This window comes from Pseudomonadota bacterium (assembly GCA_039024915.1).
Classification (GTDB): domain Bacteria; phylum Pseudomonadota; class Alphaproteobacteria; order Rhizobiales; family MH13; genus MH13.
Map to the genome: position 1 here is coordinate 518,709 of JBCCPK010000001.1, position 166,301 is coordinate 685,009.

The following is a 166,301-nucleotide window of genomic DNA, read 5'->3' on the forward strand; positions in this document are numbered from 1 at the left end:
CGTGCTGATGGCCGGTGCCCCACTTTTCGCTTCGTTCGCAGCTGGCGTTGTTGGATTTTTAGGCTTCCCGCAATGGTATGTCGCCTTCAAGACCAAGAGCAGGCTCAAGAAGTTCCTTCTTGAGTATCCCAACGCGCTCGACGTTGTGGTGCGCGGCATGAAAGCTGGTCTTCCGCTCAATGATTGTATGATGATCATCTCGCGCGAGGCGTCCTATCCCGTGAAAGATGAGTTCAAGAAAGTCGTTGAACATCAACAGCTTGGAATGCAGATCCACGAGGCTGTCGGGAAGATGTATGAGCGCGTACCCCTTCCTGAAGTGAATTTCCTTGCCATTATGCTAACCATTCAGGGGCAGTCGGGTGGTAACCTTTCTGAACCACTCGCTAACCTTTCAAAGGTGGTTCGTGACCGTAAGAAGATGAAAGCCAAAATCGACGCCATGTCGATGGAAGCTAAGTCATCGGCGGCAATCATCGCCTGCCTACCGCTTGCCGTTATCATCCTGGTTTACTTGTCGACGCCGGATTATATCGCGCTGCTGTTCACGGAGCAGTTGGGCAATGTCCTTCTTGGCGCTTGCGCGATCCTCATGCTCACGGGCGTGATGGTGATGCGCAAGATGATCAATTTCGACTTCTGATCAGAAGGATCGCGACGCCATGAGCAACCTCGTGTTTGTCCTTACAAACCCGCAGTTCCTATTCGCTTTTTTCAGCGCGGTCGCCGTCGCAGCGACGGTTTTGACGGTCGCCGTTCCCTTGCTCGCCAGAAACGATTTGGCGGCGCGGAAAAAACGCATGGCGGTCGAACGGTCAGAGATACGGGCGCGGGAACGTGCCCAGCTCGCCAAGTCAGCAAAACACGGTAGTCCTCCTAGCCTGCGCTCGCAGCCAAAGGAGTACATGAAGAATGTTGTCGATCAGTTTGGCTTGAAGCAGCGCCTGCTCGCGGAGGGAACACGCGATAAGCTCGCGCAGGCCGGTGAACGTGGCGAAGCGGCCGTTATTCGCTACATTTTCTCACGCTTGGTGTTGCCAGCAGTCCTGTTCCTGATTGCCATCTTTTACCTGTTTGGCGTCGATAAGTTCGATCAGCCCGCAATGGTCCGCTTTGGCATCGCGGTGGGTATCGGCGCTGTCGGCTTCTGGCTGCCGGACGTTTTACTTAAGAACAGAATTCAGAAGCGGCAGCTCTCAATCAAGCGCGCGTGGCCGGATGCGCTGGACCTCCTATTGATCTGTGTCGAGTCGGGTATGTCGCTCGAGCAAGCTTTCAAGAAAGTTGGCGATGAGGTCGCCGTTCAGTCCATTCCTCTTGCCGAGGAGCTGGGCCTCGTCAATGCTGAACTAGCCTACCTGAACAACCGTCGTCTGGCGTACGAAAACCTTGGCAAGCGAACCGGGCTCGATCAGGTTAAGGCGGTGATGACCTCGCTTATTCAGGCGGATACCTACGGTACGCCTGTGGGTCAGGCCTTGCGCGTTCTCGCTCAAGAGAGCCGCGATATGCGCATGGCGGAAGCGGAGAAGAAAGCAGCAGGTTTGCCGCCAAAGCTCACGGTTCCCATGATCACATTCTTCCTTCCCTGTCTGTTTATTGTCATCATTGGGCCGGCCATTATTCAGGTCATGGCCATCGATTGATCGACCGGTTAGGCGTTCAGAAATCAGGCCCCGCAACATGATGGGCGAGTGCCCTTGATCGAGCCGTCGCTTATGCCCCTCGCACGCCAAGATAATTGGGGCGCATCTCTGGTTTTAACTTACTGAGCGCTGGGTCGTTGGGCCTGGTCCGCGCAGCGGAACAAGGGCCGTGTGTTTATCAAACGTGCAGTTGCGAAAGCGTCCTAAGTGCCACAAAGCCGATCAAGTTGGTTTGTTCGCTTGTCTGCAACTTTCAGCAACACAGTTTCCCGCTGAGAGTCGTGTTTTGCCAGTTGAAGCTTTCAACGCCAAGCGTTGAGCGTAGCCACTAGCCGTCCTGTTCGGCTATCTGCCCCCAGCGATCGCTCTCAGACAGCATTTGCCGCAGGTAGGCGATGTTGGCTTGCGCAGCTTGAGGGCTGATATCTTGCTGAGCAATTTGCATCGCTTCATCGAAGCGTCCTTGCAGACCAACGACAAGGGCTAGATTTCCTCTCACCCGCGGGTCGACCCGCGGGCCTCCTTGGACCGCCTGACGAAGCGTACGCTCCGCTTCGGGCAGGTTGCCGTCAAGAACGTAGGACATCCCCAGATTGCTTAGGATGGTCGGTTCGTCGGGAACGATTTGCAGCGCACGCGCGTACGCGGCACGCGCCTCGGTATGACGGCCTAACTGATCGAGAATGGTGCCTTGCGCGGAAAGGAGTTTCCAGTCCGGCCTCGCCTCAGTGTGAGCACGCGAAATCACTTGAAGCGCTTCATCAAATCGGCCGGCGGCCGTTAAAGCCTTCGCATATGCAGCGAGCACCTCACGGTCATCTTGATTGGCGATGACGGTGCGGCGAAGCACGGCAACAGCTTGTTCGTACCGGCCAGAAGCACGGAGCACCGAAGCAAAATTCATAGCGGCAGACTTGCTGTCAGGGTTCCGCTCGTATCGACGCTCCCATTCAGCTGCAGCGCGCCGAAGCTGTTGATCGGACATCAACTCTGCGTTGCCCTGGACAGCAGCTGGCCCGCTATGTGTGGAGGTCAGAGATGTTGTGCCACAAGCGCTGAGGACCAAGGCCGACGCCACTGTGGCAATCGGCAGGACGCGCTCAAAGCGTTGTGAGAAGCAAGAAAGGCGTGGCAGATAAAAGCGGGCAGCCATGACGGGCAGATCCTTTCGTCCAAGGGCTGTGCTCAACCAATCTCCGCCGCCACAAAAGCCGTCGTCATCAGCCACCACCCCTTGCCAGTCTGATGTCAGCAGCAATATTCCGTTAACCCTAATGAAGTCTTAAGCCGCCCCCTCGACGTTATGTCTGGCATGCATGTGCATTTGCCGAACTCGTCGTGCAAATGACTGTGTAAGGAAGCCCCGTGTCAGAAGCATTTTTCGTCGAGGTCCCCCCGCTTGAAACGCTGGAGAAGCGGCTGCGGCTAGCCGAGGCGGACGGGGCCGGTGGCGGCGAAGTTCCCATTGATCTCTTTCTGGTCGAAAGCGTCGACCAGTTGAGCGTGGCCTTCCCTGGACAGGAAGACGCCATTCAGGCTTGGGCGGCAGCTCAAGGGTTCTCGGCAAAAACCGGGCAGGCGCTGTTTTGGCCCGGTCCCGACGGCAGGATCGCTGCGGCTTTCATAGGCTGCCCCGTCGACCCCGCCACTGGCCAGGCCACTCCAGGATTTGGTTTGGGTGCCCTGCCTGCGCTGTTACCGGAGGGGCAGTACCATCTTCGAACTCGGCTCGCAGACGCCGAAACCGCCCTGACCGCATTTCTTCTTGGCGGGTATCGCTTCAGCTTGCCGGCAAAGACGCCGAATGCTGGCGTTGTGCTGTTGACAGATGAAGCAGCTCGAGCCGCAGCCATAAGCTCGGCGCGAGCCGTGACGTTCGCACGCGATCTGATCAACACACCTGCAAACTTGCTCGGCCCGGAAGCGATGGCACGGAGCGCCGACGCGCTCGCCTCGCAGTTCGGCGCCTCGTTTAGCGTGATCGAAGGAGAGGGCCTTCTCGATCCAGCGAACCCATTTCCTCTTGTTTACACGGTCGGCGCGGCAGCCCGCGACGCGCCCCGGCTGATCGAGATGAAATGGCGAGGAACCGCTGCAAAGGACGATGCAGCCCGGATTGTCTTGGTTGGCAAAGGGGTCAGTTTCGATACCGGCGGACTTAACCTAAAGCCCGGAAACGCCATGAATCTTATGAAGAAGGACATGGGCGGTGCTGCGGCGGTGCTCGGCCTAGCCATGATGATCATGCAGGCTGACCTACCGATCGCGCTCCGGGTATTGGTTCCGGCGGTCGAGAATTCGATTTCTTCACCAGCTTTCAGGCCCAGTGACGTGCTCACCAGTCGCAAGGGGCTCACGGTTGAAATCGGGAACACCGACGCTGAGGGCCGGCTTATACTTGCCGATGCACTTTCCCTCGCTGATGAGGAAAGCCCAGAGCTTCTCATCGATATGGCGACGCTCACCGGTGCGGCACGCGTCGCGCTCGGCCCGCAATTGCCACCATTTTTCACCGATGATGAGGATCTTGCTTCGGAGTTGTCCAGAGCGGCTTACGACGTCGATGATCCAGTCTGGCGGCTTCCCCTTTGGCCCGGTTACGAAAGCGCAATTAACGGCAAGGTTGGTGACATCTCGAACACGGGAAACATGCCGTTCGCCGGTGCAATCACTGCAGCCTTGTTCCTCAAGCGTTTCGTTGAAAAGGCAAAGTCGTGGGTCCATTTTGACATCTATGGTTGGACGCCGTCGACGAGACCTGGGCGGCCTGAGGGAGGCGAAGCTCAGGCGATCCGAGCCCTCTTTAACCTTCTCTCGCAGCGCTACCCGCCTGCTGGTTGATTAAGCGCGCGATAGCCACTATTCATTTTGCACCCGAAACGATTGCGTTTCATTCGGTCGTGGCTACGCCATCGACCTTGAATGGTTCGGAGTGCGTATCATGCAGGCCACAGGATTTATGCCACTCAGTTCCGGCCTGTCGCCGGCACGCGCCTTGAAGCTCTGGCACGATGTCGCCTTGTCCCGCGTTCGTGGCGGAGTTGGCGACCTGACCGAACGGCAGATGTTAATTCTGCTTACCATTTACCTCGAAACACCACCCCATACGGTCCGAGGGTTGGCGTCCAAACTTGGTGTGACGAAGCCGGTCATCACGCGGGCGCTCGATACAATGGGCGCCATGGGTTTGGTAAGCCGCAAACGCGATCCAGCGGACCGTCGCAACGTGATCATCCAGCGAACAGTTGATGGTGCGCTGTACGTTGAGAGGCTCGCGGACACGATTATCGACAACGCCGACGCGTTACGCTAGCCGTCCGCGATGCAGAAACCCGACCCGCGTCGCCATCCATACTGCGATAAAGTCGCGGCATCCTATCTGCGCGGTCAGGTCGAAGCAGAGCGTTTTTCCGACGGGATATCGATGCGGGTAGCGGCAACGGTCACGGACATTGTGGCGAAACCCGGTGCCAGCTCGCGCACATCACAGGCGCTCTTCGGCGAAGTCTTCATCGTTTATGACGAGACAGACGGATGGGCTTGGGGTCAGCTGAAAACCGACGGCTATGTCGGGTGGGTCCGAAGGCAATCCATTGAGCCGATAGCTGAAACGCCGCCGACGCACATGGTGAGTGTCCCGCTCACTTGGGCAACGGCGGATAGCATAAAGGTTATCGGGCGAGGTCCGCTTCTGATGGGTGCGCAACTGTCTGTTGCGAGCCCAGATCGACCGGTAAAAGGATCATCCGCACGTTTTGTCGACACAGATGCCGGCACTGTGCCATCCGGCCATATCTCAGCGCTCCAGCAGTCATCGTCTGGCTGGGTAGAGACTGCACTACGCTTCCTTGGGTTCCCCTACGTTTGGGGGGGGCGTTCCGCCCTTGGCATTGACTGCTCCGCCCTCGTTCAGCTTTCTTTGCAACAGGCCGGCATTGCCGCACCACGGGACAGTGATATGCAGGAAGCCGAACTGGGCCAGTCCATTGATCGTCGTGAAGGCATAGAGCCCGGCGACTTGGTTTTCTGGCCAGGACATGTCGGAATTGCCTTGCCAGGGGAGGTTCTCCTGCACGCCAACGCGTTCACCATGCAAACCAGCACTGAGCCCCTGTCAGACGTCGAAAGCCGCATCGGCGTCGCGACCAAGATCAAGCGGCTTCAATAACCGACTGCCCGGTCAACCAACGCATCAACGGGCTCGCCACGGGCGAAGGCGATCAAGTTCCGCACCATGCCCTGAACCAAAGCTTCTGGCGCGCTCATACCTGCGGTGTGTGGCGTGATGATCAGGTTGGGTGCGTGCCAGAGAGGGTTGTCTGATGGCAGCGGCTCTTCGTGAAAAACGTCGATGCTCGCGCCCTTCAACAGTCCTTCTTCGAGTGCCGCGACCAGGTCGGCCTCAACTTGATGGCCACCACGTCCACCGTTGATCACAAATGGACCCCCTGTGACGCCGTCTTTTGCAAGTTTGGCAAACGTGGAACGATTGAGAATGCCGCGTGTCTGTTCGGTCAGTGGAAGCAGGCAGACCAAAATATCTGTACGAGCGAGAAAGTGATCGAGCTGATCTTCACCGCAATACACCGGGATGGCCGCGTTCGGTTTCGCGGTGCGTGACCATGCTGCGAGGTCATAGCCCAACAGCTTGAGCACCTCACCCGCCGACCGGCCCAATTCTCCATAGCCCATCAGACCGACCCGGACCTCGTGAGCCGACGACTGTGGCAAGGGCTTCCAACGCGCTTTCTGCTGGAGATCGAGGTAGGCCAAGGCCTGCCGATGGTGGGCAATGACGTTCATCACCGTCCACGCCGTCACGCGACCGGTCAGGTCAGGGTCAATAACACGGATGATCGCAGTGCCCTTCGGTAGGTCGGTGCGGGTCGCCAGATGGTCAACGCCTGCGCCAGTCGAAAGCACGGCTCGTAGATTGGGGAAGTTGGCAAAGAACCCATCGGGCGTCTGCCAGGCAAACGCGTATCGAACCTCTCGGCAGTCCTCAGGGTTGGGAACCTCTAACCCATCTGAGAACAGAAGATCGTTTTCGGACACATGGTTCTTGAGATGAGTGACCCATCCCTGCGGAGACCAGTCCCCCACGCTCAGAACGATCTTACCGAGCTCCGTTGCAGCCATAGCTAGACCTCCGGCGAGGGGCGTAGAGCCCGGTTCTCTTCGGGCTCCAGAATAGACTGGCGATATGGGTGCGCTGGGAACGTTCCGATGATGCGCAACTCCGCCGAGAAGAAACGCAGTTCCTCCATCGCCAATGCAACATGGCGTTCGTCGGGGTGACCATCGATTTCTGCATAGAACTGAGAAGCGAAGAACTGCCCGCCCGTCTGATAACTTTCGAGCTTGGTCATGTTTACCGAGTTCGTGGCAAACCCAGATAAAGCCTTAAACAAAGCCGCCGATACGTTTCGCACCCGGAAGAGAAAGGCCGTCACGAAGGGACCCTGCTCAGTGGGCAGTTCAGCCGCGTCCTTCTCCAGAAAAATAAACCGCGTGGTATTGTGCTTCTCGTCCTCAATATCGGCGGCCAGAATATCCAATCCGTAAATGTCGGCGGCCAAATCAGAGGCGATGGCCGCTTTGCTCGGGTCGCCCAATTCTGCGATTTGGCGAGCCGCACCCGCTGTGTCGGCCCCAACGATAGCTTTCAGAGCGTTTTCCCGAAGGAATGTCCGGCATTGCCCAAGAGCCATGACATGACTTTGCGCGCTCTCAATCTGGTCGAGCGACGCACCGCCGACACCTAGTAGCTGGTGATGGATGGGCAAGAAATATTCGCCAGTGATGTGGAGCTGCGAGTGTGGCAGCAGATGATGGATGTCGGCGACGCGGCCTGCAACCGAGTTCTCGATCGGGATCATGCCCATCTCGGCATCGCCCTGGGCCACCATCTGAAAACAGTCTTCAAAGGTAGCGCATGCGACGGCCTCAGCGTCGGGATGGGTTTTCTTACAGGCTATATGCGAGTTGGCGCCCGGCTCGCCCTGAAAAACGATACGCATGACGGATAAGCTTTCTGGTAAGTTTTAGGCTAGCGCCCGCTCAGCCTTGAGGAGGTCTTCGGGAGTATCAACACCCAGTGGTACGCCGTCAACGATTGCTACGTCGATGCGCATACCTGCCTCAAGCGCACGCAACTGCTCAAGTCTTTCCCTAAGTTCAAGGGGCGATGGTGGAAGTTGAACAAAGCGTTCGAGGGCTGAACGCCGATAAACGTACAGACCAATATGATGGTAGAGCGGGCCATCGCCAGACGGCGCCGTGGCTCGCGTGAAGTACAAGGCCCGAAGTCTTCGCTCCGCAATCGGCGTCGCAACCGCCTTGACCACATTCGGATTGGTCTTTTCGTCTTCGCTGGTGATCTCGGTGGCAAGCGTCGCGATATCGACCATCGGGTCGTCGAGAATCCGCACCGCAGCCCTGATGAACGCAGGGTCCAGAGTTGGCAGGTCGCCCTGAACGTTGACCACAACGTCCACCTGATTGTTCGGATCGAGGGCGGTCAAAGCTTCAAAGATGCGATCTGAACCAGATGGATGCTCGGGGTCAGTCAAAGCTGCAATACCGCCATCGCTCCGAACCACGGCCGCAATATCTTCGCTCTCGGTCGCAACGACCGGTTCGCCCAAACCCGCTTCTCGTGCCCGATCAACAACGTGCAGGATCATTGGCCTGCCAGCGATTGAGGCAAGCGGCTTTCCAGGAAGGCGCACGGACGCCATGCGCGACGGTATCAGGGTGAGAACCTTGGTCATTGCTGGTTTTGGTTGCGCAGGGAAACAGCAAAGTAAAGGGATTTCCGTATCTGTTTCCGACGGCCAGAACCGGTTGGTCATAAGGTCGCAGATTACGGACGTTATCCCATTGATGTTGTTGCAACACGGTATGGAATGAGGTTATCACCCTCCACGTTTCGGGGCCGCGTCGGGGCGGCAAATCACGGGTAATTCTCAATGGATGGGTTTGAACTCAATAAAATAATGTTTGCGGTCCTTGGATCGCTTTTGGTGATCATGCTCGTCAGTTTCATTTCCGAACTGGCCTTCCACAGCAGTGAACCCGAGGTCGCCGGGTACTCGATTGACGTTCCCGAAGAGACTGAGGTTGCAGGCGCAGAACCTGAAGAGATGGTATCGGTGCTTGATCTGTTGGCGACCGCCGATGTAGGCGCCGGCGAGGCTGCGGTCCGTGCCTGTTCGTCATGCCATAGCTTTGAAGAAGGCGGCCCAGACGGCATCGGCCCCCATCTTTGGGGTGTCGTTAACAGGCCAAAGGGCGCGGTCGACGGGTTTGGCTATTCAAGCGCGATGGATGAGGTTGCAGCGGCTGGCGAAGCCTGGGGTTTTGAAGAGCTTGACGGATTCTTGGCCAACCCGCGCGGTTATCTTTCGGGAACGTCGATGGGTTTTGCTGGCGTGCGTGATGTCGAAGACCGTGCCGACATTCTAGCTTATTTGAACTCGCTGCAGGCGGAACCCATTGATCTAAGCACCGTTTCTGCCACGCAATAGATCCGCAAACGAGGTATGCAATAAGCATTTGCCGGGCTTAGCCCGGCATTTTTGCATGTAACAGGGGGCCTGATCTTTTTTGCGGCTCGCCCCCACGCCGTATCCGCGCCATATTTCTCCTCACGGGTTCATGAAACAGCTTGAACCCACGATGGTGTGATCCTGATGGAGCGTGGATGAGCATGCGAAAACCTCAGTGGTTTGCCCTTCAGGCAAGCCAGACCGAAGACGCCTCTCGGCGTCGGCTGGGCGCGCCGCAAATGTTCGCCGCATCCTTATGGATCCTTTGCGCTCTTACTTTTTCAGTGGCCGCGCAAGCTTTACCCGAACCGACACCACCGGTGGGCATGATGGCTGAGGATCCCGCAGTCGACGGCGTTGAATGGCGACATGCTGTTACGCTTGGGGAGGCACCCCCACGCTACGATGAGGGCTTTGCCCACTTCGAGTACGTTAATCCGGACGCGGCCAAGGGAGGGCGCGTGCGCTTGGCTGATATTGGCTCCTTCGACAGCCTGAATTTTGTTCCGCCTCGGGGCGAAACACCTCGGGGCCTCAACCTGATTTACGACACCTTGATGACGGATTCGCTCGACGAGTTGTCGACCCAGTACGGGCTTATCGCGGAGGCAATGCACTATCCAGAAGACTACTCTTCTGTGACTTTTCGGCTGAGGGGGGACGCGCGGTGGCACGATGGCGTCCCCGTCACCGCTGCTGACGTCGTATTCTCGTTCAACGCTCTCGTTGAACACAATCCAAGCCAGCGCGCTTACTACAGCCACGTCGAAGCGGTCGAAATTCCCCGGCGCGGGGAAGTGAAATTTTTGTTCGATGAGGTTGGTAACCGCGAGTTGCCCTACATTGTCGGGCAGTTGATTGTAATGCCGCAGCACTGGTGGGCAGGTACGGATGCAAGCGGAAACGCTCGAGATATTTCCCGTGGCACCCTCGAACCGCCATTGGGGTCTGGTCCGTACCGCATCGCCGATGTGATCGCTGGCCGAACAATTGAGTATGAGCGTGTTGCCGATTACTGGGCTGCCGATTTGAATGTGAATGTCGGACAGCACAATTTCGAGCGTATGGAATATGACTTCTACCGGGACGGAGACGTCGCATTTGAAGCGTTTAAGGCCGATGAGTTCGATTGGAGAACCGAAAACCGGGCGCGCAACTGGGCAACCGGGTACGACATTCCGGCGGTAGCTGAAGGTCGGATCATTTTAGAGGAGTTCGAGGAACCATTCCGGCGCCGAGGTCTGATGGTTGGGTTTGTGTTCAATACGCAGCGACCGGTGTTCGCAAACCGCAACGTGCGGCGCGGTTTCTCTTACATGCTGGATTTTCAGGAATTAAACCGGTCACTCTTTTTTGGCTCCTACACCCAGTATCAAAGTTACTTCACAGGCGTTGAAAGCCTGATGGCGACGGGGCTGCCTGAAGGGCAGGAGTTGGCCATACTGGAGACCGTTCGACAGGCGGGACACGACATCCCAGATGACGTGTTTACCACTCCCTACTCTCTCCCCGTCAACGATAGTCCGGAAACGCGCCGAGAGACGATTAGGCAGGCCCTTGAACTGTTCGAGGCGGGCGGCTGGGCCGTTCGAGAAGAGGTGGATGCCGAACAGGCAGGCGAGGGCCTTGTTCATTCTGCTTTGGTCGCGATCGGGCTGCGCTCGGACCCGACAAGACGCGTCATGCGTGATGAGGCAGGTGATCCGGTTCAGGTCGAGCTGCTCCTCAACGGTCCTACACAGGAGCCCGCCGCCAACCAACTTGCGCAATCGCTCGAACTGGTCGGTATCGAGCTTGTTGTTAGAACGGTCGATTCCTCGCAGTACACAAACCGCGTTCGGGCAAAGGATTACGATCTGATCTACACGGGATGGGCGCAGGCGACCTCACCTGGCAATGAGCAGGAGGACTATTGGGGTTCCGTTTCAGCGACAGTCGACGGTAGCCGCAACCATGCCGGGATTGAGAACCCCGCAATCGACGCGTTGATCGAAAACATCAAATTTGCCGAGAACCGAGAAACGCTCGAAGCAGCGACCCGCGCGATGGATCGGGTTCTCCTTTGGAACCACTATGTTGTTCCCGGATGGGGACAAGGGTTCGCGCGGGTTGCCCGTTGGGATCGCTTCAGCCATCCCCAGACTTTACCGACTTATGCAATAGGCTTCCCCACGATCTGGTGGTGGGACGCCGAAAAGGCAGCCCGAACAGGAGAGCCCGCAACATGAGTTTGAAGACTCCCAATCTCATTTCCCGAAGCGTAACACGCCGGACTGTTTTGAAGGGTGCAACCGGTCTTGCAGCCGCAGGGACCATGCCGATTCGAGCATTTGCGCAGGGCGCCAAAACGCGTTCACACGGCCTGTCGTCTTTTGGTGAACTCGGTCTGTCCGAGGACTTCACTCGGTTTCCGCATGTCAACCCGAGCGCACCGAAGGGCGGAACGCTCAGCACGCAGGCGCGGGCCTGGGGCTTCAACCAAAACCCCATAACCTTCAATACGCTGAACGGATTTGTCCTGCAGGGCGACGGTGCTCCAGGCGTTGGATTGACGTTTGATACGCTGATGAAGGGGTCTGGGGACGAGCCTGACGCGGTTTACGGGCTCCTCGCTGAGTGGGTTGAGTTCTCTGACGACGGTTTGGTGTACGACTACAAGGTCCGCAGCGAAGCGCGCTTCCACGATGGCTCTGCAATTACCGCGCGCGATATCGCTTGGTCCCTGATGACCCTTAAAGAACAGGGACATCCCGATATTGCCAACCTTCTCAGTGAACTTGAGATGGCCGAAGCGGTCGAAGCTGACCTTGTGCGGCTGACTTTTGCGCCCGGTCGGCCCCGTGATCTGCACCTTGCGGTCTCCGGTATACCTATCTTTTCACAAGCATGGTGGGAGGGGCGTGACTTTGGTGCGTCTACCCTGGAGCCCGTGCTCGGATCGGGTCCTTACCAGGTCGGAACGTTTGAGGTGGGACGTTTCATTCACTACGAGCGCGTTGACAACTACTGGGGTGCCGATCTGCCGGTGAATGTCGGGCAGAGTAATTTCGAGCGAATCCGCATCAACTTCTTTCGGGATAGAGACGTCGCCTTTGAGGCTTTCAAGGCTGGCGATATGAACATGCGGGAGGAATTTACTTCGCGTGTCTGGGCCACCGAATACACCTTCCCTCGCGTCGATTCTGGCGACGTTGTCCAAAACAATTTGCCAGATGGTCGCGCCGCGGGCGCTCAAGGTTTCTTTTTCAATACAAGGCGAGCGAAGTTCTCCGACCCTAAAGTCCGCGAGGCACTTGGGCTGCTTTTCGATTTTGAGTGGTCGAACGAGCGGCTGTTCTTCGGCCTGTACGAACGAACGCACTCAATGTTTGAAAATGCACCTTTTAAGGCTGAGGGCTTACCCAGCGCGGAGGAACTTGCTCTGCTGGAACCGTTCCGCAGTGAACTCCCCGATGCGGTTTTCGGCGAACCCTACATTCCGCCAGTCTCGGACGGCTCAGGCTCGGATCGGGCGCTCCAGCGACAGGCAAACACTATGCTCAATGAGGCTGGTTGGACCTTGCAGGACGGGCGCCGGGTGAATGCATCGGGCCAGCAGATGACCATCGAGTTTCTCCTGGTCGGTCCGACCTTTGAGCGGATCGTCAACCCGTACATTCAAAATCTCGAGAGACTTGGCATTGCGGGGACATCGAGGACGGTTGATGGCGCGCAGTACCAGGACCGCCTCAACGAGTTCGATTTCGACATCACCACGCGACGTTTCGCCTTCGGGCTGACACCGGGAGCCGGGCTGCGGTCAATATTCGGCTCACGGTTCGCCAACGAGCCAGGCTCTCGAAACCTCGCCGGTATCGCAGTTCCGGCACTCGACGCTCTGATTGAACAGGCCGCCCGCGCCAGCAGCCGGGACGAATTGAACGTTACCATGCGTGCCATCGACCGCGTGTTACGCGCTGGCCAGTATTGGGTACCCCAGTGGTTCAAGGCCAGCCACTGGATCGCCCACGATGCGAACATGCGCTATCCGCAGTCAAAACCGCGCTATGCTCTGCCTGTCGAATCACACTGGTGGATCGAGAGCTAAGTTTCCCTGTCCCAAGATTTCGACTGCACCTAAGGAGCACTGCCCGCTTTGCTTGCCTACGTTGTCCGACGCATCCTTTTGATGATCCCGACAATCATTGGGATCATGGCGCTTTCATTTGCGGTTGTGCAGTTTGCACCAGGAGGGCCGATCGAACGCGTCATCGCGCAACTCCAGGGCACCGATATCGACGCGACAGCGCGCTTCACGGGCGGCACAGGAGATTTCTCGGGCCAGGATCAGCAGGATTTCGCCGGCGGAGGTGAGGAAGCCGACAGCGGCGTCTATCGTGGTGCCCAGGGCCTCGATCCTGAGTTCATAGCCGAGCTTGAGCGCCAATTCGGCTTCGACAAGCCGCCGCTTGAACGCTTCTTGACGATGCTATGGAACTATGCGCGCTTCGACTTCGGAGAAAGCTACTTTCGCGACGTGGAAGTCATTGATCTGATCGTCGAAAAACTTCCAGTTTCCATATCACTGGGCCTTTGGATGACCTTGTTGTCCTACGGGATCTCAATCCCATTGGGGATCGCCAAAGCGGTGCGCGATGGTTCGCGCTTTGATATCTGGACAAGTGCCGTCGTCATTGTTGGCTACGCGATCCCCGGGTTTCTGTTTGCGATCTTGTTGATCGTCCTGTTCGCAGGCGGCTCGTTCTTCGACCTGTTCCCTTTGTCGGGGCTGACGTCGGAGAACTGGGACCAATTGAGTTGGTGGCAGAAAATCCTCGATTACTTCTGGCACTTGACGCTGCCGCTCATTGCGATGGCCGTTGGCGCATTTGCGACAACGACACTGCTGACAAAGAATTCGTTCCTCGATGAAATCCGCAAACAATATGTGACGACGGCGCGGGCCAAGGGGCTTGATGAACGCACCGTGCTTTACGGTCACGTCTTCCGCAATGCGATGCTGATCATCATCGCCGGCTTTCCGGGCGCCTTCATCTCCGCGTTTTTCACCGGATCGCTATTGATCGAGACGATTTTTTCGCTCGACGGGCTTGGACTTCTGGGCTTCGAAAGCGTCTTCGGGCGCGACTATCCGGTCGTATTCGGGACGCTTTACATCTTCTCCTTAATGGGGCTTGTCGTCGCGCTTCTGTCCGACCTTGTCTATATGTGGGTCGATCCGCGCATCGACTTTGAAGCGCGGAGCACCTGAGCGCATGGATGCCCGCAATCCCGATGCACCTGTCGTCATTGACGACCCCGCCCCCGCTAGCGAACCGATCGTAAGGCAAAGGCCACGTATTTCGCCGCTCAACCAACGGCGGTTGAACAATTTCAAAGCGAACGGTCGAGGCTACTGGTCGCTCTGGATCTTCCTTTTTCTCTTCATTTTGACGCTGTTCGCGGAGTTGATTGCAAACGAGCGACCGCTCTTGGTTTCCTATAAGGGGGAACTGCTGTTTCCCGTGCTCGTGGATTATCCGGAGGAAAAGTTCGGCGGGTTCCTGGCGGTCACGCGATATTATGATCCGTTCATCCGAGAGGAGATCGAAGCCAATGGATGGATGATCCATACGCCGATTCGCTACGATCACACCACGCGGTCGTATGCGTCCAACATGCCCTACCCCATTGCGCCCACATGGCTGCTTGACCGATCCGAAGCTTGCTCAAAGCTTGAAGACGGCGTTGATGACGCCTATTGCGGCTATGGCACCTACCATTGGCTGGGCACGGACGATCAAGGACGCGATGTTCTAGCCCGTCTGATTTACGGTTTCCGACTATCGGTTCTTTTCGGGCTCACGCTGACCCTTGTATCGTCCGTCATCGGCGTCTCAGCAGGTGCGATCCAGGGATATTTCGGCGGCTGGACCGACCTCCTGTTCCAACGCTTCATCGAAATCTGGACGTCTATTCCGTCGCTGTATCTTCTGCTGATCTTCTCGGCTTTCTTTGTGCCAGGGTTCTGGACGCTGCTTTTCATTCTTCTCCTGTTCAGTTGGGTTGCTTTGGTCGGGCTTGTACGTGCGGAATTCCTGCGCGGGCGCAACCTCGAATACGTCCGAGCAGCTCGAGCGCTTGGCCTGTCCGACTTGCGGATCATGTTTCGCCATATTTTGCCCAACGCCATGGTTGCGACGATCACGTTCCTACCGTTCATCCTGTCAGGCTCGATCACGACCCTGACCGCGCTTGATTTTCTTGGACTGGGGCTTCAGGGCGACGCGCCGTCGCTCGGCGAGCTCTTGGCGCAGGGTAAAACGAACCGTAATGCGCCTTGGCTTGGTTTGACCGGCTTCATGACCATTTCGATCATGCTGTCGCTGTTGATCTTCGTTGGCGAAGCGGTGCGCGACGCCTTTGATCCAAGAAAAGTCGAGGGGTGAACGGTCGAGCGATGAGCCAGCCTATTTTATCCGTTCGCGATCTTGGTGTCGCCTTCAAATCGGCTGGGGAAACCAATCAGGTTGTACACGGCGTGGACTTCGACGTGCATGCCGGTGAAACGGTCGCGCTCGTCGGGGAATCGGGCTCGGGCAAGTCGGTTTCTGCGTTGTCAGTTTTGCAATTGCTCCCCTATCCGGCAGCCTCGCACCCGACGGGCTCGATACAATTTGACGGCGCTGAACTGTTAGGTGCCGACGATAAGACGCTGCGTGGTGTCCGCGGAAACGCGATCTCGATGATATTTCAGGAGCCGATGTCGTCACTGAACCCGCTACACAGCGTTGAACGGCAAGTCAGTGAAGTCCTGAAGGTTCACCAAGGAATGCGGGATGAGGCAGCCCGAGTTCGCACCTTGGAACTGCTTGATCGTGTAGGTATTCGCGATGCAGAGCGTCGTTTGAAAGCCTATCCGCACGAGTTATCAGGCGGGCAACGCCAGCGTGTGATGATCGCGATGGCCCTCGCCAACAAGCCAAAGCTGCTGATTGCCGATGAACCGACGACGGCTTTGGACGTAACGGTGCAGGCGCAAATTCTTCGCCTGCTGGTTGAGCTGCAAGCCGAAATCGGCATGGCCATGCTTTTCATCACCCATGACTTGGGCATCGTTCGGCGCCTCGCCAAGCGCGTCAATGTCATGCAGGGCGGCAAGGTAGTTGAGCGGGGTGCGGTCTCCGATGTGTTCCACGACCCACAGCATCCCTACACCAAAATGCTGATATCGACCGAACCTTCCGGTGCCCCAAAGACAAATCCTGATCCGTCAGAGATCGCGCTTAAAGCGGACAACCTCAAGGTCTGGTTTCCGATCAAGACTGGACTGTTCAAGCGAACAACTGGGCACATCAAGGCGGTTGATGGGATCGATGTCGTGATCCGCCAAGGCGAAACCTTGGGTATCGTTGGCGAGTCTGGTTCGGGCAAGACCACGCTTGGGCTCGCACTGTTACGCCTGACCGATTCCCAAGGCGCTATCCGCTTCCGCGGAACCGACATCACAGACTTCAAACGTAAGCAGATGATGCCGCTTCGCTCAGAGTTGCAAGTCGTCTTTCAGGACCCTTACGGCTCTCTTTCGCCCCGAATGTCGGTCTCGGACATCATTGAAGAGGGTCTGCTTATCCACCATCCGACCATGACGGACAGCGAACGCGACGCAGCTGTGGTCCATGCACTCGAAGAGGTCGGGCTCGACCCCGATACACGCTTTCGCTACCCGCATGAATTTTCCGGCGGACAACGTCAGCGTATTTCAATTGCGCGCGCGTTGGTTTTAAAGCCGCGGGTTATCTTGCTTGATGAGCCGACTTCAGCACTTGATATGAGCGTTCAGGCACAAGTTGTTGATCTGCTGCGGGATATCCAACAGAAGCATAATCTGGCGTATCTGTTTATCTCGCATGACTTGAAAGTTGTGCAGGCGCTCTCACACACGATCCTCGTTATGAAAGATGGCAAAGTCGTCGAGGCTGGAGACAGACGGGCGATCTTCGAGAAACCGAAACAAGAGTATACCCGCCAGCTGATCGCTGCCGCTTTCGATGAGGCGATGCTCGCCGCACAATGACCGGAACACTCCGCCGAGCGGCAGGCAACAGCGTGTCATGATCTCTGTTAAAGGAGCATGTCTTAGATGCCTCGCCAGACCGGTCTTCTTATGGTGCTGTTGCACACGAAGCTTCGCCTTCACAAAGCCATCGTTGGGCAGGATCAATCCCTGAAAGGCGATCGTTTTGACTAGTAACTCGGCTTAACCTTACCGACTAACTAACGCCTTCCATTCTCTTTGCCCTGTACCGCTCGGGAGAATAGGCTTGGCGGCATGAAAAAAAGCGATGCGATTCACCCTGGAATTCTGCTGCTTGAGGAGTTTCTCAAGCCTCTGAATATCTCCCAGAACCGGCTTGCACGGGATATCGACGTGCCCGTCAGCCGTATAGCGGCTCTCGTCGCGGGTGAACGCGCCGTCACTGCAGACACTGCGATGCGGCTGGCGGAATATTTCGACACGAAACCAGAGCTTTGGATGAACCTGCAGGCAGCTTACGAGTTGCAGACGCTTCGAGATGGCGACTGGGAGAGTATCCAAGCACGCATTCGGGCCTATGATCCAACGCCGACGCGGCGCGGAAGGCCGCCATCCGCCAAAGTGAAGTCCGCTCGTAACGGCGGGTCCGCGAGATCTGCATCTGTTGACGATCAAAGCACAGAAGGTGACGCTCGTGCGGAGGCCGAGGCGGACCTTGCCAGCTCGCTGCCCCGCGCGGTCTTGCCCGCCACCTTGCGATCAGGCTCGAAGTAAGGCCGCCAAACAGTCTAGCCCTGAAGGTCACGGGGGCAGATTTAGCTCGCTAGCTTTTCCCTCAATCGGGCCTGTTTTTTGAATTTGCTGACCACCCGCGAGCGCTTAAATGCGGAGAGGTAATCGATGAACAGCTTTCCATCGAGGTGATCCACCTCATGTTGGATGCACGTCGACAATAAACCGGCAACATCCCGTTCGTGCGAATTCCCTTCGAGATCCATGTACCGAACCTTTGCGTTCGGTGGGCGGCTGATCTCCTCGTAATAATCCGGGATGGAAAGGCAGCCTTCCTCATAAGGGATTGGTTCGCCCGATAGCTCGAGAATTTCGGGGTTGATCAGCGTTAGCGGCTCAGCGTCTTCCTCACGCGGAGAACAATCGGTCACAACGATACGCAGTGGCACACCGACCTGTATAGCCGCCAACCCGATGCCGGGCGCCTCATACATCGTTTCATACATATCATCGACCAGTCTCCTGATCTCATCGGTGATTTCGGTCACCGGTTTGGAAATCTCATAGAGACGCTTGTCGGGCAGAATAAGAATGTCTCGAAGTGCCATGGAGAGGAATTAATCAGCGCTGGTTGACCGGTCAAGCATAGCAGCGAAAGCCAATCCCCGGTGGCAGCGTCCCGGAGGGTTTGCGGCTGACAAAAGCCGATGCAATCTAGCAAGAGTGATTCGCAAGCAGCCATCGCTGCGCACTCTCAAAGGCGGGCCTTCGATTGCAGATTGAGTTTGACGCTGTTCTGTTCGTTCTTGGTGGCCTGCCAATCACGCTGGCGAGCGTGGGTTGGTTTGCCTTGTCTCTCGTCATTTTGCTTGCGCTGGTCCTGTTCGCCACGATTGTGACACTACGAGCAAAGGCTCGCAGGATCGAGCATCAGGCCGAGGCCGAAAAGGCGGTTTTGAACGAACAGATCAAGGTGATGTCCGCTGCGCAAACGGAACTCACCGGTCGCGTTCAATCCATGTCCGAAATGCTTGGTCACCGGCAGGCGGAGCTGACCCGGGTCATGTCTGAGCGCATGGAGCGGCTGGGTCATCGTCTTGGTCAGTCCCTGGCGCAACAGAGCCACAACACCCACGAAACGCTCACGACACTGCACGAGCGGTTGGCCGCAATCGATACGGCGCAAAAGAACATCACCGAGCTGAGCCAGGGTGTCATCGAGCTGCAGACGGTTCTTAAGGACAAACAGACCCGCGGTGCCTATGGGCAAGGTCGGATGGAAGCCATCGTCCAAGATGCCCTGCCGCGGGGGGCGTACGCCTTCCAGCACACCCTGTCGAATGGGACACGGCCGGACTGTGTGGTTTTTCTACCGAACGGCGCGCCAAGTCTGGTCGTCGATGCGAAGTTCCCTCTGGAGGGTTGGACGGCGATGCGGCAGGCGACCGACGAAGCCGCTATTGCGCAGGCAGCAAAAGCGTTTCGCGGCGACATTGCCAATCATGTGGGAGACATTGTCTCCAAATACTTCATTCCGGGGGAAACGCACGAGACCGCGTTCATGTTTGTACCGTCGGAATCGATCTTTGCCGATTTGCATGAGCGCTTCGAAGATGTCGTCCAGAAAGCTGCGCGTCAGCGCGTTGTTATCGTGTCTCCCTCATTACTGACGCTCTCCATTCAGGTCGTGCAGGCGGTCCTGCGGGATGCGCGCCTGCGTGAACAAGCGCATCTTATTCAGGATGAGGTCGGCAAGCTCGTCGATGACATCGTACGGCTTGATGAGCGCGTCTCAAAACTGTCGACCCACTTTGGTCAGGCTCAGCGCGATATCGAGCAAATCCAGACCTCAACCGGTAAGATCGTGAAACGCGGCGATCGGATCGGCAACCTTGATGTTCAGCCAGAGAAAGCGGCGCAGCCAGTTTCAGAGGCTCCCAAAAAGGCTGTGCCAACGGGCAAACCGGTTCGCGTTATTGCGTCCGATACCAAGCCAGCGGTACGCGCCGTCCAGGATACACTGGCAAACCGTTTTGAAGACGATCGGGATAGCGATCCGTCTATCGCGCCGAAACTGCCCCTATCGAAGCGCCGCAGTTCAGCATCCTGATTTTAGGTTTTACTCCTGGGCCTGAAGCGGTGAACGGGCACGCATCGCGGCCGCCAGTGTACCCTCGTCAAGGTAGTCGAGCTCTCCCCCAACAGGAACCCCATGTGCAAGCCGGGTCACGGTGACACCGCACGGTGCCAAACGATCGGTGAGATAGAACGCTGTCGTCTGGCCCTCTACAGTCGCATTGATGGCAAGCACCACTTCTCTGACTGACGACTGACTGGCACGGTCTATCAACTTATCGATCGACAATTGCTCCGGCCCGACGCCATCAAGAGGCGAGAGCACGCCTCCAAGCACGTGATAAACCCCCTTCAGCGCGTTGGCACGCTCGAGTGCCCACAAGTCTGAGACATCCTCAACCACAACCAGTTGCGCGGCTTCGCGCTTGGGATCCGTGCAAATGCTGCAGGGACTGGTTGTGTCAATATTGCCGCAGTTTTCGCACTCTACAACGCGGTCATACGCCGTCACCATGGCTTCAGCCAGCGGCCCCAACAGCTGATCTTTGCGCTTGATGAGGTGGAGCGCCGCCCGTCTCGCGGAGCGTGGACCTAACCCCGGCAGCTTTGCCAGAAGTTGGATCAAGCGCTCGATCTCTGGGCCGACCGTGTGGTCTGTCATCGCGTTGTCCGAAGGCGTTGATCACATGCCCGGCAGCTTCATACCCGGCGGCAGGCCCATACCTTGCATCATCTCGCCGGTCTTCTCAGCCATCATCGCTTCGACCTTAGCTTTTGCATCGTTATGCGCTGCGATGATCAGGTCTTCCAGGATCTCAGCTTCGTCGGCAACAAGCAGCGACGGATCGATCTTCAGTCCCGTCAGATCGTTCTTGCCGCTCATCGTCAGCGTGACCATGCCGCCGCCCGAGCTGCCCTCAACGGTCTGCTCAGCGAGCTCTGCCTGCATCTCCTGCATCTTATCCTGCATGGACTTGGCCTGTTTCATCATTTTCATGATGTCCATGGCGGGGTCTCCTCATCATGTTCGTCGGAATCTATGGGCAGATCGGATGCCTCTACGGAGCCAGACTTGGGCTCAACCTCCGCCTCTGTCTGCTTTCCCAGCTGGCGGACCTGCGTGATCTGTGCACCGGGAAAGGCGTCCACAACAGCCTTGACTGCCGGATGTTGATGGGCATCGAGCCGCGCGGCGTCGGCACGTTCTTGGGCAATCTCGTTAAGCGTCTGCGATTGCGCATCCGACCGGACCGACACCATCCAGCGTGACCCTGTCCACGCTTGCAAAGCGGCGGAAAGATCTCCCGCAAAGCCCCTTGGCGCCCCGTCAGCCAACCCAATTTCGATTGCATTGTCACCAAAGGTGACGGGGCGTACATAGGCTCGAATGAGCGGAGGTAGCGCAACGTTTCCGTTCGTCTGAGCCAATCCAATCAGGGCATCAAGGTCACGTATCTTGACCGGTTGCGGGGCTGCCTCGGCGACAGTTTCAACCGGAACTGGGTTCTCGCCCATAGGGCTCGGCGACGGCACCAAACCAAGCGATCCGGATTGCCCCAGCATGCCGCCATCACCGTTAGATTTTGGCGGAACGTGGAAAGGTTCGCGTTTCTCACTGCTGCGGGTAGTCGCTGGACCGGTATTGCCCGCTGCTGCGTCTACGCCCGCCGTTGTTATCTCACTTGAGAGTTTGCGCAAAACGTCGTCGGGCGTCGGCAGATCGGCTGCATAAGCAAGGCGAACAAGGATCATCTCAGCGGCGATAAGCGGCTTGGGTGCACGGGTAATCTCATCGAGGCCCTTTAGGAGGATTTGCCACGCTCGCGAAAGGACGCGCATCGACAAGGCTTCAGCTATCGGCCTCAGCCGTTCAAGGCTATCGGGCGTCAAAGAAGGCGACGGCACTTCCGGCAAGACTTTGAGCCGGGTCGCCGCGTGGATCATCTCCGCAAGGTCTCCGATCAAGCCTGCCGGGTCTGTTCCCCTGGCATATGCCGCCGCTAGAGCGCCCAGCGCGGTATCGATTTGACCTTTCATGACGGCTTCAAACAGATCGAGTGTCGCACTCTGATCGGCAAGGTTGAAAAGCCGCAAGAGCGCCGCGGCGCTGACAGGCCTGTCCGCGTCTGCGCCGGTGTGTGCGATCGCTTGGTCCAGGAGTGAAAGCGCATCCCTGACAGAGCCTTCGGAGGAGCGAGCAATAAGGTGAAGCGCGGCCGGTTCGGCAGATGCTCCCTCGGCTGTTACGACCGCCTCCAAATGACCGACCATCGCGTCCATTTCGATCCGACGCAGATCGAACCGCTGACAGCGCGACAAGATGGTGACCGGTACCTTGCCGATTTCAGTCGTAGCAAAGATGAATTTCACGTGCTGAGGTGGCTCTTCCAAGGTCTTCAAAAGAGCGTTGAACGCCGCCTTCGACAGCATGTGCACCTCATCAAGAAGGTACACTTTGAAGCGCGCGGAAACAGGTGCATAGCGCGCGGCATCAATGATCTCGCGAATGTCGTCGACGCCATTGTGAGAGGCGGCATCCATCTCAATGACGTCGATATGGCGGCCTTCCATGATGGCCTGGCAATGGACTCCCATCGTTTCGAGGTCGACCGTGGGCGCACCGCCGCCATCGGTCGATTCGAAGTTGAGGCCCCGCGCCAGAATGCGGGCCGTCGTCGTTTTGCCGACCCCGCGAACCCCGGTCAGGATGTAAGCTTGTGCAATCCGGCCCGTGTCAAACGCATTCCGGAGCGTTTGAACGATCGGCTCTTGCCCGATCAAATCCTTGAAACGCGTGGGCCGGTACTTGCGCGCAAGAACTGTGTATCCACCCTCTTCAGGACGCACGCGTGCGTTGTCTGTGCTGCCATCGGTTAGGCTGTCGGCCATGCGCATGGCTGCCTTTGTCGAGTCACGGGCGGTGCGAATGGGTGGGAGACTGAACGATGACCCGCACCGGAATCTCGTTGGGGCTGCTTCCTCTCGGACCTGACCCGGTTGGCGAGTGGCACGTCCGCCGCCAGCCTCCCAATACCTATATCGTATGCACGAGAAGTGATGTCCAGAGCGATGGCGCGAATGGATCAAGCCTCTGGACGGCGGCAACGATCACGCCTAAGTCAGCGGCCCATGACATCGCCTTTTCGTCTCGATCCGCGCCTGGAAACCGAGACCATCCTACTTTGTGAAACGTCCTGTGGCCTGCTGCTTGTCAATCGCGACGGCCGCTTCCCATGGGTGATTTACGTTCCAACGCAAGGCGATCTCGCGGACCTGGTCGACCTTAGCGATGCAGACCAGACCGCGGCCATGGCCGACGTGCGATCGGTTAGTCTTGAACTTCGGTCCGCCACCGGCTGCGACAAGTTGAACATTGCCAGCCTGGGAAATGTGGTGCGCCAACTGCATATCCACATCATCGCGCGGTTCAAGACCGACGAGGCATGGCCGGGACCTGTTTGGGGGGTTGGAGAGCCAGAACCTTTAGAAGACCTGCCCAGATGGGCAAATGACGTCCGCACAGCCCTCGTCGACACCGGTTGGACGCCGTTATGACGGAACGGAATCTGGCAGCACTCTTTGCTGGTCTGCCTCGTCAAGACCTGTCTGCACAGACTGGTTTTTCCGGCAATCGACTCAATCGACATGGCGACAGACGCGACGATACCGACTTCCTGGCGATGTTGGAGAGCAAGGCGCGCTTCATCGTGTTTGATGGGTCCGCTTTGGTCGAGGGCGCGCGTGAGCCAAAGGGGCTTTACCAGGAGTTTCTGAGCAAGGACGCCGATCCGCAGACCCGGGTGTTTTGTGGCGAGGATGAGATCGGTCCCGTTTTCGCGTATGCACTGAAGCCCTCGGAGTCGACGTCCGATGTTGGTGGGCTGGCGACAACGCCTCCAAGCCAGCAGCCCTTGCGCCCGTTTGCCGAGCTTTTTCCGATCCTCGATCATCATCTCGGCATCCTTGCCGAAGCAGCGTCCCTGACGGGCTGGCATGTGAGACACCGGTTCTGCGCGAAATGCGGCGGCCTGACCCAGAACGAGCAGGCGGGCTGGCGACGCTCCTGTACGGTCTGCGGTGCGCTCCATTTTCCGCGCACCGACCCGGTGGTGATCGTCAACATCATTGACCCGCAAACGGGCGATGTCCTGCTCGGCCGTCAAGAACGATTCCCCCCGGGCATGTTTTCCTGTCTGGCGGGCTTTGTGGAGGGCGGCGAAACCCTTGAAGACGCGGTCAGGCGAGAGGTCCTTGAAGAGGTGGGTATCCCCTTGGGTCACGTCGCTTACCGGTGTTCGCAACCCTGGCCTTTTCCCTCGACCCTAATGACGGGGTTTGAGGCACACGCCTTGGCCCGCGACGTTGTACTCGATGAAGCTGAGCTCGCCGAAGCGCATTGGTTTTCGCCGAGCGAGTTAGCCACCATCGCTCGTAACCCCCGGGAGGATGGGCTGACATCAATACCGCCCAACCTCGCGATCGCGCGGACCCTCATCGACGACTACCTGTTACGGCCCGCGTAAAGCTAATCGAACAACGTTTCCTGTTTGGGTGTCGGCCGAGCGTCCACAACCCGCTTCGTGCGAGCCGGTTTTGCCCGCTCGGCCTTGTCGCTGGATACGAGCGATGCTTCGCGATGCCCATCAGCCAACTCGACCGCGAAGACGCCTGCCTGATCGAGGGCTTGAACCGAACGTATGGGGGCTCCCGTGTTATCCCGAACAACAGCAAATCCGCGGGTCAACACGTTGCGATAGTTGAAGGCATCGAGCAGTTGCGCGCGCTGAGTTAAATGATCGCGTTTGCGTGCCTGCAAAACGCCAATACTTCTGGCGAGACGCCGCGCGGCTAGCGCCAAGTGCTTTCTCCCATCAACTGCGCGGCGCTCGATAGAGCGTGGTGAAAGCTGCCGGGCGACGCTGCGCAGGGATTCTGTCTTGACCGCAAGCAGATTTGTCCGTGCGCGCTGCAAACGCTGATCGACGTTTCGAAGGCTCTTGCGGCGCTCTTGGAGGCCCATAAGCACAAGCCTTGGTGTCACCCTAGATGCGACGCCGTCATACCGGCCGCGATTCCGGATGGTGCCGCTCTTCAGAGCATGCGCAAGACGCAAGGTCGCGGCATCAAGCCTTTGGCGCGGTCCGTTGACGAGGTTCTCCAGTTTCGGAAGCGCACGGGCAAGACTGCGCGCATCTCGGCGACGACCTTCGATCCCCCGTAAAGTCGAGGCGACCAGTCGCCGGCCAAGATCATCGGTCGCAACGATGAGGTCGGCTTTGACAGGAACGACCATTTCCGCAGCACCGGTCGGGGTCGGCGCACGCACGTCCGCAGCGTAGTCGATCAAGGTCCAGTCGGTCTCGTGACCAACCGCTGAAACAAGAGGAATGGCGCTCGCCGCTGCGGCGCGCGCGACGTTTTCCTCGTTAAAGCTCCACAGATCCTCGAGCGAGCCGCCGCCCCGCGCGACAATCAATACATCGGGACGGGCAACGGGGCCGTCTGTATCGAGCGCGTTGAAGCCCTCGATCGCGCGCGTCACTTCCTTTGCGCTTGTCTCACCTTGAACCCGAACAGGCCAGACCAATACGTGGACCGGCGTACGATCGGACAGACGATGCAGAATATCCCGGATGACCGCCCCGGTTGGCGATGTGACAACGCCAACGGTTTTCGGCAGGAATGGTAAGGGGCGCTTACGCTGCTCATCGAACAACCCCTCGGCTGCCAGCGTACGGCGGCGTTCTTCAAGCAGCTTCATCAGAGCGCCAATACCGGCGGGCTCTATGCGATCAACGACAAGTTGGTAGCGTGACTGCCCGGGAAATGTGGTCAGACGGCCAGTTGCGATGACCTCAAGGCCCTCTTCGGGTTTGAAGGTCAGTTTATTCGCCGTGCCCTTCCACATAACAGCCGAGAGCACGGCGCGGTCATCCTTGAGGTCGGTATAAATATGGCCGGAGGCCGGTCGGCTCACTCGACCAAGCTCACCGCGCACGCGAACGTAGCCGAAGGCGTCCTCAACCGTTCGCTTGACGGCGGTCGAAATCTCGCTGACGGAGTATTCTGGCGTGTTGGTTGTCGCTGCTTCCATCGGCGAAACATGCTCTGCGCGCCGATTCGGGGCAAGTCACCCAGATCAACTTCAGAGGACCGACCATGCCCACTGGTGTGGATTTCAGAACCCAACGCCTGTTTGTCGATGCGCCGCTTGGCGAGGGCACGGTTATCGATCTGAGTGATAAGCACGCGCACTATCTGCTGACCGTTTTGCGAATGCAATCTGGAAGCGATCTGCTGGTCTTTAACGGCAGGGATGGTGAGTGGCACGCAAAGGTCGAAAGACGCTCCAAGCGAGCCGGTTCGCTATCCATCCAGCAGCAGACAAGGATCCAGCCGCAAGCAAATGATCTGTGGCTGCTGTTTGCGCCTATCAAACGAGAGCGGATGCAACTGCTCGTCGAGAAGGCGGTGGAAATGGGCACTGGTTACCTTGTGCCGGTTCGGACTGAACATACCCAGCATTCAGCAGTGAGGAGCGACAAGCTGCGAGCCATCATCATTGAAGCCGCGGAACAATGCGGCGTTCTCGCGCCGCCAAGCTTGGCTGAGATAACATCGCTCGACGACGCAATCAGCGATCTTTCAGAGAGCAATCGGACGTTGGTTTTCTGCGATGAACGAGCGGACCTCTCTGAAACGGTGGATCACCTTCGCACCATCAGAGGAAGTCCGATCGCTGTACTTATTGGGCCAGAAGGTGGCTTCTCTGCCGAAGAACGCCATCGTGTCACCAGCCTGCCTGGCCATGTGACGCTCTCCCTTGGTCCAAGAATTTTACGCGCGGAAACGGCAGCTGTGGCTGCGCTCACTTTGGTACAATCAGTCTCCGGAGATTGGAAAGATTACTTAACCACCCAGCATGATAGCCAAGCTTAAGTAAGGAAGCGACAACGCCCGCAACTGTATTGCTCTGCAAAACCTGAGATCAGTATTGGCCGGTGCAGCAATGCAAGACGCCCCGTTTCCTTACAAGCCAGCGATCGCCGTATCGGCACCAGCGCAGGCCCCAGCACCAGTCCCAAAAAGCTTACCACAGCCGGTTTCCGAGCATTGCATCGGCACCTTGCGCTCCATCAATGGGACCCGTGCGCAAATCATCATGGATGGAACCGCCGCACATGCGGCCACTCTGGGCGCGTTTGTTACCATCCGAACAGGCTACGCCATCGCCATCGCTCAGATTGTCGGGATGCACGTCCCGGAAAGCATGTCGTCCCGTCCCGGCGTAGCAATTGCCGGCGTCGCGGACATTGAGCTTGTCGGTGAGTTACTTCCTGATGCAGATGGAAACCCGACGGTCTTTCGCCGCGGCGTTTCGGTCGCGCCACGCCTGGGCGATCAGATTCACATGATCAGCCATGATGGCCTGTCGTTGATTAATCGACAGGACAATTCAACGGCCATCACAGTTGGAAAAATCCACCAAGATCCAACCGTTCCGGCGGCTGTGGAAATCGACGAGATGCTGGGCAAGCACTTTGCGATCGTCGGCTCGACCGGGACCGGTAAGTCGTGCACCGTTGCTCTGCTGCTTCGGCGCGTGCTCGAACGGCACCCGCATGCGCATATTGTGCTTCTAGACCCGCACAATGAGTACGCAAGCTGCTTTGGTCAGCAAGCGGAACACGTTCCCCTCCATAAGCTGAACCTGCCTTACTGGTGTTTGACCTTCGAGGAGGTTGTAGAGGTTCTTCTGGGCAGCAAGGCCGAAAGTGCTGAGGAAGTCGAGGTTCTTCGTGAACTTATCCCCGCGGCGAAGCGGCAGTTTGCGCTGGCTGGCGCCGACGAACACGCTTCCATACGGCTCAGCAGCGCGAAGTCCCGCCTTGGCCGAGAACGGTTCAGCGTCGACGTCCCTTTGCCGTATCGCATGGCAGACCTTATCGCCATGATCGACGAAGAGATGGGCAAACTTGAGAAACAGCGCGATCTCAATGTCTACCGTCGTCTCAAGGCGCGGATTGCGACCGTGACGCAAGATCCACGCTTCGGTTTCATGTTTGGCAGCTTTGCTGTTCAAGACTCGCTGAAAAGCATGCTGCAACAGCTCTTTCGGGTGCCTGTGGCCGGCAAGCCTATAACCGTTATCGGGCTCATGGGCCTACCGAGCGAGGTGATTAACGTTCTCGTTTCGGTCTTGGCGCGGCTCGCGTTCGATCTGGCGATCTATAGCGAGGGACGATTGCCCATTACCTTTGTCTGTGAAGAGGCGCACCGCTACGTCCCAGCACAGTCAAATCAGGGTTTTGAGCCCACAAAGCGATCGATTGCGCGCATCGCAAAAGAGGGCCGTAAATATGGCGCGTCGTTGTGCGTGGTGAGCCAGCGACCGGCAGACCTCGACCCTACAATCCTCTCGCAATGCTCGACAGTTTTCGCCATGCGTTTGGCAAACGAGCGAGACCAAACAATCATTGGATCGGCGCTTGCAGACGCCAGCCATGTGCTTCTGAACGCTCTGCCAATGCTTGGAACCCGCGAAGCTATTGTGTTCGGTGAGGCGGTCAACCTGCCTTCAAGGATCGTCCTCGATCAGCTGCCTTCGGATGCACTGCCACGTGGCAACACGGCAGCATTTACAGAGCATTGGGCGCACGATCAGGCCGATGATGAAATCCTGACCGGTGTCATTCAGCAGTGGCGCTACACCTCCGATGGCCTGAAGGAACGCATGTCGAGCGCGATGGACAGGTTGAAGCAAAACCGTGACGAGGAAGTCACCAGCGCGCAACGGTCCGATCGCTTTGTCTCGGGCATCAATCCTACCCAAGGCGTGCCGGCCAGTCCGGCCTATGGCGCAGCACACAGCTCACCTGCAGCTGCACCGAGCGGAAATGCGTGGACAGTGAGGCAAGCGCGCACGGGCACTGGCCGCTAGGCAGGACCGGGTAGCGTCGCATTCAAACGTCTGGGTAGGATTGCGCCCAACGTCACGCCGCGCATCCCTAAAAAAGCCAGTAGGCTGATCCAAAGCCCAGTATTGCCAGCCAACGGGGTCAGAACGTAGGCCAAGCCCAGAAATACGGCGAGCGACACGAGCATCATGTTTCGCATGTCGCGTGACCAAGTGGCCCCGATAAAGACGCCATCAAGGACAACCGCAGCCGCGCCAATCACCGGCGTCAACGCCGCAAATACCAGATAGTGTGAGCCAAGTTCGCGCACATCCTGTGCGGTCGTCATTGTGGTCAGGACCAGATCGCCGGCGAGCAGAAACAGGACCGTCGCGCAAGCAGCAAGAATACCGGACCAAAGCGCGCAGAGCTTGACCGCTCGCACAAACTGCTGACGCACCCCAGCACCAATTGCGCGACCGACAATCTGTTCGGCGGCCGTCGCCAGACCATCGAGAAAGTAGCTAGCGAGCAAGAAGTACTTCTCGAGGATCGCGTTCGCCGCCAGCGTGGTTTCGCCCTGCTGTGCGGACAGCCGTGTGAACGTTGCAAAGGCAAACAGCAAAGCAAATGACCGAATCATGATGTCCCGGTTGACCGCAAACATTCGCCAAAGCTCAGCGCGATCGAAAACGACGGCTGGGGATGGCCACGCCCACCGCCGAAGCCTTCGGGCAAGCAGGACAATGCCAAGCAACAACGCGACCGCTTCAGCAAGTATGCTCGCAGCGGCGACACCAGCGACGCCGAGGTCCAGAACCAGGACGAAGTAAACGTTAAGGATCACGTTGGTGAGGTTGAGCACGGTTTGGATCGCCAGCCCCGTCAGAGCCTCCCCACGGCCCAAAAAGAAGCCTAGTACGACGAAGTTGGATAGGCTGATCGGGGCTGCCAGAATCCGGACGGAAAAGTAGATTCCGACTGCTTCCTGCACCCGTGCTGATCCTCCAAGGAAGGCGAGTGCCAAGTCAAAAAAGGGCGCTTGGACGAGCAACGCCACCATCCCGATCACGAGCGCAAGCAGCAGCGCGCGCAGGAGGACTGCGAGCTGACGGTCGGGTTGGCCCGCACCATAGGCTTGCGCCACAAGGCCGGTGGTTCCGGACCGAAGAAAGTTCATTGTCGTGAACAGGACATCGAAGATGATCCCACCCACCGCGATGGCGCCAACAAGGGCAGCGTCACCGAGCTGACCGACAGCCCAGGTATCGGCCAAGCCAACAAGCGGCGTCGACACAAACGCCAGCGTCATCGGCGCTGCGATTGCGAAGACGCCACGATTTGTGACGGCGAAGTCGGATTTCTTGGTTGGTGGTTTCGCGGCGGGATCCATTGATCGTGCTTAGGCCCGTTTGCGCGCGTTCAACAAGGACCTATATCGGGCTAAATGCAGACACCCGTTCAATCCCCCTACCTGCCGATCGTGCACCATATTGGGTATGTCGCGGAGATGCCGGAAAGGCATCGCTTCCCGATGGCGAAGTTTGGCGCACTGGCGGACCATCTTCAGGCTGAGGGGCTCGTTCCCAATGGCTATTTCGAGCCGCGCGAAGCACCACATGGCTGGCTGACGTTAGCCCATGATGCGGCCTATGTAGACGCGGTGAACCATGCCAGCGTGCCCCCACACATCGCCAAACAGATCGGCCTGCCCATGACCCATTCGGTCGGCAAACGTGGACGTCTTGCCACCGCGGGGACAGTGCTAACGGGCCAGCTAGCGCTTGAGCACGGGCTCGCAGCGAACACCGCTGGCGGCAGCCATCATGCGCGCTTCGAGCATGGCGCGGGCTTTTGCGTCTTCAACGATGTTGCTGTCGCCGTCCGAGCCTTGCAGGCAGACGGTGCCATCGAGCGGGCACTCATCATCGACCTCGATGTGCATCAAGGCGACGGGACGGCGAGAATCTTTGAAGGCGACCCCAGTGTCTGGACCGTTTCCGTTCACGCCCGCTCAAACTACCCAGCCGAAAAGGCTCGAAGCAGTGTCGACGTTGAGCTGGCCGACGGTACGACAGATTCCGACTATCTTGATGTGGTCCGTGCGGCGATCCCGCTCGCGATGGATGGCTTTGGCCCGGACATCGTCTTCTACAATGCGGGCGTCGATCCACATAAGGACGATAAACTGGGCCGCCTCGCTCTAACCACCCAGGGCTTGATCGACCGCGATCGTTTCGTTGTCGACGCCGCCCGTTGCCGTGGGGTACCGATCGCAGCGGTAATCGGCGGCGGTTATGCCGATGATCATCCCAGTGTGGGCATCCGCCACGCGACGATCCACAAGGTCATGTGGGAGTATGTTTGATGCACCGACGCGAAGACCGGCAGATACCCTTTCAGGCACGCGACCAAGCTACTAGCCGCTCCGGCCACGGTCGAGGATGCGCATGACGAGCCAAATCGGTATCACGAGCGTGGCACCGAGGATGAGCCAATCGCCAAAAGCGCCAAACGCCTCGAAGCCAAGGTTCCAAATCCGCTCGAAAAAGCCGAAAAAGCCTTCGATGACCGTGGCAGGGGTCATGCCTAGCGCCGACAGTACGATGCCAACCAAAAGTGAAATGATCACCAGCTTGATTGCAACGGCAAGTGGTGAACCACCAAGGAAGCGGTTGACGGCGTTGGACATGTTTGGTCTCCCCGTGCGGGCTGCCATTCGGGTGTTTGACACCGCGATGTGGCAACCTGCGGCGTAAATTGCAAGCTTGGGAGAGGCGCATGCGAGTGCTCGTGATCGGCAGCGGAGGACGGGAGCATGCGCTGATATGGGCGTTACAGCGTTCACCATCGGTTACCCATTTATGGTGTGCACCGGGCAACGCTGGAATCCCAAATAGCGTTGAGCTGGACGTGACCGACTTTGAGGCGGTCACCGATTTTTGCGCGATTGAGGCAATTGACCTAGCAGTCATTGGTCCCGAAGCACCCCTGGTTGCAGGGTTGGTCGATGATCTGGAAGCGTCAGGCTCGCTCGCCTTTGGCCCAAGCAAGCAGGCCGCTCAGCTCGAAGGGTCTAAAACATTCACCAAGACACTGTGTGAGGAGGCCGGGATACCGACGGCAGCCTATGCCAGTTTCGAGTCTCTCGATCCCGCGCTTGCTTACGTCGAGCACCAAAACGCACCGATCGTCATCAAAGCCGATGGGCTCGCAGCCGGTAAAGGTGTCACCGTCGCGCAAACCATGCAGGAGGCGCGGGAGGCCGTCGGCGCATGTTTCGATGGCGCCTTCGGGCAAGCGGGAGCACGCGTCGTCATTGAAGAGTGTCTGGTTGGCGAAGAAGCAAGCGTCTTTGCTTTGTGCGACGGTGAGAGGGCAGTCTTCTTTGGGGCAGCGCAGGACCATAAACGCGTCGGAGAAGGCGACACCGGGCCGAACACGGGAGGTATGGGTGCCTACACACCTCCGCCGATCATGACCGAAGCTCTTATCTCCCAAACGATGAACGAGATCGTGCACCCCGCCGTTGCGGCGATGTCAGCGAGGGGCACGCCCTTCAAAGGGGTTCTTTTCGCCGGCCTCATGATCACACATGAGGGACCGAAGCTGATCGAATTCAACACGCGGTTCGGAGACCCCGAATGTCAGGCGCTCATGATGCAATTCGATGGCGATCTCGGTGCATTGCTGCTCGCCTGCGCTGAAGGGGACGCGCGACGGGTACCAATCCGCTTCAAGTCGGGTTCTGCTATGACGGTTGTGCTGGCCAACAAAGGCTATCCGGGAGCGTACGACAAAGGCAGCGCCATCGGGCTGCCGGACCAACTCGACGATGATGCCGCTATCTTCCACGCAGGCACCGCCCACGGATCCGATGGCATTTTACGGGCGAACGGCGGCCGGGTGCTCGGCATTACCGCGCGCGGCGATACGCTGGTGCAGGCGCGCGAACGGGCATACACAATCGTCGACCAAATCGATTGGCCGCAGGGCTTTTGCCGCCGCGATATAGGCTGGCGGGCGCTGGGTGAGGATACCTAGTGCCATGTATGTGCAAGGGTACGCGGAGATCAGTAAGCCAAGTCCTTGAACACGGGATCGAGTTCCCCCGCCCAAGAGGCGTGATAGTGGTCAAGAAGGATATCTGAGGGACTTTTTCCCGTCTCGACAACCTCTTCCAGCGCTGTGAGGAAGATGGTTTCGTCGTTTCCGGATGCATTGAGCTCGCCACGGGCAAGCAAGCCTTGTTTCGCAAGCGCCACGACTTCCTTCGCCAAATCTCGCACTGTCCCGCCGCGAAAGGGTGTCCGAAGTCCAAGCTCAGGAACGCCGTCACGTATTGCCTTCCGCTCTTCCGCGGTCAGGTCCATCGCAAGGCTTTCAGCCCGTTTCAACGTGTCTGGGTCGTACAATAAGCCTACCCACAAAGCGGGGAGCGCACATATGCGCGCCCAAGGGCCACCGTCGGCACCACGCATTTCCAGGAAGCGCTTAAGCCGCACATCGGGGAAAAGCGTCGAAAGATGGTTTGTCCAGTCCGATAGTGTGGCCCGCTGGCCCGGAAGTGCTCGGTGCGTACCAGCGAGGAGATCACGGAATGAGGATCCCGCGACATCGTGGTAAGCCCCGTCGCGCTTGATAAAATACATTGGCACGCCAAGCGCCCACTCAACGTAGGCATCGTATCCAAAGTCGGCATCAAAAGCCTGAGGCAGAGCGCCTGTGCGATCATTATCGGTATCAAGCCAAATGTGAGCCCGTGCCGATTGCATACCGTTCACCTTGCCATCGGTGAAGGGTGAATTGGCAAACAGGGCCGTCGCAACCGGTTGAAGCGCAAGACCGACGCGAAGTTTCGCGACCATATCGGCTTCGCTTTCGAAGTCGACGTTCACTTGAATGGTCGCAGTTCGAAACATCATATCGAGGCCACGCGTGCCCACTTTCGGCATGTAGCGCGCCATGATCTCATAGCGTGATTTCGGCATGACCGGCGTTTCCTCAAGCGACCAGGTCGGCGACATGCCAAGGCCAAGGAATCCGATGCCCAGCGGGCCCGCAATCTCACGCAGATGCGCGAGATGCGAATGCACTTCAGAGCACGTCTCATGAAGTGTTTTCAGAGGCGCGCCGGAAAGCTCGAACTGCCCACCAGGTTCGAGACTGATCGCGCCCCCACCGTCTGCATCGGCAAGCCCAATGATACGGCCATCATCGAGGATCGGTTCCCAGCCAATGCGATGTTGCAAGGCGGTCAAGAGCTTCTCGATACCGCGGGGACCCTCGTACGGAACGGGGCTGTGGCCTTCATGGTTGAAGGGGAATTTCTCGTGCTCGGTGCCAATGCGGAATTCGGAGGCCGGCTTTTCGCCGCCCGCCAGATACGCCACAAGCGCCTCGCGACCCTCCAGCGGGGTTGCGTCTTCGCTATCGCGTGCCACTGCAAATCTCGTGTGGGCTGTTCTGTCGTTGTCGAAGCCTTAGGCTGCTTCAACTGATGTGTCGAGACCGTCGAGAATATCGCCGATCAGGCCAGGACCGCGAAAAACATATCCGGTGTAAAGCTGAACAAGGTCTGCGCCCGCATCAAGCTTCGCTTGCGCACTTTCAGCATCGTCCACACCGCCAACGCCAATCAGGGCCTTCGTGCGGCCAAGCCTTTCCCTAACAGTGCGGAGCATGGCGGTTGACGGCTCAAAAAGCGGCTTGCCGGAAAGGCCGCCGCTCTGATCACGGGCTGGCGACCGAAGGCCTTTCGGACGAGCGTTGCTAGTGTTGGCCACGACAAGGCCATCGATGTCACTTCGCTCGACGACATCGAGAATATCTGAGAGCCCAGACTCGTCCAGATCAGGTGCAATCTTCACAAACAAGGGACACGTCTCACCAGCGACAACGGTTTTCTCTCGCGCTTCGAGGGCTTGATCGAGAAGATGCGCAAGCGCGCCTTTTCCCTGCAGGTCGCGCAAACCGGGGGTGTTGGGTGAGGAAACGTTGATGGTGATGTAGTCGCCAAGCTGCGCGAGCCGACGAACGCCTGTTACATAATCGGCGGCACGATCATCGGAATCCTTGTTAGCGCCGATGTTGATTCCAACCATCCCGGCACGCCCGCCCTTTGGCGGCAGTTTGGCAAGGCGATGGGCCAGCGCGTCAAGGCCCTCATTGTTGAACCCAAGCCTGTTGATCAGTGCTTCATCTTCAACCAGCCGGAACACCCTCGGTTTGGGGTTTCCGACTTGGGCTCGTGGGGTAACCGTCCCGACTTCGATAAAGCCAAAGCCCTGATTTAGTACCTGCAGTGGCACGCGCCCGTTTTTATCAAAACCCGCGGCGACACCGATCGGATTGGGGAACACAAGACCAGCGACCTTTCGCTGAAGCGCCGGTCGGGAAAGTCGCGCCTTGCGGCTGGGCCGCATCAAGCCCAGTTCGAGCGCCCTCAAAGCCAGATCATGGGCGTCTTCCGGCGGTTTGGTAAACACCAGTTTTTTAGCGAGGGGCCATGGGTCGATGCCCTTCATTGCAAGCCCCATTCAGGACGCGCAGGTAGCAGGCCATCATCGCCAATAGGCGTACTGCCAAGGACAGCATCCATCATAAGATCCCCATAAAGATGGGGGAATAGTGCACCACCGCGTGAAGGTTCCCAGACAAGCGCTTCACCAAGCTTGTCTGTATCCACTGCGATCAGGGCGAGGCCTGATTGGCCGGAAAAATGCTTCCTCAGCGTCTCTCCAACCTGTTGGGCAGTCGAAAAGTGAATGAAGCCATCTTCGAGGTCTATCGGCGCTCCAGAATAGACACCCACCTTCTGCGCTGCTGCCCACTTACTGAGTTGTTCGATCTTGAAGATGATCATCGCTTACCGCTTCCCCGGCCGACGGATTGCGAAGGCCGTCGATAGGGTTAGGAACGTGATCCCTCTCGGTCAAGGCAGACTTTGAATTGGCACCTTGTGTCAACAGAACTGCCTGCAAAAGCAATGATACGGGACTACTCGTATTGATTGTATCAGCAATTGATGCTCGTTTTTGGCAGTAGACGGGCTTGAGGGGTATACGTAGAAAATAGGTAAATTTTCCTATTTTGACGCAGCGTTTCCGGCCCGAAATGTCCCACTATCAAATCTGGTCTGCGATCGATGCTTTGGCTCAACGCAACGGCATGTCTGTATCAGGCCTTGCGCGCAGAGCAGGCCTCGACGCGACGGCGTTCAACAGATCCAAGCGCTACGCCACTGACGGGCGGCCGCGTTGGCCATCGACAGAATCAGTCTTCAAGGTCCTAGCGGTAACCGGTGAAACCTTCGGCAGCTTTGCGCAGAGCCTTGAAAGAGCTCCGGAAACGAAGGCAAGGCAATCGGAGCCCTCACCTCGTGTCGATGGCTTGCGGGTCCCACTTCTGGGTCTCGTACAAGCCGGTAGTGGCGGATACTTCGATGACGCTGGTTTTCCAGTCGGCCATGGGTGGGACTACGTCGAGGTTCCCAGATCAACGGATCCGCAAGCATTCGCCCTCGAAATCAATGGCGATTCCATGTTGCCACTGTACAGAGCAGGCGACGTTCTGGTTGTTTCCCCCGGCGCGGCGTTGCGGCGGAGCGATCGCGTCGTGGTGCGCACACATGACGGCGAGGTCTTGGCGAAGTTGTTGTTGCGACAAACCAAGGACTATGTAGACCTTCATTCGTTCAATCCCGAGCATAATGATCGAAGGATCCAAAGGGATGCCATCGACTGGATCGCACGGATCATCTGGGCCAGTCAGTAAGCGCTCAAGCTTACGAGGTATTGGCGCACTGGTTGCTGCAGTGCTGCTTGCGGGCGCATCGTGGTTCGCCATAACGTACTCAGACCGTGACACGCCGTCCGAGACGCCGAACGTGGAGGGTCCAAGCCCCGCAACTGATGAGCAAATCGAAGCAGATACGGCACCAGGCGAACAATCGACGATCGCTGAACCTGATCAACTCGCGTCGGGCAGACCGGATCCTGAGACCGGCACTCAGGGCGATGCGCCCGTCGACGTGCAGACCGAAATCATTCCAGAGGTCCGCCAGGTCATCCCGGATGCCGAACCCGTCGTCCAGCCGGGAGACCGAGTTGAACGGTTACCGGCGCCACCTCTTCCGGTGGAGCCCCCCCGACCGGTGAACCTTGGTATCGTGGTCGTGGAGAGCGCGAACCGCCTTGATACCCGTCGGGGCATGGTGACCCTCTCGGGAACGCAGGCAGTGGACCCGGATCTGACCTGCCAATTGAGCGATGGCCGGCAGCCCCTTTGCAGCGTGCTTGCCCGAACTGCGGTACGGCGCTTCGTTGGCCAGCGCCGCGTTGATTGCATCCTTGGTATCCGAAGCGATACCGCCGACGACCACGTTACGACCTGCCAGATTGGCGACAGTGACCTCGCCGGTTGGGTCATAGCGCAAGGATGGGCGTACGCCGCTGAGGGCGCCCCTGAAGAGCTGCAGGAAGCTGAGCGATCTGCACGCGAGTTAGGGCTTGGCCTTTGGGCACTCATCGACCGGTAGAAGCGAGAAGCATCAGCTCAACGGCGAACGCTCACGCTTTGGCGATTAACTGGCCCGCGAGAGCTTTTTCGATCAGTTCACGCGTCTCAGTAACGCCGTAGACCTCAACAAATGAACCGAACCGAGGCCCTTTCTCCTCTCCAAGAAGGATTTGATACAGCGCCGCGAACCAGCCTAACGACACACCCGGCCCCCCATCCGGTCCTTTCTTTGCAGGATCTGGAAAGCGCGAGCGACCCACATCATATACCGCATCCTGGATTGCGGCGGCGTCCGCTCCTTCAAGCGCAACAAGCTTCTCGCCGAGCTCGACGAGAGCGAGTCTTTCTTCGTCGCTTGGCGCGCGGTACCGCTTGTTTGGAGCAACGCGCTCCTCGAAGTATCGAACCGCGGACGAAACAAGAGCATCGAAGGCGGGGATATCGCCCTTTTGGACGCCGGATGCGTAGCGCTGGATGTATCCCCACAAAACGTCTTCATCGCGCGCATTCGCAGCGCTTGCGAGATTGAGCAGCATCGAGAATGTAACCGGCAATTGAACGGGTTGCGGCGATCCGGAGTGGATGTGGTAGGTCGGATTGGATAACTTTTGATCCGCAGTCTGGCGCGAGAAAGCGCCCAGATGCTGGAAATACTCATCGACTGCACGCGGGATCACATCAAAGTGCAGTCTCTTTGCCGTGCGCGGCTTTTGGAACATGAACAGTCCAAGGCTCTCCGGTGACGCATAGGACAGCCACTCTTCGATCGTGATCCCGTTCCCCTTCGTTTTCGAGATTTTCTCGCCTCTTTCGTCCAGGAATAATTCATAAACGTAATGCTCAGGAGGCGTGCCGCCGAGCGCACGACAAATCCTGTCGTAGGTCGCTGTGTTCGGCTGATGGTCCTTGCCGTACATTTCGAAGTCGACGCCCAGTGCCGCCCAGCGCATGCCGAAGTCCGGCTTCCATTGAAGCTTGGCGTTGCCGCCCCGCACATCGAGCGTGACATCGCGCCCGTCTTCGTCTTCAAACGTAACGGTGGCATTCGCAGCATCGACTTGCTTCATCGGTACGTACAGAACACGGCCTGACGTCGGAGAGATCGGTAGAATTGGCGAATAGGTGGACCGCCGCTCCTCACCGAGGGTCGGCAGCATGATGTCCATGACCTTTTGGTATCGCTCAAGTGCGCGCACGAGCATTTCATCGAACTTACCCGAACGATAATACTCGGTGGCCGAAGCAAACTCGTAGTCGAAGCCAAACCCATCGAGAAAAGCGCGAAGCTTGGCATTATTGTGGTGCGCAAAGCTGGGCTCAGTGCCACCAAACGGATTGGGCACATCGGTCAGGGTCTTGCCAAGGTGGTCAGCTAGCATCTCTTGGTTCGGCACATTAGCGGGAATCTTGCGCATCCCGTCCATGTCATCGGAGAAGGCAATGAGCCGCGTGGGAACCGCGCCCTGCGTCAACACTTCGAACGCATGACGCACCATCGTCGTTCGCGCGACTTCGCCGAATGTTCCGATATGCGGCAGGCCGGAGGGGCCGTAGCCGGTTTCGAAGATCACCGGCCCGGTTTTACCTGACTTTTCGATACGTTTGACGAGCTTTCGCGCTTCTTCGAACGGCCACGCTTTTGCGCGCGCCGCTGCATCAAAAAGCTCAGGGTCGGCATCATTTATGGCAAGGGCGGTCATCGTCGTCCTTCAACAATCGGGTAGCATGTCTTGCGATGGGAGCGCAGCGTTCCTAGCTTGCGTGTTGGTTGAGATCAATCAACACCCGCACCACGCTGCTGATTAAGGGAAACCAATGTCCGACATATCTGCCCAGGATGCGCTTATCATGCTTATGGTCATGGTATCGGCTTCCGACCGATCGATGAACGATCAGGAGCTCTCGAAAATCGGCCAGGTTGTTTCCTCATTCCCGGTCTTTGAAGGCTACTCCGAGGAGCGGTTGATGCTGACGGTCGAAACAGCCAGCCACGCGCTTTCCGAAGATGAGGGCCTGAAGTCGGTTCTTTCCGCGGTCGCGAGCGCCGTTCCCGATCGCCTGCGCGATACCGCCTATGCGTGCGGTGTCGAGGTTGCGGCAGCCGACTTGTCGCTTGAGCAGGAAGAGCTGCGCATGCTGCAAATCATACGCGATACACTCGGTCTCGATAAACTCACCGTCGCGGCCATCGAACGCTCTGCCATGGCTCGATATCGAGGCGCCTGAGCCTTTTCTCGAGTTGTACGCCTCTAGCGCAAGCGCATGACATACCGTTCAGAAGGTCCGGCCTCACCAACCGCGGCAAATTGCAGCGCTAACGGCAATTGAGGGTTTGCTCACGAGGCTTTGAACTGACGGTTACACCTGCTTGGTCTACGGAGTGTTGCAGGACCAAAGGAGAGAGCAAACGTGCCGGAATTCTCTGAAGCATCAGTACGCCTAGCGGCTTTTGTAAGCATCTTCGCAGCAATGGCTGTGTTCGAGCAGCTGCTGCCGCGTCGTGACCGGTATCCAGCCCGCGCCCGACGCTGGGTGACGAACTGGGGCATGCTAATCGTTGACGCGATCGTCCTGCGGATCGTTTTCCCCACCGCTGCAGTCGGTGTCGCACTGTGGGCCGAGACGGCAAATTTTGGCCTGTTCAACACCTTTGATGTGCCGCTCGTATTTGCTGCCATCATCTGCATTGTGGTCCTGGATTTTGTGGTTTGGCTCGAGCATGTCGCCTCACATCACTGGCAATGGTTGTGGCGCATTCACAAGGTCCATCATGCTGATGTCGACCTTGATGTGACCAGCGCGCTGAGATTTCACCCGTTGGAGATCATCATCTCCATGGTTTGGAAGGGCGCTGTAGTTGCGATCCTCGGGGCGCCAGCGATCGCCGTTTTGATCTTCGAGATCATCTTGAATGGCATGGCGATGTTCAATCACTCGAATGTCAGAGTTCCAAACTGGTTGGACAAGATCATTCGGCAGTTCGTCGTGACGCCCGACATGCACCGTATTCATCACTCGATCATCGAGCGCGAAACAAACACGAATTACGGCTTCAACCTGTCGATCTGGGATCGTCTCTTCGGCGTTTACACGGTCGAGCCCGAGAAGGGGCAAGCAGGCTTGGTGATCGGTCTTGCCGAGCACCAGGATCCGCGCCCAACGGGCCTGCTTTGGAGCCTGCTGCTACCGTTTCAGTCGCATGCAAAGCTGGACGAGACTGCCATTGCCAACATTACCCAGCAGACCGCGCGGCGGGGCCTTAATTCAAACCCAGCGGGTCAAGAGGAAACGCAGTCAGGATGATGGTTTCCAACTCGCCGGAGTTCTCAAGACGGGCCAGCCCCGCATTAATCGCCTGAATGAGTTCAGGCTGGCCACGTGGCACGGCCATTGTGAGCCCCTCGCCGAAGTACCGATTGGAGAACAGCGGCTCCCCAACAAATTGGCAGCAATCCCCCGAACGTGATCCCGCAAGCCAAAAAGCCAGATCTGCACCATCCCCGAAAACATGACTGACATCGCCGCGTCGCAAGGCCTGGAACATAGCGGTCGCGGTGGGAAAGCTGGTGATGTTTGCGCGCCGGTAGGCAGACTGCAAGAACGCGTTGTGTGCCGTACCTTCGATAACCCCGATCTGAGCCCGTTCAACCCAGCCGTCCGCGATGCTGTTTGTGTTTGCGGCGCGTAACGACGCAAAACGGCCAGCGAAACGGAAGTAGGGAAGCGAAAAGCTGATGGATTGCGCCAGTTCCTCCGAAACGGACAACCCAGCGACAAGTACCAGGTTGACCGGGTCGGTCTCCACGGCTGACAGCACCTGATCAAACCGTCGCGCTTGAACGGTGCAGGCAAGTTCCAGGACATCACAAAGACGCCTGACCAGATCAACGTGAAGCCCGACCAAGCGACCTTCCCCGTCGATAAATGCGAAGGGTGGAAAATCGTCGGCTATCACGAACCGCAAGACTGGGCCGGGCATCGGTTCCGGTAACGCAATCCGGCTGCGCGGATTGATGAAGCGCAGTCCCGACAAACCCGCGCCCTGGCTCTGTTGTTGTGCACTCTGCGAGGGATTGAGGACCTGCGCGTGCGAAGACACCGTGTGGCCAACAAGCAGACATGCTACGACCGGTATCAAGATAGCCAAGAAAAACAGGGGCTTGTTCATGAGAGACCCAAATTAAGGACCGGCGCTTCCGGCCGTTTCATGCCGCTTATAACGGTCAATTTTCGTGGTCCCAAGCCCTATGAGCAAGCAATATTACTTACGTAAATACTTGATATATTACTTTTATCTTATGATAATAATCGTATATTTTCTTCAATAAATTCTGATTTTATTGACCTGTCGCTATAATTCATTCACTCTTATTTTGTGACCTCTTGTATTCAATTTAAGCCGCGTAGATCAACGTTGCCAGGGAAACAGTCCGGCGATCCTAAGCATCACGGATATTGGGTAAAGCGGTGCGATGTTGATAAGTGGGTCCCATATTTGCCGTCTAAATACCCGTGCTCAACTGAAGGTCTCGTCGGCAGCGCACCATTCGTTTCAGTGAGAAACGCCAATGGCGACCGCGCGATGATGTATGCAGATACACCGCGCTCTCGCAGCATGGTCGCACGTCTCGAGGAGCGTTACCCGAATGCTTCGGCGAACGTTGTTCTGGCGCCGCGCAACGTTATCCAACCCCTCTGGGCGAAATGCCTTGAGCCCGCGCTGATGCGGTTTGCCTGCGACGCGCTTGCCGACAAGCAACCTCAAATGAGCGCGCGCAGAACGCTCACCGTTTCACAATTCGCCTTCATAGCACTCTTGCTGACCTGCGCGTTCGTTTGGGTTACGGCAAACGCCAGCAGTTTCTTTTCGACAGTAGCGATCCTATTCGGTGGCCTCTACTTCATGCTGTCGATCCTCCGGCTGTTTGCGTGCGTGCGATCCAGTCCCGCACCTGATGGACCAAATACGCGCATCGCCGATAGCGACTTGCCGCCATACTCAGTGCTTGTTGCGGTTTACGACGAAGCTGTAGTGGTCCCACAGCTGGTTCGGGAACTGCTGGCTCTCGATTACCCGGCAGACTTGTTGGATATCCAGATTCTCACCGAAGAGTGCGATGTTGAAACGCGCGCCGCATTGAAGCAATGCACGCTGCCAGATCACATCGCTGTCATAACAGTTCCCAATGGTCATCCAAGAACGAAGCCCAAGGCGCTCAACTTCGACTTGCCGCTGACCCGTGGCCGGTTTGTTGCGGTCTTCGACGCCGAAGACCGGCCCGATCCCGATCAACTTCGGCGCGCCGTAGCCGCCTACCGTGCCTATGACGCGAGAAAGGTCAGCAGGCCGAGCATGCGACCACTTGGCTGCCTGCAGGCGGCGCTACACGTCACAAATAAACGAGACGGCTTCCTCGCCCGTCACTTCCAACTCGAATATGTCGCGCTTTTTGATGCGCTTCTGCCCGTGCTTTCAAATCTGGGGCTGCCGCTGCCCCTTGGCGGCACCTCGAACCACTTCTTCGGTATTAGGTAGCAAACGCACCAAGGGGTAATTCACTTTTTGGATTGCGCGCTTTTCACTTCCGCCTCAACTTGACTGAGTGCATTGTCAGCAGCGTTTAACTCGTTAAGACCTAGGTCCCGCAAATTATACATCAACTCTTTCATGGTACTATACCGTACCCACGCGCCCGATGTTACCACAAGTATTGGCCACAACAATCCTAACACCGCTGCCGAAAACGGTATCCCGTAGAGCGATATAAGGGTTTGCATCGCAGGATTACTCCCCCCAATATCACCATATACTCCTAGCGTGAGACCCAAGCAGCAGTATGCCACTGCAACGCACGAGAGAATGCGCCCGACCCGGTATTGGAATAATACATTAAATATAAGAGAGTTTATCGGTGACTTAAATTTAACCCAATTTACCGATGGGCTCTTTAGGTCAATCGACCTGAGCGTATATATTTTGGAAATTTCTACCGCGTCTTTATACCAGGGAGTATCGGCGACACTGTCTCGCGCACCTTCCGGCACCTCATTGAGGCATTCCTTCACTTCCCTGCTTATCACAGATATGAAGCTAAATATTGGGAGGTTCAGGTAAGCGAGATTAAAAGCTAACGCCAAGCCAAATAACGGCTCCAAAGAAGACAGCAAAATTCTTGAACCTTTGGCATGGTCTAGACAGCAAGCAACCTAAGATCATTTGAGGTTACCCAAACGTCATCGAAAAGACGCTTAAGCCTATGTGTCAAGGTCTTTTCGCCAAAAGACACAACTGCCGTTGCACCGCTTTGATCGCGCTCAAAGCGATAGCCTCGCTCATCCATCAAGGCAAAATTAACATCAACCGGCGATTTCAGTTGGTCAGCCACCTCTTTTATCTGAAAATTTTCAAGCTTTCTGAATTCGCCAAGATAAGGGTTGTGCTCGCTATTGATTGAGTCGATTTCCTCTACCAGTACCATTATGGAAAGCTTGCGGTCCGTAAGCATGCTACGTGCAGCCGCAACGGTTTCAGGCACACAATAGGTACGCGGATCAAACTTTCGCGTGAGTATGCGTACGCTTTCCGAGGCGTGTGCAAACATTCGCTCTAGAATGATAGCCGCATGCTCATGCGTGCCATTCAGTATGATCTCACCAGTTGACTCCCGGATCATGCGGTCAATTTTTTGTTTATAAGTTTCGCTCTGCATGAAGCTACCCGTGCATTTTCGATGTCTTCGGCACCTAATATATTATCTCTGCGCTAATAAGGAACCGTTAAGCTACGCGTAAACTATCGATATCTATGGCTTTTGCGCACTGCAGAAGAAACGCCGCGCTAAACTTACCCCTCGATAACTTATTACGGATGTTGGCCTCTTTCTCGTCAATACCAAGCTCAGAGAGTTTCTGAGCTAGTTGCGCATAGGTCACGCCTTCGCGTTTTAACTCAGCCTTAAGGAGGTTCGCTGCCTTGGCCTCCCAGTCTGTTCGTTCGGGCATATATCACCTGTGACGCAAAAAGTATCGCAAATGATTACATATGCCCTTGTATCTAGTGCGTCAACGTACTATCTACGATACATACGTATCGGAGATAATGACAAATGGCGCAGCACTTCCTTCTTTCGGCCCAAGCCCGCACCTTGTCCCTCAAAGACATCTACAAGGGTGGCGAAGATAAGGCCTATGAGACGTTCAAGCGCCTACGGTGGCCGGAGACAGCTGGTGAGCCCGTCTGCCCTAAGTGTGGTCACTGTGAAGCCTATGACATCACCACGCGCCGCAAGTTCAAGTGCAAGGCCTGCCACGCCCAATTCAGCGTGACTTCGGGCACCATCTTTGCCAGCCGCAAGATGGACTTCACCGATCTGCTTGGCGCGATCTGCATCTTTGTCAATGCGGTCAAGGGCCTGTCTGCGTTGCAGTTGAGCCGTGACCTGGATTGCCAGTACAAGACGGCATTCGTGCTGGCTCACAAGCTGCGTGAAGTGCTGGGCCGTGACGTGCACACCGGTGAAGCCATGGAAGGCCATGTTGAGGTGGACGGTGCATACTTCGGCGGTCATATTCGCCCGCACAACGTTGCAGAGAAGCGCGTTGATCGCCGCTTGAAACGCCACCAGACCGGCAAGCGTCGTGTTGTCGTCGCGTTCCGTGAACGCCTAGGACGCACGCTGCCCTTCATCACCAAGTCAGAAGCCGAAGGCGTTGACCTTGCAAAGATGCACGTTGACCGCATGGCCACCATGTCAGCGGATGAAGCATCGCACTGGGACATGTTGCACGCGGGCTGGGATGTTGACCGCGTCAATCACTCCGCAGCGTACAGCGACCACGGCAAGCATACGAATTGGGTTGAAAGCTATTTCGCGCGTTTGCGTCGTATGGTGACGGGTCAACACCACCATGTGTCACCGCGTTATCTGTACCAGTACGCGAACCATGCCGCATGGCTTGAAGATCATCGCCGCTGTGACAACGGCAGCAACGCGATGACGATAGTTGCGGGTGCAATGGCAGCGCCAGTAAGCCGTGACTGGAAAGGATATTGGCAGCGGTAGGAACACTTTCTTTACGAATTCGTTGACACATATACGCCATTGGCGTACCAACCGTAACGAGGACCGACGGCTGGGATGGCGTAATGAAGATCGTGCAACTTAACCGAGGTGACTGCGGCTACCCTATCACAGTTGCAGAACTAAAGGGTGTCAGTAGACAACTCGAAAAGCTGTTAGGCGAAGATGAGGTCAACGCGCTTGTGGACTTCATTGCCCACAATCCTGAGTCCGGCGTCGTCATGCCAAACACAAACGGCATAAGGAAGCTGCGTTGGAATTTACGGGGCAAGGGCAAGTCGCGGGGAATGCGGGTCATCTACTTCTTTCATGACCTAAACATGCCACTGTTTCTTTTGGCGGTTTACAGCAAGGGCGAGAAACTACGTCCAACAAAGCGGGAGGAGAAACAAATGCGAGACCTGGTGAACAGTCTAAAGGCGGAGCACCGCCGCAAGTGGGAGGAACTTATCGAGGCCACGAACAGCGCAAGCTGCGCTTAAGGGAAAGCTATGTCTGCTTCAAAAATCATAGACGGCCTGCAAGAGGCTCTTGACGTCTCAAGGGGCGACGCAACGGCGCGTATGCGCGTCGTGCGTGTACCTGAAAACGTGGATGTCAAAGCCATTCGTCAGGGCCTTGGCATGTCTCAACAGGGTTTTGCTTTTGCTTTCGGGTTTTCTCTTGCCACTGTTCGTAATTGGGAGCAGGGGCGACGCGTGCCCGAAAAGCCCGCGCGGATGCTCTTGAAGATCATTGAGGAATATCCCCAAGCACTTGAAGTGCTTGAGCGCGATACCGAAAGCGTGGCTGAGGCCTAGGCCACCGACCACACAACATTGCCCTTGCCGTCCGCACCCTTGCGGGCGGCATTGCTTTGTCTGAGACACTTTCCGACGCGCTTCACCAGATCGTTGATGTACCTTCGGTCCCGCGCGTCCTGACCCGATAAAGACACTATATCCTGCGCGATCTGACGGCTTGTCATAGGGCCGTCTGCGTCTCTGAGTACCGACATGCAGGCTCGAAACAGTTCACCCCTGCCAAACACCACATGACGCTTCTGACGGGGCATCATGGCGTCTAGGTCGCCCTCATAGCCCAAGGTGTTCAAGGTGCGGTCTAGAGCGTCGAGATCGTTTTTGATGGCTGCTATGCGGTCTCTGAGCGATTCCGCTTCGCCTAAGAGATCGGCACGCTTGGTAAGCAGGCCCGATATGGTGTGTTCGAAGGTCTCTGTTCGGCTGTAGCGCATGTGCTGACACTAGCACTAAGTGCGATTATGTTCGTCCGCATACTTGGTGCGTTTCATACATAATACCGCACTTCTTGCGGAGCGCCTTGGTGAAGGCGGGTGGCTGGGACCCCTATAACGTCACCGAAGATGCCGACCTTGGCATCCGGTTGGCCCGGCATGGTTATGCGACCGCGACGATTTGGTCGACAACGCGGGAAGATGCACCGCGACATTTCGTTCCGTGGCTGCGGCAACGCTCGCGGTGGTTCAAGGGATGGTGGCAAACGTGGCTTGTCCATATGCGCAGCCCCCTTGCCCTGCTCCGTGACCTCGGTCCGAAGGGCTTTACGGCCTTTCAGTTGACCTTGCTCGCAGTGCTTGTCTCGATGCTCATTCACCCCTTTTTCTTTGCAGCAATCGTCTGGTCGACCATCGAATTGGTGCGCGCGCCTCCAGCTGCGGACAGCCTCGAGACCCTCTTGTACGGCTTGGCTTGCGCCAACTTTTTGCTCGGCTACGTTGCGGCTGGTGCACTTATTTGGGCGGGCGGTCTCAGGCGCGGGCTACCAAACGCATCACCGTGGGTGACCGTCCAAATTCCCGTCTACTGGTTGCTGATGTCCGCTGCGGGCTACCTGGCGCTCTGGGAGCTGATTTGGCGACCACACCATTGGCATAAGACACCGCACACGCCAGCCAAGCAATCCGCCGAAATCGAGGATGATCCAACGGCGAAATGGGCGACGCAGCCGCACTTTCAGACCGCCGAATAGCGAAACGGCCCCACCGGTCCCTGACATCTGATCGGCGTATACGGACGGTCGGGATTGGAGCGGGTGAAGGGAATCGAACCCTCGTCTTAAGCTTGGGAAGCTCCTGCTCTGCCATTGAGCTACACCCGCTCTTGCGAGCTATGTGTCAGAGCGCCATCATCAGATCAAGCGCCCAACGCTGTCGCGACACCTTGCACCGGCGCTTCACGCTCACCATAACCAGCCCGAAAATGTTTCCCCACGAACAGGGCCCGATCCATGCGCGAACGCATTGAAGCTTTGCTGACGTCGCGAAGGTTTGAGATCGCGATCACCACGCTCATTGTTCTCAACGCGATCACCTTGGGGCTAGAAACATCGGACTGGGCCATGCGAAACTTCGGTGGCTTGCTGATTGCCATAGATCGCGCGGTCCTGGTGATCTTTGTCGTTGAACTGCTGCTGCGCTTTTACGTCTATCGGACAAGGTTTTTCCACGATCCATGGCGGGTTTTTGACTTCGTCATCGTCGGCGTTGCGCTTATGCCGGCAACCGGCAACTTGTCGGTCTTGCGAGCGTTACGCATCTTGCGCGTCTTGCGTTTGGTTTCCATGGTGCCATCGCTTCGCCGGGTTGTCGGCGGACTGATCTCAGCGCTGCCGGGCATGGGCTCGATCATGGCGCTTCTGGGTATCATCTTTTACGTGTTTTCCGTCGTAGCAACAAAGCTTTACGGTGCCGGCGAAGGCGCGTGCGAGGCCGTTGCAGGTCGCTGCGAACAGATGGTCGAATGGTTCGGCAACCTCGGCGCCTCGGCCTATTCTCTGTTCCAGATCATGACCCTTGAAAGCTGGTCGATGGGAATTGTCCGACCCGTGATGGAGGTTCACCCGTTTGCGTGGTTGTTTTTCCTGCCCTTCATTTTGTGCACCACTTTCACAGTGCTGAACCTTTTCATCGGTATCATCGTGTCGGCGATGCAGGCTGAGCATGAGGCAACAGCTGAAGAGGAGCGCGCCAATCTCGGCGACCAGCAAAAACTCATCCTCGACGAAGTGAAGGCACTGCGGGCCGAGATCACCACACTCAAGGAATTCGGCAACCGTTAGCTTCGGAAATGTTTGGACAGCTTCAGGCCTTGCGCCTGGTAGTTCGAACGCCCGCCTGCACCGTACAGCTGCGTGGGCCTGTTTCGCATGGGCTCGAAAACCAATCGCCCGATCGTTTGGCCGTGCTCAACCAGAAACGGGACCTCATGCGATCGAACTTCAAGCACCGCTCTGGCGCCCGTTCCTCCAGCCTCCGGGGCACCAAACCCTGGATCAAAAAACCCTGCATAATGCACGCGAAACTCGCCGACCAATGGATCAAAGGGAACCATCTCCGCTGCATAGTCGGCCGGCACATGAACAGCCTCACGGCTGACGAGAATATAGAAGGCCGCAGGATCGAAGATCAGCGTGCCAGAGGGACTGGCAAACAGTGGCTCCCAATAATCTTCACGGTCAAGGACTGCCTCATCATCCACGCGAACCAAACCGCCCGGCCGTCGTGCCCGGTAGCCGATAAGACCGTTTTCGTCCCCCTTAAGATCGATGGATACCGTGAGACCGTTATGGAAAAGCGGCTCAGCTCCGCTTACAAGGCCAAGCCGGCCGTGAAGACTCCTGAGCTCCTTGTCGGACAGAACCTCGTTTCCGCACCGGAACCGTAGCTGCGATAGGCGCGAACCAGGTGTCACCAGAATTGGGAAGCTTTGCGGGGCAACTTCGAGATAGAGCGGGCCGGTGTAACCGCCGGGCACCTGATCGAAAACAGTCCCCTTGTCGGTGATCACTCGGGTGAAGATGTCGAGACGCCCGGTCGAGCTTTTAGGGTTAGTCGTCCCCTTCACCTCAGGCGGCAGATCGAGGCTCTCCTGCAACTCAACAAGGTAAATGCACCCGGCTTCGAGGACAGCCCCCCCTTCAAGAGACATCGTGTGCAGGGCGAGCGTCTCGAGCCTTTCGGCAACGGTCCGGCTAGCGCCCGGCAGAAAGCTAGCCTTGATGCGGTGGGCCGTCTTACCCAGTCGCAGATCGAGACTGGCCGGTTGAACCTGGTCGTCGTCGAGCGGTGTGGCGTGCGTGATCCGACCAGCGGACACAAGAGCTTGGATATCACTATCAGGCAAAATGCCATCATGCGGTCCAAACGGCGGTAACGGTTCTGGCACGACTTTGCCTCCTGCAGTCTTCGAGCGAGTAGGCGAAAAGGAACCCGATACGCAAGCAATCACGGCTAGCCGTTCACAGGCCTTATCGAACCGTTGCGAGGGGAGCAGGCCGGTCAGATCGTTCTATATAGCGGACAGTTGTTCGTCTTGACGAACGTAACGCCTGTGATACCACCATCAGGCTCTTCAAAAAACGCTTAAGTGCCAGCGAACGATCAAAGCTAGTGACCCGACCTCTCCACCCCGACACCGCATTGGTTCATGGCGGCAGCTTGCGGACAGCTTTTGGCGAGACGTCCGAGGCTCTGTTTCTCACCCAAAGCTTCGTCTACGCCTCCGCCGAAGAAGCTGAAGCTCGGTTTGACGGCTCCGACCCGGGCTTCATCTACTCAAGGTTTTCCAACCCAACCGTGAAAATGCTGGAGGATCGCTTGGCCGTTCTGGAGGGCGCCGAGGCGTGCCGAACCATGGCTTCGGGCATGGCAGCGGTGACGGCGGCCATGCTGTGTTCTTTGTCGGCAGGTGACCACGTCGTTGCCGCACAGGCGCTGTTCGGCTCATGCCGTTACGTCGTCGAGGATCTTCTGCCGCGTTACGGCATAGAAACGACCCTTATTGATGGGCGGGACCTGTCCGCCTGGCAAAATGCGGTACGGCCAAACACCAAAGTCTTCTTTTTGGAGACGCCTTCGAACCCAACCCTCGAAGTGATCGACCTCCGTGCCGTCGCAGCAATTGCGCACGATGCAGGTGCAAAACTGTACGTCGACAATGTCTTTGCGACACCCTTGTATCAACGACCGTTGGCGTTCGGAGCCGATGTTGTCATCTATTCCGCAACCAAGCACATGGATGGGCAAGGCCGATGTTTGGGCGGCGCAGTGCTGGCCAGCCAGAAATGGGTCGACGACCACCTTCACACCTTCTTGCGTCAGACCGGCCCGAGCCTTTCCCCGTTCAATGCCTGGGTGATCCTGAAGAGCCTCGAAACCTTCTCCTTGAGGGTCAACAGGCAAACCGACACTGCCAGCGCTCTTGCGGACCGGCTGGCCGCCCATACCCGCGTTTCGCGCGTATATTATCCCCACCGAGCGGACCATCCCGACTTTAAAGTGGCCTCCAATCAAATGGAGCGGGGCGGAACTTTGATTGCGTTCGAAGTTGACGGTGAGAAGCCGGAAACCTTCGCATTTCTCAATCGCCTGCAGATCGTCAAAATCTCAAACAATCTTGGCGATGCGAAAAGCCTGGTTACGCATCCGTCGACCACGACACATCAGCGCCTTGACGAAGCGGAACGGCTAAGGCTGGGCATTCAACCCAACCTCGTTCGCTTATCAGTGGGCCTTGAAAACGTCGAAGACCTTTGGACCGACCTCAACGAGGCACTCAACGGTTAAGCGCTGTCGGGATCAAACGTTTGCCACGCCATGATGATGCGACTGACCGCCGTGATCAGTGTGATCGCTGCAAAGCCATAGGCCAACCAAGGGAACCAGGCGGGCACAAGGCATGCCAGCGCGAAGACTGCTATCGTTTCCGTGCCCTCTGCCAATCCGCCAGTGAAGTACAGCGACTTTGAGCCGCGCAGCTCGGTGGTCATCTGGTGCTTCTCTGCGAGGATGGCGTAGCCGAGAAACGACCCACCATTAATGTAGAACGCGAACAGTAAAACACAGGCTGCAATCGCGTTGGCGGCGGGATCTGCAATAGCAAATCCCAATGGGACAGCGGCGTAAAAGGCATAGTCGCACACGATATCGAGGTAGCCGCCACGATCTGTCTTTTGGGTTGCCCTTGCGACCGCGCCATCAAGGCCGTCGGCCAAGCGGCTGAGTATGAGAAACACAAGCGCCCAGCCGTAAGCACCCAGCCCAATCAACGCACCGCAAAGCAAACCAAACCCAAGGCCCAGAAGCGTTACGCCATCGGCAGTCAAACCCATAGCCGCTAGCCGCTTGCCGAACGCATTGAGCGGGGGATCGATCACGACCCGCATTTTTCCGTCGAGCATGATTTGCGATGCTCCTTTTCCTTCGCGGCGTCCGCGATAGTCCGGCGAGTTTCGTAACACAAGCATCTAACCGTTGACCTCATTCGCTTGTGATCAGACGTGTTGGATAGGGTGACAGCACCACCTGAACATGGGATGCTGGCACGCACGACAAGGACGTACATGCTATGTATCAAGCCGTGACCGCCAACATCCAGGTAACGGTTGAACCTCGCTTTCTACCCGAGGAATCCGAGCCATCATCGGATCGTTATTTCTTCGCCTACTCCGTTGAGATCGCCAATCGCGGCGAGAGCGTGGTTCAAGTGCGGGCCCGGTATTGGCGCATTACCGATGGCATCGGCCGCGTCCAGGAAATACGGGGGGCTGGTGTCGTGGGGGAAGAGCCCGTTATCCATCCGGGCGAGAGCTTTCGGTATACATCGGGGTGTCCACTGGAAACCCCTACCGGTATCATGGTGGGCCATTACGCTGTAGAGACCCTCGATGGCGAACGTTTTACCATTGATATTCCAGCTTTTTCGCTCGATGCGCCGTTTGCCGATCGCACGCTCAACTAAAAGAACAGACAACACAGTAGTGGTCCGCAGGGGTCTGCTCTAGCCATTATGCAGCGCTCCAGCCCGTTCAATACCGGACCTATCTTCCTGATCATCGGGGCGCTTCTAGCGACGCTCGGCGCAGCCATGATGCTGCCCGCGCTTGTTGACCTTGCCGCAGCAAACGATGACTGGGTCGTATTTGCTGCAGGGTCTCTGGTCACTGTAATGGTTGGTCTGGGGCTCACACAAACCGGAAGCGGGCGACCGACGACGCTCTCCTCTCGCCAGGCGGTGTTGATGACCGTTGGCGCATGGACTGTCTTGCCCGCGTTTGCGGCCTTGCCACTTCTTTGGTCTGGCGCCACGACCAGCTACACAGACGCGTTCTTCGAAGCGATGAGTGGCATCACCACGACAGGCGCAACCGTCATCGAGGAGCTTGAAGGGCTGCCACCTGGGGTCCTGGTCTGGCGCTCCATGCTGCAATGGCTGGGAGGGCTCGGCGTCGTGGTGATGGCGGTAGCGATTCTGCCGATGCTCCGCGTTGGAGGTATGCAGCTGTTCAAGACCGAGGCCTTCGATACCCCCGATAAGATCTTGCCGCGCGCGACACAGATTTCCGGGTCACTGATCGCCGTATTTACAGTGTTCACGGCGCTATGCGCTCTGGCCTACGCGGCGGCAGGAATGGAGTTCTTCGACGCCGCCAACCACGCCATGACCACCGTTGCAACGGGCGGATTTTCCACCCGCAGCGCCTCCATCGGAGCCTTCGATTCAGGCGCCGTCGAATGGGTCGCTATCATCTTCATGATATTGGGCTCACTGCCCTTCCTCTTGTACGTACAAGCGGCTCAAGGCCGGCCCATGGGCTTGCTTAAGGACAGCCAAATTCACGTCTTCCTGATCTTGTTGCTTATCTTCAGCGTCTTGCTGGCGATTGTTCTCAATCCGCAGACGGCCGAAGCGGGAGCACTCACCGACCTCCGCCGTGCCACCTTCAACGTTGTCTCGGTCATGACCGGTACTGGCTACGCCTCAACCGACTACGGCGCATGGGGCCCGCTGGCGGTTTCCGTCTTCTTGGTACTGACCCTGATAGGCGGCTGCGCCGGTTCAACCGCCTGTGGCATGAAAGTCTTTCGGGTCCAAATCGCAATCAAGACAGTCAGCCAGCATGTTCGTCGGCTCGCCTACCCGCATGGTGTATTTGTCATGCGGTATAACAGCCACCCCGTCGACGGAACGGTGGTGTCTGCCGTGATGAGCTTTATTTTTCTGTATTTTGTTCTGATTGGTCTGATCGCCATCGCGCTCATGGGAATGGGCCTTGATGCATTGACGGCGATCTCGGGGGCGGCCACCGCTCTCGCGAATGTTGGCCCGGGACTCGGCGATATCATCGGGCCATCAGGCAATTTTAGCACCCTACCAGACCTTGCAAAGTGGCTGCTGTCAGCCGCAATGCTCGTTGGACGCCTCGAGCTTTTCACAGTGCTTGTGCTGATCTTGCCACGCTTCTGGCGCGCATAACAGCGTTGCTGCCGGCTGGCAGGCTACTCCGCTGGCGCCGGCAAGTTGTCCAGCACTTTACGGCCGAACACCGCGCGGATGGACTGCCCAACATCGTCCCCGATCTTCAAAAGCGAAGGGACAAGCACCATCACGAACAGGGTCGCAGTGGCCAGCCCAAATGTGATGGTTATCGCCATCGGTAACAAGAACTGGGCCTGCAGAGACGTCTCGAACAAGAGCGGTGACAGGCCGCCGACGGTGGTCAATGAGGTCAAAAGAATTGCGCGAAACCGGTCCTGGGTGGCCTGCACTGCCGCGTCGGTGACTGACAATCCTTCCTTCAGGCGGTCGTCGAAACGCGATACGAGAATGATGGAGTTGTTCACGAGAATACCCGCCAGGCCCAGCAGGCCGATCAGCGACAGGATCGTCAGCTGAAATCCCATCACCCAATGCCCAAAGATCGCGCCAACGGCTCCAAATGGTATGATCATCATGACAGCGATGGGTCGCCAGTAGCTCGCAAAAATCCAAGCTAAAATGATGTACATCAGCCCTAGGGCGACGACGCCACCCAAACGCAGATCAGCAAACGCTTCGGCCCGCTCCTCCGCTCGTCCGGAAAACTGAAAACTTACGCCATACTGGGCAGCGATACGCTGAAGTTCCCCCTCGCGCAGGGCCGTTTCGATCTCACCATTGTTTGTGACCTCTGGATCAACATCAGCGGTCACCGATATGGTCGTGCGCCCATCCCGCCTTTGGATGACCGCAAAACCTTGGCGATCGGTCAGCGTTACAACCTCCATAAGGGGCACGTAAACGCCCGACGGTGTGCGGACCTCTAGCCTGCGCAATGCACCGCTCCCGCCTTCGCCAAGATCTTGGCGAACAAGAATGGTGATCTCCTCGTCCACTGCCGGTAAGTCGCGCGCAACGCGTCCCCCGACCGCATCGCGGACCTGCGCTCCAATCGATTCAAGGGTAAAGCCCAATGCTTCGCCACGCTCGGTTAGAGCGATGACCAGTTCCGGCTTTCCATACGGCAGATCATCATCGACTCCGGAAACGCCAGGGAAACTCGACAGCACGGTTTGCAGATCTTGCGCGGCGTCTTTCAAGGTCGCGGCGCTTGTCGCCTGCAAGCGAATATCAAGGTCACGCCCCGGCGGGCCACCGCGCCGCTCGAATATTGCGACACGTTCAATGCCTGCAAGTTGCGGCAACTGCTGGCGCCATGCACGCACAAGTTCAGGCGTTCGGACGGAGCGCACTTCGGAGGACGTCAGCTCGACATCAATGGATGCGAAGTTATCGCCGCGATTACGGCCAGCTGTTCCGTAAGACGCGTAGGAGGCGCGAATGAGTGTGTCCTCATCGTCGATGCCCTCCGTCAGACGGGCGTCCGCGAGCCGCAGAGCAGCATCAACTTCCTGCAAGGTCCGCAAGGCAACCGGCTCTGAAACCCCCGGTGCAAAGGTTATAGAGGCGGTTATGTTTTCCGCTTCTGGCGATGGGAAGAAGACAAACCCGACATGGTTGCCGCGGATAACGCCGACGGTCACAATCAAACACGCCACACAGACCGCCAGCGTGACATAGCGCCAGCGTACCGCACCGCGAACAATGGCGCGGAAGGGGTGGTCACGGAGCCAATTAAACGATCGGTCGAAATGGTGGCGGAACCAGCTTTGCTGATGGACGGCTGGAACAGAGCGTGACCCGCGACGCTTCGTGAGCATGCGCAGGCGCAGCAGCTCGATAAGCATCGCAACGATAAACGATGCCGCAGCGATCGAAGCGGGAAGTGCAAACCTCTGAAGACGGCTAGCGATATCGGCCGCAGGATCAGAAACAGCGAAAAGGGGATGAGCGCGCACCGCGCTGGCCAATTCGCCGAGCCCAAGCTGGTCCACCAAAATCGGTTGGAACACCACAACGACGATGGGTGCCGCGATGAGCAAAGCGGTCAGGATGACACGCATCCAGCTAATGCCGATCTTTCTGGTTGCTCCCAGCGAGTGCGCGAGGTGTCCCGGCAGAACGAAGAACACCTCGATCAAGCTGGCGATAAGCACGGCCACAACAATCACCGGCAGGACGCCAATGATCTGACCGATCGTCGATCCGATGAGCAGGATTGGCCCAAAGGCTGCCGTCGTGGTCAACATGGCCGCCATGACCGGCAACATCATCCGCGTTGCGCCGTTCTCGGCTGCCTCGTAGGGCCCGTCACCCATATCAAGGCGCGTCGCGGTGTGCTCGCCGACCACGATGGCATCGTCGACAATGATGCCCAGGGTCATGATCAGCGCAAACAACGACATCATATTGATGGATTCGCCGAACAAATACATCAGTCCGAGCGTTGCCATCATCGCCGTTGGAATGCCGACGGCGACCCAGAAGGCAATACGCATGTTCAAGAAGACAAACAGAATGCCGACAACGACAGCGAGGCCGGTCAAGCCGTTCGTCACCAGCAACTGAATGCGCTGCTGGACCGCGGTGGATCGAAGATCAAAGATCGTGATCGTCAGGGATTGCGGAAACTCGGCTTGCGCCTGTTCGACGGTTGCAACCAAAGCGTCGGCGACATCAAGCACATCGCTGCCAGCGGAGCGATAAACGTCCAGCCGGATCGCGCGGTCTTCGCCCAGAAAACCCTGGGCCTGGCTCCTATCGTAAGACCGCTCGATACGCGCGACATCGCGCAGCTCGATACGCTCGCCGGATGCTTGGCCACGAATAACAACATGCCCGAGCGCTTCAATTGTATCCACATCGCCTAACGTCCGGACCTGTCGCTCGAGCTCACCGTCAAGATTGCCAGAGGGAAGATCGCGGCTGTTCTGCGAAATCCGCCGCGCAATATCCTCCACTGTCAAATCGAGCCGGCGGAGTGTTGCAGCGTTGATCGTGACCTCATATTGCGTGTCACGCATTCCCGAAAAATCAACGCGATCAACACCCCCTTCGACGAGCCGATCACGCAGATCACGCGCATAAGTCTTGAGAACTGCCTCCGAAAAGGGACCGGACACGGCAATCCGTCCCACCCGATCAAAGAAGTCCGATGTCGTGATTTCCGGGGTATCGGCGCCCTCCGGCAATAGCGTCAAACCGCTCATCGCCTGTTCGACGTCCGCGCGCGCGTCCAGCATGTCGGTCGAATCTGAGAACTCCAGCCGGATAGACCCGGACCCTTCGCGTGCATAGCTGAGCATGTCGGTCACGCCGCTGATGAAGCGCACCTCAGGCTCAACAACAGACAGAATGTTTGCTTCAACATCCTCCGCACTCGCACCCGACCACGACACCGAGATGTTGACCGAGTTGGTTTCGACGTCGGGAAAGAACTGCGTGTTCAGATTGGCGAGCCCGTACAACCCAAACAGGATCATCAAGGCCATGACGAGGTTTGCGGCGTTGGGATGACGTGCAAACGCGCCAATGACACCGCGAAGGCCACCACGGCCTGAGCCGGTGGCGGTCAACGGATTGCTGGCCCGCCGAACACGCCCACCGAGCGAAACGAGGCCACCACCACGATCAGTTTTGTCATCATCAGAACTCATGATGCGTTTGCCGAAGCAGTCGGATCGGGAGCGACTCGCTCGACAGCCACGCCCTCACCTGCATTGGCCATGCGCGACGTCACAATCTCGGCGCCATCAAGCGACAGACCATCGGCTGCGCGAACGAGCAGGTGCGTCCCGTCCCATGCAACGATGTGAACATCTCGACGCTGAAGCCGATCATCGACGACCGCAAACACGTGGTTGGTTTCGTAAATTGCAGCTTCTGGTAGCCGCACCGTGTCTTCAAACGCCTGGTCGGGTAGGGTTACGGTAACAAACGCCCCTGGCCGCAGATTTTCTGCAACGCCGGTCTGATCGATGCGCCCAAAAAGCGCAACGCCGCCGGTGTCAGCTGCAATCTGCGCATCAAGCCGGTCGATGACACCCTCAAGCACGATCTCATCACCACCGGTCGACCAATAAACACGTATGGGGCGGCCGCTGAGAAGCTCGTCCTCTGCCGCAATCCGGCCAATCTGGCTGTCCGATAAGGTGAAGCGCACATTGAGCGCGCTATCGTCAAACATCGTGACGAGCACATCGTTGCTGGATACCGCCCGTCCAGGCTCAACGCTTTCGCTGCGCACGACGCCGGTAAAGGGGGCTTTGAGCGCAGTGCGTTCCAGATCCCTGCGAGCCTGACTGAGGCGCCATTCCAATCGCTCGATGGATGCCCGCTGTTGGTCCAGGCGCGCTTGCTCAATGGCAATATTCGCCGAGCGCTGGTCGAGCGACTGCTGGCGCTGGGACACCGTAAGGATCCGCGTATCGAGGTCACGCTCGGTCAGGCTACCAGTGCTGGCAAGTTCCTGTGCACGTTCAAGATCGCGCTGAGCGAGATCCAACTGATCTTCCGTTGCCGCCAATTGAGCAGCTTCCAGCGCGATACGCGCTTCCGCCTCGGCAAAACGGGCTAGCGCTTCGTCGAGATTTGCCTGAGCCTCAACCACCGCTCCGCGATAGCTAAACGTATCGATCTCGATGAGTGTGTCGCCGACATTGACCCGCCTTCCTGCTTCCAGATCAGGATGCACAGCGGTGATCTCGCCGCCAACAAGCGCGCGCAGATCGACCAAACGGCCAGTTACAATTTCGCCAAACACGGAGATCGTCGGCCTGTGGGTCGACAGCTGCACGGTCTCTGTCAGCACTGGTATGCGCCGCTCCACCTGCGGTCGTTGCGGCACCTCGGGCCGTGCAGCCACAAGGCGCTGCATGGTGATGACGCCGGCCATGATGATCACCAGGGCAAGAACCGATGACACAACTGTCTTGAAGGCTATCCACCAGCCTGATGGTTCGCGGTCGCCTTGATGATCAGCAGTGTGCGCACTGCCCTGCGAAGCTTCGTCAAGCTCGGTCTGCCGATCTGGATTTAGCATTCGGTTCTCTCAGTTCGCCGTCCGGTTGCTTCCATCGCCCTCTACGATGTGGGGCGGGAGCTACCGGTGGCCAGTCATCGCTTGAGCCACTGTGCCACGGATAACGCTCAAACCGGCATTAAATTCATGTCATTTTTGCCTGCGGCTTCATGAACGATGCCTGAACACCGGCGGCCCCGTTTTTTGGGCGCCACCGGAACCACCTTTCAAGCGTTCAGCTGACCTGCTCATAGCTGTCTGGATCGAAGCGATAGCGACGAGAGCAGAACTCACACGTGACTTCGATCGCGCCATCGACGAGCATCGACGCATCGGGCTCGTCCCCAAACGTCTTGACGGTCGCCTGAACGCGATCGGGGCTGCACGAACACCGACCTACGACCTCCGAGCCTTCAAAAACGCGGACCCCGCGCTCATGGAAGAGCCTGAACAGAAGGCGGTCGCTGCCCAACTGCGGGTCGACAAGCTCATCGCTCTCGATGGTCGCGACCATTGCCTCAGCCTCCCGCCAACGATCTGGTTGCGCAACCGGTTCATGCACGGCTTCAGCTCCTTCGGGATGATCGCCGGGATGCAAGTCACGGGCGGGGAGTTCCGAAGCATCACGTGGTAAGTATTGCGCCAGCAGACCACCCGCGCGCCAGCGTGCCCGGCCGTGATCGCCAGCTTCGATGCTTTGGGCCACAGACAAACGAACCCGCGTAGGGATCTGCTCCGATTGCAGGAAATAGGCCTGAGCCATCTCCTCCAGGCTCTCGCCCTGCATTGCGACGACCCCTTGGTACCGCTGCATATGCGGCCCCTGGTCGACCGTCAGGGCAAGGTGGCCCTTACCCATCAGTTGCGCTGAGGTCCGAATGCCTTGCTCGATCATCGCATCAAGCCGCTCGCTGTCGTATCGCGCCATCGCGCGTACGCCGTCAGGCGTCGTAAAGTCGACGACCAAAAGCGACACCGGCCCGTCGCCTTGCGCCTGAACGATAAAGCGCCCGTCGAACTTGAGCGCCGTGCCCAGAAGCAATGTAAAGACGACCATCTCTGCCAAAAGCCGTGATACCGGCTCGGGATAGTCATGGCGGTCCAACATCGTATCAAGCAGTGGCCCAAGACGGATCACGCGGCCGCGAACATCAAGCGGCTCGACAGCGAATGGGATCACGTAATCATCGTCCTGCGCGTGAAAGTGGTCAGGAAGTTGGCTTGTGCCGGGCATAATGGCAGGCTGATCACGCCCATGCATGGCGGGAACAGCCCGTCCGCCTCGGCTGGATGGGTTTTGGGTCATAACACTACTCGTGAGACTGTATATCGGCGCCGACGGCGCCTCGTTGTCACACTAGGTAAGTTCGAACGCCACAAATCCAAGGGCCGCAGAGCATTGGCCCGCCTGTGTGGACGACACCCAGTGGGTCGTTGATGTCAAATGGCGTTCAGGCACCACGCTAAAATGCTCTTCTGCGCATGCAAGCGGTTCTCCGCCTCGTCGAACACCACCGATTGCGGCCCATCAATAACCTCGGGCGTGACCTCCTCCCCGCGGTGGGCGGGTAAGCAGTGCATAAAAAGCGCGTCATGGTTCGCTCGCACCATCAAATCAGCGTTCACCTGATAGGGCTTGAGGAGATTGTGGCGCCGCTCGGCCTGATCATCGCCCATCGAAACCCAGGTGTCGGTGATAACAAGGCTCGCGCCATCGGCTGCCGCGATCGGATCGGTTGTTACCTCGAGCTTAATATTGCGGGCGTGAGCTGCCTCGATGATGTCATCAGCGAGCGTGAGTTCCGGCGGTGCTGCCACTGCGATCGTCATGTCGATATGGCCAGCCGCGTCGATCCAACTCTTCAGGACGTTGTTGGTGTCGCCGGACCACATGACCTTTTTCCCTACAAGGCTGCCGCGATGCTCCTCGAAGGTCTGAATATCGGCCATCACCTGGCATGGGTGCGAAACCCGGGTCAGTCCGTTGATGACGGGCACATCGGCATGCTTGGCGAGTTCGGCCAACAGCGCATGGTCAAGCGTACGGATCATGATAGCGTCGACCATCCGGGACAGAACCTTCGCCGTATCGTGAACGCTTTCGCGCTGGCCAAGTTCGATTTCCTTGCCGGTGACCATCAAGGTCTGGCCCCCAAGCTGGCGCATACCGACATCGAACGAGATGCGGGTCCTCAAGGATGGTTGTTCGAACACCATCGCAAGGACCTTACCCTCCAGGGGAGGGCTCTCCGCGCCTGACTTGTGCGCCTGTTTGCGCGTATGGGTATCTCCGAGAACGTGCATGAACGTCTCGGTTGAAAGAGCATCAATATCGAGAAAATGACGGGGCATGACGTTTGGCCACGAATTGTCGGATAACGGGTTGTAGGAAAGCGCAGACCACTATGCTGTGGCGCGGTTTTCCTCAAGGGCCTTGGTCAATTGTTGCGCAGAGACCTCAAGCGCATCCATCGCAAACGCAATGTCTTCGCGCGACACAATGAGGGGCGGCAGCAGACGGACCACGTTGTCGCCGGCAGCAACCAGAAGCAGACTGTTAGAGCGTGCAGCATCAACGACGTTGCCAACGGGCACCTTGCATTTAAGGCCAACCAACAGCCCCTCGCCCCGAACGGCTTCAAAGATATCCGGGTAGAGGTCGATCAACGCGCCAAGGCTTTGCCGAAGATCGCGTGAACGATCACGCACGTTCTCGAGAAACCCATCGGCCAACACCACATCGAGAACAGCGTTCCCAATGGCCATCGCCATCGGGTTACCGCCGTAGGTCGTGCCATGGGTCCCCGGAACCATGACAGCCGCATACTGTTCGCGCGCAAGGCAGGCGCCCATCGGGAACCCACCGCCGATGCCTTTGGCAATAGCCATGATGTCAGGCTCAACGCCGATACGCTGATGGGCGAACAGATATCCAGTTCGACCGACCCCGGTCTGAATCTCATCGAAAATCAACGCAACGCCATACGCGTCACAGAGCTCCCGGATCGCTCTGAGGCATTGGTCCGGAACAACATTGACACCACCCTCGCCTTGTACGGGCTCTATCATGACGGCAGCAATATCAGCCCTGACGACCGCCTTCTTGAAGGCCTCTTCATCGCCAAAGGCAAGCGTTTCGAAGCCCTCGGGTTTCGGACCAAAACCCTTAAGGTAGGCCTCGTTGCCGCCAGCGGCGATCGCTGCCAGTGTTCGCCCGTGGAACGCACCATCAAAAGTCAATATCGTGACGCGTTCAGGACTACCCCCGTCAAAATGGTAGCGCCTTGCGGTCTTGATGGCGCATTCAACCGCCTCAGTTCCGGAGTTGGTGAAAAAGACTTTTTCGGCAAACGTTGCCTCGCAGAGCCGCTCAGCCAGACGCTCGCCACCGTCGATCTGAAACAGATTGGACGTGTGCCAAAGCCTTTCAGCCTGGCTCTTCATTGTGTCAACGAGATGCGGGTGGGCGTGACCCAACACGTTGACGGCGATGCCCGCAACAAAATCCATGTAACGACGTTCATCCTGATCGACCAGCCAAACGCCCTCGCCGCGCACAAACCTTTGAGGTGTGCGATTGTACGTGCCAAAAAGCGATGTTTCGGGCGACATACCGGATGGGGCGGGCGAGGCCTGCGCCATGAGACGTCTCCTGATGGGCCGCAGCGGCACGCTTGAGTGCCGTGGAAGCATAGATCGATCCGGTGCACATTCACGGCGAAAAAGGTCGGTGACCGCCAGCCGCTCGTGTGCAACACCTATTCCAAATGACAAGCGGCCCAAAGATGGGCCGCATGCTGCTGACTAATATTTTTTTTGATCAGCTTGTCAATTTCTAAGTCACTCTAACGACTCATGAAACCAGATTTTGTCCCTGTGTTTACCGCCACTTGTTCACCTTTTTTTAACCAGTGACTCTTGTCAGCGATTCTACCGCTAGTGTAGCTCTGAGCCTCAAGGACACGAGATATTGTGCTCCGAAGGACGCGTTACGATCCTCCAGTGATCAGTTGGATTCCGCTCATGACGCAAGCAGCATTGCGGCGTCAAATGAGGAGGGATTCGGCGAGGTTACGAGTGATTGGTAGCGTGATGATTTGGGCTGACGGCCCTGTGTGTGCGGAGGTTTATACCCGATGGCGTGGACGGACGAACGCGTTGAAACCCTGAGGACAATGTGGCTGGCAGGGTCGAGCGCTAGCCAGATAGCTGCAGTACTGGGCGACGTCACACGCAATGCCGTCATCGGGAAAGTTCACCGTCTGGGACTTTCAGGGCGCGGTAAGCCTACGAGCACGGCAACACCTCGCGCACGCAAACCCCGCGCCTCATCAGGTGCTTCCACCCGCACCCGCAGAAGCCCAACAAGGCCCGCCGCTCCCGTTACAATGGGGGCAACGGCTCTCAAGGGTGACCCCCATGAGCAGCAACAGGTTGTTGCAGAGCCTGTGGTGCGAGGCCGTGCGGATCTGGTTCTGGTTGGCGAAAGCCCAAGGCTGCAAATTCAGGAGCTCAAAGAGAACACCTGTCGCTGGCCCATCGGTGACCCGCTGACGGAGGACTTCCATTTCTGTGGGCGCGGAGCCTTGGAAGGGCAACCCTATTGCGAGTACCATTGTGGGGTTGCGTTCCAAACACCGAACGAGCGCAGACGCGAACGCCGCTAGCTAGCCGGTACAAACGGTCGAAATGCATTGTGAGGCGCAAGCTACCTCGGGAGCAGACCTAAGGTAGCGATAGGCGAGCGCCAAGCGTCGCTCAGCCGGCATTTCGTCCCGACACTTCGTAGAAGCGCTCGTCGAAAGCATAGCCGGCACCGCGAACGGTTCGAATAGGATCGGGCAATCGCCCTCGGTTGATCGCTTTTCTCAGCCTCCCGACGTGAACATCGACGGTCCGGTCGTCGACGTAGACATCATGGCCCCAAACGCCGTTGAGCAACTGTTCTCTGGAGAAGACCCGCCCAGGCGTGCTCATCAGGAACTCCAGCAGGCGAAACTCGGTTGGCCCCAGGTGAATCTCCCGGCTCTGTCGGCGGACGCGATGGGTTTCCCGGTCAAGCTCAATGTCGCCCACAACCAAAGCCGTCGACAAAAGCTCAGGACTTGCCCGGCGCAGGATGGCCTGTATTCGGGCGGTCAATTCAGGGATGGAGAAAGGCTTGACGACGTAGTCATCTGCACCGGTCGTAAGCCCCCTGATCCGTTCGCCTTCTTCACCGCGCGCGGTAAGCATGATCACTGGCGTCGTTCGGTTCGGCCCTTTGTGGCGCAACTGCCTACAAAGCTCTATTCCGGAGATGATAGGGAGCATCCAATCGAGAAGGATCAGATCGAAACTGCGCTCCGCCAGACAATTCTCCGCTTCGTCGCCACTCATGGCGATCACCACAGCGAAGCCAGCTGCTTCGAGATTGTACCGCAACAGCTCGACCAGTGGAGCCTCGTCCTCCACAATCAGGATCGTTGGTCGCACCGCCTGTGTCCTTCGCTAGACGTTAGCCTGATCAGGCCCGTTTCGCGGACAGTTCATCCCGCTTCGGGCGCGTGCCGCTTATGAGTTCGCCGGTCTGGGTGTAGACGGCGCGCTCGGCGATGTTTGTTGCATGGTCGCCGATGCGCTCGAGGTTTTTGGCGCAGAACAGCAGATGGGTACACGCGGAAATGTTCCGGGGGTCTTCCATCATGTAGGTCAGCAACTCACGAAAAAGCGAGGTATACAGGGCATCGACCTCAGCGTCGTCGCGCCAAACCTCTTTGGCTTTCTCCGTATCGAGCTCAATGAACGCTTCTAGCGCGCTTTTCAGCTGCCCAAGAACGAGCCGGGCCAGATTGTCGACGCCATGAGCAAGCTTGCGCTGCTGGAATGTGCCGTCAATGATGAGCGCGCGCTTGGCAATGTTCTTCGCCAGATCGCCCACGCGCTCGAGATCCTGGCTCACGCGCATTGCTGATACGATCGTGCGCAGATCGTCGCCCATCGGTTGGCGTTTGGCGATCAGCAGAACCGCCAGACTTTCGATATCGCGATCCGACTGATCGACCTTCTCATCATCATCGATGATGCGTTCCGCCGCGTCCACGGCACCGGTCAGCAGCGCATGCACCGCAACCTCTACCGAGCGCTCGACCCAGCCTGCCATCTGCGTGAGGGTCGCCAGAAGATCATCCAGATCGGTGTCGAAGGCGGTGACGATGTGTTTGTTCATCAGGCCACTCCGTCCAAAGGAAGGTTACCAGTCACGCTTCGGCTCAACCGAAACGGCCAGTTATGTAATCACGTGTTCGGCTTTCACGAGGGTTGGTGAAGATCTGGTCCGTCGCGCCGACCTCAACCAGAACCCCAAGGTGGAAGAAGGCGGTGCGCTGTGACACCCGGGCGGCCTGCTGCATCGAGTGGGTGACGATCACGATCGTATAGTTCTCGCGCAGTTCATCGATCAGCTCTTCAACTTTCGCGGTCGCAATCGGGTCGAGAGCCGAGCATGGCTCGTCCATCAGCATGACCTCGGGTGACGTCGCGATGGCTCGCGCGATGCACAAACGCTGCTGCTGACCCCCGGACAGACCGGTGCCCGGCGCATCAAGCCTATCTTTGACCTCCTCGAACAGACCGGCCTTTTGCAAGCTCGTCACCACAATCTCTTCGAGATCGGCTTTGGTGTCGGCCAGTCCGTGGATACGCGGGCCGTAAGCGATGTTTTCAAAGATCGATTTGGGGAAGGGATTTGGTTTTTGAAACACCATACCGACCCGTGCGCGCAGCTCGACAACGTCAATGGATGGATCATAGATGTCCTGCTCGCCCAGCGTGATCGTGCCCTGCATGCGGGCGATGTCGATCGTGTCGTTCATGCGGTTGAGGCAGCGCAGGAAAGTGGACTTGCCGCAACCGGACGGTCCGATGAGGGCCGTGACTTGGCGGTCGCCAATGTCCAGATCAACGCCGAACAGGGCCTGTTTGTCGCCGTAAAACACGTCGACGTTTTCGCCACGCATCTTCACACTCTCGGGGACGGCATCGGTGATTGTAGCGCCAGCCTCGACGGGCCCATCCACCGAAGCGGCAGGGGCCGGGGGGGCGCTGGGCTCCACTTCAGTCGTAGCTATTTGAGCGGTGGACATGAGACAAACCTCCAATGGGGCCAGACCGCTACCAGCGGCGCTCGAAACGCTTGCGCAGGAACACTGCAAGCGCATTCATGGTGATCAGGAAAGCCAGTAGCACAAGAATGGCCGCCGACGTCTTCTGCCGGAAAAGCACTTCGGGAAAGTCCGCCCACATGAAGATCTGGACCGGCAGAACGGTTGAGGGGTCGAGTGGTGTGGCGGGTACATCGACAATGAATGCGACCATACCGATCATGAGAAGCGGCGCGGTTTCCCCAAGGGCCTGCGCCATCCCGATAATGGTGCCCGTCAAGATACCCGGCATGGCCAGTGGCAAAACATGATGCAAAACGGTTTGCAGCTTGGATGCGCCGACGCCTAATGCACCTTCGCGGATTGATGGCGGAACCGCCCGCAACGCCGCGCGCGAGGCAATGATGATTGTGGGAAGCGTCATCAGCGCAAGCACCATGCCTCCAACAACCGGTGCCGAGCGCGGCATGCCAAACGCGTTTAGAAACACCGCAAGGCCCAAAAGACCGAAAACGATCGAAGGGACCGCCGCCAGGTTGTTGATGTTCACCTCAATGAGCTGCGTTAGGCGGTTTTTGGGCGCAAACTCTTCAAGATAGATCGCGGCCGCAACGCCAAGCGGGAAGGCGAGGCTGAGCGTCACAATCATGGTGAAGAATGACCCTACCACGGCACCCCAGATTCCCGCTAACTCCGCTTCTCGGCTCGCGCCGGAGCTAAAGAACGGCATGTTGAATTTTCGCTCAACCAGTCCCTGCTCGCGCAACTGATCAAGATAAACGAGCGATCGGTCATCGAGCTTCCGGTTCCGCTCCGGCAGAACGATTTCGCGCACGGACCAAGCCCCGCCCTCGGCGTCGGCTGCGCTTGTCAGCGGAATGAAAACGTCGCCTTCGATACCGCTTGCCGATATGCGGGTCGCCTTGACCACGCCTCCATTAATCTCGACCAAAACGGAGGGTAACTCGGTGGATAGCGCCTCTTCGGCGCCCGCTGCACGGGACCGAGTGCGCAAGTCGGCCAGTTCAGCGGTCAAATCACGAATGCTTGCGTTCAGCCCGTTAATGCCGCGATCGAGAATGCGGATTTGCTCTTCGAAGAATTCTGTCCGGCCCGCTGGCGCATTGGGAAGGCGCGTGCGGTAGTCTTCGATATCGATCACCGCGCGCTCCAGCGAGCGCTCGCGGCTCGCCAGCTCGCGCTCAACCTCTTCCGCTTTCTCTCCAAGAAACTCTTTCACGTCAGCTAGCAGATCGCGGAAATCGTTGGCCGTTGAGAGCACCTGAATAGTGCCTTCGGTCCCGGTCGGCGACGCGATCCCAGTTGTCTCGACAACGCGTTCGTCTGACACCTGTCCTTTGAAATACAAATCGGCCACATCATCGACGGGCACGGCGAAGCTGTCGCGACCGAACATGCCGCTTGCGTCTTCTAGGACGGCACGCCGCAGCCTGACCGCCGATCCAGACGAGATCAGACCGCTGACTGTCCGGCGATCAGCACGACCCGTCGCATAGGGGAACAAGCTGCGAATTCCGTCGCGAACGATCCGATCATAATCGACCCGCCGCAGGACCTCGTCGCCCAACCCATCGGGGTCGAGCTCGCTTTGATTGAGAGAGACCGGGATTGTGGCCTGATGGGTCCAGAAAGCGGGGAGCGCCTGGCCGACAATTGTCGACAGCAACAGAACCAGAAAAAAAGCCGCTGTCGCAACCGCTGCGATGCCGGCAAATTTGAACCGTGCCTCCGCCGCATAGCGCGCTTTGAGGCGCTTGCGTGCCCCCTCGGACGTGTGCAGCCCGGAAGGGGCCGTGGCCGATACCGGCGGTTGGGCGGTCACATCAGTCATATTGCTCTCGGTATTTCTGGACCACGCGCAGCGCGATGAAATTCAGCGTCAGTGTCACGCAGAACAACAGCAGTCCCAGAGCAAACGCTGCCAGGGTTTTGGCGCTGTCGAACTCCTGGTCGCCGACAAGCAGTGTCACGATTTGCACCGTCACCGTCGTCACCGCTTCAAGCGGATTGATGGTGAGGTTGGCGGCGAGCCCAGCGGCCATAACCACGATCATGGTTTCTCCGATTGCCCGCGAGATCGCGAGGATCATCGCCGATACGATGCCCGGTAGGGCCGCGGGTAGGACCACACGGCGGATCGTCTCCGACTTGGTAGACCCAAGCGCCAAAGAGCCATCACGCAGGCTCTGCGGAACTGCGGAAATGACATCGTCGGAGAGCGAAGAGACGAACGGTATGATCATGATTCCCATGACCACACCCGCTGCGAGCGCCGATTCTGATGACACGTCGAGGCCCATTCCGTTTCCGGTGTTACGGATGTAGGGCGCAACGGTCAGCGCAGCAAAGAAACCGTAAACCACGGTTGGAACACCAGCGAGTATTTCAAGGACTGGCTTGGCGATGGCTCGTACCGAGTTCGATGCGTAGTCCGACAGGTAGATAGCGGCGAACAAGCCGACCGGCCCAGCGACGATCATGGCGATGAACGTGATGAACAACGTGCCGGCGATCAGAGGAATTGCGCCGAAGACTTCGGGGTTTGCCTCGGTGACCTCTCCGGCTCCTGCGAACGCCGATTGCGGCGACCAATGAAGACCGAACAGAAAATCGTGAAGGGGGATCATCGTGAAAAAACGAATGCTCTCAAAGATCAGCGAAAGCACGATCCCAACAGTGGTGAAGATGGCGACGACCGAACAGGCGATCAGCAGCAACATGACCGCGCGCTCGACGAAATGCCGCGTCCGTCGGGCAGGCTCGATATTGCGGTATCCAGATCGGAACCCAACAACACTCAGAACCGCAACAATAATCGCCAGCCCGATGGAAAAGGTGGTTTGAAGCGAACCGTACAGTTCGGCAGCGGCTTCTTTGAGGTCATCGGTGAAGGCTACTATGCCACCAAATGCGATCGCCCTGGCATCGCGCAGAAAAGCTTCTCTTTCAGGAATTGAAAGAGCTTCAAACGCCTGGGAAAACTGACCGATGACGATACGGTCCATCAAGGGACCCTGGGCGATTGACCAGATGATAAGCAATCCGAGCGCTGGGACGACGCTCATGATCGCAAGATAGCCGCCATGGTAGCTTGGCCGCGAATGCAGGAGATGCGTCGCATTGCCAGCCAACTGACGAGAACGCGCTGCGCCAATAAAAAGCGACGCAATGAAAAGCATGCAAAGCGCTGTCAGCAGAAGCCAAAACACAGGCCCACCGCCCCCTTACCTGTCGATCGAGCTAGTCGGTCGCAATGCGCTTGGCGCACAACACACCAAGCGCACCGCAGAACTTGCCGGTGTTTACCCGCCGGTGAACGGCGTGAGGGAACGCGCTTCCTCGCCTGCCGGGCCACGCTCATCGTCGGGCAATGGAATCAAGCCGCGCTCGGCGAGATAACCGTCTTCGCCCCACGCCGAGTCGGACGTGTACTCGGCAATGAACTCCTCCATACCCGGGATCACGCCGACATGCTCAGCCTTGACGTAGACATAAAGCGAGCGCGACACCGGATAGTCACCCGATGCAATGTTTTCGAATGAAGGTTCGACCCCATCGACGGTTGCGCCTTTGATGACGTCGCCGTTCTGATCAAGGAACGAGAACCCGAAAATACCCACCGCGTCTGGATTGGCCTGCAAGCGCTGGACGATGAGGTTATCGTTTTCGCCTGCGTCGACATAAGCACCATCCTCACGCAGCTCTTCAAAGATAGCTTCGCAGGTGTCGCCGTCGAAACCGGCTTCCTCGCAGCCCGGTTCCATGACGAGTTCAAGGAACGCATCACGTGTACCAGAGGTCGGGGGCGGGCCAAGCACTTCGATTGCAGCGCTTGGAAGGCCCGGATCAATGTCGGACCAAGAAACATTCGGGTTGTCCATCAGCGCGCCATCGTCGCCAGGTATCTGCTTTGCGAGTGCCAAGAACAACTGCGCCCGCGTCAGGTTGAGGGTCGGACCCTCAATCGCGTCGGCGATGACGATGCCGTCAAAACCAACCCGCATCTCAACGGGGGTTACACCGTTCGCTGTGCAGTTTTCCAGCTCGGAGCTGCGCATACCACGCGACGCGTTGGTAAAATCTGGGGTATCAACGCCAACGCCAGCGCAGAACAAGCGCATGCCGCCGCCGGTTCCGGTGGATTCAACAACTGGGGTAGCGAAGTCGGTTTGCTGGCCGAAACGTTCAGCAACCGCAGTGGTGAACGGGAAAACCGTGGATGATCCGACAACTTGGATCTGGTCACGGGCGTGTGCCGGTACCGCTGCCAGCGTTCCGGCAAGTGCGAGCGCTGCAACGCTTGCGCAGGTTGCGATTTTCACGGGTGAAGCTCCTTAAATCTCAAGATCGGTTCACACGGTCAGGCGTCGGTTACATCGACGAATGAGGGGCGAAGTTAGCTCCCTGGCGAACCCTGTTTGCGCGCTTGAAACTATTCAATCGGCGTGAGGGTTGTATGACGCCACTGTTTCATTTGTGTGACAGGTTATCTATCTGATTTATCATGCGATTTTTGGTTGTTGCCGCTTTCTCTCGCTGAGGTGCCAAATATGGAATACGCACCGAGAACAGCGCGCCCTCACCCCTGACGCTTTCCACCAACAGGCGACCCTTGTGTCGCGCGACGATGTGCTTGACGATCGCAAGGCCCAGGCCTGTTCCCGCGGCAAGCGGGTTGGTTTGCTCATGCGCCCGGTAGAACCGTTCCGTCAGCCGCGGCAGGTCGGCTTCATCGATTCCCGGCCCGTCATCTTTGACGCGCAACTCGACCATCCGCACGCCGCCTTCCACGGCGTCGCCCACGGAAACATCGACACGCTGCCCACTCCCTCCGTATTTGACGGCGTTTTGCATCAAGTTGATCGCAACTTGCCGCAACTCTGGCCCATCGCCCTGAACAGTTGCCGTATCGGGCAGGTCAAGATTGAGTTCCAAAGCAGCGCGCTCGGCATCGGGCCGGACCAGATCGATCGCCTCTCGGGTTATCGCCACAAAGTCAACGCAGTCGGTCGGTCTGCGGTGAGCCTGCATCTCGATGCGGTTGAGCGACAGCAGATCGTCAATCAACGCCTTCATGCGATCCGCCTGTTGCTCCATCAGCCGCAGGAAATTGTCTTGCCCCACCGGATCATTCCTGGCAGCGCCTTTTAGGGTCTCGATGCAACCTGTGATGGACGCCAGCGGCGTGCGCAGTTCATGGCTCGCGTTCGCCACGAAGTCCGACCGCATGCGTTCGGCCCTGTAGGTGTCAGTTTCGTCATCGACGACAATCAGAACATGGTGCACCGACAGACCGTCGATGAAGGGTCGGATGTGAAGCGTTATCCGCCGTTCAGCCGGAACGCGCTCCACCAAGGTGCAGCTACCAACCCGGCCGTCGGTCAGGGCCTGCTGAACCAATCTCAGGACGTCGGGATCCCGCATCTTGAACGAAAACGGGTCACCCACCTTCTGGATATCGAGAACGTCCCCCGCAAGCGCATTCACCGACCGGATAACCGCCCGCTCGTCGAGCAGTATGACCGCTTGCGGCCATGCCTGGACCAGCTGCTCAAGGCTCGGTGGGGCAGGCTTCACTTTCGCCTTGGAGGCGAGGCGCGCCATGTTTTTCCGCGACGTTGTCCGCGTCGGCGCAGACGACAGGAAAGCCGTTATGGTCAACGCGGTGAAGATGAAAGCGGCTTCGGGAAAGCTGAGACGCCCCAGTAAAAAGAGCATGGACAGCGTCAGCGTCAGCGCAACCAGCAGCCAACGCACGCGCCGGGCATTGGCGACAAGGCGCTGTGCCATGTCGATCGGCATATCGACCGATCCATCGCGGTCGACATCGTCGGGAAACTCAACGCCTGGGGCTGCGCCCTTAAGCGAAGACGGGCCGCCACGAGGCGAAGGCGTTGCTTGAGTATCAGCGGGTGACACGGCGTTGACCTGTGTTTTGTGTTGCCTGCCGGCAATCGCTTGCCCGTCATGACGTCGAATCACGTGGACGCCCACATTAAGCCTGGTCTGCCCATCGCAGGTGACAGGCCCATGACAAAAAAGTTAACCGGCACAAACCTGCTCCATGCCGCTAGCCTGCCCCGTCGGCTTGTGACATCGCGCGCCGTACTTGCCAATGGGCGCATCCCTATTCAAGCTGATCGGGCTACTTCACCAAACTCGCCAACGAGACTTATCATGCGTGACACACCTGCCGACGTTGAACAGGCGATTGCCGCATTCAATATCGACGACCCTCATTTTCCCGCCGTCCTTGACGACTATCAGATGCTTGATGGCGGCTACCCCTATGGGAAAAAGCTGAAGCGGTCGAAGTATGAGGCGCGTCTTGAAGCTTTGCAGATCGAGCTGGTTAAGTTGCAAGCCGACATGAAGCGCAATGACAAGCGGCTGGTTGCCGTTTTCGAAGGGCGAGACGCGGCCGGGAAAGGTGGCTCGATCTTCAACTTCTCTCGCTACCTCAACAAGCGGAACACGCACATAGCGGCGTTGAGCAAGCCGACCGAAACCGAGCAAGGTCAGTGGTACTTTCAGCGTTACGTTACGCATCTTCCCACGCACGGCGATATGACTCTGTTCGACCGGTCTTGGTACAACCGCGCCGGTGTCGAACCGGTGATGGGCTTTTGCACCCCAGATCAACACCAACAGTTTCTATCCGAAGCGCCCGCTTTCGAGAAAGCCCTCGTTCGCGAAGGGATCGTTTTGGTAAAGTTCTGGCTCAACATCGGCCGAACAACCCAACTCAAGCGCTTCCACGACCGACGGCATAGCCCGCTCAAGGTCTGGAAACTCTCGCCGATTGATCTGAAGGCCCTGAACAAATGGGAAGACTACACCGCGGCGCGCGACGAAATGCTCGACCGAAGCGATACTGAAGCGGCGCCTTGGACAATCGTTCGCATGAACGACAAGCGGCGTGGGCGCCTGGAGATCATCCGGCATGTGCTGACGCAGTTTCAATATGAAGGACGGGACAATGCGGTTCTGGGCGACACGGACCCATCCATAATAGGTCTCAAACCGGGCGATCTCGCCAACGCTTGAACACAAGCAGAGCAATTCGCGCACCGAAGACGCCTTATTACTTCCAAGGGGACGCCGCCTTGTCCTACCAGTTCCGCCGGATCGGCAGAAAATTCCTCAAGCTACGATGGGTGCCGGCACGCATCGCGTTCGCTATTGCCAGCCTGTTTGCACCCAAGGTGACGGTAAAGGACGGCTCGCGCACCTACACATTCGTCACAACGTCTTTTGAAAGCTACCAGCGCGCTCGATCAATGTTGAGCAAAGAAACCGATACGTTGAAGTAGATTGACGACATGTTGCGCCCCGGCGACGTATTCCTCGATGTTGGCGCAAACATTGGTATCTTCACGGTTTATGCAGGATACCGCGTAGGTACCACGGGGAAGGTATTTGCCGTTGAACCCCACCTTCCCACATCGGTTGAAACCCTGAAGAACGTCGCCGCGAACAATCTAGGAGGGGTCGTATCCGTTCTGGCTGTCGCGCTCGCGAAACAAGAAGGAATCGCACCTTTTCGCTACCGACGATGGAGCGAGGGGGCATCGGGAAGTCAGATCGGTGTGCAAGGTGGCGAAAACATCCAGGCGCCCGTTGGTGAGGAACTGAAATCCGTTTTCTCAATTGACACCCTTGTCGAGCGCGGCATCGTCAGTCCGCCCGCGCTCATCAAAATTGATACCGATGGCGTTGATATGCTCATCGCAGAGGGTATGACGGAACTTCTTAAGTGCGCGCACCGACCCCGCTCGATCCTGATCGAGGTGCAAAGCGGGACCCGAGAAGCGCAAGAAAGCTTTATGCAGGCGCACGGTTATGAGATCGTGACCAAATACTACGGCAACAAGGCGCGTTTTTTGCAACAAAGTGGGTTTGATCCGGACACCATACCGTTCAACGCTCGCTTTGAGCCGACAGCTTGAAAGGGGGACCTCCATGGCCAATCCAGCAACCGTCCAACAAGACAGTGCGGTGAGTAGTGCTGAGGCATTCAAAGCGAGTGAAATCGTTGACCATATGATTGCCGCGCTTGAAGCTGTCCCGACCGTGAATGAACCATTCCAGCACTTTTATGTGCAGTCGATATGGCCTGCGGGGTTTTATCCAAGCCTTCTCGAACAACTGCCAGGCAATGACAGCTACACGCCGCTCAACATCAAGGCCTGGAACAAGGACGGGAAATCAACGCGCGACCGGGTCCTGCTGACGCAGGCTGTCGCCGAGACGATGGGCCCGATCTGGCAAACCATCTATGATGTCTTCAATACCAACCGGCTCCAGCAAGCGATCTTCGAGAAACTCAAGGATGATGTCGCGATCCGCTTGGGCGTCACACCAGGCGAGGTGAGCGATGTGCCGATCTACCCGAAGATCGTTATCATTCGCGACAATGAAGGCTACCAGATCAAACCGCACCCGGATGGCTATCCGCGTACGGTTACAACGCAGTTCTACTTGCCCTCGGACGAGACCCAGCTTGATCTGGGTACGTCCCTGTATGAGCGCGATACCGGTCTTCTTTCACTTGCCCGCAAGCGCTTCGAAGAGGTCAAACGTTTCCCGTTTGCGCCCAACAGCATGTATTCTTTTGCGGTCAACGACTGCCCGCAGAAGAAAAGCTATCACGGTCGCGAGCTTGTCACCGGAAACAGCAAGCCCCGCGACTCACTGATCATCACATGGATGTCGGAGCCGGTTGAAAGCAACGCTGCGGCTTGATTGGCAGCCGCTAGGCCGCAGACCTCTCAATAAGGCGTGGGCCTCGCCCTCCCTGCAGCGTTTATGGGCGGCGCATGCTCTTGCGTGTTTGCGCGCCAGGGCCTACCTCGCTGCCATGACACAGACCTCGCCCTACGCCGACCAGATCGACCGGCGCCGAACCTTTGCTATCATTTCGCACCCGGACGCGGGCAAGACCACGCTGACCGAAAAGATGCTGTTCTTTGGCGGGGCGATCCAGCTTGCTGGGGAAGTGAAGGCGAAAGGTGACCGTCGCCGTACCCGTTCGGACTGGATGGATATCGAAAAACAGCGCGGCATTTCCGTCATGACATCCGTCATGACGTTCGACTACGAAGGCACGATTTACAATCTGCTCGACACCCCGGGGCACGAAGACTTTTCCGAAGACACCTATCGAACGCTGTCCGCTGTCGATAGCGCGATCATGGTGATCGACGCCGCCAAGGGCATCGAAGCGCGCACGCGCAAACTGTTTGAAGTCTGCAGGCTGCGCGACATCCCGATCGTGACCTTCATCAACAAGCTCGATCGGGAGAGCCTGCACCCGTTTGATCTATTGGAAGATATCGAAAGTACGCTGGCGCTCGATTTGACGCCCTTTAATTGGCCGATTGCACAGGGCAAGGCTTTTGCCGGCTTGTACGATATGCGTCACAGCGCGATCCGCCGCATCGACAATCCGTCCGGGGATTTGGAAAGCGTCAACGGACCAGAAGACCCAAAAGTCGCCGAACTCTTCCCCGAAAGTGATCGCCAAGCGGGTGTCGAAGATCTGATGCTCGCCCAGGAAGCGTCCAAACCCTTCGATAAGGCTGCCTTCGACGAAGGTCACCTCTCCCCTGTCCTTTTCGGCTCCGCGCTCAGAGAGTTTGGTGTCAAGGATTTGATCGACACGCTCGGCGCGATTGCCCCGCGTCCCCAGGGACTTGAAGCAGATGCCCGCCTGATCGAGCCGCATGAGCCAAAAATGACAGGCTTCGTGTTCAAGATTCAAGCGAACATGGACCCGAACCATCGTGATCGGATCGCGTTCATGCGCGTGTGTTCGGGCAAGCTATCGCGCGGGATGAAGGCGCGGTTGTCGCGGACCGGCAAAATGATAGGCCTGCACACACCGCAGTTCTTTTTCGCCCAAGACCGGGCCTTGGCCGACGAAGCCTATGCTGGCGATGTTGTGGGGATCCCCAACCACGGAACTTTAAGGATCGGCGACACATTAACGGAAGGCGAAGTGCTTGCGTTTCGGGGTGTCCCGAGCTTCGCGCCGGAGATCATCCGCCGCGTTCGGCTTGAAGATCCAATGAAGGCCAAGAAGCTTAAGGAGGCCATGCAGCAGCTGGCCGAGGAAGGCGTGACGCAAGTGTTTACGCCGATCGATGGCTCGCCTGCGCTGGTCGGTGTTGTCGGCGCTCTGCAGCTCGATGTTCTCAAAGACAGGCTGCGCGCCGAATACAAGCTACCCGTTGACTTCGAACCTGCGCGCTTTGCGCTGGCGCGTTGGGCGGTCTGTGATGATGCCGAACAGATGAAGAAGTTTGAAACGCGCCATCGTGCTTCGCTCGCGACCGACCTTGACGGAGCCATGGTGTTTCTCGCTGCTTCGGAGTTCGATTTGAGCTACGAGCGGGATCGCTTTCCTGACGTGACATTCGTCGATGTGAAAGACTATCAGCGTGAAGGTCTAGCCGCTTGAATGCCTCAGTCCGGTCGTCTGCGATCATCGCGCAGGTGCGTTCCAGTACGGCGTAGGTGAACGCACATTAAGTCCTTTTGCATGCAAGCCGTACAGTTCTGCTTAACGGTTTGAGAACGCGCAAAAGCCTAAGCTCGGCGTATCCCAAAGGGCGTTGCCGGTAGTTTATGTCATCTCGCGGTTCATCATCTTTCTCCACACAGGAGCCAACGTGCTGGTCGCACGCCTACCGTCAGGCCCTCGACGCACACGCCCTTGTTTCGATGACCGATCGCGACGGCGTCCTGGTCTACGTCAACGATCTGTTCGTTGAAACGACCGGGTACGACCGAGATGAGTTGATCGGATCGACCCACGCGAGGGTGCGTTCGGAGCACCACGATGGCGGGTTCTTCAAATCCATGTGGGCGGAGCTATTGAGCGCAAACCGCTGGAGAGGCGAAGTCTGCAATCGCGATCGCGATGGCAACGACTTCTGGATCGATATGGACATTTCCGCCGTCCGCGATGCTGACGGGGAGATTGAAGGCTACGTCTCAATTGGCCAAGACATAACCGAGCGCAAACGTGAGCAGGCTGCCCTTGCGAGCAGCGAGCAGTTCCTGCAGCACGTCGCGGCGGTATCGGGGGTCGGCGGGTGGTCGCTCGACTTGGAGCGCGGTGAGCTGTTTTGGTCTAAGTACACCAAACTCATTCACGAGGTTGGCCTTGATTACCAACCAAGCCTCACCACGGCGATCGAGTTTTATGCGCCCGAGGCACGCGGCGCCATCACCCACGCCGTCGAGACCTGCATCGATACTGGCAAAGGATGGGATCTTGAGCTTCCGTTGATAACCGCGAAAGGCACCGCGATCTGGGTGCGGGCGGTTGGCGAGGCAATCCGCTCGAACGGGAAAACCGTTCGGCTCGTGGGCGCGTTCCAAAACATAACCCAACGCAAATTGACCGAAGATGTTCTGCGCGAAGAGGTCGCCTCGCGACACAGCGCCGAACAACTGCTTCGCGATGTGTTGGAAACCATACCAGACGCCGTAGCCGCCTACGACAGCGATGATCGGTTGATCATATGCAATTCAGGCTACATGCGCACATATGCTGCGTCGGCAGATGCCATTGTGCCGGGTGCGTCATTTGAAAGTATTTTGAGGTTTGGGCTAGCGCGCGGGCAGTATGCGGGCGTTGGCAGCACGCCGGACGAGCAGGAAGCGTGGCTGCGGTCGCGCCTTGCTGCCCACACGCAACCCCCTGATCAGTTGGTGCAACGGCTGCGGGACGGGACCTGGCTGCAGGTCCGCGAGCACCGTTCGGAAAGCGGTGCCACGGTCGGTGTGCGCACCGATGTAACCGATATCAAAAGGGCTGAGCACGAACTTCGCCGCTTCGCCGAGGAAGATCGCCTTACGGGTCTGCTGAACCGTTCGCGGTTTACATACGACCTTGATGATCTCTTGCTTGAAAACCTCGATATCGATGACGATCACATGAGTTGCGTGGTCCTGTTTGACGTCGATTTCTTCAAGCCGATAAATGACGCTTACGGTCACGATCTGGGCGACGAGGTTCTTGTTGAAATAGCGCGTCGGGTACGCGCCCAGCTCAAACCGGCAGATTTCGCCGCACGGTTAGGCGGGGATGAGTTTGTCTTTGTCCTGCGGGATTATGCTGACAAGCGGGCCTGCGAAGAGGTGATCGAAGGGCTTTTTGCAGCCTTGAAACAGCCCATTGAGACGTCCGGCCAGCGGCTGTCATTATCCATTTCGCTTGGCATCGCTCCCATTGAAGGGCGTGGCCAATCGAGCCGTGAGCTTCTCAAGCAGGCCGATCACGCGCAATATCAGGCCAAAGCCGCGGGCCGAGGTCGATGGCGATGGTTTGGCGATGCCGACCGCAAAGATATTGAGCACAAACAGCGCCTGACGGCAGCGCTGAAGCGCTCGTTGACCATCGACAAGGACATCGCGTTTGCGCTGCAGCCCTTTGAGAGCGCGAACGGTCGCCAGACACTTGGTTTCTCCGCAGAGATGCACTGGCCCTATGAAGGGCAGACCTACGATGCGCCGCAATTGCGGCAGCTGGCAGCGCAGGGCAATGTCGCCGGCGCCTTGAATGACAGCCTGCTTGAAGCCATTGCTGGGCAGATCGGAGCGTTGCAGGGCCGCGGTATCGACTGTGGTTTGATCTGGCTGACCATCAGTCCCGAGGAATTGCGGCTTGGCGAACTTGCGTGCCGCCTCAAGGCGTTGTGCCTCGAGCACCAGATCGCCCCCGAAAGACTGGTTGTCGCCGTCGATGAGGCTGCGCTTGTTGAGCGCTCGGCGTCGGCTATCGAAAACACGCTGCTTGATATCAGGGAGGTTGGCTTTCGTCTGGGGATCGACTGTTTCGGTCGCGCAGGCGTCCCGCTGTCCTTGCTGCAATCGCTGCAGATAGACTGTGTCAGGCTCGCCTGGCGCACGCTCGAAACCACCAGTCCAGATGCGCGACCGCAATTGGCCAAAGCAATCGTGACATCCGCACAGGCACTTGGAATAGCGGTTTTCGCCGGACAGCTGGACGAGCCGCAGAGCTTGAGGTCCGCCATTGAGATGGAGGTTATCGGCGTGCAAGGCGATGCGGTTTGCAGGCCGCTGTCGGGGGACGCGATCACCACCTATCTGAGCGCCAACGCCAATAAACAACTGGCCTTGATGGCACAGACAATGGCCGAACATGCGTCCCCATCCGTGGATGTCATGCATGCCGATCGTGATCAGGATAGGGATGGTAAAGCGTCCAAAGAGGCAGCCGCCTAGCCCACGGTCCTGTGGTGACGTCGCCTCACCTTATCTCAAGCCTTTGCGCGCAGCTCCGCCGCTTTCAACGTATTGGCCATCAACATAGCGATGGTCATCGGACCGACACCGCCGGGAACCGGCGTCACGGCACCGGCGACGTCAAGTGCGCCCTCATAATCGACGTCTCCAACCAAGTGGCTGGTCCCCAGGTTCACGTCCTCAATGCGGTTGATACCGACATCAATCACCGTCGCACCCGGCTTGATCCAGCTTGCCGTAACCATTTGCGGGCGTCCAACAGCAGCAATCAGGATATCGGCCTCACGCGACACCGCTGGCAGGTCCGGCGTTCGGCTATGGGCCACCGTGACGGTGGCGTTCGCGGCCAGCAAGAGCTGCGAGACCGGACGCCCGACAATGGTTGAGCGACCAATGACCACCGCGCGCAGTCCCGACAGATCAGGTCCCCGTAAGGTCCGGATCATATGCATCACGCCCGCTGGGGTACAGGGAACGAGCGGACGGTCGATGTCACCCGAGGCCAACATGCCTGCATTTATCGGATGAAACCCATCAACATCTTTTGCTGGATCGATCGCGCGCAGAACCTCATCGGCGTTTATTTGCTGTGGCAACGGCAATTGCACCAAAATGCCATCAACCGATCTGTCGCTGTTCAGCGCATGGACTTGTGCCAGGACCTGTTCGTGCGTTGCCGATGCAGGCAAGCGATAGGTGTTTGAATCAAAACCGCAGCGCAGCGCCATCTTGCCCTTGGATCGGACATACACTTGGCTGGCAGGATCCTCTCCAACAAGCACAACACTTAACCCAGGTGGCCGTCCATGCTGCCGCTGAAACTCCGCCGAAACCTGGGCGACAGCATCGGTGACTTCCTTTGCGATAGCCTTGCCATCAATACGGATGGCTTGAGCCTTGGTCTCTTGGCCAGACATCATCCATCTCCTCGATCACCGGAGCCGTCCGATGCGCCTATATCGGCATCTTGCGATAGGGCAGCAATCAACCCCTTGGTCGAGGCGTCGAATGCGCCGGCTTTATGGGGGTCATCGAGAGCCGGGGTGATTGATTTGGCCATCACCTTGCCAAGTTCGACCCCCCACTGATCGAAGGCATTAATGCCCCAAAGGACGCTTTCGACAAAAACCTTGTGCTCATAAAGCGCGATCAACCGACCCAAGGTGGCCGGGTCAAGCTGGTCGTAAAGGATCGTGGTAGACGGCCGGTCGCCGGGGAAGCTCTTGTGCGCGCTGAGCGCAGCAACTTCCGATCCAGAAGCTCCTTCCGTCTCCATCTGTTCGCGTGTCTCGGACTGCGTTCGGCCGAAGGCCAGCGCGCGGGTTTGCGCCAGCGCATTTGCCACGAGGTTCCGATGGTGCTCCGCGCCTCGACCCTCGACCAACTCTCCCACGGAGTGACGGCCAAGAAGAACGTCCATCGCGACGATGTCCGTCCCCTGATGGCAGAGCTGAAAAAACGAGTGCTGGGCGTTCGTGCCTGGTTCGCCAAAAACCAGCATTCCGGTCCGGTCGCTCACCGGCGTTCCATCACGGCGCACGGCTTTGCCGTTCGACTCCATATCAAGCTGCTGCAGATAAGCCGGAAAGCGCGCGAGACGCTCCTCGTAAGGGATGACGGCGTGAGCCGACAGCCCCATGCCGTTGCGCCGCCAAATGCCTATCAAACCGAGAATAACCGGCAGGTTCGCATCCAAGGGCGCCTGAGCAAAATGGACGTCGAGCGCATGGGCGCCAGCAAGCATTTCCATAAAGCGTGTCCTGCCGATGGCAATGGCAAGCGCCAAGCCAATGGCAGACCACAGCGAGTAGCGGCCCCCAACATAGTCCCAAAAACAGAACACGCGCTCCGGTGCAATTCCAAAGGCGGTTGTGGCGTCCAGGTTGGTTGATAGGGCAGCAAGATGGCTGCCGACCTTCTCGCCAACCGATGCCTCAAGCCACGCCCGGACGCTGCGGGAGTTGGTGAGCGTTTCGAGCGTCGTGAAGGTTTTCGATGCGACCAACACCAGCGTTCGAGCCGGATCGAGCGATCGCAGCGTGTCGACCGCGTCGGCTCCATCAACGTTGGCGATGAAATGGACATTTGGACCATCACAGAATGGCGCAAGTGCTCGCGACGCCATGGCCGGACCGAGGTCTGAACCGCCAATGCCTATGTTCACGACATCGGTGAACGGCGCACCATCACAGGCGGCAACTGCACCCTCCCGAACCTGTTCGGCGAAAGCGAGAAACCGGTCACGTTCATCTGATATTTCTTGGCGCACGGCCGCGGGCGCCCATCCGCCACCTTTCGGAGAGCTGATACCGTCTCCCGTTCGCAGAGCGGTGTGCAGAACAGCGCGACCCTCGGTTGAATTAATCGGCTCACCTGTGAGCATGGCGTCCCGCGCCTGCTCAAGATCGGCAGCCTTCGCAAGATCGAGTAAGGCTTGCCAAGCCTCCTCGTCGAGCTTCTCTTTTGACCAATCAATAAGCAGTCCAGCGGTCTGGCAACTGAAGCGTTCGAACCTGTGCACGTCTTGGGAAAAAAGGGTGCGTAAATGCGTCGCGGCAAGGCGAGCCGCGTGTGCGGAGAGTGCATCTGCGAGTGACGGGACGCGCATGATTATCCGTTCATGTACCTTTTGTCTGGCAGCCGTATGCGAGACGCATCTTCAGCCCTGTCCTGTGGCGTCTATCTGACTGCACGACTAAGCGGGCCGAGCGCATCCTACCTTCCATAGGCGGCGGTGCGCTGCAAGAGCTCGGACATCTATCGGTTTTCGTTCTGGCCGTACGCAAATTAGGCTTGATATAGACCTGCTTACCTAGCGTAAATCTCTGTAAATACGCACTTTTTCGCCGCTGATGTTCATGAAAACCTAACCAATAATCGTCTTACTAAGCCGACTGAAGGAGACGGTTTGAGTAAGATCCCATCCTCGCTGGTTCGCCCGCTTGGGCCCCGCGACCATCTGCGCTTTCCGCAGTTGGCGGAGATAAAGGCGTGTCTTGATCGTCTGAACAACGAGGCACCGACCACAGTCGCGAAGCTGATCAGCGCCCTTGGGGCCCAGGCCGGGCAAGTCACCCTGTGCCATCCGGAAGGCGGGAAAAGCTACCGCTACGTTCATTTTGGAAGCCAGATCGCCCGAGATGCTGGCTTCGACATGACGGGTAAGTCGACCGCTGACTTTGACACGCGTACGCGCCAGCACCTCGAGCAAAGCTTCGACCAGGTTCTGCGTGCGGGCACCCCGCTTTGCACGATCATGGCAGGCTCGGTGTCGGGCTCCGCCCACAGCTGGCAACGCATCGTTTTTCCGGTGCGCCTTGTTTCAGGCGATCACTTGCTTGCCGTCGTCATCCCGCTGAAGTGCGCTCTCGATGCCATCCATGGTCGGCACCCGGGGGTATCGGTCTGTGTCCTTCCATTGCGGCAGGACGAGAGCACCTCCGCGCTCAAACTGGCGACAGAGCGGACGCTGATCGACTACCTTGGCCAATGTGATCTCGAGCCGCTTCGAACCTTTGTCCGCGCCTTCAAGATGCGGACCGACACGCCCGACGTTGGAAGTTTGCTGGCGACGATGTCGGCTGAACTTCAAGGCGATGAAGGCGGGACCGTCCAGATCATCGCAGACATTGTTCACGGCTTCACCACACCCTTCCTCGTCGTCTCGGATGCAACGCGAGCCTCAAAGGCGAACCACGATTTGCGCAGCGCCGCGCACATGCTTCAGGCCAGTTGCGAGGTGGGCAAGCTCGGATGGTGGATCAAACACCGCTACCATGACGATCAGCTCGAAATCGCCCCTGAGTTGGCGGAAATCTTTGGTTTGCAGCTCGATCAAGACGGCAGAATCAACCATGACGTTCTGCGCGGGCACTATCACCACGACCTGATTGAGCGGATCGAAGAGGCGGTTGAACGGTGCTGGCAGACGGGCGAAAGTTACGCGGTCAATGGGCGCTTTGAGCGACCGGACGGACAGTGGATCGACATCACCATATCCGGCCGGCCGATGCGCGATGAAACCGGTTCCGTGCGCAGCCTATTCGGGATCGTTCAGGACACCACCGAGCACCAGTCTGCCAAGCGAAAACTCGAGGAAAGCGAAGCACGGTTTCGTGACTTTGCGGGCTCTGCGGGTGACTGGTGCTGGGAGACTGATCAGGACCACCGTTTCGTTGACTTCACCGAGGATCTCGCCGATGTGGGACACACGCTACAGCGCGATTTCATCGGCAAGACGCGGTATGAGTTGCCGGTCCTGCCGGAAGATCAGCCGGTGGTCGACGCTCATTATGATGATCTGGAAGCCCATCGCGAGTTCAGCAACCTGGTATACAGGCTTAAGGATCCCGATAGCGGTCGGGTACTGACCTTCAAGATTGCCGGAAAGCCTCGCTTTGCGGCCAATGGCGCGTTCCTGGGATATCGCGGCACAGGCCGTAACATTACGGCAGAAGTCGCAGCCGGTCGCGAGCATGAGGAGCGCTTGCTCGCCTTGCGCAACGCCCAGTCGATCGCGGGTCTGGGCCACTGGGTTACCGATCTCACCAGCGGTACAACCCGCTGGTCGCAAGGCATCCTGCGCCTGTTTCATTTCGACCATGACCTCTCGGATGATCCCGACAAGCTGGTCGATGCTCCCGGTTTCCATCTGACGTGGCTTCTGCGGCGGGTGCACCGGGAAGATCGGCGCAAGATTACCAACGCTCTGAGATGTGCGGAGAACAGACAAGCGTCGGAACCGATCGACCTGCGCTATTATCCCGATAACGAGCAGGCCGTGCGCCATATGCGCGTGCAGCTGCGTTATCAACCGGCCACCAAGATGACGCCCGCCCGTCTGATGGGGGTCGCGCAGGATGTATCGGACCTCAAGACCGTGCAGGCGGAGCTTGAGCGCCGCACGAAGGCGCTTGGTGAGGCCCAGGCCATGGGCGGCCTTGGCGACTGGCAGTTCGATGCCAATACGGGTCTCAGTTCCTGGTCACCCCAACTGTATTCGATCCTTCGCTTCGACCCCAACGACATCAAACCGTCCAGAGATGTTGTCGACCTTCTGTGCTCCGCCGAAGATGCGGCCGCCATTCGCCATGGCCACGAGATTGTTCTCAGCGAAGGCGAAAAGTTCGCCATCGATGTCCAGATGCGCCGTGGCGATGGGACGATGGGCTATTATTCCATAGCGACACAGCCGCTGCGTGATGATGATGGATCGGTCAGCGGCCTTTTCGGAACCGTGCAGGACATCACTGAACGCAAGCACGCTGAAAAACAGTTGCGAAGCCTTGCATACTTCGACCCACTCACCGGTCTTGGAAACCGTGCGCTGTTCACGCGGGAATTGAACGATGTGATGGCGGAGATCATTCAGGCAGGTGGTTCGGCCGCCCTTCTGCTGCTGGATCTCGATCACTTCAAAGAGGTGAACGATACGCTCGGCCACGCGGCGGGAGACGAGCTGTTAAAGCAAATCTCGGTTGCGCTGCGAGAGATCGTCGATGAACGCGGGTTCGTCGCCCGCCTCGGTGGTGATGAGTTCGCCGTGATCATTCGAGACTACCAGTCCGTCCAGTGCCTGCGCCGTTTGGCCGACAGGATTGTCGACCGACTTTCGGGCGCCAAACAATTGAAACGCGGAGAGGTCGTTACCGGTACGAGCATCGGCATTGCCCTCATCCCGCAGGATGGCGGCACGGACGAGGAGGTGCTGCGAAACGCAGACCTCGCGCTGTACATGGCGAAGGATGATGGACGAGGCCGCGCTCTGTTCTTCGAGCATGCCATGAGCCGATCCGTTCAGGCACGGCTACAATTGGCGCGGGATCTGCGGACGGCTATCGAAAACGATGGGTTCGAGACCCGCTACCAAGGGCAGATTGATCTCCGAACCGGAAACGTCGTCGGCTTCGAAACACTGCTGCGGTGGGAGCATCCCACGCGCGGTTACATTTCACCTGCCGAGTTCATTCCGATCGCCGAAAGCTCAAGCCTGATCGCGGAGATCGGCCTGTGGGTGCTGCGAGACGCCTGCCAGACCGGTCGCGCTTGGCTCGACGCTGGCGAAACCCCTCGGATGATTGCGGTCAACGTTTCGGCGGCGCAAATCTGGCAACCGGAGTTTGCCAGCGAGGTTCTCGCCATCGTCGAAGAGACAGGCTACCCACCGGACTTGCTTTGCTTGGAGTTGACCGAAAGCGTCTTTGCCGATCATTCCGAAAGCCGAGTGCGCAAGGCACTGGATCGGTTCCGTTCGGCTGGCATTCACCTGGCCCTGGATGATTTCGGCACAGGTTATTCATCGCTGGGTTACCTCAACGAGCTGCCCTTCAACGAGCTGAAAATCGACCGCTGCTTCATTAGCGGCGCGCATGAATCGGAAGAAAAATCTCGCCTTCTCAAGGGCATCATAGCGCTCGGCAAAGGCCTCAACATGCGCGTCGTCGGTGAGGGAGCGGAGGTCGACGGAGAGGTCGATCTGCTGCGTGAATCGGGGTGCGATCTGGTGCAGGGTTTCGTTTACATGCGTCCTGAACCGGCGAAATTTGCCATTCGAAGCGCTGATCAGCTCGAATTCAGACACGCTGAATTGCGATCAAATGCGGCCGATACGCTCGAACAAACGGCTTGAGATCGCAGCGTCCAGCGCCTCGGCGCTTGGCATAACCGGCCCCTGTTGGCCACAGATGACAGCGGCAACGGCTGCAGCAGTTTCAGCAATATCCACACAGTCTTGAAGGGCGATCGTACGCCCGGCGAGCGCGCGTCGACGGCTCTCCGCACTCGCCCAAGCAATGAGTACTGTCTGAAAGGCATCACCGGCGCCGACCGTGTCGATCACCGTCGTCTTGGGCGCGGACACGTGCTGCGTGCCGCCCGCTGCAAACACCGAGACGCCTTCGGCGCCTTGGGTAAGAAAAACAGGCGCACCATTCAGGTCGTGCAGGGAAGCCGCATAGCCGGTTGGGCTTTGCTCCGGCGCAAGGAAAGCAGCGTCTTCGTCCGACAGCTTGATGATGTTCGCGCGCGTGAAAAGGGGTTTAAGGCGCTCCTCCCACACGGCACGGTCGGGCTCGATCATGGCCCGTACATTGGGGTCGATGGCGAGTATTGCTTGATCGGGTAGCTCCTCGACAAGCGCCGCCAGCGTATCGGCAATCGGCGGCATCACCAGGCTGTAGGAGCCAAGATGAAGAACCGAAGGCGTACTGCGCAACTGTGCCAGATGATCTGCGGTGATCTGTAGGTCTGCCGTTGATTGTCCGTAATAGTTATAGCGTGGCTGCCCGTCCTCTGCGAGATCAATGACCATCAAAGGCGTGAGCGTATCGCTTCGGACAACTGCATCCAGGGATACGCCCGCCTGGCGCAGAATTGAAACTTGGCGATCGCCAAGCGATCCCCGCGCAATGCCGCCAAAGAAAGCTGGCCCGTAGCCCAGCCGGCCAAGGCCACAGGCGACATTGAACGGCGAGCCGCCCGTGACAGCGTCAAGCGTCACCTGCGTGTCGCCCTCGTGGGTCGCGCGTTCAAACACATCGTAGAGCGCTTCGCCTGCAACGATAATCATGGCCATACCCTCCCCGGCAATTCACGCCTTGTACCGGCAGAGCCAAGCAATTCAAGCCGCATGTCGCATGCTGCGGCGCGGCGGCTGTTCATCGTCGCGCGCAACCGCTAAGGCTATCGTGGAAAGCCAACGAGGAGATTGCTTTGCACACCCTATCGGTCGTCTCCGACTTTGTTTGCCCATGGTGCTTTATCGGCAAGGCCCGGCTTGATGCAGCGCTGGAAACGCTATCCGACGATCAGCGTCCGACCGTTCGCTATCTTCCTTTCAAGTTGAACCCGGATATGCCGGCCGAAGGCATGGCACGGCCCGATTACCGTTTGCAAAAATTCGGCTCGCTCGAGCGGTCAGATCAACTCGACCTGCAAGTGCGCATCGCCGCCGAACAAAGCGGTGTCGTGATCGATCACGGGAAGATGGAGCGCACACCCAATACCGTGAAGGCACACATGGTGATGGCCATGGCTTCGACGCTCAACGGGGAGACGGCCCTGAAGCTCGCCGATGGTCTGTTCGCGGCCTACTTTACCAACGGGGTCGACATTGGCGAAGACGAGGCACTGATGGAGCTTGCGGCGGAGGCGGGTCTACCTAAGGAGATCACCGAGGCAGCGCTGGCCGATGATGAGTTGCGAAGTGTGACCGAAAGCCTCGCGACCGGGCTTGCACAACAGGGTATCAATGGCGTGCCGACGCTGTTGCTTGACCAGCATTTCCTGATATCGGGCGCCGCCCAAACGGACGATCTGAAGCGGATCATTCCCGAGGCCATCTCGATCTTGAAAGACGCGAAGACGCAAGCGCACTGATCGCGCCTTGAGAGCTGTGCAACCCGCTCCTAAATGCGGGCAGTAGCAACCTTGTTCAGAGGGCCGTATGACCAACGCTGCCAAGCAAACCGACGCCGCCAACCCGTTTTTCTTCCAGTGGAATACACCGTTTGGGGTCCCGCCGTTCAGCGACATCGACCCGGAGCATTTCGCCCCGGCCTTCGAGAAGGCGATGGACGAGCATCGCTTGGAAGTGGACGCGATTGCCGGTCAGACCGCTCCGGCTGATTTTGCAAACACCATCGATCGGCTGGAATTGGCCGGCGCGCTTCTACGCAAGACGGCGATGGTTTTCTACAATCTGTCCGGCTCTCACACAAACCCGGAACTCCAGGCGCTTGAACGGGACCTCGCCCCGAAGATGGCGCGTCATCAGCAGGCCGTCAGCCTTCACGAGGGGCTTTTTGCCCGCATTGAAGAGCTGTGGAACAAGCGCGACACGCTCGATCTGACCAGCGAGCAGGAGCGGGTGCTGGACCTGACACGAAAAGGCTTCGTCCGCGCTGGCGCGCTGCTTCAAGGTGAGCCGCGCGAACGGATCAAGGCAATTGGCGAGCGGCTGGCCGTCTTGGCCACCCAATTCTCCCAGAACGTGCTTGCCGATGAACAGGTTGAAGCGTTGCACCTCACCGACGAAGCGGAGCTTGCCGGTTTGTCGCAATCGCTCATCGATGCGGCCGCCCAGGCAGCGAACGATGCCGGTAAACAGGGCTGGGTGATCACCCTGTCCCGCTCGCTCATCGAGCCTTTTCTCGTTCAGTCAACGCGTCGAGATCTGCGCGAAGCAGCGTTCGCACAGTGGACGTCGCGCGGTATGCGTGGCGGTGAGACCGACAACCGTGCGATCGCACAGGAAACGCTGGCGCTGAGGCATGAACGCGCGAAGCTGCTCGGCTATGAAACCTACGCCCATTTCAAGCTTGAAAACGAAATGGCCAAAACTCCAGACGCGGTCCGACAACTTCTCGATAATGTTTGGGCTCCGGCGCGCGCGCAGGCGTTGCTTGATCAGGAAAAACTGGAGCAGCTGGCCGCCGCTGAGGGTGCGAACATCAAGCTTGAGGCCTGGGATTGGCGGCATTATGCAGAAAAACGCCGTGAAGCGGAGTTCGCGATCTCCGATGACGAGGTGAAGCCCTACTTCACGCTTGACGCGATGATCGAGGCGGCGTTCGAGACGGCTACAAAGCTGTTTGGGCTCACTTTTTCACGCCCGGAGGACATTCCCGTCTACCATCCCGACGTTCGCGCCTACGAGGTGACCAACAGCGACGGCGAGCATGTCGCTGTGTTTCTGGGCGACTATTTCGGTCGGTCGTCGAAGCGCTCGGGCGCCTGGATGAGCGCCTTTCGCGGGCAGCGCAACCTCGGGGAGCGCGTCCGACCGATCATCGTGAACGTGATGAATTTCGCCAAGCCCCCGGAAGGGGGCGTCGCCCTGTGCACGCTTGATGATGTGCGCACGCTGTTCCACGAGTTCGGCCACGCCCTGCACGGCATGCTTTCCGATGTGACCTACCCGTCTGTTGCCGGAACAAGCGTCGCGCGGGACTTTGTGGAACTCCCCTCACAGCTTTACGAGCATTGGGTGTTGGTGCCCGAAAACCTGAAAGCTCACGCAAAGCATGCGGAAACCGGTGAGGTGATCCCCGACGCGCTGGTCGAGAAACTGAAGGCGGCCGCGACCTATGATCAGGGCTTTGCCACGGTTGAGTATCTCGCCTCAGCGCTCGTCGATCTCGACATGCACGACGGCACGACGGACGGGCAAGATGATCTGCTGGCCGCGCAAGGCACAACCCTTAAACGCATCGGCATGCCCAGCGCCATCGTCATGCGGCACGCATCCCCGCACTTCCAGCACATCTTTTCGGGCGGCTCCTACGCGTCGGGATACTACAGCTACATGTGGTCAGAGGTGATGGACGCCGATGCGTTTGCAGCGTTCGAAGAGGCTGGCTCGCCCTTCGCACCGGGTGTGGCAGCAAAGCTGCAAGAGCATATCTACGCAGCTGGCGGCGCGACCGACCCGGCTGACCTGTACACCCGCTTCCGTGGCCGGATGCCAACCGTCGATGCGCTTCTGGCCAAGCGCGGCCTCGACAAGGCAGCGTGAACGCCGACCGAACAGCGTTGTCGCGACAAGTGGGCGTTATGGCTCGGCCTTATGGGCCGGCCATAAATGGAAGAAGGCCGAGCCATACGCTGATGGTGGCGGCGGAGCCGATGGTGCCGATAGTGGTGATCTGAGCCATCAGCGGTGCATCGCCACCAAGCTGGCGGGCGAGGATAAACGATGACGTGGCGGTGGGGGCCGCCATGCACATCAAACCAATGGCCAACATGTTGCCCGGCAAAGCCAGAGCAAGACCGAGCACGATGAAAAGTGTGGGCTTGGCGATCAGCCCGATCGCATTCGACCAGACAATCGCCCGCACTGAGCCCTGACCGCTGATGGGCTTCAAACCGGCACCCACGGCAAACAGACCAAGCGCGATGGCGGCCGCTCCGAACCAGTCGAACACCCGCTCGACCGGCATCGGCCAATCGATAGCGAAGGGGTTGATGAGCAGCCCCGCAACGCATGCAACAATAAGAGGATTGGTGACGATCGAGCGCAGCATCGATGGCGGGGGAACGTCCTGCGGCCGTGCGCCATGGCGGGTTAGAATGGCAACGCAGAACAAGTTGACCGTGATGATGATGAAGGCGAGCGGCACCGACGCGATCTGGATGCCGCGCTCGCCTTCGAGCGCGAAGACGATGGCAAGGGCGATGTAGGTGTTGAAGCGGATCGCGCCCTGAAAAGCGCTCGTCGCGGCCGGCCCATCAATCGAGCCAGCTCGAACCTGCTTGATAAACAACCACCAGCTGAACACCGAAATGACAATCTGCGCCATGACCATCGCTGCTGCCAACAGCCAGACGGTTGTTCCCTCGAACGTTGCGACCGACAGGTTCGAAAACAACAAGGTGGGAAACAAAATGACATAGGTGACCCGCTCGACGCCGCTGACATGCCCGGCGGTTACCAGCCCGGAAACCCGTGCAAAAAAACCAAGGGCTATGACCAGAATGACGGGAACAAGGGCGGCTGTGATGATGGCGGTCTGCATGCGCTCGCGGGCGGTAAAGCATCCCCAAAGATCACGCAAGCGATGCGGTCACAGAGCTTTTTGCTCCCTTGCCGAATCAACGCTCGCCCAACCTTGACCAAATGGGCAATTGCGCGTCTGCTCATGGTAGGCTCTGAAAGCGCTTCCGGGCCGTTGTCGAAGCGATCGCTTTTGCATCGCCCATTGCCGCTCAACCTTCGCCAAACCGGCGTTAACGCGTATTTTGTCCATGTTCGTTTCACCCATCAGCAGCACCATCACATCTCGCCGCCAACTTGGCGGTGATCCGGACTGGTGGCGCGGCGGGGTCATCTATCAGATTTACCCGCGCTCGTATCTTGACGTGAATGCCGACGGCATCGGCGATCTTGCCGGGATCACCTCACGGCTCGATTACATCAAGAGCCTCAACGTCGACGCGATCTGGATTTCGCCGTTCTTCGTCTCACCGATGGACGATTTCGGCTACGACGTCGCCGACTACAAGAACGTTGATCCGATGTTCGGCTCGCTTGAGGATTTCGACGCACTTCTCGACGCTGCGCATGAGCGGGGTATCCGCGTTCTCATTGATCTGGTGATCTCGCATACCTCCGACCGGCATCCATGGTTTCGCGAAAGCCGTAATGATCGGACGAACGCCAAAAGTGACTGGTATGTCTGGGCAGACCCCAAAGCCGATGGGACACCGCCCAACAACTGGCTTTCGATTTTCGGTGGTTCCGCCTGGGAGTGGGATTCGCGGCGACGTCAGTATTATCTGCACAACTTTCTGACTTCGCAGCCCGATCTGAATTTTCATAATCCGATCGTCCAGGCAGCCGTTTTGGATGCGGCGCGGTTCTGGCTGGAGCGCGGGGTCGACGGCTTCCGCCTCGACACGGCAAACATGTATTTTCATGACGCAGAATTGCGCGACAACCCGCCCATCGAAAAGGGCATGGTCGTCAACGGCATCCCACCCCAGAACCCCTATGGACTGCAGCAGCCCATCTACAACATCACACGGCCTGAGAACCTTGTCTTCCTTGAGAAGATGCGCGCGCTGCTTGACGAGTATCCAGCCACGACGACCGTTGGCGAAGTTGGTGCCGTGCTCGACATGTACGAGACGCTCAAGGACTACACCGAAGAAGGCAAGCGGCTGCACATGGCCTATTCCTTCGACTTCCTCGACCGCCAGTTCTCAGCGGATTTCATCAAAGATGTCTCCGAGCGCATGGAGGGCAACCGCAACTCCTGGGCAAGCTGGGCTTTCTCCAATCATGACGTCGAACGCGTTCTGACGCGGTGGGGGCTGGGCGGTGAACAAGATCGCGCCGCGCCGCTCCTGATGGCGCTGCTGACCTGCCTCAAGGGCACCCCTTGCGTCTATCAAGGCGAAGAGCTTGGTTTAACGGAAGCGGTGGTACCGTTTGAGCAACTGCAGGACCCCTACGGCATCCGCTTCTGGCCTGAGTTCAAAGGCCGCGATGGGTGCCGAACACCCATGCCGTGGAACCCGGCAGCGGCCAATGGCGGCTTCTCGGAAGGGGACCCTTGGCTCCCCGTGCCACCCGAGCATGTCGCGCGCGCTGTCTCGGTTCAGGAAGTCAGCGAGACGATGCCCTTGCGCCATGTGCGCCGCTTTCTAGGCTGGCGCAGAGACCATATGGCCCTCAAGCGCGGCAATATCACGTTCCATGAGACTCAGGGAGACGTTCTCGCGTTCACGCGGAGTTATGAGGGCGAACGCATTCTGTGTGTCTTCAATCTGGGCATGAACCCAGGCAGCTTCGCGACCGGCAGTTTTGGGCCGATCAGCCCGATGGGCGGCCATGGGTTCGGTGGACGCCTGCATGGGACCGGCGTCGGTCTCGATCCGCTCGATGCGTTCTTCGCGACCTATGATTGAACAAAAGCCTCGATAAGCAGACCCGCCCCGCTTGAAACGCCAAGTCTAACGCGTCGAAATCAGGATTTCATGCGTGCGGTCGGCGTCCCGCTCACCGGTACAAAAAGTTCACCCCGTCAGCGTCGAAAAGGTGCATCTTCTCCGGCGCGGCGGTCAGGTGGAGTGTCTCGCCCTTTTTGACGTTTGCAATCCCGGGGATTTTCGCGATGAGCGGAGACACGCCCTTGCCGCCTTTGAAGTAGACGACCGTCACCTCACCAAGCTTTTCGGTGTAAAGCGCTTCGCCGGAGTAGATGGCGCTATCTGTGTCATCGGTGACGATGAAGTCCTCAGGCCGGATACCGAATTCCACCTTGTCACCGACCGACGATCCCGCTGACGCCATGGGCAACGTAATGGTTTCGCCGTGGGTGAGCTTGATTTCCGTTTTGTCGCCTACGCCGGTTACGGAGCCTTCCAGCAAGTTCATTTTCGGCGAGCCGATGAACTGGGCAACGAAGGTGTTTTTCGGCTTCTCGTAAAGCTCAAGCGGGGTACCCACCTGGCCGATGGTGTGGGTAACGTTGTTGAGGACAACAATGCGCGTCGCCAACGTCATCGCCTCGACCTGATCGTGGGTCACATAGATCATCGTCGAGTTGGGCATATCCTCTTTCAGCTGGGCGATCTCAATGCGCGTATCGACGCGCAGCGCGGCATCGAGGTTGGAAAGCGGCTCGTCGAACAGGTAAACCTTGGGGTCGCGCACGATGGAGCGACCGATCGCAACGCGCTGGCGCTGTCCGCCCGACAGAGCCTTGGGCAAACGGTCCAGATACTGATCAAGCTGCAAGATATTGGCAGCCTTCTGAACTCGTTCTTCGATCTCGTTCCGAGGCATTTTCGCGATCTGGAGCGCAAAGCTCATATTGTCGCGCACCGTCATGTGCGGGTACAGCGCATAGGACTGGAAGACCATGGCGATCCCGCGCTTGGAAGGCGGCACCTCGTTCATACGGTCGCCGTCGATCTGGAAGTCCCCAGACGAGATCGATTCAAGACCCGCGATCATGCGCAACAAGGTCGATTTCCCACAGCCAGACGGCCCAACGAAAACGATCAATTCGCCCGTTTTGATATCGAGATCGATATTCTTGAGGACCTCGACCTTCCCGTAGGACTTGGCGACGTCTTGCAACAGTAGCGATGCCATAGCTGTCTCCCTTAGCGCAGGCTTGTTTTTCTTATGGCGAAGAGCGCGTCATACGCGCCTATCTGTCCGAACTGACCACCCAAAGTTCCGCCGAACGGCGACGCGGTGTCGACCGTCCAACCCTCTCCCGGCACCCTCACCTCGACGGTGTTGGATGACAGGTTGAACGCGCACAGAATTTCTTCGCTGCCCGAGCGGCGAATGAAGGCCAGACAACTTGGGTGTTTGGGTAAAAGCTCAACTTGGCCATGTGCCAGCGCAGGACGTGCTTTGCGGTAGGCGATCATGGACCGGTAATGCTCGTAGAGGCTGTCTGAAACACCGCGTTGTTGGTCGACGGCCTGGGGCAGATGTTTGCCCTCCAGCGGCAGCCAGGGCTTGCCGTCACTGAAGCCAGCATTATGAGCGCCCGCTTCCCAAACCATCGGTGTGCGGCAGCCATCGCGGCCCTTGAAATCGGGCCAGAATGCGCGCCCAAAAGGATCCTGAAGCGCTTCGAAGGGAACGTCGGCCTGGTGCAGGCCCAGCTCTTCACCCTGATACAGGCATGCGGTGCCGCGCAGCGACAATAGAATGCCGGCATGCAGCCGTTGCTGATCAGCACCAAGGCTCCAGCGACTGGCAACCCGATCCACATCGTGGTTGGAATGGGCCCAGCAGGCCCAGCCGTCCTCGATCCCGCCCTCATATTCGGCGATCAGATCGTGCAGACCCTCCGCACCGGGATAGTGACCGGACAGGAGTGAAAACTCGTAACACATGTGCAGGCGGTCACCACCCGATGTGTAGGCGGCCTGGAGCGACAGACCATATTGCGAGTCGCTGATCTCGCCGATCGACGTCCGTCCGCCATAGCTGTCGAGCACGGCGCGCATGCGCTTCAGAAACGCGACCGTATCGGGCCGGTTTTTGTCATACAGATGGTCTTGCCAGTCGTAAGGATTGACGCTGTCGGCTGCGCCCGCAGGCCGTTCGGCAAGTATCGGATTGCTGCGCAACTCCGCGTCATGAAAGTAAAAATTGACGACGTCGAGCCGGACGCCATCGACACCGCGATCAAGCCAGAAGCGTAGCGCGTCAAGCAACGCGTCTTGGACCGCACCATTGTGAAGGTTCAGATCCGGCTGCTCCTTGAGGAAATTGTGCAGGTAGAACTGCTCCCGTTCGGGGCTCCATTCCCACGACTTGCCGCCGAAGACCGACTGCCAGTTGTTGGGCGCTTCGCCAGCGGCGTTGGCGTCTGCCCAGACATACCAGTCAGCCTTGGGGCCGTCGCGGGCTTGCCGGCTTTCAGTGAACCAGGGGTGTTGATCGGAGGTGTGTGAGAACACCAGATCAATGATTACCCGCAATCCAAGACCATGTGCGCGCTTCACAAAGGCATCAAAAATTTCCAGCGATCCGAACAAGGGATCGATGTCGCAATAGTCCGCCACATCGTAGCCGAAATCGCGCATTGGCGACCGGAATACCGGTGAAATCCAGACCGCATCGACCCCCAGATGCGCGAGATGATCGAGCCGGCGGGTGGCTCCGGCCAGGTCACCGATCCCATCGCCATCGGAATCCTGAAAGGAACGGGGATAGATCTGATAAATGATCGCCCCCCGCCACCAGTCAGCATCGGCAACCCTGTCTGGCACCGCCTGCTCCGTCATCGTCTCTACTTCACCGAGCCGGCGAGCAGACCACGCACGAGGTACTTCTGCATCATGAAGAAAACCACGAGCGGGACGGCAATGCTGACGAAGGCTGCCGTTGCCAGGATCTCCCAGTTTCCGCCCCGCGTGCCCAGAAGTTCCACGATCTGGTTTGTCATCACGGTCGTCTCACCGGTGGCGTCGATCAGGAACACCTTCGCGACGAGCAGATCATTCCAGGTCCACAGGAACTGGAAGATCGCAAAGCTTGCGAGCGCAGGGAAGGAAAGCGGCAAAATAATCTTGGTAAAGATCTGGAAATCCGTTGCGCCATCGACCTTTGCGTTCTCGATGATGTCCTTGGGCAGACCGACCATGTAGTTGCGTAACAGGTAGATCGCGAGCGGTAGCCCAAAGCCGGTATGGGCAAGCCACGTGCCGAGATAGCCCTTGCCAATGCCAATCTCCAGATGAAGTCGCAGCAGCGGTATGAGCGCCAGTTGCAGCGGCACCACCAGCAGGCCAACGACCATGGCAATCAGCAAGGCACGCCCGGGAAACTCCATCCATGCGAGCGCGTAAGCCGCGAAGGCCGCAACCACGATCGGGATAATGGTCGCCGGTATCGTGACGGTCAGCGTGTTGAAGAAGGCGCGCGTCATGCCGCCATCGGAGTAGCCACCCGTCAGAACGGTATCGTAATTGTCGAACGTGAATTCGGGCGGCGAGGTGACGGTGACAAAGATACGCTGGCCGCGACCGGAGATCTGATCGTCCGTTCCAACCCACTCATAATCGCCATTGCCCTGCACCGTGACGGTTTCCCCATCACCCAAGTCCGCCGTCTCGCCGGCGGTATACGCATCAATGGCGCGCGAGGAGGTTCCCCAGACGCTGATGGTTTTCGATCCTTCACCGCCGAACAAATTGCCCGAGACGACGAACACGTCACCATCAGCCACGCGGTTCTCATCCGGGTCAGCTGCCCGATAGACCTCGTTTTGCTCGGCTGCCGACAGCGATGCCCACCAGCCTGAAGAGTTGATCTGGTCAACCGTTCGGAACGACGAGACCAGCAGACCGATGGTCGGGAACAGCCACAGCAGCACCAGCGCAAGAGTGGAGATCTGAACCGCCCAGGTGAGGCTTGATTTGGTTCCAGCAATGGCAGACATCAGCGCATCTCCTTGCGGGCGTTGTAGACGTTCCAGATCAGGATCGGGCTGACCAGCACCATGATGATGATCGCGCTAGCCGAGCCCACGCCCCAATCGTTGGCGCGGAACAGCTTGTCGAACATGTAGTTGGCCAGAACCTGCGTCTCCCACTGACCGTTGGTCATTGCGAACACGATATCGAAGACCTTGAGGACCGTGAGGGTCACCGTGGTCCATACCACCACGATCGTGCCCATGATCTGCGGCACCTTGATCTTGAAGAACACCTGCAGCGGATTGGCGCCATCGATAATGGCAGCTTCAATGGTTTCCTCGGGGATGCCGCGCAGGGCCGCCGACAGGATCACCATGGCAAAGCCGGTCTGGATCCAGATCAGGACAACCATAAGGAAGAAGTTGTTGAAGAACGGGATCGTCAGCCATTGCTGCGGTTCGCCGTAGGGCAGAACCGCGCCGAACAGGCTCACAATCGCGCCAAGCGCTTCAAAGATCAGGTAAGCGCCAACGACCGTCACAAGAGCACGCCCAGCTGTGGCCAACCCGCCTCCAGACCGGCCGCCGCTGATGATCGGCTGAACAAGCAGGTAAATGATGTAGGCAGTGGCCGCGATGAAACACAGCAGCAGCAGCGCCGGCAAAAGCTTCAGGACAAAAAAGCTGCCCGCCCCGCCATCAAACTGCAGCCAAACAGAGTTCAAGACACCGATCTGTGCTTGGTCCTCGGGACGCGCGACATAGATCAGCCGGAAGATCACCGACGCGCCGACAAAGGAGATCGCCATCGGCATGAAAATAAGCGACTTCGCAATGCTGCCCCAAGACAGGCGGTCGGTCAGCTGTGCGACCAGCAGACCAAAAGCGGTCGACAGTGCTGGCACAACCAGAAGCCATATAAAATTGTTGCGCAAAGCCTCCCAAAATTTCGGCTCGCCCATCATCTGTTCGTAGTTTGCAAGGCCGACAAAGGCGCCGCCGGCATCGCGATCGGTCAAGGACAGTCGCAAGGTCTCAACGACCGGATAGGCGAGGTAAAGGCCGAGGGCGAAGATTGCGGGAAACAAGAAAAGCCAAGGTCGCACCATGTTGGCACGACTGATGTTGCGGCCGGCGTTTTTGCCGGTCGCCGGAAAGATCACCTTGTCCAGAAACTGATTGGAAAAATAGAAGTACGCAACGCAACCGCCGACACCAACGATGATGGTGATCAGGCCTTGGATGGCCGGATTCATGGCGTCCCCTCCCGATTTTTTTGTTTTTTGGGTGTGCCCAGCCTCCTCTGAGCCGGGCACACCAATCGTGTCAGAAGTCGGTTGGCGCTGCTTTCGTTTTTCTTGTCAGCGCCAGATAGACTTTATTGCAGAGCTTCCCAGGAAGCCTGAATTTCAGCTGCGACCTCTTCTGCTGGATCACCGCCTGCATAGTCGACCATACCGGTCCAGAATGAGCCGGCGCCGACACCACCGGGCATCAGATCCGACGCATCGAAGCGGAAGGTCGTTGCACCGAGAAGAATGTCGTTCATCTTGGCCAGCGTCGGATCAGAGAAGACGCTGGAATTGACGCCGGAGTGGGGTGTCAGGAAGCCGCCTTGCGCCATCCACAATTCGTGAGCGATCGGCGTCTTCATGAACTCCACCAGACCGTGGGCGGCGGGGGAGTCGTTTGTGATCGCCCAAAGCGTTCCAGCTCCCAAAACCGGCGCGCCGAGATCCTGCTCTTCGTATGCGGGGAAGTAGAAGAAGTCGACGTCCACGCCAACCTCGGTACCTTCTGGGAAGAAGGCCGGGATAAAGGAGGCCTGGCGGTGCAGGTAGCACTGCGGTGGGGAGTCAAACAGGCCGCCTGGGCTGTCGCGGAAATCGGTCGATGCAACCGCGCCTGCGCCCCCGGCAACATAGTCGTCGTTGCGCGCGAAGTAGCCGAACTCTTCAATGGCAGCGACCACGCGCTCATCGTTGAACGGGATTTCGTTGGATACCCAAGCATCATAGACGTCCGGTGCCTGGGTCCGCAGCATCATATCTTCAACCCAGTCGGTGGCCGGCCATCCGGTCGCGCCGCCTGAACCCAGGCCAATGCACCATGGGGTCTCACCATCGGCAACGATCTGATCGGTAAGCGCCTTCAGGTCTTCCATCGTCTCGGGCACGTCGTAGCCCGCATCTTCGAAATTCTCCGGTGAGTACCAGACCAGAGACTTCACATCGACCTTGTAGAAAAAGCCATAAAGCTGATCGGCACCGCTCTCATCGGCATAGGTTCCCAGATCAACCCAGGACTGCCCCGCGGCGTAGTTCTCACGGATCCACTCACCTGTACCGTCCGCAAGCGGCGTCAGGAAGCCGCGACCCGCCATGTCGGCGGCGAGACCCGGCTGCGGGAACACGGCAACGTTGGGCGCCGAACCCGCCTCAGCATCGACCATGATCTGCTGCTCAAAGCTGTCGGAGCCGACGTAGCGAACATCAGCGCCGGTCGCCTCGGCGAAGTAGGCCAACACGCTTTCGACGACTTCCTGGTCCGGGCCGAGCCACGGACCGAAGACCGTCAACTGCTCACCAGCAAAGTCTGCCGACGCAGCAAATTCTTCATAGCTGGCCCAATTGAACTCGCCCGAGCCGGGCTCGAATGTGAGCTCCTGCGCGGTTGCGGCGCCGGCGCCAAGGACCGACAAGGCGACACCTGCCATAAGCAGCTTTTTCATGTTTCTCTCCCTTTATCCCGGTTCTGCAGACCGGTTTGACATGCGATCAAGCCGGATAATGAAAACGCTTCCGGTCAAGATTGAACGCACAATCACCGTTCGCTTCGCTCCGTGTCAAGCGAATAACCGCAAACAATGATTGGCCCATTTGAAACGGTTGCGTTATAGCGCCCGCTCACCGACGGTTCGAGCGGACACCTGGCCATGTTTCGCCCTTTTGCCAGCGCCATTCGAACCGCCGCACAGGCTCATAAGGGGCTCTTAAACGCCCCTTAACTGCACTTTCAGCGATGGATGGCGTCCCATGACCTTCACGCACCGCCGGGCGGACTTTCCCGATGGTTTTGTCTTCGCAACAGCCACCTCGGCTTACCAGATTGAGGGGCATGGTTTTGGCGGCGCAGGTCGTACCCATTGGGACGATTTCGCCGCGACGCCCGGCAACGTCGTCCGAGGCGAAAATGGCGCTGTTGCGTGCGATCATTTCCACCGCTGGTCGGACGATCTCGATCTCGTCGCCGGGGCCAACCTCGATGGCTATCGTTTCTCCACGAGTTGGGCGCGTGTCATGCCCGATGGGAAAACGCCGAACGCGGACGGCCTCGACTTTTACGAGCGGCTGGTCGATGGCATGCTGGAACGCGGCATCAAGCCAATGGCAACCTTGTATCACTGGGAACTGCCCTCGCCGCTCGCCGACCTTGGCGGTTGGCGCAACCGTGACATGGCCAGTTGGTTCGCCGATTTCACCAGTTGTATTATGGGACGCATAGGCGACCGAGTGCACCTGACCGCCCCGATCAACGAGCCGTGGTGCGTCGCGTGGCTGTCGCACTTCATGGGGCATCACGCGCCGGGCTTGAGCGACGTACGCGCCGCAACGCGCGCCATGCACCACGTGCTTCTCGCACACGGTAAAGCCACCGAAGCGATGCGTGCCTTGGGGATGAGCGGTCTCGGTGCGGTCATGAACCATGAGTTTGCCGCACCCGCAGATGATAGCGACCAGAGCAAGACGCTCGCGGAGCTGTACGACGGCATTTACAACAGATGGTTCCTTGGCGGCATCTTCCGCAAGGCCTATCCGGATGATGTGCTCGTCCACCTTGAGCCCTATTTGCCAAGCGGTTGGCAGGACGATTTCAACACCATCGCTCAACCGCTCGATTGGGTTGGCATCAACTACTACACCCGCAAACTTATCGGCTCTGACGGCTCGAACCTGTTTCCGTTTCTCCAAGAGCGCGAAGGTCCGTTAGAGAAGACCGCCATGGACTGGGAGGTCTACCCCGATGGCCTGCTCCATTTCATCCGGCACACGGCGAGCTACACTGATCTGCCCATCTACGTGACCGAGAATGGGCTGGCATCTTACGATGTGCTTGAAGACGGCGCGGTGCCGGACGAGCAGCGCATCCGCTATATCGACAGCCATCTGGCACGGGTCAAAACCGCGCTGGACGAAGGGATTGATGTCCGCGGATACACCGTCTGGTCCCTGCTGGACAATTACGAATGGGCCCTTGGCTACGACAAACGCTTCGGCCTTGTGCATGTCGATTTCGACACGCTCGACCGAACGCCCAAAGCCAGTTGGCATGTGCTGAAGGATGCGCTCTCGCGGGACTAACCCTCAGCAAGCTCCTGCAAGGCAGCCAGCGCCTCTTCCGTTCGATCGGCGGGCACAAAAAGGTGGTCATGATAGAATGCTGACACCGGGTTGACGCCGATCCCTAACGCCGCAAGTCGGCCAGTGATCGCAGCTAGAAAGCCCACGGCATCGAGTGACGAGTGCACGTTGAGGGTAATCATCCGGCTGGGAAAGGCACCATCCCAGCCGTGCACCCCGGCGTCCGCTTGGTGAACAATGGCTGTGAGCCCTTCTGACTCTTGGAAGGTCATGATCGGCTGAAGCCCTTGCAACGCGGCAGCGTCGGCAAGGGTCACGAAGACGTAAACTGGTACATGCAATTCCGGCTGAATGCTGCGCAGAAGTGTTGAAAGGTCGCACTCGCCCGTCATCTCAAGTGGCCACAGCGAAGCACGGCCATCAAGCCCGCTCGCCCTTCAGACCGAACTGCAGGGCGTGCAGGCGGGCGTAGTGGCCATTTTTCGCAATCAAAGCATCGTGCGTATCTTCTTCGACGCTGACGCCGCCATCCAGGACGATGATCTTGTCGGCATTGCGCACGGTCGACAGGCGATGGGCTATCACCAACGTGGTGCGCCCCTCCGAGAGCTTTGCGAGCGTTGCCTGAATGGCGTCTTCTGACTGCGCATCAAGGGCCGACGTCGGCTCATCAAGCAGCAGAATCGGCGCATCGCGCAGGAAGGCGCGGGCAATGGCTATCCTCTGGCGTTGACCGCCCGACAGAAGCGAACCCAATTCGCCAACGGGTGTGTCGTAGCCCAAGGGCAGTTGGCTGATGAAGCCATGCGCTTCGGCGCGGCGGGCTGCTTCTTCAAGGTGCTCGGTTGTGGCGGCTGCATCCCCCGCCGCGATGTTCTCGGCAATCGTACCGTCGAACAGATAGGCGTCCTGCCCGACATAAGCCATGTGCGCGCGCAAGGACCCAGTGTTGGCCGCGCACAGGTCCTGATCATCGAGCAGGATGGTACCCGCATCTGGGTCCCAAAACCGCAGAACAAGGCTCATCACGGTGGATTTGCCAGCACCGGACGCACCCACAAGCGCCGTGGTCTTGCCTGCCTCAGCGGTGAAGCTCAGGCCGTTGAGGACGCCGGCGTCGATGCCACTTTCGTTATAGGCGAAGCGCACATCGTCGAAACGAATGGCACCGGCCCTGTAGGTGATGTCCGGCCCCGACCCCGCCTCGCGAGGCGATGCTGGCCGGTCGAGGAAGCCGTACATCATCCGCACACCGACAAGAGCCTGCTCCAGCGGGACGCGCAGCTTGGAAAGCTTCTTGGCAGGCTCGTAAGCAAGCAGCAGCGCCGTGGTGAACGAGAAAAATTCGCCCGGCGACTGGCCGTGTTCGATGACGCGGAAGCCGCCATAAAACACCACAATCGCGACCGCGATACCCGCCAGCGTTTCAACAAGCGGCGCGGGCCTTGCCTGATAGGTGACGAGCTTGTCAGCGGTCGCGCGCAGATCATCTATTGTCGTGTCGATGCGCGATGAGAAGGCATTCTCCATCCGGAACGCCTTGACGATCCGAAAACCTTGCGCGGTCTCGCGGACATGGTTGCCGATCTGTGCGCCAAGTGAAACCTGGCGGCGGGCGACCTTGCGGACACGGTTCATCATCAGTTCAATGACCACGATCAGCACCGGCAGCCCAACGATCATCGCCACCGACATGACCGGGTCCTGGATGATCATCACGATGATCAACCCGATCAGGGTCAGGATGTCCCGCCCGGCGGCGTTCACGAGCGTGTTGAGCACCTTGGTCGCCGAGGCCGCATTGTTGGCGAACACCATTGCGATTTCCGCCGATGGCTGGCCTTGAACGAAGCCGACATCCTCCCGCAGAAGCCGATCGAACATGCGTTTCTGGACGCTGGCGACGATGGCATTGTTGATGCGGCCCAAGATGACCAGTTGGAAGTAGGTCGATGTCCCTTTGACCAGATAGATGGCCAGTACCGAGAAGCCGATGATCATCAACCATTCGCGCGAGCGGTTGATGAAAACCTCGTTGATGAGATCGCGCATGAGGTAAGCCGTCAGCGCCGTCATGGCCGCCGACAGCGCCATCATCACGACGGCCACGGCGTAGCGTTTGGCGAATGGCCGACCGGTATCGATAAGCAGCCGCCGGATGACCTTCTGGCCGTCATCGGACGCCACCGATAGGCGCTTGGGCTTCACATCATCTTTCATGCAGACCGCTTAGGCACCGTGGCACGTGAGTGCAAGGCACCGCTTGCGCCATACCTGTCCGTATGTGGGTCCGTCACAGCACGCGCGCAAGAAAGGCGCGCGTGCGCGCTTCCTGCGGGTCTGTGAACACGCGCTCAGGCGGTCCCTGTTCGGCGATCCGGCCGGCGTCGAGAAAGCACACGGTGTCCGCCAATTCGCGGGCAAATCCCATCTCGTGTGTGGCGATGATCATGGTGAGGCCGTCCCTGTGGAGTTGGCGAAGCACATCGAGTACCTCGCCGACGAGTTCCGGGTCGAGTGCAGAGGTTATCTCGTCGAACAGCATGATTTCCGGCTGCATGGCGAGCGCGCGGATGATGGCGACGCGCTGCTGCTGGCCGCCTGAAAGCTGATCGGGGAAATGACCCATGCGATCCGACAGGCCGAACCTTTCAAACAGGGCACCAACTGGCGCCCGCAACTCCCCCCGGGATCGACCATGCACGCGCATGGGCGCGAGCATGACATTGTCGCGCGCCGTCATATGGGGAAACAAATTGTAAGACTGGAAGACGATGCCGATGCGTTGGCGGATTGGTTGGGGGTCGAGACCCGGCTCGGCGATATCGACGCCATCGAGGAGGATCGTGCCATCGTCGATGGGCTCGAGCAGGTTGATACAGCGTAGCAAGGTTGACTTGCCGGAACCCGAAGCGCCGATCAGGCAGACCATCTGCCCGTCAGCGACATCGAGATCGATCCCGCGACAGACCTGATTGTCCCCGAAGCTCTTGGTGACGCCGCGCAGCGCCAGTTTTGCGCTCACCGGCGGGCCCGCATCTGCCGCTGCATGAGATAATCGGCGTAACGCGTCGCGGGGATCGTGATAGCGAGGAAGATCAGCGCCGCGCCAACATAGGGCGTGAAGTTGGCAAACAGCGATTTGAAGACCCCTGCCTGGCGGAAGATTTCGACCGGGCCAATGAACGACAGCAAGGCGACATCCTTTTGGAGCGCAATGAACAGGTTCATGTTCGCCGGCATCACATTTTGAATGGCCTGGGGTAGCACCACGTAGCGCATGGTGTCCGCGCTCGACAGCCCAAGCGAAGCGGCAGCAGCACGCTGGCTCTCATGAATGCTCTCGATCCCCGATCGGAACACCTCGGCGACGTAGGCAGCGTAGACGACGATCAGAGCCACCGAGCCCCAGATGTAAGGCGAGTTCCACGGTCGCGGCAGGCCGAGGCCCGGTACGCCGAAGCCAACCAGATAGATAACGAGGATGACCGGAACGCCGCGAAAAATGTCGGTGTAAAGCGCGCCGAACAGCCGCAGGGGAAACAATACCGGCGCACGCACATCGCGGCAAAGCGCGATTGCCAGGCCGAGGATCGCAATGATGGGCGCGCACCAGGCGAAGATCATCACATTCTGCACGAAGGCCTGGAGAAGGCCCGGGAAACTGCGTGCGAAGATGTCGCCGTTGAAGAAGCTGCGCTGAACCGCATCCCAGCCTGGAGCGAGCGGCACCAAGACAAACAGGGCCAGCAGGACCGCGCATGTCGAGGTTGCGGCGAGAACAAGCGACCGGCGGCGCGTCCGCGCTTCGTAGGCCTGTCGCCGAGTCAGTCCCGCAGCAGTTACCGCTTCAGGCGCTTGCGCTTTGTGCAGGCCGGTATCTGCCATGCTGCAAGACTATTCAATGACCGGGACGCCGGTCACCTGCTGTAGCCAGCGCGACTCGATCGCGCGTAACTCTCCGGTTTCCGTCAGCTCAGTAATGGCCGCATCGACGCATTCCTTCAGCGGATTGCCTTCTTCCATCAACAAGCCAAATTGGTCTGGGTTTTCCGACCGCTCAGCGGGAAACTGCCCGAGGATAACACCATCGTTGACGACGACTGCCGATAGATACAGAGCGGTGGGCAGATCAAACAAAGCAGCATCGATCTGGCCGGCCTGCATTGCCGCTGTAACGTCGACATTGTCGCCGTACAGCAGGGGATCGGCATCCGGCGCAATCATCTCAGAGAGCATCGGCACGGCGGTTGTGTTGGCATCTGCCCCCCAGATGGCGCCCTTCAACGACGCGATAGTCGGCTCCAGACCATCAGCGACTGCCTGCTCGGTCGTCAGCACGGCCATCGCGGAGGTATAATAGGGTAACGAGAAATCAACCATCTGCTCGCGTTCGGCGGTGATCGAGTATTGTTGCATGTTGAAATCGAAATTCTTGGCACCTGGTTGGATCGCCTCATCGAAGGATGTGCGCACCCATGTCACCTGATTATCTTCGAAACCCATGGCCGCTGCGATCGCATAGGCGACGGCCGCCTCGAAGCCTTCTTTGCTCTCCGGCGCATCGTTGAGCACCCAAGGGTAGAACGCAGGATTGCCGGTTGCGATCGTCAGGACCCCATCTTCGAGGGTCTTACCAGCAGCGCAGGCCGCATGATTGTCTGCCACTGCAGAATGGCTACCCAACACACAGCCAAGCGCAGCGACGATCCAAGCGGGCGCGAAAGGGCGACGGTTCGGCATGACGATGGTGTCCTCGGTTTTGCGCGCGGCTAAAGACTTTTGGTAACAGGTCGATGTTGTTTCATCCCCAGACCATTTGTCCAGCGTTTTCCAACACCCGTGGGATGCTTGGCGTGGCAGTGGCGGCCTCTGTCGGGGCGCTAAATGGCAAGCAGATGGTTGTCCCATTGGACCGCGCTGGACGTCGTACCGCCCCCTAAGCCGGACACGCGCACGGCGCCCTGACCGGTCGTGAAGGCAAAGTGACGGGCAGCGGACGCGACCCCGCAGACATCGTCGACGCTTTGGCTGCGTAGAACCTCTCCGCGTCTGGCATCAAGCACCAACGCAACTCCGCCCCTGGGGCTCGTCACCGCAATCTCGGCGCCGTTTTTGCTGGCCGCGATGGAACCAACATACTGGCGAAGCCGAGAGTGATAATCGGCGGATATGCCGATCAGCTCAATTGGCTGTCCGCGCCGATGTCGACCGATCAGGGGAACGGTTTCGGTGGCTGCGCCTTCGTATTGGCCGCCAAACCAGACCGAGCCATCACCCAGCTGTCCATCACCGGCTTGCGTGATGTGCCGGATCGAAAGCTGGTGCAGATCGGCTGGCAGGCCAACCTGCTCAAGAAGCGCGCCGGTTTCGATATCGATGTAAACAAGTGAAGGCTGCATGGTCGGTACGTTCAGCTTCCGGCGCGGGAAATCGGGATGGGTCAGGATGCCGCCATTCGCGACGACCAGAGTGCGACCACCGCTCAGGAGCAGCGCCTCATGGGGACCTATCCCATGTGTCTCGAACTCACCGACGCGCCGGAATCTCGCAGCGACATCGTAGAGACCGATGACGCCGCGCTCGCCGTCATAGTCGTTCTCCGTGGCGAGAAGCAGCCGACCATCCTGCGAAAAGAAACCATGCCCGTAAAAGTGTCGCCCTGGTGCGGCTTCGAAGGCGACGGCAGGGCGCATTTGCAGCGGATCAAACACTAGCGCGAACCGCCCCGGTCGCCGGGCGAAGGTGACGGCGGTCCGGCCATCGGGTGCGACGGCTGTATCGTGACCACGCGCGGGGAGTGCTTCGGTAAACAAGGTCTTGCCAGTATCATCGAGTGCAGCCACCCCGAATTGGCCAGAGGCATCACGGTAAGCGGACAGGAACGCGGGCTGCCCAGACGCGGAAACAAGCTTCGCGTAAGGCCACGTCCCAAGGGCGGCACAAAGCGTGCTGAAGTGTCGGCGCGTGAGCGTAGGTTCAGTCACCGTCGAGAGAATTGAAGCCCAAGGTCAACCCAAGCTCTGCCGGGTAGACTTCGCCGATGATCCGCATGGCACCGGCGAGCGGAAGCGCCACACCAGCAAACTGACCATGGGTTTCTTCGCCGGTTACGATAGCGTCGATATCCATGCCGGTTTCCTGCAAAGCGCCAAGGCGGCTGGCGATCTGCCCAAGTTCAAACCGCGCTGTGCTTGCAAATCTCTGCGACTGCTCGGGTAACCGTTCGGCGAAGCCACCAACCTCGTTGAGGTTCAGCATCGCTTCGGCGTTGGCAATCATCGACGGTATGCTTTGCCCTGAACGCCAAAAGGGGGCACGACGGGACCGCGCCGCAGCCGGGCTTTCGCCGACCACCCGAACAAGCTTGGCGTCGTGAACGATCTGCAACTGCTCAGACATCGAGCGCAGGATTTCCTGCAGTGCCTCACCTTCGGAACGGTACAGAGCGTTGTCGGGTCCTGGGCTGAGCATCAGCGCGGCATAGCCATGGTCCCCTCGCCAAGCCTCCGATACCTCCATGCTACTGGCTGCCACAGCGCCAGCGATCGCTCCAGCGTAGGCACACCGATGATCGTTGCCTTCGGCGAGGGTTTCAAACCCAGTGCCAAACAGCGTGTAGTCCAGCGCCAAAAGACCCTGCAGTGCTACGCTTTTGCCCTGGAGGCTTTCGGTGGTGGTGACAGTCTCATCCTCAGAGGCGATCGCACCTTGCACCTGATTGAGCCCCCGGCCATTTCTGTCCGGCCAGAAGAACAGGCGCTCATAGCGATTGTCTTCACGGGCAGGGCCGAAGCGGATGAATTCAACTGCCGACCACGCGTCCACCACACCGGCAAAGGCAGCCTGTGCCGACAGCAAAGCTTCATCGGATGGCGTTTGGCAAAGCGCCGAAACACTCTCGGCCTGTGTGGCTGCGGCGACCGTTAGGTCTTCGTAGGCTGGGAGAATGTGGCCGTCTATCATCCCAGCGGTGATAGCGGCCAGATCGAGTGTCGGTTCATCTTGCGCGACGGCCAAGACTGGCGAAACGACGAGCATGCCGGCAAGAATAAGTCCGCGCATCTAAAGGCTTTCCAGAAAACGAATGAGCGCATTGCGATCATCGGTCTGCATGGCAACGACGGAATCGCGCGCCGCTTGTGCCTCTCCGCCGTGCCACAGCACCGCTTCAAGAAGCGAACGGGCACGACCGTCGTGCAGAAACTGCGTGTGCCCATTGACGGTTTCCGTCAGCCCGATGCCCCAAAGGGGCGGCGTCTTCCATTCGCGACCGGACGCATCGCCAACAGGACGGTTGTCAGCGAGGCCCTCACCCATATCGTGCAGCAAGAAGTCCGAGTATGGCCAGATCAATTGGAAGCGGTGGGCTTCGGTGGCCGCGTTGCGGCTGGTAACGAAGCTGGGGGTGTGGCACGCAGCGCAACCGACATCATGGAACAACTCCTTGCCGCGCAGCACGTCAGCATGCTCGACGTCGCGGCGCATGGGCACCGCCAGGTTTGAGGCGTAGAATGTCACAAGATCGAGGACCGGGTCCGGCGCTTCCGTCTCGCCCAGCCGCGGCTGGACCCCAGACGCCATGGCGAGGCAGGCATCCTGATTGTCTGTGCAATCTCCATAAGCGTTCGACGCATCGGGGGTGGAAATGCCGATATCGCCGGAAAACGCACCCGCCGATTGCTGGCGCACAGTTGGGTTCGTAGCCTTCCAGCCGAAGCGGCCGAGCGCCAGGTCACCGGTCTCATCGCTGATAACCCAAGACGGACGACCGGATACGCCATCACCATCGCTATCGTCAGGGTCGGCGTTGGCAAGCAGGTCGCCGGGATGGATCGCTTCGATCAGCCCAAGCCCGATCATCGGTGGTGCGACACGCGGCGACAGCATCACCTCGGGGTCCATCGGACCGAATCCAAGATTGGCAACCGAATAGGTCGGACGGCGCAGGCTGACCACTTCGCCATCGCCCAGCACCACCTCTTCCTCGGTGTATTCGATCACCATGCGGCCCTCAGCTTGCAGGCCGGGAACCGCGAGGTCCTGAAACTGTCCGCCGTAGGTGGGCTCCGGGATGCGCAGCATTTCGCGGCTTTCAAGAGCAGCGAATTCAGCCTCGGTGCGCGGCGGCACCGACAAGCGCAAGAACATGGAGATCGCGCTATCAGCCATATCCACCGGCGGGTGGCCGCGACCATCCTTCAAGTGACAGCTCTGGCACGAACGCGCATTAAACAACGGCCCCAAGCCATCGGAGGCTTGAGTGGATGAGGGTGAAGACACCCAAAGTTTGGTGAAAAGTGAATCGCCGATGTGGAAATCGGATTGCTGCTCGAACGTAATGTTCTGTGTGAAGCGCGAAAACGCGTTGCTGTCAGCGGCGCCGGTATAGGTCCCCGCGCCGCCAGACATGGCTTCAAACGGCTGAGCCGCATCGAAGGCCTGCGGCGGTTCGAGAACCGCCGCGACCCGAATACGATCTTGAAGTGTCAGATCGGTGCGGTGGGGCAACGGACCGTCGGCATCGTCGAATATGCCGCTGGCGCTTACGCCAAAGGCCGTTGCGGCAACGAGGCAGGTGCCCAGAACGCCTGAGGCAACCCCCAGGCGCCGGACACCCGCCCCGCTTTTATTTGCGTACAGCTTTATGGTCATAGAGCCTTATTGGAACACAGCAGTGGGGTTGTCGAGACTGTCGGAACCCTCAAACTCGATGGCATCGAGATCCAGCAGCGCAACGACCCGCTCGATTGAGCGCGTCTGGTCAACCAGTCCGTCAATCGCAGCCTGAACGACGGCGTTACCCTCTTCATTGCCTTCGCCAATCATCTGGTCGTAGGCCTCGATGCTCTCGGCGCGCGCACGCATGATCGCCATCGCCGTGACCGTGGTATCGATCTTGCCGCGCATTTCTGCGTCCAGCGCCGCATCAGCGGAGGCGACAAGGTCCGAAACGGACGGACCCGAAACCACCGAACCGTCGACGCGGCGATAGGTCCCTGTGTACACGTTTCTAATGCCCAGCGAGTTCAGATAGTGCGAATTGTGCGTGTTGTCGGCGAAGCAATCATGCTCCTCTTCAGGATCATTGAGCAGAAGGCCCAACTTCATGCGCTCGCCCGCAAGTTCACCGTAAGACAGCGAACCCATGCCGGTCAGGACAGCAGAAAGGCCGGCGGCCTCATCTTCCATCAGCTCAACCCGTGCAGCGCCGTCTTCTTCCCAGTTGCCAACCATCTCTTCAAGGTCTGCAACCAGCAATTCTGAGGCGGCCACAAGATACTCAATGCGCCGCTCACAGCTGCCGCCGGTGCAATTGGCGGTGTCGAAGTCCGTGAAAGGTCGGGAGCCTGCGCCGGGGCCCGTGCCGTTCAGATCCTGGCCCCAAAGCAGGAACTCAATGGCGTGGTAGCCTGTTGCCACATTTGCTTCGACTTCGCCCGCTTCGTGCAGCGTGCCAGACAGAAAGTCCGGTGTGATGGACGCAGCGATCACCTCGGCACCGTTGATCATCAAGCTTTCATTGGCAATGATGTTGGCGGTGAACAGGTTGTTTTCATCGTTCTCAACGCCGTAGGACGCGTCGACATAATCGATCAGGCCCTCATCGAGCGGCCAAGCGTTCACGCGGCCTTCCCACTCATCAACGATCGCATTGCCGAAGCGGTAGACTTCGGTCTGCTGATACGGAACGCGCGCAGCGAGCCATGCGGACTTTGCGGCACTGAGCGTCGCTGCCGACGGATCAGAAACCAGCGCGGAAACGGCAGCGTTCAAAGCCTCGGCTGTCAGCAGCGAATCTTCAAAAGCGGCAAGCGCCATATCCGCGTAATTATCGAGAACAGCCGATGGCGTTGCGTCCATTGCCGCCGCGCTGGACGCCATCACAGCGATAGCGCTGGTGGCGAGAAGCAGACGTGTAGCCTTGTTTTTCAATGACATAGTAGGTCCCTAGTCCTGCGGGCTGCGCCTTGGCACGCTCCAGCGCTGGCGCCCCTTTTGATCAAGCGTAAGTCGAGAGAGCGCGTGTTGGCTGAGCGGTCGCCTCATTGCGGTTGGTAAAAGCTGCAATCTCTCTGCAACTTATCATGCAGCCCGTCTGTTGGAGGGCAACTCAGCAAAAGTGCTTAGAAGACACCCACTGAGGGTTGACCGACAAGTGCCTGCCAAGCGGAAAGATACGCGCATGCCTCGACCGCGGAAATTGCGCAGAAAAGCGGATGTTTCGATCACCGACTTACTGCAGCACGCGGTGCGGCGGATGAACGCTGACCTGTCCAGCCAGCGGAGGCGATAGAAGCTCGCAGAGCGCTTTTGTCGCATCAAATGCCGCGTCGACATCGCCTGTTTCGCACAATGCAACCAACTCAGCATGTGCCCGCTCGTGATCGCCAAGGCGCATAAGCGCAATTGCGGTCATCATTTGCCGTTCCTGAACGCTGGCGATCTGTGAGCACCCCGGACAGGTGGGCGAGTTGAACATGAAGGGCGACCGGCGCGCCCGCCTGATTGCCTTGACGAGGTTGAGCGTTCGGCCCGCGACGATCATGCCTTCATCGGATCCGAAAATGTCTTCCGCCTCAGCGAATGCCGCCATCCAGGCCTGCGATTCGCTGTGCGTTAAGCTGTGAAAGAAAATCCGAGCAATGAGCAACACAGCCTCTTCGGCGGCCGTCAACTGCAGTTCACTGACAGCGCAATCGCCTTCAAGTGGCTCCCGCGTGCACCCGCGCTCATTGGTCGGCTTCATTGTATTCCCCCTGAACGCTTACCGGTGGCGGGCTCAGCCTTCGCCTGGTCGAGCTACCCATAAAATTCGGCATCTGAGCGCAATTTGTGGACGGTATGAGCGCGAATAACCTCGCATTGATGACGCAGCATGATTAAGTTGCAAAACAAATGCAACTAAGCAGTTCAACCAGTACGCTGCGGCCGTGTTCTGCTCGCCGCCCAGTCATCTTCGCTCTGGCTGAGATGCGCGATAACCCCGAAAGGAGCGACAGCCGATGCATGGTGCGTCGAAAAGTGACTGGCCAATACCGCAGGTAAGCCACCGGCTGCCGGAGAACTTCACGTTTGCCCGCGTGACCGATGTTGCCGCGCTCGGTCCGGTCTTTTTGAGGGTCTCCGTCGAATCGCCAAACCTGTCGACACACGGCGACGCCGCGATCCATTTTCGCCTGGTTCTGCCAAACATTTTGGGCTCAACGGCGTGGCCGGGGGTCGCGACCAATGGCTCGGTCAAATGGGAGCAGGGTGACGACGCACCCCATCGCCCGGTTTATACGGCCCGCAGCGTCGATCAGACAAACGGCACGCTGATCTTCGATGTGTTCATTCATGAAGGTGGGCGCACGACGGATTGGGCTCAAGCACTTCAAAATGGTGACCAAACGCGTGCAGTCGTTGGGGTCCTTGGCCCCGCAGGCGGTGGGTTGATGGATGCTCACCGGGTGATCCTGGCGGCGGATGAAACCGGCTTTCCGGCTGCCGCAAGAATCTTGGAAAATCTGCCACCCGACGCAACGGGTGAGTTGCTTTTGGAAGCACAGCACGGTGCTGCCTGCGTTTATCCACTGCCGAAACACGCCGGCTTTCAGGTGAGATGGTTGAGCCGTTCGAAGGGTGACGAGTTGGGAACCGCGACCCGGCAGGCTCTCCCGCAGTGGCAGGGCGCGAACATCTGGTTTGCCGGCGAGCGCGAGCAGGCCAACGCTGTTCGTGATGCGGCAATTCAAGCGGGCTGGTCAAAGGACCAGTTGCGTATATCAGGGTTCTGGCGGGCCGCAGCCCCTGAGTAATTGGCAAGCGCTGCTAGGTCCGGTCTGGCTTACCAGCGTGTTTCAGTCGCGCTTTGGCCCGGAACTCGGTCGGGTCAGAATATAGGCTGCTGCGCCCAGCATGCAGAGCGCCTGTATCGCCAAGACGGTTCTTGAAAAGCCCAAGCCCGCACTTAGCACCAAAGCGGCGCCCATCATGACAATGGCAGCAATCTTGTATCGGGGCCGTATCGCGCCGTTTGCCCTCCAATCGGCGATGATCGGACCAAAGGTCGCGCTCTGTTCCAGCCATCGTGCCAAGCGCGGCGACCCTTTGGCGAAGGCGAATGCTGCAAGAATGACAAACGGGGTCGTAGGGAGAACGGGCAGAACGACGCCAACGGCTCCGACCACCAGCGCAACGCTGCCGAGCGTCGCCCAAGCGAGCCTTGCAACCCACCTGGGGGAATCTGTCGCCGGCAGACCTCGTTCTTGCCCGGATTGATCATCATCCCGTTGACCATTCGATCCCCCGGAACTGGGCTTATCTGCGGGCATCAGCGTGGGAGTGGGTATATTGATCATCACCGGTGGTCTTGGAGCGCTGAGGTCGAGCCACGGCGTGGGATGCTCGCCAGCGTCGTTTGTTCAAGATCGATGCGGCTTCCCCATTTGCGCCTCGTTTACCACGTCACGCCCCCGTCAGGGCCGAAGGGCTAAGTGTCCCATTGCAAGGCAGAATAGATGCTATAAATCTAGGCATGCAGTCGCCTAGAAAAGAGCACATCAAAAGTGGAACGTAAGAAACACGACCCTCGCGAGGAATGCGCCTGCCGCCTACAACCTTCGTATAGCTTTGTAAAAGTTGCATTTGTTACGCAACTTTATCGTGATAGTGCTGCCTCTCAAAATTGAATGAGCCTCAAGGAAAATCCATGACTTTTTACATCAACCGCCGGACCTTCGTCATCGGCACCGGTGCACTTGCCGCCGCCAGCTTGGCGACGGCCGGCATAGCAAATGCTGAAACGACACATGAAGTTGAGATGCTGAATGTCGACCCCGACAATCCGCGTGCCCGTAACGTCTTCAAGCCCCGCCTTCTCGTGGTGCAGCCCGGCGATACGGTGAGCTTCTTGTCCGTCAACCCCAGCCACAACTCTGCAAGCACCGACGGCATGCTTCCCGAAGGCGCGGAAGCGTGGTCGAGCCAGATCAGCCAAGGCATCGATGTGATGCTCGAAATCCCCGGCTTCTACGGTTATCAGTGCACACCACACCTTGGTTTGGGCATGGTTGGTCTGATTGTCGTTGAGGGCGAAGGCATGATGGACAACCTCGAAGCCGCGCGTGGCGTACGCCAGCGTGGTATGGCCTCCCGGGCGTGGGACGAAATCTGGACCCAGGCTGAAGAAGAAGGCCTGTTGGGCTAGCAGCGACAAGGTTCCGGCCGTGCCGACGAGTTTGCCAGTACGCGCCGCGCCCAACCGGGCGTGGTATGCTCGTTTCGGTCGCGATTTTCGCGCGACCGAACGGCAGGGTGTGGCCAAAAAAGCGAAACCAAATGGGGCGGGGTTTCGCTGGGGCTTCTTGCATGACGCGGTCGCGTTCGTGCTGGTTGTTCTCGCCACCATGTTTGTGTGCGCGAACGCGGAGGCCGGAACCGCGGCACCTGTTCATGACGAGACGTCGCTTACCTCCAACCTGCCGACCATCGACATGGTGGTCGAACGGCGCGGAGACAGCGTCGAGATCTATTTGGGTGGAAACGCGCAAACGGTCAGCAACGCGTTTGGCGCCGACCCTTCTGTATTCACGAATGCCGAAGGTTTTGTCCCGTTCGACAGCTTCCAATCGGGCACGTGGTCCCTCGGCGACCGACTTTTATCCGGTGTCAGTATAGACATTGGCGGCTCCAGCCACGCGCTGGAGGCCACGTCTCTGATGCTGCATCCTGCTGATCTGCACGTTCCGTTCAGCGACGCCGTTGACGCGGTTATGGCGGTCAGCATTTGTGCCGTGCTCAATCCGCCTGATAACCTGACTTTAGACGATGCCAGCCTGTACGCCGGCTACATTGCGTTCACGCAGGCCGCCAATGAACCGATTGTGCTTCGGGGCAATACATTGCCCGGTGCAATCATGGTTCGAATTCTCGATTTTTGGGATGGTCGGCTCGTCGGCGAAGTTACGCGAGTCTGGTCTGCGCAGGAACCGCTGATGTTGCCAGCAACACCGGCTCTGGCGCCGGTGCAGACTTCTGCGTTTGATCTAGCTGTTCCCTATCCGCTTATGGCGTTCATGCTCTTCTTTGGGCTCCTTGGGGTCGGCACTTTCATCCGCCAACGGGTTGTGACCACCTAATCGAGGCCCATGACTTGGCTAGCCTTCAAGCGTCAGCCAAGTCCAATTCCAGGCCCTCAACCGCACTGAAGCCTTCAAAATTGGGGTGACCCAAATAAAGCGGTTTGTTTTGCCCCGCACCCTTGTGCGCGTCTCGAAACGATTGACTGCGCGTCCAATCCAAGAACGCTTGCTCATTTTCCCATGTGGTGTGGGACACATAGAGCGTGTGATCGTCCGCTTCAGGTCCTTTCAGCATCGCGAAACGCACGAAGCCGGGCTCTTTGTTGATATGAATCTCGCGGTTCTTCCACACCGCTTCGAAAGCGTCTTCCTGACCGGTTTTGACTTTGAAGCGGTTCATCGCAATGTACATGTGTCTAGTGATCCCCTCGAAGTGATTTGAGGTCGCCGCCCCGCGCGAGGCGGGATTGCGCGGCCCAGTCTTCCATAAACACTTGCATCTGTGAATCACAGCAGCTGCCATCTTCACAGCGGCCGTACAACCGAGAAGCGGCCTCCTGGCAGCAGGGCTTTGCATCAGCGGCTTTATCGCCGGCGTTTGTCGGCCTCCCGAGCAAAGCGACGGTCGCACGGATGATCCCTTTAAGCACTGCTGGTCCACCAATCGGCAAGAAAGTTCGCAGAGCGGCCCACACCTGGTGTCTCAACGCAGGCCAAGCCTTCGCGCCATGCTAACCGTATTTCACCGTCGCGCCAAAGTGGAAGAAAGGCAAAGCTCTCTCGCAGCAAACGATCAAACGCCTGACCCGCATCGATTGCCGCGGACAGGGACCGGGCGGCGGAAAGCTCATCAAGCGCCGCGTCCAATTCGACGTCTTGGAGGCCAGATAGGGCGTAGCTTCCAGACCGGTTGGCGAGGTCGCTGTGCCACAAAAGTCGTTCCGCTGATCCGGGCAACTTACCGGGGTTCCAAGCGAGCGTCGCGATATCGAAGTTTCGGTCAAGAAGCTGACGGGATGCGATTGAAGGTTCAAGAACTTGAGGAACAAGCGCAATGCCTATGCGCTCGAATGCCAGGCGCACCTCGCCCAACACACCTTCATACAACGGGTTGGTCGACACCGCGGACAGAACCACCGGCTCGCCCGTTTGCGGATCGATCCGCTGTGTACCGCGTAGCTCAAATCCCGCTTCGTCCAGCAAGGTGCTCGCCAATCTGCCGGCATCGCGTGTTCCTGGACGTGGCTCATCGGCAAGAGGATCGAAGGTCTCCGCCGCAAAGGGAGTGCTTTCAAACAGGCTGCCGACAGACTGAAAGAAGCCGCCAAACAGCCGGTTTACCGTATCATCGGCATCAAAGCTCAGATGCAAGGCCTTGCGCACCCGCTGATCAGCCAAAGGCCCCGATCGCACGTTCATAACCAACCCGTGCACACGCCCCGGCCCATCGCTTTGTGTCGTCGAGCGGCGAATGGCTGGCTGTGCATCTTCGAGGTCAGCGTAACCGTTGCGCCATCGCGTCGGATTTGTCTCCTGGCGAACGTCATATTCACCCGCACGAAAGGCCTCAAACGCAACATCAGCATCACGATAGTAGCGAATGGCAATCTGATCGAAATTGAACGCGCCTTGAACCGTCCCCACGCCGAGCGCCCAGTAGTCGGGTACACGCTCGAGCACGATGCGGCTGGGGGCATCGCTTTCGACAAGCCTGTAAGGGCCGCTGCCAAGAGGAAGGCGTTCAGGGCCTGGTGGCTCAGAGCGATGAGAGGGGTGAATGGGCAAACTAGCAAGTCCGCTGATCAGATCGCGGTTTGGGCGGCCTTCATTGACGAAGTCAATCTGGCGGTCGCCGGCTTGCTCAACGCGAACCGTGCGGTAGGCCTGGCGATAAAAGGGCGCACCATCCTGCTTGAGTGTTTCGAAAGTGAAGAGCACATCGGCGACACTGACTGGCGTGCCGTCGTGCCAGCGTGCATCGGGAGCGAGCCGGAAAGACAGCGTTGAAAAATCTTCCGTTATGGCTACGCCATCGGCGAGATGTCCGTAATAGCTTGCTGGCTCGTCCGGGCTGGCGATCACAAGCCGATCGTAGATGACCCGCATGTCCGCGGGGGGGCGCCCCGGATATCGCAAGGTGTCGAGGGTATCAAAGGCACCCACGCGCGCTAGCCTCAAGGTCCCACCCTTCGGCGCGTTTGGGTCGCGGTGGTTGAAAGACTGGAAATCGGCGGGGTAGGCCAGCGACCCAAGCGGCGATGCGCCGTGAGACAGCCCATCGGAGCCGCTGGCGTGGGCCATATGAACCCAAAGCGGGTTTTGCAGAGTTGCAGCGACGCTGGCCGCGCCAACCGCTGAAAAGCCAAGCTTGATCGCTCGCCTGCGGGAAAGATCAATCATCGACCACGAGCACCAGTGATGGGCTCAACCGCCTCGAACGCGGCAGCGCAGTCGTTGCGATTTCTAAAGCCGCTCTCGATCTGGCACGTGCCAACGACCAGGACGTAGCTTTCGATGTCACCGCATGGCTCGTTCGGTGCGTCCATGGTCATTTGCAAGGCTTCACCGGGCGCAATTGGCCCAGCAAGAACACCGCGAGAGGTGTTGATAAGGCCATCTGAACTCATCAGATCAACAAAGGTGTTGATGCTCACCAGAGGCGCATCGGACAGGTTCTCGATCTCAATGGTCGTGGTGCAGTAGTAGTCTCGCGTGCCCGCCTCAGCGAGGCTGACGCGGTAGTCTGCTGCCACAGCTTGGCCGATCGGCGAACAAGCAATAAGCGTCGCGCCTGCGATCATTGCCATGCGACGTTTCACAGTCATTTCAATGCGGCTCCGGTATCGTTGATCAACGCTCAGTGTCTAATTGTTGCCAGTGAGTGTCAATATTTAGGCCGCCGCGGAAATTTGCTTTTGTGCGGTGCACCTCTCCTGTCCTGACGGCACCCCTACCGTCGCCAGAACGCTGGTACGAGGCGCGGTGTGCGAGCGGTATATGCGTGCCATGCTTCGCCGAACTGCGCGGCCATCAGCGCCTCTTCGCGTTTGACCCGCAGAAGGTACAGCAGAGCAAATGCGACCAAACCCGCGAAGCCCGCGAACCAGTTTGCCAGAAGGCCCGCTTGCGCAATCACGATCAGAAACAGTGCCGCGTACATAGGATGGCGAACGTGGCGATACACGCCATGGTCAATCAGCTCATGCTTATCCTGGATGGCAAGCGACACCGACCACTGCCGACCGAGATCAACATGTGAGCGATAGAACACAAACAACGCAAAAGCTCCCAAGAGGACAGCACACACACTGATCACAATCGGCAGACTGTAGTCGGCAAAAGCGAACCATGGCGTCGCAATGTAGAGCATTGTGGTCGGTCCCATGCCGAGGAAAACAGCCAGCAGAAGAAGGCTTTCAAGCGTGTCGCTCGCTTCCCCGCTGCGCCCCAGCGTCTGTTCAAAACGTGAGCGAATGAACCCCAGGGCAAGGAAAATCACGACGAAACAGACGCTGCCAAAGGGGAGAGATCCCTTGTAAAGCGACCCGCTGAGGACTGCGAGCATCACGACCACAAGTGGCATGCTCATTCGCTTGAAGATCGCAACGGTCACCGCAACTCCCCAATTGCAAGCATTGTCTTGATGACACCTTAGGCGTCCAAAAATGATCTATGGCGCGGTGGTGCAGTGTTGTGAGCGCGGTTCAATACACATGGCGGCGTCATCTGCCTTGCCGATCGTTGCCCCGGCAATCGCTGCGGCAGCAAGCAGGCTCGCGGTAAGCGCAAGGCCAACATAGCCGTTAAGCGACCGTGTGGCGGTTCGGGCTTGTGCGGCGTTATGAGCATGGCGTCGATTGGACATGAGATAGCTCCTACTTGGTGGTGAAAGCGCGTCGCACCATCACAGCGCCTTGAAAAAGGTGACGGTAAAACGGCCCGCCGTGGCAAACGCTACGGCGTGGGGTTCTTGAGGCTCGACAATGGCATGCCCTCCAGCCTCGACGATCTGTTTGGCGATTGGCGCGCCCAGCGTATCGAAGCGGGAGACGGCAAGGCCGCCTTCGAGCACGTCAATGCGCCCCCAAACTCCAGCCTTGGTCCGATGCATTGCCAGAAGAGCCGCTGGCACCGTCGATGGCGTGAAGGCCGGTGTGGTCCTGTAAGGATGAGCTTTGGGTGGCAGCAGGGCCATCAGATCGCCTCTCAACGTGGATCGATACCCAGAACCTTTTATTGTTGCAAATAAAAGTCAACTAATAAAGAATGCGTACCACGCGCGCGATACGCGGCGCCGGAAGCGCGTACAGTTTTGCGCTGGGGTGGTCTTGGTCTTCCGCACGCGGAAAGCCCAATCACTTATAGCGGCCACTCCGGTCTTATTGGGGACCATCGCTTCGTGCCGTGTCCATACGCCTAGCGCGATGACGAGGTGCCTACCCTCCTACGGATAGGCGGGCGCTTATTGGCCGTCAGCCAATCGGCGCAGTGGCTGGAAATTTGGGAATGGCGCGCCGGTTCGAACGAAGTTCGAGCCCACTTTCGAGTTGGGTCGCCACGCCCGAAGGGCTGGCGCACCGGGGAAGATTCGAACTCCCGACCCCTAGATTCGTAGTCTAGTGCTCTATCCAGCTGAGCTACCGGTGCATCGCCGGAGGGGCCGCACAGCCCGTCTCCAACAGGGCGAGACGCTTAGCCCAAGGCCTAGGGCAATGCAAGCACCGATCCACCGGGACATGAGCCTCGGGTGAGCAGGCCTACATGGGCGCAAACGTCTCGGCAGGAATAACTCAGGTGGGAATAACTCTGCCCCTAAACTGCAGGTTCGACACGAGCGCTGGCAAGGGTAACGATGAACTGCGCGCCGCGCCCATCCGGCCCGGGAGCGTATGTGATTTCGCCGGCATCGACCTGCGCAAGTTCGCGCGCGATCGCCAGACCCAAGCCCGTGCTGCCCCTGCGCGACTGATCTCCGCGGAAGGGCTGGAACAGGTTGGCATGCAGGTGCTCGGGGATACCTGGGCCATTGTCGCTAACAACCAGACGAAGGGTATCACCATCGAGTGCGCCTTCGATGCGCATCGCCATAGACTGCGGGACGACCGCCTCATCGCTTGGCGGGGCGCTGGCGGCTGCTTCCAGGGCGTGGCGTCCGTTGCGCATAAGATTGAGGAGGATACGGAACAGGTTGTCCCGTCCCACGCGCACCGTAAGTACCCGGTCGACGGCGTTTTCAAGAGCGATGGTCTTGTGGCCGCGAAGACCGGCAAACTCCGCTGCCTCATCAATGAGGTCGTAAAGAGTGAAGGTCGTCCTGTTCGGTGCCTCCTCCTGCACTTTGCCATAGGCCAGGGTCGCTTCGCAGAATGAGACTGCACGATCGATGGCACGCACGATACGCGGCGCGATCCTTTGAACATGTGGGTCGTCGATAGCCTCGAGGCGCTCGGACAACAGATGCGCGCTCGAAAGAAGGTTGCGGAGATCGTGGTTGATCTTGGAAACCGCAAGACCGACATCGGCCAGCCGACGACGTTCGGACAGCATGGTTCGTAGGTCGCTTTGCATCGAGGACAAGCGACGTTCCGCCCTGCCCAACTCATCAAGGCGCTTTGATGGCGCGATGATGGATCCGGGATCATCAGGGTTTTCGGCAAAGCTGGCCATTGCCATGTCGAGCCTCTGCAAAGGTCGAACAAACAGCCAATTCAGCGTCAAATAGACCAATAGCGCGGTGATCACAGAAATGAAGATCGAAAGAAACAGAATGTTGCGCGAGAAACCGAGCATCGCTTCGCGCAGGTAACGCTCCTCGACTACCACCTCGACCTTGCGACTATCAGGCGGCTCGGGTTGGCCATAAATTCGCAGAACCCGGTCACCGCCGGCAAGCGTCCCGAAGGCTTCAGTGATCGACGTGAGAGGATTGGAGGTGGTGACGGCGACATCAACTGCGAGATTGGCAACGATCGTTCCGTCAATCCCCGTGCGCTGCGCAAGAAAACGCCGCTCTCCGTCGATGACCAGCGCCAGTTCAAAAGCCTCCAGCGTTTCCAGAAGCACCTGCTGCATCATCGCATCATTTGCCTGCACATCCCCGTACGTTGTCGGATCGAGCGCGGCGACGGCCAACTCCGCGTCCGCCAAGCGATCCTCCAGCCAATTATTGCGAAAATTCGCGATCGACGGCACGAAGATCATGACTTCCGCGATCATGACAAAAACGATCGTCAGGACCAGGAGTTTCGCAGACAGGCCAGCTCCGCGCCGATCTTTCGATCGGCCCGGAGTGTCTGATGTCTGCGCTGTGTTCACATTCGGATCGCGCATGTCGCGTTTGCCTCATGACGCTCTTGGATGCCAGATGGCGGACTCTTGTGTGGCTCGGACCTAACCAAACCGCTGCAAGAACGTGATGATCTTGCGAAGCGTTGGGTTGTCAGTCGCCCCTTTGTAGTACTCGACAGCTGCGCGGCGACCGACTTCCGACAAGGTCGGGTAGGCGGCGACCCAAGAGGTGATATCGGACACCTTCATTCCCTTGGCAACGGCAAGCCCCCAAAGAGAGATGATCTCGCCTGCGCGGGGTCCAACAATGACGGCGCCCAGGATTTTGCCACGCTTGGTGGTGAACACCTTGATGAAGCCGGCAGTGGTGCGTTCGGCGATCGCGCGGTCGTTCTCATGGAATGGCCAGCGCAGGATCTTGATGTCATCGCGTCCTTTGAGTTCTTCTTCGGTTACGCCCACGGAGGCAACTTCGGGATCGGTGTAAGTGGTCTTGGGCAGAATGGTTGCATTCTGCTTCACCGGGAGCCGAAACAAGATGTTTCGCGAGATCAGCGCACCGTGGTAGCCGGCCACGTGGGTGAACTGGAGGCCACCAGCAACATCCCCGATAGCGAAGACCTTCTTGTTGGACGTGCGTAGCCCGGCGTCGACCTTGATGCCGCGACGATCGTAGTCGATGCCAGCTTTCTCAAGATCGAGCCCCTCGACATTAACAGCGCGGCCGGCAGCGACCAACAGATGTGAGCCCCGGATGATCTCGCGAACGGCCTGCTCACCTTGGCCCTTTTCGACCGTCACGGCGACGCCCGACGCGTCTTTGGCGACCTCAACAACCTTGGCGTGCTCATGGATCGCGATCCCTTCGCCCTCGAGATGGTCTTTGACCAGATCGGCGGCTTCGCGGTCCTCGCGACCGAGAACTTGAAAGCCCTCCAGCACCGTGACGTGTGCGCCGAGCCGACGATGGGCCTGCGCCAGTTCAAGCCCGATCGGACCGGCACCGATAATGATCAGATGTTCGGCGAGCTCGGTGCGGTCGAAAATGATTTCGTTGGTGAGGTACGGCACCGTATCAAGGCCTGGGATCGGCGGAACTGCGGGCCGGGAACCGGTTGCGATAACCACCCGGCGGGCCTTGACGGTCGTGTTTCCGACTTGAACGGTGTTGGCATCCACGAAACGCGCTTCGCCGCCAAGGACGGTCACGCCCAGTCCTTCAAACCGTTCAACCGAGTCGTTTGGTTCAATTGTGCCGATCACTTCATGGATATGATCGTGGACGCGGGAGAAATCGACATCAAACGGCTTGCCTTTGGTGCCTTTGGCGAAAACGCCGAACTTCTCGCCTTCAGTGATGGCGTGGGCGTGCTTGGCCGCAGCTAGGATCGCCTTAGAGGGCACACAACCAACGTTCAGGCAATCGCCACCCATACGGTGCTTCTCGATCAGCACCACCGGCACCCCAAATGAGGCCATGACGGCGGCGGTGGTCAGTCCTCCGGAGCCTCCACCGATGACCACAACATCAGGCGTCAGGGTCTGCGTGGTTTCTGCGGAGATGGTCGTTGCCGGCGGTGCGAGGGTGTGAGCAGCGTGGCTCGCTTCGGCTTTCGTGTTTTCAGCGGTGTGGTTTTCGGTTTGCGTGGACATGGTCTTTTCCTTTGGCCCGGGCAAAGTGGGCGCGTGTTGTCTGATTGATTGAGATGGGAAACTTGGCTGGGCTTATGCCTCGGCCTTGCGGCCGCGGATGCGCTTGGCGACCGGCGGGATCAGCGCAACGATGCCCAGGGCAGCGAAGGCGACAATGATCTCGGTGGTCACCAGCGAGGCAAGATCGATCTGGCAGGTGCCATTGGCCGCACAACCGGGATTGGCTGCTTCCTGGGCCATGATGACGCTATCGAGGCCGGAGCCAACGAACGCGTAGGCAAACGTGCCCGGTGCGATCCCCAAAAAGGTCGCGATGAAGTAGCTCCGCAACGGCAGGTTTGCGAGCGCTGGTGCGAGATTGACCAGAGTGAACGGGAAGATCGGCGTCAGCCGCAAGAACAGCAGGTAGTTGAAGCCATCTTCCTTGAAGCCCTGCAATAGTTTGGTCAGCGTCGGACCGGCTTTCTCTGCGATGGCCTGTCCGAAGGCGGTCCGCGCAGCGAGGAAAAGCGCCGTCGCACCCACTGTTGCAGCGAAGACGACGGTCAACCCGCCAAACATCCACCCGAAAAGGAAGCCGGCCGCAATGGTCAGAAGGCTGGCTGCAGGAAAGCTCAGCGCAACGGCGACCGCATAGAGCGCGCCGAAGCCAAGGATGGACAACAGGTAATTGTTTTCGATGGTTGCGGCGAGTGCCTCGCGTTGCTGGATCAGACCCGACAAGCTGAGGTGCTGATGCAGGTCAAAGGCGAACGCGAGCGCCATGGCGCCAGCGATAACGATCAAAGGCGCGAAGCGCTTGAGGTTTTGCACGATGGACGATCCTTGAGGAGCGCCAGCAGATTTGTCCGCTGACTGACTAGGAGAGAGATGCGCGGACGGCGCTTGCTGCGATGTGGCAAGCTCGGACCGAACAAGGTCTGAAGGGGCGAAGTCTTGGGCCATTGGTTCAGTTCTTTCAAAACTAGGCCCGGGATCGTGCGGAAACAGGTGTTGCCAAATGGCCAATGTTGGCCTGTTTGGCTGAGCCGCGTCACCCGGGCGATGAGTGAGTGCGGGGTGCATGTTGAGAGGGGACATAGCAGCGCTTTTCGGGTTGCGCATCGACCTCGCGCGCTATCTCGCGGGCTTGTGATGGCGCGTGTGATGAGCCCTCGAAACCTGTGATTGGCGGTGATCGGAACGGTGAGCGCGATGTGAGCGCGATTGCGCCTCAAACCAGTCGAATCTGGTGGTGTTAAATGTGGAAGCGGCAGACACTACGGGGCGGCGGTGACCGGACTGAAGTGAAGACAGGGCCATTTCAGCCGACCCCATTCATTGACTTTTGCAAGCAGCCGTTCCTATAAGCCCGGCCACACCGTCATTTCGGATGCATGGATCATGCGCGTCGCCGCTCGAGTGCGCACGATCCGTAGGTATCCCTCTTGCAATTAGACTGTTCAAAATGTGGGCTGCCGGCCCTGCAAGCTTGGCGCCAGTTGAACCTAGACAGATGAGATCAGCGCTATGAAACGGACTTTTCAACCATCCAAACTGGTCCGCAAGCGGCGGCACGGTTTCCGTGCACGTCTTGCTACGAAGGGCGGCCGCAAGGTTTTGGCAGCTCGCCGGGCGCGCGGTCGTAAGCGCCTCAGCGCTTAATTGGCACCGGGGTCAAACAAGCGGCGCGTCGAAGCGCGGCCTTTGCCCGCATCGTGACCAAGCCCTTCCACGGGACAAGAGAGCACAAGCGGTCGCCCCGCCTGATGCGCCTTACCCGACGGCCTGACTACATATCAGCGCGCGGTGGCCAGCAGTTTCGAACACCGGTTTTGGTTCTCCAAGCCAAGAAGCGGCCGTCCTCCATCGCCATGGAAAGCGCGGATGCAGCGCGGATTGGGCTGACCGTAAGTCGAAAAGTTGGCGGCGCCGTTACACGCAACAGTGTAAAAAGACGCCTGCGCGAGACAATTGCTGCACATCCGGGTCTAGGTTTTAAGGCCGGATATGATTATGTGCTCATCGCAAGGGGGTCGTTGGCGCATGCGCCGTTTGGCAGCATCGTCACCAACCTGCAACGTGCGCTTGAAATGGTTCATAAAGAACAGGTACCAAGCCGAGGGCGACCGATGAGGGATCGCTCGGCCAAAATGGATGCCCACACAGTTCGGGCGACGCGGGACAAAGACCACAAGCCGGGCAGCTAAGCCGCCGACTTAAGGACGCCGACGGAATGGACAATCGCAATTACATTCTCGCCATCGTGCTCTCGCTGGGCATCCTTGTCGCCTGGCAATATTTATACGTCGGCCCACAGATGGAAGCGGAACGGCAAAGACTTGAGGCGCAACAGGCTGCACAGGTGATCGATCCAACGACCGGCTCGGCGGTGCAGGTCGATGAGAGTGCGCCTGGCGAGGCACCTCCCGAGTTACCAGGCACCGTCACGCCGATGGACCGGCAAGCGGTGCTTGCTTCCTCCGAGCGCATCACGATCGAAACTTCCCACATCACCGGCTCCATCAGCACGCAAGGCGGGCGGATCGACGACATTCACCTCGAAGAATATCGCGAGACACAGGAAGACGATTCCGACACGGTCGTTCTGTTCTCGCCCTCTGGATCGGCTGATCCGTTTTACGCTGAGTTTGGTTGGGCGCAGGGCGGCGGTGGCTCCGCAACTTTGCCGACCGCATCAACGATCTGGTCGGTGGAAGGCAATCAAACGCTGACACCTTCGAGCCCCGTTACCTTGCTTTATGACAATGGTGAGGGGCTGATCTTCCGGCGCACCATCGCGCTCGACGACGACTACATGTTCACAGTCAGGCAAGAGGTTGAGAACACCTCTGAGGCAGGGGTTCTTCTGTACCCGTACGGATTGGTAGCCCGCCATGGGGAGCCACGCACGAGCCGGCTATTCATTCTGCATGAAGGGTTGATCGGCTGGTTCGGCCAGGATGACGGGCTGGCCGAGGTCGATTATGACGATCTACGCGACGACGGCCCCATCCAATACCGCAATGTCGAAGAGGGCTGGCTCGGGATCACTGACAAATACTGGGCAGCGACGCTTATACCCTCGGGGCTTGAAGCCTATCGCGGCGAATTCCGCGTTGATCAGATCGCGACCGGTGAGAGCTTCGTCGCATCCTATCTGGGCGGTGGCTTCGAGATCGCGCCGGGTTCGACGGTCGCGATCGAAAACAATCTGTTCGCCGGCGCAAAAGAGGTGGCCATCGTTGATGGTTATGAGGCTGCCCTGGGCGTCGAGCGGTTCGAACTGCTGATCGATTGGGGCTGGTTCTACTTCCTCACCAAACCGATGTTCCACGCCATCAAATGGCTGTTCGGTATCTTCGGCAATTTCGGCGTTGCGATCCTTCTCATCACGGTCGCCATCAAGCTGGTCTTCCTGCCGCTCGCCAACAAATCCTACGCTTCGATGTCGAAGATGAAGAAGGTGCAACCGCAGCTGAAGGAAATCCAGGAGCGCTATAAGGAAGACAAGCCCGAACTGCAAAAGCAGATGATGGCGCTTTACCAGAAAGAAAAGATCAATCCGGTTGCCGGCTGTTGGCCCGTGCTGATCCAGATCCCGGTTTTCTTCGCGCTCTATAAGGTGCTGTTCGTCACCATCGAAATGCGCCATGCGCCGTTCTTCGGCTGGGTGCAGGACCTTTCCGCCCCTGATCCCACCTCGATCTTCAACCTGTTCGGGTTGCTGCCGTATGACCCGACCCTGGTGCCACTTATCGGGCCGCTATTGGGCCTCGGCGTCTGGCCGATCCTGATGGGCCTGACGATGTTCGTTCAGATGAAACTGAACCCGCAGCCTACTGATCCTACGCAAGCGGCGATCTTCACGTGGATGCCGATCGTTTTCACATTCATGCTCGCCACATTCCCCGCTGGTCTCGTCATCTACTGGACGTGGAACAACTTCCTCTCGATCATCCAGCAAGCTGCGATCATGAAACGGCACGGCGTAAAAATCGAGCTTATGGACAATCTGCGCGCCATGTTCGGCAAGAAAGATAAGGACGCCAATCAGCCTGCCGAATAGGCCAAGCGCATGGCGGGCGAGATCAACCTCGACAGCCTTGGGCTGTCACCCTCTCACCTTGATGCGGGCGCTCAGATATTCGCCAGACCGTGGGGCTTCGAGAAAGGTGTCGTTGCGCCAGACGGCCTGCCGACGGACGGACGGGTTGAGATCGCCTTTGCCGGCAGATCGAACGTCGGGAAGTCTTCCCTTCTGAACGCTCTGGTCGGGCAGAAGGGTCTTGCCCGCACATCCAACACCCCTGGCCGGACGCAGGAACTGAACCTCTTCATTTCTGAGGGCCCGCTTCGGATCGTCGATATGCCCGGCTACGGGTTCGCGAAGGCACCGAAGGATGCCGTTGATCGGTGGAATCGGCTGATCCGACGCTACTTGCGCGGTCGGGTCGAGTTGGCTCGGGTGTTCGTTTTGATCGATAGCCGCCACGGCCTCAAGCCCAACGATCTCGAAATCCTGAAGATGCTCGACGAGACGGCGGTGGGTTACCAGATCGTTCTGACCAAGTCGGACAAACTTAAGCCGGGCCAGCTTGCACGCGTCACGGCACAGACCGCCGAGGCAATCTCCAAGCGGCCCGCTGCCTTTCCTTTTCTGGCCTCAACCTCATCGGAAAAAGGCGATGGTATCGACGTCGTGCGCGGCTTTATCGCCCGGCTCCTTGATGATCTTGGCGCGCTGGAGTTTGAGGATTAGGCAGACCCGCTTTTCAGACCGGTTCAAGCCATCCCCTGTAACGCACCAGAATCTGGTGGTTGCGAGGCAACCAAGCTGGTGCTGATAACCCAATGTCGAAGGTGAAGCGCCCCTTGGCCACCCCTTCAGTTGCTTGGACTTGCGGCAACAGGGCTGCAGGAAGCGGCACACCCAAGCACCAGCCTCTGTGCAACACCAGTTTTATTCCGCCATTACATGGCACGAGCTCTTGTTCGCAGGTCAGCAAGCCAAAGCGCTCACGAACATGGTACTCTTTAGGTGACGCAAGGCAGGTCGAACTGAAAGCCGCATGACCAAAATGCCGAGTCCAATTTTCGGAAAGCGATCGGCGCACTTTCCTCACCGAGACCGGTGTCTCCTCGGTCGCTGGAGGGAAGCGAAATACAGCGCAAACGAGTTGAGCTACCACACTCGTCCCGCGTTTTACGGATGCCATACCGCGATAGCTCTGATCTGCTCCGCCCTCATGAAGTGCTCGGACCGCAGGATGCAAGGCCTTCCAACGATCACCACACGCGCGACGAAACAGGGTTTGGTTCCCCATGGCTCAGTCCATAAGGCGCGCGCGTAGCTTTGGGTCAGGGATGGCGCACATATCGGTTCGCCCAAACAGGCGGTAGCGGCTGCGCGCTAGATGGCCGTAGAGCCAGTCCTGCAAAGGGCGCGGGATCAACCTTAAGGGTTGGAGGAGGTATCCGACACCACCAATGATGCGCCCCGCGCGGATCATCGCGTCCAGCGATGTGTAGGCGCGTCCATCATGAAGCAGCAGCCAGCTCTCGGGGTCATCCGTGCTCACGCCATAGTGGTTAAGCACCGCCCGACCGAGAGGGGTTTGCACCCTGCAAATTCGAAACTGACCCTTCGTGTCGAAGCGCGCGATCAGCCGTGCCCCAAAAGAGCACAGGGCGCACTCGCCATCCATGAAAGTGATAGGACCCGCATCGTCGAAGGCGGGCACATTCGGGTCGCTGCGATAGCTGTAAGGTTCGGAGCTGACGAGACGCTGCATGGAAGTTCCACAGAAAGCAACATGACAAGTAAGACCGTTATGGAGGTGTACAAGCTGGTGGGTTGCCGCAGGTCTTTGGCGGCGCGACCGCATCCAAGCTCTTGACGTTTTGGCCTAGCCGGTGTCCACCGAAGCTCCCTCCGCCGCGCAAAGCCCATGATGCCCTTCGAAGACGATCCCAACATCCCACTAGAACCGAAGCCTGTACGGCAAGCCCGCTTGATCAGCCAGGTTCTGCCCTACATGCAGCAATATGCGGGCAAGACGATCCTGGTAAAATATGGCGGCCACGCCATGGGTGATGCAGCGCTAGCGGACGCGTTTGCACGGGACATCGCGCTTTTGAAGCAGTCGGGCATGAAGCCCATCATTGTTCATGGTGGCGGACCACAAATCGCAGCGATGCTCGACCGTCTGGGCATCGAAAGCGCCTTTGAGGGCGGTCTGCGCGTGACCGATGAAAAGGCTATCGAAGTGGTCGAGATGGTGCTCGCCGGATCGATCAACAAACAGGTCGTGCAAATGCTGAACGCCGCTGGCGGCAAGGCGATTGGCCTTTGCGGCAAAGATGGCGAGATGGTCACTGCCAAGAAACTCACCCGGAGCAACGTCGATCCCGACAGCCATATTGAGCAGGTGGTCGATCTTGGTTTCGTTGGTGAGCCCGAATGGGTCAGGCCTGATGTGTTGCACATGGTCACCGGCGCCGGGCTGATACCTGTGGTCGCCCCGGTCGCAGCGGGCGAAGACGGCAAGACCTACAATGTCAACGCGGACACGTTTGCCGGTGCCGTTGCCGGCGCTTTGCATGCCTCACGGCTCCTGTTTCTAACCGATGTGGACGGCGTCTTAGACGAAGATGGTCAGCTGATCGCCGAACTGACTGTCGGCGACGCCCGCGATCTGATCGCGAAAGGGACGATATCGGGGGGTATGATCCCGAAGGTGGAAACCTGCATCGCCGCGGTGGAAGCCGGGGTGGAGGGCGTTGTCATCCTCAACGGCAAAGTCCCGCATTGCGTGCTTCTAGAACTGTTCACCGCCCATGGTGCCGGGACCTTGATCAAGCGCGAGGACGCCTGATGGCTCATACAGCCAACAGCAATCACACGCCCAACGGCCATAGCGAGCACCATGAGGGTCTGGAAGCGTTCGGGCGGGTCGAGCATTGGATATTCGACCTCGACAACACACTTTATCCGCGCCACTCCAATCTGCACGAGCAGATGGACCAGCGCATGACGGCCTACCTGGCGGACCTACTCGACCTTGAACACACCGCTGCGCGCACGCGCCAGAAGCACTTCTACAAGAATTACGGAACGACATTGCGCGGGTTGATGGTGGAGCATGGCATCACCCCCGACGACTTCCTCGAATATGTTCATGATCTTGACCATTCGGTGCTCGAGCCTGACCCCAAGCTTGATCAGATGATCGCTACTCTGCCGGGCCATGCCTATGTCTTCACCAATGGGACCAAGAAACATGCCGAAAAGGTGCTCGAACGGCTCGGCGTATCAGCCCCGTTCCGAGACGTTTTCGATATCGTTTCAGCAGACCTGATGCCGAAACCGAGCCAGATCACCTACGATAAGTTCATCGCCCAAACAGGAATTGACCCGACCCGCGCTGCGATGTTCGAGGACCTCTCGCGCAACCTTACCGTCCCGCACGCGATGGGCATGATCACGACCTTGATCACGCCGCGCGGCAAAGCCGATCTTTTCCATGAGGACTGGGAATTTGAAGGGCGCGACGATAATCATGTGCGCTACGTCACCGATCATCTGGCGGACTTCCTTGAGGCCGTCCTCGGCGCGATCAACCCGTAGCATTCGACCCATCAACGACAACGGACCGAACCGATGCACCACGCCATGACCGATGTTGCGACCATAGAGAAAGTGGTCAATGACGCTTTTGACGCCCGTGATGGGATCGACACGCACACCCAAGGCGAAATCCGCGATGCGGTGGAAGCCGCGCTTGACCTTCTCGACAAGGGTGAAGCCCGCGTCGCCTCGCGATCAGAAGATGGTACGTGGGTTGTTCATGAGTGGTTGAAAAAAGCCGTGCTCCTGTCGTTCCGTCTGACCCAGATGGAGGTGATCAAAGGCGCGCCCGGAGACGCCGTTTGGTGGGACAAAGTCCCCTCCAAGTTCGATGGCTGGCGCGCGCTTGATTTCGAGAATGCCGGCTTTCGTGCGGTGCCCGGTTCCGTTGCGCGGCGATCGGCCTACATCGCCCCTTCTGTCGTGCTGATGCCGTCGTTTGTGAACCTTGGCGCCTATGTCGATGAGGGCACAATGGTGGATGGCTGGGCAACAGTTGGCTCCTGCGCCCAGATCGGTAAGAACGTGCACCTGTCCGGTGGGGTTGGCATTGGCGGCGTCCTGGAACCGATGCAGGCGAGCCCCACCATAATCGAGGACAATTGCTTCATCGGCGCTCGGTCCGAGGTGGTGGAAGGGGTTATCGTCCGCGAAGGCTCTGTTCTCGGTATGGGCGTGTACATCGGGCAATCGACCAAGATCGTAAATCGGGAAACGGGCGAAGTATCCTACGGGGAGGTGCCACCCTACTCGGTTGTTGTCGCAGGCTCGATGCCGAGCAGGCCCATGGGCAACGGAGAACCGGGCCCGCACCTTTACTGCGCGGTCATCGTCAAGCAGGTGGACGAACGCACGCGCTCGAAAACCGGCATTAACGACTTGCTGCGCGACTGAAACCCCAGGGTATGAAGCGTTGGCCTTGAAAGCGCCCGAAGCGCCGAACATTTAAGGGGCAGCGCAAAGCGCACTCAATCGACCAAGACACCAACCGGACTGCAAAGTGGCCAACACACCTCCACCCCTTCCAGACGATGACCCGCCGACAGGTGGGCCAGCCGCGCTGCCACCACCTGGTGGCGCGCCGGGCGGTGGGCAGCCGGTGGACCCGCAGACGTTTTTCTGGCTGTTTTTCCGGCCTGATGGTCGCGTCGGTCGACAGGTTTACTGGCTGACGTTCTTTTTTCTGGTCGCTCTTGTGGGCGCGACGCAGCCTTTTTTGATCGATCCGGAAACGCAGAGTATTGCGTGGCAATTCGGTCCCTTACAGTCCTTCGTGTACACGGCCTCGACCGTCTGCTCGATCATTGTCTCGATCAAGCGGTTGCACGATCTTGGCCTGTCCGGGTTCATTGCGCTTGGTTTGATCATACCGTTTATCGGTGTAGTGCTGACGCTTTGGCTCGGCGTGCGCAAGGGAGATGACGGTCCGAACGCTTACGGTGAGCGCGCAGATGTTCGTCCTCCAGGTCCGCTCGGAGGGACCAGCGGCAGGCCCGATTGATGGCGATTGATCCCCGCGATCCTGTCGCGGTCCTGCAGCACCTCATTCAACAACCGAGCGTGACGCCAGACAGTGGCGGCGCGCTGGATGCGGTGGCCAACCTTCTGCGCCCCATGGGTTTTGTTATCGACCAGCCGGTTTTCTCGGCTCCCAATACCCCGGACATCCCCAACCTTTTCGCCGTGGTCGGTTCATCCGACGGCAATGCCCCTCATTTCGCATGGGCGGGACACCTCGATGTTGTGCCAGTTGGCAGCGAGGAGGCCTGGAGCCAGGGGCCGTTTTCGGGAACGGTGGATAGCGGCAGGCTCTACGGTCGCGGCGCGGTGGATATGAAGGGCGGCGTTGCCGCCATGATTGCGGCAACGGCGCGCTTTCTGTCAGACGCTAGAGCCGCCGGAGGCGACTTTGGCGGGCGCCTCTCTTTTATCCTCACAGGCGATGAGGAAGGTCCAGCAATCAATGGCACCAAGCCGCTGATGAAGCACATCGCGGCGCGCGGCGAAAACATAACGGCGTGCCTGCTTGGAGAGCCCACCAATCCTGAGGCGCTCGGCGACATGATCAAGGTCGGGCGGCGCGGGTCGCTGACTGCCCTGCTCACAGTCGAGGGGATACAAGGCCATGTGGCGTATCCGCATCTGGCGGCCAATCCGCTCAATCCGCTGGCCGAAGCGCTTGTGGCACTGAAGGCGCCGCTTGATGAAGGTAACAAGCTGTTCCAACCCTCCAACCTTGAACCAGTCACCATCGACACCGGCAACGGGGCAACCAACATCATCCCGGCGCGAACAACAGCGCGCATCAATGTTCGCTTCAACAGTGAGTGGTCAGCCGAAAGCCTCGAAACCGAATTGCGGAAGCGGCTTGATACCTTGGATTGGCAAGGCTGCCGCTACTCCTTCGACTTGGTCGAAACGCCAAGCGAAGCTTTCTACACCGAGCCCGGCGGCTTCGTGAGCCAACTCGTTGCTGCCATTGAAACCTCGACGGGGCGCACACCGGAACTGTCGACGTCGGGCGGCACGTCCGACGCCCGCTTCATCAAGGACTATTGCCCTGTCGTCGAGTTCGGCCTGGTCGGGCAGACGATGCACAAGGTCGATGAGCACGTGGAGGTGGCCGACCTCGAGGCGCTCACAGCGATCTATGAGGACGTTCTGAGACGGTTCTTTCGGCAGGGCCGCGCCGCTTAGATCGAAGGCGTCGTGTAGAGAATGTCACCATTGTTCGTGGTCGCCGCAACACCACACTCAAATCCGCCCCTACGAACCCGAGCCAGCGCCTCAGGGCCTTGCCCCAAATACACCGCATCCGGCCATGCTAGCCTAACGGACTCCGGACGGGACTGATGGACCGCCGATGCTCGTAGTTCGTCGCAAGACTGAATAGGTTGCTGCGCACTCCCGGTGCTCTGACAGGCCGTCAAGACCAGCCCGCAGCCTAGCAAAACCCCACTTGAAGTAAGCATCCAACGATTCATTGCGATGTTTCCGCTTTCGCATTGCTCATCAACAAATAGTGGATCATCATGAATTTTGGGTCAAATAGACTTAGGTTTTACATGTTGAGACAATAAGAACGAAGGCTATGCATCTACGTATTTCTGACGTTTAATACTCCGTCTTTAAAAACACCAACCCGCACGCTGGCGCGACCGCCGGACACTTGGTGCGGTCACGCGCTTCCAGCATCGCGTTGATGTCGTCGGGTGTGGCGCGACCCTCACCAGCCAGTTTCAAGGCGCCCACAAGCGAGCGCACCTGATTGTGGAGGAAGGAGCGCGCCGCCGCATCAACGTAGATGTGCTCGCCTTCGCGATATACCTGCAGGCGCTCAAGCGTGCGCTCGGGTGACTTCGCTTGGCAGTGGGCTGAGCGGAATGTGGTGAAGTCGTGGTGGCCGACCAGCCGATCCGCAGCGGCCTGCATCAGCCTCTCATCGAGGGGCTTCTTCACGCCCCAGACCCGCCCTCGCTCGAAGACCGGTTGTGTCCAGCGGTTCAAGATTGTGTAGCGGTAGTGTCGTCGTGTGGCTGAGAAACGTGCATCGAAGTCTTGGCCCACCTGCTCTGCGGCGAGCACCCCAACATGCTCAGTGACCATGTGCGCGTTCATGGCGTCACGTACGGTGTCCGCGGGCCAGTCCTTTGTCAGGTCAAAATGGACGACCTGCCCGATGGCGTGGACGCCGGTATCCGTCCGGCCTGCCGCTTTCAGCGTAACCACATCGCCACAAAAGGCCTTCACCGCCGCTTCCAGAACGCCTTGGATGGACGGCGCATTGTCCTGACGTTGGAAGCCCGAATAGGGCGCGCCATCATATTCGACAGTGAGTTTGTAGCGGGGCACGTTTCAATCCTTCGCCGCGCATCGTTCCGGTCCTGCGGACCGATCGCTTGTGCGCGTCAGCCCAATAGATCACCAGGGGCCAGACCCGACCCGTTCAAGAACGCCCCCATGTCCATGGGTTGTTTGCCAGCACGCTGAACCTCGACAAGCCGCAAAGCGCCCAGTCCACATCCCACGCGATGGCCGTCGATCAGCGCACCAGCAACGCCCTCGCCTTCGGCAGGCTCGACCCGAAGGACCTTAAGCCGCTCGCGCTTGTCGTTGATGCTCACCTCGGTCCACGCGCCTGGAAAAGGCGAGAGGCCATGAATGTGCCGCAGCACCTTCTCGGCGGGGGCTTGCCAATCGATGCGTGCTTCCGACTTGTCGATCTTGTCGGCGTAGGTGACGCCCTCTTCAGGCTGGGGCGTCATTGTCAGTGCCGAGCGGGACAGGGCGGCCATGGCGCGCCCCATCAGGTCAGCGCCAAGGCGCGCAAGCTGATCATGCGCATCCTTGGCGGTCATCGTGTCGGTGATAGCGAGCCGTTCGGCCATGGCAACAGGGCCTGTATCGAGGCCTGGCTCCATCTTCATCACCATAACACCGGTCTCCTCGTCCCCCGCCATGATCGCTCGGTTGATTGGAGCGGCACCGCGCCAGCGCGGCAAGAGCGATGCGTGCAGATTGTAACAGCCATGCTCCGGAGCAGCGAGAACCGCTTTCGGCAGAATCATCCCGTAGGCGACGACCACCGCTGCATCAGCGCCGAAGTCTGCAAAGCGGTCTTTCTCATCCTGATCGCGAAGCGAGCCGGGATGGAAAACTGGGATCCCAAGGGCTTCGGCCTGAGCATGTACTGGGGATGGTCGCGTGGTCATGCCACGACCGGAGGCCGCTGGTGCGCGGGTGTAACAGGCGAGAACGTCGTGGCCCTGGCCAACCAATTCCAGGAGCGTTGGCACTGCGAAATCTGGCGTACCCATGAAGATCAATTTGAGCATGGGCGTGGCATGTAGCCGATTGTAGCGCCATTGCAAGCGCGCCCAATCCATGCGATGCCCCGCCGCAGATTTTCCAACCCCTTTTTCGCTTGCAGAAGACGCTGCCGAGGCCATGAAGTTCACTCTGTCCTGGCTCAAGGATCACCTTGAGACCAACGCCGATCTCGCCACCATCACCGACACGCTGACCCGCATCGGCCTTGAGGTCGAAGAGGTAGACGACCGCGCCGTTTACGCGCCGTTTGTGATCGGTAAGGTGCTGAGCGCGGAGAAGCACCCCGACGCGGATCGGCTGAAGGTTTTGAAAGTCGACACAGGTTCGGGCGAGCCGGTACAGGTTGTGTGTGGAGCGCCGAATGCACGCGAAGGGATGAGCGGCGTCTTCGCCCCTCCCGGCGCTTATGTTCCCGGCATTAATGTGACCCTCGAGATCGGCAAGATCCGAGGCGTTGAATCCCGCGGCATGATGTTGTCGGAGCGCGAATTGCAGCTCTCCGACGAGCATGACGGTATCATTGATCTCGATACGGATATGCCGGCTGGCTCCTCCTATGCGACGTTCGCGCAGCTTGATGACCCGGTCATCGAGATCGGCCTGACGCCGAACCGCCCCGATTGTACGGGCGTTTTCGGCATCGCACGCGACCTGGCCGCAGCCGGCCTCGGCACGCTGAAGGACACACCGATCCCGACCATCACAAGCAGTGAGCCCTGCCCCGTTTCGGTGACGCTCGCGTTTGACGGCAAGAGCCTGTGCCCCACATTTGCCCTGTGTCTTGTTCGCGGGGTCAAGAATGGTCCGTCGCCCCTTTGGATGCAGAAGCGCCTCAAGGCAATCGGGCTCCGGCCGATTAACGCTCTTGTCGACATCACCAACTACATCACTTTCGATCGCGGCCGCCCCTTGCACGTGTTCGACGCGGCAAAGGTGACGGGCAACCTGACCGTGCGCGTGGCGAAAGACGGCGAGAGCTTTCTCGCGCTGGACGGCAAGACCTACACCTTGGACCCGTCCATGTGCGTGATCGCCGACGAACGTGGCGTCGAAAGCCTGTCGGGCGTAATGGGCGGCGAAGAATCGGGCTGCGACGAGACCACCACCGACGTCCTGATCGAGTCTGCCCTTTGGGTGCCGAGCAACATTGCGGCTACAGGCCGAAAATTGGGGATCATCACCGACGCGCGGTACCGCTTCGAACGCGGTGTCGACCCTGCCTTCAACGAAAAAGGCCTCGATCTGGCGACGCAGATGGTCGTTGATCTGTGCGGTGGCACGCCAACTGACAAGACCGTTGCAGGAGCTATTCCGGAAGAGGACCGGATCATCGATTTTCCCACTGCGGAAGTGAAACGGCTGTCCGGCCTCGACGTCAGTGCGCGCGAGATCAAGGCTACGCTTACCTTGCTGGGGTTCTGGGCCACCGGCAATGATGAGATCCTAAAGGTCGCGGTTCCAACATGGCGCCCGGACGTTGAAGGCAAGGCGGACCTTGTCGAAGAGGTCATGCGGATCGTCGGCGTCGACCAGGTTCCGCTAACGCCATCGCTCGGCCGGCAATCGGTGGTTCGGCCGGTGCTGACAGAGATCCAGAAACGCACCCGGCGGGCCAAGCGCGTTCTTGCGGGTCGCGGCCTTCTGGAAGCGGTTACGTGGTCATTCATCAAGCAGGATGACGCGGCAACGTTCGGCGGCGGTTCGGCGGATGTCCAGCTGGCCAATCCCATTTCGCTTGAGATGGGGACAATGCGCCCATCCCTGTTACCGAGCCTTTTGCGCAACTGCCAGGCCAACGTCGATCGGGGAAGCGGCGATGTGGCACTGTTCGAGGTTGGACAGGTATTCGCGGGCGACGCCCCTGAAGATCAAACAATCTCTGCCTGTGGCATTCGGCGTGGGACGGCTGCCATGGCCGGTCGTAGCCGCCATTGGGTGAGTGACTTCCCGACCGTATCAGCGTTCAACGCGAAGGGCGACGCGCTGGCACTTCTCGATGAACTTGGGCTCGACCCCCGAACATGCCAGATCGAAGCTGAAGCGCCCTCATGGTACCATCCTGGACAGTCGGGCACGATCCGACGTGGTCGTGATGTGTTCGGCACGTTCGGCGCGCTGCATCCCCGCACCTTGCGAGAGATGGATATCGCTGGGCCGATCGTTGCCTTCGAGATAACGCTCGACGCTCTCCCAGGCGCTCGACGCAAAGCAACCCGGACGAAGCCGCCGCTACACCTGCACGACCTGATGCCTGTGCGCCGCGATTTCGCCTTCGTGGTGGACGCCGATGTGGCGGCCGATGCGCTGCTGCGCGCCGCCAAAGGGGCGGACAAGGATCTCGTCAGCGATGTGGCCCTGTTCGACGTCTACGCCGGCGAGCACATTGAGAAGGGCAAGAAATCCCTCGCGGTCGAGGTGACCTTGCAACCCAAGGACAAGACGCTCACCGATGAGCAGATTGACGCTGTGGGGGCAAAGATCATCGGTGCTGTGGAACAGAAGTTGGGCGGCGTTCTGCGCGCTTGACGCAGAGCCCCTGCCTATCCCCGGAAAAGCCAGATCTTGGCTTGGCCGCTACCGCTGACTTCATCCAGCAACAAACCGGCGATTTTGCGCGTCCGCAACCGGTTGCGGGTGCCAAGGTCCCTCGCTAAGCTCTCAACAAAACAAAACAGTGTCCGTGGGAGTTTTTAAAATGCGTCAACCGCCAACCCGTCCGCTCTTGCCGAAAGCGCGCGCAGCCTCGTCGCAGGATGAAAGCCGCCGCGCCTTCCTCAAGGCTGGTTTGGTCGCCGGTGCAGCCGGCGTCGGGGCGCTTGCTGCGCCCGCCATCGTCAAAGGGCAGCAAACCATCAACTGGACCATGGCCTCGTCTTGGCCAAAAGGCGCGCCTGGCGTGGGCGTAAATGCCGAGAGAGTTGCCGACAAGATCACCTCCATGTCGGGCGGGCGTATCCAGATCGACTTCAATGCGGGCGGCGAACTCGTCCCGCCATTTGAGGTGTTTGATGCCGTCGCGGGCGGCACGGCAGACCTTGCCCACACCACGCCCTACTACGCGGTTGGTAAAGACCAGGCGATGCACTTTTTCACGGGCGTACCCTTCGGTCTGACGGCGCTTGAACATATTGCCTGGCTGCGCTTTGGCGGCGGTCAAGCGCTTTGGGATCGCGCGTACGAGCCGTTCGGTCTGAAACCTTTCTACACAGGATCTTCAGGTCCGCAGGCTGGTGGCTGGTTCCGGGAAGAGCTCACCTCGTTGGACGACCTTCAGGGACTCAATTTCCGTGTCGCCGGCTTGGGCGGTGAAGTTATGCGACGCATTGGCGTCAACCCCGTTTTGCTGCCGCCGCCGGAGATATTCCCGGCGATGCAAAACGGGACCATAGACGCGGCCGAATGGATCGGCCCGTGGAACGATCTGGCGTTCGGTCTCTTTCGGGTCGCCAAGCATTATTACATGCCGGCTTTTCACGAGATGGGTCCGGCGTTGGAACTGATCGTGAGCCAGGAGGCCTACAACGCGCTACCCAACGATCTGCAAAGGATCGTTGAAGAGGCTTGCTTGGCCGCTTCGATGGAGACGACAGCAGATTTCACGTTCCACAACATCGTGTCCCTGCGGCCGTTGATCGAGGAGCACGAGGTGCAGGTTCACACCATGCCGGACGCCATCATTGATGCACTTGCCGCCGAAACCGGCCCGGTGCTGCAGGAGGTTGCGGATTCGAGCGTCATTGCGGGCGAAACCTTCGCATCCTTCCAGGCGTTTCTTGCCGAAGCAAACATGTACGCGCAGGCGTCTGACCTCGCGGCACTTGAGATGCGAGCAAAAGCGCTGGGCATGTAGCGCGGGCAAGTTGCTTGCGGACATGCAAAAGCCCCGCAATCCAAGCGGGGCTTTTTGTTTCCGGCCCTTGAAAGGCAAAGCGCTGCACGCTAACCACACGCCTCGAAGAATGGGCAGGTGGCCGAGTGGTCGAAGGCGCACGCCTGGAACGCGTGTAGGCGGGTAACCGTCTCGAGGGTTCGAATCCCTCTCTGTCCGCCATTCTTTTTGGCGCTGCCTAATCGTCCTGGCTGCCTATGACCTGCGGTTCATTCGTGCTTGTCCGCCTGCACCGTAAGCAGCACGCGATTTCGTTCATGTAGCGCGCAACTTCGTTTGGCAAAAAACGCAGGTTCGTATGGCAGCGCTTTCGGAGCGGTTTGAAGGCACTTCTAAGGCTGTTTGAAGCCCCTATCGAAAGAGCTCACCACCGGCCGCTCTACGGGCCTGGGAGCGCTGTAGTCCAGCCAGCGATCGAGGGACGGGCATACAGCTGCAGGAGGGTGCTTCAGGGTTCACGAGCGCCTCAACCATAGCCATCGCCTCTTCCTTCGTATCGGCCTGGCCCTGCTCGATCGGGAACGTCCAGACGAACCACCGCCAGTAGTAGTTCCAGGCCTGATACACCCGCCCAAGCTTCTGCCCATCGCGCCACAAGACACCGTCCGTGTCCAGCGCCGGCTGAGTTCGCAGCCAGCCCTCACGTCGATTCGGTGATGATGAGCTCTCTCGCATTGGTGCCCTTTCCGCCCGCGACCGAGTAATTAAGCGACGCCTCCTCGAAACTGAACGCGCGGAAGATCGATCGGATCTCCGGGACGTCATTGATCGAGAGCACAAACCGCCCTTTGAGGCCAGCCAGCTGATCGGCCATGGCGGTGAAGTCCTCCTTGCCAAAGACGCCCTCGCCGTAGTCGGTCTCGTTGTCCCAGTACGGTGGGTCAAGGTAGAACAGCGCGTCCGGCCGGTCGTAGCGGCGAATGAACTCAGACCAGCCAAGGTTTTCGATGACGACACCAGCCAGGCGCTCGTGGACGTCCTCAAGCAGGGGCGCCAGCTTCGTCAGGTTGAAGCGCGCCGGCGCGGTCGGATCGACACCAAAGTTCTGGCCCGTCACCTTCCCGCCGAACGAGAGCCGCTGAAGATAGATGAACCGCGCAGCGCGTTCGAGATCGGTCAGCGTTGATGGATTGCAGGCCTTCAGGCGCTCGTACTCACGCCTGGAGGTCACCTGGAACCGCAACGTGTCCATGAACTGCTGATAGTGCCGCTGGAGGATCCGAAAGAGGTTAGCAACCTCTCCATTGATGTCGTTGACCGCCTCGCGCCGCGCGGCCGTCTGCCGGCGAAAGAACACCCCGCCCATGCCAACGAAAGGCTCGGCGTAGAGGCCATGCTCGATGCTGTCGATGATGGCGCAGATTCGTCGGGCCAGGTGTCTTTTGCCGCCGATATAGGCTGCTGGCGGGTGAACAGGGTCACGGGCTTGAAGCCCGCTTGAAGGGCCTGTGACGGTGTTTGTGCTTTTCCGCATCGCTTTGCTCCGAACGCGCGCTCCTAGGGCGCTCTGATCGGGGCTCGGCAGGCCTCAATACATTGATTGCCGAACAGCGTCGGCACTTGATCTCTAGCACATCGCCGATGGTTTGGGAGGTACCCTTGAAGAGCAGCGCATTACAGCGCGCGCACCGATAGTCCTTCACGTCCTGATAACCCGATTCCTGCACCATTCGGCCGCTGCGCAAGCAGCCGGTGGGTGCGGTGTTATCTTCGGGTGCGTCGGGTGGGTCGGGTCGCCAAACTAGGCCCACCACTGTGAGCGTCTAAGCGCTCATGGTCCCCATCGGATCAGCTCATCAGAACGCCTATGGCAGCGCGCAGCGCGTCGCGATCGTAGCCGCTCGCTGCGAGGTTCCCGACGATGATGTGATCGATCCGGCCGGCATACTCGAAGCCCGAGATGTGCGCGTGACCGATCAGGAACCCGTCAAAGCTGGACAGGTCTGCGCCGCGCGCTTCCAACAGAAACGTCGAGGCGGGGCGCGCATCATGCAGAGCGTCGCGTGAGGCAATGGCCGGGCCGTTGTCGATGTGAACGGTCGCCGCTCCGATGTTGCCCCTAGGGTTGGCTGCATTGCCGTCCTGTGAGCAAAAGATGAACCGGTTGGGTGGGCTGCTCTCGGTGAGAATATCGAGCACGATGTAGGGATCATCGTCGGTCTGGACGACCGCGAATATATCCGCGCTCGACGGCCCGGCGCCGCCCACAAACGGCAGATTGAGCGCTTGATCCACGCCGTTGAACTGAAGGCCTCCTGAAGCTGACAGGGACGGCCTCGTTCCCGCACTCGGCGCAACGGCGTTCGTCGCCATAATCCGGTCTTCAATCCAGCCGACCGGGTCACCAGAGCCGGGCTGCGCGCCAGACCCATCGATCGCACTTCGCATGCCCATCACGCGGGTGAAGTCCTGCCACAGCACCGCGTGCTGGGCGATGGCCGCAGCTGCGGCCGCCTTCACGTTGTCGCCTGCCGAGAGGACCAAGTGCTCCACCGGCGAGTAGACAGAAGGCCGAACCGGGCCATCGATCGTCAGATCATCCCTCACAGCTTCGGCTCCCGCTTAGACAAGGTCCACGCTGACGCTGGTCGAACCATCGCCGCCGACCGTAATGGCGCGCACCTCGCAGTCGGGCAGGACGACGCGTGCCATCGCCGGCGACGTGAAACCGTCGAAGTTGTGTAGCCGCAGCCAGTCACCTACATTGTGACGTACCTCCAGGTGCACCGTCGCGCCTGAGAGCGTGCCGGATACAAAGACCGAGCCGGTTGACCCGTTCCATTGTCTCGCATCGCCCTCGATGTCCGCGCCGACGTTTTCAAGCAGTCTGTCCATATGTGCCTCCTTGGGGCATCTGGTTGGTCTGTAAGCCGATCTAGGCTCCGATGATGATGTCCTGACGGTCGGGGTCCGCGCTGGTCACCCAGTCTTCAGCGTTGGCCAGCCGCACCGGGTTGATGCCTCGGCCGAAGACATTGCCACCGAGCGATGTGAATGGCCTCTGGGTGATCCACGACGGGAAATTAAGATTTGGCACATCGATCAGGTCGGTATCGACGGTGCAGGCGAAGGTGCTGCCGCCAATGACGAGCAGATCACCGGTGACCTCATCGGTGTCGTGGTTCTGGACTTGGAAAAGCTGGTCGTTCGCGTCGACGCCCCGCCACAGCACGTCGCAATTGATGAAGTCAGCCCGGCCGCGGCCGTCGCGCATCACGGTGAACAGATGGTCACCGCTGACGTTGATGTCGTACTTGCAGTCCCGCGACCGATAGTAATGCGGGAAGCCGGCCGTGAAGTAGCTGAAGCTGGCGGCCGCGTGCCCCATGCAATCGAACTCGGTATCGATGTACAGGACACCGCGCTCGGGTCCCGCCGATGGGCCAAGGGCGAGGCCGCCGATGCAGCGAACGTCGGTGGGCGCCTCGACGTCCGGATCGATTGTCGGGGTGTTCGACGCGCGCACAAAGTAGCGCGGCTGCGGCGTCAGCGTGATGCCATGGCGCGACGCAACCTCGGCCGAGGGATCGATCTGCAGCGGCCTGAACCAGGTGATGCCGCCATAGGTCGTCAGGCCGGCCGTGTGCGAGAAGCACATGCTGGCGAGGCTTGCGTCCCAAGCCGGGTCAAGCGGGCTTCCATCATGCTTGAAGAATGGCTGGGCGATGTAGACCAGATCGTCGGCAACGTCGCCCGCATCGGGCAGCTCATTGTCTGTGTAGTAGACGAACGGGTTGAGCGAGCTGCAGCCGCCGACGCTATCGCAGCGCTTCATGAGGTTTCCGCCGAGATTGCGGCCGGGCATCCCGACCGCGTGATAGCCCGTCGTGATGGTGAGCACGTCCTCGATCGACATGCCATTGGCATGCGGTGCACGGAGCCCATAACCACCCGCCGCATTGTCGTTTGGCGTGAAGAAGGTGATCAGATTGCCGAAGTGCCGGAAGCCCTCAGTGTGGTCACCGTTGGCCGCAACGAGCAGAAGCGCGTTCTCGTCGTCGGAGTAGATGATGTTGTCGTTGGCATCGGCCACTGAAGCCGTGACGGGCGGATTGACGTAGATCGTTCCGCCGACATAGCTCCACTTGCCCGACGCCGGCGTTGTGGTGCCCGTCGCCTCTTTTTCGAGGAAGCCGTACCAGGCGACCATGCGCGCGGGATCACGGCCCCATTTGGCGAGCGCGTTGGCGAACTTCTCAACGGTCAGATCGACGCCGGTCACGGTGCCCGCGACATCGTCGCGCTTGTAGTCATAGGCCAGATAAACGGGCTCGGTCGCCGAGGCGAGGCTGTAGATGTTACTGCCTGCGCTGGTCCAGGTACCGGTGATGGCGCCACTGACCCACGTCTCGCCGGCTGGGCCCGCATTCGAGATCCACGTAACCCCGTCAGCAAGCTCGATCCGACCAGGTCGAACGAACGGCGCGCCTTCGGTGCTGTTCGAGTAGACGACATCGCCCGTCGTCGCCGCTTCCAGCGCCGCGACCAGCGAGGTGTAGGCGTTCGCCCACGATGAGCCGTCGCCGGTACCGGTCGCGGTCGGGTCGGCATAAATCGGTTGCCGGTCCAGCCGCATGGCTTGCATCTCGGTCTCGATCGCGCGGAGCCGGGCGAACGCATCACCGATGGAGTCCGCGCCCCGAAACCGATCAGCCGAAAGCCCCCGCCTCGATGTGGCACCGCCCGCATTGTCCTTGGCGCGCGCCACGCGATCGACGACGTCTGTTACATCCTCCATCTCGATCCAGGCGATCGAGGTCACGCCGTCAGAGCCAAGGGCTTGGACCGCAGGCCGCAAGAACGCGGTGCCGGCCGGCAGCACATATTCCGCGTCGGACGCGCGATCGAGCGTCACCGTGGTCGTCGCTTCCACCGCGATGCCATCCGCCAGCTGGTTGGCCCTGACAGTGACCACGGCATCGGCGCCCGCTATTCCGCCGAAACTGGCGTTGAGTGCCCGGAACATAAAGTTGACGGTGTCCGTCGCCGGCGTCGTTGGGATGGTGGTCCGCCGCGCTTTCCAGCGTAGCCGGTAGACCCGGCCGGCATCGATCGGAAACGCGGCCCGCGGTGCGACGAAGCCAGCCCCTGTCAGCCACAAGCATGGTCCCATCACGCTATCTTCGACCACGTCGCTAGCGTCATAGGCTTCGGCATCGACGCCGGCGCCTATAAAGGTCAGGCCATTGCCCACCACATTGTTGAAGAACAGGTGCGCCGCTTCGGTTCGGCCGCCGACGCTCGTGATGACCGACTCATCGTCAATGGCATCGGACAACTCGGCCAGCGTATCGCGGCCGCTCGGCGCGCCGGCGACCAAATTGTCGATTGCACCTGTGATGTCGCCTGAGGGAATGTCTCCAATCTTGACCCAGCTGCCGGTCCCTGAAGCCCCGCTCTTGCGGTAGACGCCATTGTTGGCGGTGGTGTCGCCATAGACGCGCGCTTCGGTCCCATCGTCCCAATCGAGATCCGCAGACAGCTCGGACAGCAATTCGAAGATCGGCTGGGTCGTTCGGGTCTGTCGCGCCAAATCGGCGATCGGGATCCGGGCGGTCGAGCCATCGGCCGTATTGCCGAGGACCTCGGCGACAGCAGATGCTTCGGTGAGGCTTGTTGTGGGAATGCCAGTGGCCATGTGTCTTTCTCCTAGATGACGACTGTTGAGCCTGCGTACGCCTCAGGGCCTTCCAGGCCCTCGGCGTTGGCGGCTGTGACGAAGTAATGAAGGGTGCCTTGGGGGATCGACGCGGTGCTCTCTTCGAACACCGTGAGGTCATCGAGCGAGCCATCGAAATCGGCGCTTCCGAGGATCCCCAACGTGGTTTGGCCCGTCGATGCGATCAGGCTGCCAAGGAAATCCGTGCTGTTGCCCGAGGATGGCCCGATGTCCGTTCCGTTGCCGGTCAGTTTGACCCGGACAGCGCCAGCGGTGCGCCCTGAGATCGGAACGCGGTACCGATAGGTCTTGGCCCCTGTCACTGTGATGGGCTGCTCAAGGTCGGAGGTGACACCTGGCGTCTTGGTCGCGACGCCGGCAGCGATGGCCCAGCCGTCGCCCTTGGTCCAGTCGGTGTCCGTATCGAACCCTGGGTTCGTGACCAGGTTGGGCTGGGTCGCATCGCCATCGGTGTAATTGAGCGTCTCGCTCTCAGTCGCCGGGATCGAGCCGACCAGCGTCGCATTCTCGAACTCATCGGTGGCGGAGCGGTAGATGCGCAGCTCTGAGACGTATTCGGGCGGCGTCGCGACCGTCAGCGTTGCGGATCCACGACCGCCGACCACAGAAGCACTCACCGGCGCTTCAGGCGGTAGGCTTTCGACGCCAACCTCAACCGTTCGAAGGCTTGTCGAAGGCCCGTCGATCGACGCTGAGGAGGTCGCAAACGCGTCGAACTGAACCTGGTCGCCGGTCGTGTAGCCTCTGATCGCTACACCACCGCTGCCAGCGGGTTCGCTGTCCGTATTGAAGGTGGTTTCCCCGACGCGCCGGTGGCGGACAGTGAAGGTGGCCACAACGGCCGATGAGCCCGACCCTGGGATGAGAAGCACATTGAGACCATCGCCTTCAGGCGTTGTGTCGACGCTAAAGACGGTCGGCACGGCTGGCGGGTCTGTGCTGTCGGCGATCGCGGCACCAACGCGGCCGTCCCACAAGGGCGGGCTTTCAGCATCGGTCAGGGTGTCGATGATGGGCGACGCCGAGACGAACAGCATGTTCGACGACATGTCCTCGGCGGCTTCGACGCCGGCGACGATCGCTTCCTCGCTCTCGATGCCGAGCGGCCCGAACATGACGATGTCGCCAATTTGCGGCAGCGCGCCGCCCTCGATGACGGTCAGTACATCACGCTCGCCTTCCGCATTGGCAACGCTGACCAGCCGGCTGGTCCATGGATCGCTCTCGGTCGCGCCTGGCACAAGGAAGCGAATGGCGTAGTTCGCCCCCGCTTCCATCGAAACCACCTGGTCGAGCTGCAGCGTCATACCGATGACCGCGCGCACCCGTGCCGACGTGTGGACGGTATCGAGAACCGAATGCGAGATCCGCACAAGGTCGCCGCGCGTCGCGACCCGCGCAGCGCCATCCTGCAGCGCGGTGAACCGGTCCGGCCGATGGATGAGCTCGTACATGCGCCGGCGCGCTTCGCGCCAAATCTCGTTCGGGTCGGTCTTGCCTGGAAGGGCGACCTCTTCGGTGACCTCGACGTCGCCGACATGGCCCGGCCAGGGTACGATGCGTTCGTTTGGTGCAAAGTCGGCCGTCTCGTCCTGGAAGGTGATCCTGAAGGCGTCGGGCGGGCGGAAGTAGGCTCGAGTGAACTTGAGCCCGCGGGCATTGTGCTCGCTGACATGATCCACCACGAGCGAGCGCGGCCGATCGATGATGATGGTCCATTTGGTGCCATCATGGTGCGGCAATGCCCGGCCTGCGCGTGCCACATCGGCCAACGCGTCAAACAGCGAGCCTTCGAAGTCGTGGACCCGATTGTATTCGAGCCCCTTGGACACACAGTAATCGTGCCACTCTCCGAGCGCGTCGAGATCAATCTGCGCGTCGGTTGCCGGGAAGGTGTTAGCCGGCCCCTGAAGCACGTACCGAAACAGGCTCGCCGGGTTGGAGGTCGCCCGGCTGATCCAGCTGTTGTTCGCGGTGTTCCAATCGAGGCAGACCCGCTGTCCGATGATGTTGATGGCGTCGAGCGGTCCATTCAGCTGCTCGGTGGCCTTGATCCGGACAGCAATAAGCGCCAGCGGGTGGGCGAACTGAAGCGGATATTCAGGGCGGAAGGACTGGATTGCGATCCAGGCGGACCGGTCGAGCTCGCGGCTTTTGGTGCGCTCGGTCGTCAGCCGGGTAAGCCTGATCTCGTAGCGCCCGCGCGTCGGCAGCGCCCACCGGTAATACCGAAAGAATGCGTCTGGCTTCTTGGCGCTGAAGTTCAGTGTCGCGACCTGTGTCCAGGTGGATGCCCCCGCCAGGCGATGTTCGACCCTGATCTCCACCGACAGCGACCGTTCGCGACCCTCATCATTGTAGCGGACGAGGCCCTGCGGAAAGCCGATGATGATCCCCACCTCAGCGGCATCTCCGGCCGTAAAGCGCGTCTCCGGCTTGATCGTGCCAACCTTGCCGATCGTGTCGCCATTATCGTCACGCGGCAGGTCGCGTGTGAGCTCAACGCCCAGCTGCGCTTCAATGACCTGCTGCGGGTACAGCGAGAGCGGATCATCGCCATCGCGACCAAATCGGATCTCGGTCGTCACCTCATCATACTCGTCGATCGGCGTTTCGCCGATCTTCAGCGATGAGATCTCGACTTCGCCATAGCCAACCAGGAAAGCCGCCCGAACATACTGTTCGTCGCCGACGATCTCGGTGTAGGGCGTCGCCGCGTAGGGCGGGGCGTAGCGTATGCGCCCAAGGAGCACGGGCACCGGCGCGTCGATCCGCGCCTGGTTCTGCAGGCCCTCGATCGTGAAGGTCGGGTCCTCTTCTTTATCCGAGGGCGTATCGAGCGGCACGAGCGCGTTGATCAGAAGCCGCCCGACCGTCGTCACAGCCGCGCCGATGAGCCCTTGTGCGAGCCCTTGGCTGATCCCCAGAAAACCCGCCAGCGTCGGCGCAAACACCGCCGCGAGGGCAACCGCCGCGATGGATACGATGACCGTCAGGATGGTCCGCAGGAGATTGCGCAAGCCGCCTGTCGGTACCACCCGAATGATGACCTGGACGCCGGCATGCGGCTTCACCAGGTGCCAGACGGTCGGTGACAGCGTGGTCATACGGCCGTCCCGCGCAACCAGGGTCACGCGCGTACGCTGAAGGACGATGTCTGGCGCATCAGGCAAGGCCATCGCGACGATCTCGTCAACCGTCGAGCCGTGCGGCACGGTCATCGCTATGCGCCCGGCTCCCGGATCGACGATCGGCATGGCGAGAACGGGGATGAGGTCGCTCATGATCCGAAGCCTCCGCTGTAGCGAACGGCGGCGGTCCGGCATTCGCGCCAGGGTGATCGGTCGAACCGCGCGACATGGGCTGGCCGCTCTTCATCGACATGCAGCATCTGCCGCGCATCGATCGCGACGCCGACATGTGTCGCCAGGCGCCCGCGCCGAAAGACCAGGACGTCAAAGGGCAGGATCTCGGTAACGGGCGTCCACATCGATGAGGCGACCGCACCTTTGATCAAGGCGGCGACTTCCGCGCGCTCGAACGCGCTCATCCCGCCGGTGTAGTCCGGCAGCGCGATGCCAAGCTCGTCGCGGTAGACGGCCGTGACCAGTCGCCAGCAATCGAAACCCTCGCCATTTTCGCCAAGCGGCAGGAAGGGCTTGCCGATGTACGCGGCGGACCAGTGCAAATGGGTGCTTGGCTCGATCATTGCCGCCTCAAGCCTGGGAAGCGGCTGCGGGTCGTACGGCCGGCTGGAAAGGGTTCGCTCGAAAGCGCAACGCGCGCGATCTGCAAGGTCACCGCGTTGGCATCGCCCTCCGATGAGACGAGCCGCAAATCGAGCCATTCCTGTTCGACCCGATCAGGGGATGATGCGAGCACAACCGCCAGATCGACGCGGGCCTCGTCGGTGGTCGATCGCAGCAGCTTGGTGATGTTGTTATCGACCGCTTCGAAAACGAGCGATGCGGATGCCGGCGCTTCCTCCAGATCGTCCGGTACAAGGGCCGTGACCAGCACGAACAGGAAGGGGCTGTCGTCGGTGGTCAGCCAGCTCGAATAGGTGCCATAGGCGAGCGGGTCGTCGCTTAAACGTTGCGTCGGATCGGTCGACAGGCGCACGGGCTCATCGAGATCGTCATGCGTGATCCGCACGAGCACGATCTCAATCTCGTCTGTCGCCTGGGCGTCATGGCTGACGCGATGGTTCGCCGATATCGATCTCATGACCGGATCTCGCTCATGGCATCACCCAGATTTCGAAGCTGATGCGCCAGCGCTTGCCGTAGGTTGTGATGGCTGGCAGCTGCTGCCCGAACAGGCAAAGCCACACAGACGCGATCAGGAGCGGCGCGCCGGCGTTTGTCTCCAGTGGCTGGCCCAGATGATCGAGCAGCGGCAGATCGGTCCGGATCACGTCCTTCATCCGGAACGGTCGCGCGCCCTTGGCCGTGTCGCGATCGAAGAACGTGTCAAAAATCAACAGCTCGTCGCGATCGCAATCGAGCACCATCTGGACCGGATCAGCTGTGCGGGAGAAGCGTCGCGACACGCGCGGCGGACCGCTGTCGGGCTGCGACTGCCGCCGTGCTTCGCCCTTGGTGTACTGAAAGCCCTGGCGCTGCGGCAGCGGCAAGGTCTCCGGCCAGACCGCGACCGTCATCGCCGCACCCGCTGCGGCCGAATGCCAAAGGTGCCGCGCATCGCTCTCTGGGTCGGCCCACCCGTGTCAGCGATTGCGCCACCGACAGCTTCGCCGATGACGATCTTGGTGCGGCGACCGCCTCGGCCGTCCGACTCCTGCTCTTCACGAACAGGGGCACCGGAGAAGTTGTAGATGGCGATTTGAGGCCCGTTCGAAGCTGCTTCTAAGACCGGGCGACCGTAGCCTCCGGACACCCCGCCGCCGACCACGAACCCGCCTTCGCGGTAGCCGCGCATGGCGCCGTCATGAAGCGCCTCGAGATTGCGCACGCCGATACGCCGGGTCGCGCGGGCGTTGAAGACGAACTCGTTGGCATGAACGAAGCCCGTCACGTCGTCATCATTGCCGCGGCCGGTATCGCCACCACGCCGGTAGCCGAACAGGCCACCGAGCAGATTGAGGCCCGCCGAGAAGATGGACGACAGGAAACCGCCGCCGCCAGACGTGCCAGGCGCACCGGCTTGACCGATGCTCGATGAGATGTCCTGAAGCCCGCTTGCGAGGCTGTCGGCCAGCTGCTTCGACTGCCCTGAAAACCCTTCGGCCGTCACCGACAGGGTTTGCGTCGAGCTCAGCAGGCTCTTGCCGCTGCCGGCGAGCACTTCGGCGAGCCCGCTGACGTCCGTTCCCATGTTGGAGAGGAGGTTGCCGGTCTGGGTTGCCGAGCTGCCCAGCTCCTCGATCGCATCGGTGATGGGCTGCGCATTGAACGTCGAGCGGATGGTCTCCGCGTCGACGCCCAAAAGGCCCTGCCACTCTTCGCGCAGCTCACCCACATCGTTCCCGCGGCCCATCATCAGGCGCAGCGCCATCTGGTCCTGGAGCTCAGGCGAGAACAGCTCATTGCCGGTCAGCCCCATCTGCTCCTGCAGTCCGCGACGCGTGGTGCGCACGATCTGGTAGCGGCCCAGTGCCGAGGAGTTCCACTGGTTTGCCGGATGCGCGAGCATGCGTGTTTGCAGCTGATCGATCTGGTTGAGCGTCATCCCGACAAGGTTCTGCTCGCCCCCCGTCAAGAGGCCGTACCCCAGCGACGTGTTGTAAGCGTTGGGCCCAGCGGTGCCTTCCGCGCGCGCGATCAGATCGAGGAAAGGATGGAGGCCTCGCCCAGCATCCGAAACGAGGTTCTGGACGCGCCCGATCGACGTACCGCCACCGAGTGCGATCGGTCGCCCGATCGGGTTGGGCACACCGCCACCGCTCACCGCAGCCGCCACACCGCCATTGTCGTTCGCGCCGACCAGGCTTCCGATCGCACCTAGGCCACCGCCATTGATGATGACGCTCGTCGCGTTGACGCTCATCATGCCGGTAGCGATCGGCGACGATGCGATATCGACGCCGAGACCCGGCCCTTGCGGACCGCCACCCAAAAGAGACCGAATAATGCCGCCGAGACCTCCTGCGTCCTCGAGCGTTGGCAGGTCGGTGCCGAACAAGGCGTTCTTCAGCGGGTTCTTCGCGCCGAGCTCGATGAGGAAGTTGCTGATCTCGCGGGCGATGCCTTCGAGCGCGCCCTCGATGTCACCATCGTCGATCGCTCCGAAGATCCTGTCGATGGCGTCGGTGCCGGCATCGCGGACCGATTCCCACGCCTCGCGCTGGCGATCGAGCGCGCTGTTGCCCTCGGCGATCGCCGCCGCGTTCGCCCGGATCGCATTGGCCTCGGCCGATGCGCCGTCGATGTTGAGACGCCGGATCTGGTTTTCCGCTTCCATGAGCGCCAGGCGACGGGCGCGCTCGGCGCTTGAGGCACCCAAGAGCTGGGCCTCGAGCTGCAGCATGCGCAGCTCTTCCGCCTGGCTGCGCAACAGATCCTCGACAGGTCGATCGAGGCTGAGGTCTGCCGGCCGTGCGATGGGGTTCGGAATGCCGAGGCCGCGGTCCTGGTTCTGGATACGGGCAAGGTTTTCCTGGTGGGCCGCGTAGGCGCGCTCGATCTGCTCGATGGTGGTCGCTGCGTCCAGGGCCTCGCGCAACGACCTGTTGGCCCGCTCCTGGGGAGTGATCGTTCGGTTCGCGTCGTTGATGCGCTGCAGCGCCCGCGCGAATTGGTCGAGGCTCCTCGACGCCCGCTCCGAGTCCTCGCCGATTTCCTCGACGGTGCCAGACGCTGCTTCGAGGGCTCGCTGGGTCTCTACGGCAGCACCGGCGACGTCGCGCAATCTGTCGAAGAAGCCTCGCTGGCTGTTTGTGACGCCTTCGGTTTCTTCGGAGATCCGCGCGATCGTCTCGACCAGGGCGAGCACGTCGGGTGTGCCGGCGCTCACCGATTGCTGAAACGCTTCAACCGCGGCCGTCGTCTGGGCAAACACATCCGTGGCCGTACCCAGCGCCTGCAGATCGCGGCGCGCCAGAAAGTCGAGCAGGCCTTGCGATTGGTTGGCCAGCTGGCTCGAAAGCGTCTCGCGGTTGCGCCGGAGATCCGCTTCCAGAACCGCCTGGCTCTCGCGCGCATAGGCCTGGGCGCCTTCGCCCGCCTCCGCGTAGGCGTCCTTGATGCGGCGGATCAAATCCTCGTGCCGCTCGATGACGGCGTCGGTGTCTTCGACCTCGCCGCGGATCCGGTTGAAGACTTCCGCTGCACCGAAGCCCAACGCGGTGATGCCACCCAGGACCAGCGTCGTCGGCGTGAGCAGCGACGTCAGCCCCTGCAGCATCAGCGGGAAGATCTGTCCGACGCCGCGGCGACCGAGGATCTGGTTCACCTGGGCGCCCTGCTGGATCATCACGGTGAAAGGCGACTGACCGGTCGCCAGGCCCATCGCGATATCGTTCATCTGGAACGACAGGTTGGACATCTCGGCCGAGGTCAGCCCGACCGCTTGCGCCGATGCGCGGCTGCCCTGAGTGAGGGCCGTTGCCATGCCCTGAGACGAGCGCCGGGCATTTTCCGTGATGGCTGCAGCGCGCTGCTGCGAGGCGCTCAGCTGATCGATATCGGACGCGGCGGCGTCGGCTGCGCTCCCAAGGCTGCCAACTGCGCGCCTGCCTTCCTGCGCGCCTGAGGTCATACCACTGGCGTCGAGCGTCGCGCGGGCTGCGAGGACCAGCGTCACGACGTGCCCTCCGGATCGGCATTGAGGATGGGAAGGGCTTCGAACTCCATCACCTGCAGATCGTCGATCAGCCGATGGAACTTCTTGCGCGACTTACCAGCGAACAGAGCGGCGGCGGCGCTATAGTCGAGGCCAATCCAGTGCAGCCGGGTCATGGTCGCGGCCGCGCGCCACTGGGTCTCCAGCATCAGGAAGGCCGTCATGGTTTTCCAGTTGCAGCGCCACACCGCGAAACTCTCTTCCCGCTCTGCCAGAGCCGCCTGCTCACGAACCGCGTCGGCAACCCGAACCCCCATGTCTTCCCAGTCGGCGATCATCTGCTCGTCGGGCCGCGACGGTTCTGACGGGTCCGATCGACCCATGCGGGCGTAGGCCCAGGCCCGTGCGGCCTCTTTTAGTTTTTTGCCTGCGCCTTCGACTGGCCTGCTTCGATGCCATGCATCGCCTCGGCGTAGGCGTTGATGATGCCCGCCCGGAACCACGGGAACTGCATGGCCCCGTAGAGCGCACCTTCGTGGAACTCGACGGGATCACCGTTCTTCGCGATCACATCGCGCCAGTCGCGGCAGGCACCCATGACGACCTCTGCAAGACGCTGATCGACGTCCTTGGTGCTGGCATCTTTTAGCTCGTCGTCGAGCTTCTTAGCCCTGTCCTTCGAAATGGCTTCGAACTGCATGTGAAAGGTCTGCTCGGTGAAGGTGCCGGGCTCATCGTCGCTGGGGATCGAGACGGTCACCGGCCACCAGAAGAGGTAAGTGTCTGTGATCGTGAACTGCATGCGCTGTGCCTCCTGATCGTCGCCTAGCGGACCGTGATCGTCAGCTCGTCATTGCCGGTCTCCGGCACGAGCATCAGCGGGAGCGTGTAGTTGGCGATACCCTGGTTCGATCCCTGGGCGACGCGGCCGATCTCGACTTGCGGCGCATCCAGCTGGACGATGTTGCCGGCAACGGTGCCGTGAACGACTTGCAGCGCATCGCGTGTGCGCGCCTTGGCGACGGCGAACCAATCCTTCGTGGCGAGCGACGTCGCCTGGACGACAGCGGTGCCCGTCGCCTGGCGATCGGTCATTTCCATGCACTCGGCGCCGATCAGGAAGCGCGGCTCGACCTGCACACCGAGATCAATCGACACGCTCTCGGTCACAGCGGCAAGGCCATGGAGCGTGTGGGCCGTATTGGTGCTCGATGCCTGGAGCGGCGTCTGAAAACCGGTCAGATCGACGGTCGGAAGGGCCTGGTCCGTCACGGTCCCTTCAAGGCCCATGAAGGTGAACCGGAAGCGCGGAATGCGGCTGGGCTGCACGTTCACGACCACATTGCCGCGCGAGCCGAGCATGACGTGTTGCACCCCATCGAGATTGTAATAGATCGACAGTGCCTCTTCGCCGTCGGACACCGGCGCATAAACGACATCGGTGCCCGCGCTGACGGTTTCGGACATGCCGCACCCGCGCAGAAGTGCACCATAGCTTGGAACGGTGCCTGCAGCGCCGGCGCCGGCGATCTCGACCGAGAACTCGCATTGGACGTAATTGCCGGTGAGGATGATGCCCTGCTGACCAAGAAAAGGCAGAAGGAGATCGCGGCTCTCCTCGCCACCGGCCATCGGGGTGAGGTTCACATCGTTCGCCTGGATGGCGTTCGCGGCGCCGGTTGGCACACTGTCCGTGCCGTAGGTTGTTTCGACCTTGGCCAGCAGCGCCAGCTTACGGATCTTGCGTGTGTTGCCGGCGCTCATGAGCTTGCCTCCTCGGTTGCGCTAGGTTTTGGCTTGGAAGCCTTGCGCGCCGGCTTCGGCTTGCGGTCGGACTCCACGCGTGTGATCGGCTCTTGAGGCTTGATTGGGTCGCTCACGCGAACGACCTCACCGGTCTCAGGATCGCGGCTGAAACTGCCACCGCCGTCAGGCTTGGTTAGCTTGGTCATGGGGATTGCTCCTGGAGGTAGCTGGTGACGCCATAGACGTCCTCGAAATAGACGGTGCTGTTCGCAGCGGTGATCAGCTGGCCGCTGACGTGGACAATCGGCTCGTCCAGGCCATCGGGAACGAAGCCGATGAGCTTGCTGCGGACGTAGGTCTTGAGGGGTTCGAGCTCGTCGGCCGCGGCGCCCATCACCGCATCGGTCACGTTCTGAACAACGATGACGACGGCGACGTCGCTTTCGAGCCGCTGAAGCACCGGCCCGGTCATGCGCTCATTGTCGCCGGACGCCTCGTCCTTGGCGAAGAGGTAGGCGGACGGCGAACCGAGATTGTGGCTCTTGATCGACGCAAAATCGATCGCGCCCTGGACGGCCAGGAAGGGCGTGCCAGGCTGGAGGAGCCGATCGACCATGGCGGGTATGAAGCTCATGGCGTCCCTCCACCGTCGATCGCGCGTTGGTAGTAGCCTTCAGCGATCTGAAGGATTGTCGCCCGGTCTTCGTCGGAGAAGCCTAGGAACGGCCGCGCCGGGATCGTGACCGTGTAAGCGTCGACGCTCACCTCGACTTCCCGGACGCGCCGATGGCTTGTGCGGGCGAACACGGTCCGGCCATTGCTGCGGCGTAGGCGCACCGTTCGGCTGCGGGCCGGCATATTGATCGTCGCGCCTTCCTGGTGAACCGACGCATAGGTGACGTTGGTCCCGATGACCGCTTCCCGCGATGACGCTTCGCCGACGATCGACGAGTACAGCCGACCCGACACCCGCAACATGTTCTCGGTACCGCGGCGGCGGTTGCGTCCGATGCGCTGCCGTGCCGTCCGCGGGCTGAGCGGTTGCCAGGGGCGGCCATCCGGTCCGGTCTCGCGCTCGAAGCGCCGCTGGGTAGAGAACAGCATCGCGGCCGTGATCTCGCGCATCAGCGGTTCGGTGTTGCCACCGGCGCGCTCTACACGGCCAAGCGCCGCGTTGAGTTCCTCGTCTTCGATGATGATGGATGCGCCCGCCATCGCCTCACATGCCCTTGAGGCTATCGCGGCTCATAACCCGGTCGGGCGCTGTGAAGCTGACCGATCCGCCACCGGGCTGGGCAGCTGCTTCGCCGCCGTCTTCAAGGACCACGTGTCCCTTTGAGACGTCGCGGAGCCAGCCCACAGCCTGGTCGTAGGCATCGCGGACTGGATCGCCCTTCTCGGCCGTGTTGCCGTGAAGAAAATACCGGGCAATGTCCGCCGTGATCTTGACGAGGATCTCCGGCGTCGAGGCCAGCGGCAGCGTGTACTTCTTGGCGAGGTAGCCATCGACCGTTGCCGTCGCGTCTGTCAGGTGGCGGGTGACGACCGTTGCGTCGACCGTCGTCGCAGGACGGTTCGTGCGATCGGTGCGCTGGATCAGCTCCCGCTCGCCGAACCGATCAATCAGGTCCTGCTGCGTCGCGTAGGTCACTCGTTTTCATCCGAGCCCGGAGCGTCTTCAAACACGGCATCCGCGCGGGCCTGAAGCGCAGCGTTGACCTCATCGTGTGTCAGGCCGGATACCAGCGCGTCTTCAACGAGGCCTGCAAGCTCAGCTTCGAAGGTCTCAAAATCCATCGGGGGCTCCATCTGAAAGACTGTGGCGGGCATCCCACCCGCCTGGCGCTCGGTCCGGGTCTCTCTCCCGGCTTTCCTGGGCGGGGCGCGAACGCTTCCCCTGGTATGCTGGTTGCGGGGGACGGATTTGAACCGCCGATCTCCTGGTTATGAGCCAGACGGGCTACCGCTGCCCCACCCCGCTAAGTTCACAGATCCTCGACGATCAGCTTCTTCTCACCCTTGAGGGCGACAAGCTGGTCCTTGCTGAACGAACCGGCAGGCCATTCCTTGGGCTCGGCCAAATGCTCGACACCTGCGCGACGGAAGCTCTTGACCTTCGAACGAATGCGCACGCCGCCCGCCATGTCGATGTCTGGCGAAAGCGGGGCGGCCTCTGCTGGCGGTTCGGGCGGTGATGCCTCTCCGCTTTGTGCAGGTGGCTCTGGCGGCGTTACAGGCGGCGTCGGCGCTGCTTGCGCCTCTGACGGCTGTTGCGCGGCTTCGCCGGTCGGGACTTCGAAGTCCCATCCTTCCATGGCTTCGGCGATCTCGGCGGACGACACATCGCCGCCGAGCTGGGCCTCCAAAGCTTTGACCTTGGCCTGGCCAGCTTTGGTGAAGTCGGCTGCCCCGAGCTGCTCAATAGCAGCACGAAGAGCAGCCAAACGGCCGGAATCAAGCTTCTCGGTCACGCATCACCTCCGATCAGAGCCAGGGAACGACGACGACGTCCGCCGTGCCGGCCCATTCGTTGGTTTCGCCACCGGCCGCCAGCGTGTTGACGACGATCTTCCGGGCTGCACCTTCCAGCGACGGCGGAACAACAAGCGTGCGCGGCATGAGGCCAAGCGGCCGCTGATAGTCGCCCTTCTGCCCCATCAGCATCGCGCGCGCCGCCTGATAGTTGGTCGCGTTGAGCTCTTGCTTGGAGCCATAGGCCATCTGCCAGAAACCGAAGCCGACCTGGCACCGCCCATCGGCGCCGTAGACGTATTTCTTCTTGTCGAAGACGTTGTCGTCGGTTTCACGGTCCTTGCGGATGAGGCGATCAAAGCGACGCCGCAGCTGATAGATCAGCGGCTTCAGCGCGCGACTGGTGTCCATCAGGTACCAGGCCGTTCCGGAGCCCCCGCCCGTATTCGATACCGAGATGACATTGCCATCCTTGTCGAGCACCGGGTGGTCGGTGTCAAAGAAGTACTGGCCGTCATAACACTCGGTATCAAAGCCAGCCTCAAGCAGCGCAAACACCAGCTCGTTTGGGAGTGCGGCCGAGCCGCGCCCCATCTCCTGGAACATGGGCGCGTAGATGCCGAGATTGTCATCGTCGAAATCGTCGCGATCGACCGCGACGGTCATCTCGTATGGTTCGTTCTCCAGCGCATAACCGTGCCGCTGCAGATTGTTGATGACTCGGTCACCAGCCCACTTGCGCATGCCGGGAAACTGGCCGAGCCAGCCATATTCGGTTGTGCGCGTGGTCGAAGGAACCTGCGTGGCCACGGTCGACCACTGATCGGGTGCCATGCCGATGCCCGACTGGAAGGCGGCGTTAAACCCGACAAAAGCCGAGTTGAGAGATTGGCGTGTGACCTCCATGGGCCGAGCTCCTATGAGAAGTCGACCCAGACGCCCTGGGCGTCCACGTCGAAGATGGTTCCAGCCACCGAGCGGGTCGATGACCCATCGGTGAGCGCGACGGTCTGATCATCCACGCCGTAGCAAGGCTGACCGATATCGGCGGCGGTGATCTCGTCGGCGCCGGCCGAGTTCTCGAAGCGGTAGCAACCAGCGCCGACATCGAGGCTCAAGTCGCCATCCGCGCCGGCGCTGTTGTCGACCGCCCGCTCGGCGCGGCCGACACCGCGCAAGGTGGTTGCCGTGGACATCGGCACGGCAAAATCATCGGCACCGACCGCCACCATGGCGCCGGCGTAGATGGAGGTCGCAGCCTTCACGGGCAGCGTCCGGCGATCGCGCGACCGTTCTTTCGTGTCGCGATCAGTGGTCAAAGGAGCCATCAGGCCGCCTCCTTCTTGGACTTGAGCATGTCCTCTTCGGACAGGCCGAGCTGCGCCATGACGGCGCGATCGGTTTCATCGAGAGCCGCCTCGACAGCCTCTCGCTTCTTGCCGCCCAGCTGCGGTTCGGTGAGCGTGGGCGCGACTTCAACGAAGTCCGCGAACGCCTTGGGGTCGGTCTTTGCAAGCGCCAGCCCCCAATCCTTCGCGGCGGGCGCCAGCTTGCCCGACGTGATCGCCGCCTCGACCTGCGCCTCGGCACGATCCGACGCTAAGTCGGTCTTGATGCCCTTCAGCTCGTCCATGACGGTCTTGAATTGGGCGACCGGGACGTACTTGGTCGGATCGATATCGTCCGACTTGAGGGCCGTGACGGCTGCCTCGATCTGCTCTTCCTGCGCGTCGGGCTTGAGACCAAGCGCTGCGCAGATGGCGGTGGAGGTGGCCAGGCGCGCGTTCAGCGCCGTGAGCACATCCTCTTTGGATGCGTCGGCCTTGAGGCCGAGGGCCTCGGCAATCTTGTCCATGGTGTCTCCGTTGTCGGGCTGGAGGGAAGCGGCGATCGGCTCCATGTCGATCGCTGGCTCATTGACGAGCGCGACGTTCCGGATCGTGCGGACCTGGCCGCTCTTCTTGTCGATCAGGAAGGTCGGGGAAACGTATCGGTACTCGCGATCCTTGATCGCGGCCTGGGCGGCAGGAGTCCATTCGACCTGGGCGTAGATGCCGTCCGCGCGCGCTTCGATCTGCTGAACCCAGCCAGCAGCCTTCGCGGGCTGACCTGTTTGCAAGATCCGGCTGGCCGCGTGGTCGTAGTCGACGACCATCTGGACGTTGCCTAGGCGCTCCTGGGTGGCGGCGACGATGCGCTCAAGATCTTGCCTGCCACCAGCAATCGGCGAGCGCCGCTGATCGCGAAGCGTCACGGTGCCGGCCGGCAGGATCATGATCCAGGTCGGCGCCTGGTCTCCGCTGGGCAGCTCGGACGCCTCGATCCAGGCGACATTCATTTCGTTGACTTGCTTTGGCATGGGTGCGACCGTGCCGACGCGGGGGTCGCAAATACAGGGCGAAACAGTTTCGCCCCCTGCCGAGCCGAAGCGCAGCGCTCCCCACCCCGAAACCCGCCAATTCAGGCAGATACGGTTGCTGGCTGCAAATGGCATGCGAGTGCGGTCGATAACTTCGACGTTAAAAGGCCATCGAAAGCCGTACAGCGGGTTTTAAGAAATGGACGGCCAATGAACCGCCCGACCGGTCGAGGGCGTTTCTGGGGCGATTTTCGCGGGCAGGCTCTGTTGAGGCTCGATCGCTACAGATCGCGCTCGGCTTCGAGACGCCGTGTGATGACTTTGTGGCCGGCCTGGCCTGGATTGTAATCCCACCCTGGATCGATGCCGTTGGGGATCTCGCGTGTCTCGCCGGTTCGCTTGTTGAGCCATTCACGCGTGCCGAAGTCGGGCGGCTCGAATTGCAGCTGCTCACCTTCAGCGATCAGGCGATCGACATCGCGTTGCGAGAGGCTCTGCAGCGTGCAGCGGCAGTTCCATCCATTCGGCGGCGCGAAGGTCTGCCAGAAGGGATGGTCGACCGGCAGCACAAGGTTGTGCATCGCGCGATGCTCGTCGCGGGTCCGGTCATCGAGGATGGCCACGTACCGCAGGAACGGGCGCACGTCCTTGTTTGCCTCGAACGCATTCCAGTGGCCGGTCGCATAGCTGACCCGCATGTTGACATCGAAGATGGTCCGCAGGCGTCGCGCGCTGCCCAGCTGCACGATCTGGTTCTGGCCGGTGAGCGGATCGATCGCAGTGGTCCGCCCCCACCACCCGCGCTGCCGAAGCAGCGGCTCGAGCTCGTCGGCGAAGTCCTCGAAGGTGCTGCCTTCTTCAAGCGCCTTCAAAAGTGCTTCGAAGATCTCGTCGAGGATGTCGTGGCCGGCCGATTTGGCGACCGTGAACATGTCCGCATGGAGCGATGCGTAAACGTCCTGCCAGGCGAATGAGGGCCTGAGGTTCTGTCCGCGGGCCTGTAGGGCGGCGATCGCAGCGCGCGGCGGCAGCGGCTGGAAGTCCGCAGCCATTAGCGCAGGTCCTCGTCGCTCAGCGGTTCTTCGGTCTCGCCAGAGATTCGCGCGCCGAAGGCCATCTGTGCAAGCAGGTCGGTCATCGCCCCCACATCCATGGTCTCGCGCCGACGCTCGATGATCGAGCGCGCTTCTTCGATGCTGGTCGCGGACGCGAGCTCCTCCTTCAGCCCACGAACCACGGGCCCGACGAGCGGCTCCCAGCCATCCGCCGCGATACGATCGGCCGCTTGGGAGACTGCATCATCATGGTCGTGGTCGTGCAAGGACGTTTCCAGCTCGTCCTGGTCTTCGCCGGCCTGGTCCTCTTCTGTTTCGGCATCGGTCGTAACGGGCGTTGCCGTCAGAAGCTTTTCGTCGGGCCTGGGCTCTGGCAGCCCGATCTTGTCGCGAACCGGCGCCATGGGGACCTCTCCGCCGAGGTTCACGAACTTCTCGACGTTATCCATAAAGGCTGTGACGTCCACTTCGTCTGGCCGACCGATACGAAGCCTCGGGTACCGCAACCTTGGTCCCCTATTCAGATCGATGTAGGGCTTGACCAAGTCACGATTGAGCGTTGCGCAAAGCTGCCGGCAATCGGACTTTTCGATGTCCTCGCGCACCTCGTCATGCACCTTGCCGACGGCATGCCCGCCGGCGATCGCATCCGTCGTTCCGGTCTGGCCAAGAACCAGTTTCGAGACCTGATAATCGAGGAAGTTCGAACGCTTTTCGAAGAGCTCGTGATTGCCGGCGAGCTTCGCTTCGATGAACTCAAGCTGCATGCTTTCCGGTATGATGGCGGCGAAGTCCACACCGATGGAGGCAACCGCCCGCATCAGCGCTTCCTTGTCGACATCCGTGGCGCTCGAACCGTACTTGCCGACCTTGAGCGGCTGCCCGTAGGTCTCACAGAAGATCGCCCAGTCGCGGGCGGTGAACGCCTTGAACATGAAAGACCAGGCTGCGCCCCGCGCGATGCCGCCCCGGATGGTCAACCCGGATTTGACCTTGGCCCGGTGAACGATCCATTTGAACGGATGGAGATCCTCGTCACCGTCGACGCCGCGCAGGCGGATCGTCTCCATGTCATCGGGGTCGAACGTGAACCAGCGGGGGTCGCGCCATTTCAAGGCTTCGGGATACCAGGCGTTGCCGCTCGTCTCCCACATGATCTCGGTGCAGGAAAAGCCCTTGCCGATCGCATCGAGAACATCGACCAGCTCTTCCTGGAACGCGTCGCGCTCAGTGATCTCGCGCACCATGTCGGCCGCGCGTACGTCCTCAGGATCTTCGCTCGCTGCATCGACCGTGATCTCGAGCCCCGCCACCTGGCGTTTGCGGGTCGAGAGCACGCCGGCATAGTGCAGATCGCGTTCCTCCATGTCTTCGGCGAGCTCTAGGTACCGCTCGGGGTCACCTTCGATGCTCTCGCGCAGGATGCTGGCCAACCGGGCTGGTGTCAGGCCGGCTGCGGGATGGTCGCCATAGGGCGAGCGAACCCCGCGGGTGGTTGGCCCGCCTTGCTCCTGTTTGAGTTTCCCGCGGCTCACCAACTTGCCCAACGTATCCTTGAGGCGGTCTATGATGGCCATCACAATATCCCCACTCGCCTGCGCAGTGATGAGACCCGAAACGGCGCATCATCGCCTTCGCGGACATCATCGAACTTCGATTTCTTAGTGCTGACCTTCTGGTACCCGTACTCGACCCAGCGTTGGCGGCTCGCGAAGTGCGCCAGCGCGAGGCCTATCGCATAGTCGCCGTGACGCTTCTTGCCCTTCTCCCCCTCGCGGGTCGGCGGAACGAGCGGGATCCCGCGCACCACTTTGACCAGGCGTAGATCGGAGAGGTGCTCGGCATCCTTGGCGATCGAGATCGCGTCATCTTCGAACGCCACCTTCAGCGGCGGCATATGCAGCCGGTACCAGTCCTGGCTGAACTTGATAGCCCAGATCAGCCCCGAACTGTCTTCGTTCTCGCGCAGGCCGAAGATCCGGCCCATGTCTTCGGCGACCGTCCAGCCCATGCCTGTGGCATCGAACGCTGCGCCAACCAGGCGCGAGCGCACATGCTCCAGGACCATGCGGACGACCTGCTTTTGCTCGTCGCCAGGGACGCCACGCATTTCGATGCATAGCGCGAGCCGACGCTTCAGGGTCTTCTCAATCGCCAGCAGCGGCATCACGGATAGGTCGGCGACGCGCGCAAAGTCAAAACCTGCCGCGTATTGCGGTTCAAGGTCGAGGGCATCGAGCGCTTGTTCGAGCTCATCAAGGAACGGCATCATCAGCGAGAGCTGTTCGAGCTCGGGTCGCTGCAAATAGTCCGGTGGCAACTCCAGGCGGAGGATCGGCGCCTCGGCTGTCATGCGCGCCTCGATCAGCGGTGCCGACAGCCAGGCTCCCGATCCCATCGACGCGACGCAGAAGAGCTCTTCGTCGGCGCCATCGCCATAGAAGTCGATGATCTCCTCGCGCCATTCCGCCTCGGCCTCCGGCGACCACTCTCGGCCGGACACAAGACAGATGCGCTCGTACAGACCCTGCTTGAGCGCGTCGTCGAAATCGATGCGCATTCGCGTGTAACTCGACCGACCGCCCAGGATGTCCTGGATAAGGAGATTGAAGTCGTTCTCGGCGCCGTTATGGGTCGAGCAGACCACGACCTGGCCACCCCACATCAGGAACGCAAGAGCCGCCTTCAAAAGCTCATTGAGACTGTCGACGAAGGCTGCCTCGTCGATCATCACGACGCCCTGCTTGCCGCGAAGCGTGCGCGGGGCGGAGGACAGCGCGACGATCTCGAAGCCGGACGCGAAGCGGATCCGGAAGGCCTGGATGGAGCGATCGCCGTCCTCGTCTTTGTCGGGAAACAGGAACTCGCCGGTGTCCGAAACGCTGATGTTGTAGGCGCGCGCCCACATCGCACAGGCGTCGATGAACTCGCGGGTCATCTCCTGGGAGTAGGAGATGTACATGACGTCCATGCCACCTTCGCCCTTCGCGCGCGCCGCGCGCAAAGCTGCATAGGACGCAAAGCCCCAGGTGAGGCCAATCCGGCGCGACTTCTCAATGACGAGGACCGATACGCCGACCGTATCGAGCAGATGAACCGTGCGCGCCTGATAGGGCAGCAGGACCTTTGGTAGTCCGACCTCGGCAATCACCTCGTCGAGTGAGTAGATGCTCTCCTCGCGGAGCTTCTCCCACTCTTCCTTTGAGATCGGGCCGGTCACGCGGCGCTCTCTGCTTCGGGTTGATCCAGAGCGACGCCGAGGATCTGCGCCTTGATCTGTTCGGCCGTTTCGGCGGTGATACCCTTCACGGCTTTGACCTTGTCGACGGCCTCGCCGACCTGCTCCTTGAAGGCTTCTTCGGACTTGAGGCGCCGCGCGGTTGAGACACCTTCGGCCTGGTTGGCCGACTTCAGCGCAGCTGCCAGCTGCATAGCTTCTTTCGGGTTGAAGCCACTCTCTCCACCCTCGGTGACGAGTTCGAAGATCAGGCTCTTGATGGCCGACGCTGCAATGATGGTCAGCTCGTCGCTGTCCTTGGCTTCAAAGCTTTTGGCGAGCGCTGCGGCGATCTCGCGTGTTTGGTCCATCCGCTGAAACAGATCGGCAAGCTTGATCGAGCGACGATTAAAGCTGGAGAAGGATGGCGTATCGAACTCCATCTCGCCTCGATGCTCGCGCCTGATCTCATCGAGCTTGGAGACGAACTCCTGATAGATGTCGGTCTGGGTGCGGTCGCGCCGGCGCAGCTCGTCGCGTGCCCAGGCGATTACCGGCTGGCATGCCTCCGGTAAGAGCTCGATCTTCGAGAGCCGGCCGCGACCCCGGCGCGCGCTGGCCATGTCAGCCCTCCGACCTCAGCGATGGCCGTTTGACACCTGACAGGATACGGCGCCGCTCGACATGATCGAGCCCGGTCTCGGTCAGGGTCGCAATAACGGCCGTTCCCGCGGCCACGAGCGTCACCGCGCTCACCTGGTCCTGAAGGAAGTTGAGCTGGCTGCGCAGATGGTCGCGACCGCGATTGATCCCGAAGCTGTCCAGAACGGTCAGCAACATGCTGTCAGGCAGCCGGTAGTCGTTCTGTTCCGCCAGCGCCTTGAGAATGGTCAGGCGGACTTCCTCGTCAAAATGATCTGCAAAGCCAGCAAGGCCCATCACTTACTTCCTTTCGATAGGTTGATGAGGAAGGTCTCGATGCGATCGACTCCGCCCGCGACCTTGCTCAGCTTGTCGCCCTGGGCCTTCTGGCGCTCGTCCATCCTGCCGACCGCCAGCTCGATGCGCCGGAAGTCGTCAGCGGTCGGCCGGGTGCTGAGATCCTGCTCGACCAGGCCCAGCCGCCGATCGACGGCACTGACTTGCTGCCGAACCGCACCGATATCGGTTGTCAGCTGTTCAAGGTGCCCATCGACAGCGTTGAGCCGCTTCGTCGACGCGGTGCGAACGTCAGACGAAAAGATGACAAGGCCCTTCGACCGGACCAGCAGAGCCAGACCAATCAAAACAGCCACGAGAGCCGCGCCCGAGACGCCGCCATATTCGATCAAATATCGGGCGAGGACTTCCATGCGAGCCACAAGGTTGAGAGGATGCAGATAAGCGTGATGGCCGGGTACATGATCGCTGCGGTGGTGAGCACCGGCCCGAACACGAAAGACAGCGAGACCACGAACCAGAGGCCGGCAGCGAACGCCATCACAAGGGCCCGCCAGTCATAGTGCCGCGCGTGGTCGGAAACCGCCGCGCTCACCTGGGCGAGGCCGGTTAAGGCAAACAGACTGACCCAGGCGCCTGCCGGAAGAAGGCCGAACGACTGATAGCTGTCGCGCGACAGGATCTCGGCGTTGAACCCGACGAAGAGCGACCAGCCCAGAAGGCACAGCGACGAGAACAGCTCGACTAGACTCGCCGTGTCATGAAAGAACCGGCCGAACACGCGCGGCGCCCATTGGCGAAAACGATTCATCGGCGCCCTCCAATGACTGAGGCGATCACCGAGGCGACACCGATCGCCCCCGCCGCTCCGAAGTAGAACATCACCACGGTATCCATGAGTTCAAGCACCACCGCGCCGGGGTTCGGTGTTGAACCGAGGCCGAGAGCAGTGTCCCAGACGATCAGCTTCACGATCAGAAACGCGACCGCGTATCCGATGATCATCATCGGATGCCACCACGGCATGGCCGCGTGGATTCGCAGCCGGTCGGTCTGCGCGTCGATCGCGCGCTCGATAACTCGGGTCTTGAGCTTAGCGCTCTCGGTCTGGGCGTCGGTCCGCTTGTCCAGCGTATCGAGCACCCGGCCGACAACATCAGGCGCCAGCAGCCTTAACAGCGCTCCTAACGGCCCAAGAACCGGCGCGAAGAAAGACGCAAGCCAAGCCATCAGCGCGCCCTCTGATAGAGCCATACTGCAAACAGGCCGAGCAACGCGCCGATCAGAGCGCCTATCGGCAGCGACATCAGCTCAGCGCCCAGATCGGTGACAGGCAACCGGTCTTCGCGTGTGTCGGTCGCAAGCGATACCGGCTGCGCGGTTTCGGGCCGCACGAGTTGCAGATACGGATACATCAGCGCTCCTCGGACTTTGCGGCCCTGGGCACGCAGAACCAGAGCGCGAGGTAGCTTGGAAAAAGATCGCGGCTGGCCCATTGGGCCAGAGCCAGCAAGAATAACGGCGTCCAGATGGTCACGGCACACCCTGAAATTTGAGGAAGAAAAGGACAGCTAGAACGCCTGCGGCAAAGCCGAGGCCAAGGCTTGTGAGAAAGAATCCGAAGTCCATCAGGCGATATGCCTCCAGGTCTTGGCATCATGCAGACGGCGCCGCTTGATCTGCCAGGCGATGACGGCAGCTGCGATGCCGAACAGCACGAGCGCCAGACCGAGGTTGCTAGCCAGCCAACTCGTCGCGGGCGCGACCGTCTCAACGGCCTGGGAGACCTGCTCGCCGACAATCGGGACCGCGGCAACCAACCCATCATTCTCGGCCACCGTCACCGC

General features: G+C 59.4%; 155 protein-coding genes, 4 tRNA genes and 1 other RNA gene (1 of these 160 only partly in view). 58 read left to right on the forward strand and 102 right to left on the reverse strand.

Features of this window, described 5'->3' with window-relative positions; all coding sequences use genetic code 11:
• Positions 1-643 carry the 3' portion of a type II secretion system F family protein gene (locus AAF739_02475; protein ID MEM6381514.1) on the forward strand. The gene continues 368 nt to the left of window position 1, outside the view, so the window shows 643 of its 1,011 coding nt (coding positions 369-1,011); the start codon falls outside the window, past its left edge; the stop codon is at positions 641-643.
• A 19-nt stretch (positions 644-662) separates the two neighbouring features.
• The gene (locus AAF739_02480; protein ID MEM6381515.1) at positions 663-1,646 is read left to right on the forward strand and encodes a type II secretion system F family protein; all 984 of its coding nucleotides are present in this window, start codon (positions 663-665) and stop codon (positions 1,644-1,646) included.
• Between the two features lie 328 nt (positions 1,647-1,974).
• Here the strand turns inward: AAF739_02480 and AAF739_02485 are convergent, their stop codons facing one another.
• Positions 1,975-2,799, reverse strand: a complete 825-nt coding sequence (locus tag AAF739_02485) for a tetratricopeptide repeat protein (protein MEM6381516.1) — start codon at positions 2,797-2,799, stop codon at positions 1,975-1,977.
• 212 nt (positions 2,800-3,011) lie between these two features.
• On the opposite strand from AAF739_02485, the gene AAF739_02490 reads away from it, so the two are divergent.
• The 3 genes from AAF739_02490 to AAF739_02500 all read left to right on the forward strand — a co-directional run bounded on the left by AAF739_02490 (position 3,012) and on the right by AAF739_02500 (position 5,814).
• Positions 3,012-4,487 (forward strand): leucyl aminopeptidase family protein, encoded by a 1,476-nt coding sequence (locus tag AAF739_02490; protein ID MEM6381517.1) that lies wholly within the window; start codon positions 3,012-3,014, stop codon positions 4,485-4,487.
• Positions 4,488-4,587: 100 nt separating this feature from the next.
• Positions 4,588-4,959: a MarR family transcriptional regulator gene (locus AAF739_02495; protein ID MEM6381518.1), complete on the forward strand. Its 372-nt coding sequence runs from the start codon at positions 4,588-4,590 to the stop codon at positions 4,957-4,959.
• Positions 4,960-4,968: 9 nt separating this feature from the next.
• Positions 4,969-5,814: an NlpC/P60 family protein gene (locus AAF739_02500; protein MEM6381519.1), complete on the forward strand. Its 846-nt coding sequence runs from the start codon at positions 4,969-4,971 to the stop codon at positions 5,812-5,814.
• Here AAF739_02500 and AAF739_02505 read toward each other — a convergent pair.
• From AAF739_02505 to AAF739_02515, 3 genes are read right to left on the reverse strand one after another with little or no spacing between them, the layout of a single operon-like run.
• Entirely contained in the window at positions 5,808-6,785 is a 978-nt protein-coding gene (locus AAF739_02505) for a glyoxylate/hydroxypyruvate reductase A (GenBank protein MEM6381520.1), read from the reverse strand. The genes AAF739_02500 and AAF739_02505 overlap by 7 nt on opposite strands.
• Before the next feature lie 2 nt (positions 6,786-6,787).
• Positions 6,788-7,666 carry a prephenate dehydratase gene (locus tag AAF739_02510; GenBank protein ID MEM6381521.1) on the reverse strand — a complete coding sequence of 293 codons (879 nt, stop codon included), beginning with the start codon at positions 7,664-7,666 and terminating at the stop codon, positions 6,788-6,790.
• Positions 7,667-7,690: 24 nt separating this feature from the next.
• The gene (locus AAF739_02515) at positions 7,691-8,419 is read right to left on the reverse strand and encodes a 3-deoxy-manno-octulosonate cytidylyltransferase (protein ID MEM6381522.1); all 729 of its coding nucleotides are present in this window, start codon (positions 8,417-8,419) and stop codon (positions 7,691-7,693) included.
• A gap of 198 nt (positions 8,420-8,617) precedes the next feature.
• On the opposite strand from AAF739_02515, the gene AAF739_02520 reads away from it, so the two are divergent.
• The 7 genes from AAF739_02520 to AAF739_02550 all read left to right on the forward strand — a co-directional run bounded on the left by AAF739_02520 (position 8,618) and on the right by AAF739_02550 (position 17,987).
• Positions 8,618-9,175: a cytochrome c family protein gene (locus tag AAF739_02520; GenBank protein ID MEM6381523.1), complete on the forward strand. Its 558-nt coding sequence runs from the start codon at positions 8,618-8,620 to the stop codon at positions 9,173-9,175.
• A gap of 176 nt (positions 9,176-9,351) precedes the next feature.
• Complete coding sequence (locus tag AAF739_02525; protein MEM6381524.1) at positions 9,352-11,424, forward strand: extracellular solute-binding protein; 2,073 nt, start codon at positions 9,352-9,354, stop codon at positions 11,422-11,424.
• Positions 11,421-13,283, forward strand: a complete 1,863-nt coding sequence (locus tag AAF739_02530; GenBank protein MEM6381525.1) for an extracellular solute-binding protein — start codon at positions 11,421-11,423, stop codon at positions 13,281-13,283. The genes AAF739_02525 and AAF739_02530 overlap by 4 nt, the downstream gene beginning before the upstream one ends.
• 48 nt (positions 13,284-13,331) lie before the next feature.
• Positions 13,332-14,447, forward strand: coding sequence for a microcin C ABC transporter permease YejB (locus tag AAF739_02535; GenBank protein ID MEM6381526.1), 1,116 nt, complete (start codon positions 13,332-13,334; stop codon positions 14,445-14,447).
• Positions 14,448-14,451: 4 nt separating this feature from the next.
• Positions 14,452-15,624, forward strand: a complete 1,173-nt coding sequence (locus AAF739_02540; protein ID MEM6381527.1) for an ABC transporter permease — start codon at positions 14,452-14,454, stop codon at positions 15,622-15,624.
• A gap of 11 nt (positions 15,625-15,635) precedes the next feature.
• Positions 15,636-17,252 carry an ABC transporter ATP-binding protein gene (locus AAF739_02545; GenBank protein ID MEM6381528.1) on the forward strand — a complete coding sequence of 539 codons (1,617 nt, stop codon included), beginning with the start codon at positions 15,636-15,638 and terminating at the stop codon, positions 17,250-17,252.
• Between the two features lie 255 nt (positions 17,253-17,507).
• Entirely contained in the window at positions 17,508-17,987 is a 480-nt protein-coding gene (locus AAF739_02550) for a HigA family addiction module antitoxin (GenBank protein ID MEM6381529.1), read from the forward strand.
• A 41-nt stretch (positions 17,988-18,028) separates the two neighbouring features.
• Here the strand turns inward: AAF739_02550 and def are convergent, their stop codons facing one another.
• Complete coding sequence (gene def / locus AAF739_02555) at positions 18,029-18,553, reverse strand: peptide deformylase (protein MEM6381530.1); 525 nt, start codon at positions 18,551-18,553, stop codon at positions 18,029-18,031.
• A 164-nt stretch (positions 18,554-18,717) separates the two neighbouring features.
• On the opposite strand from def, the gene rmuC reads away from it, so the two are divergent.
• Positions 18,718-20,055 (forward strand): DNA recombination protein RmuC, encoded by a 1,338-nt coding sequence (rmuC, locus tag AAF739_02560; protein MEM6381531.1) that lies wholly within the window; start codon positions 18,718-18,720, stop codon positions 20,053-20,055.
• 9 nt (positions 20,056-20,064) lie between these two features.
• On the opposite strand, the gene recR is transcribed toward rmuC, so the two are convergent.
• The 4 genes from recR to ffs all read right to left on the reverse strand — a co-directional run bounded on the left by recR (position 20,065) and on the right by ffs (position 23,049).
• Positions 20,065-20,682, reverse strand: a complete 618-nt coding sequence (gene recR, locus AAF739_02565) for a recombination mediator RecR (protein MEM6381532.1) — start codon at positions 20,680-20,682, stop codon at positions 20,065-20,067.
• Positions 20,683-20,703: 21 nt separating this feature from the next.
• Positions 20,704-21,027 (reverse strand): YbaB/EbfC family nucleoid-associated protein, encoded by a 324-nt coding sequence (locus AAF739_02570; protein MEM6381533.1) that lies wholly within the window; start codon positions 21,025-21,027, stop codon positions 20,704-20,706.
• Positions 21,015-22,910, reverse strand: coding sequence for a DNA polymerase III subunit gamma/tau (locus tag AAF739_02575; protein ID MEM6381534.1), 1,896 nt, complete (start codon positions 22,908-22,910; stop codon positions 21,015-21,017). The genes AAF739_02570 and AAF739_02575 overlap by 13 nt, the downstream gene beginning before the upstream one ends.
• A gap of 41 nt (positions 22,911-22,951) precedes the next feature.
• Positions 22,952-23,049, reverse strand: an RNA gene (ffs, locus tag AAF739_02580) — signal recognition particle sRNA small type.
• Between the two features lie 101 nt (positions 23,050-23,150).
• Between ffs and AAF739_02585 the strand changes: the two genes are divergently transcribed.
• Together AAF739_02585 and nudC are read left to right on the forward strand one after the other, a co-directional pair.
• A complete protein-coding gene (locus AAF739_02585) occupies positions 23,151-23,576 on the forward strand; it encodes an HIT family protein (GenBank protein ID MEM6381535.1) in 426 nt (141 codons plus the stop codon).
• Positions 23,573-24,544: an NAD(+) diphosphatase gene (gene nudC, locus AAF739_02590; protein MEM6381536.1), complete on the forward strand. Its 972-nt coding sequence runs from the start codon at positions 23,573-23,575 to the stop codon at positions 24,542-24,544. Before AAF739_02585 ends, nudC begins: the two co-directional genes overlap by 4 nt.
• Before the next feature lie 2 nt (positions 24,545-24,546).
• Here the strand turns inward: nudC and xseA are convergent, their stop codons facing one another.
• Positions 24,547-26,115 (reverse strand): exodeoxyribonuclease VII large subunit, encoded by a 1,569-nt coding sequence (gene xseA, locus AAF739_02595; protein ID MEM6381537.1) that lies wholly within the window; start codon positions 26,113-26,115, stop codon positions 24,547-24,549.
• A 65-nt stretch (positions 26,116-26,180) separates the two neighbouring features.
• Between xseA and AAF739_02600 the strand changes: the two genes are divergently transcribed.
• Entirely contained in the window at positions 26,181-26,960 is a 780-nt protein-coding gene (locus AAF739_02600; protein ID MEM6381538.1) for a 16S rRNA (uracil(1498)-N(3))-methyltransferase, read from the forward strand.
• Positions 26,961-27,030: 70 nt separating this feature from the next.
• Entirely contained in the window at positions 27,031-28,962 is a 1,932-nt protein-coding gene (locus tag AAF739_02605; protein MEM6381539.1) for a DUF87 domain-containing protein, read from the forward strand.
• Here the strand turns inward: AAF739_02605 and AAF739_02610 are convergent.
• Positions 28,959-30,311, reverse strand: coding sequence for an MATE family efflux transporter (locus AAF739_02610; protein ID MEM6381540.1), 1,353 nt, complete (start codon positions 30,309-30,311; stop codon positions 28,959-28,961). The two genes, AAF739_02605 and AAF739_02610, sit on opposite strands and share 4 nt — an antisense overlap.
• Before the next feature lie 54 nt (positions 30,312-30,365).
• On the opposite strand from AAF739_02610, the gene AAF739_02615 reads away from it, so the two are divergent.
• On the forward strand, positions 30,366-31,286 hold the full coding sequence (locus AAF739_02615) for a histone deacetylase (GenBank protein MEM6381541.1): 921 nt from the start codon (positions 30,366-30,368) through the stop codon (positions 31,284-31,286).
• Positions 31,287-31,337: 51 nt separating this feature from the next.
• Here AAF739_02615 and AAF739_02620 read toward each other — a convergent pair whose 3' ends face one another.
• A complete protein-coding gene (locus tag AAF739_02620; GenBank protein ID MEM6381542.1) occupies positions 31,338-31,610 on the reverse strand; it encodes a DUF6460 domain-containing protein in 273 nt (90 codons plus the stop codon).
• A gap of 89 nt (positions 31,611-31,699) precedes the next feature.
• On the opposite strand from AAF739_02620, the gene purD reads away from it, so the two are divergent.
• Positions 31,700-32,962, forward strand: a complete 1,263-nt coding sequence (gene purD, locus AAF739_02625; protein MEM6381543.1) for a phosphoribosylamine--glycine ligase — start codon at positions 31,700-31,702, stop codon at positions 32,960-32,962.
• 29 nt (positions 32,963-32,991) lie between these two features.
• On the opposite strand, the gene AAF739_02630 is transcribed toward purD, so the two are convergent.
• The 3 genes from AAF739_02630 to AAF739_02640 are packed head-to-tail and all read right to left on the reverse strand — an operon-like array spanning position 32,992 to position 35,783.
• A complete protein-coding gene (locus tag AAF739_02630) occupies positions 32,992-34,362 on the reverse strand; it encodes a glutamate--cysteine ligase (protein MEM6381544.1) in 1,371 nt (456 codons plus the stop codon).
• A 39-nt stretch (positions 34,363-34,401) separates the two neighbouring features.
• A complete protein-coding gene (locus AAF739_02635; protein ID MEM6381545.1) occupies positions 34,402-35,445 on the reverse strand; it encodes a quinone-dependent dihydroorotate dehydrogenase in 1,044 nt (347 codons plus the stop codon).
• Positions 35,442-35,783, reverse strand: a complete 342-nt coding sequence (locus AAF739_02640; GenBank protein ID MEM6381546.1) for a DUF952 domain-containing protein — start codon at positions 35,781-35,783, stop codon at positions 35,442-35,444. The genes AAF739_02635 and AAF739_02640 overlap by 4 nt, the downstream gene beginning before the upstream one ends.
• A gap of 251 nt (positions 35,784-36,034) precedes the next feature.
• Between AAF739_02640 and AAF739_02645 the strand changes: the two genes are divergently transcribed.
• A complete protein-coding gene (locus tag AAF739_02645) occupies positions 36,035-36,694 on the forward strand; it encodes a helix-turn-helix transcriptional regulator (GenBank protein MEM6381547.1) in 660 nt (219 codons plus the stop codon).
• On the forward strand, positions 36,651-37,457 hold the full coding sequence (locus tag AAF739_02650) for a hypothetical protein (protein ID MEM6381548.1): 807 nt from the start codon (positions 36,651-36,653) through the stop codon (positions 37,455-37,457). The genes AAF739_02645 and AAF739_02650 overlap by 44 nt, the downstream gene beginning before the upstream one ends.
• Positions 37,458-37,488: 31 nt before the next feature.
• On the opposite strand, the gene AAF739_02655 is transcribed toward AAF739_02650, so the two are convergent.
• The gene (locus tag AAF739_02655; protein ID MEM6381549.1) at positions 37,489-39,138 is read right to left on the reverse strand and encodes a lysine--tRNA ligase; all 1,650 of its coding nucleotides are present in this window, start codon (positions 39,136-39,138) and stop codon (positions 37,489-37,491) included.
• A 115-nt stretch (positions 39,139-39,253) separates the two neighbouring features.
• Between AAF739_02655 and AAF739_02660 the strand changes: the two genes are divergently transcribed.
• A complete protein-coding gene (locus tag AAF739_02660; protein ID MEM6381550.1) occupies positions 39,254-39,664 on the forward strand; it encodes a tellurite resistance TerB family protein in 411 nt (136 codons plus the stop codon).
• Positions 39,665-39,847: 183 nt separating this feature from the next.
• On the forward strand, positions 39,848-40,741 hold the full coding sequence (locus AAF739_02665; GenBank protein ID MEM6381551.1) for a sterol desaturase family protein: 894 nt from the start codon (positions 39,848-39,850) through the stop codon (positions 40,739-40,741).
• Here AAF739_02665 and AAF739_02670 read toward each other — a convergent pair.
• Positions 40,698-41,606 (reverse strand): transporter substrate-binding domain-containing protein, encoded by a 909-nt coding sequence (locus AAF739_02670; protein MEM6381552.1) that lies wholly within the window; start codon positions 41,604-41,606, stop codon positions 40,698-40,700. The two genes, AAF739_02665 and AAF739_02670, sit on opposite strands and share 44 nt — an antisense overlap.
• 414 nt (positions 41,607-42,020) lie before the next feature.
• Here AAF739_02670 and AAF739_02675 point away from each other — a divergent pair, with 414 nt between their 5' ends.
• Positions 42,021-42,974, forward strand: a complete 954-nt coding sequence (locus AAF739_02675; protein ID MEM6381553.1) for a glycosyltransferase — start codon at positions 42,021-42,023, stop codon at positions 42,972-42,974.
• Positions 42,975-43,629: 655 nt separating this feature from the next.
• Here the strand turns inward: AAF739_02675 and AAF739_02680 are convergent.
• Both AAF739_02680 and AAF739_02685 read right to left on the reverse strand, forming a co-directional pair.
• Entirely contained in the window at positions 43,630-44,148 is a 519-nt protein-coding gene (locus AAF739_02680) for a hypothetical protein (GenBank protein MEM6381554.1), read from the reverse strand.
• 67 nt (positions 44,149-44,215) lie between these two features.
• The gene (locus AAF739_02685) at positions 44,216-44,440 is read right to left on the reverse strand and encodes a DUF6471 domain-containing protein (GenBank protein ID MEM6381555.1); all 225 of its coding nucleotides are present in this window, start codon (positions 44,438-44,440) and stop codon (positions 44,216-44,218) included.
• A 104-nt stretch (positions 44,441-44,544) separates the two neighbouring features.
• Between AAF739_02685 and AAF739_02690 the strand changes: the two genes are divergently transcribed.
• The 3 genes from AAF739_02690 to AAF739_02700 all read left to right on the forward strand — a co-directional run bounded on the left by AAF739_02690 (position 44,545) and on the right by AAF739_02700 (position 46,319).
• The gene (locus AAF739_02690) at positions 44,545-45,501 is read left to right on the forward strand and encodes an IS1595 family transposase (GenBank protein MEM6381556.1); all 957 of its coding nucleotides are present in this window, start codon (positions 44,545-44,547) and stop codon (positions 45,499-45,501) included.
• 83 nt (positions 45,502-45,584) lie between these two features.
• On the forward strand, positions 45,585-46,001 hold the full coding sequence (locus tag AAF739_02695) for an addiction module toxin RelE (GenBank protein ID MEM6381557.1): 417 nt from the start codon (positions 45,585-45,587) through the stop codon (positions 45,999-46,001).
• 9 nt (positions 46,002-46,010) lie between these two features.
• Positions 46,011-46,319, forward strand: coding sequence for a helix-turn-helix domain-containing protein (locus AAF739_02700; GenBank protein MEM6381558.1), 309 nt, complete (start codon positions 46,011-46,013; stop codon positions 46,317-46,319).
• Here the strand turns inward: AAF739_02700 and AAF739_02705 are convergent.
• Positions 46,316-46,753 carry a hypothetical protein gene (locus tag AAF739_02705; GenBank protein ID MEM6381559.1) on the reverse strand — a complete coding sequence of 146 codons (438 nt, stop codon included), beginning with the start codon at positions 46,751-46,753 and terminating at the stop codon, positions 46,316-46,318. The genes AAF739_02700 and AAF739_02705 overlap by 4 nt on opposite strands.
• Before the next feature lie 89 nt (positions 46,754-46,842).
• Between AAF739_02705 and AAF739_02710 the strand changes: the two genes are divergently transcribed.
• A complete protein-coding gene (locus AAF739_02710; GenBank protein MEM6381560.1) occupies positions 46,843-47,508 on the forward strand; it encodes a glycosyltransferase in 666 nt (221 codons plus the stop codon).
• Positions 47,509-47,563: 55 nt separating this feature from the next.
• Here AAF739_02710 and AAF739_02715 read toward each other — a convergent pair.
• Positions 47,564-47,637 (reverse strand) — tRNA-Gly (locus AAF739_02715).
• 129 nt (positions 47,638-47,766) lie between these two features.
• Between AAF739_02715 and AAF739_02720 the strand changes: the two genes are divergently transcribed.
• A complete protein-coding gene (locus tag AAF739_02720) occupies positions 47,767-48,597 on the forward strand; it encodes an ion transporter (GenBank protein ID MEM6381561.1) in 831 nt (276 codons plus the stop codon).
• Here AAF739_02720 and AAF739_02725 read toward each other — a convergent pair.
• Entirely contained in the window at positions 48,594-49,703 is a 1,110-nt protein-coding gene (locus tag AAF739_02725; protein ID MEM6381562.1) for a 2'-deoxycytidine 5'-triphosphate deaminase, read from the reverse strand. The genes AAF739_02720 and AAF739_02725 overlap by 4 nt on opposite strands.
• Before the next feature lie 224 nt (positions 49,704-49,927).
• On the opposite strand from AAF739_02725, the gene metZ reads away from it, so the two are divergent.
• Positions 49,928-51,103: an O-succinylhomoserine sulfhydrylase gene (metZ, locus tag AAF739_02730; GenBank protein ID MEM6381563.1), complete on the forward strand. Its 1,176-nt coding sequence runs from the start codon at positions 49,928-49,930 to the stop codon at positions 51,101-51,103.
• Here the strand turns inward: metZ and AAF739_02735 are convergent.
• Positions 51,100-51,717: a CDP-alcohol phosphatidyltransferase family protein gene (locus tag AAF739_02735; protein ID MEM6381564.1), complete on the reverse strand. Its 618-nt coding sequence runs from the start codon at positions 51,715-51,717 to the stop codon at positions 51,100-51,102. The genes metZ and AAF739_02735 overlap by 4 nt on opposite strands.
• Before the next feature lie 167 nt (positions 51,718-51,884).
• Between AAF739_02735 and apaG the strand changes: the two genes are divergently transcribed.
• Positions 51,885-52,277, forward strand: a complete 393-nt coding sequence (gene apaG, locus AAF739_02740; protein MEM6381565.1) for a Co2+/Mg2+ efflux protein ApaG — start codon at positions 51,885-51,887, stop codon at positions 52,275-52,277.
• A gap of 48 nt (positions 52,278-52,325) precedes the next feature.
• On the forward strand, positions 52,326-53,792 hold the full coding sequence (locus AAF739_02745) for a TrkH family potassium uptake protein (GenBank protein ID MEM6381566.1): 1,467 nt from the start codon (positions 52,326-52,328) through the stop codon (positions 53,790-53,792).
• Positions 53,793-53,815: 23 nt separating this feature from the next.
• Here AAF739_02745 and AAF739_02750 read toward each other — a convergent pair whose 3' ends face one another.
• From AAF739_02750 to AAF739_02770, 5 genes are all read right to left on the reverse strand, one after another.
• The gene (locus tag AAF739_02750; protein ID MEM6381567.1) at positions 53,816-57,352 is read right to left on the reverse strand and encodes an efflux RND transporter permease subunit; all 3,537 of its coding nucleotides are present in this window, start codon (positions 57,350-57,352) and stop codon (positions 53,816-53,818) included.
• The gene (locus tag AAF739_02755; GenBank protein ID MEM6381568.1) at positions 57,349-58,737 is read right to left on the reverse strand and encodes an HlyD family efflux transporter periplasmic adaptor subunit; all 1,389 of its coding nucleotides are present in this window, start codon (positions 58,735-58,737) and stop codon (positions 57,349-57,351) included. The genes AAF739_02750 and AAF739_02755 overlap by 4 nt, the downstream gene beginning before the upstream one ends.
• Positions 58,738-58,951: 214 nt before the next feature.
• Positions 58,952-60,022, reverse strand: coding sequence for an Hsp33 family molecular chaperone (locus tag AAF739_02760; protein ID MEM6381569.1), 1,071 nt, complete (start codon positions 60,020-60,022; stop codon positions 58,952-58,954).
• 134 nt (positions 60,023-60,156) lie between these two features.
• On the reverse strand, positions 60,157-61,068 hold the full coding sequence (gene argF, locus AAF739_02765) for an ornithine carbamoyltransferase (protein MEM6381570.1): 912 nt from the start codon (positions 61,066-61,068) through the stop codon (positions 60,157-60,159).
• A 51-nt stretch (positions 61,069-61,119) separates the two neighbouring features.
• A complete protein-coding gene (locus AAF739_02770; protein MEM6381571.1) occupies positions 61,120-62,358 on the reverse strand; it encodes an aspartate aminotransferase family protein in 1,239 nt (412 codons plus the stop codon).
• A 494-nt stretch (positions 62,359-62,852) separates the two neighbouring features.
• Here AAF739_02770 and AAF739_02775 point away from each other — a divergent pair, with 494 nt between their 5' ends.
• On the forward strand, positions 62,853-63,383 hold the full coding sequence (locus AAF739_02775) for a GcrA family cell cycle regulator (GenBank protein MEM6381572.1): 531 nt from the start codon (positions 62,853-62,855) through the stop codon (positions 63,381-63,383).
• Between the two features lie 91 nt (positions 63,384-63,474).
• Here AAF739_02775 and phoB read toward each other — a convergent pair whose 3' ends face one another.
• The 7 genes from phoB to AAF739_02810 all read right to left on the reverse strand — a co-directional run bounded on the left by phoB (position 63,475) and on the right by AAF739_02810 (position 71,861).
• Positions 63,475-64,191, reverse strand: coding sequence for a phosphate regulon transcriptional regulator PhoB (gene phoB / locus AAF739_02780; protein MEM6381573.1), 717 nt, complete (start codon positions 64,189-64,191; stop codon positions 63,475-63,477).
• Positions 64,192-64,222: 31 nt separating this feature from the next.
• Positions 64,223-64,924, reverse strand: a complete 702-nt coding sequence (gene phoU, locus AAF739_02785; protein MEM6381574.1) for a phosphate signaling complex protein PhoU — start codon at positions 64,922-64,924, stop codon at positions 64,223-64,225.
• 43 nt (positions 64,925-64,967) lie between these two features.
• Complete coding sequence (gene pstB / locus AAF739_02790) at positions 64,968-65,840, reverse strand: phosphate ABC transporter ATP-binding protein PstB (GenBank protein MEM6381575.1); 873 nt, start codon at positions 65,838-65,840, stop codon at positions 64,968-64,970.
• Positions 65,841-65,868: 28 nt separating this feature from the next.
• The gene (gene pstA / locus AAF739_02795) at positions 65,869-67,710 is read right to left on the reverse strand and encodes a phosphate ABC transporter permease PstA (protein MEM6381576.1); all 1,842 of its coding nucleotides are present in this window, start codon (positions 67,708-67,710) and stop codon (positions 65,869-65,871) included.
• Positions 67,703-69,058, reverse strand: coding sequence for a phosphate ABC transporter permease subunit PstC (gene pstC / locus AAF739_02800; GenBank protein ID MEM6381577.1), 1,356 nt, complete (start codon positions 69,056-69,058; stop codon positions 67,703-67,705). The genes pstA and pstC overlap by 8 nt, the downstream gene beginning before the upstream one ends.
• Positions 69,059-69,181: 123 nt before the next feature.
• Entirely contained in the window at positions 69,182-70,201 is a 1,020-nt protein-coding gene (locus AAF739_02805) for a substrate-binding domain-containing protein (protein ID MEM6381578.1), read from the reverse strand.
• Between the two features lie 148 nt (positions 70,202-70,349).
• On the reverse strand, positions 70,350-71,861 hold the full coding sequence (locus tag AAF739_02810) for an ATP-binding protein (protein ID MEM6381579.1): 1,512 nt from the start codon (positions 71,859-71,861) through the stop codon (positions 70,350-70,352).
• A gap of 195 nt (positions 71,862-72,056) precedes the next feature.
• On the opposite strand from AAF739_02810, the gene ppk2 reads away from it, so the two are divergent.
• The 6 genes from ppk2 to AAF739_02840 all read left to right on the forward strand — a co-directional run bounded on the left by ppk2 (position 72,057) and on the right by AAF739_02840 (position 79,136).
• Entirely contained in the window at positions 72,057-72,926 is an 870-nt protein-coding gene (gene ppk2 / locus AAF739_02815) for a polyphosphate kinase 2 (GenBank protein MEM6381580.1), read from the forward strand.
• A gap of 59 nt (positions 72,927-72,985) precedes the next feature.
• Positions 72,986-73,192: a hypothetical protein gene (locus AAF739_02820; protein MEM6381581.1), complete on the forward strand. Its 207-nt coding sequence runs from the start codon at positions 72,986-72,988 to the stop codon at positions 73,190-73,192.
• Between the two features lie 9 nt (positions 73,193-73,201).
• On the forward strand, positions 73,202-73,828 hold the full coding sequence (locus AAF739_02825; GenBank protein ID MEM6381582.1) for an FkbM family methyltransferase: 627 nt from the start codon (positions 73,202-73,204) through the stop codon (positions 73,826-73,828).
• Positions 73,829-73,841: 13 nt separating this feature from the next.
• A complete protein-coding gene (locus AAF739_02830) occupies positions 73,842-74,624 on the forward strand; it encodes a hypothetical protein (protein ID MEM6381583.1) in 783 nt (260 codons plus the stop codon).
• 115 nt (positions 74,625-74,739) lie between these two features.
• Positions 74,740-76,341 carry a peptide chain release factor 3 gene (locus tag AAF739_02835; protein MEM6381584.1) on the forward strand — a complete coding sequence of 534 codons (1,602 nt, stop codon included), beginning with the start codon at positions 74,740-74,742 and terminating at the stop codon, positions 76,339-76,341.
• Positions 76,342-76,508: 167 nt separating this feature from the next.
• Positions 76,509-79,136, forward strand: coding sequence for a diguanylate cyclase (locus AAF739_02840; GenBank protein MEM6381585.1), 2,628 nt, complete (start codon positions 76,509-76,511; stop codon positions 79,134-79,136).
• A gap of 35 nt (positions 79,137-79,171) precedes the next feature.
• Here AAF739_02840 and folD read toward each other — a convergent pair whose 3' ends face one another.
• Both folD and pgi read right to left on the reverse strand, forming a co-directional pair.
• Complete coding sequence (gene folD, locus AAF739_02845) at positions 79,172-80,074, reverse strand: bifunctional methylenetetrahydrofolate dehydrogenase/methenyltetrahydrofolate cyclohydrolase FolD (GenBank protein ID MEM6381586.1); 903 nt, start codon at positions 80,072-80,074, stop codon at positions 79,172-79,174.
• Positions 80,074-81,765 (reverse strand): glucose-6-phosphate isomerase, encoded by a 1,692-nt coding sequence (gene pgi, locus AAF739_02850; protein ID MEM6381587.1) that lies wholly within the window; start codon positions 81,763-81,765, stop codon positions 80,074-80,076. The genes folD and pgi overlap by 1 nt, the downstream gene beginning before the upstream one ends.
• A gap of 300 nt (positions 81,766-82,065) precedes the next feature.
• On the opposite strand from pgi, the gene AAF739_02855 reads away from it, so the two are divergent.
• On the forward strand, positions 82,066-85,785 hold the full coding sequence (locus tag AAF739_02855) for an EAL domain-containing protein (protein MEM6381588.1): 3,720 nt from the start codon (positions 82,066-82,068) through the stop codon (positions 85,783-85,785).
• Here AAF739_02855 and AAF739_02860 read toward each other — a convergent pair.
• On the reverse strand, positions 85,750-86,724 hold the full coding sequence (locus AAF739_02860) for a carbohydrate kinase (GenBank protein ID MEM6381589.1): 975 nt from the start codon (positions 86,722-86,724) through the stop codon (positions 85,750-85,752). The two genes, AAF739_02855 and AAF739_02860, sit on opposite strands and share 36 nt — an antisense overlap.
• A gap of 143 nt (positions 86,725-86,867) precedes the next feature.
• Here AAF739_02860 and AAF739_02865 point away from each other — a divergent pair, with 143 nt between their 5' ends.
• The gene (locus tag AAF739_02865) at positions 86,868-87,533 is read left to right on the forward strand and encodes a DsbA family oxidoreductase (GenBank protein ID MEM6381590.1); all 666 of its coding nucleotides are present in this window, start codon (positions 86,868-86,870) and stop codon (positions 87,531-87,533) included.
• A gap of 67 nt (positions 87,534-87,600) precedes the next feature.
• Positions 87,601-89,670, forward strand: a complete 2,070-nt coding sequence (locus AAF739_02870) for a M3 family metallopeptidase (GenBank protein MEM6381591.1) — start codon at positions 87,601-87,603, stop codon at positions 89,668-89,670.
• A 49-nt stretch (positions 89,671-89,719) separates the two neighbouring features.
• Here AAF739_02870 and AAF739_02875 read toward each other — a convergent pair whose 3' ends face one another.
• Positions 89,720-90,670 (reverse strand): AEC family transporter, encoded by a 951-nt coding sequence (locus AAF739_02875; GenBank protein ID MEM6381592.1) that lies wholly within the window; start codon positions 90,668-90,670, stop codon positions 89,720-89,722.
• A 229-nt stretch (positions 90,671-90,899) separates the two neighbouring features.
• Between AAF739_02875 and AAF739_02880 the strand changes: the two genes are divergently transcribed.
• A complete protein-coding gene (locus AAF739_02880; protein ID MEM6381593.1) occupies positions 90,900-92,564 on the forward strand; it encodes an alpha-glucosidase in 1,665 nt (554 codons plus the stop codon).
• Between the two features lie 91 nt (positions 92,565-92,655).
• On the opposite strand, the gene ugpC is transcribed toward AAF739_02880, so the two are convergent.
• From ugpC to AAF739_02905, 5 genes are all read right to left on the reverse strand, one after another.
• Positions 92,656-93,756: a sn-glycerol-3-phosphate ABC transporter ATP-binding protein UgpC gene (gene ugpC / locus AAF739_02885; GenBank protein MEM6381594.1), complete on the reverse strand. Its 1,101-nt coding sequence runs from the start codon at positions 93,754-93,756 to the stop codon at positions 92,656-92,658.
• Positions 93,757-93,767: 11 nt separating this feature from the next.
• Entirely contained in the window at positions 93,768-95,399 is a 1,632-nt protein-coding gene (locus AAF739_02890) for an alpha-glucosidase family protein (protein MEM6381595.1), read from the reverse strand.
• A gap of 20 nt (positions 95,400-95,419) precedes the next feature.
• The gene (locus AAF739_02895) at positions 95,420-96,571 is read right to left on the reverse strand and encodes a carbohydrate ABC transporter permease (GenBank protein ID MEM6381596.1); all 1,152 of its coding nucleotides are present in this window, start codon (positions 96,569-96,571) and stop codon (positions 95,420-95,422) included.
• Positions 96,571-97,803, reverse strand: a complete 1,233-nt coding sequence (locus AAF739_02900) for a sugar ABC transporter permease (protein ID MEM6381597.1) — start codon at positions 97,801-97,803, stop codon at positions 96,571-96,573. Before AAF739_02900 ends, AAF739_02895 begins: the two co-directional genes overlap by 1 nt.
• Positions 97,804-97,925: 122 nt before the next feature.
• The gene (locus AAF739_02905; protein ID MEM6381598.1) at positions 97,926-99,278 is read right to left on the reverse strand and encodes an ABC transporter substrate-binding protein; all 1,353 of its coding nucleotides are present in this window, start codon (positions 99,276-99,278) and stop codon (positions 97,926-97,928) included.
• Between the two features lie 304 nt (positions 99,279-99,582).
• Between AAF739_02905 and AAF739_02910 the strand changes: the two genes are divergently transcribed.
• On the forward strand, positions 99,583-100,908 hold the full coding sequence (locus tag AAF739_02910; protein MEM6381599.1) for a GH1 family beta-glucosidase: 1,326 nt from the start codon (positions 99,583-99,585) through the stop codon (positions 100,906-100,908).
• Here AAF739_02910 and AAF739_02915 read toward each other — a convergent pair.
• From AAF739_02915 to AAF739_02960, 10 genes are all read right to left on the reverse strand, one after another.
• Positions 100,905-101,300, reverse strand: coding sequence for an ACT domain-containing protein (locus tag AAF739_02915; protein ID MEM6381600.1), 396 nt, complete (start codon positions 101,298-101,300; stop codon positions 100,905-100,907). The two genes, AAF739_02910 and AAF739_02915, sit on opposite strands and share 4 nt — an antisense overlap.
• A gap of 28 nt (positions 101,301-101,328) precedes the next feature.
• Positions 101,329-103,128 (reverse strand): ABC transporter ATP-binding protein, encoded by a 1,800-nt coding sequence (locus AAF739_02920; protein MEM6381601.1) that lies wholly within the window; start codon positions 103,126-103,128, stop codon positions 101,329-101,331.
• A gap of 73 nt (positions 103,129-103,201) precedes the next feature.
• Positions 103,202-103,933: an amino acid ABC transporter ATP-binding protein gene (locus AAF739_02925; protein MEM6381602.1), complete on the reverse strand. Its 732-nt coding sequence runs from the start codon at positions 103,931-103,933 to the stop codon at positions 103,202-103,204.
• Complete coding sequence (locus tag AAF739_02930) at positions 103,930-104,796, reverse strand: amino acid ABC transporter permease (GenBank protein ID MEM6381603.1); 867 nt, start codon at positions 104,794-104,796, stop codon at positions 103,930-103,932. The genes AAF739_02925 and AAF739_02930 overlap by 4 nt, the downstream gene beginning before the upstream one ends.
• A 9-nt stretch (positions 104,797-104,805) precedes the next feature.
• Complete coding sequence (locus tag AAF739_02935) at positions 104,806-105,651, reverse strand: ABC transporter substrate-binding protein (GenBank protein MEM6381604.1); 846 nt, start codon at positions 105,649-105,651, stop codon at positions 104,806-104,808.
• 140 nt (positions 105,652-105,791) lie between these two features.
• Positions 105,792-106,754, reverse strand: coding sequence for a DUF1513 domain-containing protein (locus AAF739_02940; protein ID MEM6381605.1), 963 nt, complete (start codon positions 106,752-106,754; stop codon positions 105,792-105,794).
• A 133-nt stretch (positions 106,755-106,887) separates the two neighbouring features.
• Entirely contained in the window at positions 106,888-107,973 is a 1,086-nt protein-coding gene (locus AAF739_02945; protein MEM6381606.1) for an imelysin family protein, read from the reverse strand.
• Complete coding sequence (locus AAF739_02950) at positions 107,974-109,563, reverse strand: di-heme oxidoredictase family protein (GenBank protein MEM6381607.1); 1,590 nt, start codon at positions 109,561-109,563, stop codon at positions 107,974-107,976.
• A gap of 6 nt (positions 109,564-109,569) precedes the next feature.
• Positions 109,570-110,850: an imelysin family protein gene (locus AAF739_02955; GenBank protein MEM6381608.1), complete on the reverse strand. Its 1,281-nt coding sequence runs from the start codon at positions 110,848-110,850 to the stop codon at positions 109,570-109,572.
• A gap of 295 nt (positions 110,851-111,145) precedes the next feature.
• Complete coding sequence (locus tag AAF739_02960) at positions 111,146-111,658, reverse strand: hypothetical protein (protein MEM6381609.1); 513 nt, start codon at positions 111,656-111,658, stop codon at positions 111,146-111,148.
• 256 nt (positions 111,659-111,914) lie between these two features.
• Here AAF739_02960 and AAF739_02965 point away from each other — a divergent pair, with 256 nt between their 5' ends.
• On the forward strand, positions 111,915-112,709 hold the full coding sequence (locus AAF739_02965) for a siderophore-interacting protein (protein ID MEM6381610.1): 795 nt from the start codon (positions 111,915-111,917) through the stop codon (positions 112,707-112,709).
• 42 nt (positions 112,710-112,751) lie between these two features.
• On the opposite strand, the gene AAF739_02970 is transcribed toward AAF739_02965, so the two are convergent.
• Positions 112,752-113,252: a YbaN family protein gene (locus AAF739_02970; GenBank protein MEM6381611.1), complete on the reverse strand. Its 501-nt coding sequence runs from the start codon at positions 113,250-113,252 to the stop codon at positions 112,752-112,754.
• A 350-nt stretch (positions 113,253-113,602) separates the two neighbouring features.
• On the opposite strand from AAF739_02970, the gene AAF739_02975 reads away from it, so the two are divergent.
• Positions 113,603-114,100, forward strand: coding sequence for a pseudoazurin (locus AAF739_02975; GenBank protein MEM6381612.1), 498 nt, complete (start codon positions 113,603-113,605; stop codon positions 114,098-114,100).
• 19 nt (positions 114,101-114,119) lie between these two features.
• Positions 114,120-115,031: a hypothetical protein gene (locus tag AAF739_02980; GenBank protein MEM6381613.1), complete on the forward strand. Its 912-nt coding sequence runs from the start codon at positions 114,120-114,122 to the stop codon at positions 115,029-115,031.
• A gap of 25 nt (positions 115,032-115,056) precedes the next feature.
• Here the strand turns inward: AAF739_02980 and AAF739_02985 are convergent, their stop codons facing one another.
• The 10 genes from AAF739_02985 to AAF739_03030 form a co-directional block, all read right to left on the reverse strand.
• Positions 115,057-115,386 (reverse strand): antibiotic biosynthesis monooxygenase, encoded by a 330-nt coding sequence (locus AAF739_02985; GenBank protein ID MEM6381614.1) that lies wholly within the window; start codon positions 115,384-115,386, stop codon positions 115,057-115,059.
• A gap of 230 nt (positions 115,387-115,616) precedes the next feature.
• Positions 115,617-117,374: an extracellular solute-binding protein gene (locus AAF739_02990; GenBank protein ID MEM6381615.1), complete on the reverse strand. Its 1,758-nt coding sequence runs from the start codon at positions 117,372-117,374 to the stop codon at positions 115,617-115,619.
• A complete protein-coding gene (locus AAF739_02995) occupies positions 117,371-117,781 on the reverse strand; it encodes a hypothetical protein (GenBank protein MEM6381616.1) in 411 nt (136 codons plus the stop codon). The genes AAF739_02990 and AAF739_02995 overlap by 4 nt, the downstream gene beginning before the upstream one ends.
• A gap of 143 nt (positions 117,782-117,924) precedes the next feature.
• A complete protein-coding gene (locus tag AAF739_03000; GenBank protein MEM6381617.1) occupies positions 117,925-118,587 on the reverse strand; it encodes a protein-S-isoprenylcysteine O-methyltransferase in 663 nt (220 codons plus the stop codon).
• A 57-nt stretch (positions 118,588-118,644) separates the two neighbouring features.
• The gene (locus AAF739_03005) at positions 118,645-118,839 is read right to left on the reverse strand and encodes a hypothetical protein (GenBank protein MEM6381618.1); all 195 of its coding nucleotides are present in this window, start codon (positions 118,837-118,839) and stop codon (positions 118,645-118,647) included.
• A 39-nt stretch (positions 118,840-118,878) separates the two neighbouring features.
• Complete coding sequence (locus AAF739_03010) at positions 118,879-119,169, reverse strand: DUF1971 domain-containing protein (protein ID MEM6381619.1); 291 nt, start codon at positions 119,167-119,169, stop codon at positions 118,879-118,881.
• A gap of 375 nt (positions 119,170-119,544) precedes the next feature.
• Positions 119,545-119,621: transfer RNA gene (locus AAF739_03015), tRNA-Arg, on the reverse strand.
• Positions 119,622-119,786: 165 nt separating this feature from the next.
• Positions 119,787-121,304 carry a HAMP domain-containing sensor histidine kinase gene (locus AAF739_03020; protein MEM6381620.1) on the reverse strand — a complete coding sequence of 506 codons (1,518 nt, stop codon included), beginning with the start codon at positions 121,302-121,304 and terminating at the stop codon, positions 119,787-119,789.
• A gap of 60 nt (positions 121,305-121,364) precedes the next feature.
• Entirely contained in the window at positions 121,365-122,915 is a 1,551-nt protein-coding gene (locus AAF739_03025; GenBank protein MEM6381621.1) for an FAD-dependent oxidoreductase, read from the reverse strand.
• Between the two features lie 72 nt (positions 122,916-122,987).
• Entirely contained in the window at positions 122,988-123,860 is an 873-nt protein-coding gene (locus AAF739_03030) for a TVP38/TMEM64 family protein (protein ID MEM6381622.1), read from the reverse strand.
• A gap of 564 nt (positions 123,861-124,424) precedes the next feature.
• On the opposite strand from AAF739_03030, the gene rpmH reads away from it, so the two are divergent.
• The 3 genes from rpmH (at position 124,425) to yihA (ending at position 127,656) form a co-directional block, all read left to right on the forward strand.
• Positions 124,425-124,559 carry a 50S ribosomal protein L34 gene (gene rpmH / locus AAF739_03035; protein ID MEM6381623.1) on the forward strand — a complete coding sequence of 45 codons (135 nt, stop codon included), beginning with the start codon at positions 124,425-124,427 and terminating at the stop codon, positions 124,557-124,559.
• A 571-nt stretch (positions 124,560-125,130) separates the two neighbouring features.
• The gene (gene yidC / locus AAF739_03040; GenBank protein MEM6381624.1) at positions 125,131-126,963 is read left to right on the forward strand and encodes a membrane protein insertase YidC; all 1,833 of its coding nucleotides are present in this window, start codon (positions 125,131-125,133) and stop codon (positions 126,961-126,963) included.
• Positions 126,964-126,972: 9 nt separating this feature from the next.
• Complete coding sequence (gene yihA, locus AAF739_03045) at positions 126,973-127,656, forward strand: ribosome biogenesis GTP-binding protein YihA/YsxC (protein MEM6381625.1); 684 nt, start codon at positions 126,973-126,975, stop codon at positions 127,654-127,656.
• Between the two features lie 568 nt (positions 127,657-128,224).
• On the opposite strand, the gene AAF739_03050 is transcribed toward yihA, so the two are convergent.
• Positions 128,225-128,689: a DCC1-like thiol-disulfide oxidoreductase family protein gene (locus AAF739_03050; GenBank protein ID MEM6381626.1), complete on the reverse strand. Its 465-nt coding sequence runs from the start codon at positions 128,687-128,689 to the stop codon at positions 128,225-128,227.
• Between the two features lie 156 nt (positions 128,690-128,845).
• On the opposite strand from AAF739_03050, the gene argB reads away from it, so the two are divergent.
• The 5 genes from argB (at position 128,846) to dapE (ending at position 133,221) form a co-directional block, all read left to right on the forward strand.
• Entirely contained in the window at positions 128,846-129,772 is a 927-nt protein-coding gene (gene argB / locus AAF739_03055; GenBank protein ID MEM6381627.1) for an acetylglutamate kinase, read from the forward strand.
• Positions 129,772-130,524: a pyrimidine 5'-nucleotidase gene (locus AAF739_03060; GenBank protein ID MEM6381628.1), complete on the forward strand. Its 753-nt coding sequence runs from the start codon at positions 129,772-129,774 to the stop codon at positions 130,522-130,524. Before argB ends, AAF739_03060 begins: the two co-directional genes overlap by 1 nt.
• 45 nt (positions 130,525-130,569) lie before the next feature.
• Entirely contained in the window at positions 130,570-131,418 is an 849-nt protein-coding gene (gene dapD, locus AAF739_03065; protein ID MEM6381629.1) for a 2,3,4,5-tetrahydropyridine-2,6-dicarboxylate N-succinyltransferase, read from the forward strand.
• A gap of 106 nt (positions 131,419-131,524) precedes the next feature.
• Positions 131,525-132,025: a DUF805 domain-containing protein gene (locus AAF739_03070; GenBank protein ID MEM6381630.1), complete on the forward strand. Its 501-nt coding sequence runs from the start codon at positions 131,525-131,527 to the stop codon at positions 132,023-132,025.
• Complete coding sequence (dapE, locus tag AAF739_03075) at positions 132,025-133,221, forward strand: succinyl-diaminopimelate desuccinylase (protein ID MEM6381631.1); 1,197 nt, start codon at positions 132,025-132,027, stop codon at positions 133,219-133,221. Before AAF739_03070 ends, dapE begins: the two co-directional genes overlap by 1 nt.
• Positions 133,222-133,638: 417 nt before the next feature.
• Here dapE and truA read toward each other — a convergent pair whose 3' ends face one another.
• Both truA and fmt read right to left on the reverse strand, forming a co-directional pair.
• The gene (truA, locus tag AAF739_03080) at positions 133,639-134,376 is read right to left on the reverse strand and encodes a tRNA pseudouridine(38-40) synthase TruA (GenBank protein MEM6381632.1); all 738 of its coding nucleotides are present in this window, start codon (positions 134,374-134,376) and stop codon (positions 133,639-133,641) included.
• A gap of 56 nt (positions 134,377-134,432) precedes the next feature.
• Positions 134,433-135,359, reverse strand: coding sequence for a methionyl-tRNA formyltransferase (fmt, locus tag AAF739_03085; protein MEM6381633.1), 927 nt, complete (start codon positions 135,357-135,359; stop codon positions 134,433-134,435).
• Positions 135,360-135,471: 112 nt separating this feature from the next.
• Between fmt and pheT the strand changes: the two genes are divergently transcribed.
• From pheT to AAF739_03100, 3 genes are all read left to right on the forward strand, one after another.
• Positions 135,472-137,880, forward strand: coding sequence for a phenylalanine--tRNA ligase subunit beta (gene pheT, locus AAF739_03090; protein MEM6381634.1), 2,409 nt, complete (start codon positions 135,472-135,474; stop codon positions 137,878-137,880).
• A 169-nt stretch (positions 137,881-138,049) separates the two neighbouring features.
• Positions 138,050-139,204: a TRAP transporter substrate-binding protein gene (locus AAF739_03095; GenBank protein MEM6381635.1), complete on the forward strand. Its 1,155-nt coding sequence runs from the start codon at positions 138,050-138,052 to the stop codon at positions 139,202-139,204.
• Positions 139,205-139,315: 111 nt separating this feature from the next.
• Positions 139,316-139,405, forward strand: a tRNA-Ser gene (locus AAF739_03100).
• A gap of 189 nt (positions 139,406-139,594) precedes the next feature.
• On the opposite strand, the gene AAF739_03105 is transcribed toward AAF739_03100, so the two are convergent.
• The 34 genes from AAF739_03105 to AAF739_03270 form a co-directional block, all read right to left on the reverse strand.
• Positions 139,595-139,840, reverse strand: coding sequence for a hypothetical protein (locus AAF739_03105; GenBank protein MEM6381636.1), 246 nt, complete (start codon positions 139,838-139,840; stop codon positions 139,595-139,597).
• A gap of 43 nt (positions 139,841-139,883) precedes the next feature.
• Positions 139,884-140,717, reverse strand: a complete 834-nt coding sequence (locus tag AAF739_03110; protein ID MEM6381637.1) for a DNA adenine methylase — start codon at positions 140,715-140,717, stop codon at positions 139,884-139,886.
• Positions 140,662-140,913 carry a Com family DNA-binding transcriptional regulator gene (locus tag AAF739_03115; GenBank protein ID MEM6381638.1) on the reverse strand — a complete coding sequence of 84 codons (252 nt, stop codon included), beginning with the start codon at positions 140,911-140,913 and terminating at the stop codon, positions 140,662-140,664. Before AAF739_03115 ends, AAF739_03110 begins: the two co-directional genes overlap by 56 nt.
• Positions 140,914-141,031: 118 nt before the next feature.
• Positions 141,032-141,790 carry a hypothetical protein gene (locus AAF739_03120; protein MEM6381639.1) on the reverse strand — a complete coding sequence of 253 codons (759 nt, stop codon included), beginning with the start codon at positions 141,788-141,790 and terminating at the stop codon, positions 141,032-141,034.
• 15 nt (positions 141,791-141,805) lie between these two features.
• Positions 141,806-142,078, reverse strand: coding sequence for a hypothetical protein (locus AAF739_03125; protein MEM6381640.1), 273 nt, complete (start codon positions 142,076-142,078; stop codon positions 141,806-141,808).
• Positions 142,079-142,118: 40 nt separating this feature from the next.
• Complete coding sequence (locus tag AAF739_03130; protein ID MEM6381641.1) at positions 142,119-144,881, reverse strand: hypothetical protein; 2,763 nt, start codon at positions 144,879-144,881, stop codon at positions 142,119-142,121.
• An 11-nt stretch (positions 144,882-144,892) separates the two neighbouring features.
• Positions 144,893-148,207 carry a phage tail protein gene (locus tag AAF739_03135; GenBank protein MEM6381642.1) on the reverse strand — a complete coding sequence of 1,105 codons (3,315 nt, stop codon included), beginning with the start codon at positions 148,205-148,207 and terminating at the stop codon, positions 144,893-144,895.
• Positions 148,204-148,632, reverse strand: a complete 429-nt coding sequence (locus AAF739_03140; protein MEM6381643.1) for an NlpC/P60 family protein — start codon at positions 148,630-148,632, stop codon at positions 148,204-148,206. The genes AAF739_03135 and AAF739_03140 overlap by 4 nt, the downstream gene beginning before the upstream one ends.
• On the reverse strand, positions 148,629-149,150 hold the full coding sequence (locus tag AAF739_03145) for a hypothetical protein (GenBank protein MEM6381644.1): 522 nt from the start codon (positions 149,148-149,150) through the stop codon (positions 148,629-148,631). Before AAF739_03145 ends, AAF739_03140 begins: the two co-directional genes overlap by 4 nt.
• Before the next feature lie 13 nt (positions 149,151-149,163).
• Positions 149,164-149,586, reverse strand: coding sequence for a hypothetical protein (locus AAF739_03150; protein ID MEM6381645.1), 423 nt, complete (start codon positions 149,584-149,586; stop codon positions 149,164-149,166).
• Positions 149,583-152,687: a phage tail length tape measure family protein gene (locus AAF739_03155; protein ID MEM6381646.1), complete on the reverse strand. Its 3,105-nt coding sequence runs from the start codon at positions 152,685-152,687 to the stop codon at positions 149,583-149,585. The genes AAF739_03150 and AAF739_03155 overlap by 4 nt, the downstream gene beginning before the upstream one ends.
• Positions 152,684-153,049: a DUF1799 domain-containing protein gene (locus AAF739_03160; protein ID MEM6381647.1), complete on the reverse strand. Its 366-nt coding sequence runs from the start codon at positions 153,047-153,049 to the stop codon at positions 152,684-152,686. The genes AAF739_03155 and AAF739_03160 overlap by 4 nt, the downstream gene beginning before the upstream one ends.
• Before the next feature lie 32 nt (positions 153,050-153,081).
• Positions 153,082-153,468 (reverse strand): hypothetical protein, encoded by a 387-nt coding sequence (locus AAF739_03165; protein ID MEM6381648.1) that lies wholly within the window; start codon positions 153,466-153,468, stop codon positions 153,082-153,084.
• A gap of 23 nt (positions 153,469-153,491) precedes the next feature.
• Positions 153,492-154,430, reverse strand: a complete 939-nt coding sequence (locus AAF739_03170; protein MEM6381649.1) for a phage tail tube protein — start codon at positions 154,428-154,430, stop codon at positions 153,492-153,494.
• Positions 154,427-154,618 carry a hypothetical protein gene (locus AAF739_03175; GenBank protein MEM6381650.1) on the reverse strand — a complete coding sequence of 64 codons (192 nt, stop codon included), beginning with the start codon at positions 154,616-154,618 and terminating at the stop codon, positions 154,427-154,429. The genes AAF739_03170 and AAF739_03175 overlap by 4 nt, the downstream gene beginning before the upstream one ends.
• Positions 154,615-155,046, reverse strand: coding sequence for a hypothetical protein (locus AAF739_03180; GenBank protein MEM6381651.1), 432 nt, complete (start codon positions 155,044-155,046; stop codon positions 154,615-154,617). Before AAF739_03180 ends, AAF739_03175 begins: the two co-directional genes overlap by 4 nt.
• The gene (locus AAF739_03185; GenBank protein ID MEM6381652.1) at positions 155,043-155,627 is read right to left on the reverse strand and encodes a phage virion morphogenesis protein; all 585 of its coding nucleotides are present in this window, start codon (positions 155,625-155,627) and stop codon (positions 155,043-155,045) included. Before AAF739_03185 ends, AAF739_03180 begins: the two co-directional genes overlap by 4 nt.
• 4 nt (positions 155,628-155,631) lie before the next feature.
• Entirely contained in the window at positions 155,632-156,063 is a 432-nt protein-coding gene (locus AAF739_03190; protein MEM6381653.1) for a DUF1320 domain-containing protein, read from the reverse strand.
• A complete protein-coding gene (locus tag AAF739_03195) occupies positions 156,060-156,242 on the reverse strand; it encodes a hypothetical protein (protein MEM6381654.1) in 183 nt (60 codons plus the stop codon). The genes AAF739_03190 and AAF739_03195 overlap by 4 nt, the downstream gene beginning before the upstream one ends.
• Before the next feature lie 76 nt (positions 156,243-156,318).
• Positions 156,319-156,393: transfer RNA gene (locus AAF739_03200), tRNA-Met, on the reverse strand.
• Between the two features lie 4 nt (positions 156,394-156,397).
• Positions 156,398-156,883, reverse strand: a complete 486-nt coding sequence (locus tag AAF739_03205; protein MEM6381655.1) for an HI1506-related protein — start codon at positions 156,881-156,883, stop codon at positions 156,398-156,400.
• Positions 156,884-156,896: 13 nt separating this feature from the next.
• Positions 156,897-157,790, reverse strand: a complete 894-nt coding sequence (locus AAF739_03210) for a Mu-like prophage major head subunit gpT family protein (protein ID MEM6381656.1) — start codon at positions 157,788-157,790, stop codon at positions 156,897-156,899.
• Positions 157,791-157,801: 11 nt separating this feature from the next.
• Positions 157,802-158,212, reverse strand: a complete 411-nt coding sequence (locus AAF739_03215) for a hypothetical protein (GenBank protein MEM6381657.1) — start codon at positions 158,210-158,212, stop codon at positions 157,802-157,804.
• Entirely contained in the window at positions 158,212-159,243 is a 1,032-nt protein-coding gene (locus AAF739_03220) for a phage protease (GenBank protein MEM6381658.1), read from the reverse strand. Before AAF739_03220 ends, AAF739_03215 begins: the two co-directional genes overlap by 1 nt.
• A gap of 281 nt (positions 159,244-159,524) precedes the next feature.
• Positions 159,525-160,295: a phage minor head protein gene (locus tag AAF739_03225; protein MEM6381659.1), complete on the reverse strand. Its 771-nt coding sequence runs from the start codon at positions 160,293-160,295 to the stop codon at positions 159,525-159,527.
• Positions 160,295-161,875, reverse strand: a complete 1,581-nt coding sequence (locus AAF739_03230; protein ID MEM6381660.1) for a DUF935 domain-containing protein — start codon at positions 161,873-161,875, stop codon at positions 160,295-160,297. The genes AAF739_03225 and AAF739_03230 overlap by 1 nt, the downstream gene beginning before the upstream one ends.
• Complete coding sequence (locus tag AAF739_03235) at positions 161,875-163,518, reverse strand: hypothetical protein (protein MEM6381661.1); 1,644 nt, start codon at positions 163,516-163,518, stop codon at positions 161,875-161,877. The genes AAF739_03230 and AAF739_03235 overlap by 1 nt, the downstream gene beginning before the upstream one ends.
• Positions 163,515-164,138, reverse strand: coding sequence for a DUF3486 family protein (locus AAF739_03240; GenBank protein ID MEM6381662.1), 624 nt, complete (start codon positions 164,136-164,138; stop codon positions 163,515-163,517). The genes AAF739_03235 and AAF739_03240 overlap by 4 nt, the downstream gene beginning before the upstream one ends.
• Position 164,139: 1 nt before the next feature.
• A complete protein-coding gene (locus AAF739_03245) occupies positions 164,140-164,454 on the reverse strand; it encodes a hypothetical protein (GenBank protein ID MEM6381663.1) in 315 nt (104 codons plus the stop codon).
• A complete protein-coding gene (locus AAF739_03250; GenBank protein MEM6381664.1) occupies positions 164,454-164,867 on the reverse strand; it encodes a hypothetical protein in 414 nt (137 codons plus the stop codon). The genes AAF739_03245 and AAF739_03250 overlap by 1 nt, the downstream gene beginning before the upstream one ends.
• Positions 164,843-165,265, reverse strand: a complete 423-nt coding sequence (locus tag AAF739_03255) for a hypothetical protein (GenBank protein ID MEM6381665.1) — start codon at positions 165,263-165,265, stop codon at positions 164,843-164,845. Before AAF739_03255 ends, AAF739_03250 begins: the two co-directional genes overlap by 25 nt.
• Complete coding sequence (locus AAF739_03260; protein MEM6381666.1) at positions 165,262-165,684, reverse strand: hypothetical protein; 423 nt, start codon at positions 165,682-165,684, stop codon at positions 165,262-165,264. Before AAF739_03260 ends, AAF739_03255 begins: the two co-directional genes overlap by 4 nt.
• Positions 165,684-165,869 carry a hypothetical protein gene (locus AAF739_03265; protein ID MEM6381667.1) on the reverse strand — a complete coding sequence of 62 codons (186 nt, stop codon included), beginning with the start codon at positions 165,867-165,869 and terminating at the stop codon, positions 165,684-165,686. Before AAF739_03265 ends, AAF739_03260 begins: the two co-directional genes overlap by 1 nt.
• A gap of 213 nt (positions 165,870-166,082) precedes the next feature.
• On the reverse strand, positions 166,083-166,301 hold a 219-nt coding region (locus AAF739_03270), incomplete at its 5' end, for a peptidoglycan-binding protein (protein MEM6381668.1).

Coding starts and splice junctions, on each gene's coding strand:
- AAF739_02480 (MEM6381515.1), top strand. CDS start 663: ATGAGCAACCTCGTGTTTGTCCTTACAAACCCGCAGTTCCTATTCGCT.
- AAF739_02485 (MEM6381516.1), bottom strand. CDS start 2,799: ATGGCTGCCCGCTTTTATCTGCCACGCCTTTCTTGCTTCTCACAACGC.
- AAF739_02495 (MEM6381518.1), top strand. CDS start 4,588: ATGCAGGCCACAGGATTTATGCCACTCAGTTCCGGCCTGTCGCCGGCA.
- AAF739_02500 (MEM6381519.1), top strand. CDS start 4,969: ATGCAGAAACCCGACCCGCGTCGCCATCCATACTGCGATAAAGTCGCG.
- AAF739_02505 (MEM6381520.1), bottom strand. CDS start 6,785: ATGGCTGCAACGGAGCTCGGTAAGATCGTTCTGAGCGTGGGGGACTGG.
- AAF739_02510 (MEM6381521.1), bottom strand. CDS start 7,666: ATGCGTATCGTTTTTCAGGGCGAGCCGGGCGCCAACTCGCATATAGCC.
- AAF739_02515 (MEM6381522.1), bottom strand. CDS start 8,419: ATGACCAAGGTTCTCACCCTGATACCGTCGCGCATGGCGTCCGTGCGC.
- AAF739_02520 (MEM6381523.1), top strand. CDS start 8,618: ATGGATGGGTTTGAACTCAATAAAATAATGTTTGCGGTCCTTGGATCG.
- AAF739_02525 (MEM6381524.1), top strand. CDS start 9,352: ATGAGCATGCGAAAACCTCAGTGGTTTGCCCTTCAGGCAAGCCAGACC.
- AAF739_02530 (MEM6381525.1), top strand. CDS start 11,421: ATGAGTTTGAAGACTCCCAATCTCATTTCCCGAAGCGTAACACGCCGG.
- AAF739_02540 (MEM6381527.1), top strand. CDS start 14,452: ATGGATGCCCGCAATCCCGATGCACCTGTCGTCATTGACGACCCCGCC.
- AAF739_02545 (MEM6381528.1), top strand. CDS start 15,636: ATGAGCCAGCCTATTTTATCCGTTCGCGATCTTGGTGTCGCCTTCAAA.
- AAF739_02550 (MEM6381529.1), top strand. CDS start 17,508: ATGAAAAAAAGCGATGCGATTCACCCTGGAATTCTGCTGCTTGAGGAG.
- def (MEM6381530.1), bottom strand. CDS start 18,553: ATGGCACTTCGAGACATTCTTATTCTGCCCGACAAGCGTCTCTATGAG.
- recR (MEM6381532.1), bottom strand. CDS start 20,682: ATGACAGACCACACGGTCGGCCCAGAGATCGAGCGCTTGATCCAACTT.
- AAF739_02570 (MEM6381533.1), bottom strand. CDS start 21,027: ATGGACATCATGAAAATGATGAAACAGGCCAAGTCCATGCAGGATAAG.
- AAF739_02575 (MEM6381534.1), bottom strand. CDS start 22,910: ATGGCCGACAGCCTAACCGATGGCAGCACAGACAACGCACGCGTGCGT.
- AAF739_02585 (MEM6381535.1), top strand. CDS start 23,151: ATGACATCGCCTTTTCGTCTCGATCCGCGCCTGGAAACCGAGACCATC.
- nudC (MEM6381536.1), top strand. CDS start 23,573: ATGACGGAACGGAATCTGGCAGCACTCTTTGCTGGTCTGCCTCGTCAA.
- xseA (MEM6381537.1), bottom strand. CDS start 26,115: ATGGAAGCAGCGACAACCAACACGCCAGAATACTCCGTCAGCGAGATT.
- AAF739_02600 (MEM6381538.1), top strand. CDS start 26,181: ATGCCCACTGGTGTGGATTTCAGAACCCAACGCCTGTTTGTCGATGCG.
- AAF739_02605 (MEM6381539.1), top strand. CDS start 27,031: ATGCAAGACGCCCCGTTTCCTTACAAGCCAGCGATCGCCGTATCGGCA.
- AAF739_02610 (MEM6381540.1), bottom strand. CDS start 30,311: ATGGATCCCGCCGCGAAACCACCAACCAAGAAATCCGACTTCGCCGTC.
- AAF739_02615 (MEM6381541.1), top strand. CDS start 30,366: ATGCAGACACCCGTTCAATCCCCCTACCTGCCGATCGTGCACCATATT.
- AAF739_02620 (MEM6381542.1), bottom strand. CDS start 31,610: ATGTCCAACGCCGTCAACCGCTTCCTTGGTGGTTCACCACTTGCCGTT.
- purD (MEM6381543.1), top strand. CDS start 31,700: ATGCGAGTGCTCGTGATCGGCAGCGGAGGACGGGAGCATGCGCTGATA.
- AAF739_02635 (MEM6381545.1), bottom strand. CDS start 35,445: ATGAAGGGCATCGACCCATGGCCCCTCGCTAAAAAACTGGTGTTTACC.
- AAF739_02640 (MEM6381546.1), bottom strand. CDS start 35,783: ATGATCATCTTCAAGATCGAACAACTCAGTAAGTGGGCAGCAGCGCAG.
- AAF739_02645 (MEM6381547.1), top strand. CDS start 36,035: ATGTCCCACTATCAAATCTGGTCTGCGATCGATGCTTTGGCTCAACGC.
- AAF739_02650 (MEM6381548.1), top strand. CDS start 36,651: ATGCCATCGACTGGATCGCACGGATCATCTGGGCCAGTCAGTAAGCGC.
- AAF739_02655 (MEM6381549.1), bottom strand. CDS start 39,138: ATGACCGCCCTTGCCATAAATGATGCCGACCCTGAGCTTTTTGATGCA.
- AAF739_02660 (MEM6381550.1), top strand. CDS start 39,254: ATGTCCGACATATCTGCCCAGGATGCGCTTATCATGCTTATGGTCATG.
- AAF739_02670 (MEM6381552.1), bottom strand. CDS start 41,606: ATGAACAAGCCCCTGTTTTTCTTGGCTATCTTGATACCGGTCGTAGCA.
- AAF739_02675 (MEM6381553.1), top strand. CDS start 42,021: ATGATGTATGCAGATACACCGCGCTCTCGCAGCATGGTCGCACGTCTC.
- AAF739_02680 (MEM6381554.1), bottom strand. CDS start 44,148: ATGCAGAGCGAAACTTATAAACAAAAAATTGACCGCATGATCCGGGAG.
- AAF739_02685 (MEM6381555.1), bottom strand. CDS start 44,440: ATGCCCGAACGAACAGACTGGGAGGCCAAGGCAGCGAACCTCCTTAAG.
- AAF739_02690 (MEM6381556.1), top strand. CDS start 44,545: ATGGCGCAGCACTTCCTTCTTTCGGCCCAAGCCCGCACCTTGTCCCTC.
- AAF739_02695 (MEM6381557.1), top strand. CDS start 45,585: ATGAAGATCGTGCAACTTAACCGAGGTGACTGCGGCTACCCTATCACA.
- AAF739_02700 (MEM6381558.1), top strand. CDS start 46,011: ATGTCTGCTTCAAAAATCATAGACGGCCTGCAAGAGGCTCTTGACGTC.
- AAF739_02705 (MEM6381559.1), bottom strand. CDS start 46,753: ATGCGCTACAGCCGAACAGAGACCTTCGAACACACCATATCGGGCCTG.
- AAF739_02720 (MEM6381561.1), top strand. CDS start 47,767: ATGCGCGAACGCATTGAAGCTTTGCTGACGTCGCGAAGGTTTGAGATC.
- AAF739_02735 (MEM6381564.1), bottom strand. CDS start 51,717: ATGCTCGACGGAAAAATGCGGGTCGTGATCGATCCCCCGCTCAATGCG.
- apaG (MEM6381565.1), top strand. CDS start 51,885: ATGTATCAAGCCGTGACCGCCAACATCCAGGTAACGGTTGAACCTCGC.
- AAF739_02745 (MEM6381566.1), top strand. CDS start 52,326: ATGCAGCGCTCCAGCCCGTTCAATACCGGACCTATCTTCCTGATCATC.
- AAF739_02750 (MEM6381567.1), bottom strand. CDS start 57,352: ATGAGTTCTGATGATGACAAAACTGATCGTGGTGGTGGCCTCGTTTCG.
- AAF739_02755 (MEM6381568.1), bottom strand. CDS start 58,737: ATGCTAAATCCAGATCGGCAGACCGAGCTTGACGAAGCTTCGCAGGGC.
- AAF739_02760 (MEM6381569.1), bottom strand. CDS start 60,022: ATGACCCAAAACCCATCCAGCCGAGGCGGACGGGCTGTTCCCGCCATG.
- argF (MEM6381570.1), bottom strand. CDS start 61,068: ATGCCCCGTCATTTTCTCGATATTGATGCTCTTTCAACCGAGACGTTC.
- AAF739_02770 (MEM6381571.1), bottom strand. CDS start 62,358: ATGGCGCAGGCCTCGCCCGCCCCATCCGGTATGTCGCCCGAAACATCG.
- AAF739_02775 (MEM6381572.1), top strand. CDS start 62,853: ATGGCGTGGACGGACGAACGCGTTGAAACCCTGAGGACAATGTGGCTG.
- phoU (MEM6381574.1), bottom strand. CDS start 64,924: ATGAACAAACACATCGTCACCGCCTTCGACACCGATCTGGATGATCTT.
- pstB (MEM6381575.1), bottom strand. CDS start 65,840: ATGTCCACCGCTCAAATAGCTACGACTGAAGTGGAGCCCAGCGCCCCC.
- pstA (MEM6381576.1), bottom strand. CDS start 67,710: ATGACTGATGTGACCGCCCAACCGCCGGTATCGGCCACGGCCCCTTCC.
- pstC (MEM6381577.1), bottom strand. CDS start 69,058: ATGCTTTTCATTGCGTCGCTTTTTATTGGCGCAGCGCGTTCTCGTCAG.
- ppk2 (MEM6381580.1), top strand. CDS start 72,057: ATGCGTGACACACCTGCCGACGTTGAACAGGCGATTGCCGCATTCAAT.
- AAF739_02825 (MEM6381582.1), top strand. CDS start 73,202: ATGTTGCGCCCCGGCGACGTATTCCTCGATGTTGGCGCAAACATTGGT.
- AAF739_02830 (MEM6381583.1), top strand. CDS start 73,842: ATGGCCAATCCAGCAACCGTCCAACAAGACAGTGCGGTGAGTAGTGCT.
- AAF739_02835 (MEM6381584.1), top strand. CDS start 74,740: ATGACACAGACCTCGCCCTACGCCGACCAGATCGACCGGCGCCGAACC.
- AAF739_02840 (MEM6381585.1), top strand. CDS start 76,509: ATGTCATCTCGCGGTTCATCATCTTTCTCCACACAGGAGCCAACGTGC.
- folD (MEM6381586.1), bottom strand. CDS start 80,074: ATGTCTGGCCAAGAGACCAAGGCTCAAGCCATCCGTATTGATGGCAAG.
- pgi (MEM6381587.1), bottom strand. CDS start 81,765: ATGCGCGTCCCGTCACTCGCAGATGCACTCTCCGCACACGCGGCTCGC.
- AAF739_02860 (MEM6381589.1), bottom strand. CDS start 86,724: ATGATTATCGTTGCAGGCGAAGCGCTCTACGATGTGTTTGAACGCGCG.
- AAF739_02870 (MEM6381591.1), top strand. CDS start 87,601: ATGACCAACGCTGCCAAGCAAACCGACGCCGCCAACCCGTTTTTCTTC.
- AAF739_02875 (MEM6381592.1), bottom strand. CDS start 90,670: ATGCAGACCGCCATCATCACAGCCGCCCTTGTTCCCGTCATTCTGGTC.
- AAF739_02880 (MEM6381593.1), top strand. CDS start 90,900: ATGTTCGTTTCACCCATCAGCAGCACCATCACATCTCGCCGCCAACTT.
- ugpC (MEM6381594.1), bottom strand. CDS start 93,756: ATGGCATCGCTACTGTTGCAAGACGTCGCCAAGTCCTACGGGAAGGTC.
- AAF739_02895 (MEM6381596.1), bottom strand. CDS start 96,571: ATGTCTGCCATTGCTGGAACCAAATCAAGCCTCACCTGGGCGGTTCAG.
- AAF739_02900 (MEM6381597.1), bottom strand. CDS start 97,803: ATGAATCCGGCCATCCAAGGCCTGATCACCATCATCGTTGGTGTCGGC.
- AAF739_02905 (MEM6381598.1), bottom strand. CDS start 99,278: ATGAAAAAGCTGCTTATGGCAGGTGTCGCCTTGTCGGTCCTTGGCGCC.
- AAF739_02910 (MEM6381599.1), top strand. CDS start 99,583: ATGACCTTCACGCACCGCCGGGCGGACTTTCCCGATGGTTTTGTCTTC.
- AAF739_02915 (MEM6381600.1), bottom strand. CDS start 101,300: ATGACGGGCGAGTGCGACCTTTCAACACTTCTGCGCAGCATTCAGCCG.
- AAF739_02920 (MEM6381601.1), bottom strand. CDS start 103,128: ATGAAAGATGATGTGAAGCCCAAGCGCCTATCGGTGGCGTCCGATGAC.
- AAF739_02930 (MEM6381603.1), bottom strand. CDS start 104,796: ATGGCAGATACCGGCCTGCACAAAGCGCAAGCGCCTGAAGCGGTAACT.
- AAF739_02935 (MEM6381604.1), bottom strand. CDS start 105,651: ATGCCGAACCGTCGCCCTTTCGCGCCCGCTTGGATCGTCGCTGCGCTT.
- AAF739_02945 (MEM6381606.1), bottom strand. CDS start 107,973: ATGCGCGGACTTATTCTTGCCGGCATGCTCGTCGTTTCGCCAGTCTTG.
- AAF739_02950 (MEM6381607.1), bottom strand. CDS start 109,563: ATGACCATAAAGCTGTACGCAAATAAAAGCGGGGCGGGTGTCCGGCGC.
- AAF739_02955 (MEM6381608.1), bottom strand. CDS start 110,850: ATGTCATTGAAAAACAAGGCTACACGTCTGCTTCTCGCCACCAGCGCT.
- AAF739_02960 (MEM6381609.1), bottom strand. CDS start 111,658: ATGAAGCCGACCAATGAGCGCGGGTGCACGCGGGAGCCACTTGAAGGC.
- AAF739_02965 (MEM6381610.1), top strand. CDS start 111,915: ATGCATGGTGCGTCGAAAAGTGACTGGCCAATACCGCAGGTAAGCCAC.
- AAF739_02970 (MEM6381611.1), bottom strand. CDS start 113,252: ATGATCAATATACCCACTCCCACGCTGATGCCCGCAGATAAGCCCAGT.
- AAF739_02975 (MEM6381612.1), top strand. CDS start 113,603: ATGACTTTTTACATCAACCGCCGGACCTTCGTCATCGGCACCGGTGCA.
- AAF739_02985 (MEM6381614.1), bottom strand. CDS start 115,386: ATGTACATTGCGATGAACCGCTTCAAAGTCAAAACCGGTCAGGAAGAC.
- AAF739_02990 (MEM6381615.1), bottom strand. CDS start 117,374: ATGATTGATCTTTCCCGCAGGCGAGCGATCAAGCTTGGCTTTTCAGCG.
- AAF739_02995 (MEM6381616.1), bottom strand. CDS start 117,781: ATGGCAATGATCGCAGGCGCGACGCTTATTGCTTGTTCGCCGATCGGC.
- AAF739_03005 (MEM6381618.1), bottom strand. CDS start 118,839: ATGTCCAATCGACGCCATGCTCATAACGCCGCACAAGCCCGAACCGCC.
- AAF739_03010 (MEM6381619.1), bottom strand. CDS start 119,169: ATGGCCCTGCTGCCACCCAAAGCTCATCCTTACAGGACCACACCGGCC.
- AAF739_03020 (MEM6381620.1), bottom strand. CDS start 121,304: ATGCGCGATCCGAATGTGAACACAGCGCAGACATCAGACACTCCGGGC.
- AAF739_03025 (MEM6381621.1), bottom strand. CDS start 122,915: ATGTCCACGCAAACCGAAAACCACACCGCTGAAAACACGAAAGCCGAA.
- AAF739_03030 (MEM6381622.1), bottom strand. CDS start 123,860: ATGGCCCAAGACTTCGCCCCTTCAGACCTTGTTCGGTCCGAGCTTGCC.
- rpmH (MEM6381623.1), top strand. CDS start 124,425: ATGAAACGGACTTTTCAACCATCCAAACTGGTCCGCAAGCGGCGGCAC.
- yidC (MEM6381624.1), top strand. CDS start 125,131: ATGGACAATCGCAATTACATTCTCGCCATCGTGCTCTCGCTGGGCATC.
- yihA (MEM6381625.1), top strand. CDS start 126,973: ATGGCGGGCGAGATCAACCTCGACAGCCTTGGGCTGTCACCCTCTCAC.
- AAF739_03050 (MEM6381626.1), bottom strand. CDS start 128,689: ATGCAGCGTCTCGTCAGCTCCGAACCTTACAGCTATCGCAGCGACCCG.
- argB (MEM6381627.1), top strand. CDS start 128,846: ATGATGCCCTTCGAAGACGATCCCAACATCCCACTAGAACCGAAGCCT.
- AAF739_03060 (MEM6381628.1), top strand. CDS start 129,772: ATGGCTCATACAGCCAACAGCAATCACACGCCCAACGGCCATAGCGAG.
- dapD (MEM6381629.1), top strand. CDS start 130,570: ATGACCGATGTTGCGACCATAGAGAAAGTGGTCAATGACGCTTTTGAC.
- dapE (MEM6381631.1), top strand. CDS start 132,025: ATGGCGATTGATCCCCGCGATCCTGTCGCGGTCCTGCAGCACCTCATT.
- fmt (MEM6381633.1), bottom strand. CDS start 135,359: ATGCTCAAATTGATCTTCATGGGTACGCCAGATTTCGCAGTGCCAACG.
- pheT (MEM6381634.1), top strand. CDS start 135,472: ATGAAGTTCACTCTGTCCTGGCTCAAGGATCACCTTGAGACCAACGCC.
- AAF739_03095 (MEM6381635.1), top strand. CDS start 138,050: ATGCGTCAACCGCCAACCCGTCCGCTCTTGCCGAAAGCGCGCGCAGCC.
- AAF739_03110 (MEM6381637.1), bottom strand. CDS start 140,717: ATGCGGAAAAGCACAAACACCGTCACAGGCCCTTCAAGCGGGCTTCAA.
- AAF739_03115 (MEM6381638.1), bottom strand. CDS start 140,913: ATGGTGCAGGAATCGGGTTATCAGGACGTGAAGGACTATCGGTGCGCG.
- AAF739_03125 (MEM6381640.1), bottom strand. CDS start 142,078: ATGGACAGACTGCTTGAAAACGTCGGCGCGGACATCGAGGGCGATGCG.
- AAF739_03130 (MEM6381641.1), bottom strand. CDS start 144,881: ATGGCCACTGGCATTCCCACAACAAGCCTCACCGAAGCATCTGCTGTC.
- AAF739_03135 (MEM6381642.1), bottom strand. CDS start 148,207: ATGAGCGACCTCATCCCCGTTCTCGCCATGCCGATCGTCGATCCGGGA.
- AAF739_03140 (MEM6381643.1), bottom strand. CDS start 148,632: ATGATCGAGCCAAGCACCCATTTGCACTGGTCCGCCGCGTACATCGGC.
- AAF739_03145 (MEM6381644.1), bottom strand. CDS start 149,150: ATGAGATCGATATCGGCGAACCATCGCGTCAGCCATGACGCCCAGGCG.
- AAF739_03150 (MEM6381645.1), bottom strand. CDS start 149,586: ATGACGGTCGCGGTCTGGCCGGAGACCTTGCCGCTGCCGCAGCGCCAG.
- AAF739_03160 (MEM6381647.1), bottom strand. CDS start 153,049: ATGGGTCGATCGGACCCGTCAGAACCGTCGCGGCCCGACGAGCAGATG.
- AAF739_03165 (MEM6381648.1), bottom strand. CDS start 153,468: ATGCAGTTCACGATCACAGACACTTACCTCTTCTGGTGGCCGGTGACC.
- AAF739_03170 (MEM6381649.1), bottom strand. CDS start 154,430: ATGAGCGCCGGCAACACACGCAAGATCCGTAAGCTGGCGCTGCTGGCC.
- AAF739_03175 (MEM6381650.1), bottom strand. CDS start 154,618: ATGACCAAGCTAACCAAGCCTGACGGCGGTGGCAGTTTCAGCCGCGAT.
- AAF739_03180 (MEM6381651.1), bottom strand. CDS start 155,046: ATGAGCTTCATACCCGCCATGGTCGATCGGCTCCTCCAGCCTGGCACG.
- AAF739_03185 (MEM6381652.1), bottom strand. CDS start 155,627: ATGGCGGGCGCATCCATCATCATCGAAGACGAGGAACTCAACGCGGCG.
- AAF739_03195 (MEM6381654.1), bottom strand. CDS start 156,242: ATGCCCGCCACAGTCTTTCAGATGGAGCCCCCGATGGATTTTGAGACC.
- AAF739_03210 (MEM6381656.1), bottom strand. CDS start 157,790: ATGGAGGTCACACGCCAATCTCTCAACTCGGCTTTTGTCGGGTTTAAC.
- AAF739_03215 (MEM6381657.1), bottom strand. CDS start 158,212: ATGGCTCCTTTGACCACTGATCGCGACACGAAAGAACGGTCGCGCGAT.
- AAF739_03220 (MEM6381658.1), bottom strand. CDS start 159,243: ATGCCAAAGCAAGTCAACGAAATGAATGTCGCCTGGATCGAGGCGTCC.
- AAF739_03225 (MEM6381659.1), bottom strand. CDS start 160,295: ATGGCTGCGGACTTCCAGCCGCTGCCGCCGCGCGCTGCGATCGCCGCC.
- AAF739_03230 (MEM6381660.1), bottom strand. CDS start 161,875: ATGGCCATCATAGACCGCCTCAAGGATACGTTGGGCAAGTTGGTGAGC.
- AAF739_03240 (MEM6381662.1), bottom strand. CDS start 164,138: ATGGCCAGCGCGCGCCGGGGTCGCGGCCGGCTCTCGAAGATCGAGCTC.
- AAF739_03245 (MEM6381663.1), bottom strand. CDS start 164,454: ATGGGCCTTGCTGGCTTTGCAGATCATTTTGACGAGGAAGTCCGCCTG.
- AAF739_03250 (MEM6381664.1), bottom strand. CDS start 164,867: ATGGAAGTCCTCGCCCGATATTTGATCGAATATGGCGGCGTCTCGGGC.
- AAF739_03255 (MEM6381665.1), bottom strand. CDS start 165,265: ATGAATCGTTTTCGCCAATGGGCGCCGCGCGTGTTCGGCCGGTTCTTT.
- AAF739_03260 (MEM6381666.1), bottom strand. CDS start 165,684: ATGGCTTGGCTTGCGTCTTTCTTCGCGCCGGTTCTTGGGCCGTTAGGA.
- AAF739_03265 (MEM6381667.1), bottom strand. CDS start 165,869: ATGTATCCGTATCTGCAACTCGTGCGGCCCGAAACCGCGCAGCCGGTA.